The 230686-nt window shown below is 72.9% G+C and carries 202 protein-coding genes, 2 tRNA genes, 1 pseudogene and 2 riboswitches (2 of these 207 only partly in view); of the genes and pseudogenes, 98 read left to right on the top strand and 107 right to left on the bottom strand.

The genetic code is table 11. From position 1 onward, the window contains the following. The 3 genes in view from OUQ99_RS04155 to OUQ99_RS04145 are tightly spaced (at most 60 nt apart) and all read right to left on the bottom strand, a layout consistent with a single transcriptional unit that may run on beyond the window. Positions 1–478, bottom strand: partial view of a TRAP transporter permease gene (locus OUQ99_RS04155; protein ID WP_267948099.1) — the beginning only. 1799 nt of this gene lie to the left of the window's left edge; 478 of the gene's 2277 nt are visible here — the first part of the coding sequence; it begins with the start codon at positions 476–478; its stop codon lies off the left edge, out of view. Positions 479–538: 60 nt separating this feature from the next. Then, a complete protein-coding gene (locus OUQ99_RS04150) occupies positions 539–1093 on the bottom strand; it encodes a DUF1850 domain-containing protein (protein ID WP_267948098.1) in 555 nt (184 codons plus the stop codon). Positions 1094–1105: 12 nt separating this feature from the next. Further along, positions 1106–2131 carry a TAXI family TRAP transporter solute-binding subunit gene (locus OUQ99_RS04145; RefSeq protein WP_267948097.1) on the bottom strand — a complete coding sequence of 342 codons (1026 nt, stop codon included), beginning with the start codon at positions 2129–2131 and terminating at the stop codon, positions 1106–1108. 203 nt (positions 2132–2334) lie between these two features. Here OUQ99_RS04145 and OUQ99_RS04140 point away from each other — a divergent pair, with 203 nt between their 5' ends. Continuing rightward, positions 2335–3462 carry a TAXI family TRAP transporter solute-binding subunit gene (locus OUQ99_RS04140; RefSeq protein ID WP_267948096.1) on the top strand — a complete coding sequence of 376 codons (1128 nt, stop codon included), beginning with the start codon at positions 2335–2337 and terminating at the stop codon, positions 3460–3462. On the opposite strand, the gene OUQ99_RS04135 is transcribed toward OUQ99_RS04140, so the two are convergent. The 4 genes from OUQ99_RS04135 to OUQ99_RS04120 all read right to left on the bottom strand — a co-directional run bounded on the left by OUQ99_RS04135 (position 3374) and on the right by OUQ99_RS04120 (position 9053). After that, positions 3374–4783, bottom strand: a complete 1410-nt coding sequence (locus OUQ99_RS04135; protein ID WP_267948095.1) for a sensor histidine kinase — start codon at positions 4781–4783, stop codon at positions 3374–3376. The two genes, OUQ99_RS04140 and OUQ99_RS04135, sit on opposite strands and share 89 nt — an antisense overlap. A gap of 30 nt (positions 4784–4813) precedes the next feature. Then, positions 4814–5569 (bottom strand): response regulator transcription factor, encoded by a 756-nt coding sequence (locus OUQ99_RS04130; RefSeq protein ID WP_267948094.1) that lies wholly within the window; start codon positions 5567–5569, stop codon positions 4814–4816. 147 nt (positions 5570–5716) lie between these two features. After that, entirely contained in the window at positions 5717–7438 is a 1722-nt protein-coding gene (locus OUQ99_RS04125) for a glycerol-3-phosphate dehydrogenase/oxidase (RefSeq protein ID WP_267948093.1), read from the bottom strand. Between the two features lie 178 nt (positions 7439–7616). Beyond that, the gene (locus tag OUQ99_RS04120; protein ID WP_267948092.1) at positions 7617–9053 is read right to left on the bottom strand and encodes an MFS transporter; all 1437 of its coding nucleotides are present in this window, start codon (positions 9051–9053) and stop codon (positions 7617–7619) included. 106 nt (positions 9054–9159) lie between these two features. Between OUQ99_RS04120 and OUQ99_RS04115 the strand changes: the two genes are divergently transcribed. Next, complete coding sequence (locus tag OUQ99_RS04115) at positions 9160–9792, top strand: MarR family winged helix-turn-helix transcriptional regulator (RefSeq protein ID WP_267948091.1); 633 nt, start codon at positions 9160–9162, stop codon at positions 9790–9792. Positions 9793–9898: 106 nt separating this feature from the next. Here the strand turns inward: OUQ99_RS04115 and OUQ99_RS04110 are convergent, their stop codons facing one another. The 6 genes from OUQ99_RS04110 to groES form a co-directional block, all read right to left on the bottom strand. Next, positions 9899–10777: a lytic transglycosylase domain-containing protein gene (locus OUQ99_RS04110; RefSeq protein ID WP_267948090.1), complete on the bottom strand. Its 879-nt coding sequence runs from the start codon at positions 10775–10777 to the stop codon at positions 9899–9901. Positions 10778–11073: 296 nt separating this feature from the next. Then, entirely contained in the window at positions 11074–12180 is a 1107-nt protein-coding gene (locus OUQ99_RS04105) for a GuaB3 family IMP dehydrogenase-related protein (protein ID WP_267950243.1), read from the bottom strand. A gap of 364 nt (positions 12181–12544) precedes the next feature. After that, positions 12545–14035, bottom strand: a complete 1491-nt coding sequence (guaB, locus tag OUQ99_RS04100) for an IMP dehydrogenase (RefSeq protein WP_267948089.1) — start codon at positions 14033–14035, stop codon at positions 12545–12547. Between the two features lie 450 nt (positions 14036–14485). Continuing rightward, a complete protein-coding gene (locus OUQ99_RS04095; protein ID WP_378553997.1) occupies positions 14486–15127 on the bottom strand; it encodes a sigma-70 family RNA polymerase sigma factor in 642 nt (213 codons plus the stop codon). A 207-nt stretch (positions 15128–15334) separates the two neighbouring features. Then, positions 15335–16942: a chaperonin GroEL gene (gene groL, locus OUQ99_RS04090; protein WP_267948088.1), complete on the bottom strand. Its 1608-nt coding sequence runs from the start codon at positions 16940–16942 to the stop codon at positions 15335–15337. A 114-nt stretch (positions 16943–17056) separates the two neighbouring features. Beyond that, positions 17057–17368 (bottom strand): co-chaperone GroES, encoded by a 312-nt coding sequence (gene groES, locus OUQ99_RS04085; protein WP_267948087.1) that lies wholly within the window; start codon positions 17366–17368, stop codon positions 17057–17059. A 294-nt stretch (positions 17369–17662) separates the two neighbouring features. Between groES and OUQ99_RS04080 the strand changes: the two genes are divergently transcribed. Further along, the gene (locus OUQ99_RS04080; protein ID WP_267948086.1) at positions 17663–18937 is read left to right on the top strand and encodes a class I SAM-dependent methyltransferase; all 1275 of its coding nucleotides are present in this window, start codon (positions 17663–17665) and stop codon (positions 18935–18937) included. A gap of 382 nt (positions 18938–19319) precedes the next feature. Continuing rightward, positions 19320–21524: a hypothetical protein gene (locus OUQ99_RS04075; RefSeq protein ID WP_267948085.1), complete on the top strand. Its 2205-nt coding sequence runs from the start codon at positions 19320–19322 to the stop codon at positions 21522–21524. Positions 21525–21761: 237 nt separating this feature from the next. On the opposite strand, the gene OUQ99_RS04070 is transcribed toward OUQ99_RS04075, so the two are convergent. The 3 genes from OUQ99_RS04070 to OUQ99_RS04060 form a co-directional block, all read right to left on the bottom strand. Continuing rightward, the gene (locus OUQ99_RS04070; RefSeq protein WP_431061478.1) at positions 21762–22175 is read right to left on the bottom strand and encodes a VOC family protein; all 414 of its coding nucleotides are present in this window, start codon (positions 22173–22175) and stop codon (positions 21762–21764) included. A gap of 235 nt (positions 22176–22410) precedes the next feature. After that, on the bottom strand, positions 22411–23379 hold the full coding sequence (locus OUQ99_RS04065; RefSeq protein ID WP_267948083.1) for a zinc-binding dehydrogenase: 969 nt from the start codon (positions 23377–23379) through the stop codon (positions 22411–22413). A 149-nt stretch (positions 23380–23528) separates the two neighbouring features. Then, a complete protein-coding gene (locus OUQ99_RS04060) occupies positions 23529–24281 on the bottom strand; it encodes an NUDIX hydrolase (RefSeq protein ID WP_267948082.1) in 753 nt (250 codons plus the stop codon). A 116-nt stretch (positions 24282–24397) separates the two neighbouring features. On the opposite strand from OUQ99_RS04060, the gene OUQ99_RS04055 reads away from it, so the two are divergent. From OUQ99_RS04055 to OUQ99_RS04045, 3 genes are all read left to right on the top strand, one after another. Beyond that, entirely contained in the window at positions 24398–25180 is a 783-nt protein-coding gene (locus OUQ99_RS04055; RefSeq protein WP_267948081.1) for a hypothetical protein, read from the top strand. A 104-nt stretch (positions 25181–25284) separates the two neighbouring features. Next, positions 25285–27213 (top strand): hypothetical protein, encoded by a 1929-nt coding sequence (locus tag OUQ99_RS04050; RefSeq protein ID WP_267948080.1) that lies wholly within the window; start codon positions 25285–25287, stop codon positions 27211–27213. Positions 27214–27353: 140 nt separating this feature from the next. Then, on the top strand, positions 27354–28259 hold the full coding sequence (locus OUQ99_RS04045; protein ID WP_267948079.1) for a 5'-methylthioadenosine/S-adenosylhomocysteine nucleosidase: 906 nt from the start codon (positions 27354–27356) through the stop codon (positions 28257–28259). Between the two features lie 63 nt (positions 28260–28322). On the opposite strand, the gene OUQ99_RS04040 is transcribed toward OUQ99_RS04045, so the two are convergent. From OUQ99_RS04040 to OUQ99_RS04010, 7 genes are all read right to left on the bottom strand, one after another. Then, a complete protein-coding gene (locus OUQ99_RS04040) occupies positions 28323–29609 on the bottom strand; it encodes a PQQ-binding-like beta-propeller repeat protein (RefSeq protein WP_267948078.1) in 1287 nt (428 codons plus the stop codon). A gap of 88 nt (positions 29610–29697) precedes the next feature. Then, a complete protein-coding gene (locus tag OUQ99_RS04035; protein WP_267948077.1) occupies positions 29698–30948 on the bottom strand; it encodes a PQQ-binding-like beta-propeller repeat protein in 1251 nt (416 codons plus the stop codon). A gap of 123 nt (positions 30949–31071) precedes the next feature. Then, the gene (locus OUQ99_RS04030) at positions 31072–32151 is read right to left on the bottom strand and encodes a PQQ-binding-like beta-propeller repeat protein (RefSeq protein ID WP_267948076.1); all 1080 of its coding nucleotides are present in this window, start codon (positions 32149–32151) and stop codon (positions 31072–31074) included. A gap of 185 nt (positions 32152–32336) precedes the next feature. After that, entirely contained in the window at positions 32337–33503 is a 1167-nt protein-coding gene (locus OUQ99_RS04025) for a PQQ-binding-like beta-propeller repeat protein (RefSeq protein ID WP_267948075.1), read from the bottom strand. 150 nt (positions 33504–33653) lie between these two features. Then, a complete protein-coding gene (locus OUQ99_RS04020; protein ID WP_267948074.1) occupies positions 33654–36074 on the bottom strand; it encodes a hypothetical protein in 2421 nt (806 codons plus the stop codon). 100 nt (positions 36075–36174) lie between these two features. Next, positions 36175–36477, bottom strand: coding sequence for a hypothetical protein (locus OUQ99_RS04015; RefSeq protein ID WP_267948073.1), 303 nt, complete (start codon positions 36475–36477; stop codon positions 36175–36177). Between the two features lie 295 nt (positions 36478–36772). Beyond that, on the bottom strand, positions 36773–37324 hold the full coding sequence (locus OUQ99_RS04010; protein ID WP_267948072.1) for an ATP-binding protein: 552 nt from the start codon (positions 37322–37324) through the stop codon (positions 36773–36775). Positions 37325–37513: 189 nt separating this feature from the next. On the opposite strand from OUQ99_RS04010, the gene OUQ99_RS04005 reads away from it, so the two are divergent. The 4 genes from OUQ99_RS04005 (at position 37514) to OUQ99_RS03990 (ending at position 39826) form a co-directional block, all read left to right on the top strand. Next, positions 37514–38320, top strand: a complete 807-nt coding sequence (locus tag OUQ99_RS04005; RefSeq protein ID WP_267948071.1) for a helix-turn-helix domain-containing protein — start codon at positions 37514–37516, stop codon at positions 38318–38320. Further along, positions 38317–38499 carry a DUF397 domain-containing protein gene (locus tag OUQ99_RS04000; protein WP_267948070.1) on the top strand — a complete coding sequence of 61 codons (183 nt, stop codon included), beginning with the start codon at positions 38317–38319 and terminating at the stop codon, positions 38497–38499. Before OUQ99_RS04005 ends, OUQ99_RS04000 begins: the two co-directional genes overlap by 4 nt. A 302-nt stretch (positions 38500–38801) precedes the next feature. After that, positions 38802–39350 (top strand): hypothetical protein, encoded by a 549-nt coding sequence (locus OUQ99_RS03995; protein ID WP_267948069.1) that lies wholly within the window; start codon positions 38802–38804, stop codon positions 39348–39350. After that, positions 39347–39826, top strand: coding sequence for an ATP-binding protein (locus OUQ99_RS03990; protein ID WP_267948068.1), 480 nt, complete (start codon positions 39347–39349; stop codon positions 39824–39826). Before OUQ99_RS03995 ends, OUQ99_RS03990 begins: the two co-directional genes overlap by 4 nt. A gap of 248 nt (positions 39827–40074) precedes the next feature. On the opposite strand, the gene OUQ99_RS03985 is transcribed toward OUQ99_RS03990, so the two are convergent. The 6 genes and pseudogenes from OUQ99_RS03985 to alr form a co-directional block, all read right to left on the bottom strand. Continuing rightward, positions 40075–40905: an SDR family NAD(P)-dependent oxidoreductase gene (locus tag OUQ99_RS03985; RefSeq protein ID WP_267948067.1), complete on the bottom strand. Its 831-nt coding sequence runs from the start codon at positions 40903–40905 to the stop codon at positions 40075–40077. Positions 40906–41192: 287 nt separating this feature from the next. Next, positions 41193–42227: a tRNA (adenosine(37)-N6)-threonylcarbamoyltransferase complex transferase subunit TsaD gene (gene tsaD, locus OUQ99_RS03980; protein WP_267948066.1), complete on the bottom strand. Its 1035-nt coding sequence runs from the start codon at positions 42225–42227 to the stop codon at positions 41193–41195. Beyond that, positions 42220–42654 carry a ribosomal protein S18-alanine N-acetyltransferase gene (gene rimI, locus OUQ99_RS03975; RefSeq protein ID WP_267950241.1) on the bottom strand — a complete coding sequence of 145 codons (435 nt, stop codon included), beginning with the start codon at positions 42652–42654 and terminating at the stop codon, positions 42220–42222. Before rimI ends, tsaD begins: the two co-directional genes overlap by 8 nt. Before the next feature lie 59 nt (positions 42655–42713). Then, positions 42714–43391 (bottom strand): tRNA (adenosine(37)-N6)-threonylcarbamoyltransferase complex dimerization subunit type 1 TsaB, encoded by a 678-nt coding sequence (tsaB, locus tag OUQ99_RS03970; protein ID WP_267948065.1) that lies wholly within the window; start codon positions 43389–43391, stop codon positions 42714–42716. 135 nt (positions 43392–43526) lie between these two features. Further along, positions 43527–44024 (bottom strand): annotated as a pseudogene (gene tsaE, locus OUQ99_RS03965) (tRNA (adenosine(37)-N6)-threonylcarbamoyltransferase complex ATPase subunit type 1 TsaE); the annotation flags it as partial. Between the two features lie 208 nt (positions 44025–44232). Beyond that, positions 44233–45363, bottom strand: coding sequence for an alanine racemase (gene alr / locus OUQ99_RS03960; RefSeq protein ID WP_267948064.1), 1131 nt, complete (start codon positions 45361–45363; stop codon positions 44233–44235). A gap of 193 nt (positions 45364–45556) precedes the next feature. Here alr and OUQ99_RS03955 point away from each other — a divergent pair, with 193 nt between their 5' ends. The 5 genes from OUQ99_RS03955 to OUQ99_RS03935 all read left to right on the top strand — a co-directional run bounded on the left by OUQ99_RS03955 (position 45557) and on the right by OUQ99_RS03935 (position 51052). Then, positions 45557–46285, top strand: a complete 729-nt coding sequence (locus OUQ99_RS03955; protein ID WP_267948063.1) for a DUF6069 family protein — start codon at positions 45557–45559, stop codon at positions 46283–46285. Between the two features lie 468 nt (positions 46286–46753). Then, complete coding sequence (locus tag OUQ99_RS03950; protein WP_267948062.1) at positions 46754–47074, top strand: hypothetical protein; 321 nt, start codon at positions 46754–46756, stop codon at positions 47072–47074. Between the two features lie 19 nt (positions 47075–47093). Then, positions 47094–47468, top strand: coding sequence for a DUF6507 family protein (locus tag OUQ99_RS03945; protein WP_267948061.1), 375 nt, complete (start codon positions 47094–47096; stop codon positions 47466–47468). A 49-nt stretch (positions 47469–47517) separates the two neighbouring features. After that, on the top strand, positions 47518–50580 hold the full coding sequence (locus OUQ99_RS03940; protein WP_267948060.1) for a hypothetical protein: 3063 nt from the start codon (positions 47518–47520) through the stop codon (positions 50578–50580). Positions 50581–50614: 34 nt separating this feature from the next. After that, a complete protein-coding gene (locus tag OUQ99_RS03935) occupies positions 50615–51052 on the top strand; it encodes a hypothetical protein (RefSeq protein ID WP_267948059.1) in 438 nt (145 codons plus the stop codon). A gap of 149 nt (positions 51053–51201) precedes the next feature. Here OUQ99_RS03935 and OUQ99_RS03930 read toward each other — a convergent pair whose 3' ends face one another. Continuing rightward, the gene (locus OUQ99_RS03930) at positions 51202–52431 is read right to left on the bottom strand and encodes an ROK family transcriptional regulator (RefSeq protein ID WP_267948058.1); all 1230 of its coding nucleotides are present in this window, start codon (positions 52429–52431) and stop codon (positions 51202–51204) included. Positions 52432–52545: 114 nt separating this feature from the next. On the opposite strand from OUQ99_RS03930, the gene OUQ99_RS03925 reads away from it, so the two are divergent. The 8 genes from OUQ99_RS03925 to OUQ99_RS03890 all read left to right on the top strand — a co-directional run bounded on the left by OUQ99_RS03925 (position 52546) and on the right by OUQ99_RS03890 (position 61587). Continuing rightward, positions 52546–53688 (top strand): Gfo/Idh/MocA family protein, encoded by a 1143-nt coding sequence (locus tag OUQ99_RS03925; protein ID WP_267950240.1) that lies wholly within the window; start codon positions 52546–52548, stop codon positions 53686–53688. Between the two features lie 71 nt (positions 53689–53759). Beyond that, positions 53760–55472 carry a sugar ABC transporter ATP-binding protein gene (locus OUQ99_RS03920; protein WP_267950239.1) on the top strand — a complete coding sequence of 571 codons (1713 nt, stop codon included), beginning with the start codon at positions 53760–53762 and terminating at the stop codon, positions 55470–55472. Beyond that, a complete protein-coding gene (locus OUQ99_RS03915; protein ID WP_267948057.1) occupies positions 55469–56542 on the top strand; it encodes an ABC transporter permease in 1074 nt (357 codons plus the stop codon). The genes OUQ99_RS03920 and OUQ99_RS03915 overlap by 4 nt, the downstream gene beginning before the upstream one ends. Continuing rightward, entirely contained in the window at positions 56539–57606 is a 1068-nt protein-coding gene (locus tag OUQ99_RS03910) for an ABC transporter permease (RefSeq protein ID WP_267948056.1), read from the top strand. The genes OUQ99_RS03915 and OUQ99_RS03910 overlap by 4 nt, the downstream gene beginning before the upstream one ends. A gap of 2 nt (positions 57607–57608) precedes the next feature. Beyond that, complete coding sequence (locus OUQ99_RS03905; protein ID WP_267948055.1) at positions 57609–58814, top strand: substrate-binding domain-containing protein; 1206 nt, start codon at positions 57609–57611, stop codon at positions 58812–58814. Then, positions 58815–59666: a sugar phosphate isomerase/epimerase family protein gene (locus OUQ99_RS03900; RefSeq protein ID WP_267948054.1), complete on the top strand. Its 852-nt coding sequence runs from the start codon at positions 58815–58817 to the stop codon at positions 59664–59666. 163 nt (positions 59667–59829) lie between these two features. Beyond that, complete coding sequence (locus OUQ99_RS03895) at positions 59830–60540, top strand: hypothetical protein (protein WP_267948053.1); 711 nt, start codon at positions 59830–59832, stop codon at positions 60538–60540. Between the two features lie 42 nt (positions 60541–60582). Continuing rightward, a complete protein-coding gene (locus OUQ99_RS03890; RefSeq protein WP_267948052.1) occupies positions 60583–61587 on the top strand; it encodes a sugar phosphate isomerase/epimerase family protein in 1005 nt (334 codons plus the stop codon). A gap of 103 nt (positions 61588–61690) precedes the next feature. Here OUQ99_RS03890 and OUQ99_RS03885 read toward each other — a convergent pair whose 3' ends face one another. From OUQ99_RS03885 to OUQ99_RS03865, 5 genes are all read right to left on the bottom strand, one after another. Further along, a complete protein-coding gene (locus OUQ99_RS03885; RefSeq protein WP_267948051.1) occupies positions 61691–61936 on the bottom strand; it encodes a hypothetical protein in 246 nt (81 codons plus the stop codon). 70 nt (positions 61937–62006) lie between these two features. Continuing rightward, on the bottom strand, positions 62007–62378 hold the full coding sequence (locus OUQ99_RS03880) for a hypothetical protein (RefSeq protein ID WP_267948050.1): 372 nt from the start codon (positions 62376–62378) through the stop codon (positions 62007–62009). Between the two features lie 98 nt (positions 62379–62476). Then, on the bottom strand, positions 62477–62989 hold the full coding sequence (locus OUQ99_RS03875) for a hypothetical protein (protein WP_267948049.1): 513 nt from the start codon (positions 62987–62989) through the stop codon (positions 62477–62479). Between the two features lie 294 nt (positions 62990–63283). Continuing rightward, a complete protein-coding gene (locus tag OUQ99_RS03870; RefSeq protein ID WP_267948048.1) occupies positions 63284–63988 on the bottom strand; it encodes a carbonic anhydrase in 705 nt (234 codons plus the stop codon). Positions 63989–64209: 221 nt separating this feature from the next. Continuing rightward, on the bottom strand, positions 64210–64902 hold the full coding sequence (locus OUQ99_RS03865) for a carbonic anhydrase (protein ID WP_267948047.1): 693 nt from the start codon (positions 64900–64902) through the stop codon (positions 64210–64212). A 323-nt stretch (positions 64903–65225) separates the two neighbouring features. On the opposite strand from OUQ99_RS03865, the gene OUQ99_RS03860 reads away from it, so the two are divergent. The 4 genes from OUQ99_RS03860 to rsgA all read left to right on the top strand — a co-directional run bounded on the left by OUQ99_RS03860 (position 65226) and on the right by rsgA (position 69378). Next, positions 65226–65858 carry a TetR/AcrR family transcriptional regulator gene (locus OUQ99_RS03860; RefSeq protein WP_378554014.1) on the top strand — a complete coding sequence of 211 codons (633 nt, stop codon included), beginning with the start codon at positions 65226–65228 and terminating at the stop codon, positions 65856–65858. Positions 65859–66179: 321 nt separating this feature from the next. Continuing rightward, entirely contained in the window at positions 66180–67031 is an 852-nt protein-coding gene (locus tag OUQ99_RS03855) for an MHYT domain-containing protein (RefSeq protein WP_267948046.1), read from the top strand. 140 nt (positions 67032–67171) lie between these two features. Next, positions 67172–68059, top strand: coding sequence for an MHYT domain-containing protein (locus tag OUQ99_RS03850; protein WP_267948045.1), 888 nt, complete (start codon positions 67172–67174; stop codon positions 68057–68059). Positions 68060–68268: 209 nt separating this feature from the next. Continuing rightward, positions 68269–69378, top strand: a complete 1110-nt coding sequence (gene rsgA, locus OUQ99_RS03845) for a ribosome small subunit-dependent GTPase A (protein ID WP_267948044.1) — start codon at positions 68269–68271, stop codon at positions 69376–69378. Positions 69379–69531: 153 nt separating this feature from the next. Here the strand turns inward: rsgA and OUQ99_RS03840 are convergent, their stop codons facing one another. Together OUQ99_RS03840 and metG are read right to left on the bottom strand one after the other, a co-directional pair. Further along, entirely contained in the window at positions 69532–70455 is a 924-nt protein-coding gene (locus OUQ99_RS03840; protein WP_267948043.1) for a TatD family hydrolase, read from the bottom strand. A gap of 83 nt (positions 70456–70538) precedes the next feature. Then, on the bottom strand, positions 70539–72356 hold the full coding sequence (gene metG / locus OUQ99_RS03835) for a methionine--tRNA ligase (protein WP_267948042.1): 1818 nt from the start codon (positions 72354–72356) through the stop codon (positions 70539–70541). Between the two features lie 226 nt (positions 72357–72582). On the opposite strand from metG, the gene OUQ99_RS03830 reads away from it, so the two are divergent. Beyond that, complete coding sequence (locus OUQ99_RS03830; RefSeq protein WP_267948041.1) at positions 72583–73038, top strand: hypothetical protein; 456 nt, start codon at positions 72583–72585, stop codon at positions 73036–73038. 82 nt (positions 73039–73120) lie between these two features. Beyond that, positions 73121–75781 (top strand): protein translocase subunit SecD, encoded by a 2661-nt coding sequence (gene secD, locus OUQ99_RS03825; protein WP_267948040.1) that lies wholly within the window; start codon positions 73121–73123, stop codon positions 75779–75781. A gap of 118 nt (positions 75782–75899) precedes the next feature. Here secD and OUQ99_RS03820 read toward each other — a convergent pair whose 3' ends face one another. Together OUQ99_RS03820 and rsmI are read right to left on the bottom strand one after the other, a co-directional pair. Then, positions 75900–76562, bottom strand: a complete 663-nt coding sequence (locus OUQ99_RS03820) for an AIM24 family protein (RefSeq protein WP_267948039.1) — start codon at positions 76560–76562, stop codon at positions 75900–75902. A gap of 150 nt (positions 76563–76712) precedes the next feature. Next, positions 76713–77588: a 16S rRNA (cytidine(1402)-2'-O)-methyltransferase gene (gene rsmI / locus OUQ99_RS03815; protein ID WP_267948038.1), complete on the bottom strand. Its 876-nt coding sequence runs from the start codon at positions 77586–77588 to the stop codon at positions 76713–76715. 111 nt (positions 77589–77699) lie between these two features. Between rsmI and OUQ99_RS03810 the strand changes: the two genes are divergently transcribed. The 3 genes from OUQ99_RS03810 to OUQ99_RS03800 all read left to right on the top strand — a co-directional run bounded on the left by OUQ99_RS03810 (position 77700) and on the right by OUQ99_RS03800 (position 80323). Further along, positions 77700–79346: a dolichyl-phosphate-mannose--protein mannosyltransferase gene (locus OUQ99_RS03810; RefSeq protein ID WP_267948037.1), complete on the top strand. Its 1647-nt coding sequence runs from the start codon at positions 77700–77702 to the stop codon at positions 79344–79346. A 307-nt stretch (positions 79347–79653) separates the two neighbouring features. Beyond that, entirely contained in the window at positions 79654–79857 is a 204-nt protein-coding gene (locus OUQ99_RS03805; RefSeq protein ID WP_267948036.1) for a cold-shock protein, read from the top strand. Between the two features lie 157 nt (positions 79858–80014). Then, complete coding sequence (locus OUQ99_RS03800; protein WP_267948035.1) at positions 80015–80323, top strand: sec-independent translocase; 309 nt, start codon at positions 80015–80017, stop codon at positions 80321–80323. A gap of 35 nt (positions 80324–80358) precedes the next feature. Here the strand turns inward: OUQ99_RS03800 and OUQ99_RS03795 are convergent, their stop codons facing one another. The 9 genes from OUQ99_RS03795 to galU form a co-directional block, all read right to left on the bottom strand. After that, a complete protein-coding gene (locus OUQ99_RS03795; protein ID WP_267948034.1) occupies positions 80359–80901 on the bottom strand; it encodes a hypothetical protein in 543 nt (180 codons plus the stop codon). 1218 nt (positions 80902–82119) lie between these two features. After that, the gene (locus OUQ99_RS03790) at positions 82120–82749 is read right to left on the bottom strand and encodes a TetR/AcrR family transcriptional regulator (protein ID WP_267948033.1); all 630 of its coding nucleotides are present in this window, start codon (positions 82747–82749) and stop codon (positions 82120–82122) included. A 388-nt stretch (positions 82750–83137) separates the two neighbouring features. Next, a tRNA-Ala gene (locus OUQ99_RS03785) sits at positions 83138–83214 on the bottom strand. A gap of 68 nt (positions 83215–83282) precedes the next feature. Next, positions 83283–83936 (bottom strand): divisome protein SepX/GlpR, encoded by a 654-nt coding sequence (gene sepX / locus OUQ99_RS03780; RefSeq protein ID WP_267948032.1) that lies wholly within the window; start codon positions 83934–83936, stop codon positions 83283–83285. A 404-nt stretch (positions 83937–84340) separates the two neighbouring features. Next, positions 84341–85048, bottom strand: coding sequence for a GNAT family N-acetyltransferase (locus OUQ99_RS03775; RefSeq protein ID WP_267948031.1), 708 nt, complete (start codon positions 85046–85048; stop codon positions 84341–84343). Positions 85049–85298: 250 nt separating this feature from the next. After that, positions 85299–85817: a MogA/MoaB family molybdenum cofactor biosynthesis protein gene (locus tag OUQ99_RS03770; protein WP_267948030.1), complete on the bottom strand. Its 519-nt coding sequence runs from the start codon at positions 85815–85817 to the stop codon at positions 85299–85301. Continuing rightward, positions 85810–86328 (bottom strand): cyclic pyranopterin monophosphate synthase MoaC, encoded by a 519-nt coding sequence (gene moaC / locus OUQ99_RS03765; RefSeq protein ID WP_267948029.1) that lies wholly within the window; start codon positions 86326–86328, stop codon positions 85810–85812. The genes OUQ99_RS03770 and moaC overlap by 8 nt, the downstream gene beginning before the upstream one ends. A 170-nt stretch (positions 86329–86498) precedes the next feature. Then, the gene (gene glp / locus OUQ99_RS03760; protein WP_267948028.1) at positions 86499–87731 is read right to left on the bottom strand and encodes a molybdotransferase-like divisome protein Glp; all 1233 of its coding nucleotides are present in this window, start codon (positions 87729–87731) and stop codon (positions 86499–86501) included. A 156-nt stretch (positions 87732–87887) separates the two neighbouring features. After that, on the bottom strand, positions 87888–88826 hold the full coding sequence (gene galU, locus OUQ99_RS03755) for a UTP--glucose-1-phosphate uridylyltransferase GalU (RefSeq protein ID WP_267948027.1): 939 nt from the start codon (positions 88824–88826) through the stop codon (positions 87888–87890). A 204-nt stretch (positions 88827–89030) separates the two neighbouring features. Here galU and OUQ99_RS03750 point away from each other — a divergent pair, with 204 nt between their 5' ends. From OUQ99_RS03750 to OUQ99_RS03735, 4 genes are all read left to right on the top strand, one after another. Continuing rightward, positions 89031–89663 (top strand): 5-formyltetrahydrofolate cyclo-ligase, encoded by a 633-nt coding sequence (locus OUQ99_RS03750; protein WP_267948026.1) that lies wholly within the window; start codon positions 89031–89033, stop codon positions 89661–89663. A 373-nt stretch (positions 89664–90036) separates the two neighbouring features. Further along, entirely contained in the window at positions 90037–90417 is a 381-nt protein-coding gene (locus OUQ99_RS03745) for an FmdB family zinc ribbon protein (protein WP_267948025.1), read from the top strand. 107 nt (positions 90418–90524) lie between these two features. Then, entirely contained in the window at positions 90525–91175 is a 651-nt protein-coding gene (locus OUQ99_RS03740; RefSeq protein WP_267948024.1) for an SAF domain-containing protein, read from the top strand. 95 nt (positions 91176–91270) lie between these two features. After that, positions 91271–91675 (top strand): MscL family protein, encoded by a 405-nt coding sequence (locus tag OUQ99_RS03735; RefSeq protein ID WP_267948023.1) that lies wholly within the window; start codon positions 91271–91273, stop codon positions 91673–91675. Between the two features lie 102 nt (positions 91676–91777). Here OUQ99_RS03735 and OUQ99_RS03730 read toward each other — a convergent pair whose 3' ends face one another. Then, positions 91778–92884, bottom strand: a complete 1107-nt coding sequence (locus tag OUQ99_RS03730) for a D-alanyl-D-alanine carboxypeptidase family protein (RefSeq protein WP_267948022.1) — start codon at positions 92882–92884, stop codon at positions 91778–91780. Between the two features lie 417 nt (positions 92885–93301). Here OUQ99_RS03730 and OUQ99_RS03725 point away from each other — a divergent pair. Then, positions 93302–93374: transfer RNA gene (locus OUQ99_RS03725), tRNA-Arg, on the top strand. 208 nt (positions 93375–93582) lie between these two features. Then, positions 93583–94167, top strand: coding sequence for an SMI1/KNR4 family protein (locus OUQ99_RS03720; protein WP_267948021.1), 585 nt, complete (start codon positions 93583–93585; stop codon positions 94165–94167). A 279-nt stretch (positions 94168–94446) separates the two neighbouring features. Here OUQ99_RS03720 and OUQ99_RS03715 read toward each other — a convergent pair whose 3' ends face one another. Then, the gene (locus tag OUQ99_RS03715) at positions 94447–95625 is read right to left on the bottom strand and encodes a right-handed parallel beta-helix repeat-containing protein (protein ID WP_378554025.1); all 1179 of its coding nucleotides are present in this window, start codon (positions 95623–95625) and stop codon (positions 94447–94449) included. A 420-nt stretch (positions 95626–96045) separates the two neighbouring features. Between OUQ99_RS03715 and OUQ99_RS03710 the strand changes: the two genes are divergently transcribed. Further along, complete coding sequence (locus OUQ99_RS03710; RefSeq protein WP_267948020.1) at positions 96046–96270, top strand: calcium-binding protein; 225 nt, start codon at positions 96046–96048, stop codon at positions 96268–96270. Between the two features lie 103 nt (positions 96271–96373). Here OUQ99_RS03710 and OUQ99_RS03705 read toward each other — a convergent pair whose 3' ends face one another. The 3 genes from OUQ99_RS03705 to OUQ99_RS03695 all read right to left on the bottom strand — a co-directional run bounded on the left by OUQ99_RS03705 (position 96374) and on the right by OUQ99_RS03695 (position 99281). Beyond that, the gene (locus tag OUQ99_RS03705; protein WP_267948019.1) at positions 96374–97585 is read right to left on the bottom strand and encodes a phospholipase D-like domain-containing protein; all 1212 of its coding nucleotides are present in this window, start codon (positions 97583–97585) and stop codon (positions 96374–96376) included. Positions 97586–97762: 177 nt separating this feature from the next. Then, positions 97763–98554, bottom strand: coding sequence for a class I SAM-dependent methyltransferase (locus tag OUQ99_RS03700; protein WP_267948018.1), 792 nt, complete (start codon positions 98552–98554; stop codon positions 97763–97765). 136 nt (positions 98555–98690) lie between these two features. Next, the gene (locus OUQ99_RS03695) at positions 98691–99281 is read right to left on the bottom strand and encodes a class I SAM-dependent methyltransferase (protein WP_267948017.1); all 591 of its coding nucleotides are present in this window, start codon (positions 99279–99281) and stop codon (positions 98691–98693) included. Between the two features lie 57 nt (positions 99282–99338). On the opposite strand from OUQ99_RS03695, the gene OUQ99_RS03690 reads away from it, so the two are divergent. From OUQ99_RS03690 to OUQ99_RS03650, 9 genes are all read left to right on the top strand, one after another. Next, positions 99339–99863: a MerR family transcriptional regulator gene (locus OUQ99_RS03690; protein WP_267948016.1), complete on the top strand. Its 525-nt coding sequence runs from the start codon at positions 99339–99341 to the stop codon at positions 99861–99863. A gap of 40 nt (positions 99864–99903) precedes the next feature. After that, positions 99904–100896: an STM4015 family protein gene (locus tag OUQ99_RS03685; protein ID WP_267948015.1), complete on the top strand. Its 993-nt coding sequence runs from the start codon at positions 99904–99906 to the stop codon at positions 100894–100896. Positions 100897–100971: 75 nt separating this feature from the next. Beyond that, positions 100972–102048: an STM4015 family protein gene (locus OUQ99_RS03680; protein WP_267948014.1), complete on the top strand. Its 1077-nt coding sequence runs from the start codon at positions 100972–100974 to the stop codon at positions 102046–102048. After that, positions 102045–103172: an STM4014 family protein gene (locus OUQ99_RS03675; protein WP_267948013.1), complete on the top strand. Its 1128-nt coding sequence runs from the start codon at positions 102045–102047 to the stop codon at positions 103170–103172. Before OUQ99_RS03680 ends, OUQ99_RS03675 begins: the two co-directional genes overlap by 4 nt. Before the next feature lie 68 nt (positions 103173–103240). Further along, positions 103241–104098 (top strand): STM4013/SEN3800 family hydrolase, encoded by an 858-nt coding sequence (locus tag OUQ99_RS03670; RefSeq protein WP_267948012.1) that lies wholly within the window; start codon positions 103241–103243, stop codon positions 104096–104098. Beyond that, complete coding sequence (locus tag OUQ99_RS03665) at positions 104095–105447, top strand: STM4012 family radical SAM protein (RefSeq protein ID WP_267948011.1); 1353 nt, start codon at positions 104095–104097, stop codon at positions 105445–105447. Before OUQ99_RS03670 ends, OUQ99_RS03665 begins: the two co-directional genes overlap by 4 nt. 152 nt (positions 105448–105599) lie before the next feature. After that, entirely contained in the window at positions 105600–106586 is a 987-nt protein-coding gene (locus OUQ99_RS03660) for an STM4011 family radical SAM protein (RefSeq protein WP_267950237.1), read from the top strand. Continuing rightward, positions 106586–107404 (top strand): HAD family hydrolase, encoded by an 819-nt coding sequence (locus OUQ99_RS03655; RefSeq protein ID WP_267948010.1) that lies wholly within the window; start codon positions 106586–106588, stop codon positions 107402–107404. The genes OUQ99_RS03660 and OUQ99_RS03655 overlap by 1 nt, the downstream gene beginning before the upstream one ends. 69 nt (positions 107405–107473) lie before the next feature. Continuing rightward, entirely contained in the window at positions 107474–107971 is a 498-nt protein-coding gene (locus OUQ99_RS03650) for a DUF2087 domain-containing protein (protein ID WP_267948009.1), read from the top strand. A gap of 25 nt (positions 107972–107996) precedes the next feature. Here the strand turns inward: OUQ99_RS03650 and OUQ99_RS03645 are convergent, their stop codons facing one another. Both OUQ99_RS03645 and OUQ99_RS03640 read right to left on the bottom strand, forming a co-directional pair. Beyond that, positions 107997–108680, bottom strand: a complete 684-nt coding sequence (locus tag OUQ99_RS03645; protein ID WP_267948008.1) for a GntR family transcriptional regulator — start codon at positions 108678–108680, stop codon at positions 107997–107999. A 67-nt stretch (positions 108681–108747) separates the two neighbouring features. Further along, positions 108748–109851, bottom strand: coding sequence for a molybdopterin-binding protein (locus OUQ99_RS03640; RefSeq protein ID WP_267948007.1), 1104 nt, complete (start codon positions 109849–109851; stop codon positions 108748–108750). A gap of 205 nt (positions 109852–110056) precedes the next feature. Between OUQ99_RS03640 and OUQ99_RS03635 the strand changes: the two genes are divergently transcribed. From OUQ99_RS03635 to fdhD, 5 genes are all read left to right on the top strand, one after another. Then, entirely contained in the window at positions 110057–111076 is a 1020-nt protein-coding gene (locus OUQ99_RS03635) for a 2-dehydropantoate 2-reductase (protein WP_267948006.1), read from the top strand. A gap of 103 nt (positions 111077–111179) precedes the next feature. Further along, the gene (locus OUQ99_RS03630; protein ID WP_267948005.1) at positions 111180–113123 is read left to right on the top strand and encodes a molybdopterin oxidoreductase family protein; all 1944 of its coding nucleotides are present in this window, start codon (positions 111180–111182) and stop codon (positions 113121–113123) included. A 217-nt stretch (positions 113124–113340) separates the two neighbouring features. Continuing rightward, entirely contained in the window at positions 113341–115335 is a 1995-nt protein-coding gene (locus OUQ99_RS03625; protein ID WP_267948004.1) for an NAD(P)H-dependent oxidoreductase subunit E, read from the top strand. Further along, positions 115332–116306: a 2Fe-2S iron-sulfur cluster-binding protein gene (locus tag OUQ99_RS03620; RefSeq protein WP_267948003.1), complete on the top strand. Its 975-nt coding sequence runs from the start codon at positions 115332–115334 to the stop codon at positions 116304–116306. Before OUQ99_RS03625 ends, OUQ99_RS03620 begins: the two co-directional genes overlap by 4 nt. A gap of 95 nt (positions 116307–116401) precedes the next feature. After that, positions 116402–117283 carry a formate dehydrogenase accessory sulfurtransferase FdhD gene (fdhD, locus tag OUQ99_RS03615; RefSeq protein ID WP_267948002.1) on the top strand — a complete coding sequence of 294 codons (882 nt, stop codon included), beginning with the start codon at positions 116402–116404 and terminating at the stop codon, positions 117281–117283. Positions 117284–117505: 222 nt separating this feature from the next. Here fdhD and OUQ99_RS03610 read toward each other — a convergent pair whose 3' ends face one another. From OUQ99_RS03610 to sucC, 3 genes are read right to left on the bottom strand one after another with little or no spacing between them, the layout of a single operon-like run. Continuing rightward, entirely contained in the window at positions 117506–119053 is a 1548-nt protein-coding gene (locus OUQ99_RS03610; protein WP_267948001.1) for an aldehyde dehydrogenase family protein, read from the bottom strand. After that, the gene (gene sucD, locus OUQ99_RS03605; RefSeq protein WP_267948000.1) at positions 119050–119988 is read right to left on the bottom strand and encodes a succinate--CoA ligase subunit alpha; all 939 of its coding nucleotides are present in this window, start codon (positions 119986–119988) and stop codon (positions 119050–119052) included. Before sucD ends, OUQ99_RS03610 begins: the two co-directional genes overlap by 4 nt. 37 nt (positions 119989–120025) lie before the next feature. Continuing rightward, positions 120026–121213 (bottom strand): ADP-forming succinate--CoA ligase subunit beta, encoded by a 1188-nt coding sequence (gene sucC / locus OUQ99_RS03600; protein WP_267947999.1) that lies wholly within the window; start codon positions 121211–121213, stop codon positions 120026–120028. A gap of 152 nt (positions 121214–121365) precedes the next feature. Here sucC and OUQ99_RS03595 point away from each other — a divergent pair, with 152 nt between their 5' ends. The 6 genes from OUQ99_RS03595 (at position 121366) to OUQ99_RS03570 (ending at position 130385) form a co-directional block, all read left to right on the top strand. Further along, on the top strand, positions 121366–122772 hold the full coding sequence (locus OUQ99_RS03595; protein ID WP_267947998.1) for an MFS transporter: 1407 nt from the start codon (positions 121366–121368) through the stop codon (positions 122770–122772). An 82-nt stretch (positions 122773–122854) separates the two neighbouring features. Beyond that, the gene (locus OUQ99_RS03590) at positions 122855–124564 is read left to right on the top strand and encodes a thiamine pyrophosphate-binding protein (RefSeq protein WP_267947997.1); all 1710 of its coding nucleotides are present in this window, start codon (positions 122855–122857) and stop codon (positions 124562–124564) included. Positions 124565–124585: 21 nt separating this feature from the next. Beyond that, on the top strand, positions 124586–125815 hold the full coding sequence (gene frc, locus OUQ99_RS03585) for a formyl-CoA transferase (RefSeq protein ID WP_267947996.1): 1230 nt from the start codon (positions 124586–124588) through the stop codon (positions 125813–125815). Between the two features lie 4 nt (positions 125816–125819). Continuing rightward, the gene (locus OUQ99_RS03580) at positions 125820–127979 is read left to right on the top strand and encodes an acetate--CoA ligase family protein (protein ID WP_267947995.1); all 2160 of its coding nucleotides are present in this window, start codon (positions 125820–125822) and stop codon (positions 127977–127979) included. 247 nt (positions 127980–128226) lie between these two features. After that, positions 128227–129828 carry an Nramp family divalent metal transporter gene (locus tag OUQ99_RS03575; RefSeq protein WP_267947994.1) on the top strand — a complete coding sequence of 534 codons (1602 nt, stop codon included), beginning with the start codon at positions 128227–128229 and terminating at the stop codon, positions 129826–129828. Then, the gene (locus OUQ99_RS03570) at positions 129828–130385 is read left to right on the top strand and encodes a hypothetical protein (protein WP_267947993.1); all 558 of its coding nucleotides are present in this window, start codon (positions 129828–129830) and stop codon (positions 130383–130385) included. Before OUQ99_RS03575 ends, OUQ99_RS03570 begins: the two co-directional genes overlap by 1 nt. Positions 130386–130562: 177 nt before the next feature. Here OUQ99_RS03570 and OUQ99_RS03565 read toward each other — a convergent pair whose 3' ends face one another. Then, positions 130563–130877 carry a DMT family transporter gene (locus tag OUQ99_RS03565; RefSeq protein ID WP_267947992.1) on the bottom strand — a complete coding sequence of 105 codons (315 nt, stop codon included), beginning with the start codon at positions 130875–130877 and terminating at the stop codon, positions 130563–130565. A gap of 30 nt (positions 130878–130907) precedes the next feature. After that, positions 130908–130971: riboswitch (guanidine-III (ykkC-III) riboswitch) on the bottom strand. 486 nt (positions 130972–131457) lie between these two features. Here OUQ99_RS03565 and OUQ99_RS03560 point away from each other — a divergent pair. The 7 genes from OUQ99_RS03560 to OUQ99_RS03530 all read left to right on the top strand — a co-directional run bounded on the left by OUQ99_RS03560 (position 131458) and on the right by OUQ99_RS03530 (position 138537). Beyond that, positions 131458–131856 carry a DUF485 domain-containing protein gene (locus OUQ99_RS03560; protein WP_267947991.1) on the top strand — a complete coding sequence of 133 codons (399 nt, stop codon included), beginning with the start codon at positions 131458–131460 and terminating at the stop codon, positions 131854–131856. Beyond that, complete coding sequence (locus tag OUQ99_RS03555) at positions 131853–133553, top strand: solute symporter family protein (protein WP_267947990.1); 1701 nt, start codon at positions 131853–131855, stop codon at positions 133551–133553. The genes OUQ99_RS03560 and OUQ99_RS03555 overlap by 4 nt, the downstream gene beginning before the upstream one ends. A 323-nt stretch (positions 133554–133876) precedes the next feature. Continuing rightward, positions 133877–134893: a sensor histidine kinase gene (locus OUQ99_RS03550; RefSeq protein ID WP_267950236.1), complete on the top strand. Its 1017-nt coding sequence runs from the start codon at positions 133877–133879 to the stop codon at positions 134891–134893. Continuing rightward, positions 134890–135717 (top strand): LytR/AlgR family response regulator transcription factor, encoded by an 828-nt coding sequence (locus OUQ99_RS03545; protein ID WP_267947989.1) that lies wholly within the window; start codon positions 134890–134892, stop codon positions 135715–135717. Before OUQ99_RS03550 ends, OUQ99_RS03545 begins: the two co-directional genes overlap by 4 nt. Further along, positions 135714–136106 (top strand): hypothetical protein, encoded by a 393-nt coding sequence (locus OUQ99_RS03540; RefSeq protein ID WP_267947988.1) that lies wholly within the window; start codon positions 135714–135716, stop codon positions 136104–136106. Before OUQ99_RS03545 ends, OUQ99_RS03540 begins: the two co-directional genes overlap by 4 nt. Beyond that, a complete protein-coding gene (locus OUQ99_RS03535; RefSeq protein WP_267947987.1) occupies positions 136103–137755 on the top strand; it encodes a cation acetate symporter in 1653 nt (550 codons plus the stop codon). The genes OUQ99_RS03540 and OUQ99_RS03535 overlap by 4 nt, the downstream gene beginning before the upstream one ends. 77 nt (positions 137756–137832) lie before the next feature. Further along, complete coding sequence (locus tag OUQ99_RS03530) at positions 137833–138537, top strand: hypothetical protein (protein WP_267947986.1); 705 nt, start codon at positions 137833–137835, stop codon at positions 138535–138537. 163 nt (positions 138538–138700) lie between these two features. On the opposite strand, the gene OUQ99_RS03525 is transcribed toward OUQ99_RS03530, so the two are convergent. From OUQ99_RS03525 to OUQ99_RS03510, 4 genes are all read right to left on the bottom strand, one after another. Further along, on the bottom strand, positions 138701–139474 hold the full coding sequence (locus OUQ99_RS03525) for a DUF4239 domain-containing protein (protein ID WP_267947985.1): 774 nt from the start codon (positions 139472–139474) through the stop codon (positions 138701–138703). A gap of 310 nt (positions 139475–139784) precedes the next feature. After that, complete coding sequence (locus OUQ99_RS03520; protein ID WP_267950235.1) at positions 139785–141593, bottom strand: phosphoenolpyruvate carboxykinase (GTP); 1809 nt, start codon at positions 141591–141593, stop codon at positions 139785–139787. A 624-nt stretch (positions 141594–142217) separates the two neighbouring features. Beyond that, positions 142218–142778 (bottom strand): COG4315 family predicted lipoprotein, encoded by a 561-nt coding sequence (locus tag OUQ99_RS03515; protein WP_267947984.1) that lies wholly within the window; start codon positions 142776–142778, stop codon positions 142218–142220. 423 nt (positions 142779–143201) lie between these two features. Further along, a complete protein-coding gene (locus tag OUQ99_RS03510) occupies positions 143202–144113 on the bottom strand; it encodes a universal stress protein (protein ID WP_267947983.1) in 912 nt (303 codons plus the stop codon). A gap of 222 nt (positions 144114–144335) precedes the next feature. Between OUQ99_RS03510 and OUQ99_RS03505 the strand changes: the two genes are divergently transcribed. Then, positions 144336–145055 (top strand): DUF998 domain-containing protein, encoded by a 720-nt coding sequence (locus tag OUQ99_RS03505; RefSeq protein ID WP_267947982.1) that lies wholly within the window; start codon positions 144336–144338, stop codon positions 145053–145055. On the opposite strand, the gene OUQ99_RS03500 is transcribed toward OUQ99_RS03505, so the two are convergent. Next, positions 145045–147216, bottom strand: a complete 2172-nt coding sequence (locus OUQ99_RS03500; RefSeq protein WP_267947981.1) for a HelD family protein — start codon at positions 147214–147216, stop codon at positions 145045–145047. The genes OUQ99_RS03505 and OUQ99_RS03500 overlap by 11 nt on opposite strands. Before the next feature lie 355 nt (positions 147217–147571). After that, positions 147572–148477: a type I pantothenate kinase gene (gene coaA, locus OUQ99_RS03495; protein WP_267950234.1), complete on the bottom strand. Its 906-nt coding sequence runs from the start codon at positions 148475–148477 to the stop codon at positions 147572–147574. 331 nt (positions 148478–148808) lie between these two features. Between coaA and glmS the strand changes: the two genes are divergently transcribed. Next, positions 148809–150662 (top strand): glutamine--fructose-6-phosphate transaminase (isomerizing), encoded by a 1854-nt coding sequence (glmS, locus tag OUQ99_RS03490; RefSeq protein WP_267947980.1) that lies wholly within the window; start codon positions 148809–148811, stop codon positions 150660–150662. 99 nt (positions 150663–150761) lie between these two features. Here the strand turns inward: glmS and OUQ99_RS03485 are convergent, their stop codons facing one another. Then, on the bottom strand, positions 150762–151145 hold the full coding sequence (locus tag OUQ99_RS03485; protein ID WP_267947979.1) for an STAS domain-containing protein: 384 nt from the start codon (positions 151143–151145) through the stop codon (positions 150762–150764). A gap of 149 nt (positions 151146–151294) precedes the next feature. Continuing rightward, positions 151295–151843, bottom strand: coding sequence for an ATP-binding protein (locus OUQ99_RS03480; RefSeq protein ID WP_267947978.1), 549 nt, complete (start codon positions 151841–151843; stop codon positions 151295–151297). A 300-nt stretch (positions 151844–152143) separates the two neighbouring features. Here OUQ99_RS03480 and OUQ99_RS03475 point away from each other — a divergent pair, with 300 nt between their 5' ends. Further along, a complete protein-coding gene (locus tag OUQ99_RS03475) occupies positions 152144–153052 on the top strand; it encodes a helix-turn-helix domain-containing protein (RefSeq protein ID WP_267947977.1) in 909 nt (302 codons plus the stop codon). Between the two features lie 417 nt (positions 153053–153469). Continuing rightward, positions 153470–153706 (top strand): DUF397 domain-containing protein, encoded by a 237-nt coding sequence (locus OUQ99_RS03470; protein WP_267947976.1) that lies wholly within the window; start codon positions 153470–153472, stop codon positions 153704–153706. Between the two features lie 350 nt (positions 153707–154056). Here the strand turns inward: OUQ99_RS03470 and OUQ99_RS03465 are convergent, their stop codons facing one another. Beyond that, complete coding sequence (locus tag OUQ99_RS03465) at positions 154057–155403, bottom strand: KamA family radical SAM protein (protein ID WP_267950233.1); 1347 nt, start codon at positions 155401–155403, stop codon at positions 154057–154059. Between the two features lie 426 nt (positions 155404–155829). On the opposite strand from OUQ99_RS03465, the gene plsX reads away from it, so the two are divergent. The 3 genes from plsX to OUQ99_RS03450 all read left to right on the top strand — a co-directional run bounded on the left by plsX (position 155830) and on the right by OUQ99_RS03450 (position 159731). Further along, a complete protein-coding gene (gene plsX, locus OUQ99_RS03460) occupies positions 155830–156966 on the top strand; it encodes a phosphate acyltransferase PlsX (protein WP_267947975.1) in 1137 nt (378 codons plus the stop codon). A 112-nt stretch (positions 156967–157078) separates the two neighbouring features. Next, positions 157079–158824: an arginine--tRNA ligase gene (gene argS, locus OUQ99_RS03455; protein WP_267947974.1), complete on the top strand. Its 1746-nt coding sequence runs from the start codon at positions 157079–157081 to the stop codon at positions 158822–158824. 301 nt (positions 158825–159125) lie between these two features. Beyond that, positions 159126–159731, top strand: coding sequence for a YceI family protein (locus tag OUQ99_RS03450; RefSeq protein ID WP_267947973.1), 606 nt, complete (start codon positions 159126–159128; stop codon positions 159729–159731). A 91-nt stretch (positions 159732–159822) separates the two neighbouring features. Here OUQ99_RS03450 and OUQ99_RS03445 read toward each other — a convergent pair whose 3' ends face one another. Both OUQ99_RS03445 and OUQ99_RS03440 read right to left on the bottom strand, forming a co-directional pair. Next, a complete protein-coding gene (locus OUQ99_RS03445; RefSeq protein WP_267947972.1) occupies positions 159823–160779 on the bottom strand; it encodes a ribokinase in 957 nt (318 codons plus the stop codon). Then, the gene (locus tag OUQ99_RS03440; protein WP_267947971.1) at positions 160776–161609 is read right to left on the bottom strand and encodes an exodeoxyribonuclease III; all 834 of its coding nucleotides are present in this window, start codon (positions 161607–161609) and stop codon (positions 160776–160778) included. The genes OUQ99_RS03445 and OUQ99_RS03440 overlap by 4 nt, the downstream gene beginning before the upstream one ends. 437 nt (positions 161610–162046) lie before the next feature. Here OUQ99_RS03440 and OUQ99_RS03435 point away from each other — a divergent pair, with 437 nt between their 5' ends. Next, positions 162047–163273 carry a winged helix-turn-helix domain-containing protein gene (locus tag OUQ99_RS03435; protein ID WP_267947970.1) on the top strand — a complete coding sequence of 409 codons (1227 nt, stop codon included), beginning with the start codon at positions 162047–162049 and terminating at the stop codon, positions 163271–163273. A 75-nt stretch (positions 163274–163348) separates the two neighbouring features. Here the strand turns inward: OUQ99_RS03435 and OUQ99_RS03430 are convergent, their stop codons facing one another. Continuing rightward, entirely contained in the window at positions 163349–164491 is a 1143-nt protein-coding gene (locus OUQ99_RS03430) for an acetyl-CoA C-acetyltransferase (RefSeq protein WP_267947969.1), read from the bottom strand. A 79-nt stretch (positions 164492–164570) separates the two neighbouring features. Then, a complete protein-coding gene (locus OUQ99_RS03425) occupies positions 164571–166601 on the bottom strand; it encodes an MDR family MFS transporter (protein WP_267947968.1) in 2031 nt (676 codons plus the stop codon). Positions 166602–166798: 197 nt separating this feature from the next. Here OUQ99_RS03425 and OUQ99_RS03420 point away from each other — a divergent pair, with 197 nt between their 5' ends. Continuing rightward, positions 166799–167941 (top strand): acyl-CoA dehydrogenase family protein, encoded by a 1143-nt coding sequence (locus OUQ99_RS03420; protein ID WP_267947967.1) that lies wholly within the window; start codon positions 166799–166801, stop codon positions 167939–167941. A 32-nt stretch (positions 167942–167973) separates the two neighbouring features. Beyond that, positions 167974–168141 carry a hypothetical protein gene (locus tag OUQ99_RS03415; RefSeq protein ID WP_267947966.1) on the top strand — a complete coding sequence of 56 codons (168 nt, stop codon included), beginning with the start codon at positions 167974–167976 and terminating at the stop codon, positions 168139–168141. Positions 168142–168242: 101 nt separating this feature from the next. Here the strand turns inward: OUQ99_RS03415 and OUQ99_RS03410 are convergent, their stop codons facing one another. From OUQ99_RS03410 to OUQ99_RS03390, 5 genes are all read right to left on the bottom strand, one after another. Then, a complete protein-coding gene (locus OUQ99_RS03410) occupies positions 168243–169082 on the bottom strand; it encodes an NPP1 family protein (RefSeq protein ID WP_267947965.1) in 840 nt (279 codons plus the stop codon). Positions 169083–169483: 401 nt separating this feature from the next. Continuing rightward, positions 169484–171760, bottom strand: coding sequence for a SpoIIE family protein phosphatase (locus OUQ99_RS03405; protein WP_267947964.1), 2277 nt, complete (start codon positions 171758–171760; stop codon positions 169484–169486). Positions 171761–171912: 152 nt separating this feature from the next. Then, entirely contained in the window at positions 171913–172614 is a 702-nt protein-coding gene (locus tag OUQ99_RS03400; RefSeq protein WP_267947963.1) for a metal-dependent transcriptional regulator, read from the bottom strand. Between the two features lie 392 nt (positions 172615–173006). Continuing rightward, entirely contained in the window at positions 173007–173660 is a 654-nt protein-coding gene (gene pdxH, locus OUQ99_RS03395) for a pyridoxamine 5'-phosphate oxidase (protein WP_267947962.1), read from the bottom strand. Positions 173661–173720: 60 nt separating this feature from the next. Then, a complete protein-coding gene (locus OUQ99_RS03390) occupies positions 173721–177245 on the bottom strand; it encodes an ABC transporter substrate-binding protein (RefSeq protein WP_267947961.1) in 3525 nt (1174 codons plus the stop codon). Between the two features lie 232 nt (positions 177246–177477). Here OUQ99_RS03390 and serC point away from each other — a divergent pair, with 232 nt between their 5' ends. Both serC and OUQ99_RS03380 read left to right on the top strand, forming a co-directional pair. After that, positions 177478–178602 carry a phosphoserine transaminase gene (gene serC, locus OUQ99_RS03385; RefSeq protein ID WP_267947960.1) on the top strand — a complete coding sequence of 375 codons (1125 nt, stop codon included), beginning with the start codon at positions 177478–177480 and terminating at the stop codon, positions 178600–178602. A 97-nt stretch (positions 178603–178699) separates the two neighbouring features. After that, positions 178700–179713 (top strand): glycerophosphodiester phosphodiesterase family protein, encoded by a 1014-nt coding sequence (locus OUQ99_RS03380; RefSeq protein ID WP_267947959.1) that lies wholly within the window; start codon positions 178700–178702, stop codon positions 179711–179713. 77 nt (positions 179714–179790) lie between these two features. Here the strand turns inward: OUQ99_RS03380 and OUQ99_RS03375 are convergent, their stop codons facing one another. Continuing rightward, positions 179791–180240, bottom strand: a complete 450-nt coding sequence (locus tag OUQ99_RS03375; protein ID WP_267947958.1) for a VOC family protein — start codon at positions 180238–180240, stop codon at positions 179791–179793. Positions 180241–180314: 74 nt separating this feature from the next. On the opposite strand from OUQ99_RS03375, the gene OUQ99_RS03370 reads away from it, so the two are divergent. Then, positions 180315–180926, top strand: coding sequence for a CGNR zinc finger domain-containing protein (locus OUQ99_RS03370; RefSeq protein ID WP_267947957.1), 612 nt, complete (start codon positions 180315–180317; stop codon positions 180924–180926). A 152-nt stretch (positions 180927–181078) separates the two neighbouring features. On the opposite strand, the gene OUQ99_RS03365 is transcribed toward OUQ99_RS03370, so the two are convergent. Then, positions 181079–182146, bottom strand: a complete 1068-nt coding sequence (locus tag OUQ99_RS03365) for a hypothetical protein (RefSeq protein WP_267947956.1) — start codon at positions 182144–182146, stop codon at positions 181079–181081. Between the two features lie 90 nt (positions 182147–182236). Between OUQ99_RS03365 and OUQ99_RS03360 the strand changes: the two genes are divergently transcribed. Beyond that, on the top strand, positions 182237–182962 hold the full coding sequence (locus tag OUQ99_RS03360; protein WP_267947955.1) for a 3-keto-5-aminohexanoate cleavage protein: 726 nt from the start codon (positions 182237–182239) through the stop codon (positions 182960–182962). A 352-nt stretch (positions 182963–183314) separates the two neighbouring features. Here the strand turns inward: OUQ99_RS03360 and thpR are convergent, their stop codons facing one another. Further along, positions 183315–183905 carry an RNA 2',3'-cyclic phosphodiesterase gene (gene thpR, locus OUQ99_RS03355; protein WP_267947954.1) on the bottom strand — a complete coding sequence of 197 codons (591 nt, stop codon included), beginning with the start codon at positions 183903–183905 and terminating at the stop codon, positions 183315–183317. Between the two features lie 90 nt (positions 183906–183995). Here thpR and OUQ99_RS03350 point away from each other — a divergent pair, with 90 nt between their 5' ends. Beyond that, positions 183996–184718: a sulfite exporter TauE/SafE family protein gene (locus OUQ99_RS03350; RefSeq protein ID WP_267947953.1), complete on the top strand. Its 723-nt coding sequence runs from the start codon at positions 183996–183998 to the stop codon at positions 184716–184718. A gap of 70 nt (positions 184719–184788) precedes the next feature. Here the strand turns inward: OUQ99_RS03350 and OUQ99_RS03345 are convergent, their stop codons facing one another. Both OUQ99_RS03345 and OUQ99_RS03340 read right to left on the bottom strand, forming a co-directional pair. Beyond that, positions 184789–186177 carry an MFS transporter gene (locus tag OUQ99_RS03345; RefSeq protein ID WP_267947952.1) on the bottom strand — a complete coding sequence of 463 codons (1389 nt, stop codon included), beginning with the start codon at positions 186175–186177 and terminating at the stop codon, positions 184789–184791. A gap of 157 nt (positions 186178–186334) precedes the next feature. Further along, positions 186335–187804 (bottom strand): NCS2 family permease, encoded by a 1470-nt coding sequence (locus tag OUQ99_RS03340; RefSeq protein WP_267947951.1) that lies wholly within the window; start codon positions 187802–187804, stop codon positions 186335–186337. Positions 187805–188023: 219 nt separating this feature from the next. Here OUQ99_RS03340 and OUQ99_RS03335 point away from each other — a divergent pair, with 219 nt between their 5' ends. Together OUQ99_RS03335 and OUQ99_RS03330 are read left to right on the top strand one after the other, a co-directional pair. Continuing rightward, positions 188024–188290: a DUF2530 domain-containing protein gene (locus OUQ99_RS03335; protein ID WP_267947950.1), complete on the top strand. Its 267-nt coding sequence runs from the start codon at positions 188024–188026 to the stop codon at positions 188288–188290. A gap of 54 nt (positions 188291–188344) precedes the next feature. Continuing rightward, on the top strand, positions 188345–189841 hold the full coding sequence (locus tag OUQ99_RS03330; RefSeq protein ID WP_267947949.1) for a DUF7059 domain-containing protein: 1497 nt from the start codon (positions 188345–188347) through the stop codon (positions 189839–189841). 102 nt (positions 189842–189943) lie between these two features. Here OUQ99_RS03330 and OUQ99_RS03325 read toward each other — a convergent pair whose 3' ends face one another. After that, positions 189944–190582, bottom strand: coding sequence for an SRPBCC family protein (locus tag OUQ99_RS03325; RefSeq protein ID WP_267947948.1), 639 nt, complete (start codon positions 190580–190582; stop codon positions 189944–189946). A gap of 136 nt (positions 190583–190718) precedes the next feature. Next, complete coding sequence (locus OUQ99_RS03320) at positions 190719–191138, bottom strand: hypothetical protein (RefSeq protein WP_267947947.1); 420 nt, start codon at positions 191136–191138, stop codon at positions 190719–190721. Positions 191139–191242: 104 nt separating this feature from the next. On the opposite strand from OUQ99_RS03320, the gene OUQ99_RS03315 reads away from it, so the two are divergent. Then, positions 191243–192103 (top strand): MOSC domain-containing protein, encoded by an 861-nt coding sequence (locus OUQ99_RS03315; protein ID WP_267947946.1) that lies wholly within the window; start codon positions 191243–191245, stop codon positions 192101–192103. Positions 192104–192149: 46 nt separating this feature from the next. Here OUQ99_RS03315 and OUQ99_RS03310 read toward each other — a convergent pair whose 3' ends face one another. From OUQ99_RS03310 to OUQ99_RS03295, 4 genes are all read right to left on the bottom strand, one after another. Further along, a complete protein-coding gene (locus OUQ99_RS03310) occupies positions 192150–195410 on the bottom strand; it encodes a sacsin N-terminal ATP-binding-like domain-containing protein (protein ID WP_267950232.1) in 3261 nt (1086 codons plus the stop codon). 150 nt (positions 195411–195560) lie between these two features. Further along, positions 195561–196316 carry a DUF3027 domain-containing protein gene (locus OUQ99_RS03305; RefSeq protein WP_267950231.1) on the bottom strand — a complete coding sequence of 252 codons (756 nt, stop codon included), beginning with the start codon at positions 196314–196316 and terminating at the stop codon, positions 195561–195563. Between the two features lie 185 nt (positions 196317–196501). Then, positions 196502–196885 (bottom strand): cold-shock protein, encoded by a 384-nt coding sequence (locus OUQ99_RS03300; RefSeq protein WP_267947945.1) that lies wholly within the window; start codon positions 196883–196885, stop codon positions 196502–196504. A 573-nt stretch (positions 196886–197458) separates the two neighbouring features. Beyond that, positions 197459–198253 (bottom strand): HAAS signaling domain-containing protein, encoded by a 795-nt coding sequence (locus OUQ99_RS03295; RefSeq protein WP_267947944.1) that lies wholly within the window; start codon positions 198251–198253, stop codon positions 197459–197461. 165 nt (positions 198254–198418) lie between these two features. Here OUQ99_RS03295 and OUQ99_RS03290 point away from each other — a divergent pair, with 165 nt between their 5' ends. The 5 genes from OUQ99_RS03290 to OUQ99_RS03270 all read left to right on the top strand — a co-directional run bounded on the left by OUQ99_RS03290 (position 198419) and on the right by OUQ99_RS03270 (position 204735). Further along, positions 198419–200980: a helicase-associated domain-containing protein gene (locus tag OUQ99_RS03290; RefSeq protein ID WP_267947943.1), complete on the top strand. Its 2562-nt coding sequence runs from the start codon at positions 198419–198421 to the stop codon at positions 200978–200980. A gap of 208 nt (positions 200981–201188) precedes the next feature. Next, positions 201189–201662 (top strand): hypothetical protein, encoded by a 474-nt coding sequence (locus OUQ99_RS03285; RefSeq protein ID WP_267947942.1) that lies wholly within the window; start codon positions 201189–201191, stop codon positions 201660–201662. Positions 201663–201796: 134 nt separating this feature from the next. Next, complete coding sequence (locus OUQ99_RS31560) at positions 201797–202249, top strand: hypothetical protein (RefSeq protein ID WP_346660233.1); 453 nt, start codon at positions 201797–201799, stop codon at positions 202247–202249. A 142-nt stretch (positions 202250–202391) separates the two neighbouring features. Beyond that, on the top strand, positions 202392–202853 hold the full coding sequence (locus tag OUQ99_RS03275; protein WP_267947941.1) for a hypothetical protein: 462 nt from the start codon (positions 202392–202394) through the stop codon (positions 202851–202853). 235 nt (positions 202854–203088) lie between these two features. Beyond that, positions 203089–204735, top strand: coding sequence for a DNA repair helicase XPB (locus OUQ99_RS03270; RefSeq protein WP_267947940.1), 1647 nt, complete (start codon positions 203089–203091; stop codon positions 204733–204735). A 68-nt stretch (positions 204736–204803) separates the two neighbouring features. Here the strand turns inward: OUQ99_RS03270 and OUQ99_RS03265 are convergent, their stop codons facing one another. From OUQ99_RS03265 to OUQ99_RS03250, 4 genes are all read right to left on the bottom strand, one after another. Then, complete coding sequence (locus OUQ99_RS03265) at positions 204804–207182, bottom strand: ABC transporter permease (RefSeq protein WP_267947939.1); 2379 nt, start codon at positions 207180–207182, stop codon at positions 204804–204806. Next, the gene (locus OUQ99_RS03260; protein ID WP_267947938.1) at positions 207179–207907 is read right to left on the bottom strand and encodes an ABC transporter ATP-binding protein; all 729 of its coding nucleotides are present in this window, start codon (positions 207905–207907) and stop codon (positions 207179–207181) included. Before OUQ99_RS03260 ends, OUQ99_RS03265 begins: the two co-directional genes overlap by 4 nt. Next, positions 207904–208431, bottom strand: a complete 528-nt coding sequence (locus OUQ99_RS03255; protein WP_267947937.1) for a PadR family transcriptional regulator — start codon at positions 208429–208431, stop codon at positions 207904–207906. The genes OUQ99_RS03260 and OUQ99_RS03255 overlap by 4 nt, the downstream gene beginning before the upstream one ends. Before the next feature lie 354 nt (positions 208432–208785). Continuing rightward, positions 208786–209022 (bottom strand): hypothetical protein, encoded by a 237-nt coding sequence (locus OUQ99_RS03250; protein ID WP_267947936.1) that lies wholly within the window; start codon positions 209020–209022, stop codon positions 208786–208788. Positions 209023–209268: 246 nt separating this feature from the next. On the opposite strand from OUQ99_RS03250, the gene OUQ99_RS03245 reads away from it, so the two are divergent. Next, entirely contained in the window at positions 209269–210273 is a 1005-nt protein-coding gene (locus tag OUQ99_RS03245; RefSeq protein ID WP_267947935.1) for a R2-like ligand-binding oxidase, read from the top strand. A gap of 46 nt (positions 210274–210319) precedes the next feature. On the opposite strand, the gene OUQ99_RS03240 is transcribed toward OUQ99_RS03245, so the two are convergent. The 5 genes from OUQ99_RS03240 to OUQ99_RS03220 all read right to left on the bottom strand — a co-directional run bounded on the left by OUQ99_RS03240 (position 210320) and on the right by OUQ99_RS03220 (position 212521). Continuing rightward, positions 210320–210499, bottom strand: coding sequence for a BldC family transcriptional regulator (locus OUQ99_RS03240; RefSeq protein ID WP_267947934.1), 180 nt, complete (start codon positions 210497–210499; stop codon positions 210320–210322). Further along, the gene (locus OUQ99_RS03235; protein WP_267947933.1) at positions 210496–211653 is read right to left on the bottom strand and encodes a methyltransferase domain-containing protein; all 1158 of its coding nucleotides are present in this window, start codon (positions 211651–211653) and stop codon (positions 210496–210498) included. The genes OUQ99_RS03240 and OUQ99_RS03235 overlap by 4 nt, the downstream gene beginning before the upstream one ends. Positions 211654–211748: 95 nt before the next feature. Beyond that, a complete protein-coding gene (locus OUQ99_RS03230) occupies positions 211749–211889 on the bottom strand; it encodes a hypothetical protein (RefSeq protein ID WP_267947932.1) in 141 nt (46 codons plus the stop codon). 63 nt (positions 211890–211952) lie between these two features. Then, entirely contained in the window at positions 211953–212321 is a 369-nt protein-coding gene (locus OUQ99_RS03225; protein WP_267947931.1) for a hypothetical protein, read from the bottom strand. After that, complete coding sequence (locus OUQ99_RS03220; protein WP_267947930.1) at positions 212318–212521, bottom strand: hypothetical protein; 204 nt, start codon at positions 212519–212521, stop codon at positions 212318–212320. The genes OUQ99_RS03225 and OUQ99_RS03220 overlap by 4 nt, the downstream gene beginning before the upstream one ends. Positions 212522–212713: 192 nt before the next feature. Here OUQ99_RS03220 and OUQ99_RS03215 point away from each other — a divergent pair, with 192 nt between their 5' ends. The 3 genes from OUQ99_RS03215 (at position 212714) to OUQ99_RS03205 (ending at position 214294) form a co-directional block, all read left to right on the top strand. Continuing rightward, entirely contained in the window at positions 212714–213565 is an 852-nt protein-coding gene (locus tag OUQ99_RS03215) for a helix-turn-helix domain-containing protein (RefSeq protein WP_267947929.1), read from the top strand. A gap of 33 nt (positions 213566–213598) precedes the next feature. Beyond that, positions 213599–213766, top strand: coding sequence for a DUF397 domain-containing protein (locus OUQ99_RS03210; protein ID WP_267950229.1), 168 nt, complete (start codon positions 213599–213601; stop codon positions 213764–213766). 243 nt (positions 213767–214009) lie between these two features. Continuing rightward, positions 214010–214294 (top strand): DUF397 domain-containing protein, encoded by a 285-nt coding sequence (locus OUQ99_RS03205; RefSeq protein ID WP_267947928.1) that lies wholly within the window; start codon positions 214010–214012, stop codon positions 214292–214294. A 48-nt stretch (positions 214295–214342) separates the two neighbouring features. On the opposite strand, the gene OUQ99_RS03200 is transcribed toward OUQ99_RS03205, so the two are convergent. Further along, entirely contained in the window at positions 214343–215422 is a 1080-nt protein-coding gene (locus OUQ99_RS03200; protein WP_267947927.1) for a zeta toxin family protein, read from the bottom strand. Between the two features lie 120 nt (positions 215423–215542). On the opposite strand from OUQ99_RS03200, the gene OUQ99_RS03195 reads away from it, so the two are divergent. The 3 genes from OUQ99_RS03195 (at position 215543) to OUQ99_RS03185 (ending at position 219651) form a co-directional block, all read left to right on the top strand. After that, positions 215543–215974 (top strand): NUDIX hydrolase, encoded by a 432-nt coding sequence (locus OUQ99_RS03195; protein ID WP_267947926.1) that lies wholly within the window; start codon positions 215543–215545, stop codon positions 215972–215974. A 117-nt stretch (positions 215975–216091) separates the two neighbouring features. Beyond that, on the top strand, positions 216092–217840 hold the full coding sequence (locus OUQ99_RS03190) for an ABC transporter ATP-binding protein (protein WP_267947925.1): 1749 nt from the start codon (positions 216092–216094) through the stop codon (positions 217838–217840). Then, positions 217837–219651 (top strand): ABC transporter ATP-binding protein, encoded by a 1815-nt coding sequence (locus OUQ99_RS03185; RefSeq protein ID WP_431061477.1) that lies wholly within the window; start codon positions 217837–217839, stop codon positions 219649–219651. Before OUQ99_RS03190 ends, OUQ99_RS03185 begins: the two co-directional genes overlap by 4 nt. Positions 219652–219669: 18 nt before the next feature. Here the strand turns inward: OUQ99_RS03185 and OUQ99_RS03180 are convergent, their stop codons facing one another. From OUQ99_RS03180 to thrC, 7 genes are all read right to left on the bottom strand, one after another. After that, positions 219670–220284 carry a Uma2 family endonuclease gene (locus OUQ99_RS03180; RefSeq protein ID WP_267947924.1) on the bottom strand — a complete coding sequence of 205 codons (615 nt, stop codon included), beginning with the start codon at positions 220282–220284 and terminating at the stop codon, positions 219670–219672. 225 nt (positions 220285–220509) lie between these two features. Next, a complete protein-coding gene (gene groL, locus OUQ99_RS03175; protein ID WP_267947923.1) occupies positions 220510–222141 on the bottom strand; it encodes a chaperonin GroEL in 1632 nt (543 codons plus the stop codon). A gap of 410 nt (positions 222142–222551) precedes the next feature. After that, entirely contained in the window at positions 222552–223349 is a 798-nt protein-coding gene (locus OUQ99_RS03170) for an ABC transporter permease (RefSeq protein ID WP_267947922.1), read from the bottom strand. Next, on the bottom strand, positions 223346–224317 hold the full coding sequence (locus tag OUQ99_RS03165) for an ATP-binding cassette domain-containing protein (protein WP_267947921.1): 972 nt from the start codon (positions 224315–224317) through the stop codon (positions 223346–223348). The genes OUQ99_RS03170 and OUQ99_RS03165 overlap by 4 nt, the downstream gene beginning before the upstream one ends. 410 nt (positions 224318–224727) lie before the next feature. Continuing rightward, on the bottom strand, positions 224728–225327 hold the full coding sequence (locus OUQ99_RS03160) for a PadR family transcriptional regulator (RefSeq protein ID WP_267947920.1): 600 nt from the start codon (positions 225325–225327) through the stop codon (positions 224728–224730). A gap of 251 nt (positions 225328–225578) precedes the next feature. Then, positions 225579–225857, bottom strand: a complete 279-nt coding sequence (locus tag OUQ99_RS03155; protein ID WP_267947919.1) for a ubiquitin-like small modifier protein 1 — start codon at positions 225855–225857, stop codon at positions 225579–225581. Positions 225858–225937: 80 nt separating this feature from the next. Further along, positions 225938–227197, bottom strand: coding sequence for a threonine synthase (gene thrC, locus OUQ99_RS03150; protein ID WP_267947918.1), 1260 nt, complete (start codon positions 227195–227197; stop codon positions 225938–225940). 13 nt (positions 227198–227210) lie between these two features. Beyond that, positions 227211–227352, bottom strand: a riboswitch (SAM riboswitch). 304 nt (positions 227353–227656) lie between these two features. Here thrC and OUQ99_RS03145 point away from each other — a divergent pair. After that, positions 227657–229093, top strand: a complete 1437-nt coding sequence (locus OUQ99_RS03145; RefSeq protein ID WP_267947917.1) for an alpha,alpha-trehalose-phosphate synthase (UDP-forming) — start codon at positions 227657–227659, stop codon at positions 229091–229093. Positions 229094–229427: 334 nt separating this feature from the next. Here OUQ99_RS03145 and OUQ99_RS03140 read toward each other — a convergent pair whose 3' ends face one another. Further along, positions 229428–230027 carry a GrpB family protein gene (locus OUQ99_RS03140; RefSeq protein ID WP_267947916.1) on the bottom strand — a complete coding sequence of 200 codons (600 nt, stop codon included), beginning with the start codon at positions 230025–230027 and terminating at the stop codon, positions 229428–229430. A 209-nt stretch (positions 230028–230236) separates the two neighbouring features. Then, positions 230237–230686 carry the final stretch of a serine hydrolase domain-containing protein gene (locus OUQ99_RS03135; RefSeq protein WP_267947915.1) on the bottom strand. It continues 987 nt past the right edge of the window, so the window shows 450 of its 1437 coding nt (coding positions 988–1437); the start codon falls outside the window, past its right edge; its stop codon occupies positions 230237–230239.

Below are 230686 nucleotides of genomic sequence, written 5' to 3'. Positions count from 1 at the left end.
TGCCCGCGATCAGCGCGAGGTCGAGCACCAGGGCCGGGACGGAACGCCCGGCGCTCCCCTTCAGGGGCGGCTTGACCAGGAACACCAGCACCATGATGAACATCAGGTGGATGAGGCGCTGCTGGCGCGCGTCGAAGCCGGCGCGCAGGGCGATGTAGAGCTGGAAGAGGGTGAGCGCGGCGGCCAGGACCAGGACGACGGCGCCGACGGCGGCGGCGAGGGGGGTCTCTCCCCAGCGGGCCGCGGCGATCCGCCGCCAGGCGGGCCCGGCCTCCCCGTCCTCGCCCTCGACGTCGGGCAGCGCGTCGGCGGAGGTGCCGGTCCTGCGCCTGCCCCTCCCGGGCCGCGGCCCTGTCCCGTCCCCGGCCGGGAGGTCGGCGGGGGCCCCGGCCCGGCTCTCCGGGAACGGTCCGGCCTGCGCGTCGGCGGGGCCGGCGGTCGGGGTGTCGTCCCGTTCCGGCGGGGGTGTCTCGGCCATGCTTCTTCCTCGGTGCTCTCTGGGCTGGTGCGTGCGGGTCGCGGGCGGCGGAGCGCGGTGTCAGCACTCCGGCTCGGGGACGGTGGCGAGGGGCAGGAGCAGCGTGGGCAGCAGCACCGGTTCGACGCGCACGGGGTGCGCGGCGAGGCACGGCGACAGGCGCACCTCGGCCCCCGGGGCGCGGATCCGGTGGTCGACGGCGGGGGCGCCGACCCGGATGGTCAGCTCCGTGCCGATGTCGCGCTCCATGCCCTCCACGACCCACCACTCGCCGTCGGCGCGGCCGGTCCCCTCTCCGGGGATGTGGCCCATGCCCGCGCCGAACTGGCGGACGCGGGTGGAGTCCACGACCAGGCGTCCGTCCCGGACGAGGAGGTTCTCCTCGATCGGCAGGCCGTCGATGGAGTGGACGTAGGAGACCGTGAAGGGCTCGCCCCCGGCGAGGCGGAGGTGGCCCATGGTGTCGCCGCCGTCGCTGAGCCTGAGCGCGGGCCACACGGGCAGCAGGAGGGCGGTCAGGACCGCGCCCGCGCCCAGCAGGGCGGCGGTCCGCGGCCACCGGGGCCTCCCGGCGTCCGCGGGCCGCCCCGCGTGCGGCGGGGAAGCGGTCTCCATCGCGGCGCGCCCCTACGGGAGCAGGTCCCCGGGGATCTCGACGCCCTGCTCCTCGTAGAAGCGGACCGCGCCGGGGTGCACCGGGACCGGGCTGTTGACGATGGTCTCGGGGACCAGGTACTCCTCGCCGGGGGCGTACACGTTGAGGACCTGGTCGATGTTCTCGAACATGGCCGAGGTGATGTCGTAGGCCTGCTGCTCGTTGAACTCGCCGGACACGACCAGGGCGTTCCACACCGCGATGGTCTCGACGTCCTCGTCCACGCCCGGGTAGGTGCCGCCCGCGATGACGTGCTCGGTGTAGCCGCCGTAGCCGTTGACGACGGCGGAGCGCTCGTCGTCGCAGAGCGGGATGATGGAGATGTCGTCGGTGGTGCCGAGCTCGGTGATCCCGGCGTGGCCCTCGCCGACCACCCACGAGCCCGCGTCGAGCTGGTTGTTCTGGAGCGCGCTGGCGGTCTCGGCGTAGCCGAGCTGGTCGATCTCGATCTCGGTGAGGGCGATCTCCAGCGACTCGAAGACCTGGTTGGTGGTGGCCTCGTTGCCGCTGCCGACGTCGCCGACGGAGTAGCGGTTGCCGGCCACGTCCCCGAAGCACTCGAAGCCCCTGGCCTGCGCGATGGAGTCCAGGGTCACCGCGTGGAAGACGTTGGGGTAGAGGACTGCCAGCGAGTAGGTCTGGACGGGGTCGCCCTCGAAGTCCGCGCTGCCCTGGGCCGCCTGGTCGGCCGCGTCGCCCTGGACGATGCCGATGTGGCCCTCGCCGGAGCCGAGCAGGCGGATGTTCTCCACCGACGCGCCCGTGGCCTCGACCGAGCCGGTCTGGCCCTCGACGTGGTCGCCGATGATGGTGCTCAGGGCGCCGCCGATCGGGTAGTAGACGCCCGCGGTGCCGCCGGTGACGATGCTGAGGCGCTCCTGGACGGGGCCGGCCCCGAGCCCGACATCCTCCCCCTCGGACTCGGCGGGCTGGGCGCAACCGGCCAGCAGCAGGGCACCGGCGGGGATGGCGGCCAGGGACAGCATCGTGCGTCGCATGGTCGGGGGTGTCCTCTCGGGGGAAGGCGGGGGCGGTGGCGGAGCGGCTCCGGGCGGAGGCGGATCCGCTCCGAACAGGGCCGATGTGGCGCAGGCCACTCCGCTGTCCTGAAACGTAGCCGTCACGCGCACGCAACCCGTAGCGGGGCGGGAGGGATTTGAGCCTCTCCTGAGGTTTCACGGTCCTTGCTAGTGTTCGGCCCATGGCGCGATCCCCCTTCCAGCGGCTGTCGACGGCCGCGGGGCTCCTCCTCACGGCCGTGGTCGCGGCGCCCCTCCTCACCTGGTCGCAGACGTGGGTGTCCGACCCGCTGCGCCTGTCCGTCGGCACGGGCGGCGAGGGGGGCGTCTACCACGCCTACGGTTCCGGGCTCGCCCGGATCGCGACCGCCCGTCCGGACACCGAGATCACCGCGCTCACCACCGCCGCGAGCGTGGAGAACAACCGGCGGGTGGCCTCCGGCTCCCTGGACGCCGCCTTCACGCTGGCCGACGTCGCCGCGCTGGCGGTCGCGGGGGATCCGCCCTTCGGGGAACCCCTGCCCATCACGGCGATCGCCCGCCTCTACGACAACCACACGCACCTGGTGGTGCGCGCGGACTCCCCCTACGAAGAGGTCGCCGACCTGGCCGGGGCCACCGTGTCCGTGGGCGCCCGGGGCTCGGGCACCGAGATGATGGCCGACCGGCTCCTGGACCTGGCCGGGCTCCGCCCGGAGCCGGCCGGCTCCACAGGCCCCCACCGGGAGGGCGGGACGGTCCGGCTCCGGCTGGGCATCGGGGCCTCGGCGCGGGCCCTGGAGAACGGGGAGGTCGACGCGTTCTTCTGGTCCGGCGGCCTGCCCACCCAGGCGGTCGCCGACCTGGCGGAGCGCACCCCGGTCCGGCTGCTCGACCTGGCCGGGCACGTTCCCGCCCTGGTCGCCGGGTACGGCGAGTACTTCTCCGAGCGGCCGGTGCCCGCGGGCACCTACCCGGGCGTGCCCTCGGTGCGCACCGTCGGGGTCCCGAGCCTGCTGGTCGCCGACGCGTCCATGCCCGACGACTCGGCGGAGGACCTGACCCGCCTGCTGTTCGAGTGGCGGGACCAGCTGGCCCGGATCCACCCGGTCGCGCTGCACCTGGACACCCGGTCGGCGATCGCGACCCTGCCGATCCCCCTGCACCCCGGTGCGGCCGCGTACTACCGCGAGGTCAAATACGCCTACGACGGACCGGTGGGCGGCGGGACGGCGGACGCGCTCAGGCCGGCAGGCGTATCCTCGCGTCGATCCCGTGCGGCGAGGCCGGCCGCAGGGACAGGTGCGCCCCCTGGAGTTCCAGCAGCGTGACGACGATGGACAGGCCGAGCCCGGAGCCGCCCACCCCGTCGTGGCCGTCGCGCCAGAACGGCCGGGACGCCTGTTCCAGCCGCGCCTCGGGCAGGCCCGGGCCGTCGTCCACCACGTGCACGTCCACGTGGCCGGGCCCGTCGGGGCCCGCCTCCGCCCGCTCCACCCGCACCGTGACCCGCACACCGCTCCCGCCGAACTTCAGGGCGTTGTCGATGAGCGCGTCCAGCGCCTGGTCCAGGGTCCCCTCCGCGCTGCGGACCCGCACCCCCTCGACCCCCTCGCGGACCAGCACGGCGCCCGCGCGCTCCGCGATCGGCTCCCAGGACGCCAGCCGGTCGTCGACGACCTCCAGGACGTCCTCCCACACCAGGGACTGCTCCGTGTCCTCCGTCCGGGCGAGGGTGAGCAGGCTGTCGCAGATCCGGGAGAGGCGGTCCACCTCGTCCAGCGCCATCCGGTGGTCGCGCGCCCCCTCCGGGGTGAGGTGCCGCGACAGGGAGTCCACCCGCAGCCGCAGAGCCGCCAGGGGGTTGCGCACCTGGTGTCCCGCGTAGGACACGAAGGTGCGCTGGCTCTCCAGCATGGAGGTGATGGTGTCCGCCATCCGGTTGAACGACTCCCCCAGGCGGCGCAGCTCCTCGGGCCCCTCCTCCGCCCGCACCCTGGTGTCCAGGCTCCCCCCGCTCACGGCGCGGGTCGCCTCCTCCAGGTCGTCGATGGGGCGCAGCACCCAGCGCGTGAGGGGGCCCGCCGCGGCGAACCCGGCGGCCATCAGGACGGCGACCGCCGCCCAGGCCACGCACCACTGCACGAGGGTCGAGCGGCGCAGGGAGCCGGTGGGCGAGGCGGTGACCGCCGCGCCGACGACCTCGCCCGAGCGGCCGACGGGCTCGGCCACGACCAGCGGTCCCCGTTGCCAGGGGTAGACCACCCTGTCGGCGCCCATGCGGTTGCCGGCCAGCGCGGTCCGCACCGCCTCGGGCAGCTCGTCGCCGTGCTGCCCCCACCGCCCGGGTTCCAGGTCCGACAGGTCGGCGACCTCGCGGGAGGAGGCGACGACGGCGCCGTCCCGGTCGACGACGACGGCGGTGATGCCGTACAGCCGGTCGTAGGCCGCCAGTTCGCCCGTCAGGCCCGACGCCGCCCCCGTGAGCACACCCGGTTCGGCGAGGCCGGCGAAGCGGGCGGTGTCGTTGATCCGGTCCAGGAGCATGTCGGAGGTGCCCCGGGCGGCGATGCTCCCGCACAGGGGCAGGGCCAGCCCGAGGCAGGCGGCGACCAGGAGGGTCGCGTACACGGTCAGCACACGTCGGCGCATGGCGGCGCCCCGGTCGGGGCCGGGCCCCGGTCAGGCCCGCCGGGCCGGGGCGGCGGCCGCGGCGGCCCGCTCGGCCGGGTCGGGCCCGCGGGCGGGCTCGTGGCGGGAGGCGGGGACGCCGTGCCCGCCCTCCGCCAGCCGGTAGCCGACGCCGCGCACGGTCTCGATGAGCCCGGGTACGCCCAGCTTGGCGCGCAGGGTGCCGATGTGCACCTCCAGCGTGCGCAGCGTCCCCGGCCAGGTGGTCCGCCACACCCTCAGGATCAGGCGTTCGCGGGGCACGACCGCGCCCGCCTCCGCCGCCAGGGCGAGGAGGAGGTCGAACTCCTTCCGGGTGAGGTCCACCCGCTCGCCGTCGCGGACGACGGCGCGCGTCGCGCGGTCGACCCGCAGGGGGCCGATCGCCAGGGGACCCCCGTCCCGCCTGCGGGTGCGGCGCAGCACCGCCTCCATCCGCGCGCAGAGCTCGTCGACGGCGAGCGGCTTGACCACGTAGTCGTCGGCCCCCGAGCGCAGGCCGCGGACGCGTTCGCGCTGCCTCCCGCGCGCGGTGACCATGATGACCGCGGTGTCGCCGACGTCGTGGCGCTCGCGCAGGAGGCCGCACAGCTCGATGCCGTCCATGTCGGGCAGGCCGAGGTCGAGCAGGACCAGGTCGGCGGGGGCCGCCGCCAGCGCGCCCTCGGCCGTCCGGACCTGGTCGACCGTGTAGCCGTTGGCCTCCAGTGCGCCGGTGAGGGCGTCGGCGAGCCGGACGTCGTCCTCGACGAGGAGCACCTTGATCATGGGTTCGCGTCCTTCGGGGGGAGGGCAGGGGTCGCTACCGCACCCTAGCGGGACGGTGTGCCGCAGGCCACACGCGCGGGCCCGCCGTCCGGGGACGGCGGGCCCGCGGGGCCCCGGCGGGCGGGGGAGCCCCCGCCCGCCCACCGGTCAGTTCCGGGTGACGCGCGCCTCCGGGACGATCTCGGGCGCCCCGTGCTGGATGGCGTCGGCCTCCTGGTCGGTGTCCTGCTCCTGCGCGGCGCGCTCCGCCTCGATCCCCTTGCGGTAGTACTCCACCTCGCGCTGGATCTGCTCCTTGCTCCAGTCCAGCGGCCCGGCGAGGAGTTCGGCGGCCTCCTCGGCGGCGGCGATCCCCCGGTCCCAGGTCTCGAAGGAGATCCGGGTCCGCCGGGAGAGGACGTCCTCCAGGTGGCGCGCCCCCTCCGCCTCCGCGGCGTAGACGATCTCCGCGCGCAGGTAGTCGTCGGCCGCCGCGAGCGGGCGTCCCAGGTCGGGGCGCTCCCTGACGAGGTCGAGCAGGTCGTGCACGCCGGAGCCGTGGCGGCGGAGCAGGTGGGTGATCCGGGAGACGTGCAGGCCCGAGTCGCGGGCGAGCCGGTACCGCTGGTTGTAGAGCGCGGCGTAGCCGTCCGCGCCCACCAGCGGCAGCCGGTCGGTGACCGACTGCGGGACGCTGCTGCCCAGGCCGTGGGCGACCGCGTCCACCGCGTCCTTGGCCATCACCCGGTAGGTGGTGTACTTGCCCCCGGCGATGAGGACCAGGCCCGGCACCGGGTGGGCGACCGTGTGCTCCCGGGAGAGCTTGGACGTCTCCTCGGACTCGCCCGTCAGCAGGGGCCGCAGCCCCGCGTACACGCCCTCGACGTCGTCCCTGCCCAGGGGCGTGCGCAGGACCTGGTTGACGTGGTCCAGCACGTAGTCGATGTCGGCGCGGCTCGCCGCCGGGTTCTCCTTGTCCAGGTCCCAGGCGGTGTCGGTGGTGCCGATGATCCAGTGGCGGCCCCACGGGATGACGAACAGGACGCTCTTCTCCGTGCGCAGGATCATGCCGGAGGAGGCCTGGATGCGGTCGCGCGGGACGACCAGGTGGATGCCCTTGGAGGCGCTGACGTGGATCTGTCCGCGACCTCCGACCATCTCCTGGATGTCGTCGGTCCACACCCCCGCGGCGTTGACCACCTGGCGGGCGCGGATGCGCAGCTCGTCGCCGGTCTCCAGGTCGGCGACGTTGGCGCCGACGACGTGTTCGCCCTCGCGCAGGAACCCGACCGCCTGGACCCGGGACGCGATCCTGGCCCCCAGCCCGGCGGCGGTGCGCAGCACACTGGTGACGAGCCGGGCGTCGTCCACCTGGCAGTCCCAGTACTGGATCGCCCCCGCCAGGGCGCTGCGCTTGAGGGCCGGGAAGACCTTCAGCGCGCCGTTCCGGCTCAGGTGCCGGTGCGAGGGGAGCCCCCGGTTGTTGCGGGAGGACATCGCCAGGGCGTCGTACAGCGTGACTCCCGCGCCGATGTAGGCGCGCTCCCACTGCCGCGCGAACGGGAACAGGAAGGGCACCGGGCGGACCAGGTGCGGCGCGATGGTGGTGAGGAGCAGACCCCGTTCGTGCAGCGCCTCGCGCACGAGCTCGAAGTCGAACTGCTCCAGGTAGCGCAGTCCGCCGTGGATGAGTTTACTGGATCTGCTGGAGGTGCCCGAGGCGAAGTCGCGTGCCTCGACGAGTCCCGTGGACAGCCCGCGCGAGACCGCGTCCAGGGCGATACCGGCCCCGACGATGCCTCCCCCGACCACGAGGACGTCGAGTTCCTCGTCCTTCATCGACGCGAGCGCCTCGGCGCGCCCCTTCGGTCCCAGCCAGGTGGTAGCCATCCGTGGTCCTCCGTCTCGATGGTGTTCCTCCCAGGCGCATACCCACCCGGGGCCCGTGTCCATCGGGGCGATCAGAGGTGCCCAGGCTAGCCGCCCGACGGCGGACGCGCCGTGCGCCCGCCGTCGGACCGGCGTGTCTTCGACCGGCCCGCCCCACCGGCGACACGGTCCGCCCAGGTCAGGCAGCCGGAGTCCTGCGCAGCGCCAGGGCGAGAAAAGCCGCGGCCAGGGTCGCCAGCCCTCCGGCGACCGCGGCGGCGCCGAGCCCGGAGGAGGCGGGACCCGCGGCGGCGTCGGCGACGGCGACCAGCGACGCCAGCCCCACCGCCGCGCCGATCTGCTGGGTGGTGGACACCATCGCCGAGGCGACGCCCTGCTCGTCGTCGGAGACTCCCGCCCCGGCCGCCGCGAACAGCACGGGGTAGGTGGTCCCGGCCGTCACGCCGAGCATGACGACGGCGGGCAGCATGGCCCAGTAGGAGTCGGCGGCGACGGCCACGGCGAAGAGGACGGCGGTGAGGCCCGAACCCGCCACACCGGCGAACAGCGCGCTGCGCACGCCCCACCGGGCGAGCAGCGGGGGCAGGAGCAGGGCCGAGCCGAGCATGGCGGCCAGGCCCTGCGGCAGGAAGCCGAGACCGGCCGCGAGCGGGCTGAGGCCGAGGGTGACCTGGACGTGGGTGGTGTACACGTAGTGCAGCGTGTTCACCGAGCCCATGAGCACGAAGACCAGGGCCATGGTGACCAGCAGCGACCGGTTGGTGAGCAGCCGGACCGGCAGCAGCGGGTCCGCGGCACGGCGCTCGAACAGGAGCAGGCCGACCAGGGTCAGCGCGCCGAGGAGGAGGGCGCCGGCGCTCTGCCAGGAGGCCCATCCGACGCTCTGCCCCAGGGAGATCCCGAGGACCAGCAGGAGGGACCCGGCGGTGACCATCGCCGCGCCGGGGAGGTCGAAGCTCGCCCGTCCGGGGCGGCGCACGTCGGCAGGCAGCACGACGGGAGCCGCGAGCACGACGGCGAGGGTGGCGGGGACCAGGGCCCAGAACACCGCGGGCCAACCGAACGCGCTGGTGAGGATGCCGCCGACGGCGCCGCCCGCCAGCGCGCCGAAGGCTCCGGCGGTCCCCCACACCGCCATGGCGCGGATACGGGCGGGCCCCGCGGGGAAGGCCGCGGTGAGCACGGCGAGCGTGGCGGGGAACAGCGCGGCGGCGCCGAGTCCCTGGAGCGCGCGGGAGGCGACGAGGACGGCGGGGTCCTGGGCGAGGGCCCCGGCGACGGAGGCCGCACCCATGAGGGCGGCGCCGGACACGAGCATGCGGCGGGCTCCGAGCCGGTCGGCGGCACGGCCGCCGAGGAGCAGGAAGCCGCCGTAGCCGAGGGAGAAGGCGGTGACCACCCACTGGAGCGAGGCCGCGGAGAAGCCGAGGGCGTCGCCGATCTGCGGCAGCGCGATGTAGACGATGTTGAAGTCGACCGAGATGGTGAAGTGGGCCAGGGCGAGGACGGCAAGCGCGAGGACGGCCCTGCGGGACCGACCGGGGGCCTCCGGCCCGGACCGCGGTGAGGGTCCGGGGTCGGCACCGGTGGGGGCTGCGGATTCGGTGGGGTTCATGGGACCCGGCTCTCTGGGAGGGATTTACTTCAGCGCTAAATTGTTCAGCACGAGACTAAACCAGAATGCTTCAGTACGCAACATTCCAGACTGGTAGCATTTGCTCATGAGCGAACACTGCGGGATCAGCGCGTCCGAGGAGCGGACCTGGGACGCCGCCACACTGGCCTTCCGGCTGCTGGACCAGCGCGTGGAGCGCGACGTCCAGCAGGAGGTCGACCTCCCCCTGACCTACTACGAGCTGCTCGTCCTGCTCTCGAGGAACGAGCACGGGTCACTGCGGATGAGCGATCTGGCCGAGTTGACCCACACCAGGGCCAGCCGGATCTCGCACGCGGTGCGGAAGCTGGCCGAGGCGGGCCTCGTGGACCGCGTGCACTGCGAGGAGGACCGCCGCAGCTGGTTCGCCGTCCTCACCGACAAGGCCCGCGGGGTCCTGCGGGACGCCGGCGCGAGGCATGTGGTCAGCATGCGGGAGAACCTGTTCGACGTGCTCAGCGCCGAGCAGCGCGACCAGCTGCTCGACATCAGCCGGACGCTGCTCGCGCGGCTCGCCCCCGAGAGCGCGCTCGCCCGGGAGGGCGTCCCCACCCGGGAGGAGAGCGACGCGCTCGCGCGGGAGGGCGCGGGCAGGGCCGGGACCGGCGGCGGGGCGGGGCACGGCGGGGCGTCCGGGACCGGCACTGCAGGCGGGGCCGCGGGGCCCGGCACACCGGAGGGGGCCGGGGCGCGCGGGTGAGTGCGGGCACGGCTGCGCGGAGCGGGTCCGGGGACCCCCCGATTCCAGGGAACCACGCGGAACCGCGCCGCGGGAGGCCCCCGCCGGGGCCTGTGGACGGAACCGCTCAGGCGGACGCGTCGGCGTAGGCGTGCGCGTAGGCGAGGACGTCGTTGACGTACTCCCTGGACCGGTTGTACTCCAGGATCGCGGCCTCCCAGTCGGCCGCGTCGGTCAGGTCGCGGCCCTCCGCGCACAGGTACCGGGCGGCGGCCAGCGCCGCGTCGTCGATGTTGTGCGGGTCGGGGTCGCCGCCCTCCAGCGAGGCGCCCCAGCGCCCCCACGTCGTCGGGATGAACTGCATCGGGCCGATCGCCCGGTCCCACTCGGTGTCGCCGTCGTACCGGCCGCCGTCGGTGTCGGGGATCGCGCGGGTGTTGTTGGTGCCGTCGAGCGGGATGCCGATGATGTCCACGGTCGTGGTGCCGTCCGGTCCGAGCTCGCCCCCGGCGTAGGTGCCGTGGATCGACTCCACCATGCCGATCCCGGCCAGGGTGGGCCAGGACAGCTGGCAGGACGGCTGGTCCTCGGCCATCACCAGCTGCGCGCTCGCGTACCCCTCCAGGGCCCGGCTCGGGATGGTCGTCGCCTCGGCCACCCGCTCCACCCAGGCGCCCTCGGCGCGCGGGGCGGTCGGCTCCGGCGTGTGCCGCTCGTCGGCGCCCGGCTCCCCGGAGGCATCCGGATCCGCCGCGGCCGCCGTCAGCTCGGAGCGGTCCGGCGGCCCCGTGAGCTGGTCGTGCGGCGGCGTCTCGATGGTGCCGGCCTGGGGTTCGGCGGTCTGCCCGGCGGGCGGGGACCACTCGTTGAGGGCGTCGGAAACCCGTCCCACCAGGTAGAACACGCCCCCTGTCACCAACAGGCACAGTGAGAGCGTCACACAGACGACGATCACCGGACCACGACTTCGACGCCTCCCGGTACCGGTGGCCCGTCGCCTGCCCATCTGGCTCCCCGCTCGTCAAGAAAAGGTCAACTGCACATCACGCGTCACCAAAGTACGCGACCAGGGACAGTCGGTGCTCATCGATCCCACCCCCGCCCTTGTTCGCCCAGTTCAGGGACGTGGGACCGGCCCCCGGGCGGCGCCGGCCCGGCCACCGGGCCGCCCGCGGGGCCGTGCGGCGGGCCTGTCCGGCCCCGGGTCCCGGGCCTGTCCGGACGCGCGGCCGCGGGGGGCCGCGACGCGAGGGGGCCGTGCCGGACGGCACGGCCCCCTCGACCCGCTCGGGACGCGTACGCCTAGCGGTGCGGGTTGACGACGACCTCGACCCGCTGGAACTCCTTGAGGTCCGTGTAGCCGGAGGTGGCCATCGTGCGGCGCAGGGCGCCCATGAGGTTCATGGAACCGTCGCTGGTGTCGGCCGGGCCGTGCAGGATCGACTTGAGGTCGCCGATGGTGCCCACCCTGACCCGCTCGCCGCGCGGCAGCTCCTCGTGGTGGGCCTCGCTGCCCCAGTGGTAGCCGCCGCCGGGGGCCTCCGTGGCCCGCGCCAGCGGCGAACCCACCATGACGGCGTCGGCGCCGCAGGCCAGGGCCTTGGCGATGTCACCGCTGCCGGTCATGCCGCCGTCCGCGATGACGTGCACGTAGCGGCCCCCGGACTCGTCCAGGTAGTCGCGGCGCGCGGCGGCCACGTCGCCGATGGCGCTCGCCATCGGCACGGCCACGCCGAGCACGGACCGCGTGGTGTGCCCGGAACCGCCGCCGAAGCCCACCAGCACGCCGGCCGCGCCGGTCCGCATCAGGTGCAGGGCCGCGGTGTAGGTGGCACAGCCGCCCACCACGACCGGGACGTCCAGGTCGTAGATGAACTGCTTGAGGTTGAGCGGCTCGGCGCGTCCGGACACGTGCTCGGCGGACACCGTGGTGCCGCGGATCACGAAGATGTCCACGCCGGCGTCGACGACGGCCTTGTGGTACTGGGCGGTGCGCTGCGGCGACAGCCGTGCCGCGGTGACCAGGCCGGCGTCGCGGATCTCCTCGATCCGGCGGCCGATCAGCTCCTCCTGGATGGGAGCGGCGTAGATCTCCTGGAGCCGCCTGGTGGCCGCGACGTCGTCGAGCTCGCGGATCTCCTGGAGCAGCGGTTCCGGGTCCTCGTAGCGGGTCCAGAGGCCCTCCAGGTCGAGCACGCCCAGACCGCCCTGCTCCCCGACGGCCACGACCGTCTTGGGGGAGGCGACGCTGTCCATGGGGCTGACCACCAGCGGCGTCTCGAACCGGTAGGCGTCGATCTGCCAGGCGATCGACACCTCCTCCGGGTCCCTCGTGCGTCGGGCAGGCACGATCCCGATCTCGTCGAGCTCATAGGCCCGGCGCCCGTTCTTGCCCAGCCCGATCTCCACCTGCGCCAACGTTTCGATCCCCTCTGACGTGCGGCACCGGCTCGTCTACCGGCGTCTTTCCTGCCGCCGAGAGTCTATCCGCCCAAAAGTTGGACCGGGTTTGCCCCGCTCCGCCTGGACTCGCGCAGCGCGGCCGACCGGGTCGCCGCCCCACCGGCCGGGCAGGCCCCGGCGGTCGCACCCGTCCCCGTGGGCGACCGGGTCCCCGACGGTCACGGGTTCCTCGGACATCCGGGCGTCGGAGCCGCCGCGGGGCCGCCGGGGGCGGGGAGCGGAAGGGGGGAGAAGGGGAAGGGCCGCCCGGGAGGGGTCTCCCGGACGGCCCGCACCGCCGACGCGCCGGCGGACCGGCGCGCGGGACGGGTCAGCGCGCGTTGTAGTTGGGCGCCTCGACGGTCATCTTGATGTCGTGCGGGTGGCTCTCCCGCAGTCCGGCGCTGGTGATCCGCATCAGCTGGCCGCGCTCGCGGAGCTCGGGCACGGTACGGGTCCCCGCGTACCACATGGACTGGTGGAGGCCCCCGACCAGCTGGTGGGCGACCGCCTGGAGCGGGCCGCGGAAGGGCACCTGGCCCTCGATGCCCTCGGGGACCAGCTTGTCCTCGGAGGCGACGTCGGCCTGGGCGTAGCGGTCCTTGGAGAAGGAGCGGCCCCGCATGGCGCCGAGCGAGCCCATGCCCCGGTAGGCCTTGAACTGCTTGCCGTTGATGAAGATCAGCTCTCCCGGGCTCTCCTCGACACCCGCGAGCAGGCTGCCGAGCATGACCGTGCTGGCGCCCGCGGCGATGGCCTTGGCGATCTCGCCGGAGTACTGGAGCCCGCCGTCCGCGATGAGCGGGACGCCCGCCGGACCACAGGCCCTGGAGGCCTCCAGGATGGCGGTGAGCTGCGGCGCGCCGACGCCGGCGACGACGCGGGTGGTGCAGATGGAGCCCGGGCCCACGCCGACCTTGACGGCGTCGGCCCCGGCGTCGACGAGCAGCTGGGCGCCGGCCCGCGTGGCCACGTTGCCCGCGACGATGTCGGCGCGGGAGTTGGCCTTGAGCTTGGCGATCATGTCGGCGAGCCCGGCGGAGTGGCCGTGCGCGGTGTCCACGACGACGAAGTCGACCCCGGCCTCGACGAGCAGCTTGGCCCGCTCCTCGGCCTCGGGTCCGACGCCGACGGCGCCGCCGACGACCAGGCGCCCGTCGGCGTCCTTGGTGGCGTCGGGGAACTGCTCGCTCTTGATGAAGTCCTTGACGGTGATCAGGCCGCGCAGGCGGTTCTGCGCGTCGACCAGGGGCAGCTTCTCGACCTTGTGCCTGCGGAGCAGCTCGAAGGCCTGCTCGCGGCTCACGCCGACGGGGGCGGTGACCAGGTTCTCGGTGGTCATGACGTCGCGGACCAGCCGGGCGCGGTCGCTCTCGAAGCGCATGTCCCTGTTGGTGACGATGCCGACGAGGGAGCCGCCGGCGTCGGTGACGGGGACGCCGGAGATCCGGTAGTGGGCGCACAGGCGCTCGACCTCGGCGAGGTCGTCCTCCGGCTTGCAGGTGACGGGGTCGGTGACCATCCCGGCCTCGGAGCGCTTGACCAGGTCGATCTGGCTGGCCTGGTCCTCGGCGGAGAGGTTGCGGTGCAGGACGCCGGCGCCGCCCTGGCGCGCCATGGCCACGGCCATCCGGGCCTCGGTGACGGTGTCCATCGCCGCGGACAGCAGGGGGATGCTCAGGGTGATGTTGCGGGACAGGCGGGTGGTGGTGTCCACCTCGCCCGGCTGGAGGTCGGAGTAGGCCGGTACGAGGAGCACGTCGTCGTAGGTCAACCCCGGCGGCAGCAGTTTGTCCCCGTAGTCGCTGTACTCCTGGCCCATGACACAACCTCCGCTATCCCGGCACACCTGCGCGGTTCGCCCCCGCGTGTCGTCTCATCCTAGGTCGTCGCCCTGTGCGGCCCCGGTGGAATGAGGTGTTTGACCCGTCACCCCGACCCGAAAGTGAGCGGTATCACGGTTTGGGGGCCGTGCTCGGACGGACCTGCCCGCCCCTGCCTCCGGACAACACCGGTCGGCGCCCCGGGCTTCCCTCGGGAGGGTCGGAGGGGCCGTGCGCCACGGGACCGGAGCGTCCACGGGCGGCCGGTCGCCGGAGGGGCCGGGGGTCACGGGCGGCCACCCGGCGGAGGGCGGGGCCGGCGCGCGGTGCGACGCGCTCAGTGCCAGCCGGAACTGCGGCGTCCGGCCTGGCCGGGGTAGCGGCAGCGGCCGTGGACCCGCGGGCGGTCGGGGCACAAGCGGCGCCCGGGACGGGGGCGTCCGCCGTGTTCAGGGGAGGAGGCGGTTCGCCACGGCCACCTGCCGAAGCCGAGCGATAGCTCGGTGCTGGGCGACCCGTACCGCGCCCGCCGACATTCCCAGTACATGTCCCGTCTCATCCGCTGTCAGTCCTGCGATCACCCTCATGACCAGGAGCTTGCGCTGCTGTTCCGGCAGCTCGTCCAGGAGCTCCCTGGCGCGCTGGGCCTCGATCACCCGCACCGCCGACTCCTCCGGTCCCGGGTCGTCGTCCGGCTGCTCGGGCACCGCGTCGGTGGGCACCGTCTCCACCCTGCCCGCGACGCGCAGGGTGTCGGCGACCTTGTGGGCGGCGATGCCGAACACGAAGGCCGCGAAGGGGCGGCCCCGGTCCTGGTAGCGCGGTACGGCCGAGAGCAGCGCGATGCAGACTTCCTGCGCCACGTCGTCGGAGTAGTGGGCCAGGCCCGAGACCCGGGCGAGGCGTGCGTGGCAGTACCTGACCACCATGGGCCGGACCGCGCGCAACAGCGAGTCCATGGCCCCGTCGTCCCCCCGGACGGCGAGCGAGCCCAGATGGTTCAACCCTGTGTCGCGGGCGGCGGAGTCCGCCTGCCCGTGTGTCCCTGGCCGCTGCGCGGTAGCGCCCCCCCGGGCGCCTGCATCCGTCACGTTAGGAATGATGCCCCCACTGCGGGACCCAACCGCTCCAATCGCCAACTACGGAATGGTCACGTTTTGGGAAAAACGTCCGAAAACGCCACACACTCCAGAGGGAAAAGAGGGGCTCCCGTGGTAGTGCGCGGGGGCGGGACACCGACGTGTCCCGCCCCCGGGCCGGATTCACACCCGACCCGTCACCGGGTCCGGGGCGTGGGGTCAGTGACCGTGGCCGTGGCCGTGGTCGTCCGCCTCCTCCTCGGGCTTGTCCGCCACCAGGACCTCGGTGGTCAGGAGCATGCCCGCGATGGACGCGGCGTTCTGGACGGCGGAGCGGGAGACCTTGACCGGGTCGAGGATGCCCTGGGCGGTCAGGTCGCCGTAGGTGCCCTTGGCCGCGTTGTAACCGTGACCGACCTCCAGCTCGGAGATCCGGTGGGTCACGACGTAGCCCTCGGCGCCCGCGTTCTCCGCGATCCACCGGGCGGGCTCGACCAGGGCGCGGCGCACGATCGCCACACCGGTGGCCTCGTCGCCGGTCAGCCCGAGGTCGTCCAGGGCGGACGCCGCGTGCACCAGGGAGGCCCCGCCGCCGGCGACGATGCCCTCCTCGATGGCCGCGCGGGTCGCCGAGATGGCGTCCTCCAGGCGGTGCTTCTTCTCCTTGAGCTCCACCTCGGTGGCGGCGCCGACGCGCAGGACGGACACGCCGCCCGCGAGCTTGGCCAGGCGCTCCTGGAGCTTCTCGCGGTCCCAGTCGGAGTCGCTCGCCTCGATCTCCTTGCGGATCTGGCGCACGCGGTCGTCGATCTCGGACTGCTCGCCGGCACCGTCGACGATGGTCGTCGCGTCCTTCGTGATGACGGTGCGGCGGGCGCTGCCCAGCGCGTCGAGTTCGGCGTTCTCCAGGGTCAGGCCGACCTCCTCGGCGATGACCTGGCCGCCGGTGAGGACGGCGATGTCCTGGAGCATGGCCTTGCGGCGCTCGCCGAAGCCGGGCGCCTTGACGGCGGCGACGTTGAGCGTGCCCCGGATCTTGTTGAGCACCAGGGCGCCCAGCGCGTCGCCGTCGATGTCCTCGGCGATGATCAGGAGCGGCTTCTTGCTCTGGACGACCTTCTCCAGCAGGGGCAGCAGCTCGTTGAGGCTGCTGATCTTCCCCTGGTTGATGAGGATGAGGGCGTCCTCCAGCACCGCCTCCTGACGGTCGCCGTCGGTGACGAAGTAGGGCGAGACGTAGCCCTTGTCGAACTGGAGCCCCTCGGTGAAGTCGAGGTCCATCCCGAAGGTGGGGGCCTCCTCCACCGTGATGACGCCGTCCTTGCCGACCTTGTCGAACGCCTCGGCGATCAGGTCGCCGATCTGGGCGTCCTGGGCGGAGTTGGTCGCCACGTAGGCGATGTCCTCGCGCTCCTCGACGGGGCGGGCGCGCTCCAGGAGGATCTCGGAGACGCGGGCGGCCGCGGCGTCGATGCCCCTCTTGAGGGCGAGCGGGGAGGCGCCGGAGGTGACGCTGCGCAGACCCTCGCGGACCAGGGCCTGGGCCAGGACGGTCGCGGTGGTGGTGCCGTCACCGGCGGCGTCGTTGGTCTTGGTGGCGACCTCCTTGACCAGCTGGGCGCCCAGGTTCTCGTACGGGTCGTCCAGCTCGATCTCACGGGCGACGGTCACGCCGTCGTTCGTGATGGTGGGGGCGCCGAACTTCTTGTCGATGACGACGTTGCGGCCGCGCGGGCCGAGCGTCACCTTGACGGCGTTGGCGAGGCGGTCGACGCCCCGCTCGAGGGCGCGGCGGGCGTCGTCCTCGAACTCCAGGATCTTCGGCATGTGGGTGCTTCCTCTTGAGGCTCGTATAAAACGAGCATCCCGCCCCGCCCGGCGTTATGCCGACCGGTGCGGGATGCCTGGCTCCGAGCCCGGTGGACCGGGCCCCGTCGAGACCTACTTCTCGACGACCGCGAGCAGGTCGCGGGCGGAGAGGACCAGGTACTCCTGGCCGTCGTACTTGACCTCGGTGCCGCCGTACTTGCTGTAGAGGACGACGTCGCCGACCTTCACGTCCAGCGGGATGCGCTTGTCGCCCTCGTCGTCCCAACGGCCGGGGCCCACGGCGAGGATCTCGCCCTCCTGGGGCTTCTCCTTGGCGGTGTCCGGGATGACCAGACCGGAAGCGGTGGTCTGCTCGGCCTCCAGCGTCCTGACCACGACGCGGTCCTCGAGCGGCTTCAGCACGGTCTTGGTGGCGGTCGACACGGTGTGACCTCCCCCTTCAAAGTTTCGGTGTACTGGCTCCGGTCCGCGCTGGCACGCGGACCGACTGCGAAAAAGGGGCGACAGAGGCGGCCTGTCGTCGCGGGTGCCAGACCGGCGTCGTCGCGATTAGCACTCTACCCCTGAGAGTGCCAGAATGGAAATGCGACCGTGACCCCCGGTCGGGGACTTCCGTGAGGAGCCGGGCATCCTGCCCGCGCCGCGGCGGCCCCCACGACGCGCGGGGCGTCCGGGTCCGCCGACACAGACCGCCCTTCGACGTCCGAGGTGAACCCCATGCGCGTGCCCGCCTTCGAGGCGCTGCTCTCCGACGCGGGCCGGGAGGTGCTGGAGGGCGTCGATCCGGGGAGCGCGGTCCGGGACCAGCTCGGCACGGCGTCCCTGCTGCGGTCCGACCCGCGCGTGGCGGCCCTGGACCCTGATCTACCCGTCTCGGAGCTGGTCAACGCGCTCCTGACCCAGGTCTCCCTCCGCGAGCGCGGCCGGGCCAAGTTCGGCGACGCGGCGGGGCGGATGTTCTTCACCCCGAACGGCCTGGAGCAGTCCACCCGGCGCGTCGTGGCCGAGTACCGGGCGGGGCGGACCGCCGCGGTCGCGGGTGCGGTGCCGGCGGGCGGCTCCGCGGGCGACCTGTGCTGCGGGATCGGCGCGGACCTGCTGGCGCTGGCCGGGCGCGGCGTCCCCGTGGAGGGCGTGGACTCCGACCCGCTGACGGTGGCGGTCGCCCGCGCCAACATCGGGGCCCTCGGGCTGTCGGACCTGGCGCGGGTCCGCGAGGGCGAGGCCGGCGCGTCGGCGGTCGGCCGCTACCCGCTGCTGTTCTGCGACCCGGCCAGGCGCGGCGGGCGCGGCCGGGTGTTCGACCCGGCCGCCTACTCCCCCCCGTGGGACGTGGCGACGGGGCTGGCCGGGGCCGCGGAGGCCGCCTGCCTGAAGGCGGCTCCGGGCATCCCGCACGAGGCACTGCCCGAGGACGCCTCCGCCGAGTGGATCTCGGTGGACGGGGAGCTCAAGGAGACGGCCCTGTGGTTCGGCGCCCTGGCGGAGGGCGCGGGGGCCCGGCGGCGCGCCACGGTCCTGCACGAGCGCGAGGGCCTGCTGGCCCGGGAGGGGGCGGCCGCGCACCTGGACGCCGACCCCGGGGCGGGCCCGGCGCCCGTGGCCCCGGCCCGGCGCTACCTGTACGACCCGGACCCGGCCGTGGTGCGGTCGCACCTGGTGGCGGAGGCGGCGGCGCGGGTGGACGGCGCGCTGCTGGACGAGCGGATCGCCTACTTCACCGCGGACACGGCGGCCGTGTCGCCGCTGTGGCGGGTGCTGGAGGTGGTGGAGATGCTGCCGTTCTCCCTGAAGCGCCTGAGGTCTGCGGTGCGGGCGCTGGACGCCGGGACGGTAACGATCAAGAAACGCGGATCGGCCGTGGACACGGAGAAGCTGCGCCGTGATCTGCGGGCGTCGGGCCCCGAGTCGGTGACCGTGGTCCTCACCAGGATCGGCGACCGGCCCTTCTGCCTGCTGTGCCGCGAGGTCGGGACCCCCTCCCCGGGGTGACCCCCCGTCGGCGGCCCGTCGGCGCCCGGGCCCCCGGCACGCCCGGCGGCGGGGGCGCGGACCCCAGATCGTTACCTCTCTCACCCAGATCTTCCGCCGTCCCCTGGGGGCGAAGGGACCCAGGTCGTTAAACTGACGACCGCTGCAGTCCTTCCCTTCTCATGGATTCACCCGGAAGACTCGTGTGAGCGGCCCGCCCCGCGATGCGGTCGGATCTCGGGCCTTGCGCCGTATATATACGGACAGTCACACTCCAGTCACGATGGGGCGGTAACCATCGCGGGAGCGCCGCCCGCCCGGGGACCATCGAGAACCCGACCCGTCCGGAACCGTCCACTCCCCCGTACGGGTACGGGAGCGCCAGAACCAAAGGAGCACCTCGGTGGAACAGACCAATCACAACTTCCTCAACGGGGGAGGCCAGTCCGGTGTCTCCGACCGGATGCGTGACCTGCTCTCCCAGGCCGCCCAGGAGCACGTCTCCGAGCAGAAGTCGCAGGGCGCCGTCAGCGAGGAGATGCGCCAGCGCCTCGAGGGGATGGAGTGGCTGCTCCGCGAACTGCGCGAGCGCGAGCTCACCTCCCTCGCCGAGTCCGTCACCACGGTCAACGGGCGCATCGACGACTTCCTCGCCCGCCCGCCGGAATGGGCCGAGACCCTCGCCGAGCACATCGAGGTCGTCGGCCAGCAGGTCAAGCCGCTGTCGGACATGCCCTCCCTGCGGGCCGACACCCAGCGCATCGCCGGACACCTGGACACCGTGCTCACCCGCCTCCAGCGGATGGCCGAGACCGGCGACCGGACGGCCGACCAGGTCACCGAGCTCGGTGAGCGCCTGAACGGGCTGAGCGAGACCGTGGGCGCCCGCCTGGACTCCCTCGACACCGCCCTCGCCGCGCTCACCGCCAAGGCCGACGCCGTCGAGGCGTCGCTGTCCGCCCTCTCCGAGGTCTCCGGCGAGCGGCACGGGGCCGTCGTCACCGCTCTGGCCGAGAGCCGCACCGAGCTCTCCGACTCCCTCGCCGAGGGGCGCACCGAGCTGGCCGAGGCGCTGGCCGCCGGGCGGACCGAGATCACCGGCGCCGTCGAGGCCGGGCGCGAGAGCCTGGCGGGCGTCGTCGCCGAGAGCCGCGAGGCCCTCACCGCCGCGGGCGCCGCCCTGGGCGAGACCGTCACCGCCAAGGTCGAAGAGGCCTCCGGCGAGCTGCGGACCCTCGTGGAGGAGCGCGCCGGCGACCTCCGGGCCTCCGTCGAGGAGCGGGCCGCCGAGCTCCGCACCGAGGGCGGGGAGCGCACGGCCGAGCTGCGCACCGCCCTGGAGGAGCGCACCGCGCAGCAGCACGAGGCCCTGCTGGCCCGCCTCCAGGAGAACACCGGCGAGCTGGGCGAGCGCACCACCGCCCTGGCCGGGGAGCTCACCGCCCTGGCGGCCGCGTCCGGCGAGCGCCACGAGGCCCTCACCGGCAAGCACGAGGCCCTGGCCGCCAAGGTCGCGGAGAGCGTCGGCTACCTCAGCACGCAGGCCGAGGAGAACCACGCCGAGGCGACCGCCGCCGTCGCCGACGTCACGGGATCGCTCGCCAAGCTGCGGGAGAACCACGAGTCGTCGCTCACCGAGCTGCGCACCCACCTGCGCCAGCGCCTGGCCGAGCTCGGCGAGGAGATGGAGCTGGGCCGTACCGAGACCCGGGAGCACGCCGAGTCCACGTCGGAGCGGCTGCGCGAGGCCCTGGCCGAGCGCACCGACGCCCTGGGCGCCCGGATCTCCGAGGACTCCGAGCGGGTCACCGCGGGCTTCGCGGAGCTGCGCGAGTCCGTCCGGGAGTCCGGCGACAGGCTCTCCACGGAGTCCGAGGAGCGGCACCGGACGCTGGCCGAGGCACTCACCGAACAGGTCGAGGCCCACCGCGGCGCGCTGGACGAGCGCCTGGAGCGGCAGCGCGAGGCGCTGACCGGCAAGGTCGACAACCACCTCTCGCAGATCACCGGCAAGGTGGACCACGAGCTGGGCCGCCTCACCGACCGCTTCGACACCTTCGAGGGGCACTTCGAGGGAAGCTTCGAGTCCGTCGAGGGCAAGATCGACCGCATCGACGGCCGGATGGACGGTGTCAACGGCCGCCTGGACGGCGTGGACGGCCGGATCAACGGCGTCGAGGGCCAGTTCGAGGGCGTCAGCGGGCACTTCGAGGGCGTGGACGGCCGCATGGAGGCCATCGACGACCGGCTGGAGGCGCTCAACCAGCGGCTCAACCAGCTTCCGCAGACCATGGAGGTCAGCGAGCTGCACCGCCGCCTGACCGACCTGGTGGACCGTCCGCAGCTGGACCACTCCGGCAAGCTGGACGAGATCGACGAGCACGTCACCTCGGCGGTGGCCCCGGTGCTGCGCGAGCTCAAGCAGCGTCCGGACCGCCACGAGCTGGAGGAGACCGTCACCGAGGCGGTCGAGAACTCGCACGACGACATCACCAAGCGGTTCTCCTCCCTGGAGGAGACGGTGCTCGCCCTGGCCGAGGCGCTGCTGCGCCCGGGCAGGGACGGCAAGAAGAAGCGCCGCCGCGACGAGGACGAGGACGACGAGTAGCGGGCGGGACGGGGGCGGCGGACGCGCCGTCCGCCCCCTGACCGCCCCCGGGAGGGCCGGGACGCCGCGGGCGTCCCGGCCCTCCGGCGTTCCCGGGGCGCGCGGGCGCCGCGGGGCGTGCGGGCGCCGCGGGGCGTGCGGGCGCCGCGGGGCGTGCGGTGGATCGGCTCCCCCGCCTCCCGGGGCGCGGGCGCCGCGGGGCGTGCGGGTGCCGCGGGGCGCACCGTGCCCCGTCCGTCACGGGCCCGGGGTTCGGCGCGCGTCGAGCATCTCCAGGTAGTGGGAGTTGTACATGACCCCCAGCACGTTGCCGAACGGGTCGACCACCGACGCGGTGACGAAACCCGGGCCCCGTTCCGTGATCGGCTCGTACTCGGTCGCGCCCAGTCCGAGCAGGCGCCCGACGGCTCCCTCCACGTCGTCCACGTGCCAGAACACCACCGCTCCGCCCGGGCCCGGCCTCGCGGGGGCCGGGGCGTACCTGCGGTCGACGATGCCCAGTTCGTGCTGGTGGTCGCCGATCCGGAACTCGACGTAGGCGGGCGGCAGCCCCTGCCCCGGGCGCTCGAAGTACGGTTCGACGCCCAGGACCTCCGTGTACCAGTCGACGGCCTCGGTGACGTCGTCCGCCCACAGGCTGATGGTGCTCATTCCGCGCAGCATGGTGTGCCTCCGTGTCCTCGGCCGGACCCCGCCCGGCGTCTCCGGGACGAAGCTACGAGAAGAGGCGGTCATCCTCTGTCCTCGACTCCGCAACCCCTCGCCGGGACCCGGGACCGGTCGGGCGGTCCGTCCGGCGGAGGGTCCCGCCGGCCGGGACTCCGGGGGCGCGGCCCCCGGGACGGCCACGGCACGCGCCGCCCCGGGCGGAGCCGGCGGACGCGGGTCAGACCGTGAAGACGATCTTGCCGAAGTGGTCCCCGTCGAGCATCGCCCGGAACCCCTCCCGGGCCCGGTCCAGGGGCAGCACCCGGTCGATCTCGGGGCGCACGCCGGTGCGGGCGCACATCCGCGCCAGGGCGTCCAGTTCCTCCCGGGTCCCCATGGTGGAGCCGATGACCCGCAGCTGGAGGAAGAACACGCGGTTGAGTTCGGCGGAGGGGGCGTCGCCGCTGGTGGCGCCGCAGGTGATGACCGCGCCGCCCGGCTTGAGGGAGCGCAGGGAGTGGCCCCAGGTGGCCTTGCCGACCGAGTCGAAGACGGCGTCGACCCTCTCCGGCAGCCGCTCGCCCGTGGGCAGCGCCGCGTGGGCGCCCAGGGCGAGCGCCCGCTCCCTCTTGGCCCCGCTCCTGCTGGTGGCGTAGACGCGGTGCCCCACGTGGGACGCCAGCCGGATGAGGGCCGCCGACACCCCGCCGCCCGCGCCCTGCACGAGCACCGCGGAACCGGGCCGGAGGTCGGCCTTGCCGAAGAGCATGCTGTAGGCGGTGAGCCACGCGGTGGGCAGGCAGGCGGCCTCCTCGAAGCTCAGCTCCGGCGGCTTGGGCACCAGGTTGCGCCTCGGGACGGCGATCTTCTCCGCGAGACAGCCGTCGTAGACCTCCGAGAACAGCGACCGGCGCGGGTCGAGGGTCTCGTCGCCGCCGCCCGCCGCGGGGTCGCCGACGACGCCGTGCACGATGACCTCGTTGCCGTCCTCGTCGGTGCCGGCCGCGTCGGTGCCCAGGACCATCGGCAGGTGCTTCTCGCTGAGCGCCGTGCCCCGCAGGCTCCACAGGTCGTGGTGGTTGAGGGCGGCGGCCCTGACGTCGACCACGGTCCACCCCTCGCGGGGTTCGGGGTCGGGGCGTTCACCCGCCTCCAGGCCGGAGAGCGGGTCCTCGGGTGAGATGCGTGCTGCGGTGATAGCGAACATGTCCGTAGCCAACCACGGTGTCCGTTTCCCGTTCCACCCCGGGCCCGGGCGGACCCCGGCGCGTCGGGGCCCGGGCCCCGCCCCGCCCGCTCCGGGGGCGCCGGGCGCCGCTCCCCCGGCCGCGGGTGTCGCACGACGCGCCGTCCGCCTCACCCGCGGCCGGAACCGCCCCCGGCGCCCCGGCCGGCGATGTCACCGGAGCGCAGGAGCGGCGGGGACATCACGGCGGCCCCGCCGAACCGGTACAGGGCGGCCGGGCGGCCGGTCTCCGAGGTCCGGCGCTCCCCGGTGGGTTCGAGGAAGCCCGCCGTCCTCGTGACCTTGCGGCGGAAGTTGCTGGGGTCCAGCGCGATCCCCCAGATCACCTCGTAGACGTGCCGCAGGTCGCTGACCGTGAAGGGCTCCCGGCAGAAGCTCGTGGCCACCGTGGTGTACTCCAGCTTGGAGCGGGCCCGCTCGACCGCGTCGGCCAGGATCGCCCCGTGGTCGAAGGAGAGGCCGGAGTCCGCGCGCAGGGCCTCCCCCACCGGTGCCCAGAAGGCGCGGGCGGCGTCGGTCCCCGCCACGGGAGCGGGGAGGTCCGGTCCCAGCGCCAGGTAGGCGACGGTGATGACGCGCCCCCTCGGATCGCGGCCGGGGTCTCCGTAGGACCGCAGCTGCTCCAGGTGGAGCCGTCCGCCGTCCAGACCGGTCTCCTCCCGCAGTTCGCGCAGCGCGGCCTCGTCCAGCCCCTCGTCGGGGCGGACGTAGCCGCCGGGAAGGGCGCTGCCGCCGAGGAAGGGCTCCTTGCCCCGCTCGACGAGGAGCACGTGGAGGGCGTCGTCCCGGACCGTGAAGATGACGAGGTCGACCGTCACCGAGACGGGGAACCGGGGAACCGCTGGTGGAGCGCTGTGCGTCATCCGGCCAATCTACTAAAGGTCCCCTTGACCTGAAACAGATCACCCATTATGGTCAGGGTGACTAGAAAGTCTCCTGCCGAGTCGGGCCGGTCCGGAACCCCCACGAGGAGCCCACGTTGACGGAATTCATGCTCGGGGTCACCAGTTCGCTGGCCGCCACGGCCGTCACCGTCGGGCTCGGGGGCCTGCTGTCCCGACGTCTGCGCTGGTGGCTCCTGGCAGCGGTCGCCCGCCTGAGCGGGCTCGGAGTGCTGCGGGTCCACCGGCACCAGGACGACGCGAGGGCCGAGCTGTCCGGCGAGATCAGCCGGGCGCGCTGGCTCCGCGTCATGGTCGGGCGGGGGAACGAACTCACCCGGGACGGCTTCGCGCCGCTGTGGAACGGCGGAGGACGGCCGCCGGACTTCGTCCGGGTGCTCCTGCCCGACCCGGGCTCCGACCGGTCCTCCCCCACCGCCTCCCCGGAGGCGGAGGGGGAGGGTCCGGCGGGGCTCCCGGCCGGGAGCCGGGCCGGGTCCGCCCCGGGCCGCGCCCCCGGGGGCGGGGGTTCCTGGCTGGAGCGGAGGGAGGAGGAGCTCATCTCCCTCGACCCCGGTTTCGGCCGCGGCCTGCTCACCGAGCAGGTGCTGGCCAACTTCCACTACCTGTCCGAGGCCACCCGGGACCGGAAGAACACGGAAATCCGCTTCTACGACCTCCCGAACCTCTACCGTGTCATCGCCACCGACAACCTCGTCTTCCTCACGCTGTACCAGGGCGACGCGCACGGGCGGCACTCCCCCTGCGTGGTCGCCCACCGGTCCGGGGCCCTGTACGACTTCGCGCTGCGGATCTTCGACACCGCGTGGGAGTCCGCCAGGGTCCCCGGCGGCGCCCCCGCCACGACACCCGACCTGTAGGGAGCCCCCGGAGAGACCCGCAGCCCCCGCCCGGCCCTTCTCACGCCCCCATCCGTCCGAGACCGGACACCGGTGACCGGCGTCCGGGATCAGAAGGAGCCCCCGTGACCGAGCACATCCCCGAGCAGAGCAGGCGGCCCGCCGACCGCGTCCCCCCTCCTGCGACAGCGGCCCCGGCCGCCCCCTTCGCCGCGGCCCCCGCCGTGTGGAGCGTCGAGCACGCGGCGGGCGCCCCCGAGTACGACTCCACCGCCCGCCTGAGCTCCGCGGCCTGGCAGGACCCGGCCTTCCGTGCCGACGTCCTGCGCGAGCGGGTGGAGAACCCCTACCGCGCCGTGCCACGGGAGCCGGGCCTGGACGCGGTGCGCGTCGCCGAGGAGTGCCGGAGGGCCCGCCGTGTCCGGGCCACCGCGGGGGCGCTGTTCCTGGGCGCCGTCGCCGTCCTCTCCCTCTTCAACGTCCTGGCCTCGCTCACCGCCCTCGTCCTGGTCGGGGCCCTGGCCGCCGCGGCGCGCCGCCGCCGTGAGGGCGAGGACGCCTCGCGGCGACGCGGGGGGTGCCTGATCCTCCTGGCCGCCGCGGTGACCGCGGTCCTTCTGGTGGCCGTCGTCCTGCCGGTCCTCCTCCTGAGCGAGTCGGCGTTCCTCCTGGGGCTGGACTCGTACGGCTCAGGCCCGACGGAGATCTCCGAACCGGGCGGGCTCGGCGACGTCCTCCCCCTCTGGGCGGCGCTGCTGATCCTTCTCGGCGCCACCGTCGGCACCGGGTTCTGGGTCCGGCGGAGGACCAACGCCGCCCTCCACGCCATCCGCATGCGGGCGGAGCACCCGCGGAGGGACAGCGGTGTGGGCACCGTGCCGGTGGCCTTCTACAACGACCGCACCCCCTTCGTCGGCGTGGGCGAGCCCTACGCCTCCTGGCCCCTGACGCTCAAGCTCTTCCCCGACCGGGGCGGGGCGGAGGCGGCGGAGCACGGCGCCGGGGGCGCGGGGGGCGCGCACGCGTCCGCGGAGGACGTGTCCGCCGGCGCGGACGCGGAGGCCGAGCCGGGGAACGCTCCGGGAGCGGAGGACGCAGGCGCGGCCGTGGCGGGTTCGGCGCTGATCGAACGCCTCTACGACCGGCTGCGCACAGAGGTTCCCCGGCTCACAGGTACCGAGGGCATGGGAACGAGCACCCGCCGCGAGGTCGAGGTGGCCGACTGCGTGTTCCTGCCGGGTCGGCGCCAGGACGACATCACCCGGTTGGCCCCGGTACTGATCGACCAGCAGAGGTGGCGGCTGCGGGAGGAGTGGGTGGCCGGCTTCATCGACGCCTTCCACGAGCGCGCCCGCCACTTCGTGGAGATCGGCGTCAGCATGTGGGAGAGCCAGGTGGTGGTGACCTTCTTCGTCCGGCTGACCACCCAGGGCGGGCTGCTCAACATCGAGGGCGAGACGCTGGTCATGCCTCCGGTCTCCCCCGCCCACCAGGTCCCCGAGGGCCCCCTGCCGGTCGGCTCCGACCCCGCAGAGGTCGCGCAGCTGTTGTGGGCGGCGTTCACCGGGGTCCTGGAGGACCTCAGGGTGAACCCGGCGGAGGCCGTGGCCGCGGTCAGGTCCCGGAGCGCCGCCCTGGAGAACAGGAGGCTGTACTCCTGGGCCCGGGCGAACCGGGAGTTCTTCGACTACTCCCCCACGATGGGCGTCCGGCACCGGTCCGCCGCACCCGACCTGAGGCAGCTGTTCCAGGCCCACGACGTCGAGCGCGTCACCCGCGCCGTCCCGGAGAAGGTGCTCATCTGCGTCCGGGACGTGCTGCGGGAGGCGGGCTACGACACGGAACAGGTGCGCCGCATCATCAACAACGTCAACAACAACTACGGCAACCAGGTGTTCGGGACGCAGAACGCCGACGGGATGAACTTCGGTCCCGGCAGCACCACCGTCGACAAGGGAACCGGAACGGGGAGCGGGAGCGGCCGGAGCACGGTGCCCGCCACCGGCCAGGGGGCCGGCTCCGGGTCCGGCGGGGACGGCTCCGGCCGGAAGTAGGCGCTCGGGGCCGCGCACGGTCGCCCCCGGGCAGGGCCCGGTCGCGGTCCCGGCGGCACGGGCTCGCGGCCCGTCCGGCGGCCCGGCGGCCCGGACGCATGCACAGGGCATGGCAACGGACGAAGGTGTGGAGGCAGGACATGGACGGCACGAACCACGGCAACCAGGTGTTCGGGACGCAGAACGCCGACGGGATGAACTTCGGCCCCGGCAGCACCACCGTCAACAAGGGACCCGCCGCCCCCGAACCGTCGGTGGCGCCGTCCGCCGGTCGGCACGCCCGGCGCGGCACGCTCGCGGACGCGGTGGTGATCACCGCCATCGCGAGCGAGTACGCGGCGGTGGCGGCGCACCTGACCGGCCCGTTCGAGGAGCACGGCGAGAGCGGCACCCTCTACCGGATCGGCACGCTCGGCGGGGAGCGGCGGACGCGCCGGGTCGCCCTGGCCCAGGTCGGGCCGGGCAACGTCGACGCGGGTGTGTCGCTGGAGAGGGCGCGCACGGCCTTCGCGCCCGAGGTCGTCCTGTTCGTCGGTGTGGCCGGCGGCGTCAAGGACGTGCGGCTCGGCGACGTGGTGGTGGCCGACGCGATCTACGACTACGAGACGGGCAAGGAGGACGCGGAGGACTTCCGTTCGAGGGCGAAGACGGCGGCCCCGTCCCACGCCGCCGTGCAGCGGGCCATGGACGTGGTGTTCCGGCAGGAGTGGCCGGAGCGGGTGCTGACGGACCGCCTCCCGCAGCCGCCCCGGGCCTTCGTCAAGCCGGTGGCCTCGGGGAACAAGGTCGTCGCGGACCGGGACGCGCTCACCGCCGAACGGCTGCGCGAGCACTGCGGGGACGCGGTCGCGGTGGAGATGGAGGGCTACGGCTTCCTCCGCAGCGCCTACCTGTCCTCGGGCACCGACTCCCTGGTGATCCGGGGTGTCTCCGACCTGCTCAGCGGCAAGGACGAGGACTCCGACACCCGGTGGCAGCCCGTCGCCGCCGCCCACGCGGCGGCCTTCGCCGCCGCGTTCCTCGACCTCTTCCGATCCGAGGGGTAGGCCCCTCCCGCCGCCGGGTGCGGGGTGTACGCCCCGCGCCCGGCGGTTCCGGGCCGATCGGTCCTACTGCAGGCCCATGACCCCGCTGCTCCCGGAGTGGTCGATGTAGGAGACGGCGACGGCTCCCGGCACGACGACGGTCTGGTCCACCTCCATCGAGGCTTCCGCGTCCCACGAGAACATGACCGGAACGGTCTCCTCGAAGCCCTCGAAGGCGGCCAGTTCCGTCTCCCCCGCCCCGCCTTCGAAGAGGTCGCCCATGTGGAGTACACCGCCCTCCAGCCCGACCGTCTCGACGTCCCCCTGGAGCGCGTTGACGATCGCCGCGCCCGCGCCGGCCTGCTCGTCCCCCAGGCTCTCCCTCACGTCCGCGCCGATCTCCTGGATCCGGTAGCCGCGCGTACGCCCGTCCCACATCCCCAGGAGAGAGCCGTCCTCACTGGCCCAGAGGACTTCTCCCCCTTCCAGTGCCTCGACGTCACCCGTGGCGGCGTCGACGACCTGTCCGACCTGCTCATAGGGGTAGTAGGCGGTGACGATCCCGCTCTCGTGCACGGTGAGGTCGCGCTCGTGGGCGTCTCCGGGGAACATCCCCGCCGGCGCCTCCGTGCGCCACAGCTCGTCCCCCGTCGCCGGATCGAAACCCGCGAAACCCGACACGAACTCCTGCCCCTCGGTCATCTCGACCGGGTCCTCGCCCTCGGGCTGCTCGTAGCACGTGAAGGCAGCCACCAGGACGTCGTCCGTCGCGGCGGTCCGGTCGACGCTGCCGACGTCGTCGCACCCGGCGACGCCCGGGACGGACCATGCGGGCTCGTCGCTGCCCAGCTCATGGGCGACCAGGTCCTCGTCGCCCTCCACCGTGATCCAGTGCTCACCGGTGACGCCGGCCAGACCTCCCCTGACCGGACCGGACGCGCTGTCCCCGTCCCGAAGTTCGTAGTCGTGGACGGACTCACCCGTGGAGAGGTCGACGACGAGCATCCTCGGCGGCGCCTCCGTGTCGTCGGGGTCCAGGACCTGGAGCACGAAGTACCGCCCCTGGCCCGCCACCGCACCGAACACCTCGCTTCCAGGCACCCGGTGCTCCCACATGACTCCGCCGTTCTCCCCGGAAAGCCCGATCACCCCGTCGTCCACGAGGGCGGCGACTCCGCCGGGAACCGCGTGGACGCCGGCGAGGTCGGCGACGCCCTCGGGCGCCTCCCACGTCCACGCCACACCGCTGACGGAGCCCGGACGGTCGAGGTCCCGTATCTCCTCCGCGCCGCCCGACCCTGCTGAGCCGCCCGCACCGCAGGACGTGAGGAGAAAAGTGGTCACCACGGCGACGGCTGCCCCGTATCTCACGGAGGGGTGTCCTTTCGGAGTTCTCATGTCACAGGTGCAGGGCCGGTCCCCGGGCGCCTGGCCCCGGCACGGCCGGGAACGGGAGCCCTCACTGGTAGGCGACCAACTGCGTAGGGTCCGGGGACCTTCCGTCCACCAGCACCACCGCGCCGGGAACCTCGACCACCTGCCCCGTGAACCTGTCGAAGTAGTCGCCGGCCTCGATCGGGAAACCGGGGTCGAGCACCTCGGTCTCAGCACCGCCCCACGGCGTGAAACCCAGAGCCAGCCCGGAGGCGGCGCCGTCCTCCTCCAGACCCTCCACGCTCACCAGGCCGTCACCGAGAGGGAGGACGTCCTCCTCGCTCAGCAGCGACCCGCCCGAACGCTCGGAAAGCTCGACGGACTCCACCGTCTCCAGGTCCATCCCGAGCAGGTCATAGCGATCGCCGGCCGCGAAGTTTCCATCCCAGGCCAAGATTTCACCACCGAACATTCCCACCACGGTTCGCTGAGTGCTGGCAAGGATCTCCCCGTCCGGGACGTTGATCACGTGTGCCTCCGGTAGGTCTCTGCCCTCGAGAAGCAGTGCATTCCCCTCCACCTCGATCGAGGCACTGGGGAAGGTGCCGACCGATTCGTGGGTGAATTCCTTTCGCCACACTTCTTGTCCGTCAGCGAGGTCCAGGGCGACCACCGCCGTAGTCACTTCCAGCGGGTCCTCGAACCGCTCAGGGCTGCATACGACGAGGACGAGCAGCAGCGAGTCGTGGATGAGGGAGTCCGGCTGCTGGGACGCAAGCCCGGGATCGGCCTCACATGTGAGGGGGGCCTCCTGCTCCCATCGTTGATCTCCACTGGCGACATCGATGACCGAGAGAGGTCGGTACTCCTCCACCACACCCGGAGGCCGGTGTACTCGCTCGGCCTCACTCGCCGACCACAAGTCCCAAGGCGCGAACCCTTCACGGACCCGGAACTCACCTGTGGAGTCGCCGCTGTCCGCGTCGAGCATCAACGTCTCTTCAGGCGGTTCGTCGGAACTCGGCCCCCTGGCCACGAGAAGAGAAGCGCCGTCCACGGTGAGACCGGCGGCGAATGCCTCCTGCTCGGGCACAAGGTAGCTCCAGACCTCCTCGCCGGTACCACCGTGGAGAACCGCGACGCCCGTGTCCATGAACACCGCTGCCCCCATGGCAACGGGTTCGACGGCCAGGATCTCTCGCTCGGACGGGGTCTCCCACTCCCAGCCGATTCCGCTCACCGACGCGACGGCCGAGGGTTCTGAGACCTCCTCCGCGCCGCCCGCTTCACCGGGGAAGGAGCAGGAGCAGGTGAGCAGAGAAAAGGAGATCAGCACAGGACCAGCGGCTGAGGCGAAAAAGGGCCTCCTGCCTGAGGAAACCGTATTCACACCACGGGACACCGATCATCCTTTCTCCGCGAAGAGCACTTCTTGGCACAGCACGAGGGGACGGGCCCGCTACGAGAAAGCCTCCTCGACCTCGACCAGCAGAGCCGAGACATAGCCGGGTGCCCCCACCGTCCACTGACGGGGGTTCTGCACGAGCTCACCGTCGATCAACAGAGACTCGTCGATGTCCTCCACGGAGAAGGGAACGCCGTCCTCCTCGACCAGCCACCGGACCGCACCCAGGAGGACATAGTCATGCATGTTTCCCCGCGGGGCCGAGTGCAGGACGAGCTCTCGAGGGGCCGCCTCGAAGTCCTCCAGGGGTTGGGCAGCGTACTCGCCAACCCCCGGCGCGCTCCGCCAGGGCTCGGGAACGAACGGCTCGACGCCATTGGTCTCGCTCCCGTGCACGAAGAGGAACTCACCGCTCAGTTCTTCGTCGAACATCCGGAAGACCGGGTCCTCCGGGCCTCCCGGGACCGTGTGCTCATGCACCACGTTCACCCGGGGCGCCTCGGCTCCCGCCCAGGTCTGCTCCCAGAACGGTTCACCGGTACCGCCGTCGAGCATCGCGGCGTGCGCCGTGCCGTCCGCCTCGCAGGCATAGGCCACCAGCAGCTGGATCCCGGCAACAGCGACATCGATGTCCTCCGCGTCCCCGCCGGAGCACGTACCGGTGAGGCTGTGCTCCCACGCGACCTCGCCGTCAGCGGTCCGCCTGGCCGTCAGTGTCCCCCCGGGGCTGGCCGTCACCCATACATCACCCAGCAATCGGCCCTCACCCGGGACCGCCTCGCCCCGGGCGGTGTAGGACTCCAGGACCCGGCCGCGCTCTGCGTCCAGCACAGTGACCTGCTCGCCGGACACGGGCCCCACGTCGGCCCCGTACCTCACCAGTACGGTCTCTCCGGTGCTCTCCACGGAAACGTCGCTCACAGGCTCGGGGATCTCGTGCCGCCAGGCCTCCGCCACCGGGTCCACCCCGAAGGAGACGACCTGGTCGTCGAGCAGGGCGAGCACACCGGAGCCGGTGGCCAGCAACTCCGTGGCAGGGCCTCGCGGATCGTCCGCCAGGAACTCCTCCACCGCCTCGACCTCGGCCATGGTGAACGCGCCTCGCGCGTCGTCGGCCACCTCGGCATCCGCCACCGTCTCACCCTGAGCCGCACACCCCGCTCCGAGCAGAACCACAGCAAGCCCGGCAGCCGCATATCCCCACCGGTCCACCAGTCGCACCTGCGTCACGCCTTCACCTCAGGTCTCACTGACAACGCCCGCGAGCACGGCCGCTGAGGCAGATCTGGCTCCAAGGGCACAAGCGCCTCGACCGTCCTCTAACGCAGTCCGATGACACCGCTCCGTCCTTCGTCGTCGGTGTAGGAGACCGCGACGGCACCCGGTACGGACACGGCGTCGTGGACCTCCGTCATCTGCGCGTCCCGGTCGATCGTGATCTCGGAAGCACCCTGGAAGCCGGTGAAGTAGGCCAGCACCGGCGCATCCGCCCCTCCTGCGACCTCCTCCGCCAGGTACAGGACTCCGTCCTCCAGACCGAGGAACCCACCGCCGCTGACGGTGGGCTCGGGCACGGCCCCGGTCTCCTCCACGAGGCTCGTGAGAGCCTCACCGGAACGATCCTCGTGTCGGTAGTCCCTGGACTCGGCGTGCCAGACCCCCAGTGTGGAGCCGTCGGAACTCGACCACAGGACGTCGTTCCGCCCGAGATCCGTCACGTCACCGGTGGAGGGGTCGACCAGCTGGTGGACCTCTGCGTAGGGGTATTCGACGACGATCAAACCGCTGTCCTGAACCGTCAGGACCCTGCCGTGTGAGTCTGCCGGGAACAATCCGAGCTGGTCCTCGGACCGCCACAGCTCCTCACCGGTGGTGGGATCGAGCCCCACCAGACCTGAGACGAACTCCTGCCCCTCCGTCATGTCGACCGGGTCCTCACCTTCTGGCTGCTCGTAACAGGTGAAGGCGGCGACCACGACGTCGTCGAGGACCGCGAGGTCGTCGACGGAGCCGACGTCCGTGCACCGCGCCAGGTCTGCCGTGGCCGACGACCACAGGATTTCGCCGTCCTCCCACTGGTGGGCGGTCACACCGGTCTCGTCCTGGACGGCCCAGATGTCGCCCGTGACACCGCTGAGGGACTCTCCGATCTGCGGGGCGAAGCCGACGCGTTCGACAGCCTCGACGCCGCTGGAGTCGAACTCGTGCACGATCTCGCCGGTGCCCGAGTCGAGAACGGTCAGTTCCGTCCCTCCCGTGCCCGCCCCGGTGTCACCCTCCGACCGGAGCACGACGTGGCGGCCGTCGTCGGAGACGTTTCCCGAAACCTCCCTCTCGGAGACCCGGTACTGCCAGAGCTCCTCACCGGTCTCACCGGACAGGACGACGACTCCGGCTGCTTGCAGAACCGCCACACCACCGGGCACCGGGAACACCGCCGACCGTGAGCCGTCCGGCGCGGTCCAGTCCCACGCGACCTCGCTCACGGCCGGCCGGTGATCCAGCTCTACGACGGATTCCGTGACTTCATGCCCTTGAGAAGAACACCCGACAAGGAAAACCGGGAGAAAGAAAATAGAGAATCGAATTCGCACGGAACTTCCAGGTCGATAAAGCCAAGCCATGTCTTGATCCACTCAGTTTTCAGGTCTCCACACAGAAACCGACTCCCATTTGTCACCAGTCCTGTCAAACGCACTCAGATAGTTGTGGACCGCATTCGCCATACTCCCCTCACCGTCCAGCCAGGGTCGCTCGTCCAAGCTGTCGAACACAGTCTGGAATGTGCCGTCTGTATTCTTCCCCTCCCACTGCGCATGGTCTAGAGGAACGTACCGGCTCCCTCCATCGTCCTCCTGAACCGCTCCCGCCTCCACTAGCTCGTCCATGAGATCGGGATCAGCGTTTGCCGCAGCGGAGATGGCAAACCCCATCAGCTTCTCATCATGAGCCCAGTCTTCAATAACGGGAACCCTGGTCCCCTCCGGATTCTCAGGAATCGACAGGGACTCCTTGGCGGCAAACTTTGCCATCTCCACAACGAAACCGGAAACATTTCCATCCCCAGCCAGGCCGCCAATGACATCCACTGCCGCACCCGTCACCTTGTTATGGTAAGCAGCAGCATCATTGTGGACGTCCGAACGAATTGCGCTTTCGTTCATGAGCGCATTATCGACGAGCCCCTGCAGGCTCCCGGCGAGCACCGTGGGCGTATGATCCCTCTCGCCACTACTGTTGGCATAGTCTTCCATCCGCTCCGCCGTGTGCATGGAAACCTCTCCGTACACCCGCGCAGCCGCATCCGGATCGCCCATGATGAACTGAGTGAACGCCAATCGACTCTCCGCCGAGAGTTCAACGCGATCAAGCTCGTCATTCCAACCATGAGAGACATCCTTATTTCCCGGAAGCCCATCCGAATCCGAGAATTCATCCATATAGGAAATAAAGATATCCCCGAACCCGTCAGCCAGTTCTCCGTTCAGGTAACCAGCTGATACGTCCATCCAGAGAACTTCCTCCTCGGAGTCCCCCTCGCCGACGATTTCTTCGAGGTTATGTCCGGTCGCGAAGATGGCTTCCTGGAATGCGGGGTCCTCCATCGTCGCCATCAGGCTCGCGAGGGCGGTCCCCCGGATCTCGTCTGTGACCCCGCCGACGTCCACGCCCCTGCTCTGGCCGATCCAGTCGGTGATGCCGCTCACCGCGGCGCCGTCGTCCGGCCAGTTGTGGGTGTAGAAGGTCTCCAGGATCTTCTCCGGGGTGAGGTCCCCGTGGCTCTCGTGGTGCTGGAACTCGTTGCCCTCGAAGTCCTCGCCCGTCAGGATGATGTAGTTCGCCTCGTCGTTGCGGGAGGCGACGTCGATGACGTTCTGGAAGTGCTCGTCCCCCGGCTCGCCGGCGGCGAAGTAGGGGACGTCGAGCGTGGCGGCCACGGTCCCCATCAGCGTGGTGGAGAACTCCGTTCCGCCCTGTATCCCTGGCCCGGCGCTGTCGAGGAAGTTGCTCAGCGTCGTGAAGGGCTGCCCCCAGTCGCTGTAGGCGTCCATGAAGCCGGAGAGTTCCGAGTCGTGGTTGATGCTGTTGACATCGGGGAAGTCCGGCACGTCCATGACGTCGACGACGTCCTGGGGGAGCCTGTCCATGCCGCCGCCGATGTTCTCGTCGGAGAGCACGAGCATGGAGTTCGCCAGGTTGCGGCTGATGTCCCCGCGCAGCGAGTCGCTGATGTGCTCGCTGGAGTTCACCTGGTCCATGAAGGCGAGGAAACCGGGGTCGTCGCTGTCGACGGCGCCGAGGTCCCCGAAGAGCGTCTCCAGGAACTCGATCTCGCCGTCCAGGAGCTCATCGCCGTTCTGCTGGGCGGTCTGCGCCCGCGCGACCACGTTCCCGATGAGGGCGAGGAACTCGGGGTGGTCCTCCAGCGCCTCGATGCTTCCGTCGTAGCCGTGCAGGACCGCGTCCCGGATGTGGATCGCGATCGTCTCGGCCTGGCTCTCGTCGACGTAGAAGTAGTTCAGGTCGTTGGTGGTGTAGAAGCCGATGAGGCCGTACTCCCCCAGGTGCCCGCCCTCGGCCAGCGCACGGATGTTCTCGGGGGTCGGGCCGCCGCGCAGCAGCTCCTCGGACTCGTCGCAGCGGGTCTCCAGGTCCCGCCACGCACGCTCGGCGTCCAGGTTGTGGGAGTCGACGATCTGCTGAACGATGGTGAGGTTGTCGGGCTCGCTCGCATTGCCCAGTGCGGTCGAGAGGTTTCCCTTGATCTCCTCGATCCTGTCCTCGTACCACTGGACGTCCGTGCTGATCTTGTCGAGCACGCCGTAGGCGTGGGTGCACGCCATCATGGAGCTGCTCCAGGAGGAGTGGTTCTCCTCGGCGGCGCTCCTCAGACCCTCCCCGACCAGGTCCGTGAACTCGAACCCCACCGGCTGGGTGATGGTGTTGTACTCGCCGGATCGGCCGCTGATCGTGGCGTGCAACTCCTCGAAGGTGCTTCTGGCCGACGCGACGACGCCTCGGTCGATCTCGCATTCGGTGTAGCTGAGCGCGGACAAGGGGGACTCCAAAAACGCTGGGGGTACGGGAGGGATGTGGGGTGCGGGGGGCCGAGGAACCCCGGGGGCAGGGGGAGCGGAGGTCGGGGGCGCGGGGCCTCTAGAAGGGCTGTGGGCCGTTGATCGGGATGTGGTACTCCTCCGCCGCTTCGAGGTCCGTCACGGCGGCTTCGTAGGAACCGTCCTGGATGTTCTCCGCGAGGATCCTCGCGTGCTCCTTGACGTCGACCATGTGCTGCGCGTGGTCCTCCCCGAAGGAACCCCAACCGGTGATGCCCGGCGCGGGGCTCACCGCGCTCTTGGCCGCCTGGACCGCCTCGTCGAAGTCGGTCGGCAGGTCCCTGAGCCGGCCCGCCGCGTCCGCCGAGGCCGAGCCGCCCGCATAGGCGTCGTCCGCGTTCACACCAGTGCCACCGGACACAGGCTCACCCACTTCCCTGTTCTGAGTTGCGAAGACGTTCCGGCACAACCGGAACCATCAGCCGTATTCAGTCGATAATCGGAACCCAAGATATCCAGCCCCGAAGGCGGTTCGGGCGGACGGTCCCCTGTTCGGAGGCATGGTTGACGGTGTGGCCGGAAGTGGCCACGGGGATGGTGGGGGCCCGTGTCGCGTGCAAGCACGGAAGGGGAGGGCCGCCCTCACGGCCCTCCCCTCCGTCTCCTCTTCCCCTCCCATGGGTGTCCTCGGGCCGTGGTCAGCCGACTCCGCGCCGGGCCGGAACCCCGGCGGCTCGTCCGCCGACCCCCGGAGTGCCCTGCGGCCCCGCCCCCTCCACCTCGTCCACCGGAAGGGGAACCCGCGGGTCGACGAGCGCCCACACGGTGAGCGGGTGTCCGGGTTCGCCGGTCCACCCCCAGTCGGCGGCCAGCCGTTCCACCAGGAGCAGGCCGAAGCCGCCGCCCACCTCGGGGACGCTGTGCGGCGCGCCCGCGGGGGCGCCGTCGTCGGTCACGGCGACCCGGAACACGCCCCGGCTCTCCGACATCTCCATGCGCACCCGCCCGCACGGCCGCCCCGAGGCGCTGTGGCGCAGGGCGTTCGTGTGGAGTTCGGAGAGGACGGCCATCAGCGGGTAGGCGCGGTCGTGGCCGAGCCTGGTCCCGTTCCGGCACCAGGCGCGCGCGGAGGCCACCTGTTCCGGCAGCGGCCCCCAGCTGACCGTGCGGACGCCCGGAACGCGGGGCGCGATCCTCCGGGGGAGTTCCGCCCGCCACCGGTCCCCGCCGCGCCCGTGCCCGCTGTTCATCGCCGTCACTCCCTTGACCTGGGCTTCGCCGTCCTTGGTCAGCTTGGCGAGGGGCCGTGTCCTCCGCCTCCTCCCGTGGCGTTTCCGCGAAAGTCCATTCGCGCGGATGGAGTTCTTGCGAAACTCCATCGGGTGAACGGAAATCACGGTAGTACCGTTTTGTCCCTTTCTTGTGTGCAAATATCAGGCATGACGAAGGCGATCACGGATGTCCGCGAGCGGTGGGGCGCGATCCTCAAGGAGCGTCGCGACGCCGCCAGACTGACCCAGGAGACGCTGGGCCGGGCCCTGGGTGTGAAGGGTTCGGCGGTGTCCAACCTGGAGTGCGGCCGGACCTCTCCGACCGAGGACGTCCTCGCGACGCTGGACGAGGCCCTGGGCACGGGTGACGAGCTGGCGAGGCTGTGGGACGACCTGTCCAGGGCGGGCAAGATCCCGTGGCTGGGCCAGATGGAGGACCTGGAGAAGAAGGCCGCCTCCATCCTGGAGTTCCACCCGTTCCTGGTGCCCTCGCTGCTCCAGACCACGAGCTACGCGACGGCGGTCATGCGCGCCGTCACGCCGTGGGAGCCGCCGGCCAGGACCGAGGCGAGCGTGCGGGACCGCATCGCCCGGGGCGAGCGCTTCCAGAGTGCGGAGACCCCCGTGATGATGGTGGTGATCGGCCGGGCGGTTCTGATGGAGCCCGTCGATTCCGGGCCGATCATGCGCGAGCAGCTCCAGCACATCCACGCTCTCGCCGGAAGCGAGCGGATAACCTTGCAGATCACGGATGAACCCCTGCATCCCGGGCTGGTCGGCCCGTTCACCGTGCTCGACCCCTCCCCCGACCGGGAGATCGTGTACGCGGAGTCGGCCTACAAGGGCCAGTTCGTGCACGACGCCGACGCCGTGGGAGAGTTCAAACTGAGGTTCCACCGCCTGCAGGCAGCGGCGATGTCCCCGGCGCGGTCGCTGCGGCTGGTCGAAGAGACGATTGAGGGATTCCCGCCATGAGTGACGTCCAGTGGCACAAGAGCAGCTACAGCGGAGGCTCGCACCAGAACTGCGTCGAGGTCGCCGAGGGCCCGGCCGCCACCCTGGTCCGCGACACCCAGAACCGCGACCTCGGGCACCTCAGCTTCGGCAGCCCCGTCTGGTCCGGGTTCCTCGCGACCGTCAAGGGCGACCGCTAGCCGACCCCGTACGACGACGGCCTCCGCTCCCCCCGGGGAACGGGGGCCGTTCTGCGTTCAACACCCCAAGAGACCCATTCGCCACTTTCGCGAGAAATGCTCTTCCACCCACCCCACCTGGGATAACATTCCCCCCGCCAACTTCCCCCGCCTTTCTTCCCCGAAAAGCCCCCACCCCCACCCCGCCCCCTCTACTCTGGCCTCGAACACACAACTCAACAGCCAAATGGCCCCGCGACGGATACAACCGCCCGGGGCCGTGGCCAGCAACTTCAACACTTTTACAGACAAGGATTGCCAGCATGCGCCAGTTTAGCGCTGCCCTTCTGAGCCGTGCCCTCGGCCCGCTCACGGCCCTCCTCACACCCCCGCGCGGACGCCACTCCGCTGCCGCCGCGCGCCGTCGCCGCCGCTCCACCCGCGTCCGCCGCTACGCGCCCGTCCCCGCTCCCGCCCCCGCGACGGTCGGGGCCGTCTCGCCTCCGCAGGCCGTCCCGGTCGCCGGGTCCTCGAATCCGCTCCTCCCCGCGCCCCGCCTGACGCCTCCGCCCGAGCGGCTCCCCGCCGACGAGCTCGCCCCCGTCCGGCCCTACTTCGATGCCCACGAGCACGAACTCGACCGTGTCCGGGAGGAGGCCGCCGCGCGCCTGCGCCGCTGGACCGCCAGGGCCGCTCCTCCGCCCGGGGACCTGCTCGCCACGGCCCCCTTCGCCCCGGCCCCGGCCCCGGTCGCGGTCCCCGCGCCGCGCGCGCCCCTGGCCGCCTGCGAGGACCCCGACGACTGGCGCGCCTTCGCCCGCCTGACCCGCGTCTGGCTCGACCAGCAGGCCCGCAAGGACGTGGCGGCATGAGGCCCCTCGTCCACTGGGAGCACCGCATGTACTCCGGCGACTTCCGCGAACTCCCCCTGGTCCGGGCGCACCTCGCCCACGACCTCGCCGGGTTCGACCCGGACCTGGTCGGGACCCTCCAGCTGTGCCTGTCGGAGCTGTTCGCGAACACCCTCAAGTACACCGACTCCGGCACCGCGCACGGGGAGGTCCTGCGCGCCCTGTCCATGCCCGACCGCGCCACGCTGCGCCTCTCCGTCAGCGACTCGGGAGGCGGTGACGGCGTCCCGCGCATCCCGGCCGGGCGCAGCGACGACGAGTGGGGCCAGGCCGAGGGGCAGCGGGGCCTGCTGCTGGTGGAGAACCTGTCGCGGAGGTGGGGCCATCACCCGCTCGGGCCGTGGGGCGACCTGGGCACCGGCGTGTGGGCCGAGTTCGACGCGGACCCGGACGCCGTCCCGTCCGGCCTGCGCCCCTACGTCTTCACCCACGACTGACGTGCTCCGGGCCGGGCGGGAGCGCGCCCCCGCCCGGCCCGGTCGCGGGGCAGCTGCCCCGCGACCGAAAGGGTGCGAGGCCCCGCGACCGCCCGACCGAAAGGGTGCGCGGCCCCGCCCCTCCTCCCCGCCCCCTCCGCCGTGATCTTGTACCTATAGCGAGATTCGGCGCCGAGAACGTCTATAAGTACAAGATCATCCAGGTCAGGGGCTCACGCGCCCCACCCGCAACGGTTCCGGCCAGCCCCTCAGAAGGGGCTATCGGCCCCGGTCAGCTCCAGGCTCGCCTTCCACAGGTCCTGGACGGCCTGCTCGTCGTAGGCCTGGCCGTTGGCGCGCATCTCCTCGGTGCCGTTGAAGAAGAGTCCCGTGGTCCCGGACAGCTCCGGGTCGGTGACGAGCCGGCGGGTGGCGGCCACCCCCTGCTCCAGGGTGTCGACGCTGTGGTCGGTCATGTCCCGGACGATCTTGGTCGGCATGAAGGTCGCGGGGTGCAGGCTGTTGACCGTGACCTCGTCGGCGGGCAGCCGCGCGGCCAGCGCGAAGCCGGACATGATCTGGGCGAGCTTGCTCTGGCGGTACGCCCGGGTCCCGGTGTAGTCGCGCTCCAGCATCAGGTCGTCGAAGTCGAGCGGGGTCTGGCCGAGGGAGGCGACGTTGACGACACGGGCCGGGGCCGAGTCGCGCAGCAGCGGCAGGAGTTCGAGCGTGAGCAGGAAACCGGAGAGGTAGTTGACGGCGAGGCGCAGCTCGTGTCCGTCGGAGCTGGTGCGGCGGTCGCGCCCGTCCGGCTCCCCGGACCCGATACCGGCGTTGCTCACCAGGACGTCGAGGCGGCTCTCCGTGGCACGGATCTCGGCGGCCATGCGGCGGACCTGGCCGAGGTCGGCCATGTCCGCGACCACCGTGCGCGGCCTGGCCGCGCCGCCCGACCCGATCCGGTCCGCGATCCGGTCGAGTTTCTCCCGGCTGCGCCCGTGGAGGACGAGGTCGACGCCGTCGGCCGCCAGGTCTTCGGCCAGGCCGAGGCCGAGGCCGTCGGTGGCGCCGGTGATGAGGACGGTGCTGGAACGGGTCACTGCGGATCTCCTGATTCGCTGGCTGTACCGGCGGGGGCGGGGCGTCTGCGCGGGGACGGCGGGGCGTTCGTCGGCGGGGCCGTCTCCCGGGCCGCCGTGTGCCCACCACGCGACACCATAAGGCATCGAACCCGTTATCGAGAGCTGTCACCCCCGCGCCGGACGTCCGCGCCCTGATCGGCACGGCGACACGCCGCCCCGGCCCTGGCGCCATCCCCGAGAAACAAGTGGGGGCGGGACGCGTGTGCGTCCCGCCCCCACGTGCGATCGGATATGCGTCCGGCCGCCTACGTCGCCAGCGGGGACTCCACCGGCAGGGACGTGTCCGTGGCCAGGTCGAGCGCCGACGGCGGCAGCCCGGCGGCCACCACCTCCGCGCCCAGGGCGGCGATCATCGCGCCGTTGTCCGTGCACAGGCGGGGGCGCGGGACGCGCAGCTCGATCCCGGCGTCCCGGCAGCGCTGCTCCGCGAGCGCGCGCAGGGCCGAGTTGGCCGCCACGCCGCCGCTGATGACCAGGGTGCTCACCCCGTGCTCGACGCAGGCGTCCACGGCCTTGCGGGTCAGCACGTCCACCACCGACTCCTGGAAGGCCGCGGCGATGTCCGCGACCACCAGGGGCAGGCCCTGGCGGTCGGCGTCCTCGACGTGGCGGGCCACGGCGGTCTTGAGGCCGGAGAACGAGAAGTCGTAGGTGCCGTCGCCCCACTTGCCGCGCGGGAACCGCATGGCCTTGGCGTTGCCCTTCTGGGCGGCCTTGTCGATGGGCGGGCCGCCGGGGTAGGGCAGTTCGAGGAGCCGCGCGACCTTGTCGTAGGCCTCGCCCGCGGCGTCGTCCACGGTGTCCCCGAGGGACACCACGTCGGTGGCCAGGTCGTTGACCAGCAGCAGCGAGGTGTGGCCGCCGGAGACGAGCAGGGCGATGGCGGGCTTGGGCAGCGGCCCGTGCTCCAGCTGGTCCACGGCCACGTGGCCCACCAGGTGGTTGACGCCGTAGAGCGGCTTGCCGAGCGCCATCGAGTAGGCCTTGGCGGCGGACACGCCCACGAGCAGGGCTCCGGCCAGGCCGGGGCCCGCGGTGACCGCGATCGCGTCCACGTCGGACAGCTTGGCCCCGGCGCTGTCCAGCGCCCGCCGGACGGTCGGGGTCATCGCCTCCAGGTGCGCGCGGCTGGCCACCTCGGGCACGACCCCGCCGAAGCGGACGTGCTGGTCCACGCTGGAGGCGACCGAGTCGCCGAGCAGTTCGCAGCCGCGGACGAGGGCCACGCCCGTCTCGTCGCAGGACGACTCGATCCCCAGGATCAGCGGCAGGTCACTCATGGGTCCCCTTCTCCGCGACGCGTCGCATGACGAACGCGTCGGCCCCGTTGTAGTAGCCCCGGCGGACACCGATCTGCACGAAGCCGAACCTCTTGTACAGGTCCTGGGCGCGCGGGTTGTCCGAGCGGACCTCCAGGAACATGTGGGTGACGCCGCGGGCGGCGGCCCGGTCGAGGAGTTCGGTGAGCAGCGCGCTCCCGATCCCCCGGCCCCAGACCTGCTCGGACACGGCCATGGTCTGCACGTCGCCCTCGGGCGGGACGGACCTCAGCCCCGCGTAGCCCACCACGGTGTCGCCGCTCTCGGCGACCACGTAGTGGCGGGTGGGCTCGGCCAGCTCGTCGCGGAGCATGTCCTCGCTCCAGGCGTCGAGCGGGAACAGGGCGCGCTCCAGCGTGATGACCGCCGGGACGTCGTCGGCGGTCATGGCGCGCAGGCGCACGGCGGGCGGGCCCGCGGCGTCCGGGGCCCGGCCGGCGCCGTCGTTCACTTCACCCACTGGCGCACCTTCTTCGGGGCTCCGGGCACGACCGCGTCCGGACGGCGCAGGTAGAGGGGGTTGGGCGCGGGGAGCTCGACGCCCCGGGACAGGCGCAGCAGGGCCAGTTCGGCCATGGCGGCGGCGTCCGGGTGGAGCGGCGCGGGGTCGGCCGTGCCCGCGCCGAGGACCTCCGCGTACATCCGGGCCCCGTCGCCGACCAGAGGGAGTCCGCCGGTGTCCAGTTCGGCGGGCCTGGCGACCCCGACCTCTCCCACGCGGGTGAGGCGGTCGTCGTAGCGCGCCCAGAACACCTCCTTGCGGCGGGCGTCGGTCATCGCGAGGAACGGCTCGGTGCGCCCGGTCGCGAACGCGAGCGCGTCCAGCGTGGTGACGCCGTGGCAGGGGACGCCGAGGGCGTCGGCCAGGGCGTGCGCGGTGGCCAGCCCGACCCGCAGCCCCGTGTAGGGGCCGGGGCCGATGCCGACCGCGATGGCGTCGAGGTCGGCCAGGGTGACCCCGGCCTCCTCGGTCAGCCGCTGGACGGTGGGGCTGAGGAGTTCGCCGTGGCGGCGGGCGTCCACGGAGGAGGCGCCGGCGCGCAGGGTGAACGCCCCGTCGGGGGCGCTCTCCCCGATCGCGGCGGTGACCGCCGGGGTGGCGGTGTCGAAGGCCAGGAGCAGCACGGGTTTTTCCGCCTATCCGAGCCCGGCGTCGGAGCCGGGCAGGTCGATGGGAGCGTCGGCCGGGGTGTCCTCCTCGGAGCCGGCGCCGTCGGCAGCCGCGGCTCCGGGGGACCCGTCGTGGACGGGGGTCGGACCGGAGCCCTCCCCGCGGGGCAGTTCGACCCCGGCCCACCGGTGGCCGACGGCGCGCAGGTGCACGGTGCGGGAGTCGTCGCGGTGCCGCTCGATCCGGATCTCCAGCCGGTCCTCGGACAGCTCCTCGGCGACGCCCTCGCCCCACTCGACCACGGTGACGGAGTCGGGCAGGGTCATGTCGAGGTCGATGTCGTCGATCTCGTCCGGCCCGCCGAGCCGGTAGGCGTCCACGTGCACGAGGGCGGGGCCGCCCACCAGGGACGGGTGGACGCGGGAGATGACGAAGGTCGGGGAGGTGACCGACCCGCGCACGCCGAGGCCCGCGCCGAGGCCCTGGGTGAGGGTGGTCTTCCCCGCTCCGAGCGGCCCGGACAGGATCAGCAGGTCGCCGGGGCGTGTGAGGGCCGCGAGGTCGCGGCCCAGGGCGCGCATGGCGTCGTCCGTGGCGGCGGTGACCTCGCGGACGGTGGACACGGTGGTTGCTGTCACGTCTGTCATCGGGCTCGCTGCTCGTCGTGGGATGTGGTCGGTCGGTGGCCGGGCGCGCCGGGCCGGGGCGTCACGCCGGGGACGTGTCGGCCCGCGGGCGCCGCCCGCACGGGTTCGGGACCGCCGGGGCGCCCCTGCGTCGGGGCGTGCCGGAAGTGACCTCTTCACCCAGGTTAGGCGGGGTGGGGGGCGTCTGTGACCGGTTCTCGGCGACCGGTCAGGATCCCGCGCCGACGTACTCGCGCGGAACCCGGGCGCCCACCCTGGTGACGATCTCGTACGGGATCGTGTCCAGGACCGCGGCCCAGTCCTGGGCCGTCGGGACCCCCGGGGTCTCCCCCGGGTCGCCGAACAGTACCGCGTACTCGCCGGCCTCCACCCTGTCGTCCCCCACATCGAGAACGAACTGGTCCATGCAGACTGTTCCCGCGATGGTGCGGACGCGGTCCCCGAGGAGCACGGGGCCCTTGTTGGTGGCGGCCCGGGGGACCCCGTCGGCGTAGCCGAGCGGCACCAGGGCCAGGGTGGTCTCGCGGTCGGTGACGTAGCGGTGGCCGTAGGAGACCCCGCTCCCCGCCCCCACGCGCTTGGTGAGGGCGACGCGGGAGCGCAGGGTCATGGCGGGCCGCAATCCGGGCAAGGAGAAATCGGGGATTGGGGACAGGCCGTAACTCGCGATCCCGCCGCGCACGAGATCGAAGCGCGTCTCGGGCAGGGTGAGCAGCGCAGCCGAGTTCGCGATGTGCCGGACCTCGGGGGCCAGGCCGACCTTGTCGGCGATCTCCAGCGCCTCGTGGAAGTTGGAGAGCTGGAGGCCGATCGACGGGTGGCCGGGCTCGTCCGCGCAGGCGAAGTGCGACCAGATCCCGGAGACGCGCAGGTGTCCGTCGTCCTCGGCGCGGGCCGCGGCCTCGGTCAGCTCCGCCCAGTCCGCCGCGCTCACGCCGCCCCGGTTGAGGCCGGTGTCGATCTTGAGCTGGACGCGGGCGGTGCGGCCGAGGCGGCGGGCCTCGGAGACGACCTCGTCCAGGACCGCGCGGTCGCTCACCCCGAGGTCGATGTCGGCACCGACGGCCTCTCCGACGGGTTCGCCCGGGGGGATGATCCAGGCCAGGACCGGGACGGTGATCCCGGCCCGGCGGAGCTGGAGGGCCTCGCCGATGAGGGCCGTGCCCAGCCAGGACGCGCCGCCCGCGATCAGGGCCCGCGCGGCGGGGAGCATCCCGTGCCCGTAGCCGTCGGCCTTGACCACACCCATCAACGGGGTGCCGCCCGCGTGCTCGCGGAGCAGGCGGGCGTTGGAGGTGAGCGCGTCCAGGTCGACGCGAGCGTGCGCGAAGTGAGCCATGTCCCCAGTGTTCCACGTGTGGGAGACCCGTGTGGAGCTGCGGGTATGTGGTCCGCGCCCGGGGCCGGGCGCCTCGGCCGGAGGCTGATTCATGCCGGTTGACCAGGTAACTTGCCGTTTTTCATGGTCACTCGTAGTAAACGGGGGAATGCGGGGTATGACCGGCCTCGAAGCCGTATCAGGGGGTACCGGCATGACCGAGTTCGGAAGAGAACGACCCGTCAACACCACGCGTCTCTGGTCGGGTGGCCTCGCCACCGCGGTCGTCGCGGCTCTGGTGATCTTCGCGGGCGCCCTGGTTTTCCGCGGGGTGTTCGACGTACCGGTGCTCGCACCGGAGGAGGCGGGGAACCTGGGCGACGCGAGCACCGTCGCATACGCGCTCATGGCCGCTGTCGCGGCCCTGCTCGCCACCGCTCTGATGCACCTGCTGCTGCTCTCGGCCCCGAAGGCGGGGACCTTCTTCGCCTGGATCGTCGGTCTGGCGACCGCGATCGCGGCCGTGGCCCCGTTCAGCCAGGGCGACGAGACCGCCAGCCAGGGCGGGACGGCGGTGATCAACCTGGTCACCGGCGTCGTGATCATCACCCTGCTGCGGAGCGTGGGGCGCACCTCCACGCTCAACAGGCGGCGGCCCGGCGCGCCCACGACGGCCCAGAGCATGCAGGCCGCGCAGACGCCCGGGGCGACCGTCAGCCCCATCGGGGAGACCCCGCCGCGACCCCGCGAGGACCAGGAACACGTGGTTCCCGCCCACCCCGAGGAGCCTGCCCTGAAGCACGAGGGCATCCTGCCCTCCGTGAGCCAGGAGGAGTACCACCGCACCCAGGTGCGTGCTCAGGACCAGGACGCGGAGGAGGAGCAGGCCAGGGTGGAGCAGATCAGGGAGGAACGGGCCCGCCAGGACCCGAGGACCCTGTAGGCGCCTCCTCCCGAGAGGGACGTGTGGCACGCAGGTGACGAGCAGTGCGCGAGGGGCGGAGCCGACCGGCTCCGCCCCTTCCGCGTGGCCGCTCCCGGCCACACCGGCGTGGCCCGGGACACAGTCCCAGGAGGGTCTCGGGCCGGTTCTTGCCGGTCGGCCCCCGCCTGACCAGAGCCGATGCCGGCCGGGTTCCCTCAACCCCGTATCCGTGGGCGAATCGTCCCCTCCCGTCCGCTCCCCCGGGTGTCGGTGGAGCACGCTAAAAAGGAACTATGCCTACATTCCGTACGTCGCATCTGTCGAACGGTGAAGGCTCACCGCAGTGGCCGGACCGGTCCGCGAGAAGGCTGTCCCACACCTGGAGAGAGGCGACCGCCCCGTGAGACGCACGACGTTCCCGACGCCCCGGAGTCCGCGCACCCCGCCCGTGTCCGTCGTCGCGGCGCCTCCGGGAGGGGGACTCCGGTGAAGTTCGCCCATGTGTCCCCCGACCACGACGGCGGGACGCCGTCCCCGGGCGCACGGGAACGGGAAGGGGACGAGGATCCGGCCGCGGAACCCTCCGCACCGCTCCACGTCCTCGGGCTCCAACGGACCTCCGAGTACATGCGCCTGCGCGCCCGCACCGACCTCGCGCGGACCCGCCCGGCGCTGAACCGGCTGCTCCACGCCGTCGAGGCCGCCCAGGCCCAGGCCGCCCCTCCGCCCGGCCCCGGCGACGCCGCCGACGCGGAGGTGTTCCGTCCCGAGAGCTTCCGTCCCCGCCCGCAGACCCCGCCCCCGTGACCAGTGACCGGAGGACACCGTGACCGCTTGGAACATTCAGCCGGCAGAGGTCGGCGCCGTGCTCACCACCACCATGTCCTACCTCGGCGAGGAGGGAGGGGGCGAGGGCCTGTTCGGTGACATGGAGACGATCGAGCAGCGTGTCACCTCCCTCAGCACACACATCAACAGCGCCCCCATCGGGATCGCCCTGGGTGAGTTCGCCGGACACTACTTCGGCCTCATGGGCGACATGCTCGCCCTGACCTCCAACGCCGTCCGGCAGACCAGCGAGGCCACCACCGCCTACGTCGAGGGGAACCGGACGATGGCGCTGGAGGCCCAGCAGAACGCGGGCGTCGTGCCCGACCCGCCGCCGCCCCCGCCCGGTCCGGGGAACGCCCAGCTCGTCTGACCCCGACCCGTCCCGCCCTCCCCGGAACCCCCTCCCCCGGAGTACACCTGTGCCCCCAGCACCAGACGTGCCGACCTCGACCACGCCCCTGACCACCGATGAGCAGGTCAGCATGCTCACGGACGGGGACGACAAGATCAGCCCCGCGACCTTCCCCGTCCCCACCGCCTCCCCCGGCTACATCGAGACCCTCGCCGCCGCCCTCCGCACCGCCGGCCAGTCGGTGGCCGACACAGGGAACGACATCGACTCGTCCTGGGGCGCGCTCACGTCCAGCTACAAGGCCCCCGAGGCGGACGAGCTCTACACGGTCCTGGGCCCCGTGGCCCGTGACGGCGACGATGTCCTGACCGGTCTGAACAACGCCGCGAACGCGCTGGAGAACTTCGCCGAGGACCTGCGCGGCATCAAGAGGCGCTGGAACTCCCTGCGCACCGAGGCCTACGCGTTCCGGGCCCGCATCGACGCCAAGGGCGACGACTGGCGCGACGCCGAGGGCGTGGCCGGTTTCTTCGGCATCGGCGAGAGCCCCGACGTGGAGGAGAACAGCCGCCTCATCAGCGAGGGCACCGGCATCATCGAGGACTACGAGGCGGCCGAGCGCGACTGCGCCAACCAGATCAACCACTACGTCCCCGACCGCACCGGGTTCGAGGCGATGCCCTCCGGCGGCGGCGAGCTGGACCCCGACGTGTTCTACCACGGGTACGAGGACAGCCTGTCGGACCTGGCCACCGAGTGGGACATGGGCGGGGCCACCACCGACGAGCACTGGTGGGTCGACGCCGGGGCAGCGGTGTGGGACTTCGGGGTCGGAGCGGTCGAGGGCACCGGGGCGATGCTGGGCATGCACAGCTCCGAGGGGTGGTTCCAGGCGTCCTGGGGCGACGCCCTGTGGGAGTACCACGAGGGCAACGTCCAGTCCGTGGCCTCCCTGGTGGGCATGTACGACGGCGAGTCCGACAGCTGGGGTTGGGCCGGCGGGGACGCTCTCGGCTCGGCGTGGAAGGACCTGGCCCACTCGGTGGTGCCCTGGGAGGAGTGGGGCGAGCGCCCCGGGTACGTCATCGGCACCGCCGCGCTCAACATCGTCGCGATGGTCGGCGGCGCCGCCCTGACCGCGACGGGCGTGGGCTCGGTCGTGGGCGTGCCGCTGATGGCCTGGCGCGGTATGGCCATCGTCGACGGTATGGGCGGACGCGGTGGCGGCTCGGACTCCGGTTCGGGCACGGACGTGGAGGTGAACCTGCCCGCCGGGATCCCGAACTACGGGGGCGTGCACTCCCCGATCGCGAGCCTGGACGCGAGCTCCTTCGACCGGGGCGACTACAGCCCGGCGCAGTGGACGGAGCTCCAGACCCACCTGGACCGGTGGGCGTCCGCCTCCGACAGCGGCGGGGAGTCCTCGGAGACCGGCGGCCGTCCCGGTGCGCCGGGCGGGTCCGGACGCCCCGCGCAGCCGCGGAACGACCGCGACGGGCAGGACCCCGCCCGGCCGGTCGATCCCACCGCCCAGCAGCTGGCCGACAGCGAGGCGTTCTTCGACATCGTGGAGCAGCCGGAGCTGGCCGAGGTCGACCGCGCGGCCGATCGGGACAACCGGCAGCGGATCGTGGAGGTCGCGCGGGAGTCCCAGACCGACCCGAACGGCCCCAGGGGCTCCGAGGAGGGTCACTGGACCGCGGCCGAGCTCTTCGACGGCCCCGAGGGCGCCGGCGACCGGGTCCCCGCCGGTGTGGGAGGGCGGGGCGACGACACCCTGACCGCCGGGCGCGACGTCCCCGTGTCGCCCCCCGACCGGACGGTGAACCTGGCCGACAGCACCGGACGCGGATCCGACGGCGACCGGGTGGGGGAACGGGACACGCGTACCGACCCGGATGCGCGGAACCTGCACGGGGACGGCCCCGAGAACCGGCACGAAGTACCGAACGACCGGCACGGGGCCGACATGCGGGACCGGACCCCGGACGTCCGCAACAGCGCCGACGGCGGCGACTCCGCACCAACCCAGGATTCAGAAAACAGCTCTTCCGGCAGTCAGGAAACGCAAAACTCCTCAGAAGGTTCTTCTACAACACCTGCGGAACCGTTGACCGCCAGGTTCAGTCGAGCAAGATTCATCGAGGACTTGGGTGAATCCGGCCCCGGGGTGAACGAAGGGGCCAAACCTGTAAAACCCGAAGGAGACCTGTCGGACGAGCCCATCAATGCAAGCCATGAACTGTCCCCGGCGTCCAACGAGAGATTCGGCGACAACCAAATCCTGTCACCCGACACCAAATACGATGTCTACGACAAGGACGGCAAACATCGGGGCGTCTACACAACAGACACACATGGAGAAATCCGAAAAATTGAAATGCAAGCGCCATACGAAACCAAGGCGCACCCTGAACTAGGAAACCCAAGACCGAACACCGCATATCACATTACAACAAAGAACACCACCTTCGTTTTCGAGACAAATTCACGCGGTCGAAACCTGTTCTTCGACGGGCACTTCACGGAGGACAGAGCGGAGAGGATTTCCAAAGAAGATACAGCCGTCAGAACGGCCGCCGAGCGGTACTACAAGGCCTACAACGAGATCCTGAAGGAAGATTTTTCACAGAATCCGGAAAAATATCCCGGATCAACACAGGCCCCTCAGTTCGAGCTGACCAAGTGGAACGGTGGTCATATTGTAGGAGTTTCAGAGTACGGGGGAATCCCAGAACGCCTAAATCAGGTTGCCATGATGGAGGAGGTAAACAAGCACCAGATGAACGACTGGGCGCTCAATGCCTCCTACAGGAACTTCGAGACGTACATGCTATCCGTCCTGAAGGGCGACTTCGATTACCCGAGAAGCAAGCTCGAAGATCCAGCTTGGCAAGCCGAGGTAGACTACTGGGAGCAATGCGCAAAAAGCGGCCCCCAGCCTCCAAATATTCATGTTAGAGTGAGCCAGGTCTACGACCCAGACTTGCCTCACTTCGAGATAAAAACTAAAAACGGAAAGGTTATGGAAATCCTGGATCCACCACCCAGTGCAATTCTTGTCGAATACTCCATCAACGGCCACCGACAACGACGGCGCACCTACCCAAACGCCCCCGACCTCACATAGGGAGTAAATCGTGTATGGAACAAAAAGAGGCCACATGGGCCCACTCGAACAGCAGGAAGCGCTCGTGTCGATCGCATCCAGCCTTCCGAAATACTTCCCCCCCAACTGGAAGGCAGCCATCTATCACGTAGAAATAATGGGACTTTCTGCCGATGAATTTATTGAGGTCGAGCAGGAGGACGGGGAAATCGTACGAACAGACCTCCCCCCCGACTCGGGGATGAAGTGCATGAAACTTAGGGCCGGGATGTACAAGGAGAACGAAGGAACGTGGTTCTCCTTCAAACTGAAGCTTTGGAGTGAGGGGACTTATCGTTCTGAATTCAACTATGAAGATCCTCCTAAATTCCTCTTTGGCCCAGACCTGAACGAGTACGCCAGAGACATAAAACTCTTTCCCAGGAGCGAAGATTTCACGCCGGCCTGGTTGCAAGAAAAGATCGATGAGGCAAATTCTGCCCGTGGGAACTGAAGCCTTCGCCCTGTTTTAAGCTTTACTCCTCCCAGGAGGAGCGAGTTTCCGTCTCCCCAGTGCCGTCGCCCCCTGGCTCTGACCGGGTAGGTCGGCCAGGGCCGTGGGCGAGTGGAGCGGCCCGCGCTCCGCGTCGGCAGGGCCTCCCGTCAGCCGTTGACGAGGGTGTCGGCGTGGCGGGGGCTCAGGCAGTGCTCGATGACCATGACGGCCGCGCCGACCACGCCCGCGCCCTCCCCGGCCCGGGAGGAGACGATGCTCAGGTGCTCGGTGGCCAGGGGCAGTGAGCGCTGGTAGATGATCTCGCGGACCCCGGCGAGGAGGTGGTCGCCCGCGAGGGCGAGCGCGCCGCCGATCACGATGACCGACGGGTTGAACATGTTGACGGAGGCGGCGAGGACCTCCCCGATGTCGCGCCCGGCCTGGCGCAGGGCGCGCAGTGCGGGGACCGACCCGTTGCGGGAGAGCTCCACGACGTCGCGGGCCCCCGACGCCGGGACGCCCGCCCCGGTGAGCGCGGCGGCCAGGGCCGCGCCGCTGGCGACGGCTTCCAGGCAGCCGGTGTTGCCGCAGCGGCAGGGCTTGTCGCCGCCGCTGGGCACGTGGATGTGCCCCATGTCCCCGGCGGCCCCCTGTGCGCCCCGGTAGACGCTGCCCTCGCTGACGATGCCGCAGCCGATGCCGGTGGCGACCTTGACGAACATGAGGTGGCTGGCGTCCGGCCAGGCGGTGTGGTGCTCGCCGATCGCCATGATGTTGACGTCGTTGTCCACCAGGACCGGCACGTCGAGCCGGCCGCGCACGTGGCCGGGCACGTCGAAGTTGTCCCAACCGGGCATGATCGGCGGGTTGACGGCGCGCCCGGTGGAGTGCTGGACGGGGCCGGGCAGGCCGATCCCCAGGCCGAGGAGTTCGCCGACCCGGCGGCCCGCCCCCTCGAGCAGGTCCCTGCCGTTGCCGACGACCCAGTCCAGGACGGTCTCGGGCCCCAGCGCTATGTCCAGGTCGGCGCGCTCCTCGGCCAGCACGGTCCCCGACATGTCCGTGAGCGCGAGGCGGGCGTGGGTGGCGCCGAGGTCGGCGGCGAGGACGACGCGGGCCCCGGGTCGGAACGAGAAGGTCGTCGGGGGCCGGCCGCCGGTCGAGACGGCCTCGCCCGCGGGGCCGATGAGCCCGCTGGCGAGCAGGGCGTCCACGCGCTGGGTGACGGTCGAGCGGGCCAGGCCGGTCACCGAGGCCAGTTCCGAGCGGGTGCGCGGCCGGCCGTCCCGCAGGAGCCGGAGCAGGGTTCCCGCACCGGGTGCGGCGGTCGGGGCGGCAGCGGCGAGCAGATCCGTCACGCCTCGACTCCCCGGGTCAGTGAGCGCGTCTTCCGTCATGCGAACAGTGAAGCACAGGACTCCGGGCCACCCAGACCGACTCTAATGTTCCCACGTCAGTCAACTTCTGCTTGACGATCGACATAAGTCGGGCGTACTGTTCGCCGCATGTCAGTGAGAAAGGTCACAAGCCTGGGTGAGACAGTCGAACCCGGTACGACCACGCCCAACGCCTACCGCGCCGCGGTGATCGGCACCGGCTTCATGGGACGGGTCCACTCCCACGCCGTCCGTGCCGCCGGCGGCGAGGTCGTCGGGGTCGCGGGCTCCTCGCCGGCCAAGGCGGAGGGGTTCCGGCTCGCCAACGGCATCGCCCACGCGCACGCCGACGCCCTCGAACTCATCCACCGCGAGGACGTGGACGTCGTCCACGTCTGCACCCCCAACCACCTCCACGCCCCGCTGAGCCTGGCGGCCCTCGCCGCCGGGAAGCACGTCGTCTGCGAGAAGCCCCTCGCCACCGACGCCGACACCGCGAGGAGCCTCGTGGCCGCCGCGCGGGAGGCCGGCCGGGTCGCCGTGGTGCCCTTCACCTACCGCTTCCACCCCATGGCCCGCGAGGCCCGCGCCCTGGTCGCCTCCGGGTCGATCGGCCGCGTCAGCCTCGCCCACGGCGGCTACCTCCAGGACTGGCTCCTCTACCCGGAGGAGGACAACTGGCGGGTCGACCCGGAGATCGGCGGGCCCACCAGGGCCTTCGGCGACATCGGTTCGCACTGGTGCGACATGCTGGAGTTCGTCACCGGCGACCGCATCGCGACCGTGTGCGCCCAGACCTCCCGCGTCAACGACACCCGGGACGGCCGCCCCGTCGCCACCGAGGACCTGGTGTCCTTCCAGTTCTCCACGGCCGGCGGCACCATCGGCAGCGCGGTGATCAGCCAGGTCTCCCCCGGCCGCAAGAACCAGCTGGTCCTGGAGGTCTCCGGCACCGAGGGCTCCCTGGCCTTCGACCAGGAGCGGCCGGAGACCCTCTGGGCGGGCAGCCGCGGCCGCACGGGGACCATCACCCGCGACGACCCGGCGCTGAGCGCCGACGCCGCCCGCCTGGTCACCGTCCCGGTCGGCCACCCCCAGGGCTACCAGGACTGCTTCAACGCGCTCGTCCGCGACACGGGCGCGGCCATCGCGGGGCAGGCCCCGGAGGGCCTTCCCGTGTTCGCCGACGGCCTGCGCGCCGCCGTCATCGCCGAGGCCGTCATGGCCTCTGCGCGGGAGCGCCGCTGGGTCGACGTCCCGGAGGTGGACGCGGTATGACCGCCTCCCCGCCGCCCGGCCCCGCGTCCCCCGCTCCACCTCCCCCGGCCCCCGCGGAACCCCTCCTGCGGATGCGGGGGATCACCAAGTCCTTCCTCGGCGTGCGCGTGCTGCACGGCATCGACCTGGACCTGTACCCGGGGGAGGTGCACGCCCTCGTCGGGGAGAACGGCGCCGGCAAGTCCACCCTGATGAAGGTGCTGGCCGGGGTGCACCGGGCGGACTCGGGCACCGTCGAGCTGGCCGGGTCGCGCGTCTCCTTCGAGCACCCCGTGCAGGCCCAGCGCGCCGGGGTGGCCACGGTCTTCCAGGAGTTCAACCTCCTCCCCGAGCGCACCGTCGCCGAGAACGTGTTCCTCGGCCGCGAGCCGCGCCGCAGGGGCCTCGTGGACGGCCGCGCCATGGAGCGGGCCACCGCCGCGCTGCTCGCCGACCTCGACCTGGAGGGCATCGCCCCCTGGACCAGGGTCCGGTCCCTGTCGGTGGCCGAGCAGCAGATCGTGGAGATCGTCAAGGCGCTGTCGCACGACGCGCGCATCATCTCGATGGACGAGCCGACGGCGGCGCTGGCCGACCACGAGGTGGAGGTCCTGTACCGGATCATCGGCCGCCTGCGCGAGCGCGGCGTGGCGGTCCTCTACGTGTCGCACCGCATGAAGGAGATCTTCGACCTGGCCGCCACCATCACCGTCCTCAAGGACGGCGACCTGGTGGAGACGGTCCCGGCGGAGGGGATCGGGCCCGCGGAGCTGGTGCGCCGGATGGTCGGCCGACCGGTGTCGTCGGTCTTCCCCGAGCGCCTGGAGCCCCGCGGCGACCGCGTCGGCGAGGTCAGGCTCTCGGTCAGGGGCGGGGGCAACAGCCAGCTGGACGGGATCGGGTTCGAGGTGCGCGGCGGGGAGATCCTGGGGCTCGGGGGCCTCCAGGGCAGCGGCCGCACCGAGGTCGCCCACGCCCTGTTCGGCATCGCCCGCTTCACCCGCGGCGAGGTCGCCGTGGACGGCAGGCGGATCGATCCCCGCTCCCCGCGCCGGGCGGTGCGCGCCGGGCTGGTCCTGGTGACCGAGGACCGCAAGGCGCAGGGACTGGCGCTGAACCAGTCCGTCACCGCCAACGGCCGCCTCGTCCTGGACGCGGTCCTGCCGTTCGGGTCGGCCCGCCGGGTCCGGCGGCTGCCCGGCATCCTCTCCTCCCTGGAGCTGGTGACGCGCGGCGGCAACGACCAGGAGGTCCGGTACCTGTCGGGGGGCAACCAGCAGAAGGTGGTCCTGGCCAAGTGGCTGGCCACCGAACCCGGCGTGATCGTCCTCGACGAGCCCACCCGCGGCATCGACGTGGGCGCCAAGCAGGCCGTCTACCGGCTGATGCGCGAGCTCGCGGCGTCCGGGGCGGCGATCGTGCTGATCTCCTCCGAACTCCCCGAGCTGATCGGGATGGCCGACCGGCTGGTCGTCCTGGCGGACGGGCGGATCGCGGGCGAGCTCCCCGGGGGGTCGACCGAGGAGGCCGTGATGGCCATGGCCACCGGTTCCCACGGCGACCCGCGGGCGGACGCCCCGGCCGCCGGGGACCCCCGCGCCGCGGCCCCGCTCTCCGGCGGCGCCGCGGCCGGTCCCCGCTCCGGCGACGGTGCCGGCCGGGCCGCCGGCCCCGGCCGCCGCCCCGAGAACGACCTCGGCTCCGGCCCTCCCCCCGGCGCCGTGCGCCACACCGACAGCGGCAGCGGTCCCGGCCCCGACAGCGGCGGCGGCTCCCCCGCACGGCACGAGGAGGCCGCACCGTGACACGCGCCACCACCTCCGTCCGGGGCCTGTGGTCCCGGCTCGGCACCACGGGCCCGGTCTACCTGGCCCTGGTGCTGCTGCTCGCGGCGAGCGCCGTCTACGTCGCCACGCGCGGCGGCAACCTGTTCACCACCGCCAACACGGTCGACCTGTTCACCCGCAGCAGCCTGCTCGGGTTCCTGGCCATCGGCCAGACCCTCGTCATCCTGTGCCGGTCCCTCGACCTGTCGGTCGGCTACGTCGCCGCGCTCTCCACGGTGGTCGCGGCGACCACCATGGCGGGCGACCCCTCCCGGATCCTGCTCGGCGTCGGGGCGGCCCTGGGCCTGGCCGCGCTGATCGGCCTGGCCAACGGCCTCGTGGTGACCCGGCTGCGGGTCAACCCGTTCATCACCACGCTGGGGATGGGGTTGATCATCAAGGGCTACCTGGACACCAACTTCCAGGGCCCCGCCGGGGCGATCCCCGCCGCCTTCCAGACCTTCGGCTACACGCGGATCGGCGTCCTGCCGGTCTCCACCCTCGTCATGCTGGGCCTCGCCGCGGCCGCCGTGCTGTTCCTGCACCGCACCCGCACGGGCTACCACATGTACGCGGTCGGCGGCGACGCCGAGGTCGCGCGGCTCTCCGGCGTCCGCGCCGGGATCCCCACCGTCACCGCGCACGTGCTGTGCTCCGTCACCGCCGGGGTGGCGGGCCTGCTGCTGGCCGCCAGGTTCGGCACGGGCAGCGCCACCGTCTACGGCAACGGCTACGAGCTGGAGGCCATCGCCGCCGTCGTCCTGGGCGGCACCTACCTGCTCGGCGGGCGGGGAGGCGTGGCCGGGACGATCGCCGGGGTGTTCATCCTCGCCACGCTCGACACGGTGTTCAACGTCCTGGGCGTCGACCCGTTCGTCAAGGACGTGATGCGCGGCGTGATCGTCATCGCCGCCGTCGCCGTCTACGCCCGGGGCAGGCACTCGCGTGCCGCCGTCCGGGTCCGCTTCCCCTCCGGCGGCGCCCCGCCGCCGCCCGCCCCCGATCCCGGGCCCCGACCCGAGCCGGAACCCCTGGGAGGCCGCCGATGACCTCGCCCACGACCGCTCCCCCCGCACCCCGCGGACGCGTCCCGGGCGCGCTCGCGGCGCTGGGCCGGGGAGGCGCCCCGACCGTCGCCCTGCTGCTGGCGCTGATCTTCGCGGTCATCGCCACCCAGAACCCGTCGTTCTTCGAGGGCCCGCCGCTGATGGCGTTCGCCAAGAAGGCCGCACCGCTGGTGATCCTCGCGATCGGCCAGTACCTCGTGATCGTCTCCGGCGAGTTCGACCTCTCGGTCGGCTCGCTGGTCGGGGCCCAGGTGGTGATCGCGGCCCGCCTCATCGACGGGGAGGAGGCCATGACCCTGCCGGTGATCGGCGTGATGCTGGCCTTCGGCCTGCTGGTCGGCCTGGTCAACGGCCTCGTCACGACCCTGCTGAGGGTGCCCTCGATCATCACCACCCTGGGCACGATGCTCATCCTGTTCGGGGCCGTCCGGTACTGGACCGGGGGCGCGCCCACCGGCGCCCTGTCGGAGGCCTTCCGCGTCCCCGGCAGGGGCGGCGTCGAGGACCTGCCCTTCCTCGGCCAGCTCCCGTGGGCGCTGGTGATCGCGGCCGTCATCGCCGTCGCCGGGGTGCTCCTGATGCGCTCGCCCTACGGCCGCTCCCTCATCGCGACCGGCGACAACGACGTCGCCGCGGCGTTCTCCGGGGTGCGGGTGTGGCGGGTGCGCACGCTGGCCTTCGTCGGCTCCTCCCTCCTGGCCACCGTCGCCGCGGTCCTCATCGGCGGGTACGCCGGGGTCACGGCGCAGGTGGGGCAGGGCCTGGAGTTCACCGCCATCACCGCCGTCGTCCTGGGCGGGGTGGTCCTGGGCGGAGGCCGCGGCACGGTGGTCGCCGCCGTCCTGGGCGCCGTCACCGTGGAGGCGCTGTTCACCCTGTTCAACCAGCTCTACCTGCCCTCGACCATCCAGCCGACGGTGCAGGGAGTCATCATCATCGCCGCGGTGGCCTATGCGGCCCGCCGGGGCGACCTTCGACTGCCGGAGCGCCTGCGACGGCGACCGGACCATCCGACCGAGCGGCCGCTCGGCACTTCCAGGAGGTAACCATGCGCGTCCCCCGCGTGCTGCTCGCCGGCGCCGCCGGCCTGACACTGATGCTCACGGCGTGTACGACCGACGCGCCGGAGGACGGCGCCGCCGGCGAGGAGGGCGGCAGCGAGCTCGCCCCCAGCGAGGAGTGGTTCGACCAGGCCGAGTACGACGCCCAGCTCGCCCAGCGCGAGATCACCCCGGAGGGTCCCGAGGACGAGCCGTGGATGCAGGCGATCGAGCCGGAGTGGATCGACACCTCCGAGTTCGCCCACGACTCCCCCGAGGACGCCACCCTGTGCTTCTCCAACGCCTCGGTGTCCAACCCGTGGCGGGTCACCGGCTTCATCACCATGGAACAGCAGGTGGAGGCCCTCCAGGAGGAGGGCGCCATCGGTGACTTCCGGGTGTCCGACGCCGCGGACGACGACAACCAGCAGATCTCCGACATCCAGGCGTTCGTGGACTCCGGGGACTGCGACGCCATCATCATCTCGCCGTCCACCACCGCCACCCTGACCCCGGCGGTGGAGACCGCGTGCGAGAGCGGTGTCCCGGTCGTGGTCTTCGACCGCGGGGTGAACTCCGACTGCATGGTCACGTTCATCCACCCGATCGGCGGCTACGCCTACGGGGCGGACGCCGCGGAGTTCCTGGTCGACAACCTGGAGCCCGGCTCGAACGTGCTGGCGCTGCGCATCCTGCCCGGCGTCGACGTCCTCGAGCACCGCTGGGCCGCCGCCCAGGAGATCTTCGGCGCCAGCGAGCTCAACGTGGTCGCCGACGAGTTCACCGAGGGCGACGGGGCCAGGATCAAGGACCTGGTCTCCCAGCACCTCCAGCGCGGCGAGATCGACGGCATCTGGATGGACGCGGGCGACGGGGCCGTCGCCGGCCTGGAGGCCTTCGAGGACGCGGGTCAGCCCTACCCGGTGATCGCGGGCGAGGACGAGCTGAGCTTCATGCGCAAGTGGGACGAGGAGGGCCTCACCGCCATCGCGCCGGTCTACTCCAACTTCCAGTGGCGTACGCCGGTCCTCGCCGCGAGCATGATCCTCGCCGGCGAGGAGGTCCCCTCGGAGTGGATCCTCCCGCAGGCGCCCATCACCCAGGACGAGCTGCCCGAGTACCTGGAGCGCAACGCCGACATGCCGTCGCTGCACTACGCGAAGTTCGGCGGCGAGGACCTGCCGGGCTTCCCCGAGGCCTGGACGGACCGGTAGATGCGCGCGCTGGGGGTCAACACCTGGGTGTGGACGTCGCCCCTGACCGACGCCGGGCTGGAGCGGATCGCCCCCCGCGTGGCGGAGTGGGGGTTCGACGTGATCGAGCTCCCGGTCGAACAGGTCGGCGACTGGGACCCCCGGCGCGCACGGGCGCTGCTGGACGGGCTGGGGCTCGGCGCCACCGTCGTGCTGGTCATGGGACCGGGGCGGGAGCTCGTCGCGACCGACCCGGCCACCCGCTCGGCCACGCAGGACTACCTCAAGCGGGTCGTGGACGCGGCGGCGACGGTCGGCTCCCCCGTCGTCGCCGGCCCGGCCTACGCCTCGGTCGGCCGCACGTGGAGGCTGTCCCCGGACGAGCGCCGGCGGGCCGGTGCGGAACTGGTCGAGGGGCTCGCCCCCGTGGTCGGGCACGCCTCGGCCACGGGGGTCTGTGTGGCGGTCGAGCCGCTCAACCGGTACGAGACGAGCCTGGTCAACACGGTCGACCAGGGCATGGCGATGCTCGCGGACCTGCCGGCCGAGCACTGCGGCCTGGCCCTGGACGTCTACCACATGAACATCGAGGAGCAGGACGTGGCGGCGGCGATCGGCCGGGCCGCCGGGCGGATCAAGCACGTGCAGGTGTGCGCGAACGACCGGGGCGCGCCGGGGGCCGACCACCTGGACTGGCGCGGCATCCTGGCCTCGCTGGACGCGGCGGGTTACGACGGCCCCCTGGTCATCGAATCGTTCACGGCGGACAATGCCAGCATCGCCACGGCGGCCTCCGTCTGGCGACCCCTGGCGGCGTCGCAGGACGCGATCGCCGTCGACGGCCTGGCCCACCTGCGTTCACTGACCTCCTGAAGGGAGACGCCGTGCGTCGGAGCGAACCGCTCGCGGCCGTGACCGCACCACGGACCGCGGCGCCCGGGCCGGGCCGCAAGCCCTCACCCCCGCTCGGTGCCGCGCTCACCGGAAAGCGCCATCTGAAGTCGGGCGGCTCCACTCTTCCCGAGGAGACGTCACGATGTCCACACGCAAACCCCCCTCCGACACGGTGCCCGAGACGCAGGACGGGGCAGCCCCCGCCACGGCCGCCACATGGTGGCTGACGGCCTGCTCGCTCGTCCTGGTCGGCGCGCTCGTCGCCGCCTCCGTGGTCTTCCTCGGCCGTGACGGCGCCGGCTCCGCCGCCGCCCCCGCCGGGGAGGCCGCCGCCGCACCGGTCGACGACCTCGTCGAGCACACCCGCATGGCCGTGGAGGGCCTGACACCGATCGTGGAGGACATGGAGGAGTTCCTGCCCACCGACGGATCGCACCCGCCGCTGGACACGACCGACGCCGCGACCGTCAACTCCTGGCGGACCGGCGTCCAGGAGGCCGCCGGGCACTTCGGCGACCCGCCGTCCGACAGGCCCTCCCACAGCGTCGCCCACACCGGTCTGACCTCGTCCGTCCGCCTCCTGTCCATGGCGGTGGAGACCTACGCCAAGGCGGCGCAGGCCGAGGACGAGGAGCTGCGCATGGACGTGCTGCACATCGCCATGGACCTGCGCAACGAGGCGGTCGTCTCCTGGTCGGCCGCCGCCACCCAGCTCGACCTGCTGAGCCTGGAGGCCGGCGGGGAGCACGTCCACCTGTACCTGCCCGCCGTCCCCGGCGCGCTCCGGCCCGACGGAGCGGAGGAGGGCGGCGGGGACCCCGCGCCCGCGGACGGGCACGGCGACGACCACTGATCCGCAACCCACCGACGACCCCCGACCACGGAGACAGCGAACATGCCGCGACCAGTCACCCTTTTCACCGGCCAGTGGGCCGACCTGCCCTTCGAGGAGGTGTGCTCCCTGGCCTCCTCGTGGGGCTACGACGGCCTGGAGGTCGCCTGCTGGGGCGACCACCTCGACGTCACGCGGGCCGCCGTGGACGACGACTACGTGCGCGACAGGCTCGACGTCCTCGAGCGCCACGGCCTGGGCCTGTGGGCGATCTCCAACCACCTGCTCGGACAGGCGGTCTGCGACGACCCCATCGACCACCGGCACCGGGACATCCTGCCCTCCCGCGTGTGGGGCGACGGGGACCCGGAGGGCGTGCGGCGAAGGGCCGCCGAGGAGATGAAGACGACCGCCCGCGCCGCCGCGAGGCTCGGCGTGTCCACGGTCGTGGGCTTCACCGGTTCGGCGATCTGGAAGTACGTGGCGATGTTCCCGCCGGTGGGCGAGGACGTCATCGAGGCCGGCTACCGGGACTTCGCCGACCGGTGGAACCCCGTCCTGGACGTGTTCGACGAGGTGGGGGTGCGGTTCGCGCTCGAGGTGCACCCCTCCGAGATCGCCTACGACTACTGGTCCGCCCACAAGGCCCTGGAGGCCGTCGGCCACCGGCCCGCGTTCGGCCTGAACTGGGACCCCAGCCACATGGTGTGGCAGGACATCGACCCGGCCGGGTTCCTCTGGGACTTCCGCGACCGGATCTACCACGTGGACTGCAAGGACACCCGCAGGCGCACGGGCAACGGCCGCAACGGCCGGCTCGGCTCCCACCTGCCGTGGGGCGACCCCCGCCGGGGCTGGGACTTCGTGTCGACCGGGCACGGGGACGTCCCCTGGGAGGACTGCTTCCGCACGCTGAACGCGATCGGCTACGAGGGGCCGATCTCGGTGGAGTGGGAGGACGCGGGCATGGACCGCCTGATCGGGGCGGCGGAGGCGGTCGACTTCGTCCGCTCCCACGCCTACAGCCCGCCGGAGTCGTCCTTCGACTCGGCCTTCGGCTCGGACTGACGGCACCGCCCGGCCGCGCCCGCGCCGGGCCCGGAGCCGTCCCTCCCCGCATCCTCCCGGGGAGGGACGGCCCCGCCGCCGTCGGGGGCCGCGGCGGGCCCGGTCACATCATGGGGGCGATCACCACGCGGAAGCGGTCGCCGTCACCGGTGCGGACGTCGCGCCGGAAGTCGTTGACCCGGTTGACGGAGGTCTGCACCGCGTCGCCGCGCAGGGCCCCGGTGTCGGCGGTGGGCAGGTGCTGCCGTACGGCCAGGACCGCCTCGTCGACGGACATGGCCGTCCTGTGCTGCTCTGGGGTGACGTGCAGTCCGTCGTGGGTGAGGCGGCTGATCACGATCCGGAACATACCGGGCTCCCTGCGGCGTCGGGGGGTTGACACCGGCATTCTCCCCCATCGCCTCGGCCCCTGGGAATGCTCAGACCTCCAGATCCCCCTCGATGCCCTTGAGCCTGTGTCTGGCCAGGGCGAGGTTGCCACGGGCGCGGTCCAGCGCCAGGTACAGGAAGAGGCCCTGCCCCTTGCGGCTGGTGAGCGGCCGGATGACGTGGTACTGGCCGGACAGGGTGATGAGGATGTCCTCGATCGCGTCGTTGAGGCCCAACTGGTCCATGGTCCGCATCTTCGCGCGGACCACCTCGGTGTTGCCCGCCGCGGCGACGGTGAGGTCGAGGGTGTTCGTGGACGAGAGGGTGCCCAGCGCCATTCCGCTGCTGTAGTCGACGACGGCGGCGCCGATGGCCCCCTCGATCTGCATCATGTCCTTGAGACCGGATTCGATGTTCGGCATGTCCTTCTCTCTCCTGGGTGTAGGTCGGCGCCGGGCCTTCAGGTCGGCCATCCACCGGCGGGGCCCCTGTACGCCCCGCCGGGGCGAGGCTCCTGAGGTCATGCGACCCCCACGTCCGGCCGGGGACGGTCGGCGGACAGGGTGCGGAGCGCGGTGAGGACCCGTTCCAGGACCCGGCGGTCCACGGACGCGGCGGCCCGGGCGGGGGGACGGGCGGGGTCGCCGCCGCGGCGGGGAGGCAGGTCGCCGTCCTGCCCTGGGCGGGGCGGCGAAGGCACCGCGACCGTGCGGGCGAGCCGCCTCAGGCGCCGCAGGGCGTAGCCGAGGTTGCCCTCGTCCCGTGCCATCCACACCTGGAGGCACAGGTCGGGGTCGTCGAGCACGGCGAGCAGCAGGCAGCGGTCGGTCCCGGTGACGACCATGTCCTCCAGGTCCCCGACGGCCCACAGCGGACCGCCGTGGACGGCCCTCAGGATCGCCTCGGCGTCGTCCGAGCGGTCGTCCGCGCCGACGCGTGCCAGGGTGCGGCCGCCCCGCCAGTCGACGAGGCCGACACTGTGCACTCCCGGGGTCTGGAGCATCTCCCGCATCTGCTGGTCGAAGGCGCGCACGGCGGTCCTTTACGAGAAAGGGGCCGTTCGGCGACCGGCCCGCTGTGAATCAGGCAGTCCTTTGCGGACACCACGAGAATAAGGCTATTCTCGCGAATCTGCAGGTTTTTGCGTCATGTGTTTTGTTTTGCCTGATAGGAGGCCCTGCATGTCATTTACTGCCGAAAATCCCTTGAGGGGAACGTGCCTCCCAGACCCGAGAACGACAGTGATCGACCGGAAGAATCCGGTCGATCACCTTTTTTGTCCTGTGCGGCTTTCAGGCCCTACGCCCCGGAACGGACGCCCGCGGCGTCAGAGCCAGGACACCGCCGAGGTCTCCAGGTCGTACCGGGCGGGGACGATGTCCAGGCGGCCCGTGTCGACCAGGTCGCGCAGGTCGGCGTCCTGGCGGAGCAGGCCGGTGATGTGCTCGGCGTTGGCCCGCACGCAGGCGTCAACGAAGTCGCCCCCGTCGTCCGGCGTGGCGTCGACGACCGGCAGGATCTGCTCCACGAGGTAGCCGACGTGGCCGTGCGGGACCTGCCCGGTGCGGTGCGCCTCCACGGCCGCGCCGACCGCTCCGCAGGAGGCGTGGCCGAGGACGACGATGAGCGGGACCGCCAGGTGCTCGGCCGCGTAGCTGATGCTGCCGAGGACGGAGGAGTCCAGGACCTGGCCGGCGGACCGGATGGTGAAGAGGTCGCCGAGCCCCCGGTCGAAGACCAGTTCCGGGGCGACCCTGGAGTCCGCGCATCCGAGGACGACGGCGAACGGGTTCTGCCCGACGGCCATCTCCGCCCTGCGGGCCGCCCCCTCGTTGGGGTGGCGGGATGCGATGCGCTTCCAGCGGCGGTTGCCCTCCTTGAGGAGCCGGAGGGCCGAGGCCGCGTCCTGGGGGCCGGGGGAGGGCGAGGGCATGGGGACCGCCCAGGCGGAGGCGGGGGCTGCGGTGGCGACCGCTGCCCCGACTCCGCCGATGAGGGATGCGCGTAAGGCGCCGCGACGGGTGATGGCCATGGGGGTTTTCCCTTCTCGACTAGCGACATTAGAGACCAATGCCGCCAAACGAGGACCAAATTACCCTTAAGCCGCTAACCTCTCCAAGTTTTTTAATGGATCCCTAGCGCCACAGAACACCACTCAGGTAACGACAATCACAACCGCCCCCATTCGGACAGGCGAACGGCCGCCCGGAATTCTCCGTGCGGCCGTTCGCCCGTCCTGGTCCACCTGCGCCTTCACCCGGTCCGGGCTCTCGGCGCCGGGATCCCCCCTTCGCCCCCGGACGCGTCGTCCAGCCACTCCACGCGGGAGCGCCTGAGGTCGTAGCGCGCGGGTTCGACCTTCATGCGCCCGGCCGCGACCGCCTCCCGGAGGCCGGGCTCGTGCCGCAGCTGCTCGGCGACGGCGCGGGCGTTGGCCCGCACGCAGGCGTCGAGGAAGGCCTTCTCCGTCTCCTGCTCCGGCACCGTCTCCACGACCTCCAGGACCTGCCCCACGAGGTAGCCGAGGTTGCCCGGCGGCAGTTCACCCGTCCGGAGGGCCTCGACGGCCGCCTTCACGGCCCCGCACGAGTCGTGGCCCAACACGACCAGGAGCTCCGTGTCGAACGCGTCCACCCCGTAGACGAGCGTGCCGAGCACCGACGAGTCCAGCACCTGGCCCGCCGACCGGGTCGTGAACATGTCGCCGAGCCCCTGGTCGAAGACCATCTCGGGCGGCACGCGGGAATCGGCGCAGGACAGGACGGACACCCGGGGCGCCTGGTGTTCGAGCAGTTCGCGCCTGCGGCCGGAGCCCTGGCGCGGATGGACGGAGCCGAAGGTGCGCCACCGGGTGTTGCCCCGGTCGAGCCTCTGCCGCCTGCGGTCCGCGTCGTGGCCCTCGGTGATCGTCGCCCTCCGTGGGGCGGCTTTCTGGACGATCGCCATGCTGCCTCGCTCAGGGTCGGGTGGGCGCGGGCGCGGTACCGCCCGTACCTGTGACGATGAGGCCGAAGCTACGCCTGGTCGGAGCGGCGGACAATCCCGCCGGGGCAATCCTTGGACCAAGCGTGTCTCCCCCGGGCGGCGGGCGGAACCCGTCGGCGGAGGCTCAGGGCGGCGCGGGCCTCCGCGGGCGCGGGCGGCGTCCGCCCGCCATGACCGACCGACCGTCCGGCGGGTCACCGCGTCCTCGCGCGGACCGCCGGAGACGGGGGCGCTCCCGGCCGGACCCGCGCACCGGCGCCCTCCACCAGGTAGATTCGACAACCGTGTCCCGAACTTCCCCTCCCGAACCAGCGTCCTCCCGCCGCGGGGCGGGCCGGCGGCGCTCCGGTCGCCCCGGCCACGACGCCGACTCCGTCCTGCGCGTCGCCGCGCGCGTGTTCAACGAGCGCGGGTACGACGGCACGAGCATGGAGGACCTGGCGCGCGCCCTGGGCGTGACCAAGTCGGCGATCTACCACCACGTCACCGGCAAGACCGAACTGCTGCGCCGCTCCCTGGACCTGGCGATGGACGCCCTGTTCGCGGTCACCCGCGAGGAGGGCTCGACGACCGGCCCGGCCATCGACCGGCTCGACCACGTGCTGCGCGGCAGCGTCCGCGTCCTGGTGGAGGAGCTGCCCCACGTGACCCTCCTGCTGCGCGTGCGCGGGAACACGGAGGTGGAGAAGCGCGCGCTGGAGCGGCGCCGCGAGTTCGACCACCTGATCGCCGACCTGGTGCGCGAGGGGATCGTCGACGGCGACATCCGCAGCGACGTCGACCCGGCGGTCGCCGCCCGCCTGCTGTTCGGCATGGTCAACTCGCTGGTGGAGTGGTACAAGCCGGACCGGGGCCTGGCCTCGGAGGAGGTCGCCGACACCCTCGCCCGGATCGCCTTCGGCGGCCTGCGCGCCTAGCGCGCGCGACGCGGGACCGTCCCCGGCGGCCCCGCCCCCGTGAACGGTCCCCGCACCCGCGCCCGGCACGGGCGCGGGACGGCGGGGCGGGGCGGGACGGCGGGGAGGCGGCCGGCGCTCCCGGAACGGCCTCCCCGGTGTGTTTGGCGTCACACAGCCTGCGGCTACCGTCCGCCACATGCCCTCAGGACCAAGGACCCTTGCGCCGCGACCGCCCACCGTGATCGCACGATGCGGCCCGAACCCGTCCCCGACCGGCACCGGCCTCCCTAGGATTGGCCTGAACAGGACTCCCTCCCCACACCCCCGGAGCCGCAGGCCATGGTCGAGCACTTCACCCACGGGGCCCTGACCCCCGCGGTCGCCTACGCGGTGTCGGTCATCGGCTCCTTCGTCGGCCTCATGTTCGCCGCCCGCGCCCGGAACGCCCGCGGGGCCGGCCGCGCCACCTGGCTGGTGTTCAGCGCCCTCTGCCTCGGCGGCACCGCCGTGTGGTCGATGCACTTCATCGCCATGCTCGGGTTCCACGTCCCGGGCCTGGCTATTCGCTACGACGCGACCCTCACCGTCGCCAGCGGCCTCCTCGCGGTGCTGGCCATGGGGCTGGCCCAGTACCTGACGGTCATCCGCCGCGGGACGGGGTGGCTCCTGGCGGGCGGCGCCATCGCCGGGAGCGGGATCGTCGCCATGCACTACCTGGGCATGGCGTCCATCAACATGCACGGCCACCTCGGGCACGACCCGCTGTTCGTGGGACTGGCCGGCGCCGTCGCCCTGCTCGCCGCGACCGCGGCCCTGTGGTTCACCCAGCGGCTCAGGGGCGTCGTGTCGATCCTGCTCGCCTCCCTGGTGATGGGCATCGCGGTGACCTCCATGCACTACACCGGCATGTTCGGCGTGCACGTCACCGTGGACGACGCCCGGAACCCGGGCGCGGTGCCGGGCTCGACCGCCCCGGAACTGCTCCTGCCCCTGGTCGTGGGCCTGTTCGTCTTCCTCCTGGTGTGCAGCCTCCTGCTGATGCTCGGCGTCGACGACTCCGAGCCGCGCCGCGGGGCGCGGACCGCCCGGCACGACGGCGAACCCGCGCCCGTCCCGGCGCTCCCGGGCGGGGAGAGGGGCCGCTACACCGCGCGCCACAGCACCGGCAGCGCCTGGGACCGCCCCGCCTGAGGCCTTCGGCCGCCGCCGGGTGATGAATGGCCACATCAGGCCACCCGGGTTTTCTCAAACCCCTGGTGTCCCATCCTGAGCATCCCTACTATCCATAACCTGGGTCGATTTGTGACTCAGGTCATAGAAAGTAGCGAGTTGTGGTCGATCTCCCCACCCAGGACTGGCTCACCCCCATCATCGCCTTCACGGTCTCGGCCATCGGTTCGTTCCTCGGTCTGGCTTTCGCCGCCCGTGCCCGCCGGTCGAAGACCTTCACGCGGTGGCAGTGGCTGGCCCTGGCATCCCTCTCCCTCGGCGGCATGGCCCTCTGGTCCATGCACTTCATCGCCATGATGGGGTTCTCCCCCGTCGGCACCTCGATCCGCTACGACGCCCTGCTCACCGTCGTCAGCGGCGTCACCGCCGTCCTGGTCATGGGCGTCGCCCTCACCATCACGATCTCGTGGCAGAGGACGTCCACCCTGCTGCTCGGCGGGCTCGTCGCCGGGGCCGGCATCGTCGCCATGCACTACACCGGCATGGCGTCGATGAGCGTCCACGGCGAACTCCACCACGACCCCGTCTACGTCGCGCTGGCGAGTGCGATCGCCCTGGTCGCGGCCACCAGCGCCCTGTGGTGCGCGTCCCGGCTGCGCGGCATGACCGCCATCCTCCTGGCCTCGCCGGTGATGGCCGTCGCGGTGACCTCCATGCACTACACCGGCATGCTGGGGGTCCACATCGAGCCCTCGCGCCTGAACCGCTACGGCCCCCCGCCCGGGGCGAGCACCACGGACCTGCTGCTGCCCATGATGACGGGCCTGTTCGTCTTCCTGCTGGTCTGCAGCCTCTTCCTCCTCCTCGGGGTGGACGAGGAGCGCCCCGACTACGCGCGGCGCCCGGTCCACGCGACCCCCGCCCCGCCCGACAGCGAGCGCGTGCCCGACGCCGGGTACCGGCCGCGCCACGGCGCGGCCCCCGCGCCCGCGCCCCCGGCCCCGCCGGCGCGGGCCCCGGAGGACGACGTGTGGACCAGGCGGCGCTGAGCCGCCGCACACCCCGGAAAACCACTGGAGCCCGCGGGCCCGCCGGTCCTAGACTCGGCGGGCCCGCGGGCGTCGTGCACCGAACGGCGACCGACGACGGAAGGAAGAGCGATGACCGACTCTGCGAGTACCACCCTCCCCGCCTTCCCGTTCGTCCGCGAGCCCTGAGGGAACCCCCTCCGGACGGCTCGCCTCCCAGAGAGACCGCCGTGAGCACATCCCGTACCGACACGCCCACCGCCCACCCGCTGACCGGGCTGGGCTGGAACCCGCGTGTCGAACACGCCTTCGACTCCCTTTCCCACGCGAGCGGGCACGCCCTGTACCCGGCACGCGTGTCCTCCTCCCGCCGGGGCGGCGCGCTGGTCCGCCTGCCGGGCGAGGCCCACGCCGACTACGCCCCCGCCCTGACCAGGGCCGCGCGGGAGGACCCCTCCACGGCCCCGTGCGCCGGCGACTGGGTCGCCGTACGCCGGTCCGGTGACACCTGGCTCGTGGAGGCCGTCCTCGAACGCTCCACCAGCCTCGTCCGCCAGGGCGTGGCCAAGGACTCCCACGACCAGGTGCTGGCCGCCAACGTCGACGCGGTCCTGGTCTGCGAGGCCGCCGACCAGGGGCCCAACGTGGGCCGCCTGGAGCGCTTCCTCAGCCTCGCCTGGGCCTGCGGCGCGACCCCGGTCGTCGCCGTCACCAAGTCGGAGCTGGCCGGGGACCGGCTCCCCGAGGTCCTCGAACTCGTCCGGACGGTGGCCGCCGGCGCCGACGTGTACGGCGTCAGCGCCCACACCGGCGACGGGCTGGCGGAGCTGGCCCCCCGGTTCCTGCCCGGCACCTCGTGGGTGCTGCTGGGAACCTCCGGGGCGGGCAAGTCCAGCCTGGTCAACTCCCTCGCCGGACAGTCCCTGATGGACACCGGGGAGATCCGCCAGGACAAGCGGGGGCGCCACACCACCACCCACCGCCAGCTCCTGGAGCTGCCCGGCGGAGCACTGGTCCTGGACATCCCCGGCGTGCGGCGCATCGACGTGCCGGGTGATCCCGAAGGCGTCGACCGGACCTTCGCCGACGTCGGCGAACTCGCCGGGCGGTGCCGTTTCCGGGACTGCTCCCACGGGTCCGAGCCCGGTTGCGCGATCACCGCCGCCGTCGACGAGGGCGAACTGGACTCCGAACGGCTGGCCCGCTGGAACCGGCTCCGCCGCGAGGCCGAGTGGAACAGCGCCCGGGGCGACCAGCGCGTGCGCGCCGAGCGCAAGCAGCGGTGGAAGGCCGCCGAGCGGGAGGCCCGCGCGAACGCCCGGCTCAAGCGCGGCCGCTGACCCGCCCCGCGGGCGCGCCGGGCCCTGCGCCCGGCCCCCGAGGCCCCATCGGACGCGACGGGTCCCTTCCCGCCCGGGAAGGGACCCGTCGCCGCCCGGCGGGGGCCGCCCGCCGGGGTCGCACGGGGCGCGCGCCGGACCCCGGCCGCCCCCTCAGAACCCGAAGGCGCGGCGGGCGTTGCCCGCGACGATCCCGGCGAGCTCGTCCTCGTCCATCCCCTTGACCTCGGCCAGCAGGCGCAGGGTGTGCGGGATCAGGTACGGGGCGTTGGGGCGCCCCCGGTAGGGCTTGGGCGTGAGGAACGGGGCGTCGGTCTCGACCAGCACCAGCTCCGGCGGCGCCGCCGCGGCGGCCTCGCGCAGCGACTCGGCGCTGGCGAAGGTGACGTTGCCGGCGAAGCTCATGAAGTACCCGTGCTCGGCGCACACCCGGGCCATGCCGGCGTCGCCGGAGAAGCAGTGGAAGACGACGCGCTCCGGCGCGCCCTCGTCGGCCAGGATCCGGAACACGTCGTCGTGCGCGTCGCGGTCGTGGATCATCACGGCCTTGCCGTGGGCCTTGGCGATGGCGATGTGGCGGCGGAACGACTCCTCCTGCGCCCGCGCCCCCTCGGGCCCCGTGCGGAAGGTGTCCATGCCGGTCTCGCCGACCGCCACCACCTGCGGCAGTGCGGCCAGCTCGTCGATCCCGGCGAGCGCCTCCTCCAGCCCCGCGCGGCCCGCCGGCTCCCTGGCCTTGCCGGCCCAGTCGGTGTCGTCGGGCTCCACGCCGGAGGCTCCGTCGCCGTGCACGATGCGCGGCGCCTCGTTGGGGTGCAGGGCCACCGCGGCCCACACCTTCCCCGGGTGCGCCGCGGCGACCTCGGCCGCCCACCGCGACGACGGCAGGTCGACGCCCACCTGGACGAGCGGGGTCACCCCGACGCCCTCGGCGGCCGCGATGATGTCCTCGACGGCCGGGGTCTGCATGTCCATGTGGGTGTGGCTGTCGGCCACCGGGACGCGCAGGGGCTCCGGTACCGGCGGAGGGGTCTGGTCGTTGCGCTCCCTGACCGCTCTGCCGCTGCGCTTGCCCATGGTGTTCACGTTCCTTCGCGAAGGCGCGCCGACGGGCGTGGCCCGTCGGCGCGGTCGTCCTGCTTCCCGGCCGTCGCCCGGGCCTACTCTGCGGGGTTCTCCAGGCGTGCCAGCTCCTCGTCCACGACGGACGGGTCGAGCTTGGCGAACAGCGGCTCGGGGCGGCCCAGCGGCGTGCCCGGCACGATCGGCGTGGACTCCCAGCGCGCGGCGTCCCCGGCGTAGTCGCCGGTGATGACCAGGTAGTCCACCGCCTCCTCCGAGCCGCCGACGGTGTCGAGCCCGGTGTCGAGCCGGGGCATGCCCGTCCAGGTCCCGGTGCCGCCGAGCATCGCGTGCACCTTGTTGGCCGACTCCGGCAGGTACGGCGTCAGCAGGGTGTTGGCGTCGTGGACCAGCTGGAGGGCCACGTGCAGGACGGTGGCCATCCGCTCGGGGTCGGTCTTCTTGAGCGCCCACGGGGCCTGGTCGGAGATGTACTTGTTGGCCTCGGCGACGGTCCGCATGGCCTCCTGGAGGCCCGCCTTGAACTGGGAGCGCTCCAGGCGCTCGCCGACGCGCGCGAACGCGCCCCTCGACGCCTCCAGCACGGCCCGGTCCTCGTCGGTGAGCTCACCGGCCGCGGGGATCTCCCCGAGGTTCTTGGCGGCCATGGAGATGGAGCGGTTGACCAGGTTGCCCCAGGCCGCGACCAGCTCGTCGTTGTTGCGGCGCACGAACTCGGCCCAGGTGAAGTCGGTGTCCTGGGTCTCGGGCCCGGCGGCCATGATGTAGTAGCGCAGCGCGTCGGCCGAGTAGCGCTCCAGGAAGTCGCGCACATAGATGACGACGCGGCGTGAGGAGGAGAACTTGCGCCCCTCCATGGTGAGGAACTCGCTGGAGACCACCTCGGTGGGGACGTCCAGCCCGCCGAGCGGTCCGGGCTCGCCGCCCCGGTCGCCCCGGCCCGACGCCCCCAGCAGGATCGCCGGCCAGATCACCGAGTGGAAGACGATGTTGTCCTTGCCCATGAAGTAGTAGGACCGGGCCTCGTCGCTCTGCCACCAGCGCTTCCACGCGTCGGGCTCACCGATCCGCTTCGCCCACTCGATGGACGCCGACAGGTAGCCGATCACCGCGTCGAACCACACGTACAGGCGCTTGTTGGCGTTGTCGCTCCAGCCGTCCAGCGGGATCGGCACGCCCCAGTCGAGGTCGCGGGTGACCGCGCGCGGCTGGAGGTCGTCCACCAGGTTCAGGGAGAACTTGAGGACGTTGGGCCGCCACTCGCCCTCCTTGCCCGTGAGCCAGGCGGTGAGCACCTCCGCGAACGCGGGCAGGTCGAGCATGAAGTGCTCGCTGTCCACGAACTCGGGGGTCTCGCCGTTGATCCGCGAGCGGGGGGAGATGAGGTCGATCGGGTCGAGCTGGTTGCCGCAGTTGTCGCACTGGTCGCCGCGCGCGCCGTCGAAGCCGCAGATCGGGCAGACGCCCTCGATGTAGCGGTCGGGCAGCGTACGGCCGTTGGATGGGGACACCGCGCCCTTGGTGGTGCGGGTGAACACGTACCCGTTGTCGTACAGCGTGGTGAACAGCTGCTGGGCGACCGCGTAGTGGTTGCCCGTGGTGGTGCGGGTGAAGAGGTCGTAGGACAGGCCGAGGGCGACGAGGTCCTCGGAGATGATCCGGTTGTAGCGGTCGGCCAGCTCGCGCGGGGTAACGCCCTCCTGGTCGGCCTGCACCTGGACCGGGGTGCCGTGCTCGTCCGTGCCGCTGACCATCAGCACGTGGTTGCCCGACATTCGCTGGAAGCGGGAGAAGACGTCGGAGGGGACCCCGAAGCCGGACACGTGGCCGATGTGGCGCGGTCCGTTGGCGTAGGGCCAGGCGACCGCGGTCAGGATGTGGCGATTCGACGACATGCCCCAAGCCTAAAGCCGCCGGGGGCCTGCCCCGCACCTCATTTCTCCCGCTCGCGCGCCCCCGGCCCCCCGTGTCGCCGCCGATCCGCGCGGCGGCCCGCACCTCTCCCCGCCGGGGACGATTCCCCGGGGAGGACCCGTACCCGTATGCTCTGCTGGACGATCCGCGTGCCGCCGGGGCGCGCGGTGACGGAGACGCCCTCTCCCCGGTCCTTCACCTGAGGCGGTGGTCACCACGGATACCCGTGCCCTACCCCGCCCTGCCCGGCACACCACCGCGCTCCTCACGAGCATGGTGCTGCTGGTCATCCTGTCGTTCCCCGTCGCCTCCGGCACGGGCGGCGGGACGGCCTCCGCCCACCTGCCGCCGCACGGCCTGGCCAGCGCCCCCGACGGCGCCCCGGGCCGCGCCGCCCAGGAGTCGGTGACCCCGCGCGAGCGCGCGAACCTCGCCGAGAACCCCGTGCTCACGGTCGGCCCTCCCGCCACCACCTGCGACCAGCGCTCCGTCCTGCGCGACCTGCCCGACACGGTGCCCGGTCGCGCCCTGCGCCTGGCCGTGTGGGACCAGCCCTGGTGGCCGCTGCCGCCCCCGGCCTCCGACCCCGTTCCCGAACAGGTCGCCTCCGGGGAGCTGCCGCCGACGCGGGCCCCGCCTCTCGCAGCGAACACCGTCATCTGACCGTCCCCGGCCACACCCCCCGCCCGGTTCCTTCCGGGCGTGCGTTCGGCTACCCGTCTTCGCAGTGAGAGGTACCTACCCCTTGTCCAGTCAAACGGGAGCGGGAGCGCGCTGGACACGCGCGCTCATCTCCCTCCTCGTCATCCTCGTCGCGTTCGGCGCGGCGTGGTTCATCCCACCCCGCCTGGGACTCGACCTCAGCGGCGGCACGCAGATCGTGCTGGAGACCCAGGACGGAGCCGACGGCACCCCCGCCGACTCCGACAACACCGACCAGGTCGTCGAGGTGCTGCGCCAGCGCATCGACCGCCTCGGCGTGGCCGAGGCGACCATGTCCCGGTCCGGTGAGAACCGGATCATCGTCGAGCTCCCCGGCGTGCAGGACCCCGCGGAGGCGGCCCAGATCGTGGGCCGGACCGCGCAGCTGTCCTTCCACCCCGTGCTGGGCGTCGGCGAGCAGGGCGGCCAGGGCGTGCAGGCCCCCCCTGCCGGCGACTTCGCGAACGCGCCGGACACCGCGGCCGACGAGGCCCGCGCACCCTCCGACGCCGAGGGCGCCGAGGGCGGCGAGGACGCCGGCGGCGGCGGGGAGGAGATGACCCCCGAGCAGCTGGAAGAGCTCATGGGCAGCATGGGCGGCGACCCCACCGGGGGTCAGCAGGCCCCGGCGGGTCCCAGCGCGGAGAACCCGGAGGACGTCGCCATGACGCTCCCGGACGCCGACGGCACCTACCTCCAGCTCGGTGAGACCGCCATCCGCGGCGACCGGGTGTCCAGCGCCGACGCGGCGCTCGACAGCGTCAACCGCACCCAGTGGACGGTCAACGTCAACTTCCGCGGCGAGGGCCGCGACCAGTGGGCGGAGCTGACCGGCGCCGCGGCCTGCTACGAGCAGGGCGACCCGCGGCGCCGTGTGGCGATCGTGCTGGACGACCAGATCATCTCCGCCCCGGAGGTGAACCCGGAGATCGGCTGCGAGGTCGGTATGCCGGGCGGTTCCACCAGCATCACCAGTCCCACTTTCACCAGTGAGACCGCGGACGAGCTGGCCGTGCTGATCGAGGGCGGCTCCCTGCCGCTGCCGGTCACCGAGGTCCAGCGCCAGACGGTCGGCCCGACCCTGGGCGCCGCCGCCATCGAGGCCAGCGCGATCGCCGCCCTCCTGGGCATCGCGTTCACCGCGCTGTACATCACGCTGGTGTACCGCCTGGTCGGCTTCCTCGCCTCGGTCGCCCTGGCGTTCTACACGCTCATCGCGTACGGAGCGCTGGTCGCGCTGGGGGCCACGCTGACCCTGCCGGGCCTGGCCGGCTTCGTGCTGGCCATCGGCATGGCCATCGACGCCAACGTGCTCATCTTCGAGCGGGCGCGCGAGGAGTACCAGCGCCAGCAGAAGGTGTACGAGTCCAACAAGTCCGCGGGCATGCGTGACGCCACCGAGGACGAGGCCGCCAAGGCCGAGACGGGCGCGCTCGCCCGCCGTCGCCGCAGGGCGGTCCCGCCGAACCTGGAGAAGGCGTTCGTCGAGGGCTCCCGGAAGGCGTGGAGCGCCGTCCTGGACACCAACGTCACGACGCTCATCGCGGCGGCCCTGCTGTTCTTCTTCGCCTCCGGCACCGTCCAGGGCTTCGGCGTGACCCTGAGCATCGGCACCGTCGTCTCGATGTTCTCGGCGCTGGTCATCGCGCGCGTGTTCGTCGAGTGGGCGGTCCGCAGGGCGGTCATCCGCAAGCACCCGGCCGTCACCGGACTGAACCAGATCGGCCCGATCCGCACCTGGCTGGTCGAGAAGAACCCCGACCTCATGAAGCACCGGGGCAAGGCCCTCGTCGTCGCCGCGCTGATCGTGGCGGCCGCGATCGCCGCACCGCTGATCCGCGACACCAACCTCGGTGTCGAGTTCACCGGCGGCCGCGTGATGGAGTACGAGGTCACCGGCGACCCGATCTCGGTGGACGAGGCGCGCGACATCATCTCGGGCCTGAACTTCCCCGGCTCGGACACCGCCGTCGTGCAGGAGTCCGGCGACAGCGACATCGCCGTGCGCACCGGCGACATCTCCGACCCGGAGGCGGAGAGCATCACCGACGCCCTGTCGGAGGCGACCGGCGGCGTGGAGAGGGTCAGCGACGAGCTGATCGGCCCGAGCATGGGCGACGAGCTGCGCAACCGGGCCCTGATCGCCCTGGGCGCCGCGCTGACGCTCCAGATGATCTACCTGGCCTGGCGCTTCCGCTGGTCGTTCGGCGTCTCCACGATGCTGTCCCTGGCGTTCAACATGCTGCTGGTGGTCGGCCTGTTCATCTGGCTCGGCAAGCCGATCGACGGCGTCTTCCTGGCGTCGATCCTGAGTGTCATCGGCTTCACCGTCAACGACACGGTGGTGGTGTTCGACCGGGTGCGCGACGAGTGGGCGAGGGACGAGAAGTCCTCGTTCAAGGAGATCGCCAACCGGGCGGTCCTCAACACCCTGCCGCGTACGGTCAACACCACCGTCGGCGCGTGGATCATCCTGGGCTTCCTCGTCTTCCTCGGCGGGTCCTCGCTCCAGGACTTCTCGATCGCGATGCTGGTCGGTCTGACCACGGGCGTGGTGTCCACGGTGTTCGTCGCCGTGCCGCTCGCCATCTGGCTGCAGAAGTGGGACCGCACGGCCCCGCCCCACGTGATCAAGGACCGCAAGGCCAAGCAGAAGGTGGCGGCCAAGGCCGCCCGCGAGGCCGACGACGGCGCCGTGGTCTAGCCGTGTTCGGCGCCGGGGCCTCCTCGCGGAGGTCCCGGCCGAACGGACGAGGGCCCCGGGAACGTGTGGTGACACGTTCCCGGGGCCCTCGCCGTTCCCCGCCCGGACGGGCGGCGGATCAGCCGGCGGCGACGGGCGCCGGCGGCCCCTCGGAGGCCTGCACGAGGACGAAGCCCTGCCCCTCGAAGGACAGCTGGACCGCCTCGCCGCTGCCGCGGCCGATCAGCGCCCCGGCCTTCATCGTGCGGCGCACGCCGGTGCGCAGAGTGCTGGACCAGGCCACGGCGGAGTCGGTGTCGACGAAGGTGGGCTGGTCGACGTTGATCAGCACGGGAGCGCCGTGGCAGGCGACGGCCACGCGGCCACGCCCGCCGAAGACCGTGTTGAACAGGCCGCCGGCCGCTATCCCGGCCCCCTCGACCCGGCGGATGTCCCAGCTCAGACCCCCCTCGAAGGCCAGCACGTTCTGACCGTTCACGGTGAGCTGCTCGTCCTCCAGGTCGATCAGGTGGACGTCCCAGGCGTCGCGGGCGAGGAACACGTCCCCGCGGCCGGAGACCTTCATCAGCGGCAGGCCCTCGCCCGTGAAGGCCTTCTTGAAGAACTTGCCGACGCCCCCCGCCCCCTCGTAGGAGAAGTCGACCTGCCCCTGGTAGGCGACCATGGCGCCCTGGCGGGCGTAGAACTCGCCGTTGAGGCCCACACGGAGCATCTTGTGGTTCTGGAGGTGCATGCCAGGCTGGGTGTTCTCCTGGGCCTGCTGGAAGAGCTGACTTCTCATGAACGATCCTCGATCGACGGTCACGTGTGCTCCTGGTGAGACGCTCCGGACGCGGAAAGGTTCCGCGTGCCGCCCCTGTTCTCCCGGGCTCCGTCCGCCTGTGCCCCCGCTTCCCCCGGGGCCGGGGGAAGCGCGGGGCGGGGCGCGGGGTCAGTCGGCAGCGACGATCCCGTGCACGAGGTCGTAGACCCGGCGCTTGGGCACGCCCGTCTCCTTGGCCACGCGGGTGATCGCCTCCTTGCGGCGCACGCCCTCCTCCTCCAGAGCGGCGACGGCGCCGGCCAGCTCCTCGTCCGTCGCCTCCCCCGCGCGCCCGCGGGCCCCCTCCACCACGACGGAGACCTCGCCCCGCACCCCGTCGGCCGCCCAGGCCGCCAGCTCCCCGAGCCCGCCCCGGCGCACCTCCTCGTAGGTCTTGGTCAGCTCCCGGCAGACGGCGGCCCTGCGGTCGGCGCCGAACGCGTCCGCCATCGCCCCCAGGGTCGCGGCGACGCGGTGCGGGCTCTCGAAGAACACCATGGTGCGGCGCTCCGCCGCCAGGTCGGCCAGGTACCCGCGGAGCCCCTTGCGGGGCGGGAAGCCCTCGAAGCAGAAGCGGTCGGTCGGCAGCCCGGACACGACGAGCGCGGTGGTGACGGCGGAGGGCCCGGGGATGGCCGTGACGGGGATGTCCTCCTCGGCGCAGGCGGCGGCGAGCCGGTAGCCGGGATCGGAGACCCCCGGCATCCCCGCGTCGGTCACGACGATGACGTCGCGGCCCTCCCTCAGGTCGGTCATCAGCTCGTCGGTGCGCCTCGCCTCGTTGGCGTCGTAGTACGACACCACGCGGGCCCCCTCGGCCCCGCCCAGGCGCACATCCGCACGCGAGGCGAACTGGCGTAGCCTGCGGGTGTCCTCGGCCGCGATGACACGTGCCTCCCCCAGGGCCCGGAGCAGCCGGGGCGGCGCGTCCTCCACGTTCCCGATGGGCAACCCGGCGAGAGTCAGGGTCCCGACCCTCCGCGTCGCAGCTCCGCCCTCAACCACTGTGATCCCCGTCCTGTCACGCTACGGTTGGCTCTATCACGCCACCCGAAACCTGGTTTCGTGGTACGTCCGCAATGGACAACCATCTCCGACCCCAACCTACGAGCCGAGATGACCTCCACCGCACTTTCCTCCGAGGCAGAGCCCTCGACGCCGCCCTCTCCGCCCCGCAGGGTCCCGCTGCGCGCACGGTTCCTGCCCGCCGATCCCTCCCCCTGGTGGCTGGCCTGGCTGGGGGCCTCCCTCGTCGCGCTGTTCGCCGGGGCGCTCAGGCTCTTCAACCTGGGGCAGCCCGAGCGGATCTACTTCGACGAGACCTACTACGCCAAGGACGCCTACGGGCTCTGGCGGTACGGCTACGAGCACGAGACCCGCGAGGAGCCGATCGAGGCCGACGACCTCCTCAACAGCGGCAGCCAGGACATCTTCGCGGGAGGCGGCGACTTCATCGTCCACCCCCCGGTCGGCAAGTGGATGATCGCCCTGGGCGACTGGGTCTGGTCGCTGTTCCCGTTCGGCGCCACGATGACCCCGGAGGGGTGGCGGTTCGCCGCGGCCCTGGCCGGCACGGTCTCGGTCCTCATCCTGGTGCGCCTGGCCACCCGCATGACCCGGTCGCTGCTGCTGGGCTGCACGGCGGGCCTGATCATGGCGCTGGACGGCCTGCACTTCACGCTGAGCCGCATCGCCATGGTGGACATCTTCCTCACCCTGTGGATCCTCGCCGGGTTCACCTGCCTGGTCATCGACCGGGACAGGACGCGGGAGCGGCTCGTCCGGCTGTCGGAGGCGGGGGCGGACCTGGCGGCGGTGGGCTGGCTGGGGATGCGCTGGTGGCGGCTCGCGGCGGGGCTGTGCTTCGGGCTGGCGATCGGCACCAAGTGGTCGGCGCTGTTCTTCGTGGCGGCGTTCGGACTGCTCACGGTGGCGTGGGACTACGGGGCGCGGTCCAGCGTCGGCCAGGTGCGCCCGTTCTGGCGCTGGCTCGGGACCGACGCCGTGCCGGCGTTCCTCCAGACCGTGGTGGTGGCGGGGGTCGTCTACCTGGTCTCGTGGTCGGGCTGGCTGTTCACGCGGGGCGGCTACAACCGCGACTACGCGGACGGGATGCTGCCGGACGTGGTCCCCGGGTTCCTGCACGCCCCGGTGGAGGCGCTGTGGAGCCTGTGGGACTACCACCGGCGGATGATGGGGTTCCACACCGAGCTCACCAGCGACCACTCCTACATCTCCGCTCCGTGGGAGTGGCTCGTCATGCGCACACCGGTGATGTTCCACTACAACGGCGAGGCCGTCGGCTGCGGGACCGGCAACTGCGTGACCTCGGTCGTGTCGATCGGCACGCCGATCATCTGGTGGGTCAGCCTGCTCGCCCTGGTCGTCATGTTCGCCTGGTGGGTGACCTTCCGCGACTGGCGCGCGGGCGCGGTGCTGCTGGCCGTCGCCGCGGGGTGGCTGCCGTGGTTCGCCTACCCGGACCGCCCCATGTTCCTCTTCTACGCGCTCCCGCTCCTGCCCTTCCTCGTCCTGGCGATCGTGCTTGCGCTCGGCCTGGTGATGGGGGCAGGGGACGACAGCCCGCGTTTCGCCCCCTATCTGAGGGCGGGCGGAGGCATCGTCTACGGCGTCGTCCTGTTGTTGATCGTCGCCTACTTCGCGTACTTCTATCCGGTGTTGGCCGCCTATCCGATCGAGGAGTCGGTCTGGCGGGAACGCCTCTGGTTCGACGTGTGGATCTACGGCAACGACGCTTCCTGAACCACCGGTGGAGAACACGCATTCCGCCGATCTCCATTAGTGGCAGAGAGAGCGGAAAGCAACAGTTTCCAGTAGCCGAAACAGGACACCGGGGAAGGGCGGATTCCTGCCGCGAAAGGCTCGGCACGGCACCACCCTCCCTGGTACTGTCTGCAACTGGTTGCTGTTGTAGTTTCCATGGATGCCCGAGGCGCCTCGCGGAACTTCACGTGGGCGCTCGTCGATACGGGGATTACTCGTCGGTTCGGCGCCCGGCGACCCGGGGCCAGCAGGGTGCGGCCCCGCCGTAGTCCCCAAGGGAGAGCACATGGCTCAGGGCACCGTGAAGTGGTTCAACTCTGAGAAGGGTTTCGGGTTCATCGCCGTCGAGGGTGGTCAGCCCGACGTGTTCGTGCACTATTCGGCGATCACGGGCACCGGCTTCCGGAACCTGGAAGAGGACCAGAAGGTCGAGTTCGACATCATCCAGGGCCCGAAGGGCCCGCAGGCGGCGGACGTTCGAGCGATCTAGACCGCCGCACGTGCGTTTCCCCAGCCCTCCGCTCTCCGAGTGGGGGGCTGGTCCGCGTTCCGTCTCCCAGGTGTGACCGGGGCAGGGTTACCGCACCCGGCTGATACCGGTTAACCTGCATGGGGCCGGTAGGTACACCGAGGGACGAGGGTCGCGCATGTTCAACATCAGCGGGGTGGAGTTCGTCATCCTCCTCCTTCTCGCGCTGCTGATCTTCGGGCCCGACCAGCTGCCGAAGGCCGCCCAGCAGGTCGGGCGGGTCCTGAGACAACTGCGGACCATGGCCAACTCGGCGTCCAACGACATCAAGGAGGGGCTGGGCCCGGAGTTCAAGGACTTCGACGTCCAGGACCTCAACCCCAAGCGCTTCGTGCAGAAGCACTTCTGGGAGGAAGAGGAGCAGGAGAGGAAGCCCGCGGCGCGCCTCAACGGCAAGCGCCCGCCCTTCGACGACGAGGCCACCTGACCCCGTCCGCTCCGCAGCCGGCCCTCCCCGCGCCCTCACCCCACGAGCATGAGCACGAACAGGCCCAGGCCGAGCAGGATCACCGAGCCGGTGATGATCGCCGGTGAGCCGAACGCCAGGATGAGCACCTCCACCGCGAGCGCGCCCCCGACGGCGCCCGCCGCCCACGGCCAGCGCGGCGCGGGGTCCCACCCGTGGCGGCGCTCACGCACGACGGTGACCGCGAACGCGACCGCGATGAGCAGCCAGAACACCAGGTGGGCGAAGGCGCGGGTCTCCGGCTCGACGTAGTCGGCCATCCCCCCGACCACCATCACGTAGGTGAGCGTCCCGGCGAGCAGCCGCCAGTGGCCCCCGCTCCTGTGCGCCGGGATCGTCCTGAGGCGGGCCGGCGTGGTGCGCCGGAAGCGCTCCGCCGCGGCCAACGGCCCGCCCTCCTCGTCCCCGGCCGGTCGGACCGTGGTCTCCGGAGGCGGCTGCGGGGGTTCGGGCCGGGGGCCGGGCGGCTCGTACCCTCCGGCCGGAGCCGGTTCCTCCGGGTACTCGTAGCCGCCGGGGGGCTGGGGGGAATCGGGCACGGTCCGCCCCTTCACGGTTGGCGGGACCCGGCCCTGGCCGGACCGGGGGTCGTGTCCGTGTCCCTACCCGGTGCGGTCCGCCGTCAAATCAGCGCGCCGCGAACCGTCGGCCGGCGGAGCGGGGCCGACCGGGCGCCGGAAGGACGAAGGGCCCACCCGATCATGGATCGGACAGGCCCGGGCTTCGGGGTTCAGTGAAACCCGTTCGGCGGACTGGTTACAGCCAGGACCACCCGTTGTTACGGACGGTCATCGCGTGCGTGGTCATGGCATCTACCTTTCGTTTGGCTTCCAGCCCATCCCACGACCACGATGTCGTGGGGTGCTCTGTTCACGCAAGACCCGGAGTGAAACATTCATCGTTTTACGACACGGGGACCGGAAAAATCACCGTGCTCACCTTCCACATAAACGACCTCGACGCGTCTTCGCAGTTCAGAGGGGCTGCTATTCATGTACATGACACTCACCCTGCCCCACGACCTGCCAAAACAAGCCCACCCATCCGCAAAATACATTCCACACGGATAACAGAGAGCGACAGTGGCGAACGTGAACTCCGAGTGAAGACCGGAGCTATTCTTCGACCGACTCCCCCCGAAATCCGCAGGGTGACGGGCGGACACCATCCAGGATCTCACGGACAGAGTGCCAGAAAACGGAGGTATCCACATCTTTTCACCGCGAACTCGTCACCCCTGACGGTGACAGCGCGTCATGGACTCCCTGGCACGCCGGGCGACGACCGTCCGACGATCGGATCTCGGCGCCGAGTTTCGGTCACCCGCTAAGGCTCATAACCATCAGCCCCTTCTGGTCCGCCGCCCCGGGGGGGCCTCCCCCGGGGAGCGCCGGGGCCCCCGCCCCAAGGGGTCGGGAGCGGAGGGGTCGGGAGGACCGCGGGTCCCCCGCCGGGGGCTCCCGCACGCGGGCCCGGCGCCCGCGGCCCGCGCGGTCCCGCCGGACGCCGGGCGCCCCGGAGGAGCCGCCTCCGGAGCCCGCGGTCGGCGTCCTCGACCCGGGGGTCCCGGCGCCCCCCGATGCCCCTCAGTGCCCCTCCGGCGCCCCCGCAGGGGCGCCGGGGCGTCCGCCTCCCGTCACCCGGGCCGCGGAGCCCGCCCGCGGCCGCCGGGCGCCGTTCCGCCGATGCCGGGACCGGGCCCGGCGCGGTCGCCGCAGCAGGGGCCGGCAACGGCCGCGGAACCGCGTCCGGCGGGATCAGCCGGACCCGGTTCCCGGCACTCCCCCCGAGGGGCCGGACACCGGGCCGAACAGGAGCCCCGCGCTCCGGCGTGTGATGGTGAGCAGGTCGGTGTCCTCGAACAGCCGCCGGACGCCGGACCTGTCGAGGTTGCCGGTGAGGGCGAGGGTCGCGATGCCGTGCACGATCGCCCAGCCGGCGACCACGGCCGCGGCGCCGTCCTCGACGGGGCGCCCCTCCTCGGCCAGTGACCTCACACCGCCCTGGAGCTCGGCGAACGCCGCCTCGCGCGCGGCCTCCAGCTCCTCGTCGCCCTCGCCCAGCAGGGTGGGCGCGAACATCACCTGGAAGTGGGCCGGGCGGTCCGTGGCGAACCGCACGTACTCGACCCCCGCCTCCAGGAACCCTCCACCGGCCTCCCGGTCGGCCCTCAGCCGCGCGGCGAGGTCCCGGAACCCCTCGACGGCCAGGGCGTTGAGCACGCCCTCGCGGCTCCCGAAGTGGTGTCGCGGGGCCGTGTGGCTCACCCCGAGGTCGGCCGCGAGCGAGCGCAGGCTGAAGGAGTAGGGCCCCTCCCTCTCGATGACCTCCGCGGCCCGTTCCAGGACGGCGGCCCGCAGGTTTCCGTGGTGGTATCCGTCTGCCATGACTCGAACTGTACGCCGGTAAGTTTCCGGCGTGAAGATGACGGGCGGCTCCTGCCGGGAAACCCCCCGGGAGCCCGGGGGTAGTCTGTGGGGCACCGGCCCGCCCCGTCTCAGGGGATGGACACTTCGCCGGTGAAACTCGGGGCTCCGGTCCGGAAACGACCGCCCGCCGCAGGGAAGAGCAGTGCCCCTCGGTCCGGGGCCGCACGGCAAGGGGTCCGCGTCCGACCGGGCGCGGGCCCCTTCCGCCTCTCCCGTCCAGCGGCGGCCGCGGGCGCCCCGGACACACCGGAGGGGCCGCGGCGGCGGCCCCTCGACGCGCCCTCGGTCGGGCCGCGAAAAAAATCCAGGCGGGCCCGTCCCGAAGGACGTGACCCGCCTGGTCTTCTGGTGGAGCTATGGGGATTTGAACCCCAGACCCCCTCGATGCGAACGAGGTGCGCTACCGGACTGCGCCATAGCCCCGAAGACGAGTTAAACGATAGCAGGAATCCCGGGGTGGTCCGAACCGACCGTTCCACCCCGGGCCGGGATCAGTCCCCGGCGGCTCGCAGACGCGCGTCCGCGTACTGGTCGTACACCTGGCTGCGCCGCTCCTGGAGGGCGATGACCTTGGCCTCGCGCTCGGCGTCGACGCGCTGCTCCTCCTCGGCCCTGCGGGCGCGGAGCACGGCCCTGCGGCGGGCCCGCGCGGCCGCCTCCCGCTGCTCGGCGTCGGCCTTGGCCGCCTCCCGGAGGAGGATCAGGTGCCCGGAGAGCAGGAGCACCGGCGGGGCGATCACCCACCACGGCCCCAGCCCCAGCGAGACGGCGGCGGCCGTGGCGACGGTCACCAGCGTGAGCACGCTGGTGCGGCGCCGGCGGCGGGCGATCACCCGCGCACGCGGCTCGCGGCCGGCCCGGTACTGCTCCCGGGCCCGGTCGATCTCCTGCGCGCCGCGCACCCCGGGATCGGGCTCCAGGTCGTCCCGGTGGATGACCTGGGTCTCGGTCAGGTCGGGGTCTTCGTCGTCGGCCCGGCCGTCGACGTCCTCCCCGGGCCCGTCGGCGCCGGGCTCGCCGGGACCCTCGTCGTCCCCGCGCTGCTCGTCGTAGACGACCTCCGCGGAGTCCTTGCGCAACAACATCGGCACAAGGACTATGAGCCACACCACCACGATGGCCAGGTACAGAGGAGAGCTGCTCATCACCCCTCCTCACGATGACGGCCACTGGACGTTGATCGACACGTCGTCGACACCGCGTCGCGTGGTACCCCCGGTCCTCCCGGATGTAGAGACGTCTCCCGCTGGGACATCGTTCCGGACCCGCCTCGGGTCCGGGGTGATTCCCGGGAGCCATATCCACGCGTTGGCCGCATCGTCAATGCGTCTATGTTCCGCACGGTACGACCCCGTGTCCATAAATGCGCCACATTCCGACCGGAGTGTCGCAAGATTGTGGACCCCCAGTTTCGGCCGCCCGACGCCCGGGGGTAAAAACGCAGGTCAGTAGTTGACTGCGGAGCGCAGTCCCAATTCAACGCAAAGTAATGAGTCAATGTCGCTAAAGCGAGGTTTAGACGCCGAGCGCAACCGTGATCGTGCCACGTTCAGTTCGCCCCGGACTGCGGACTCGCCGGGTCCCGCGGATCTCCGCCGCCGTTCGGGCCCTGTGGCCCCAAAGCGGAACCGGGGCCGGAACCGGACCCCGAGGACGACCCGTCGCGCCAGCGGCGCAGCATTCCCTGGGGGACCTCCTCCGACGTGATCGCGTAGCAGATGTGGTCGCGCCATGCCCCGTCGATGTGCAGCTGGCGCCTGCGCACCCCCTCGTCCCGGAACCCCAGCTTGGCGACCACCCGCCTGCTCGCCCGGTTCTCCGGGCGGATGTTGGCCTCGATCCGGTGGAGGCCGACCCCGAAGAACGCGTGGTCGACCGCGAGCGCGACCGCCGTCGGGGTGACGCCCCGGCCTGCGTAGGCGCTGTCGATCCAGTAGCCGACCTGGGCCGAACGCGCCGAGCCCCACACGATGGCGCCCACCGTGAGCTGGCCGACGAACCGGCCGTCGTAGGTCACCGACCACGGCATGGACAGGCCCTGTCTGGCCTCTCTCCGGATGGACTGGAGCATCGCGACGTAGGGCGCCAGCCCCGTGGTGCGCAGCGGCATCTCGGGATACGTGGGCTCCCACGGACGCAGCCACTCCTCGTTGCGCGAGCGGGTGTCACGCAGTGCGACGGCGTCGCGGAGCCGCAGGGGTCTGAGCGCGACCGGCCCCTCCTCCAGAGTGACGGGCCACCCTTGTCTGCGATTCACGACCGTCCCTTCGATCCCCCCGGCGCCACCGCCCGGGGGCGCGCCACCGGGGACGGAGGCGCCGGACCCCCCGCGTCGGTGACGGGTTCCAGTATTCCACTCCGCACGGGTGACGTGGCGGGCGTCACTCTCACAACGCGGGAATCGGCTGATTCCTAACTCCAATACTCACGCACCGAAAAGCGATCCAAGGTCAAAGAATGATCGAGGGACGGAATGCCCGGCCTGTGATTCCGGTCATTGTTCGGCGTCATTCGGGGCGGGCGTGATCTCCGCCACGCAGTTGGTCCAAGGCATGGCCGAGCACCGGCTCCAGCACGTCCATCCCGTCGTTCGCGCCTCCCCGGGAACCGGGCAGGTTGACCACGAGCATCCGGTGGCCTCCCCTCTCCGCCACCCCGGCCAGCCCCCGCGACAGGATCGCGGTGGGCACGCCCTTGTCACGGCCCGCCGCGCGCAGCGCCTCGGCGATCCCCGGGATCTCGTACGACAGCAGGGGCCGGGTCGCCTGGGGCGTGAGGTCCTGCGGCGTGAGCCCCGTGCCTCCGGTCGTGACGACCGCGTCGGCCCCCTCGTCCAGGGCCCGGGAGATCGCCTCCGCCACCGGGGCCCCGTCCGGAACCACCCACGGACCGACGACCGCGAAGCCCGCGGCGCGCAGCCGGTCGGCGACCACGGGCCCCGACCGGTCCGGGTAGACCCCGGCCGCCGCCCGGTTGGACGCCGTCACCACCGCGACGCGGCGCGTACGGCCCCCCGGCTCACTCACCGCCGCCACCGCGCCTCCAGTGGCCCTTGCGCCCGCCGGTCTTCTCCTCGACCCGCACCCGGGTGACCTCGGCCCCGGGATCGATGGCCTTGACCATGTCGACCAGGCCGAGGGCCGCGGTCATGACGCAGGTGAGCGCCTCCATCTCCACGCCGGTGCGGTCGGCCGTGCGCACCGTGGCGCTGATGTCGACCCCCTCGTCCACGACGGCGAGGTCCACCTCCACGCCGTGCACGGCGATGGGGTGGCACAGCGGCACCAGGTCGGGGGTGCGCTTGGCCCCCTGGATGCCCGCGATCCGCGCGACGGCCAGCGCGTCGCCCTTGGGCACCGTCCCCCCGCGCAGGGCGGCGACCGCCTCCGCGCCGAGCAGGACGCGGCCGGTGGCCGTGGCCGTGCGCGTGCTCACGCGCTTCTCCGAGACGTCGACCATGCGCGCCGCGCCGGAGGCGTCCAGGTGGGTGAAGCCGGAGGGGTGGTCTGCCCCCTCCGTCCGTGGGGTGTCGCTCATCGGTCCGCCAGCTTCTGCGCTCGTACGCGGAACACGGCCGGGACGGCGGTGTCCGGGCGCGCCGCGGCGCGCCATCCACGACCGTACGGCACCCCGGCGACGGTCCGCCCACCGATCCGCGAACTCCCGGACCGCCGCACCCGGGGGAGGCCGGACGCGCGGGCCGCCCCTCAGGCGGGATCGGGGAGGCGCACCACGTCGACGGCTCCGCCCGCGGCCAGCTCCGTGGTCTCCTCCGGCACGACGATCAGCGCGTTGGCCCCGGCGAGCGCGGAGAGCTGGTGGGAGTCCTGGCGCAGGGCCGGGGACACCGTGGGGGCGGCCTCGCGCCCGTGCGGCGACTCCTCCAGGACGCCGCGCAGGTAGGAGCGGCGGCCCTTCGGCGAGGTCACAGGGGCGGTGAGGACCGCGCGCGCGGTCGGCAGCCCCCGGGGGTCGAGCCCGCGCAGGCGGCGCAGCGCGGGGAGGACGAAGATCTGGAACGACACGAAGGCGCTCACGGGGTTGCCCGGGAGGGTGACGATCGGGGTCCGGTCCGGGCCGATCGCCCCGAAGCCCTGGGGCTTGCCCGGCTGCATCGCCACCTGTGTGAACTCCACGGTGCCCTCCCGCGTGAGCACCTCCTTGACGACGTCGTACGCGCCCATGCTCACACCGCCGGTCGTGATCACGATGTCGGCCCGCACCAGCAGGCCCTCCAGCGTGTCCAGCACCGTCCGGGGGTCGTCCCCGACGAAACCGTGGCGGTGGACCTCGCACCCGGCGTCGCGGGCGGCCGCCGCGATCATGAAGCTGTTGGACTCCCAGATCTGGCCGGGCCCGAGCGGGCGCCCCGGCTCGACCAGCTCCTCACCGGTGGAGAGCACGACGACGCGCGGCCGGGGGTACACGGACACCGAGCGGCGGCCGACGGCCGCCAGCACGCCCATCTCCCCCGCGCCGATGCGCCCGCCCGGCCGGAGCACGACCGCGCCCTCGACCACGTCGCCCCCGGCCGGGCGCACCGCGTTGCCGACGCGGACCGGGCGGTCGACGGCCACCGTGGCCACGCCGCCGTCGGTCCACTCGACCGGCACGACCGCGTCCGCCCCGGAGGGCATCGGAGCACCGGTCATGATGCGCGCGCACAGGCCCGGGCGGACCGCCGCGGGGGAGGGGTCGCCGGCGGGGATGTCGCCGACCACCGGCAGGCGGACCGGGGAGTCGGCCGTGGCCGGCTCCAGGTCGGCGGCGCACACGGCGTACCCGTCCATGGCCGAGTTGTCGAAGCCCGGCAGCGACACCGGCGAGGTGACGGTCTCGGCGAGCACCGAGCCGTGTGCCCGGAGCAGGTCCAGCTCGGTGGGCTGCGGGTCGGCGATCAGTGCCAGGACGTCGGCGACGTGCTGTTCGACGCTCTTCACGGGGGTTCCTCCGTTGTCGCGGTTCCTGGGGCGGAGCGTCTCCCCTCCCTCAGGAGTTGATGCGCATCCCATTGTCACCACGTCCGGCCCCGTGTGCGCGGCCTCCCGGCGCCGCCGGGCCGTGCCGGGCCCGCGGGCGGGCGCCCCCGGTGCGGGTCAGGGGCGTCCGGCGTCCTGGCGCTCGACGAAGTCGCGCAGCCACGGCAGGAGCTCGTCCGCGAGGTCGGGCCGGCGGCAGGCGAAGTCCACCACCGTGCGGATGTAGTCGGCCTTGTTCCCCGTGTCGTAGCGGCGGCCGCGGAACAGGACGCCGTGCACGGTCCCGCCGTCCTCGGGCTTGCGCCGGGCGAGCTCGCGCAGGGCGTCGGTGAGCTGGATCTCCCCTCCGCGGCCGGGCGGGGTCTCGTGCAGGACGGGGAAGACCGCCGGATCACAGACGTAGCGGCCGATGATCGCCCAGCGGCTCGGGGCGTGCTCCGGCGCGGGCTTCTCGACCAGGTCGGTGACGGCGACGACGTCCTCCTCGTCGGTGGGCTCGATGCCCGCGCACCCGTACAGGGAGACCTGCTCGGGCTCCACCTCCATGAGGGCGACGACGCTGCCCCCGCGCCTCTCCCGCACCTCGATCATGCGGCGCAGCAGGTCGGCCGACTCGATGAGGTCGTCACCGAGCAGCACGGCGAACGGGTTGTCGCCCACGTGCGCCTCCGCGCACAGGACCGCGTGGCCGAGCCCCCTGGGCTCCCCCTGGCGGACGTAGTGGACCTGGGCGAGGTCGCTGGACTCGCGCACCGAGCGCAGCCGGGCGTCGTCGCCCTTGGCCTCCAGTGCCTCCTCCAGCTCGTAGGCCCTGTCGAAGTGGTCCTCGATGGAGCGCTTGCTGCGTCCCGTGATCATCAGGACGTCCTTGAGGTCGGCGGCGACCGCCTCCTCCACGACGTACTGGATCGCGGGCTTGTCCACGATCGGCAGCATCTCCTTGGGCGTGGCCTTGGTCGCGGGGAGGAACCGCGTGCCCAGGCCGGCCGCGGGCACGACCGCCTTGGTGACGGGCGCGGACGCGGAGGGTCGCTTCTGCTCGGTGGCGTCGTTCATGTCGGCACTTTAGGACAGTCCCCGGCCGTCTCGGCGCCCCGACGCCCGGCCGGGCGCCAAGAAGTCCCCGCTCTTTCGGGCGGCGGAGCGCAAACCGCCACCGGGCGTTCACCGCCCGGGGCAGGCTCCGCCGGACGCGCCCGGACCGCCCCGGCGGGAGCGGCCCCCTCGCCGCCCGGTCCGTCCCGCTGCCACACTGGCCCCATGAGCGGGAGCAGCGGTGACGGCGGTCCGTCGGAGAAGGCCCGGCTGCGCGGGGACGTCCTCGCCCGGCGGCGGGCCCGGGGCGCGGAGGAGCGCGCGCGGGTCGGGTCGGCGGTCCGGGACGCCCTGATGGGCGTCCCGTGGCTCGCCATGGGCGGGACGGTCGCGTGCTACTACTCCGTCGGCGGGGAACCCGGCACCCGCAAGCTGGTGACGGCCCTGTGGAAGCGCGGCACGTACGTGCTGCTGCCCGTGTTCCTGCCCGGCGGCGACCTGGACTGGGCGGCCTTCGACGGGCCCGAGGGCCTGGCCCCGGCCGGGCACGGCCTGGTGGAGCCCACCGGGCACCGCTACGGCCCCGGGGCGCTCGCCCGGGCGGACGCCGTGGTCTGCCCCGCCCTCGCCGTGGACCGGAACGGGAACCGGCTCGGCCGGGGCGCCGGCTGCTACGACCGCGCACTCGCGCACAAGGGCCCGCACACCCCGGCGATCGCCCTGGTGCACGACGACGAACTCGTGGACTCCCTGCCCGCCGAGCCGCACGACCGGCCGGTGGACGCCGTCCTCACACCCGGCGGCGGCCTGCGCGTGTTCGCGGGCGGGGTGTGGCCCGGGGGAGACGACACCGTGTGACGCGGGTCCCCGGCGCGGACGGCGGCCCGCGGACGCGCGGGCCGGGTGGCGGTCCCGCCGAAGGACGGCCCGAGCACGGACGGCGGCCCGCGGACGGGGTGCGGACCGCCCGCCGGGGGCGCCCTCGCGGGGAGGAGCGGTCCGGGAGGGCCCCGGGCAGCCGGCCGGGGCGTCCTTCCCGGCCCGTGGCGGCGGGGATTATCCCGCCCGGGCCGGGCGTTGTCCCTGGCGGTCGCGCCCCGGCGACGCCACCGTTCCGGCACCTGGGCCGCTGCCGCGCGCTCGGCGCGAGGTGCTGTCGCGGCTCCGGTCGGCGAGCGCGTACTATTTAGCAGTCAACGGGCGAGAGTGCCAGCAAGGAGGACCCGGAACAGTGCCTACGTACCAGTACGCGTGCACCGAGTGCGACGCCCAGATGGAGGTCGTGCAGAGCTTCAGCGACGACGCGCTGACCGTCTGCCCCGAGTGCGAGGGACGCCTGCGCAAGGTGTACTCCGCCGTGGGAATCGTCTTCAAGGGCTCCGGCTTCTACCGCACCGACAGCGGCAAGACCTCCAACAGCTCCGTCCTGACCGGGTCCAACGCCGGTTCCGGCGACGGCAAGGACTCCGGCTCCTCCGAGTCCGGCGGCACCGCCTCCTCCGGCACGGACGCCAAGAGCTCCTCCGGCGACTCGGGCTCCAAGGCGGGCACCGGCGCCGGCACGAGCACCAGCACCAGCACGACCAGCAGCACCGCCGCCGCGGCAGGTTAGCCGCAGGGCCGTTGACCGACGCAGCGCCGCCGAACACTCGGCGGCGCTCGGCACGTCCGGCCTGTGGACAACGGCCGCACGGCCCCGCCGCGGCCTAGCGTTGGAACATGACCAGCGCACCACCCCCCTACCGGCACCGCCGGGCGCTCACCCGCCTGCTGGACCGGCACCGGCGCGTCGTCGCCGCCCTCCTCGCGGCCGCCGCGCTCCTCAGCGCCGTTCTGGCGGTGCGCCCGCCCCCGGAGCCGGCCGGCCTCGTCCTCGTCGCCGCCAGGGACCTCGACGCCACGTCACCGCTCGCCGCGGGCGACCTCGCCCCGCGCCCCCTGCCCTCCGACGCGGTGCCGGACGGCGCGCTCCCGGCCGACACGGAGGCGGCGGGCCTCTCCCTCACGTCCCCGGTGCGCCGGGGCGAGGTGATCACCGACGCCCGCCTCTCCGACCCTCCCGCGGGCCCGTACGGGCCCGGCCTGGTGGCCGTCCCCGTACGGGTCTCCGACCCCGGTGCGGTCGGGCTCCTCTCCCCCGGCAGCCGGGTGGACGTCCTCGCCGCGGGGAGCCCCGACGAGTTCGCCCCGGTGCGCGCGGGGCCCGCCGTGGAGGTGGTCAGCGACCGTCCCGTCCTCGCCCTTCCGGCCGAGTCCGACCGGGGCGGCGGGGGAGGTGCGCTGATCCTCATCGCCGCGACGCCCGCGGAGGCCCGAAGCCTGGCGGGGCACGCCACGGCGTCACGCCTGTCCATCACCATTCGCGGTTGACCGATGACGTGTGGTGGTGAAAGCTGGCGGGCGCCGGTGAGCGCCCCTCGGACGCCCCGGCTCTCCCACACACATCGAGTACGTAGGGCTGTTCCATGGAAGGCTTCAAGAAGTTCCTGCTCCAGGGAAACCTGGTGCAGCTGGCGGTCGCGGTCGTGATCGGCACGGTCTTCGCCAACCTCATCACCGCGTTCACCGAGGGGTTCATCACCCCGCTGATCGGGATCTTCGGCGGCATCCCCACCTTCGGGGACCTCTACTTCGAGATCAACGGCAGCCGGTTCATGTACGGCTCGTTCATCGACGCCCTGATCTCGTTCCTGATCACCGCCGCGGTCCTGTACTTCCTGATCGTCCTGCCGCTCGGCAAGCTCATGGAGAGGTTCGTCAAGGCCGAGGAGGCCACCACCCGGGCCTGCCCCTACTGCTGCGTCGACATCGACAAGAAGGCGTCCCGGTGCTCCCACTGCACGAGCGAGGTCGTGCCGGAGACCGTCTGACCGTTCCGGGGCCGGGCCACGGTCCCTCCTCCCTGCCGCGCGGGAGGCCGTGAACGGCCCGGACACAGGTCGGGGGCGGCCCGTGCGGGCCGCCCCCGGGGGTCACCTGCTGTACTCCCAGTGCCAGGGCTCGAAGGGACTGGACTTCGCCCAGGCGGGATGGTGCCAGCCGAAGTCGGCCCCGTTGGCCTCCATCCAGTTCCAGCGCTCGGACCTGAAGTTCTGGATCCCGCAGCCCAGGTCGATCGCCTGCCCCAGGCCGTGGTTGCTCGTGCCGGGGACTGCGGCGAAGCCGGGCGGCTCCTGCGCGTAGACGCGGTGCTGGTTGGGCAGGTCGCGGTAGGCGCTGGTGATGCAGATGTTTTCGCCGAACTCCGTCACGTACCTCATGTTGAGTTCGAGGAAGTCGACCGCGGCGTCGGCGCGCAGCTGCTTGTCGTCGTACAGGTCGCACAGGGCGTCGGACGGCAGCAGGCCGTTGGGCGAGCCGTTCGCCCTCGACGCCGCCGAGGGGTCGCAGTCCGCGGCGGCCATGTAGGCGTCCGGGTCGATGCCCCGGTCCTCCAGCTCCTGGACGAGCTCGTTCATGCTCGTCTCGGACTGCTCGCGCAGCTCCTCGACCTCCGCCGCGAGCTCCACCTGTTCCAGCTGGGTGGTGGTCTGGAGCTCCTGCGCCTGGCTCGCCAGCTCGACCTGCTCCTCGCGGAGGTCGGTGGCGTCCTGGATGAGCGCCTGGTTGTTCTCGGAGATCTTCGCCGCGTAGGACTGCGTCTGGAGGTCGTCGTCGAGCGTGCCCGACGTCAGCATGGTGAGCAGGCCGCCGTCGGGCTGCTGGTACAGGGTGCTGGCGAGGGTGGCCAGGGGCTCGCGCATCTCACCGAGTTCGAGCTCGGTCTGCTGGAGCTCGTGGAGCGTGGAGACCAGCTCCTCCTGGGCGGACTCCAACTCCTCCTGGCGCTCGACGTGGCGCTCGGTGGCCTCCTCCAGCTCCTGCGAGGACGCCTCCGCCCGCTCGCGGAACTCGTCCAGGTCGGCCGCGGCCGGCGCCAGCGCGGCAGGGTGGACGGGGACGACGAGCAGAGCGGTGACCAGCACGAGCGTCAGCGCCTGGACGCAACGGACACGCTGGAACGCCGCGAACGCGGTGAGCGCCCCGCCGCCATCCGGCACGCGGGACCTGCGCCGCGCCGGATCAGAAGTGAACGGCACGAATGATCCTCCGGCTGCTTTTCCTCGAACACCTACCCGTGACCGCAAGGAACGTACTACATGTCCACATGCGGACACACGGAACCGTTGCGCCGGAGGAAGCGGACGCGGTGCGGGCTCGCGCCCGTCCCGCCGCCGTCTTCCCCGGCCGTCGGTGAAGTACCTGGTCATCACTGTGCGGGCCTCACTCCGACCCGCCCTTCAGGGCGATCGGCGCACATATCCGGCCATGACGCACCACGCGTCATGAACAACGTCACAACGCGCCAGGACAACCAATCGTAGGTCAGCGTACTCCGCCATGCACGCAGAGTCCCCCAGTCACACCCCGGGAACACGGTCCGACACCCCATTCACCTCTATCCTGGGTTAGGCTTGGCCCTGCGGCGGGGCAACGCATACCTCCGCCGAACCCATGGCTCCATAGCTCAGGGGATAGAGCACCGCTCTCCTAAAGCGGGTGTCGCAGGTTCGAATCCTGCTGGGGCCGCACGTGTGGATCGGGGTCCCTCCTTCGGGAGGGACCCCGATCCGCTTCCAGGGCCTGCTCCGGATCCCGGTCCACCCGGTCCGCGGAACCCTGTCGGCCGTCGCGCAACGGCGGCTTCCTCCCGCCCCGTCCGGCAGGTACGGCGGCGACGCGGGGGTGCGAGAATCGTCGACACTCCCGAGCCCCCGACCCCCGAAGGACGACCGACATGGACCCCTCCCCGCCGAGGACCGCGGTCCGGTGGCGCGCGTTCCTGAACGAACACAGTTCCGAGTTCCTGGACTCCGCCTACCTGCGCACGGCGGAGGCCGAGGACAGGGCCGAGTGGATGGTGAGCCCCGCCCAGCGCGAGAACCGCTGGCTCGGGTACGAGCCGGCCGCCGAGGAGGCCGTCCTCGCCGCGGAGGAGCGCCTGGGCGTGTCGCTGCCGCCGTCCTACCGGAACTTCCTCCTGGTCAGCAACGGCTGGAGCACCCTGGCCTACACCTTCGACCTGCTCCCGGTGGAGAGGATCGGCTGGTTCCCCGAGGAGGACCCCCAGCTCTACTCCTGGTGGTCGGAACCGCACATGGGCCACTTCGCCGACCGGCTCCGCGTACTGGAGCGCTGCCTGCTGATCTCCGACGACGACGGGGGCAGCGGCGGCATGTGGCTGCTGCACGCCGACAGCGCCGACGGTGACGGCGAGTGGACGGCCTACACGTGGTGGCCCGGCGACGGCGGGGACCCCGAACCGTACGGGGACTTCGCGGCGCTCGTGGCGGAGGCGCCGCGGATCGCCGTCGGCTCCTGACCGGGGCCCGGCCTCGGGCCGCGATGCCCGCCCGTGTGTGGGCCGACGGCCGGAGGATCGACGGAAAGCGCTCTCCCCGCCGCCGGGGGCGTCTTCCCCGCGTGGACGCCTCCGCGCGGCGGCGGTGCGGCGAAAGGCCCGTCCGGCCGCCCCGGAGGGCGCCGGACGGGCGGTGGGGGCCGGACCGGCGTGCGTGCACGGGTCCGCGGCCTCAGGGGCCGGTGCGCGCGTCCGTCGGAGAGCCGGGATCCGGCGGTGCGGCGCGCCCGGGGCCCCCTCCTATCGCGTCACCGGGGTGCCGCCGAAGGTGACGACGAGGGTGCCGTCGTCGTCGAAGGACCAGTCCAGGTCCCCGTCGTAGGACGAGCACCGGGGGCCGTCGGAGCCGGACCAGAACTGGTTCGAGCCGTCGGAGTCGCCGATGATCCGGTCGTTGGAGCCGCTGTCGCACGAGGTGTTGCCGCGGAACACCGAGGAGCCGCCGTCGAAGTTGAAGTTGCGCTCCTCGCTGCCGATGGAGATGTTGTCCGACACCGTCATCGAGCCGACGTTGCGGTTGTACGTGAACCCGTGCTTGCCGTTGTCGTAGGCGATGTTGCCCCGGATGACGTGGTCCACCCCGATGTCCTCGCCCCCGAGCTTGAAGCCGTTGCGGTCGCCGTCGCCCGCCTGGGAGCCGTCGCTGAGGGTGCCGTTCCCGTAGGCGAGGGAGTCCTCGACGGTCACGGCACCGATGGGGCCGGTGTCGGACTTGGTGTAGAGGTCCCAGCCGTCGTCGATGTTGTTGTGGGCCACGGTGTCCCGGAAGACGTTCCCGGGACCCGAGGTGAGCTTGGCCGCGAAGCCGTCGGCGTCCTCGCCGTCGGAGTCGACGTTGTCGTGGGACACCGTGCTCACGACCAGGTTGTTCGCGGGCCACTCGCTCTCGGGGGTGTCGGAGGTCCGGCGGGAGATCTGGAGCCCCGTGTCGCGGTTGGAGCGCGTCACCGTGCGCTCGACGACGTTGTCGCTCCCGCTGATGAAGATGCCGTTGTCGCCGGCGTTCTGGACGACGATCCCGCGGATGTGCCAGTGGGAGCCCTCCAGGGCGAGCCCCCGGTTGGCCGGGTCCTCGCTCTGGGCGGAGAAGTCCAGGACGGGGCTCTCACCGGGGGCGGCGAAGAGCTCGGTGGGGGCGCCGGAGGAGCCGCCGGAGCCCTCCGGGAGGGTGACCGTGTCGGGGAGGTCGTAGACGCCGCCCTGCAGGTAGACCGTCCCGCCCGCGCTGATGCGGTCGATCGCGGAGGTCAGGGTGGTCGGGTCCGACTCCGTGCCGCCCGCGCCGTCGTCGCCGTCCGGCGACGCGTACAGCACGGTGTCCGCCAGGGGGGTCGGCTCGGCCTGCGCCGCGCCGGCGGAGGTGACGCCGAGCGCCGCCGCCAGCAGGCCGGCGCACGCGATGAGGGGTCTGGTTCGCATTCTTCTTCTCCGACTTCGTCCGAGGGTCCGAGGGGGGTGGAACCGTCCCGCCGCGGCGTCCGGACCGTCCCCGGGGTGCCGGGGCCCGCGTCCGCCGCGCGGGTCGCGCCTGCCCCGGCCGCCGCCGTGGCGCCGGTCGAGGTCTTCCCTTCTGTTGGAAAGCGCTTTCAGCACAGAAGGTAGAACGCCGCCCACGGGGTGTCAACGGTCTGGCCGTCATGCGGATTTCATGTTATGGAAACATGCCCGCCATGCCGCGGCCCCCGGCTCGGCCCCTCCGCCGGCGCCCGTCCCGGCGGAGGGCGGCCTCCCCCGGCAGAAGGTCGCGCGCCGGCCCCCGTGTCGGCATGACAATTCGCCCCCGCCGATCGATGATGGACCGGTCGGAGCAGACGTCACAGCAGGTCGGGGGGTATTCGGATGACAGACGGGGACCACGCCCCCGACGAGGGGCCGGACGGGGACGAGGAGACCGGCCCGCCCTCCCGGCAGCGGGGCGGATCCGCCTCGGCCATCGCCAACGCGCTCCACCGCACACCGCACCCCGGTCCGCAGCACTGGGGCGGCCCCAGGCCCCGGAAGGCGGATCCGGACCCCTTCTTCACGACCAGGCTGGGGCCGCCGCCCAAGCGCCGCCGCAGCTGACCCGCCCACCCGGCGCCGCGCACGGACTCGGGACGGGACGGGACGGGAACGGCGGCGGCGCCGCGGCCGATCCGCCGGACCTCCACCGCCGGAAGCGGCGCCCTCAGAGGAACGGGCGCCAGGGTGCGAGCACGACCTCGCTGAACTTGGCCGCGAACGGCCGGCTCCGCCACTCCTCGGCGGTCAGCTCCCGGCAGTTGGTGAGGTCCTTGGCGAAGACGTCCTCCAGGTGAGCCGCCACGTGCTCGTCGAAGATCTCCACGTTGATCTCGTAGTTCCCGGTCAGGCTCAGCCGGTCGACGTTGGCCGTGCCGACCGTCGACCAGCGGCCGTCCACCGTCGCCGTCTTGGCGTGCACCATGGCGTCCTGGTACAGCCACAGCCGCACCCCGCCGCCCAGGAGCGCCGAGTACAGCCCGCGGGCCAGCCAGTCGGCGATGATGTGGTTGGAGTTCTCCGGGACGAGGATGTTGACGTCGACCCCGCGCTCGGCGGCGTCGATCAGCGCCCGCTGGAGCTCGCGGTCGGGGATGAAGTAGGCCTGGGTGAACAGCACCCGGTCCTTGGCCCGGTCGATGGCCTCCAGGAACATGGCCCGGATGGGGTAGATGAGCTGCTCGGGCACGTTGCGGTGCACACGGAACCGCGGGTTCCACTCCGCTTCCCCCAGCCCCACCAGTTCCGGGTGTCCGCCCCGGCGGTTCATGTTCCAGAAGTCCGCGAACGCGTTCTCCAGCTCCCACACCGCCGGGCCGGACACCCGGAGGTGGGTGTCGCGCCACTCGGTGGCGTACAGCGACCCGACGTTGTAGCCGCCGACGAACCCCACCTCCCCGTCGACGGTGAGGATCTTGCGGTGGTCGCGGCCGGACTTGCGGACGTTCAGGAGGAGCACGCCCGGCCGGAACGCCGGGTAGCGCAGGACCTTCACGCTGTCGGGGAAGCGGTAGAACGACCGGGGGACCACGAGGTTGGCGAAGCCGTCGTAGACGACGTACACCTCGACGCCCCGGTGGGCCGCCTCGATGAGCGCCTGCTTGAACCGGTGGCCGACCCGGTCGTCCTTGATGATGTAGGACTCGAACAGGACCCGGCGGCGGGCGCCCCGGATCGCCGCGAGCATGTCCTCGAACACGTCCTCGCCGTAGGTGTACACGGTGGCGGCGGTGTCGCCGACCGGCAGTTCGGCGGGGGCGGTCCGGGGGAAGTTCGCGCGGTGCGGCCGCACCTTCCTGCGCCAGTGGTTGATCCCCATGAGGGTCGCGGCGACCGCGACCTGGGTGGTCACCAGACCCACGAGCCCCCACTTGACCACGGATCTGAGCGTGGAACGTCTGGAGCGTGGCAAAGTCGCCTCCCGAACAGGCCGGCCGCCGCGCCGGGGGCCCGACCCCGGAGGCCGTCGCATCCGGCACAAGGTGGACCCCAACCGTAACCCGGCGCGCCGCCCACCCCCTCACACGGTCGGCACGTGTCCCCCGTCACATCGGCATCACGCCCGCTCGCGGAGGCGGAGCGCGACGAGTTCGGTGGTGGGGCTCTCCTTCCGCCCCCGGACCAGTCGCCGCTCCAGCGGGTAGAGGGCGGCGCCCGCGAGCCAGCCGGTCGGCGCGGTCACCGTGGCGGCGCGCAGGACCCCGCCCCATGCCTTGCGCCACGGCAGGGCGGCGTCGACCTGGGCGTTCATCAGCACGAGCATCGGGACGCGGCGCACGATGTCGAACCCCGCCTTGTCCGCGGTCCCGGCGATCCACGCGAGGGTCCGGTTGACCTGGTGCTCACCGCGCTGCTCCGGCCGCCGGAGGCAGTTCTCGGAGATGACGAGCAGGCCGCCGGGGCGCAGGACCCGCGCGAACTCGCGGACCGCGGCCGTGTAGCGCTCGTCGTCGGTGATGTGGAAGAGCATGTCCATGCAGGAGACCGCGTCGAAGGAGCCGTCCTCGAAGGCGTCCAGCTCCGAGGCGTCCTGGCGGACGAACCGGTGCTCGGGGAACCTCTCGCGCAGGCGTTCGACGGCCGCTTCGGTCATGTCGGAGCCGGTGACCGCGGACGCGCCCAGCCGGTCCCACAGCCGCACGTAGAAACCGGTGCCGCTGCCGACGTCGAGGACGTCGGCCCCGCGCGGCCGCAGGCCCGCGACCTCGCGCAGGAACACCTCCTCGCGCACCCGGTACATCCACGTGTTGAAGGGCCTTCCGAGGGCCCGGTACCCGACGCCGCTCTCGGTCCAGTCGCCTTCGAGCCGGCGTTCCCAGAAATCGCGGAGTTCGCTGTGCGTAGCCATGCCACCACTGTCACACCGGCCACCCGGGCTTGTCCCGTCGCAGCGCCGGTGAGGCCCCGGAACCGCCGCGGCGCCGTCCGCGCGGGGCGGGCCGAGGGGGACCGCCCGTCCCACGGGGCGGGCCCGCTCCGCCCCGTCAGGGCCCCCGGTGGGCGGCGACGAGCTCGACGAACCCCAGGGCGACCCGGTCGTGGGAGTCCACCGTGAAGCCCGCCTCCGCGGCGACCGTCCTCGGGAGCCGCCGCGGGTGCTCCTTGCGCGCCTCCCGGAGGCGGAAGGGCCAGCGCGTGTAGTCGACGTGGTCGACCAGCAGCAGGCGCCCGCCGGGCCGGAGCACCCGGTGCATCTCGTCCAGGGCCCGGCGCTGGTCGGGGATCGTGCACAGGGCGAGCGCGCACACGACGGTGTCGAACTCCCCGTCCGCGAAGGAGAGCGCCTGGGCGTCGCCCTCCCGGAGCAAGGCGTCCACGCCCAGGGCCGAGGCCCGGGCCCGCGCGTGCTCCAGCATGGCGGGGCTCAGGTCCACGCCGGTGACCTCCGCTCCGGCGGGGTAGTGGGCCAGGTTCCGGCCCGTGCCCACCGCGACCTCCAGGACCCTGCCCTGGGCCGGGGCGCACAGCCTCGCGCGGACGCCCCCGAGCACGGCCTCCTGGAGGCGCGCCCCCTGTTCGTACCGCCCCGACAACCGGTTCCAGTCACCGCGCACGCGCTCGGTCCGCTCGTCCATGACACCCTCCCCGTTCCCGCCCTTGACCGGACCTCCAGTCTGGAAGTTAATGTCCACATGAAGTCAAGTGCGTCGGAGCTGTCCATCGGGGAACTGGCCGGGGAGTTCGGCCTGGCCGCCCACGTCCTGCGGCACTGGGAGGCGGAGGGGGTGCTGGAGCCGGCCCGCCGCTCCGGCGACCGGCGCCGGTACGCGCCGGAACAGCGCGTCCAGGTCGCGCTGGTCCTGCAGGCCCAGGAGGCGGGGCTGAGCCTCGCCCAGATCCGCGGGGTGGTCTCCGCCCCGGACGGCGGGTCGCGCCGGGCGCGGCTGGCCGAGCACCTGGCCCTGCTGGACGAGCGCCTGGAGCGGCTGCGGGCCGCCCGCGAGATGGTGGCGCACGTCGTGTCCTGCGGCGCCGAGGACTTTCTGGAGTGCCCGCGGATGCGGGAGATGCTGGAGGCGTCGTCGACGTGTCCCGCCCTCCACGGCCCCGGCCGCACCCCCCGGGAGAGGCTCCCGGACGCCCTCCGCCCCCCGGCGGGCACACCGTGCCCCGGGACCGGGACGCGGTCCGGGCGGCATGTCGTCCCGGACTGCTAGAACGGGTGCCGAAACCCCGGACCGGCCCCTGGAGCAGACGATGCCGAACAGCACCCACCTCACCGAGTACGCCGACCTCCCCGTGGTCGAGTTCCCCGCGACGGAGGCGAAGGAGCCGGCCCCCGGCGAACTGGCCGCGGCGCTCGCCGACCCGGGTTCGGTGGCGTGGCGGCTGCGGGCCGACCCGTACGAGGCGGCGGAGACCTTCCCCGCGTACTTCGCCCGCTTCCTGGCGGACGTGGACACGGCCCGGGTGGGGGCGCTCGTCATCGGGACCTGGGGGGACGGCCCCGAATCGCCGTCGACGGTCCCGCGCGACCTGCTCATCGCCCACGCGGAGGCCTTCCCGTCGCTCCGGGCGCTGTTCTTCGGGGACATCGTCTACGAGGAGAACGAGATCTCCTGGATCGAGCAGAGCGACCTCTCCCCCCTGGCCGCGGCCTTCCCCGCGCTGGAGGAGCTGGCCGTGCGCGGGACCGGCGAGACCTCCGTGGGCGGCGGCAGGCTCGACCTCCACCTCCCCGAGCACACCGGCCTGCGGACCCTCACGGTCCAGAGCGGCGGCCTGCCCGGGCGGGTGTGCCGGGGGATCGCCTCCTCCGGCCTGCCCGCCCTGGAGAACCTGGAGCTGTGGCTGGGGGTGGACACGTACGGGTGCGACACCACGCCGCAGGACCTGGCGCCCGTCCTCTCCGGCGGGGCCTTCCCCGCCCTGCGCTACCTGGGCCTGCGCAACGCCGAGGGGATCGACGACTGGATCGCCGTCCTGGCGGGGGCGCCCGTGACCGCCTCCCTGGACGTCCTCGACCTGTCCCTGGGCACCCTCACCGACACCGGCGCCGAGGCCCTGATCGGCGCCGCCGACGCCTTCCGGCACCTGCGGAGGCTCGACCTGCACCACCACTACGTGTCCGAGGGGACGGCCGAACGCCTCCGCGCCGCGCTCCCCGGCGTGGAGGTCGACCTGTCCGATGTCCAGAGCCCGCGTGCCCACGACGGGGAGTTCCACTACTACACGGCGGTCTCCGAGTGAGCGGAGGCGCCGTCGGCGGTGTCGCACCAGGCTGTTAGACATAGGGGCGTCCGCAATCCCAGGCAGGAGAAACCATTGCCGAACCGCAGCCACCTGACGGAGTTCGCCGGCCTCCCCGTGGTCGAGTTCACGGGGTGGGACGCCCTCAGGGACGACTTCGGGCTCGCCATGTACTGGGCCCGCAACCGCCGCGAGCCGCACACCGAGCACCCGAAGAACTACGAACGGCTCTTCGAGGCCATCGCCGACCCGGGTTCGGCGGCCTGGCGGCTGCGGATGGAGACCCCCTCCTACGGCACGGGCTCCAACGGCCCGATCGACACCCTGGGCCAGTACCTCGGCCGGTTCGCGGAGATCGTCGCGCCCGCGGAGGTGACCGCCCTGATCGTCGGGTACATGGGGGGCGACTACGAGGCGATGCCCCCGGACGAGGTCCGCGACCGGCTGCTCGACATCGCGCCGAAGCTGACCGCCCTGCGGTCCCTGTTCTTCGGTGAGATCCGCCAGCAGGAGAACGAGATCTCCTGGATCGAGCACGGCGACCTCTCCCCGCTCCTCGCCGCGTTCCCGGACCTGGCCGAGTTCACCGTCCGCGGCGGCAGCGCCGGCCTGGGGCTGGCGCTCGGGGAGCACCGCGCGCTGCGCAGCCTCACCGTGCAGAGCGGGGCGCTCCGGCCCGAGGTCGTGCGGGACGTGTGCGCGTCCCCGCTGCCCGGCCTGGAGCGCCTGGAGCTGTGGCCGGGCTCCAAGGAGTACGGCGGTGAGAGCACCCCGGAGGACCTGGCCCCCGTCCTCTCCGGCGAGGCCTTCCCGCGCCTGCGCCACCTGGGACTGCGCAACGCCGAGGAACTGGACGACTGGATCCCCGCGCTGGCCGGGGCGCCCGTACTCTCCTCGCTGGACACGCTCGACCTCTCCCTGGGCACCCTCACCGACGAGGGCGCCCGGGCGCTCCTCGGGGCGCCGGCCTTCCGCGGCCTGAAGCGGTTGGACCTGCACCACCACTACATGTCCGAGGAGACGGCCGCACGCGTCCGCGCGGAGTTCGCCGGGGCCGGGGTGGAGGTCGACGTGTCCGACCCCCGGGAGCCCGACGTCGGCGAGTACGGCGGAGAGACGCACGTCCACCGCTACTCGGCGGTCTCCGAGTGACCCGGGAGCGGCCCCTGGTCGTGGTGGGGGTCCCCGGCAACCGCCGCCTGGACCTGTTCCTCGCGGCGGCCCGGTCCGCGGGCCTGGCGCCGCCCTCGGTCGTGCCGTGGCGGGAGCTGGCCGCCGGGCCGGTCCGCCTGCCCGACGGCGGACTGGTCCGGGTGGACTCCCCCGGCGGCGACGTGGAGACCGAGCGCCTGCTGCGCGGCTGGGACCGCGCCCCGGACCCGTACCGCGCCGAGGGCACCGCCGACCACCACGCCGGGTTCCGGGCCGCCCTGGACCGGCTCTCGGAGGCGGTGGCCGCCGCCCCGGGCGCACGCCTGCTCCAGGATCCGCAGGACCTGGTGGACATGTGCGACAAGCGGCGCTGCCACACCCGCCTGGCCCGCGCGGGGGTCCCGGTCGCCCCCGCGCTGCCCGGCCCGGTCACGGGCTACGCGTCGCTGCGCGCCGCGATGGCCGACCACGGCTGGACACGGGTGTTCGTCAAGCCCGCGCACGGCTCCTCCGCCTCCGGGGTGGTCGCGCTGGCCGTCGCGTCCGACAGCCGGGTCCGGGCGGTGACCACCGCCGACCTCGTGCGCGGCGGGGACGGGTCCGTGCGCCTCTTCAACAGCCTGCGCCCGCGCACCTACACGTCGGAACCCAACATCGCGGCGGTCGTGGACGCCCTGGCCCCCGAGGGGCTGCACGTCGAGCGGTGGGTGCCCAAGGCCGGTTTCGACGGCCGCGTCCTCGACCTCCGGGTGGTGGTGGTCGCGGGGCGAGCCACCCACGTCGTGGCGCGCACGTCGTCCTCGCCCATGACCAACCTGCACCTGGGCAACGCCCGGGGCGACATCGACGCCCTGCGGGAGTCGGTCGGCCCCCGTGCCTGGGCCGAGGCGACGGCCACCGCCGAGGCCGCCGCCGCGTGCTTCCCCCGCACCCTGCACGCGGGGGTGGACCTGATGCCCTCGCCCGGCTGGCGGCGGTTCACGGTCTGCGAGGTCAACGCCTTCGGCGACCTCCTCCCCGGGGTGCTGCACGAGGGCCGCGACACCTACGCGGAGCAGCTGCACGCCCTGGCCGCCGGCCGCTTCCCGACCGGCGCGCCCGCCCCTCCCGTCCCCGCCCCCTGAGGGACCGCCCCCGAAGAGCCGGACCCGCACACCGGGCCTGCGCGCACACCTCCTCCCGAAGAAGAACGATGAGCACCGAACCCGACATGAACGCCGTGGTGGGCACGCACGACATCCTGCTGCTCACCCTGGACACGCTGCGCTTCGACGTGGCCGACGAACTCGCGCGGGCGGGCCGCACCCCCCACCTCGCCCGCCTGCTGCCGGACGGGGGGTGGGAGCGCAGGCACGCCCCGGGGAGCTTCACGTACGCCTCCCACCTGGCGATGCTCGCCGGGTTCCTGCCCACCCCGGCCGCGCCCGGCCCCCATCCGCGCCTGTTCGCCGCCGCCTTCCCGGGAAGCGTGTCCACCGCGCCGCACACCTGGACCTTCGACACCCCCGACCTGGCCTCCGGCCTCGCCGAAGCGGGGTACCACACGGCCTGTGTCGGGGGGACGGGGTTCTTCAACCGGCGGTCGGCGGTGGGGTCGGTGATCCCGGACATGTTCGCCGAGAGCCACTGGGAGGAGTCGTTCGGCGTGGCCGACCCCCGCTCCTTCGAGAACCAGGTGGCGCGGGCCGTGCGGATCGCCGGGGAGCGCCCGGCCGACCGGCCCCTCTTCCTGCTGCTCAACGCGTCCGCACTGCACCAGCCCAACTGGTTCCACCTGCCGGGGGCCTCCCCCGGGGACGGCGACACCCCGGAGAGCCACGCGGCCGCCCTGGAGTACGTCGACCGGCACCTGCCGCCCCTCCTCGCCGCGATGTCCGCCCGCCGCCCGTGCTTCGCGATCGTGTGCTCCGACCACGGCACCGCCTACGGCGAGGACGGGTACACCGGCCACCGGATCGGCCACGAGACCGTATGGACGGTCCCCTACACCCACGCGTTCCTGCCCCGGGGACGCACCGCACCCGTCCACGCCGAGGAGGCGACCCCGTGACCGTCACCCCCGTGCCGCGCCCGGAACCCGTGCGCGAGGACTCCCCGTACCGGTCGTACGTGTACGCCTATCCGCACAAGAGCGCCTACCGGCCCTTCGCGGACCGCCCGCCGCTGGCCGACCTGTGGCGGGACGAGGACGTGAGCGCGCTGTCCCTGTACGCGCACATCCCGTTCTGCGAGATGCGCTGCGGGTTCTGCAACCTGTTCACGCGGTCCACGCCCCCGGCCGAGCAGGTCACCGCGTACCTGGACGCGATGGAGCGCCAGGCCGGGGAGGTGGCCGCGGTGCTGCCCGACGGGTTCCGGTTCGCGCGCGCCGCCCTGGGCGGGGGGACGCCCACCTACCTGACCGCGGACGAACTCGTCCGGGTCTACGACCTGACCGAACGCGCGTTCGGGGTGGACCTCTCCCGGACACCGGTCTCGGTGGAGACCTCCCCCGCCACGGCCACGCCCGACCGGCTGGACGTGCTCCAGGCGCGCGGCCTGACCCGGATCAGCATGGGCGTGCAGAGCTTCCTCGACTCCGAGGCCCACGCCGCGGGGCGTCCGCAAAAACGCGCCGAGGTGGACCGGGCCCTGGCGGCCGTGCGCGGGCACACCTCCGCCGACCTCAACCTCGACCTCATCTACGGGATCGACCGGCAGGACGCCCGCACGTGGGCGTACTCCCTGGACACGGCGCTGGAATGGGCCCCGGAGGAGGTCTACCTCTACCCCCTGTACGTGCGGCCTCTCACCGGCCTGGGCCGCCGCGCCCGGGACTGGGACGACCACCGGCTGGGCCTGTACCGGCAGGGGCGCGACCACCTGCTGGAACGCGGCTACGAGCAGGTGTCCATGCGCATGTTCCGGCGCGCGGACGCGCCCGCCACCGGCGCGGACGTGCCGGACCACTGCTGCCAGACCGACGGCATGGTCGGGCTCGGGTGCGGGGCGCGGTCGTACACGGCGTCCGCCCACTACTCGTTCGACTACGCGGTGGGGGTGGGCCACGTGCGGTCGATCATCGCGGACTACGTGGGACGCGGCGCGGGGGACTTCGCGCACGCGGAGGTGGGGTTCCTGCTGGACGACGGGGAGCGCCGGCGCCGCCACCTCGTCCAGTCTCTGCTGCGGGCCGAGGCCATGGACGCCGCCGCCTACGCGGAGCGGTTCGGCGGCCACCCCGCGGAGGACTTCCCGGAGCTGTTCGCCGCGCTCGGCGCGCGCGGCTGGCTGGAACCGGACGGCGGTCCGGGCACGGTGCGGCTGAGCCCGGAGGGCCTCGCGCACTCCGACGCCGTCGGGCCGATGGCCTTCTCCGCCCGGGTGTCGGCGCTGATGGCCGAGTACGAGGCCCGGTGAGCGCCGTGGAACCCGCCGCGGACCACGGGGCTCCCCCCGCCCGCGCCTCCGACCCGGCCGCGTGCCCCGCCGCGGCCGGGTCGGAGCGTCCCCCCGCCCCGGCCGCGCCCCCGCGGGTGACACCGCTCCCCTGGCCGGGGATCCACGGGGCCCTGTCCCCCGCGCCCCGCGCCCCGGGCGCCCCCGACCGGGCGCGCCCCGCGCCGGAGCTCCCCCCGCACCTCACCCTCCTCTACCGGGGGCCGCTGGCCAGCTGCGACTACGACTGCCCGTACTGCCCCTTCGCCAAGCGGCGCGACGACCCCGGGACCCTGCGCGCGGACCGGGCCGCCCTGGAGCGGTTCGCCGACTGGGTGGCCGACCGCCCCGCCGAGAACCCGGGAACCCGGGTCTCGGTGCTGTTCACCCCCTGGGGCGAGGGGCTGGTGCGCTCCTGGTACCGGACCGCGATCGTCCGGCTCAGCCGCCTGCCCCACGTGGAGAGGGTGGCGATCCAGACCAACCTGAGCGGCCGACTGGGCTGGCTGGCCGACTGCGACCTGTCGTCCACCGCGCTGTGGACCACCTACCACCCCGGCCAGGTGTCCCACGAGCGCTTCCTCGCCAAGGCCCGGGAGCTGGCCGCCGCGGGGGTGCGGTTCAGCGTCGGCGTGGTCGGCGAGCCCGACCACCTGGAGGCGGCCCGGAGGATGCGGGCCGACCTGCCCGGTGACGTGTACCTGTGGGTCAACGCCGCCGAGGGCCGGACCTACACCGACGGGGAGGCCGCGGAGTGGCAGGCCCTGGACCCGCACTTCCACTACAGCCGGCACCCCCACCCGAGCCTCGGACGGCCCTGCCGCACGGGTGACAGTGTGCTGTCCGTGGACGCCGACGGCGGGGTGCGCCGATGCCACTTCGTGGACACCCCGATGGGCAACCTCTACGACGGGTCGTTCGCCCTGGACCCCGGACCGTCCCCCTGCCCTCTGACCAGCTGCGACTGCCACATCGGCTACGTGCACCTGGAGACCCTCGACCTCTACGACGTCTTCCGGGGCGGCGTCGTGGAACGCGTCCCGGCGGTCCTCCCGGCCGCGGCGCCGCCCGCACCGGGCCCGGACGGCGCCACTTCAAACCGTCACCGGAGACAGACATAATGCGACACATGGTCTTTCCCCGGGTCATCGCGACCGACCTCGACGGCACTCTCCTGGGCTCCGGAGGCCTCGTCTCCGCCCGCAACCGACAAGCGCTGGCGGCGGCCGCCGACGCGGGGGTGAGGGTGGTCGTCTCCACGGCCCGCCCGCCCCGGGAGACGTGGCACATCTCCTCCCAGTTCACCTCCGCCGCCGTCCTCTGCGGCAACGGCGCGCTCGCCCACCTCCCCGACGAGGAGCCCCTCGTACGCGCCCTGTCCCCGGAGACGGCGGGCACCGTGGTCGAGAAGCTGCGCGGCGCGCTGCCCGACCTCGGCTTCGGCGTGGAGACGGGTACCGGCTTCTTCCACGAGCCCGGCTACCTGCTCGAACCGTGGGCGCACCGCGACTGGGTGAGCGGGGTCCTGGACTCCGCCGAGGAGCTCCTGGAGCGCACCTCCCCGATCGCCAAGCTGCTGGTGCGCTCCGGCGGCACCCCGGTCCACCTCCTGCACGAGGCGGCCGTGGAGACGGTCGGATCGCTGGTGGAGGTCACCTACTCGGGCGGGCACGGACTGCTGGAGCTGAGCGCGTCCGGGGTCAACAAGGGCACCACCCTGGCACTGGTCTGCGAGCGGTGGGGGGTGGCCGCGGAGGAGGTCGCGGCCTTCGGCGACATGCCCAACGACCTGGCCGCGCTGTCCTGGGCCGGTATGGGCTACGCCATGGCCGACGGGCACCCGGACCTGCTCGATCCCGCCCTGGGCCTGGGCGTCGCCCCGGCGAGCACCGAGGACGGGGTGGCCAGGGTGGTGGAGCGGCTGCTCGCCGGGCGCTGAAAACCGCTGGCGGGGCGCCCGTCCCCTCCGGTCTCATGGGTGCGGACAACCCATGCCAGGAGGAGCACCGTGCCGCACCCCGCCCAGATCGTCTCGTCCCTCGCCGACCCCGACCGGCTCGCGCTCTACGCCCGCGTGGTCGCGGCGGGCGCCGGCGGCGCCGCCCCGGAGGACCTCCGCGCGGGCGGCTCCGCGGCCGTACGGCACCTGCGCCGGTTGGCGGACGCCGGCCTCGTGAGGGAGGAGGGCGGGCGCGTGGTGTGCGTGCCCGGGGTGTTCGCGGCCGCCCTGGAGGAGAACGCCCCCGCCGGGCGCGACCCCGTGGACGCGCTGTTCCACCAGGGACGGCTGACCGCCCTGCCCGTCCGGCGCGAGCTGCGCCGAGGGGTCTTCGCGCGGATCGCGGGGCGGCTCTTCGCGCCCGGGGTGGTCTACACCGAGAAGCAGGTGAACACGGCGATCCGCACCTGCTTCGACGACCCGTCCTCGATGCGCAGGTACCTGGTGGAGGAGGGGTACCTGACGCGCGAGGCCGACGGGAGCGCGTACCGGGTCGCGGCGGACTGAGCCGCCGCGACCCCGCCGCGGGGACTCAGGAGCCGTCGCCGTCCACGCGCTCGTGGTAGGTGCGCCGGGTGCGCTCGGTGTGCTCGCTCATCAGTCTGAGGGCCTGGTCGGCGTCCCCCGCCTCGATGACGTCGACGAGGCTGGCGTGCTCGTCCCAGGAGGCGGCGCCGCGGATGCGGGCGACCGGGGCGTAGTACCAGCGGACCCGCCGGTCCACCTGGGCGGCCAGTTCGGCGAGCACCCGGTTGCCCGAGGCCTCGGTGACGGTGCGGTGGAAGTCGGCGTTGGCCTGGACCACCGCGTCGGTGTCGGCGAGCTCGGTCGCCGCGCGCCCGGCGGCGACCAGGTCGCGCAGGTGGCCGACCTGTTCGGGCGAGGCGTTGGCGGCGGCCAGGCGGGCCGACTCGGTCTCCAGCAGCGCGCGGACCGCCAGGAGCTGGTCGGCCTCGCTCTCGGTGGGCGTGTGCACGAACGCCCCGTAGCCGGGGCGCAGGTCCACCCACCCCTCGTTGCTGAGCCGCTGCATCGCCTCGCGGACGGGCTGGCGCGAGACGCCCAGGGTCTGGGCCAGCTCCGTCTCGACCAGGTGGTGGCCGGGTGAGAGCGCCCGGGTGGTGATCAGGTCCAGGATGGCCTCGTACACGGCTTCGCGCAGCGGTACGGGACGCTGGATCCGTCCTGCGACGGTGTTCAACCCCTGCGAGGCCATAGGGAATCTCCGGAATCCTGGTGCGCGGTCTTTGTAGACAGTGTACAAAACGCAGGACGTGCGTGGGTCACGTCGGAACCTCCACGAGCTCGACCCTTCCGGGGACGCGCCCCGGGACGCGCGAGGGCGGGACCACGGCGAGGGCGTCCGCCGTGGCGGCGCCCCTCAGGTCGGCGGAGCCCGAGACGGGCAGCTCCACCGCCAGGTCCTGGCTCACGCGCACCGGCACCAGACGGGTGTCGGACGGGTGCGGGCCGGTCGGGCCGATGAGCCCGATCCGCCGGCCGGCGTGCGCGGGGTCCCGCCGGTCCGCACGGCCGCTGAGCACCGGAACCAGCAGGGTGAGGGCGGCGGCCAGGGCCGCGCCGGGGTTCCCCGGCAGCCCCACGACCACGGTCCCGGAGGGCAGGACGGCCAGCAGCTGCGGATGGCCGGGGCGGCAGGCGACGCCGTCGACGACGACCCTGGCGCCCAGCCGGGCCAGGACCGGGCGCAGGTGGTCGGCCGGGCCGGCCGAGGAGGAGCCGCAGACCGCGACGACCTCGGCCGGCCCTGCGACGCCGAGCGCCCGCGCCAGGTCCCGGCCCCGGTCGGGGACCCGCACCGCGGGGGCGCAGGCGCCCCCGGCCCAGGCGACGAGCCCGGGCAGCACGGGACCGATCGCGTCCCGCACCGCCCCGGGGCGCGGCGCCCCCTCGACCACGACCTCGTCCCCCGTGACCAGGACCCGCACGAGGGGCCGGACCACGGGCAGGGTGTCGCGGCCCAGGCTCGCGGCGAGCCCCAGGAGGGCGGGGGTGACGGGGCTACCCCGGCGGGCGACCGGCGTTCCCGCCGCCGTGGTCTCGCCCCGGCGGCGGATGTGCCGCCCCTCGCCGATCCCGCCGCGCACGGCGCCGGAGGACTCCGTCGCCAGCTCGCGCGGCAGGACCGCCGTGGTGCCGTCCGGCAGGACGGCGCCGGTGGCGACCTCCACTGCCTCACCGCCCCCCAGCCGGACGACCGGGCACCGCCGCCCCGCGAGCGAGCGCCCGAGGACCGACCAGGGGCCCTCCCCGGACACCGCGTACCCGTCCATGGCGGCGCTGTCGAGCGCGGGGACGTCGACCGCCGCGACGAGGTCGGCGCCGAGGGTGGCGCCGAGGGCGCCGGCGAGCGGCTCCTCGGCCATGGGCGTGCCACCCTCGGCACCGGTCACCCGCGCCAGCTCCCGCGCAGCGGTCCAGGGCAGCGGGGGTCGCGGGTGGTCTCCGACGTGAAGAAGCGGAGAAGTTTCCGGGGAACCCTGGTCGGGCATTCCTTCTCTCCCTACCGACATGTGGAGAACGATATCTCGGAGCATACTGTATACAGTATGTGAAAGGAAGGGAGTCCTCATGCGAATCGCCGTACTCGGCGCCGGAGCGATCGGCGCCTACGCGGGCGCCGCACTCCACAGGGGCGGGGCCGACGTCCACCTCATCGCCCGCGGCGCCCACCTGGAGGCCCTGCGGGAGCGGGGCGTCCGCGTGCTCAGCGCGCGCGGCGACTTCACCGCGCACCCGCACGCCACCGACGACCCGTCCGAGGTCGGCCCCGTCGACGCCGTCCTCCTCGGCCTGAAGGCCCAGCACTACGCGGGCTGCGGCCCGATGCTGCGCCCCCTGATGGGCCCCTCCACCATGGTCGTCGCCGCCCAGAACGGCATCCCGTGGTGGTACTTCCACGGGGTCGAGGGCCCCCTCGCGGGACACCGCATCGAGAGCGTGGACCCGGGGGGAGCGGTCAGCCGGACGATCCCGGTCGAGCGCGCGGTCGGGTGCGTGGTCTACGCGGCCACCGAGCTCGCGGGCCCGGGGGTGATCCGGCACATGGAGGGGACCCGGTTCTCCATCGGCGAGCCGGACCGGTCCTCCTCCGCGCGCTGCCGCGACTTCCAGGCCGCGATGGAGGCGGGCGGCCTCAAGTGCCCGATCGAGCAGGACCTGCGCGAGGACATCTGGGTGAAGCTGATGGGCAACATCGTCTTCAACCCGCTGAGCGCGCTGACCCGCTCCACCATGGCGCAGATCTGCCGGAACCGCTCGACCCGGGAGATGGCGCGCACCATGATGGCCGAGACCCTGGAGGTCGCGGCGCGGCTCGGCGTGCACCCCGCCGTCTCCATCGACCGCCGCCTGGCCGGGGCCGAGCGCGCCGGGGACCACCGCACCTCGACCCTGCACGACCTGGAGCGCGGGCGGCCCATGGAACTGGACGTCATCCTGTCCGCCGTGGTGGAGCTGGCCGACCTGACCGGCACCCCCGCCCCGGCCCTCCGGGCGGTGGACGCCGTGGCCGGGCTGCTCAACGACCGGATGCTCGACGCCCCCGGACCCCCGGCTCCCCCCGCACCCGCGCCGGCCGCCCGGTCTTGACCCATGACTCATGATCGCTAAATACTGTATGCAGTATCCCCGTCAGGCGCCACGGGCGCCGTCGGACCAGGCGAATCCGGCCACGACCACCAAGCGAGGCCACATGCGATCCGACGATTTCTCCGCTCCCTACGACCGACTCACCCGCCCCCTCGTCCGCGACGGCGGCGAACTGCGCCCGGCCTCCTGGGAGGAGGCCCTCGACCGCGCGGCCGCCGGGTTCCGGCGCGGCGTGGACGAGCACGGGCCCGACTCCTTCGGCATGCTCTCCTGCGCGCGGGCGACCAACGAGATGAACTTCATGGCGCAGAAGTTCACCCGCGTCGTCGTCGGCACCAACAACGTCGACTCCTGCAACCGCACCTGCCACGCGCCCAGCGTCGCCGGCCTGGCCGCGGCCTTCGGCTCGGGCGGGGGGACCTCCTCCTACGCCGAGGTCGAGGACACCGACCTCATCGTGATCTGGGGGGGCAACCCGCGCTTCGCCCACCCCATCTTCTTCCAGCACGTGCTCAAGGGCGTGCGCAACGGCGCGCGCCTGTTCGTCGTCGACCCCCGGCGCACCTCGACCGCCGAGTGGGCCGACCGCTGGCTCGGACTGAACGTGGGCACCGACATCCCGCTCGCGCACGCGATCGGACGCGAGATCCTGCACGCGGGCCTGGCCAACGACACCTTCGTCCGGCGCGCCACGAGCGGGTTCGACGAGTACCGCGCGCTGGTCGAGCCCTGGACGCTCGCCGCCGCCGAGGCCGAGACCGGCGTGCCCGCCGAGGCCATCCGCGAGCTGGCGCACGCCTACGCCCGGGCCGAGCGCGCCCAGATGTGCTGGACGCTCGGCATCACCGAGCACCACAACGCCACCGACAACGTCCGCTCGCTCATCAACCTGGCCCTGCTTACCGGGCACGTGGGACGGCACGGCTCGGGGCTCAACCCGCTGCGCGGCCAGAACAACGTGCAGGGCGGCGGCGACATGGGCGCCATCCCCGACCGGCTGGCCGGGTTCCAGGACATCCTGGACCCGGAGGCGCGCGCGCCCTTCGAGGCCGCGTGGGGCCGCGAGATCCAGGGCACCAAGGGCAAGACCCTGACCCAGATGTTCGAGGCGATGGACGAGCGGGAGCTCAGGACGCTCTACGTGATCGGCGAGAACCCGGTCCAGTCCGAGCCCGAGACCGAGAAGACCACCCGCCGCCTGCGCAGCCTGGACCACCTGGTGGTGCAGGACATCTTCCTGACCCGCACCGCCGAGCTCGCCGACGTGGTGCTCCCCGCGAGCGCCTCCTGGTGCGAGTCCGACGGCACCTTCACCAACAGCGAGCGCCGCGTGCAGCTGGTCCGCAAGGCCCTGGACCCGCCGGAGGGCGCCCGCGACGACATCGAGATCATGTGCGACCTCGCGACCCGCCTCGGCGTCGACTGGTCCCGGCCCTCGGCCGAGGAGATCTGGAACGAGGTCCGCTCCCTCTCCCCCATGCACCGGGGCATGAGCTACGCGCGCCTGGCCGAGCTGCACGGCATCCAGTGGCCCTCCTACTCCGAGGACGCCCTGGAGCCGAGCTACCTGCACTCGCGCCTGTGGTCGGAGGACCCCGCCGAGCGCGGCGAACCCGCCCCGTTCGGGATCGTGGGCCACTCCCCGCCGGTCGACCTGCTCGACGAGGACTTCCCGTTCCGGCTGACGACGGGGCGGCGCCTGGACGACTACAACACCGGGGTGCAGACCGGCGGCTTCTCGTCGCCGCTGCGCCGGGGCGAGCTGCTGGACCTCTCGCCCGAGGACGCGGCCAAGCTCGGCGTCGCCGACGGCGAGACGGTGCGGGTGACCTCGCGCCGGGGCTCCGTCCTCGTCCCCGTCTCCGTCACGGAGGCGATGCGGCAGGGGTTGGTGTTCATGACGTTCCACTTCCCCCACCAGGTGGACACCCAGCTGCTGACCATCGACGCCACCGACCCGATCGCGGGGACGGCCGAGTACAAGGCCGCGGCGGTGCGGATCGAGAGGGTGGAGGAACACGCCGGCAGTGCGGCGCCGGCGCCCTGACGTGCGCGGACGGCGGACCGCGCCGTCGCCCCAGCCCCCTGCGGCGACGGCGCGGTCCCCTCCCTGGGCGACGCGTTCGGGCGCGCGCCCCGGGGGCCGGGTCTCCTTACGCGATCTTGGCGCGTACGGGGGTTGTCAACCCGATAACCAGCATCATACTGTCCTCTGTATACAAAATCCTGTGATCTGGATTACACGAGATTGAGGTGACACAGACGTGGACCTGCGATTCCTGGACGAGGCGCCCACCGCCGTCGAGCGCGAAGCCGTCGACAGCGTGCTCGGTCCCCCCGAATCCGGTTGGGACGGCGGCGCCCGCCAGGACGTCGACCTGCGCTACGCGCGGGGAGGCCACACCGCCCGGGACAGACGCGACCTGCTCATGCCCGCCCTCCACGCGGTCAACGACCGGGTGGGCTGGATCAGCAGGCCCGCCCTGGACCACATCTGCCGACGGCTCACCGTCCCGCCGGCGGAGGCCTACGCCGTCGCCTCCTTCTACGCGATGTTCTCCCTGCGCAAGCGCCCCCGCCGGGTCGTGCACCTGTGCACCGACATCGCCTGCGCGGCGGCCGGGTCGTCCGGCCTGCGCGACCGGCTCGCCGAACGCCTCGGCCCGCCCGGCGGACACGACGGCGACACCACCTGGCACGAGAGCCCCTGCCTCGGCATGTGCGAACGCGCGCCCGCCGCCCTGGCCCTCGAGGCCGGCGCCCCGGCACGGTACGCCGTCGCCGCGCCCGCCGCCCCCGGGGACCTGGACGCGCTGGCGGGGGACGCCTCCCCCGGCTCCGCCGCACCGGTCTCCGCGAACGGACACGGCGCCCCCTCCCCCACCACCTTCGGCGCCGATCCCCTGCCCGGCGCCGCCCCGGAGCCCGCCCCCTCGGCGGCGGTCCCCGACGCCGGGTCGCCCGGCCACGTGCTCCTCCGGCGCGTCGGTACCGTCGACCCCCTCAGCCTGGACGACTACCGCGCCGCCGGCGGCTACGCGGCACTGCGCCGGGCGCTGCGGCTCGGCCCGGCCGGCGTGATCCGGGAGGTCTCCGACTCCGGCCTGGTCGGCCGGGGCGGAGCCGCCTTCCCCACCGGCCGCAAGTGGCAGGCCACCGCCCAGCAGCCGGACGGCCCGCACTACCTGGTGTGCAACGCCGACGAGAGCGAGCCGGGCACCTTCAAGGACCGCGTCCTGATGGAGGGCGACCCCTTCTCCGTCATCGAGGCGATGACGATCGCCGGCTACGCCGTCGGGGCGCGGCTCGGGTTCCTGTACATCCGGGGGGAGTACCCCCGCGCGCTGCGGCACCTGGAGAACGCCGTCGCGCTCGCACGGGAGCGCGGACTCCTCGGGCCGGACGTCCTGGGCTCGGGGTTCGCCTTCGACATCGAGATCCGGCGGGGCGCCGGGGCCTACATCTGCGGCGAGGAGACCGCGATCTTCGGCTCCATCGAGGGCTACCGGGGCGAGCCCCGCACCAAGCCGCCCTTCCCCGTGGAGAAGGGCCTGTTCGGCAAGCCCACCGCCGTGAACAACGTCGAGACGCTGGTCAACGTCCTGCCGATCATGCTGATGGGCGGCCCCGCCTACGCGGCCGTCGGCACGGGCGGGTCCACGGGACCCAAGCTGTTCTGCCTGTCCGGCGGCGTGCGCCGCCCCGGGCTGTACGAGCTGCCGTTCGGGGCCACCCTGCGCGACCTCATCGAGGCGGCCGGGGGCATGCCGGAGGGCCGCACCGTCCAGGCGGTCCTGCTCGGCGGGGCGGCCGGGGCGTTCGTCCGCGGCGACGAACTCGACATCCCCCTGACCTTCGAGGGCGCCCGCGCGGCCGGGACGACCCTGGGCTCGGGCGTGGTCCTGGTCCTGGACGACACCGCCGACCTGGTCGCGACCCTGGTCCGGGTGGCGGCCTTCTTCCGCGACGAGTCCTGCGGCCAGTGCGTCCCCTGCCGTGTCGGTACGGTGCGCCAGGAGGAGTCGCTGCTGCGGATCAGCGCGGGGGCAGACGCGGCCGCCGAGGTCCCCCTGCTCCGCGAGGTCGGCCGTGCGATGAAGGACGCCTCGATCTGCGGACTGGGGCAGACGGCCTGGAACGCCGTGGAGTCGGCGATCGACCGGCTCGACCTGTTCGGCGGCCCCGACCGGGCCGCCTCCGACGACATCCAGCAGAGCACCGCCGCGGGCGACCGGGCGGCAACCGAGGAGGCCCGATGACCGTCCCCGTACTCCTGGCCCCGCCCAGGCGGCTGATCGACGCGACCATCGACGGAGAGCAGGTCCGTGTGCCCGAGGGCACCACCGTCCTGGAGGCGTGCGCCGAGCGCGGCACCGAGATCCCCACCCTCTGCCACGGCGACACCCTCACGCCCAGGAACGCCTGCCGCGTGTGCGTGGTGGAGGTGGAGGGCGCGCGCACGCTCGCCCCCGCCTGCTCGCGCAAGCTGGAGCCCGGCATGTCCGTGGCGACCGACTCCGAGCGGGTGCGCCACAGCCGCAAGCTGGTCCTGGAGCTGCTCGGCTCCTCCGTGGACCTGTCCACCACCCCGAAGGTCGCCGAGTGGATGGAGCGCTACGAGGCGGAGCCCGACAGGTTCGGCCCGCGCGCCGAGGCCGCCGCGCTCGGCGTGCGCGACGCCCGGCGCTCCGGCGAGCACGAGCCCGGCGACGGCTCGGTCGCGGCGACGGTCGAGCAGCCCGCGAAGATCGACAACGACCTGTACGTGCGCGACTACTCCAAGTGCATCATGTGCTACAAGTGCGTCGACGCCTGCGGGGACCAGTGGCAGAACACCTTCGCGATCGGGGTGGCCGGGCGCGGGTTCGACGCCCGCATCTCCACCGAGCACGACGTCACCCTGCCCGACTCGGCCTGCGTGTACTGCGGGAACTGCATCGAGGTCTGCCCCACCGGGGCCCTCTCCTTCGGCACCGAGTTCGACATGCGCCAAGCGGGGACCTGGGACGAGGACAAACAGACCGAGACCACCACGATCTGCACGTACTGCGGGGTCGGCTGCAACGTTACGCTGCACGTGCAGGACAACGAGATCGTGAAGGTCACGTCCCCGCACGACAACCCCGTGACCCACGGGAACCTGTGCATCAAGGGACGGTTCGGCTTCCAGCACGTGCAGCGCCGCGGCGGCGACGGCAAAGGCAGTGGCGCCGGCGGCGGCGGTTCCTGAACCGTTCCGCCCCGCGCGGAACCACGAGGATGAGAATCCCGGACATATCGTGTAGAACCGGGGACGGCAGGACACCGGAAGGCGGTGGGGCGGAGATGGGACGGGTCACTGTCCGGGGGAAGGTGCTCCGGATCAAGGACGGGTCCGCGACCGAGCGCGTGGACACGTTCGTCGTGGAGGAGCCGCTGGAGATCAGGCTGGACGGTGAGCCGCTGAGCGTCACCATGCGCACGCCCGGCGACGACTTCGACCTGGCCGCCGGGTTCCTCGTGAGCGAGGGCGTGGTCTCGCGGGCCGAGGAGATCACCGCGATCCGCTACTGCGCGGGCGCGACCGAGGACGGCTCCAACACCTACAACGTGCTCGACGTGTCCCTGGCCCCGGGCGTCCCCCGCCCGGACACGTCGCTGGAGCGCAACTTCTACACCACGTCCTCCTGCGGCCTGTGCGGCAAGGCCAGCCTGGACGCCGTCCGCACCCAGGCCAGGTGGCAGGTCGCGGAGGACGGGGCCCGGATCGGCGCGGACACCCTGACGGCCCTGCCCGACCGCCTGCGCGAGGCGCAGCGGGTGTTCGACCGCACGGGCGGGCTGCACGCCGCCGGGCTGTTCACCGCGGAGGGCGAACTCCTCGCCCTGCGCGAGGACGTGGGCCGCCACAACGCGGTCGACAAGCTGGTCGGCTGGGCGCTGCGCTCCGGCCGGCTGCCGCTGGAGGGCACGGTGCTGATGCTCTCGGGCCGCGCCTCCTTCGAGCTGGTGCAGAAGGCCTGGATGGCCGGCGTCCCGATGATGGCGGCCGTCTCCGCGCCCTCGTCCCTGGCCGTCGACCTGGCCGAGGAGGCGGGCATCACGCTCGCCGGGTTCCTCAGGGGCACCTCCATGAACGTCTACGCCGGAAGGCATCGGATCCTCCTGAAGAAGGCGCTCAGCGCGCCCTCGGCGGCCACGGGAGGCGTCCGCAGTTCGGGTCAGTAGACGCGGGGGCGGTCGGCGCGCTCCAGCCCCCTGCACCGACCGCCCCCGACACCCGGCCCCGTGTCCGCACCGCCGCTCGGAGCGGCGCCCGGACACCCCGGACGTGCCCCCGCGACCGGTCCGGATCCTCCGGCCGGCCGCGGGAGCGGCCGTGCCGGGCCCGGTGCGCCGGGAGCCGTGTCCCGGCCCCGCGCACCGGACCCGTCCCGGGTCCCCCGCCGGTCAGACGCGCCCCTCGGGGCGCAGCGTGTAGTGCGGGAAGTTGCCGGGCAGGCGCTCGGCGGCGGGCCCCCGGGTGACCGCGTGGACGAGGAGCTCCCCGCCGACGAAGGCGCCCCGCCAGGAGTCGCCCCAGCCGCCGAACAGCTCGTCGCGGTCGCCGCGCGAGCGCGGCCGGTTGACGCCGACCTTGAAGGCGCGCACGCCCCCGGCCAGGCGCGAGGCGGTGTCGGGGTCGTCGCAGGAGACCGTGGCGACCAGGGCCCCGTTGCTGGCGTTCATCCCGGCCAGGAGTTCGGCCTCGGTGTCCACCAGCACGATCGAGTCGACCGGGCCGAAGGGCTCGGCGTGGAACAGCGGTGAGGAGCGCGGCGGCTCCAGGAGGGCCACCGGCGCCACGTAGGCGTCCGTGTTCTGGCCCGGGAGCAGGAGGGCGTCGTCCAGTCCGCCGCGGTAGAGGGGCACGGCCCCGCCCGCGACGGCCTCGGCGACGCGGTCGGTGAGCTCCTTGGCCTTGGCCGCGTTGACGAGGGGGCCGAAGTCCAGCTCCGGCAGGTCGTCGTCGGGGGACTCCACGGCGAGCGGGTGGCCGAAACGGACGCCGCGGACCGCGGTGAGGTAGGCGTCGAGGAACGCGTCGAAGCGGGACCGCTGCACGACGAACCGCGGGTAGGCGGTGCAGCGCTGCTTGGCGTAGTCGAAGGTCTTGCGGATCTGGCCGGAGAGGGTCTCCCAGTCGCTGAACTCCCACACTCCCCAGCAGTTCAGCCCCTCCTGTTCCAGGACGTGCGGCCGCCCCAGGTCGGCGACGTCGGCCGCCACCCGGCCGCCGGCGTCCCGGCCTCCGACGAAGGACACGCAGCCGATCTCGGGCCCCTTCACCAGCGCCGGGGACAGCTCGCGCCCGCCCCCGCTGACGAGGGTGAACGGCAGCCCCTCCCGGACCGCGAGGGCCACGGCGAGGGTCAGGCAGACCAGCCCGCCGTCGGTGGGCGTCTTGGCGATCACCCCGTTGCCCGCGAGCGCCTGGACGCACATCGCGTGCGCGAGCACGCTCATCGGGTAGTTCCAGCTCGCGATGTTGCTGACGGGGCCGTCCAGGGGGAGGCGGCCGTCGAGCATGGGCCCGATGCCGTCCAGGTACCACTCCACCCCGGAGATCGCCCGGTCCACGTCCTGGCGGGCCAGCCGCCAGGGCTTGCCGATCTCCCACACGAGGGCGAGGGCGAGGGTGTCGCGGTGCCGTTCCCAGGCGCGGACCGCGGCGCGCACCCGTGCCTGCCTCTCCGCGAGGGGGAGTGCGGCCCACGCGCGGTGCCCGGCGGCGGCCCCGGCCACGGCGAGGGCCGCGGTGGCGCCGTCCAGCATGGGCAGGTCCGCGGTCCGCGAACCGTCCACGGGCGAGTAGGAGGCCCGGGGCTCGCCGTCGGGGCGCCACCGCCCGCCCCAGTGGTTGTGGACGCGGTCCGGGCCGAAGGCCTCCGGGGCGGCCTCCCGGCAGCGGGCGTACAGTGCGGCCCAGGAGGTGCCGGGCTTGGGCATCGTCGTCATGGGGCCGTGGGCGCCGCCGTGGAGAGGGCGCCCGCCTCCTCTCCGCCGTGGGTTCCGCCGAGGACGGCGCGCACGAGGCGGGCCGCTTCGCTGGGGGTCTTACCGACCTTGACGCCGGCGGCCTCCAGGGCCTCCTGCTTGGCCGCGGCCGTGCCCGCCGAACCCGACACGATCGCGCCCGCGTGCCCCATCGTCTTGCCCTCCGGAGCCGTGAACCCCGCCACGTACCCCACCACGGGCTTGGACACGTTGGCCTTGATGAACTCCGCCGCACGCTCCTCGGCGTCGCCGCCGATCTCACCGATCATCACGATCACATCGGTGTCGGGGTCGGCCTCGAACGCCGCCAGCGCGTCGATGTGCGTGGTCCCGATGATCGGGTCCCCGCCGATGCCCACCGCCGAGGAGAAGCCGATGTCGCGCAGCTCGTACATCATCTGGTACGTCAGCGTGCCCGACTTCGACACCAGGCCGATCCGGCCCGGCTTGGCGATGTCGGCCGGGATGATGCCCGCGTTGGACTGGCCCGGCGTGATCAGACCCGGGCAGTTCGGACCGATGATCCGCGTCTTGTTGCCCTTGGAGCCGGCGTAGGACCAGAACGCGGCGGTGTCGTGCACCGGGATGCCCTCGGTGATCACCACCGCCAGGCCGATCTGGGCGTCGATCGCCTCCACGACCGCGTCCTTGGAGAACTTGGGCGGCACGAAGATGACCGTGACGTCGGCGCCGGTGGCGGCCATGCCCTCGGCCACCGATCCGAAGACCGGGACCTCGGTGCCGTCGAAGTCGACCTTCTGGCCGGCCTTGCGCGGGTTGACCCCGCCCACGATGTTGGTGCCCGAGGCGAGCATGCGCCGGGTGTGCTTGGTGCCCTCAGAGCCCGTCATGCCCTGGACCAGCACCTTGCTGTCCTTGGTCAGGAAAATAGCCATGGTGTGTTCCGTCCCCTGTCGAAGTTCGTCCCGCCGGTCAGCCCAGTGCCGCCAGCTCGGCGGCCCGGGCGGCGGCGCCGTCCATCGTGTCGACCCGCCGAACGGCCGGGTGGGCGCGCTCGTCGAGGATCTGGCGGCCCAGCTCGGCGTTGTTGCCGTCCAGTCGCACCACCAGCGGCTTGCCGGTCCCGCTGGAACCCGAATCGTCACCGCGGCCCTCCAGCAGCTCCAGCGCCTGCACGATGCCGTTGGCGACCGCGTCGCAGGCGGTGATGCCGCCGAAGACGTTGACGAACACGCTCTTGACCGCCGGGTCGCCCAGGATGATCTCCAGGCCGTCGGCCATGACCTCGGCGGAGGCGCCGCCGCCGATGTCGAGGAAGTTCGCGGGCTTGACCCCGCCGTGCTCCTCGCCGGCGTAGGCCACCACGTCCAGCGTGGACATGACCAGGCCCGCGCCGTTGCCGATGATCCCGACCTCGCCGTCGAGCTTGACGTAGTTCAGGCCCTTCTCCTTCGCCCTGCGCTCCCGGTCGTCGACGTCGGAGCCGTTCGTGAAGGGGACGCGCTCGGGGTGGCGGAAGCCCGCGCTCTCGTCCAGGGTGACCTTGCCGTCGAGGGCGACGATCCGGCCGTCGGCCGTGCGGACCAGGGGGTTGACCTCGACGAGGGTGGCGTCCTCCCCCGCGGCGACCGCCCAGAGGCGGGTGATCACCTGGGCGGCGCAGTCGCGCACCTCCTCGGGGAGTCCGGCGGCACGGCAGATCTCCAGCGCGGCGGCCTGGTCCACCCCCTCCGGCCCGACCGGCGTGCGCACGACCGCGTCGGGGTTGGTGACGGCGACCTCCTCGATCTCCATGCCGCCCTCCTTGGAGCAGATCGACAGGAAATTGCGGTTCGCGCGGTCCAGCAGGAAGGAGAAGTAGTACTCCTCCGCGATCTCGGAGGCCTCCTCGACCAGGACACGGTGGACCGTGTGGCCCTTGATGTCCATGCCGAGGATCTGCTCGGCCCTGGCCCGGGCGTCCTCGGGGCCCTCGGCGACCTTCACGCCGCCGGCCTTGCCGCGACCACCGGTCTTGACCTGCGCCTTCACCACCACCCGGTGACCGATGCGCCCGGCCGCCAGCCGCGCCTGCTCGGGGGTGTCCGCGATCTCGCCCTCGACGAGGGGGACGCCGTACTCCCCGAAGAGCTGTTTGGCCTCGTACTCGTGGAGATCCACCTGGCCTCCTCATGACGTGGTTGTCGTGTCCCCTTCAGTGATACTCCATACTGTATGCAGTATTCAATACTCCTTCGGCCGAAAATGTGTCCTGTGCCACCCCTTCCCAGGGCGCCGAGAACTTTGCATACTGCATACAAGGAGGTGTCGCCATGCGCAGCCCCCACTCCCCCGGACACCCTCCGCCCTCCGTCCCCGACCGGGAGGAGGTGCGCGACTGGCGCGGCAGGCGCTACTCCGTCGGCCCGTCCGCACGCACGCTGACCGGCGCACCCCGCTCCGTCGTCCTCGCCCGCGCGCTGGTCGCGGCCGCGGCGGTCGGGGTGCTCCAGTTCGGCTACGGCGCGGCGGTCCCGACCCTGGTCGCCGCGCACGGCTGGTCCCCCGCCTCCGCCCTGCTCCCGTTCCTCGTGTGGACCCTGGTCCAGGGCGCCTGCGCCCCGGCGCTGCACCGGCTGGGGAGACGGCGGGAACTGCGGGCCGGGGCGCTGATCCAGACCGGCGCGCTGCTGTGCGCGGCGGCGCTGGTCGTGCTCGGCGCCTCCTCCGGACTCGCCGCGGCCGTCCTGGGCTACGGGGTCCTCGGCGGCGCGGGCGCCGGACTCGTCTACCACTCCTGCACGGACCTGGTCGGCGGCTGGTTCCCCGACCGGCGGACCGTGCGCTCGGGGGCCGTGGGCGGCGCCTTCGCCCTGGGCTCGGTCCCCCTCCTCCCCGCGATCGCGGCCGGGACGTCCCCCGCCTCGCTGCCCTGGGCCTGCGCGTCGCTGGCGGCGCTGGTCCTGGTCCTGGGGGTCGCCGGCGGCGCGGGCCAGCGCTCCGCCCCGCCGCGGTGGTGGCCGCCGGGGGCGCCCGACCCGCGCGCCGTCGCCCTGCGCCGGGGCGCCGACCCGCCCCCGGCCACCGACTTCACCCACGCCCAGGCGTGGACGGCCGGCGGGTCGCTGCCGCTCCTGCACGCGGTCGTCGCCCTCTCCGGGGCCGGCGGGCTGTTCGTCCTCGCCGCGCTGCCGGTGCTCCTCGTGGAGGGCGGCCACCCCCCGACCGCCGTCGCCCCGGCGATCGCGGCCTTCGCCGCCGGCAGCGGACTGGGGCGCCTGGCCGCGGGCGCGGTGGCCGAGCGGACCGGCCGGCGCCGGATCCTCGCCCTGCTGCTGGGGGCCGCGGCGCTCGCGCTGACCGGCCTCGCCGCGCCCACCTCCGCCGGACCCCCCGCCGCCGCGGTGCTCCTGGCGCTGGCGGCGGGCGCGGGCACCGGCTCCTGCTACCCGCTGACCCGCGCGATCACCGAGGGGCACTTCGGCTCGCGGTGGACCGCCGGCATCCACGGCCTGGTCTACAGCTCGAAGGCGGTCGGCGGACTGGTCGGCGTCGGCGGGGCGGCGCTGCTCCTGGCGACGGCGCCGCCCGCCGCCTGGCCGACGGGCCTGGTCGGAGCGGGTGCCCTGTGCGGGGTCGCGGCGCTGCTCGCGGCCCTGCTCCGGCGCCCGCTCCCGGTACGGACCACACCGGCCCCACACGGGGTCTGGACACCGCCGCGACGCCGTGCTCCAATGTGACGTACACGGTATACAGTATCCCGGCAACAGCGTCCCCGAGGACGCAGCCCGCCCGCACCGCACGAAAGGGGTCGTCGTACCGATGGCCGACGGCAAGGGAACCACCGAATCCACCACCAGCGAGAAGACCGCGATCTCCGGAGGCCACCTGGTGGCCAAGGCCCTCAAGGCCGAGGGCGTCGACGTCATCTTCACGCTCTGCGGCGGACACATCATCGACATCTACGACGGATGCGCCGACGAGGGCATCGACGTGGTCGACGTCCGCCACGAGCAGGTCGCGGCGCACGCCGCCGACGGCTACGCGCGGATCACCGGCAAGCCGGGATGCGCGGTCGTGACCGCCGGCCCCGGGACCACGGACGCGGTCACCGGCATCGCCAACGCCTACCGCGCCGAGAGCCCGATGCTGGTCATCGGCGGCCAGGGCGCCCTGAGCCAGCACAAGATGGGCTCGCTCCAGGACCTGCCGCACGTGGACATGATCAACCCGATCTCCAAGTTCGCCGCCACCGTGCCGCACACCGAGCGGGTCGCCGACATGGTCTCGATGGCGTTCCGCGAGGCGAACAGCGGAGCCCCCGGCCCGTCCTTCCTGGAGATCCCCCGCGACGTCCTCGACGCCTCGGTCCCCCTGGACAAGGCGCGGATCCCCGCCAAGGGCCGGTACCGCGCCTCCACGCGGCAGGCGGGCGACCCCGACGCGATCGAGCGCCTGGCCGACCTGCTCGTGCGCTCCGAGCGCCCGAGCATCCTGCTCGGCAACCAGGTGTGGACCACCCGGGCCACGCAGTCGGCCACCGACCTGGTCCGCGCGCTCAACGTCCCCGCCTACATGAACGGCGCCGGCCGGGGCACGCTGGCGCCGGGCGACCCCCACCACTTCCAGCTCTCCCGGCGCTACGCCTTCACCAACTCCGACCTGATCATCATCGTCGGCACCCCCTTCGACTTCCGCATGGGCTACGGCAAGCGCCTCTCCCCCGACGCCACGGTCGTCCAGATCGACCTCAACTACGCCACCGTCGGCAAGAACCGGGACATCGACCTGGGGATCGTCGGCGACGCCGACGTCATCCTGTCCTCGGTGCTCCAGGCCACCTCCGCCTACGGGGACAACGGCTCCCAGAGCCGCAAGACCTGGCTGGAGGAGCTGCGGACCCAGGAGCAGACCGCCCTGGACAAGCGGGCGCACCTGCTCACCTCCGACTCCACGCCCATCCACCCCTACCGGCTGGTCAGCGAGATCAACCAGTTCCTGACCGAGGACTCCATCTACGTCGGCGACGGCGGCGACATCGTCACCTTCTCCGGGCAGGTGGTCCAGCCCAAGTCGCCGGGCCACTGGATGGACCCGGGGCCGCTCGGCACGCTGGGCGTCGGCGTCCCGTTCGTGATGGCCGCCAAGTACGCCCGCCCGGACAAGGAGGTGGTCGCGCTCTTCGGCGACGGCGCGTTCAGCCTCACCGGCTGGGACTTCGAGACCCTCGTCCGGTTCGACCTGCCCTTCGTCGGCATCGTCGGCAACAACTCGTCGATGAACCAGATCCGCTACGGCCAGATCGCCAAGTACGGCGCGGACCGCGGCGAGATCGGCAACACGCTGGGGGACGTGAACTACGCGGAGTTCGCCAGGATGCTCGGCGGCCACGGCGAGGAGGTCCGCGACCCGGCCGACATCGCCCCGGCGCTGCGCCGCGCCCGCGAGTCCGGCAAGCCCTCGCTCGTCAACGTCTGGATCGACCCCGAGGTCTACGCCCCGGGGACGATGAACCAGACCATGTACAAGTAGCCGAGCCAGAGAGGAAGAGCCATGGGCAAGGCACTCGACGGGGTACGCGTCCTGGACATGACCCACGTCCAGTCGGGGCCGTCGGCGACGCAGATCCTCGCCTGGATGGGCGCGGACGTGGTCAAGGTGGAGGCGACCTCGGGCGACATCACCCGGCGCCAGCTCCGGGACCGGCCCGACGTGGACAGCCTGTACTTCACGATGCTCAACTCCAACAAGCGGAGCATCACCCTGAACACCAAGAAGCCCCGGGGCAAGGAGATCTTCCTGGACCTCGTGCGCAGCAGCGACGTCCTGGTGGAGAACTTCGCCCCCGGCGCGCTGGACCGGATGGGGTTCACCTGGGAGGCGCTCTCCGAGGCCAACCCCCGGCTGGTCTACGCCTCGATCAAGGGGTTCGGGCCGGGCGCGTACGCCGACTTCAAGGCCTACGAGGTGATCGCCCAGGCGATGGGCGGCTCGATGAGCACCACCGGGTTCGAGGAGGGCCCGCCGCTGGCGACGGGCGCGCAGATCGGTGACTCGGGCACGGGTATGCATACAGTAGCCGGTATCCTCGCGGCCCTGTACCAGCGCACCCACACCGGGCGCGGCCAGCGCGTGCAGGTGGCCATGCAGGACGCGGTGCTCAACCTGTGCCGCGTCAAGCTCCGCGACCAGCAGAGGCTCGCGCACGGGCCGCTGGCGGAGTACCCCAACGACGACTTCGGCGACGAGGTCCCCCGCTCCGGCAACGCCTCCGGCGGCGGCCAGCCCGGCTGGGCCGTCCGCACCGCCCCGGGCGGGCCCAACGACTACGTGTACGTCATCGTCCAGCCCGCCGGGTGGGAGCCGATCACCCGGCTCATCGACCGGCCCGAACTGGCCGACGACCCCGAGTGGTCCACCCCCGAGGCCCGGCTGGACAAGCTCGACAAGATGTTCTCCCTGATCGAGGAGTGGACCGCCCAGATCCCCAAGTGGGACGTGCTGGCGGCGCTGAACGCGCACAACATCCCCTGCGGTCCGATCATGTCCACCCGGGAGATCATCGACGACCCGACCCTGCGGGCCAACGGTGTCATCACCACCGTCGACCACCCCGAGCGCGGGCCCTACAGCACCGTGTCCTCGCCGATCCGCCTCTCGGACTCGCCGGTGGACGTCGTCCGCTCCCCGCTGCTCGGCGAGCACAACGCCGAGGTCTACCGCGGCGAACTGGGGCTGTCCGACGAGGACCTGGCCGAACTCGAATCGAACGGAGTGATCTGAAGACATGGCCGCCTACAACCCCGAGCGTTCCGACCGGGACCGCTCAGCGGTCCGCGAGGTGCTCGACCGGGCCCGTGCCGAGGGCCGCGCCGCCCTCACCGCCCCCGAGGGCCGCGTCCTCGCCGACGCCTACGGCATCCCGATCCCCGGAGAGGCCCTGGCCCGTTCCGCGGAGGAGGCCGCCTCCCTCGCCCAGGACCTCGGCCTCCCCGTCGTGGCCAAGATCGTCTCCCCCGACATCCTGCACAAGACCGACGCGGGCGGCGTCGAGGTCGGCCTGGACAGCGCCGAGAAGGTCTCCGAGGCCTACCACCGCATCGTCGCCAACGCCCTCGCCCACACCCCGGGCGCGAGGATCGACGGCGTCCAGATCCAGCAGCAGATCGGCGGCGGACCCGAGGTCGAGGTCCTCGTCGGCGCGACCACCGACCCCACCTTCGGCAAGATCGTGGTGTTCGGCCTGGGCGGCGTCCTGGTCGAGGTCCTGAAGGACGTCACCTTCCGCATGGCGCCGATCTCCAAGGAGGAGGCGCTGTCCCAGGTCGGCGACATCCGCGCCGCCGAGGTGCTGCGCGGTGTGCGCGGCCGGCCGGGCGTGGACCAGGAGCGGCTCGCCGAGGTCGTCAGCGCGCTGTCGGACCTGGTGACCGACTTCCCCGAGATCGCCGAGGCCGACCTCAACCCCGTGTTCGCCGGGCCCTCGTCCGCCGTGGCCGCCGACCTGCGCTTCGTCCTGGACTTCACCCCGGCCGAGCGGCCGGCCTCGTTCGGCCGGGACGAGATCCTCGGCGCGATGAACCGGGTCTTCAAGCCCCGGTCGATCGCGATCATCGGCGCGTCCAACGAGGCCGGGAAGATCGGCCACTCCGTCATCAAGAACATCGTCGACGGCGGGTACGCCGGCGAGGTGTACCCGGTCAACCCCAAGGCCCCCGAGGTGTACGGCCGCAAGGCGTACGCGAGCGTCCTCGACGTCCCCGGCGACGTCGACGTGGCCGTCTTCGCGATCCCCGCGAAGTTCGTCGCCGGCGCGCTGGAGGAGGTCGGGGCGAAGGGGGTCGCCGCGGCGATCCTCATCCCGTCCGGCTTCGCCGAGACCGGTGAGCAGGAGCTGCAGGACGAGGTGCTGGCCATCGCCCGCAGGCACGGCGTCCGGCTCCTCGGCCCCAACATCTACGGCTACTACTACACGCCCGAGAAGCTGTCGGCCACGTTCTGCACCCCCTACGACGTCGCCGGCGGCACCGCCCTCACCTCGCAGTCCGGCGGCATCGGCATGGCCATCCTCGGCTACAGCCGCAGCACCAACACCGGGGTCTCCGCCATCGTCGGCGTCGGCAACAAGGCCGACATCGACGAGGACGACCTGCTCACGTTCTTCGGGCAGGACGAGAACACCAACGCCATCGCCATGCACCTGGAGGACCTCAAGGACGGCCGCGCCTTCGTCGAGGCCGCACGCGAGGTCGTGCCGCACAAGCCCGTCATCGTGCTCAAGGCGGGGCGCACCGCCGCCGGAGCCCGCGCGGCCGGATCGCACACCGGGGCGCTCGCCGGGGACGACAAGGTGTACGACGACATCCTGCGCCAGGCCGGGGTGGTCAGGGCGCCGGGGCTCAACGAACTGCTGGAGTTCGGCCGCGCCCTGCCCGTCCTGCCCACGCCCAAGGGCGAGAACGTCGTCATCATCACCGGGGCGGGCGGATCGGGCGTACTGCTCTCCGACGCCGTGGTCGACAACGGGATGTCGCTGTACGAGATCCCGCCGGACCTGGACGCGTCGTTCCGGGCGTTCATCCCGCCCTTCGGGGCGGCAGGGAACCCGGTCGACATCACCGGGGGCGAGCCCCCCTCGACCTACGAGGCCACGGTCAGGCTGGGCCTGGAGGACGAGCGGGTGCACTCGCTGATCCTGGGCTACTGGCACACCATCATCACCCCGCCGATGGTCTTCGCCAAGGTGATCAGCGAGGTCGTGGCCGAGGCCAGGGCCAAGGGCATCGACAAGCCCGTGGTGGCCTCCCTCTCCGGGGACACCGAGGTGGAGGAGGCCTCGCAGTACCTGTTCGACCACGGGATCGTGGCCTTCCCCTACACGACCGAGAAACCCGTGCAGATTCTCGGCGCGAAGTATCGCTGGGCGCGCGCCGCAGGACTACTCTGACCCAGTGCCCGGCCGGCGCCCACCGCGCCGGCCGGGCCCAGGCACCACCGCACCGCCGCACCACCCCCTGATCCCGACGGCCTCGGAGCCGCCGCCACAAGGCCGTCGGGACCCTCCGTCGCGGACGCAGCCACTCACCGGCCGCGACGGTCCGCCCGCACACCGACAGAGAGGTGACCGCACCACCCGGGGGCGCCATGCAAGCAAGCAGCTCGCATCCGCACATCCCACACAGGGAGTTCCACCCATGGATTCCTCACGCCCCGAGACCGGCGGTACCCCGGGTTCCGCCGACAAGTCCCCCACCGACTCGCAGATCCCCTTCGTCCCCGCCCAGCGGCAGCCGAGCACCGTCGAGTCCGACACGTCCTCCACGGCCACCACCGCCGGTGGCGCTCCCCCGCAGGAGGAGCGCGTGTGGAAGGCGGGCCGGCTGGAGCCGATGCCCATCCGCCCCCTCCCGAAGGCTCCCCCCTCGATCCACATCCTCGGGCCCACCGTGTTCCTCGTCGCCCTCGGCGTCGGCATGGGCGAGTCCTACATGTGGCCGAGGCTGGTCCTCGTGTTCGGCCCCGAGATCCGCTGGCTGTTCCTGGTCGGCGTCTCCCTGCAGGCCGTGGTCATGCTGGAGATGTCGCGCTACGCGATGGCGACCGGCGAGAGCATCTTCTACGGCGCGGCACGCGTGTTCAAACCGCTGATGTGGTTCTTCTTCCTCACAGCGATCCTGGTCTACATCTGGCCGGGACACCTCTCCGCGGGCGCCTCCGCGTTCGAGCGGGTGACCGGCATCCCCTGGCAGATGACCGCGGTCGCGGGGATGCTCCTCGTCGGCGTGGTGTTCACGCTGGCGAAGGTCATCTACAACCTGTTGGAGAGCGTGCTCTCCATCTGCATCGGCCTCCTGGTCGTCGGGACGTCCGTGGTCGCGGCGATGGTCGGCAACCTCTCCGACCTCACCTCCACCATCAGCGGCATGTTCGCGTTCGGCTACTTCCCGCCCGAGGCGATGACGGCCGCCTGGTTCCCGATCATCGTCGGCTCCGTCGCCTTCGCCGGACCCTCCGGCATGCAGCAGATGTGGTACACCCTGCACCTGCGCGACAAGGGCGCCGGCATGGGCGCGCACATCCCGCAGATCCGGGGGCTCCGGCACTCCGGCGAACAGGAGACCATGCCCTCGCGCGGCTTCATGTTCGACACCTCCGACCCCGCGGAGATGGCGAAGTGGAAGGGCTGGCGGCGCTGGGTCACCTTCGACGCCATGGTGCTGTTCTGGGGCATCACCATGCTGGTGACGATCTCCTTCACCGTCCTGGCCCAGGCCTCCGCCCGTTTCGACCCGAACGTGGCCGACCTCATCCGGGCCGGTGACCGCGACGCCTCCCTGGACGCCATGGCCAGCTCCTTCTCCGCCGCGGGGAGCCCGGTCCTGGGGACCGTCTTCTTCTGCTTCATCGCCCTCATCGGGCTCAACGCCACGCTGGGCCTGTTCGACTCCTTCTCGCGCGGCCAGGCCGACATGACCTACAACTTCGTGCCGGGCGCCAAGAAGATCGGCGTCTCGAAGCTGTACGCCATGTTCCTGTGGGGCCTGATCGTCTTCGGCATCCTCGTCCTGCTCTTCGGCCCCGCCGACGGGCCCGCGGCGATCCTGGACGTGCTCGCGTTCCTGTCGGCGTTCGCGATGGGCGCGTACTGCGTGGTGCTGCTGCTGGTCAACAACCTCACCCTGCCCAAGCCGATCCGGCCGGGCATCGTCTCCAACGCCGTCATCGCCTTCGCCGCGCTGTTCTACCTCGGCGCGCTCTTCTACTCGCTGTTCGCCTTCGGGGTCGTGGTGGACTGATGGGCGTCCAGGTCTCCCCCAGAACGTCCGGCGCCCTCCTCCACCACGCCGAGGTCGCGGTGCCCGGGGCGGCGATCGGCCTCGTCGCCGGGCTGTTCGCCGCGGGCGTCGGCGCGTTGGCCGGCCTGCCCGCGCTGCTCAACACCACGGTGGGGGCGGCGCTCGGCCTCCCCCTCGCGCTGCTCGGGGCCGGGTACTGCGTGCTGCTCGCCCGAGGCGTGTTCTCGGTCGGCGCGGTGGCCCCCCTCGCGCTGTACTGGCTGGTGGGCTTCCCCCTCGCCCGCCTGTTCGACTCCTACGCCGTGGCACTGGTGTTCGGGAACGACACCGTGCTCCGGGAGCCCCTGCTGTCGTTCCTGACCCTCCAGGCGATGCTCAGCTTCGGCTTCACCATCGGGTTCCTGTGGCTGCACGAGAGGATCGCGCCGCACTGGCTGCTGCGCGTCCGCGGGCACAACCCGGTGGCGGCCGAGCTGGTCGAGCGGTACATGGAGCACGCGGAGCACCTCAACAGGCGTCGGGCCTCCCGGCGCCGTCCCCCGACCGCCCCGTCCTGACGGACACGGCCTGCCCGGTGCGGCGTCCCGCGCCGCATCGGACAGGCCGTCCCATGAGCACCAGGAGTACCGCCCGGCCGGACCCCGTGCCCGGGCGGGCGTACGGCGCGGGCCGGGCACCGGAGCAACGGACCCGTGTCCGCGCCGTCCCGGTCCCCCGCCGACCGGCGGCCCGGCTCAGTGCAGGACCTTGAGCCCGACCACGCCGGCGACGATGAGGACCAGGCAGAGCCCCTTGAGCGGGCTGAAGCCCTCGCCCAGGAAGAACATGCCGACCAGCGCGGTGCCGACCACGCCGATCGACACCCAGACGGCGTAGCCCGTCCCCAGGGGGATGGTCCGCAGCGCGTACGCCAGCCCGGCCATGCTCAGCGTCAGGGCGGCGCCGAAGGCCACCGTCGGCCACAGGCGCGTGAACCCCTGCGAGGCGTGGAGCGCCGCCGCCCACGCGGTTTCCAGAAGACCGGAGATCACCAGTACAACCCAGGCCATCGACCCGTACCTCCATGACGTGCGTGCAGGAACGCGCCGTCTTGTCGTACCGGGTACGGCGCACCTCGTCCGGGGTCTCACGGATCGCGCCGGCGCGGCGGGGCCGCGCGGGCGGTGATGCCTCGCAACCTACAACCCGGGGGCGCGGGCCGGGCTTCCGGGGCCGCTGGAGAGGTACGCCACCGCACGTGGGTGCGGCCCCGCCCGCTCACGCCGCACCGGCGGCGTCTCCGGCCGGTCCGCCCGGCAGCGCGCCGGCCCCGGCCCCCGCCGCGCCCCCTCCGGGCGGACCGCCCGCCGCGCGGGGCCGGACCACGCGGGGTGGGGGACCGGACCGGCGCACCGACCCGGGTGGACCGGTGTCCGGCCGTCCGGCGACCGTTCGTCCCGTGCCGCGACCGTTCGTCGCACGGTGGGCGACCGTTCGACGCTCCGCCCCCGCGTTCGGCGCGCACGCGGGCGCGCCCCCTCCTTGGTCGGAGTGCCACTCCTTACAGTGCCGAGTAATACAGATCACACGAAGGAAGCGCGCTCCCGGCAGCGCGGCCGTTCCCGCCATCCCCCGGAGGTACGACCCAGCATGGCCACACAACGCCCACCAGAACCGCCCACCCCGCCCCCGGGGCCCGGGGAGGGATCCCCGGAAGAGCAGCTGTCGGAGGCGGCCGTCATCGCCATGCACAGCGACCCCCGGTTCCAGACTCTGAAGAAGAGCCTGTACAGCTTCATCTTCCCGATGAGCCTGGCGTTCATGGCCTGGTACCTGCTGTACGTGTTCATGACGGCGTTCGCACGCGACCTCATGAGCACGCAGCTCTTCGGGAACGTCAACCTCGCACTGGTCTTCGGCGTGCTCCAGTTCGTGACGACCTTCGGCATCGCCATCCTCTACTCGTCCTACTCGCGCAAGCGGCTCGACACCGCCGCGGCCGTCGTGCGCGAGGCCCTGGAGAACGGTGACGGGGGGACCGGCAAGTGAACCTCGACAGCGTCCAGTACCTCGCCGACACCGCCGCGGTCAGCGACAGCAGCCGCGCGATCACCATCGGCCTGTTCAGCGTCATCATCGCGGCGACGCTCTACATCACCGTGTGGGCCAGCCGCCGCACCCACAGCGCCACCGACTTCCACTCCGGGGGCCGCGGCTTCAGCGCCGTCCAGAACGGCTTCGCGATCGCGGGCGACTACATGTCCGCCGCGTCCTTCCTGGGCATCGCGGGCATGATCGCCCTGTTCGGGTACGACGGCTTCCTGTACTCCATCGGCTTCCTCGTCGCCTGGCTGGTGGCACTGCTCCTGGTCGCCGAACTGCTGCGCAACTCCGGCCGCTACACCATGGGCGACGTGCTCTCCTACCGGATGCAGCAGCGCCCGGTGCGGACCGCCGCGGCCGTCTCCACGGTCACCGTGTCGATCTTCTACCTCCTCGCGCAGATGGTCGGCGCGGGCGCGCTGATCTCCCTGCTCATGGGCATCCAGCCCGGGGAGACCTACCTCGGCATGTCGGGTGAGACCGCCAAGATCGTCGGCATCGTCGTGGTCGGCATGCTGATGACGATCTACGTGTCCTTCGGCGGCATGAAGGGCACCACCTGGGTCCAGATCATCAAGGCCATCATGCTGATGACCGGCGCCGCCCTGCTGGTCCTGCTGACCCTGTCGATCTACGGGTTCAACTTCGGCTCCCTGATGAACGACGCGGCCGAGGCCAGCGGCCGGGGCGCGGCGTTCCTGGAACCCGGCCTGCGCTACGGCGTGGAGGTCCCGGGCGACGCGCTCCAGACCATGTGGAACAAGCTCGACCTGGTCAGCCTGGGCATGGCCCTGGTCCTGGGCACGGCCGGCCTGCCGCACATCCTCATCCGCTTCTACACGGTGCCCGACTCCATGACGGCCCGTAAGTCCGTGAACTGGGCGATCGGCCTCATCGGCACCTTCTACCTGTTCACCCTGGTCCTGGGCTTCGGTGCGGCGGCGATCGTCGGCCACGAGGCCATCACCACGCAGGACGCGGCGGGCAACGCGGCGGCGCCCCAGCTCGCCCAGGCCGTCGGAGAGCGGTTCGGCGGCGAGATGGTGGGGGCGATCCTGCTCGCGCTCATCGCCTCGGTCGCGTTCGCGACGATCCTGTCCACGGTCGCCGGCCTGGTCATCGCCTCGTCCTCCTCCCTCGCGCACGACTTCTACAACTCGGTCCTGCGCAAGGGGAAGGCGACCGACAACGAGGAGGTCCGGGTCGCGCGGCTGTCCGCCGCGGGCATCGGCCTCGTCGCGGTCGTCCTGGCGGTGTTCGCCCAGGGCCTCAACGTGGCCTTCCTGGTGGCCCTGGCCTTCGCCATCGCCGCCTCGGCCAACCTGCCGACGATCCTGCTCAGCCTGTTCTGGAAGCGGTTCAACACCCGCGGTGCGATCGCCGGCATCTACGGCGGCCTGATCAGCGCGGTGGGCCTGGTGTTCTTCTCGCCGGTCGTGTCCGGCTCCGAGACCGCCCTGATCCCCACCATGGACTTCGCCTGGTTCCCGATGCCCAACCCGGCACTGTTCTCCGTGCCTCTGGGCCTCCTGTGCGCCGTCGTCGGCACACTGACCTCCAAGGAGCAGGACTTCGCGAAGTTCGCCCAGCTCCAGGTCCGTGCCCTGTCCGGCGCGGGCGCGGAGAAGGCCTCCGACCACTAGACCGAGCGGCACACCGCCCGCCACCGGACTCGGGCGGCCGTCGACTCACTCCCGCCGGGGCCCCTCCCGTCCCCGGTCCGGCCGCCGCCCCGAGTCCTCCCGTCCCGGGCCCGTCACCCCTCACCGGGTGGCGGGCCCGAGGCGCGCCCGCGGGGCGAGCACCCGGTCGGCCCTGGCAGAATCAGGAAAGGTGACCCCCGACACGTGAGCGTTGACACATTTTGCTGGGATATGGTCAGTCCGTGTCGTACCGGTGGCTGTCGCGGATATCCCCCTCCCGACGGCGCCCCGCGCCGTCGGAGCAGAGGGCGGGCGTCGATCTGATGCGCCAGGTCCACGCCCTCAGCGTCGACCTCCAGGACGGGCTGCACGGGAGGGGCGTCTTCTCCGCCGCCCGGAGGCTGTCCCGCCTCCTCGCCGCCGACGGCGTCGTCCTCGCCGACCTCGACGGGCCGGTCGCCTCCCACGGCGCCCGGTTCGACGCCGATGACGTGGCGGGGCTGCTCGCCCAGGTCTTCGAGTACGGCGGCAACGCCCGCAGGCGCCTCCCGGAGGGGGCCTCCGTGTGCGCGGTTCCCCTGACCGTGGCCGACGAGCTGGCGGGGGCCCTGGTCGTGTCCGGCCGCCCCGCGGAGGCCGACGTCGAGGCCGCCGCGGCGCTGGTGTCCGACGCCCTCGACCACGCGGCGCTGCGCCGCACCCGCGACCGGATCGCCGCCGCCGACCTGCGCACGCTCCGCGCCCAGATCTCCCCCCACTTCGTGCACAACGCCCTCGCGGTGATCGCCGCGCTGGTGCGCACCGACCCCGACCGGGCGCGCCACCTGCTGTCGGACTTCGCCGACTACCTGCGCTACGGCTTCTCCGAGAAGGGCGACTACGCGACCGTCTCCGACGAGCTGGAGGCCACCCAGACCTACCTCGAACTCCAGCGGGCCCGCTTCCACGACCGCCTGGACATCACCGTGCGCATGGCGCCCGAGGTGCTGCCCGTGGCGATCCCCTTCCTGGTGGTGCAGCCGATCGTGGAGAACGCGATCCGGCACGGGCTGGAGCGCAAGGAGGGCACGGGGCACATCAGCGTCTCCGGGTTCGGCGAGGGACCGCTGTGCGTGATCGAGATCGAGGACGACGGGGTGGGCATGCACCCGGACCTGGCCCGCTCCCTGCTGGCGGGGACCGGGCCCGAGTCGCGCAGCGTCGGGCTGGCCAACGTCGACCAGCGGCTGCGGGCCGTCTACGGACCCGAGTACGGTCTGGTGATCGAGACCGCGCCTGGGGAGGGGACGAAGGTGACCGTGCGCGTACCGAGGTTCACCCGGGGGGTGGTCGCCCAGTGAAGCCCGAGCTGCGGGTGCTGGTCGTCGAGGACGAGGCGTCCACCCGCCAGGAGATGGCGTCGCTGCTGGCCGACATGCCCGAGGTCGCCGAGGTCCACGCGGCCGACAACGGGGCCGCCGCCGTGCGGCTGCTGGGGACGACCACGATCGACGCCGCGTTCCTGGACATCCTCATGCCCGGACTGAACGGCATGGACGTGGCGCGCGTGCTGAGCGTGCTGTCCGAACCGCCCTCCATCGTGTTCGTGACCGCCTCCGAGACCCACGCCGTGGAGGCGTTCGGCATCGGGGCCGTGGACTACCTGCTCAAACCGATCCGCCCCGAGCGCCTGGCCGAGGCCGTGGGCCGCATAGCCCAGCTGCGCCGGCCCGCCGGGGCCGCGCCCCCCGCGGAGGACCTCCACGTGGTGCAGATCGACACGGGGCGGCGCACGGTGTTCGTCAAACGCGACGACGTGCAGTTCGTGGAGGCCCAGGGCGACTACGTCCGGCTCCACACCTCCGACGGCACCCACCTCATCCGCCTCTCCCTGTCCTACCTGGAGGAGGTGTGGGAGTCGGCGGGGTTCGTCCGCGTCCACCGGGGGTTCCTCGTCGCCATCCCGTGGGTGCGGGACCTGCGGGTGACCTCCTCGTCCGGCCTGGTCGCCGGGACCCCCGCCGGTGACGTCCCCGTGAGCCGCCGCCACGGCCGCCACCTCCGGGCCCAGCTGCTGGAGGCGGCCCGGCGCGACCAGCTCGGCCGCTCGGCGAACGCGCAGGGCGCGGCGGTGTCGCGGTCCAGGGACGGTGAGCACGACCAGCCCCACCGGCAGGAGCCATGAGCCCGCGCCGTGAGAAGCTGACCAGCCCGCAGACCCGGATCGCGCTCGCCCGGGGCAACCGGCCCGCCCAGCACCTCCTGCCGATCCCCGGCCCGGTGGACACCGAGGCGGCCCGGAAGCTGTTCCACGCCCAGCGGCGGACCGCCGTGCGCACCGTGGCCCTGCTGACGGTCCTGCTGTTCGGGGTGAGCGGCGCCTTCGCCGCCTTCCCCGTGCTCGGCCACGTCCGGCTGGGGGGCGTGCCGCTGTCGTGGCTGCTCCTGGCCGCGGGGATCTACCCGCTGCTGTTCGGCCTGGCGCTGTGGCACGTCCGCTCCGCCGAGCGCGTCGAGCGGCGTGCGGCACGGGAGGCGCCGAGGCGGGACGAGGACCCGGGACGGAAGCGGTGACCTCCGTCCTGGCGATAGGCCTCGTCCTGGTGACGAGCCTGGTCATCGGTGTCTACGGGGTGCGCGCCGCCCGCTCGACCTCCGACTTCCTGGTGGCCTCCCGCCGCGTCTCCCCCAACTGGAACGCGCTCGCGATCGCCGGCGAGTACCTGTCCGCCGCGTCCGTGCTGGGGCTCTCCGGCCTGCTGCTCAAGAACGGCCTGGGCACCATGTGGTACGCGGTCGGGTTCGCGGCGGGGTACGTCGCGGTCGTGGCGCTCGTGGCCGGTCCGATGCGCAGGTCGGGGGCGTTCACCGTGCCGGACTTCGCCGAGTACAGGCTGGGCGCGCCGCGCCTGCGCAAGCTGTGCGGGCTGGTCGTCCTGGTGATCATGCTGTTGTACCTGGTCCCCCAGTTCAAGGGGGCGGGGGTGGTGCTGAGCCTGGTCAGCGGAACGCCCTACTGGGTGGGCGTGCTGCTCGCGGGGGTGGTGGTGAGCGGCTCGATCGCCGCGGGCGGCATGCGCTCGGCCACCTACGTGCAGGCCTTCCACTACGTCGTCAAACTCGCGTTCATCGCCGTCCCCGCGATCTACCTGGTGGTGCACGCCGGCCCGGAGACCCGGGCGGAGGCGCTCAACCCCGAGTGGGGCACCCACTTCCCGGAGGCGACCCCGGTGGAGTTCACCGTGGACACCGACTTCAGCCTGGACGAGCCCGTGACGGTGACGACCCCCTCGGGCGACGGGGTGGAGCTCTCCGCGGGGGAGCACACGGTCGGGCAGGGCACCGAGTACGTCTTCCCCGAGGGCGCGACGATCCCGCACCCCGACGGACTCCCCGAGCTGGGCAGCGAGCGGTGGAGCACCCCGCTCCTGGACGTGGGGGGCTACCCGCTCTTCGAGACGTGGTCGACGCTGCTGGCGATCACGTTCGGCTGCATGGGCCTGCCGCACGTCATCATGCGCTTCCACACCAGCCCCACGGCGCGCACGGCGCGGCGCGTGGCGGTGGGCGTGATCGCCCTGCTCGGACTGTTCTACCTGTTCCCGATGGTGTACGGCCTGCTCGGCCGGGTGCTCACCCCGCAGCTGGTCCTGCTCCAGGGGACCGACACGGTCGCGGTGGTGCTGCCCGCCCAGGCGGTGCCGGGATCGGTGGGGACGGTGCTGACGGCCCTGGTCGCGGCGGGGGCCTTCGGCGCGTTCCTGTCCACCTCCTCGGGGCTCCTGCTGGCCCTCGCGGGCGGGCTGTCGCACGACCTGTTCCAGGGGAGCGTGCCCAGGCTGCGGCTGGCCGTGGTGGTCGGCGCCGGTGTGGCGGTGCTGCTCGCGCTGCCCGCGCAGATGATCGACATCAACGTGCTCGTGGTGTGGGCGTTCACGGTGGCGGCGTCGACGTTCTGCCCGCTGCTGGTGCTGGGGATCTGGTGGCGGCGGCTCACACTGGCCGGGGCGGCGTCCGGGCTGGCCGTGGGGGCGGTGACCGCGACGGGCGCGGTCGGCTGGTCGATCCTGTTCACGACCCCCGCCGGGTGGGTGACGGTGCTGCTGGCCCAGCCCGCGGCGTGGACCATACCGCTGGCGTTCGGGACGATGATGGCCGTGTCCGGGCTGACGCGTCCCCCCGACTGGGCCGAGCACGCGGTGCTGCGGCTGCACTCCCCCTGAACCCGCGGTTTCGTGGGCGGGGTCGGCGCCGACCCCGTACGATCACTCCATGACCTGATCGCGCCACGAGGAGTAACGTGTTTGCCTCCCGTCACGCCCTTCCCTCCCTGCTCGCGGCGAGCGCGCTGCTGTTCGCCTGCGGCGCGACCCCCTCCCTCGCCGGCGAGGAGAACCCCTCCGTGGACGCGGGCCCCTCGGGGGTGGGCGTGCACGGCGGAGGCGCCTCCGTCGACGTCGGCCCGTCGGGGGTGAGCGTCAACGCCCCCGGCGCCCTGGTGGAGGTCCGGGCGGGATCGTACGTCCTGGTGTGCGCCAACGGCGTGCGGGTGTTGGTCCACCACGGCGAGGCCCCCGCGTGCCCGCCCTACGACCCGCCCCCTCCCCCGCCCGAACCCGAGGTCCCCCCGGTCCCGGAGGAGCCCGAGCGGCCGGAGGAGCCGCCGCCCCCGGAGGAACCGGAGGAGGAGCCGCCCGGCGGGGCCGCGCCCCCCGGGGAGCCCGCCCCGGGGCCGCGGGAGCAGGAGCCCGCGGCGGCGGAGCCCTCCGGGGCGCCCGCGGCGGACCCGGCGGATCCGGCCGACCCCGCGGATCCGGCGGATCCGCAGGACGGGCCCGAGGCGGTCGAGGCCGCCCGCGAGGAGGTCCTCGCGGACACCTCCGCGGTCTCGGCCCAGGACTCCGGCGGCGCCTTCACACCCCTGCGGACCATGGTGATCGTGGCCGTCGTGGCGGTCGCCGCCGCCGCGGGCGGGGGCCGCGCCGCCGCGCGCGCGTCCGCCTGAGCGGGCCGCCCCGGCGGGCGGGGCCCGCCCCGGGTCTGCGGCCTGGTGGCGTGCGGGAGACAGGCCCCGCCCCCGATGATCTTGTACTTATAGACGTTCTCGGCGTCCAACCTCGCTATAAGTACAAGATCACGGTGAAGGGAGCGGGGCCACGGGCGGACGGCTAGCGCGCGCCGATCGCGTCGTCGGCCAGGTCGAAGGCGGCCAGCGCCGCCTCGATCCCCTCGGGATCGTTGGCCAGGACCTCGGTGAACGGGGTGCCCAGGTAGAAGAGCAGCAGGGTCGTGGCGAACACGAACACGAGGTTCACCGACGCCCAGAAGTAGGCCACCTTCGCCCCCCGCTCGATCATGACGAACGGCAGGACCGCGAGGGCCACGGCGGAGACCGCCGCGATGACGAGCAGGATGGACGGGACCCCGTCCCCCGCCGCGTTGCCGCGCTCGATGCGCGCGTCGCTGAGGTTGGTGATCTCCTGCCGGGCGGTCAGCCGGTCCAGGCCGTCCCCCGTGTCGGAGACCGACAGCACCCGGACCGACGCGGCCAGGACGGCGAGGGCGTCGTCGCCCTCGGCGCTCAGCTCCCCGTCCCGCTCCATCCGGGGCCAGTCCTCCTCCACGACGGTGGTCAGGTAGTGGCGCAGCTGGTCGCGCACCACCTCCGCCTCGTCCTCGGGGAAGGCGGTGGTGCTCCAGTACAGCGCCTGGGCCGCACCGGCCTCCGCGGCCACGCCGTCCTCCGCCGCCGTGTAGTCCTCCCAGGCGATCACCACCCCCATGGCGGCCGCCACGAGGTACAGCGCGAGTGCGCAGGGGGCGATGACGACGCCGACGGCGCCGCCCGAGGACTCGTCGCTGACGCGGAACCTCCGGGCGGCGAGCACGGCGCCGCCCACCATGGCGAAGAGGAGGAGAAGGACGAGTGCGAGGGTCATCATGGGTTTCCCAAGGGGGAGAGGGCGGGTCGGTACCCCATCGTTAGCACCGGCCCCCTCCCCGTTGCAGGGAAAAGAGAGAACGTCCCGGTATGTCCACCGACGCCGTGACCAGCGCGGATCACGGCCCGCCGGGACCGTGCACGGGCTCCGCCCGGCTCCTGGGCCGGGACGCCTCCGGGCGGTCGCGTACCGGAGCACGCCGCAGAACAGCGCGGGCGGACGGCCGGACACGCCGAGGGGGCGCGGGCGCCGCGGCGCCCGCGCCCCCTCGACCGCCGGCCCCGTGCGCGGAAGGGGGCGGCTCGGACGCCTACCGGTTCAGTCGGGCCAGCAGGGCGTGGTACTCGTCCCAGAGCTCGTCGGGCAGGTGGTCGCCGAAGGTCTTGAAGAACTCGGGCACCAGGGCGGCCTCCTGCTTCCACACGTCGCGGTCGACGGAGAGCAGGAACTCCAGGTCCCGGTCGGACAGGTCCAGGCCCTCGGTGTCGATCCCGTCGGCGGTCGGCAGGTAGCCGATCGGGGTCTCCACGGCCTCGGCCGTGCCCTCCAGCCGCTCGAAGATCCACTTGACGACGCGGCTGTTCTCGCCGAAGCCGGGCCACACGAAGCGGCCGTCGGCGTCCTTGCGGAACCAGTTCACGTAGAAGATCCTCGGCAGCCCGGCCGGGTCGGCCGTGGCGCCGACCTTCAGCCAGTGGGCGAAGTAGTCGCCCATGTTGTAGCCGCAGAAGGGCAGCATGGCGAACGGGTCGCGGCGGAGCTCGCCGACCTTGCCCTCGGCCGCCGCGGTCTTCTCGGAGGAGACGTTGGCGCCCAGGTACACGCCGTGCTGCCAGTCGAAGGACTCGCTGACCAGCGGCACGGCGGTGGCGCGGCGGCCTCCGAAGAGGATGGCCGAGATCGGCACGCCGGCCGGGTCCTCCCACTCGTCGGCGATGGTCGGGGCCTGGCCCGCCGGGGTGGTGAAGCGGGAGTTCGGGTGGGCCGCGGGCTCGGCGGAGTCCGGGGTCCAGGGGCGGCCCTTCCAGTCGGTCAGGTTGGCGGGCGCCTCCTCGGTGAGGCCCTCCCACCACACGTCGCCGTCGTCGGTCAGGGCGACGTTCGTGAAGATGCTGTTGCCCCACAGCGTGTCGATGGCGTTGGCGTTGGTCTTCGCGCCGGTGCCGGGCGCGACGCCGAAGAAGCCGGCCTCGGGGTTGATGGCGCGCAGCCGTCCCCGGGCGTCGAAGCGCATCCAGGCGATGTCGTCGCCGACGGTCTCGACCTTCCAGCCGGGGATGGTCGGCTGGAGCATGGCGAGGTTGGTCTTGCCGCAGGCGCTCGGGAAGGCGGCGGCGACGTAGTGCGAGGCGCCCTCGGGGGAGGTGACCTTGAGGATCAGCATGTGCTCGGCGAGCCAGCCCTCGTCGCGGGCCATCACCGAGGCGATGCGCAGCGCGTAGCACTTCTTGCCGAGCAGGGCGTTGCCGCCGTAGCCGGAGCCGTAGGACCAGATCTCGCGGGTCTCGGGGAAGTGCGAGATGTACTTGGTGGAGTTGCAGGGCCAGGCGACGTCCTCCTGGCCGGGCTCCAGCGGGGCGCCGACGGAGTGGACGGCCTTGACGAACTCGCCGCGCTCCTCGATGAGGCGCAGGGCGGCCGAGCCCATGCGGGCCATGATGCGCATGGAGACGACGACGTACGGGGAGTCGGTGATCTCGACGCCGAGCTGGGAGATGTCGCCGCCCAGCGGGCCCATGCAGAAGGGGACGACGTACATGGTGCGGCCGCGCATGGCGCCCGCGAAGACCTCGCCGAAGGTGGCGCGCATCTCGTCGGGGGCGATCCAGTTGTTGGTCGGGCCCGCGTCCTGCTCGCGCTCGGAGCAGATGTAGGTACGGTCCTCGACCCGTGCGACGTCGCTGGGGTCGGAGGTGCAGTAGAAGCTGTTGGGGCGTTTCTCGGGGTTCAGGCGCGTGAAGGTGCCCTGCTCGACCAGCTGGTCGGTCAGGCGGGTCCACTCCTCGTCGGAGCCGTCGCACCACACGACCTCGTCCGGCCGGGTGAGTTCCGCGATCTCACGGACCCAGGTGACGAGTTCCTCGTGCTTGGTCGGGGCGGCGCCCACGTCGATACCCACGGCAGTCACAGCGGCTCCTCTACGAAAGTCGAGATCTCTCGCATCATGAACGACGACCCCCCGCAGTGACCAATTGGTATAGGCCAATGGTCTATAGCGGTGATGCCGAAGAGTCGGTTTCCACTGCACAGCAAGGGATTCGGGTGGTCCACCAAGGCGCAGGAAACGTCGCGTTCGCTCTCCGTTCCGACACAGCTGGGAGCCGGTTTCCCCTGTCGGGACGGAGACCGCCCCCTCGCTCCCGACACACCGTGCTCTTCGTCACATACCGGTCTCCGGGTACCGGGGCCGCCACTAGACCTGTGGCGCGGGCGCCTCGGGACCCATCGCGGATCCGCCCATGTGGGCGCGCACGGACCGCCGCGCGGGGCCGGTCCGCCCAGGACGCGGACGGGAGGGGTGGGCGGCGGAGAAGGCCGTCCGGACCGGCCGGACCCGGTCGCGCAGGCGTCGGGGGCGGGGGGAGGCGGGATCGGTCGGAGAGCGCCGCGAGGCGCGCGGAGGCAGCCGGGGCGGCGCACGGAGGCCGGGTCGGGCCCGGGAGCGGGAAGCGGGAAGCGGGGACGCCGCGAGGCGCGCGGGCGTCGGGTCCGGGAGCGCCGGGGCGGTCCGGCGCGGGGGCGGTCAGCCCTGGGGGGCCGCGGCGGGGATGGTGATCGTCCCGCCGTAGACGTCCAGCGCGAACCAGGCCCCGTCGGCGCCCTGGCCGTTGGCCTCACCCGGCGCCGCGTCGCCCGTGTAGGTGTAGAGCGGCCACTCGGCGTAGGTGACCTGGGGCGCCCCGTCCAGCCGGGGAACCGCCGCGACCAGCTCGGGGCGCACGCCCTCGGCGGTCATCGGGACGGCCTCGGTCCCGGCCGCGGTGCGCAGGGGCTCCCACAGTGCGGCGCACTCCTCGACGCAGGTGGGGCCGGCCCCCTCGTCCTCGGTGAACAGGTAGAGCGTGTTGCCCCCGCCGTCGGTGAGCAGGAGGCCGAGCACGGGGTGGTCGGCGGCGGACAGGGTGGCCTGGCCGTCGACCAGTGCCGCCCTCTGCTCCTCCGACTCGGTCGCCTCGGGGGTGCCGGTCGCCGCGACGGGCCCGGCGGGCTCCTCCTCACCGGTTGCGGCGCCGGCGCCGCAACCGGTGAGCAGCCATGACACGGCCATTCCGGCGGCGAGGACGCCCTTCGCGGAACCGTTCACGACTTCCCCCGTCGATTCTCGACTGCTCTGCTGTTCGGCGCGGCCACTGCAAGTGAAAAGAGTATGGACGACGCGGACCTTGTCCCGCGAGTAAAATAGGAAGCCTTTTCCCGGGCTCTCCGCTGAACTGCGGCTTCGCGCGAAAAAACCTGCGCCCCGGGCGCGGGCACCGGCAGTGCGGGCGCCTCCCGCACCACGGGCCCTGCCGCGGATCCGGCCCCTTCGGACCCCGCTCCCGCGTCCCGTGCCGGCCGCCCGGCCTCCCCATTCGATCCGGCCGCCGGATATCCGCAGAATAGGGGCCGCGATTGTTCGGCCACCGGAAATCGTTTCACCGGAGCGAGCCGACGGAAACGCCTTTACGCGGCCGGGACCGCGCCCTTCACGAAGGGCCGCGCCCCGGCGCGCGTCCGCCCCCGGGGGTCACCGCAGGATCGCGACCGGGCCGCGCGCGCCGTGCAGGACGGAGTGGCTCACCGACCCGAGCAGCAGCCCCCGGAACCCCCCGCGTCCGCGCGACCCCACCACGATGAGGTCGGCGGGCGTGGCCTCCTCCAGGAGGGCCACCACCGGGTGCGCGCGCACGACCCGGGTGCTCACCGCCACGCCCGGGTGGTTCAGGCGGGCGTCCGCCAACTCGTCCTCCAGTGCCTGGCGGGCCGCCTCCGCCGCGGTCGCGTCGTCGAACAGCTCCGGCGGGATCGGCCCGGTCGCGGCGGCGAACGCCACCAGGGGCTGCCAGGCGCTCACCGCGACCAGTTCGGCCCCGGCGAACTCCGCCTGCCCGAAGGCGAAGTGCGCCGCCCTCCTGCTGGGTTCGGACCCGTCGACGCCGACGATCACCCGGCCGCGCACCCCGTGCGCCGCGGCGTGGTCGCGGGGCAGCACCACCACGGGGACGGGCGAGCGGGCGGCCAGTTCGATGCCCACGGAACCGACGAACGCCGCGACGATCCCGCTCAGGCCGCGCGACCCCACGACCACGGCGACGGCGCCCTCCGCGGCCGCCTCCGCCAGCAGCGCCTCCACCGGGCGCGCGTACGACAGGCGGGTCTCCACACGGAGTTCGGGGAAGAGCCGCCCGACCCAGTCGCCGGCGTACCCCAGCAGCTTCTCGGTGTTCTGCGTGTCGGTCTCGTCGGGGGGCTCCGCCCGATCGGTCCACCCGTGCCCGCCGAAGACGCCCGCCGAGGCCACCGGCCCGGCGGCGGCGACGATCCGCAGACCGAGACCCCGCAGCGCCGCCTGGTGCGCCGACCATTCCAGCGCGTGGCGGCTGGACTCCGTGCCGTCGACCCCCACGATCACCCATCGCGTCGTGGATGCGCCGTCCATGCGTGCGCCCTTCTCGTCGGTCGTCCCGTATCCCGCGTGTCCGCCGGTGTCCCCCGATGATGCCGGGTGAACACTCAACCGCGGATAACAGTGCCGCCGCGAGTTGGGTGACGTCGGGTCCCGAAAAGCGTAGGGTCCCAGGACAGCGGTGTTTCGACGGCGACCTCGCCGGTGTGTCCCGCCCGGGGGACGGGTGGGACAACCGTGAGAGCAGGGGGCACGATGCCAAACTCCGGGCAGCTGCACTGGGACTCCAGGGACGGCAGGGTCGCCGCGGTCGCGGCCGCCGTCGCCTACAGCCTGTGGACGCTGGAAGTCGTCCTCCCCGGCGGCGGGACGGCCGCCCAGGGCGCGCTGGCGGACCCGGACGCGGCCTTCGGCCGCTTCCTGGACAGCGCGCACCGCGTGGCCGCCATCCTGGTGGTGGTCGCCGCCGCGCTGGGGCTGGCCATGGGAGCCCGGGAGACCGTCCCGTGGCTCACGGTCTCGTGGTGGTCCATGGCCGTGTTCGGCGCCGCCTCGCTGGTGGCGGCGGTGCTGCCCGGGCGGTGCGTGGTGGCCACCGACGCGGCGTGCGCGGCGGAGTCGCTGGCGGAGGGGGCGGGCGGCACGACCGCGGCCCAGGGCGTGTTCGCCCTGGTCGCCATCCTCGCCGCGCTGGTCGGGGTCGCGATGCTGGCGGTGGACCGGTACCGGGCCGGGGACCGGGCGTGGCCGCTCGTCGCGGTCGTGGCGGTGCTCCAGGCGGTGGCCGCCGTCGCCGTCCTGGTCCTGGCCTTCCGGGTGTACGCGGCGGCGGCCGGGGACGGCCCCGGCGCCGCCCCCGGCCTGCTGGAGCGCGCCCACCTGGTGACGGTCGCGCTGTGGCTGCTCGCCGCGGGGCTCCTGCGCGGCCCGTGGAGGCGCACCGGGCCCGCCCGGCCCGCGGACCTCAGCCCGTGACGGCGTCGCGCAGCGCCTCCGGGAGGGGGCGCTCGTGCACCACGTGCAGTGTGCTGACCGCCCGGGTGAGCACCACGTAGAGCCGGTTCACGCCCCGTTCCTCCGCGTCGACCACCGCGGCGGGCTCGGCGACCACGACGGCGTCGAACTCCAGGCCCTTGGCGAGGGACGCGGGCACGGCCACCAGGCGGCTCGCGTCCAGCCCGGCGCCGTCCTCCCCGAGCAGCGGTACGGGCAGGCCCTCGGCGGCGAGGTCCGCCCTCAGCGCGGCGAGGCCGGCGTCGGCGGCGATGAGGCCGACGGAGCCCTCTCCCTCCAGTGCGGTGCGGCACGCGTCCGCCACGGCCGCCGCCAGCCCTCCGGCCGCCGGGGTGACACGGAGCGACCCGGGTGAGCGGCGCACCGCCACCGGGGCGCCGAGCCCGGGGGCGATGGCGGGCAGGAGCCGGGCCGCGAAGTCGATGATCTGGGCCGGGACGCGGTACCCCCGGTCCAGGACCCTGAGGTGGCCGGTGGGCTTGCCGAGGTGTTCCAGGAGCGTGGACCAGTTCGCGGCGGCCGAGGGGCTGGTGCCCTGGGCGATGTCGCCGAGGACCGTGAGCGAGCCCGAGGCGCACCGGCGGCCCACGGCGCGGCACTGCATCGGGCTCAGGTCCTGCGCCTCGTCCACCACGATGTGGCCGAGACCGGCGGGGCGCCCGATCAGGGCCGAGGCCTCGTCGATGAGTGCCAGGTCCTCCTCCGACCAGCGGGCGCTCCGGGGGCCGCGGGGCCGCCCCGGGAGGAGGACGGCGGCCTGCTCCTCCGGGCTCAGGAGGCCGTCGGCGGCACGGGCGAGCCGTTCGGGGTCGGTGAGCAGGCCGAGCACGAGCTTGATCGGGTCGGCCTTGGGCCACATGGCGGTGACCGCGGACCGCACGGCCGGATCGCGGCGCACCTGCGCGTGGGTGCGGTCGTCGCACGCCTCCCCCTCGCCCTCCATGAGGCTCAGGACGGCGTGGGCGATGCGGTGGGAGAGGAGTTCCCGACCGGAGCCGTAGGCGACGCCCCGCTCGGCGAGCTCGTCCAGGAGCGGGCGCAGGTCCTCCGGGTACAGGCGCCAGCGGCGCGAACCGCGGCGGACCATGACGGCCTCCTCCGGGGTGCGCAGGTGGGACCACAGGTCGCGGCGCAGGACCTCGGCCATGCGCGCCCGGCCCTTGACCCGGGCGGCGGCGGGCTCCTCGACCCGTCCGATCCACCCGGCCGCGGGGCGGGAGCGCTCGGGCAGGTCGCGGGTGAGCAGCTCGGTGACGGTGGTCTGGTGGACGTCGACCTCGCCGAGCGCGGGCAGGACGTCGTGGATGTAGGAGAGGAAGGAGCGGTTGGGCCCGATGATGGCCACACCGCTGCGGGACAGCCGTTCGCGCTCCGTGTAGAGGAGGAAGGCGATGCGGTGCAGGCCCACCGCGGTCTTGCCGGTGCCGGGCGCCCCCTGGACGCACAGGGTGGTGCCGAGCGGTGCGCGGACGAGGTCGTCCTGCTCGGGCTGGATGGTGGCGACGATGTCGCGCATGGGGCCGGTGCGGGGGCGCTCGATCTCCGCGTTCAGGAGTTCGCCCCCGCCCTGGCCGGCCTCGGGCGGGGCGTCGGTCAGCGCCTCGTCCTCGAAGGCGGTGAGCAGCGCCTCGGGTTCGGCGTCCGGTCCCGGGGTGACGGTGGTGAAGCCGTAGCGGCGCCGGACCCGGACGGACATCCGGTCCTGGGGCGAGGCCCGGTAGTAGGCGACGCAGATCGGGGCGCGCCAGTCCAGGACCATGGGGCGCCCGGACCTGTCGTGGATGTGGCGGCGGCCGATCTGGACGCGGTCGGCGTCGGCGGAGCCGTCCGGGGCGGGGGCGCCGCCGGGGTCGTCGTCGAAGAAGACGGTGCCGGGGTCGAAGTCGAGGCGGCCGAAGAAGAGGGGCGCGCCCGGCACCTCGGCCAGGGCGGCGAGGCGCCGCTCGCGGCCGCGGCGGAGGGCCGCGTTGGTGACCTTGTCGTTGACGACGTCGCCCAGCACGAGTTCGCTGCCGGCGACCTCCTCGCGCATCCGCCGCAGGGCCTCGCGGGCGGCGGTGAGCCGGTCGCGTTCGGCCTGGAGCGCGTCGTTCGAGGGCACGGAGGGATCGGTGGTGGTCATGACGAAGACCTCGGGAGGTTCGGCGGGACAGTGGCGCGGCGACGCGCGTGCGCTGGTCCCGCCCCGGAGCCCGCGAGGGGCCCGGTTCGTTCCGATCCTTGAGAGCGCACGACACCCGGTGCAGGGGCGCGGCCGAAAAGAGAGACCACACTAACCCGCCGTCCGGCCCCGGCCAAACCGGCCTCCCGCGCAGCGAGCCCGCGAGCTCGCCGAGAACACCGAGGGGCGTGCCAGGGTCCTGCAGGAGGAGACAAGCCGCGAGCGAGGAACGAGCGACAGGCGCAGACGACGAAGGCCCCTGGCTTCCAGCGCCCCGAGCCCGCGCAGCGAGCCCGCGAGCTCGCCGAGAACACCGTCAGGTCTTGCGCAGCCGCACCCGCCGGACGCGGTGGTCGTCCCCCTTGTAGAGGATGAGGGTGGCGCGCCCCCGCGTCGGGCGGATGTTCTCGACGAGGTTGACCTCGTTGATGGTGCGCCAGGTGTTGGCGGCGAACTCCAGGGCCTCTTCCTCGCGGATGGTGGTGGCCATGTGGTGGAAGTAGGAGCGGGGGTCGGAGAACGCGGTCCGGCGCAGTTCGCGGAAGCGGTCGAGGTACCAGTTGCGGATGTTCTCGACCTTGGCGTCGACGTAGATGGAGTAGTCGAAGAAGTCGGCCACGGCCAGGCGTCCCGCGGTGGCGGGCTGGAGGACGTTGATGCCCTCGACGATGAGGATGTCGGGGCGGTGCACGGACTGCCGTTCGCCCGGGACGATGTCGTAGTTCAGGTGGGAGTAGACGGGGATGTCGATGCGGTCGGCCCCGGCCTTCATCTCCGACACGAAGCGCACGAGCGCGCGGCGGTCGTAGCTCTCCGGGAAGCCCTTGCGCCGCATGAGCCCCCGCGACTCCAGGACGGAGTTGGGGTACAGGAAGTTGTCGGTGCTGACCAGTTCCACGTTCGGGTGGTTGGGCCACTGCGCGAGGAGGGAGCGCAGGAGCCGCGCCGTGGTGGACTTGCCCACGGCGACGCTGCCCGCGACGCCGATGATGAACGGCGCCGGGCGGTCCGCCTCGCCGAGGAAGGCGCGGACGGCGGCGTGCCGCTGCTGGGTCGCGCCCACGTAGAGGTTCAGCAGGCGCGACATCGGCAGGTAGACGTCCCGCACGTCCTCCAGGGAGGTGGGGTCGGTGGTACCGCGGAGCTCTGCCAGGTCGGCCTCTGTCAGGGAGAGGGGTGTGGAGGCCCGCAGGGCCGCCCAGGCCGCCCGGTCCAGCTCCACGTACGGTGAGGAGAGGCCGTTCTTCGTCGTGTGAGACACGAATGACCACCCTAGACGAGGGGGTCGTCCGGATTCGGCAGCCGGTCCCCGCTAGCCCCGAACCGGGGCGGAACGTGCCCGAAACCACACGTTCACGGTGGTGTCTCCAAAGGTTTTTCGGCGGGTCGCGAGCCGGGGGAAATCGGTTCCACTCGGCGCCCCCGCATGCCCCCCACCTGCGTGGTATGGCCCCCATGCACCAAATGGTCTATACCGCCACCTGCGAAAACAACCAGTGGTATGGGTAGGTGGTTGGTCGATCCGGCGTCCTTTTTCGCCTACGCTGGCGGCCATGTGCGGAATCGTTGGCTACGTCGGGCCGCAACCGGCGCTTCAGGTCGTCGTGGACGGCCTCGCAAGGTTGGAGTACCGCGGATATGACTCCGCGGGTGTGGCGGTGCTGGGCGACGGCGCCCTGCGCACGGAGAAGCGCGCGGGCAAGCTCGCCAACCTGCGCCGGGCCCTGGAGGAACGGCCGATCTCCGGCGAGGGGGCCGGTATCGGGCACACGCGTTGGGCCACCCACGGTGCCCCGAACGACGTCAACGCCCACCCCCACGTGGACAACGGCGGACGTGTCGCGATCGTCCACAACGGCATCATCGAGAACTTCGCGGCGCTCCGCCTGGAGCTGGAGGAGCAGGGCTGCAAGTTCCTCTCCGAGACCGACACCGAGGTGACCGCGCACCTGCTCAGCACCGAGCTGGCCGAGCGCGGCGACGGGGACCTGCCCGCGGCCATGCGCGCGGTGTGCAAGCGGCTGGAGGGCGCTTTCACCCTGGTCGCGACGTCCGTGGACGACCCCGACCTGGTGGTGGCCGCCCGTCGCAACTCGCCGCTGGTCGTCGGCCGCGGCGTGGGCGAGAACTTCCTGGCGAGCGACGTGGCCGCGTTCATCGCGCACACCCGCGAGGCGGTCGAGCTGGGCCAGGACCAGGTGGTCGAGCTGCGGCCGGACTCCGTGGTCGTCACCGACTACGAGGGCAACCCCGTCGAGGTCCGCGAGTACCACGTCGACTGGGACGCGTCCGCCGCCGAGAAGGGCGGCTACGACTACTTCATGCTCAAGGAGATCGTCGAGCAGCCGCGCGCGGTGGCCGACACGCTCCTGGGCCGCCTGTCGGTCGACGGGCTGCTGACCCTGGACGAGATGCGGCTGACCCCGGAGGACCTGCGCTCCGTCGAGAAGATCGTCATCATCGCCTGCGGGACCTCGTACCACGCGGGCCTGATCGCCAAGTACGCCATCGAGCACTGGTGCCGCATCCCGTGCGAGGTCGAGGTGGCCAGCGAGTTCCGCTACCGGGACCCGATCCTGGACCAGCAGACCCTGGTCATCGCGATCTCCCAGTCCGGCGAGAGCATGGACACCCTGATGGCGGTCCGCTACGCCCGGGAGCAGCGCGCCCGCGTGCTGGCGATCTGCAACGTGAACGGGTCGACCATCCCCCGCGAGTCCGACGGCGTCCTGTACACGCACGCGGGCCCCGAGGTCGGGGTGGCCGCCACCAAGACCTTCATGACCCAGCTGATCGCCTGCTACCTCGTCGGCCTGTACCTGGCCCAGGTGCGCGGGCTGAAGTTCGGCGACGAGATCACGGCGGTCATCGCCCAGCTCGCCACGATGCCGGAGCAGGTCGACAAGGTCCTGAAGACGGTGGAGCCGGTCCGCGAGCTGGCCCGCTCGCTCTCCGACGCCGACACGGTGCTGTTCCTGGGCCGCCACGTGGGCTACCCGGTGGCGATGGAGGGCGCGCTCAAGCTCAAGGAGCTGGCGTACATGCACGCCGAGGCGTTCGCGGCCGGCGAGCTGAAGCACGGCCCGATCGCGCTGATCGAGGACGGCCTGCCGGTCGTCGTCGTGGTGCCCTCCCCGAAGGGCCGCAGCGTGCTGCACGACAAGATCGTGTCGAACATCCAGGAGGTGCGCGCCCGCGGCGCCCGCACCATCGTGATCGCCGAGGAGGGCGACGAGGCGGTGCGCCCGTACTCGGACGTGCTCATCGAGATCCCGGCGGTGCCGACCCTGCTCCAGCCGGTCGTCGCGACGATCCCGATGCAGGTGTTCGCGTGCGAGCTGGCCCTGGCCAAGGGCAACGACGTGGACCAGCCGCGCAACCTGGCCAAGAGCGTCACGGTCGAGTAGGGGGGACATCCCTCCTGGGGGCGCTTCCGGCACGGCCGCCGGGGGCGCCCCCTTCGCGTGCGGCGTCCGGCCGCCGGGGCGCCCGCCGAGGGGGCCGGGTCAGCGCAGGGCGCCGGGCGGGTGTCCGTGGCGGGGCGCCGCGTGGGCGGCGACCGCCGCGGCGACACCGTCGTGGGTCGCCAGGACGTCGCGCAGGCCCAGGACGTCGAGGATCCGCGAGAGCTGGCGGGTGGGCCCGGCCAGGAGGAGGTGGTGCTGGACCCTCGTGGCTCCGCGCAGTGCGCGGACGAGCATGTTGACGCCGGAGGCGTCGATGAACTCCACGGCGGACAGGTCGACGACGACGCAGCCGTCCGCCGTGGCCGCGGCGATCCGGGCGAGCGCCCTCTCCGCGGTGGCGATGTCGATCTCACCGGTCAGTCCGACGACGGTGGTGGTCCCGTCGCAGAGGAACTGGTCCTGTTCCGTGTCCAGCACGGCCACGCCTCGCTCCCGGGATGGGGTGTGGGAAAGTCCTGTCACGACGCGGTCGGTCAAATACCGACATGCGTTGACAGCCTACTCTTCCCGGGCGGCTCCGCCGCGTCGTCCACAGCTCCCGAGGCACCGCGGCCGCGCGGTTGCGGGGTGGGTCAGTCCTCGCCGCCGCACACGGCCCAGACGACCTTGCCGCCGCGGCCGAGCGGGTTCCAGCCCCATTCGCGGCTGAACGCCGCGACCAGTCCGAGGCCGCGGCCGGACTCGGCGAAGTGGTGCGCGTCCATCTTGACCGGCGCCTTCGCGCTCTCGTCGGCGACCATGCACAGGATCCCGCCGCGCTCGCCCAGGCGGCGCAGTTCGACCACCACCGGAACGCCGGCGGGGTCCCCCTCCCCCGCCACGGCGTGGCGGCAGGAGTTGCCGACGAGCTCGGAGACGATCAGCCGGACGTCCTCCTGCACGCCCTCGGCGCCCCACTCCTCCAGGACGGACGCGGCGAAGTCGCGTGCCCGGCGGACCGAGCCGGGGACGGAGCCGAACGCCCTGGCGGCGCCCTCCTGGGACCGGGAGGCCTGGCCGACGGCGAGGCGGCACGGCGGGTGGTTCCACCAGGACGGGAGGTCGTCCGACGCCTCCGCGAGGGAGGGACGACTCCAGGACGGCCCGGAGTCCAGCTCCGAGGACACCAGCTCTGCGTTCATCACGGTCCTCACGAGTGTGATGGCGGGTTCGCGCGGACTTGCCTGACGCGACCCCCTGTGGCTTACATCTGTAAGACACGGATGCACGTGCAGTTCAACGTCCGGGCAAGACTATAGGACGAACGACCCTTATCGGTAGATCCTCGTCAAAGAATTCCCACACGGGGACGCGCGTTTACTCCAAGCCCAGAAGAGGCGCTTAGGCCACGAACCAATCCCCCCTCGCCCCTGTCCGCAACCTCGGACGCGTGGGTATACTGAGCGGTCGCTACGGGCCAAAGCCGCTACACAGGAGGCGATGTGGTCGCCGATCACGCAACGAATCTCCAGGTCACTCAAGATTTTCTGGCCAATTCCAGTGGTGGCCCCACCGTCCTCCGCATTCTCCTCGGAACCCAGCTCCGGCGGCTCCGCCAGGAGAAGGGCATTTCGCGGCACGACGCCGGATACGCCATCCGGGCCTCCCACGCCAAGATCAGCCGCATGGAGCTCGGCCAGGTCAGCTTCAAGCGCCGGGACGTGGACGACCTCCTCCAGCTCTACGGGGTGGACGACCCCCAGCAGCGCGAGGCCCTCCTCGGCCTGATCTCCAGCGCCAACGCCCAGGGCTGGTGGCACAAGTACGGCGACGTGCTGCCCCAGTGGTTCGGCGTCTACGTCGGCCTGGAGGAGTCCGCCTCGATCATCCGCACCTACGAGGTCCAGTTCGTCCCGGGGCTGCTCCAGAGCGAGGACTACGCCCGCTCGGTCATCCGGCTGTCCCGGACGGCCACCTCCGAGGAGGACGTCGACAGCCGGGTGATGATGCGCATGCACCGCCAGCGCAGATTCGTGGAACCCCAGGCCCCGCGTCTGTGGGCCGTGATCGACGAGGCCGTCCTGCACCGCCCCTACGGCGACGCCGAGGTGATGCGCGGCCAGGTCGAGCACCTGATCGAGATGGCCCGGCGCCCCAACATCACCATCCAGATCGCGACCTTCGCGATGGGCGGGCACCCCGCCGCGGGCGGCCCGTTCAGCATCCTGCGGTTCCCCACCCCGCAGCTGCCCGACGTGGTCTACCTGGAGCAGCTGAGCAGCGCCCTGTACTTCGACAAGTACGAGGACACCAACCGCTACTCCCAGACGATGGACCACCTCGCCACCCAGGCGCCGCCGCCCACCGCGACCGAGGAGATCCTCCGCGGCTTCCTGGAGCGCTACCCCTGACCCTCCCCGCCTCCCCGCACCCTCCGCCGCACGCCCGGTCGCTCTCAGCGCCCGGGCGTTCGCTTTGCGCTCCCGGAACGGGTTCCCGGCTGACCGGCTTCGGCCACGAGTGGAGAACGATCCGGCCCCGGAGAACCGCGCGCCTCTCCCCCACGTTAGGTGTGACGTGCGGTTTCGAACCCGAATCACCCGCCGTCCTTGCATAGGTACTTACGGACGTAATCACCAATGCACGTGCATGAGCTACGCTCTGACTCGCACCGGGACGAAACAACCCACCACGGGACGGTTCGCCCCCCACAGGGCGTCCGCCCGCAAGGCGGGCCCGGTGGCGAGACACGACGGGCGCGGTGAAGGATCTACCGCGTGTGGACAGATCCCCGCTCACGAGTCCCCCCGAAGTTCCAGGAGGTTGAGATGCATCCGATCTACAACGGCGTTCCCGCGAGCCGGCTGCCCAAGGTCGTCTGGACCAAGAGCAGCTGGAGCAATCCGGACGGGAACTGCGTCGAGGTCGCCGCGCTCCCGGACGGGGACATCGCCGTGCGCAACTCCCGCGACCCCCAGGGGCCGGCGCTCGTGTACACCCCCGCCGAGATCGAGGCCTTCGTCCGCGGCGCCAAGACCGGTGACTTCGACGCCCTCCTGAGGTGACACCGCCCCGAAGGGCCGCGACCCCCTCGCCGCACCTCCGGCCTCCCCCGTCCCCGCCCCCGGTCCCCCGCGACCGCCCCACCGAGACCAGCCCCGGAAGACGTCCGCGCCGATGGCCCCCGTGACCACCCCGGTTCACGGGGAGGCCTCTCCGTCCACGGCGCGGACGCACGCGGAGCCCGGCACCACGATGTGGTGCCGGGCTCCGTCGCGTCCGGCCGGGGCCGCCGGCGCGGCCCCGCCCCAGGGACGCTCCAATTCCCCTGGGACGGGGCGCCGACGGCCCCGCCGGGCCTCCGCGGTCCTTCCGATGCCCTGTGCCCGGGCCCCGCTCCGCGGACGGGCGGTTCCTACAGGCGGGTGGGGTCCACCGGTCCTCCGCTCCCGCCGACCGGCGGAGCCTCCCACGGGAAGTGGGTGGCGCCCAGGGCGGGCTTGAGGTCGAACAGCCACGCCGCCTTCTCGTCGTACTTGGCGAAGAAGGGGCGGCCGACCAGCTCCGGGTCCCGGGCCTGGATGAAGCGCAGGACGAAGACCTTCTCGCCCGCCACCTCCGCCACGCCGTCCACGCAGACCTTGCCCGGCGTCGCCGACATCGAGGGCCCCCGCACCGTGCGGGCCAGCCCGGACACCTTGGTGTAGGCGCCCCGGAAGATCTCGTAGGCCTCGGCGAGCGGGACCGCGAAGTAGTCCTGGGGACCGGTGTCGCGCTCCACGAACATGTAGTACGGGACCATCCCGTGCCGCAGGTGGGTGCGCCACATGCTCTCCCACACGGCGGGGTCGTCGTTGATCGTGCGGATCAGCGGCGCCTGCGTGCGGATGACCGCCCCGGTCGAGCGGACGCGGCGGACCGCCTCCTGGACCAGCTCGGGACGCATCTCGTTCGGATGCGAGAAGTGGGCCATGAACGCGAGGTTCTTGCCCGACGCGACGACCTTCTCGAAGAGGCGCAGGGTGTCGTCGGCGTCCGGGTCGGTGACGAAGCGCTGCGGCCAGTAGGCCAGCGCCTTCGTACCGATGCGGATGGCCTCCAGGTGCTCGATCTCCAGCAGCGGCTCGATGTAGCGGGAGATCACCCCCTCGCCCATGATCATCGGGTCGCCGCCGGTGAACAGCACGCTGGTGACCTCGGGGTGCGTGCGGACGTAGTCGACCAGCTGGTCGATCTCGCTCGACGCGAACTTGAGGTCGGCGTCGCCGACGAACTGGGCCCAGCGGAAGCAGTACGTGCAGTACGCGTGACAGGTCTGCCCCTGCTTGGGGAAGAAGAGCACGGTCTCCTTGTACTTGTGCTGGACGCCGGGGATGGGCTCCTCGTCGGCCGTCTTCGGCACGTTGAGGTCCATCTGTCCCGCCGGGTGCGGGTTCAGACTCGCCCTGATCCGGTTGGCCGCGTCGTTGAGCTCCTTGCGCGGAGCGCCGGAACGCAGCAGGTCGGACATCCTGGACACGTCGCCCGGGGGCAGCATGTCGGCTTGTGGGAAGACCAGCCGGTAGATCGGATCGTCCGGAGCGGCATCCCAGTCGATCAGCTCGTCGACGACGTAGCTGTTGACGCGGAACGGCAGCACCGTGGCCACCGCCTGCACCGCGAGTCGCTCATCGGCGGCGAGACCGGCTCGCGCGGTGAGCTCGTCGAGGTGTTTCGTCGTGTAGGCACGAAACCGACGTCCGGCGGACGGGGACTGTGCCACGTCTGGCGTAACGCTCACGCTTCTCCTCTCCTGTGTGTGTGCAGGGCCGCCCCCGGGCAATCGGGCAGCCCTGATCCGGCGGCTCCGGTGCGGGTGCACCGGTCGACCTCCGGAACGGTGATCCAGTGTGGTTGTCCTACGCTCTCGGAGCGTGATGAGGCCCTGAGCCAGCGAGCGGATATACCCGGATTAGGGCTTTTGTACCCATCTCACGCCAAGTCCAGCCCTGACCAGGACATACGGGAAGTATCCTCGCATGAGTGGACGAACAGGCCTTACGGCGTCGCCCCGGGAGCGAACCGGTAGCGTGGCACCACACCCTCGCGCGCCCCTGGCCCCCACGTGCCCTCCGGCGCCGCCGGAACAACGGGACCTGCGCGCACACAGTGCGGAACGCCCACCACGACCCGTGAGGGAAGCACCGAGTTGACTGGTACATCCGACGCGGAAGCGCCCGCCCCATCCCGCACCTCTCCGCCGATCATCGCCGTGGACGCCATGGGTGGTGACAACGCGCCCTCCGAGATCGTGAAGGGCGCCGTCATGGCCGTCCGCGAACTCGGGCTCCGTGTGCTCCTCGTGGGCAGGCGCACCGAGATCGCCTCCCTCCTCGCCGAGGAGGGCGCCCTGCGGGACATCCCCGTCGTCCACGCCGAGGACAACCTGGCCATGCACGAGGGCGCCCTCGCCAGCTGGCGCCGCCCCCGCTCCAGCGCGGCCGTCTCCTGCCGCCTCATCCGGCGCGGCGACGCCGACGCCCTCGTCTCCGCGGGCTCCACCGGCGGCATCGTCGCGACGTCCACCGTCCGCCTGCGCACCCAGCCCGGGGTCCTGCGCCCCGCCCTCGCCGTGACGCTCCCCACCGGCGAGACGCCGACGATCATGGTGGACGCCGGGGCCAACGCCGACGCCAAGCCCGAGATGCTCGTCCAGTTCGCCCACCTGGGCTGCGCCTACGCCCAGACCGCCTTCGGCGTGCGCCGTCCGCGCGTGGGCCTGCTGACCATCGGGTCCGAGCCGGGCAAGGGCAACAAGCTCGTCCGCAGGGCCACCGAACTGCTGTCCGCGACGGCGGAGGGCTCCCCGTCCATGGACTTCCGCGGCAACATCGAGGGCCACGACCTCCTCGCCCGCAAGGTCGACGTGGTGGTCACCGACGGCCACACCGGCAACGTCGCCCTCAAGTCCGTGGAGGGCACCGCCGCCTTCGCCATGGACCTCGTCCGCGACGCGCTGACCTCCACCGCCGCGGCCAAGGCCGGGGCCCTGCTCCAGCGCAAGGCGCTCCGCCGCCTGCGCGAACGGCTCGACAGCGAGACCTACGGCGGCGCCGCCCTCCTCGGCCTCAACGGAACCGTGGTCATCGCCCACGGCGACAGCCGGGCCAAGGGCGTCGCCCGGGCCTGCCAGCTGGCGCACGACCTGGCAGGCGGCCGCATCGGCGAGCAGATCCGCCGCCGGGTGCACCACCGCTCCTCCAACTGGCTCCACCGCCTGGCCCAGTCCGAGGCCCCGCCCCCGTCCCCTCCCGGCGCCCTGCCGCCGGCCCCGGAGGGCCGCTGAGCGGGATCCGGGCCGGGCCGCGCGCCCCGCTCCCGGGCGCAGGAGAGGGCCCCGTGCCGTGTCACCTCGCGAGGGGCGGGGACAGGGGGCTCAGGTCGGTACGCTTAGGGGCATGGCCGACCCGCAGGAAGTACTCTCGCGACGGGTCCAGTCCGCCCTCGGCGCCGCCTTCGGCCCCGAGTTCGCCGACACCGACCCCGTCATCCGCCCGTCCCAGTTCGCCGACTACCAGGCGAACGCCGCCCTCGCGCTCGCCAAGCGCCTGGGCCGAAAGCCGCGCGAGGTCTCCGCGGCGATCATGGAGCACCTCGACGTGGCCGACGTCTGCCGCGCCGTCGAGGTCAGCGGGCCGGGCTTCATCAACCTGACGCTGCGCGAGGACTGGATCGCGGACCAGACCCGCCTGCTCCTGGAGGACCCGCGCGTGGGCGTCCCCGTCCAGGAGCGCCTCGACATCCCCCTCGACTACTCCGCGCCCAACGTGGCCAAGGAGATGCACGTCGGGCACCTGCGCACCACCGTGGTCGGCGACTCCCTCGCCCGCACCCTGGAGTTCCTGGGCCACAACGTCATCCGGCAGAACCACATCGGCGACTGGGGCACCCCCTTCGGCATGCTCATCGAGCACCTGCTGGAGGTCGGCGAGGAGTCCGCCGAGGCGGACCTGCTCACCAGCGACCCCAACGCCTTCTACCAGTCGGCGCGCACCAAGTTCGACTCCTCCGGGCCCGGCGCGGACGACTTCGCCGCGCGTGCGCGCCGCCGGGTGGTGGCCCTCCAGGGCGGGGACGAGGAGACCCTGCGCCTGTGGCGCGAGCTCGTCGGGCTGTCCAGGGTCTACTTCAACAAGGTGTACGCCAAGCTCGGGGTGACCCTCACCGACGACGACCTCGCCGGGGAGAGCACCTACAACGCCGTGCTCGCCGACGTCTGCGACGAGCTGGAGGCCAAGGGCATCGCGGAGGTCAGCGAGGGCGCGCTCTGCGTGTTCCTGGAGGGCTTCATCGGCCGCGAGGACAAGCCGGTCCCCCTGATCATCCGCAAGAGCGACGGCGGCTACGGCTACGCCACCACCGACCTGGCGACCGTCCGCCACCGCGTGGAGGACCTCAAGGCCGACCGCATCCTGTACGTGGTCGGCGCCCCGCAGGCCATGCACTTCAAGATGGTGTGGGCGACCGCCCGCAAGGCCGGGTGGCTGCCGGACGGCGTCGAGGTCACCCACGTGCAGATCGGCAACGTGCTCGGCGGCGACGGCAAGATCCTGCGGACCCGCAGCGGCGCGCCCGTCCGCCTGATGGCGCTGCTGGACGAGGCCGTCGAGCGGGCCGCCGCCGTCGTGGCGGAGAACCGCCCCGACCTCGGCGCCGAGGAGCAGGCCGAGATCGCCCGCCAGGTGGGCATCGGCGCGGTCAAGTACGCGGACCTGTCGGTCTCCCACGACACCGAGTACACGTTCGACTTCGACCGCATGCTGGCCCTGACCGGCAACACCGGCCCCTACCTCCAGTACGCGCAGGCGCGGATCCGGTCCATCTTCCGCAAGGGCGGGCTGGACCTGTCCTCGCCCCGGGGCGGGATCACCGTCTCCGAGGGCGCGGAGCGCGACCTCGCGCTCAAGCTGCTGGAGTTCGGCGCCGTGGTGGAGCAGGTCGGCGCCCTGCTCCAGCCGCACCGCCTCTCCGCGTACCTGTTCGAGCTGGCGCAGACGCTCACGGCGTTCTACGAGCACTGCCCGGTGCTGACCGCCCCGACCGAGGCCGAGCGCGAGTCGCGCCTGGCGCTGGTGTCGGTGGCCTTCCGGGTCCTGGTGCAGGGCCTGGACCTGCTGGGCGTGGAGGCTCCCGAGCACATGTAGCGGCGGCGGACCGCACCGGTCCGGCACGCAGCACGACCACCGGACCCGAGGGGGCCGGGGCGGACGACCGCCCCGGCCCCCTCCGCCGTCCGCGGGCACGCCTGGCCGGTTCCGGCCCCGCTCCCGGCCCGGGGCCGCGAAGGGGTGACGTGCCTCGTCAGCGGGGGTTTCGCCGCCGTCGGGGACGACAGAGTCCAATGTCTCGTGCCCGGTCGCGCCAGAACTTCGCGTTCCGGGTGGACGTCAGACCTAAGGTATGTGGACAAAAGCCACAGACCGGACAAATAGGGAGCAAATGGCTATGACATCCACCCCCGAGATCGGACCGGGGCCGGGCACCTGGTACCTGGACCCGCTCCACTCCAGCTTGATCTTCGTCGCCCACTACCTGCGCTTCGGCCGGGTCCAGGGCACGTTCGGACGGGCGCGCGGGCATGTGCTCGTCACCGGGGACCCCGCGCGGTCCGAGGTCGAGGTCGTCCTCGACGCGGCCAGCGTCAACACCGGCGTGGGCGCGCGCGACGCCCACCTGCGCTCGGCCGACTTCCTGGACGTGGACCACCACCCCGAGATCCGCTTCGCCTCCACCGGGCTGGAGCCGAGCCGGCGCGGACAGCACTCCTTCCGGCTGTTCGGCGACCTGACCATCCACGGGACGACCCTCCCGGTCACCCTCGACTCCCAGTGGGTCGGCGAGTCCCCGGACTACGTGTCGCCCGCCGACACCTACGGGCACTTCTTCTCCGCGAACACCCGGATCCGCCTCTCCGACTTCGGCGTGGGCGACGGCGGCGAGGTCCCGTGGGGCGGCCGGCTCGTCGGCGACACCGTCGACATCGTGCTGGAGGTCCGCCTCCAGAACCAGGACCCGCGCCCGTTCCTCCAGCAGATCGGGCACACGGCCTGAGGGGCGCCCGTCCCGGGAACCGCACGGGGCGAGCGCCGACACGTCCCGGGACCGTCCCCCGGAACCCGTCCGCCCCCGCCCCGGACCGGCCTCAGGCGACGCCGCCGAGCAGCGCCTCGACCTCCTCGCGGGTGGGCATGGACGAACTGGCGCCGGGCCGCTGGACCGAGAGCGACGCCGCCGCCGCGGCGAACGCCATCGCCTCCTCCGGCGACCGGCCCTCCGCCCTCGCCACCGCGAACGAACCGCAGAAGGTGTCCCCCGCGGCCGTGGTGTCCACCGCCCTCACCTGCCGTGCGGGCGAGGCCACCGCCGCCCCGCCCCTGCGGCCGTGGAGCGAGCCGTCCTCGCCCAGGGTCAGCAGCACCTCCGGGACCAGCTCCAGCAGGGCGGCCAGCGCCTCGCGCGGGTCCGTGCGGCCGGTGATCGCGGCCGCCTCGTGCTGGTTGGGGACCAGGACGTCCACCGACTCCAGCAGCTCCGCGGGCAGGTCGCGCGCGGGGGCCGGGGTCAGGTAGACCGGCACACCGAGCGCGCGGCCGGTCCGCGCCGCGGAGACCACGGCCTCCATCGGCAGTTCGAGCTGGAGCAGCAGGGCCGCGCTCCCCTCGATGAGAGCCGCGTCGCCGTCGGCCACGCCGGCGACCCCGCCGTTGGCGCCGGGGACGACGATGATCGAGTTGCCCCCCTTGCCGTCCACGACGATGTGGGCGACGCCCGACACCCCGGGGACCGTGCGCAGACCGGACACGCCGACCCCGGCGGCCGCCAGGTTGGCGCGCAGCTCCTCGCCGAAGGCGTCGTCGCCCACCGCTCCGAGGAAGGCCACGTCGGCCCCCGCCCGTGCCGCGGCCACCGCCTGGTTGGCGCCCTTGCCGCCGGGCACCTGGCGGAAGTCGGTGCCCGTCACGGTCTCGCCGCTCGCGGGCACCTCGTCCACGTAGGCGACCAGGTCCATGTTGACGCTGCCGAAGACGGCCACGCGCGGCGCGCCGCCGGCGGCGCCCCCGCCGTCCGTGGTCCCGACCGCTCTGCTCCCGGCGCTCATGCCCCGGCCTCCTTCACCTTGGCGACGGACGCTCCGTCGTTCCCGTCGAGCCCCACGATGACCGGTGCGTGGTCGGAGGCCCCCTTGCCCTTGCGCTCCTCGCGGTCGATGCTCGCGCCGCTCACGCGGGAGGCGAGCGCCGGGGAGGCGAGGACGAAGTCGATGCGCATGCCCCTGCGCTTGGGGAAGGCCAGCCCCTTGTAGTCCCAGTAGGTGTACACGCCGGGTCCCGGGGTGTGCTCCCGGACGACCTCGCGGAACCCCGCGCCGACGAGCTCCTCGAAGGCCGCGCGCTCGGGCGCGGTGACGTGGGTGCTGCCCTCGAACGCGGCCATGTCCCACACGTCGTCGTCCTGCGGGGCGATGTTGAAGTCGCCGACGTAGGCGATCTGCGCGTCGGGGGCCTGCGCGAGGCGCGCGGCGCCCGCCTCGCGCAGCGCCTTCAGCCAGCGCAGCTTGTAGGCGTAGTGGGGGTGGTCGACCTCGCGGCCGTTGGGCACGTACAGGCTCCACACCTGGACACCGCCGCACGTCGCCCCGACGGCGCGCGCCTCGGACTCCTCGGGGTCGCCGTATCCGGGCTGGCCGGGGAAGCCGACCCGCACGTCCTCCAGCCCGACGCGGGAGGCGATCGCGACCCCGTTCCACTGGGAGAGGCCGTGGTGGGCGACCTCGTAGCCGCGGTCGGTGAAGACGGAGGCCGGGAACTGGTCGTCCCTGGCCTTGGTCTCCTGGATGGCGAGGACGTCGACGTCGCTCCGGTCCAGCCAGGCCCCGATCCGGTCGACCCTGGCCCTGGCACTGTTCACATTCCAAGTCGCGATACGCACAGCAGAAGGCTAGGCCATGGAGGGGGCCCGGGTGTTCGACGCGGGCTGTGCACGAGGGGGGAACGCCCAGCTGGGCGGGCAGGAACAGAAGGTGCCCCGGTGCGGCCGTCCTCCGCACCGGGGCGTGTGCGACTCCCGGCACGTGTCCGGTCGTTCGTGTCGCCTCTGTTGTGACGGCCGGGACCCCCTCGGGGTTCGCATTGGGCCAAAGGTTTTTTCCACGGAACCGCCGTGCGCGGCCACGGCGAGTCGTCGATCCGCGCGTCACCGGGCACGACGACAGCGGCCACGTGACGCAGGACACACCGACCGGGGGGCGGGCGCCGGCGCCCGCCGACCTCCCGGCTCCGGCGCCGACCGGTCCGCGGAAGGCCCGTCCCCGCCCCGGCGCCGACCGCGGCGGGCCGACTGTCGCCACCGGGGGCTACCGTGGCGGCATGGCTGAACCGCACCCCCGCCGAGACGCGGACCTCTCCCTCTCCCAGGCGCGCAGGATCGCCCTCGCCGCCCAGGGCTTCGCCGACCCGCGGCCCAGGGGGAGGGCGACCCTGTCCCACCTGGCCCGGGTGGTGCGCCGGGTGGGGATCCTCCAGATCGACAGCGTGAACGTGCTCGCCCGCAGCCAGTACCTGCCCGTGTTCGCCCGCCTGGGGAGCTACGACACCGCGCTGCTGGACCGGGCCGCCACCACGGCCGCGGGGGCGGGCGGCGCGCGCCTGGTGGAGTGCTGGGCCCACGAGGCCAGCCTGGTGCCGCCGGCCACGCGGCAGCTCATGCGCCACCGGATGGACCGCAACCGCGCCCAGACCCGGGTCGGCTGGATGAACGGCATCCGGGAGGAGCGGCCCGAACTCCTGAAGGCGGTCCTGGAGGAGGTCGTCCGGATCGGCCCGGCCACCGCCCGCGGCGTGGAGGCCGCCCTCGCGCACGACGCGCCGCGAGCCAAGGACCACTGGGGCTGGAACTGGTCCGACGTCAAGAAGTGCCTGGAGTACCTGTTCTGGATCGGCGACCTGACCTCCAACGGGCGCAACTCGCAGTTCGAGCGGCTCTACGACCTGCCCGAGCGGGTCCTCCCGCCGGAGGTGCGCGACGCCCCGCCCACCACGCCCGAGGAGGCGCACCGGGAGCTGGTGTCCATCGCCGCGCGCACGCACGGCGTCGCCACCGAGCCCTGCCTCCGCGACTACTTCCGGCTCAAGTCCGCCGAGTCCAGGCCCGCCGTGGCCGGCCTCGTGGACTCCGGTGAGCTGGTCCCGGTGCGGGTGGAGGGCTGGAACCGCCCCGCCTACCTGCACCGGGACGCCCGGGTGCCCCGCTCGATGGCGGCCCGGGCGCTGCTCAGCCCGTTCGACTCCCTGGTGTGGACGCGCGACCGCGCCGAGGAGCTGTTCGGGTTCCGCTACCGGCTGGAGATCTACGTGCCCGCCGCCAAGCGGGTGCACGGCTACTACGTGCTGCCGTTCCTGCTGGGCGAGGACCTGGTCGCGCGGGTGGACCTCAAGGCGGACCGCGCGTCGGGGACGCTCCTGGCCCAGAAGATCACCCTGGAGGACGGCGCCCCCGCCGACACCGTGCCGGAGCTGGTGGAGCAGCTGGCCGGGATGGCCGCCTGGCTGGGGCTGGAGAACGGCGTCGGGGGCCCCGCCCTGGCCCGCCGGTGAGCGGCGGGCGCGGACGGCGGGTCCGGGGCGGGGGCCGCGCGCCCGCGGGCGGGCACGCGGCCCCGGTACTCCGGGTCAGACGCGTTCGATGACGGTGACGTTGGCCTGGCCGCCGCCCTCGCACATGGTCTGGAGGCCGTAGCGTCCGCCGGTCCTGTGCAGCTCGGCGATCAGCTTGGTCATCAGGATCGAGCCGGTGGCGCCCAGCGGGTGGCCCAGGGCGATCGCGCCGCCGTTCGGGTTGACCTTGGCGGGGTCGGCGCCCAGCTCCTCGATCCACGACAGCGGCACGGGGGCGAACGCCTCGTTGATCTCGGTGACGTCGATGTCGTCGATGCCCAGCCCGGCCTTGGCCAGGGCGACCCTGGTCGCGGGGATGGGCGCGGTGAGCATGTACACGGGGTCGTCGCCGACCAGGGCCAGCTGGACGACGCGGGCCAGCGGGGTCAGCCCGTGCTGCTCGATCGCGCGCTCGGACGCGATGAGCAGCGCTCCCGCGCCCACGGAGATCTGGCTCGCGACGGCCGCGGTGAGCTCCCACCCCTCGCGCAGCGGCTTGAGGGCGGCCATCTTCTCCAGGGTGGTGTCGGCGCGGACGCCCTCGTCCCGGCTCACCCCGGCGAGGGGGGCGATCTGGTCGTCGAAGCGCCCCTCCTCCTGCGCGGCGGCGGCGCGCCGGTGGCTCTCCAGGGCGAACTCCTCCAGCCGCTCGCGCTTGTAGCCCCACTTCTCGCACATGAGCTGGGCGCCGCGGAACTGGGAGATCTCCTGGAGGCCGTAGCGCCCGGTCCAGCCCTCGCCGTAGAGGGGGAGGTCGTTGTCGAGGGCGAACTGGACGTTGGCGCCCATGGGGACCATGCCCATGTTCTCGACGCCGGCGGCCACGACCAGGTCCTGGGTGCCGGACATGACGCCCTGGGCGGCGAAGTGGACGGCCTGCTGCGAGGAGCCGCACTGGCGGTCGACCGTGACGCCGGGGACGCTCTCGGGGAGGCCGGCGGAGAGCCACGCGGTGCGGGCCAGGTCGAGGGCCTGGGGACCCGCCTGGCTGACCACGCCCATGACCACGTCCTCGACGGCGGCGGGGTCGACCCCGGTGCGCCGGACGAGCTCCTTGAGCACGTGCGCGCCCAGGTCCGCCGGGTGCACGGCGGCGAGGGCGCCCTTCCTGGTACCGACGGGGGTGCGTACTGCGCCGACGATGTATGCCTCGGCCACGGTGTCCTCCAAGAGCGTGGGTGACGATAACCGAACTGTATTCGGTTCCCTGGATCCGGCAAGCCCCGCCCCCGTGCTGCTACAGCCGGTGGGCCCCCTCGCCGAGGCGCGAGGCGTCCCCCTCGTCGCCGAGGGTGTCCGCGGTCATCCGCTCCAGGGCGGCGACCACCTCCGGGTGCTCCCCGGGCCCGTAGTCGGCCAGCAGCGAGCGCAGCGCGGTGCGCTGGGCGTCGAACACCTGCCGGGCCGCGTCCGCCCCGCGCCGGTTCAGCTCCCAGGCCCCGCCCCCGCCCGTCAGGTATCCGGCCTCCTCCAGCTCCCGGCGCACACCCTCCCAGGCGTCCTCGCCCAGCCCCGACATCCGCGCGAGCTCCGCCCCGGTGAGCGGCCCGGTGACGCCGAGGTGGCTGAGCGCCCAGCACGCGCGCGGCGAGATCTCCAGCCCCGCCGCCTCGCGCAGGCGCCCGTACATCTCGTCCGCGCCCTCCCTGCCGCAGGCCCGGTACACCTCGCGCTCGACGTGCTCCATCGCGCTGCGGCTCCCCGCGGCGACGGGCGGGATCGACTCGTCCAGCCCGGGGGAGCCGACGGTGGTGCGCAGGGGCACCTGCCGCAGGAACAGCGCGAGCACGAACCCGGCCGCCGCCACCGGCACCGCCCACAGGAACACGGTGTCCACGGAGTCGGCGTAGGCCTGGAGGAACGACGCCTGCGCCTCCGGGGGCAGCCGGTCCAGACTGCGGGGGTCGCTCTCCAGGGACGCCGGGTCCACCCCCGGCGGCAGCCGGATCTCCCCGGCGCGGGCCGCCAGGTTCGCCGCCAGCTGCCCGGAGAAGACCGCCCCGAACACGGCCGTGCCGAACGAGCCGCCGATCGACCGGAAGAACGTCGCCGAGGAGGTGGCCACCCCGAGGTCCGCGTAGTCGGCCGCGTTCTGCACGACCACGACCACCACCTGCATCACCAGCCCCAGGCCGAACCCCAGGACGAAGAAGTAGAACCCCATCTCCCAGAGCGAGCTCTCGGGGCCGAGGCGGGAGAGGAGCAGCAGTCCGAGCGAGGTGACGGCCATGCCCACCACGGGATAGGCCTTGTAGTGGCCGGTGCGGGTGACCAGGCGACCGCTGGTGATCGAGGTGAGGAACATGCCCAGCACCATCGGGATCAGGTGGAGGCCGGAGGCCGTCGGGGACAGGCCGTGCACGATCTGGAGGAACAGCGGCAGGAACGCCATCGACCCCATCATCGCGAAGCCCACGCAGAACCCGATGGCCATGGCGACCACGATGGTCGGGTTGCGGAACAGGCTGAGCGGCATGACCGGGTCGGCGGCCCTCCTCGCGGTCAGCCACCATCCGACACCGAGGACGGCGCCCGCGACGGCGAGCCCCACGACCTGGGGCGAGGCCCACGGGTAGACGCTGCCGCCCCAGGCCGCCACCAGGGTGAGGCACACGGCGGTGGCGGCCAGCAGGAGGATCCCGGCGTAGTCGACCCGGCGCCGACCGGTCGGCGTGCTGGCGGGCAGCACCGCCAGCACCGTGGCGAACGCGAGAACCCCCAGGGGAAGGTTCACGTAGAACACCCACCGCCAGGTCAGGTGGTCGACGAACAGGCCGCCGAGCAGGGGCCCCGCCACGCTGGAGATGCCGAAGACGGCGCCGAACAGCCCCTGGTACTTGCCCCGCTCCCGGGGCGAGACGACGTCGCCGATGATCGCGGAGGCGAGCACCATCAGCCCTCCCCCTCCGAGCCCCTGCACCGCCCGGAAGACGATGAGCTGGAGCATGTCCTGCGCGATGCCGCACAGGGCGGAGCCGACCAGGAAGATCCCGATGCACAGGAGGAAGAGCCGCTTGCGGCCGAACTGGTCTCCGAGCTTGCCCCACAGCGGGGTGACGGCGGTGACGGCGAGCAGGTAGGCGGTGATCACCCACGACAGGTGGTTGAGCCCGCCGAGCTCGGACACGATCGTCGGCAGCGCGGTGGAGACGATCGTCTGGTCCAGGGCGGCCAGGAGCACGGTGAGCATCAGCGCGGTCATGATCACCGCGATCCTGCCGCCCCGGTGCTCCCTGCGTTCCCGGCGGTCGGCCTCGTGCTGCGCCATCGGCTCTCCCCCGTGTCGGGCCGCGCACGGCTCACGGCCCCGCTGCGGCCACAGTAGGAACCCGGGGGCTCCCGTGAGCGGGGAACCGCCCACCGGAACAGGAACTTTGCCGTGGCTTGGAGCCGCCCCTTCAAAACCGAATATGGTTCGGTTACTGTGGCGTCAGCCAGTGATCCCCGACACGTCCGGAGCAGAGCATGAAGCGGGAACTCTTCGACGCCGACCACGACCTCTTCCGCGCATCGGTGGCCGAGTTCCTCGAGCGCGAGGTCGTCCCCTTCCACGCGCAGTGGGAGAAGGACGGGATCGTCCCGCGCGAGGTGTGGACCCGGGCGGGCGAGGTGGGGCTCCTCGGCCACGGCGTGCCGGAGGAGTACGGGGGCACCGGCCTGGACGACTACCGGTACAACGCCGTCGTCAACGAGGAGATCTGCCGGGCCCGCGCCAGCGGCCTCGGGATGACCCTCCAGAACGACGTCATGGCGCCGTACATGGTCAAGCTGACCGACGACGAGCAGAAGCGCCGCTGGCTGCCCGGATTCGCCTCGGGCCAGCTGATCGCCGCCATCGCCATGACCGAGCCCGGCACCGGCAGCGACCTCCAGGGCATCCGGACGTCGGCGGTCCGCGACGGCGACGCGTACGTGGTCAACGGCTCCAAGACCTTCATCACCAACGGCGTCAACGCCGACCTGGTGATCGTGGTCTGCCGGACCGACCCCGACGCGGGAGCGCAGGGCTTCTCCCTCCTCATGGTCCAGCGCGGCATGCCCGGCTTCAGCCGTGGCCGCAACCTGGACAAGATCGGCATGAAGGCGCAGGACACCGCCGAGCTGTTCTTCGACGACGTGCGCGTCCCCGCGGCCAACCTGATCGGCACGGAGGGCCAGGGCTTCATCCACCTCATGGAGAACCTGCCGCAGGAGCGCCTGTCCATCGCCACCTGCGCGGTCGCCTCCGCCGGCGCCGTGCTGGAGCACACCGTCGAGTACTGCCGGGAGCGCACCGCCTTCGGGCGTCCGATTGGGCGGTTCCAGAACAGTCGTTTTGTTCTGGCCGAGATTGCCACCGAGGTCGACATGGCCCGCACCTACGTGGATCGGGGCATCCAGCTGCTCAACCGGGGTGAGCTGACCGTCGAGGACGCCGCCATGGCCAAGTGGTGGACCACCGAGATGTGCAACAGGGCCGTGGACCGGTGCCTCCAGCTTCACGGCGGGTACGGGTACATGATGGAATACCCCGTGGCACAGGCTTGGCAGGACACCCGCGTCCAGACGATCTACGGTGGCACCACCGAGATCATGAAGGAGATCGTGGGACGCGGCCTCGGCCTGTGACCTGACAACCCCCTGGAAGGGTCGGAGCAGTCATGAGCGGTGCGTGGGACGGCCTCATCGTCATGGGCCTGCTGGTCGTGCTGCTCGTGATCGGCGTGCGCAGACTCCGGCCCAGGATCCACATCCCCTGGGCGACCAGCGGGATCGTGGTCTTCTTCGTCTTCGTGTGCCTGCTGCTCTGGGCGTGGTCCTGGCGGTAGGGACGGCGCGCCGCCTGCCCCGCCACGGCGGGGCGGAGCACGGACGCGGCCGGCGGGTGCCGCCCCGTCGCGCGACGGGGCGGGCACCCGGCGACCGCGGTCTAGGCGTAGGGATCGAACTCGATGCCGTCGGGCTGCGCCCTGGCCAGCGCCCCCGGGAACGAGCCGTCCCTGAGGTCGAGCTGCGCGCTCCCGTAGTCCGCCGACGTGAACGCCTCCCGGATGCCCGGCGGGTAGTGGTCCCAGCTCACCAGGTCCGGGTACTGCCACACGCCGTAGTGGTTCTCCGGCGGGTCGTCGTGCCCGGCCGCGAACCGGAAGGCGTGGGTGGAGGCGCCGTCCTTGTGGTAGACGATCTTGGGGTGGGTGCCCTCCCACAGCACCTCGGACGCCGGCCTCGTGTCGTAGTCGCCGTGCGCCGACGCCGAGACGTGGCGCGCCTCGTCGTCGAACACCCACACCACGACGTGTTCGAGGTCGTGCCGGTGTCCGCAGCAGCCGTGGACGGTCTGGTCCTTCTCGAAGTAGAGCGCGTACATGTACGCGCACCATCCGCTCGCGTCGCACTTGGAGCGCGAATACGAGTTCGTGTTGTCGAGGTCGGAACGGTCACGGCAGTTGCCGTTCAGGGCCCCGGAGGTCTTCAGCCCCTCGGCGACGGTCCCGTCCGATCCGATGGCGGGGGACGAATAGCAGCCGTCGGTGTCGTAGTCGAAGGCGGGCTGCCATTTCCCGTCCGCCTCCGCGTGGCTCGCCGGAAGCGCGGGGGGCGGCGCCGCGAAGGCGTGGGCCGGGAGCGCGACGACCAGCGCCAGGGCCCCGACGAGGGAGCGGAGGGCCAGGCGCGGGACACGGCGGCCTGCCCTCCTCGCGGCTCCGGCCCCCGTGGCGGGGGAGGGAGCCCTGCGGACCGCCGGGACGCGTGGGGAACGGGGACCCACGCCCCTCCGGGCGGACTCGGCGATTCTCGGACCTGCAGAATTGGTACGGGGAACCACTTCTGCTTCTTCCATCGATGTCCTCCACTCCCTGTCCGGGAATCGGTTCATCTTTTTCTGTTGTCGTCGGACAAATTAACCGCGACGGTCGTCCACGACAAGAAGGGCAGGGCGGAAAACGCCTTGTTCGCCGGGAATTCGACGCCCGGCCGACCGCACGGCGGGGGACGCCCGGGGGGGCGGGCGGGGGGAGCGGGCGGGGGCGGCGCCGCGTCCGCCGGGTCCGGGAGACGGCGGGAGGGGCGGGGCCGCAGGGGCCCGCGGAACCGCTGGGACGCACGGGGCCCCCGCGTCACGGAACCGGGCGGGCCGACGGGGTCGGCCGCCGCGGCCCGCGGGAGGGCTCAGCCCTGCGAGCCCTCCTCGTCCTCACCGTGCATCGGCATCTCGAACCAGACCGCCTTGCCGTCCGGCGTGGGACGGGAGCCCCACCGGCTCGCCAGCTGCTCCACCAGGTAGAGGCCGCGACCGCCCTCGTCGTCGGCGGCCGCGCTGCGGATGCGGGGCAGGCGCAGGTCGTGGTCGAAGACCTCCACCCACACGGCGGAGGCGCCGCGCCGCAACCGGAGCAGGAACTCCTTGTCGGCGGTGTCCTCGGCGGGTTCGTCGTCCTCCTCGGCCGCCGCCTCCAGCAGGTCCGTCCAGTCCTCGTCGAACTCGTCCGCCGCCGACCCCGCGCCGAGGGGCGTCTCCGAGTCCAGGACGCCGTTGCCGGTGAACTCGCGGTGCACGGGGTGGGGGGTCGCGTGGATGACGACGTTGGTGACGATCTCCGAGACCAGCAGGCAGGCCAGCTCGGACTGGTCGCGGTCCATCCCCCACTCGTCGAAGGTCTTGGCCGCCAGGTGGCGCGCCTCGCCCACGGTGGAGGCCTCCGAGGGGAACCAGCCCTCGCGCAGGGCCAGTGCGTCGGAGTGGGTGCGCACGACCAGCAGCGCGGTGTCGTCGTCCAGCTCGCCGGGGACGCCGTGCAGGGCCGCCTCGGCGATCTCGTCGACGTCCTTGTCCGCGACCTCGGAGACCCGCTCGGCCAGCCTGGCCAGGGCGCGCTCGGGGTCGGGCGCACCGCCGACCGGGTGCCGGTTCACGAGCCCGTCGGTGTACATGACCAGGGTCGCGCCGAGCGGGAGCCGCAGTTCGGCCTGGTGGTAGACGACGTCCTCGGCCGCCCCGCCCTTGGCCCGCACGCCCAGCATGCGGTCGGCCGCCGCCAGGTCGAGCTTGTCGACCGAGTCGGAGGTGACCAGCAGCGGTGTGGCGTGCCCGGCGTTGGCGTAGGACAGCTCGCGCGACCACGCGTCGTAGACCATGTACAGGCAGCTGACGCTGGGGATCCAGGTGCCGCCGCCGTCCTCGTCCGGCTGGCCGAGCTGGCGGACCCACTCGTCGAGTTCGCGGAGGATGTCCGCGGGCTCGCGGTCGGCCTGGGCGAAGGCCCGCAGGGCGGCGCGCAGCTGCCCCATGACCGCGGCGGCGTGCGGACCGCGGCCCTCCACGTCGCCGATGACCAGCCCGACGCGTCCCGCGGAGAGCGGGATGGCGTCGTAGAAGTCGCCGCCGACCTGGGTCTGCACACCGTAGCCGTGCGCCTGGAGGGGCCCGGCGGGCTGGTAGCGGTGGGCGATGGTCAGCCCGTCCAGGTGCGGGAAGTGGTGCGGGAGCAGGCTCCGCTGGAAGGCGAGGGCGGTGCTGCGCTCCTCCTCGAACAGGCGCGCGTTGTCGATGGTCAGGGCCACCCGGGAGGCGATGGCGCCGACGAGGTCGCGGTCGAACCCGCCGTAGGTGCTCTTCTGGCGGGGGGAGAGCCCCGAGAGCGCCAGGGTGAGCACGCCGAGGACCTCGCCGCGTGCCCGCAGGGGGGCGGCGATGGCGGAGGTGACGCCGACCTGCCGGGAGACGGTGTCGGAGCGGGTGCTGGGAGAGTTCTCGAACAGGTAGTCGCTGCTGACGACGGTCTCCATCCGACGCAGCGCCTGGGTGACGAAGTGGCGTTCGGGGTAGCGGACCTCGTCGCCGACCCCGAACCACGTGCGGGGCGGCGGCGTCCACCCCTCGGCGTGCACCGACACCTGTCTGACCAGGCGGTCGTGGTCGTAGAGGTCGATGAAGCAGTGGTCGGCGAACTGCGGCACCAGGATGCCCGCGACGCCCTTGACCGTGGAGTCGAACTCCAGGGAGCTGGCCAGGCGGCTGCCGATGCGTTCGAGCAGTCCGTACTGCTCCTCCACACGGCCGCTGCGCAGGGCCTCGCGGGCGATGAGGGTGATGCCGTCGATCTCGCCGGACTCGTCGCGCATCGGCACGGCCTGGGCGCGCACGTGGATCCACGTGGAGTCGCCCTTGAGGACGGCGAACGTGCCCTCCCAGTGCTCGCCGCGCAGGACGCGGCGGGCCAGCTGGGAGGCGTGTTCGCGGTCCGATTCGTGGATGCCGATGTCGAGGAGGGAGAGGCCGACGTAGTCCCGGCCGCCGACGAACCCGAAGAGCTCGCGGGCGAAGGGGTTCCAGTAGCGCAGCAGGCTGGACCTGTCGATGACGACGATGGCGATCTGCGCCTGGTCCACCACAGCGGCCGTGGTCAGCGCGCCGCTCTCCCGGAAGGGCTCACCCCACCGTGTCATCTAGCCGCCACCTCGCCGTCATGAGCTGCATACATGCCCGCTCCGGGTACCCCGAACGACCGCACCTTGGGGCGAGCGTAGCAACACCGTCAACGTTCCCGCAGCGCAATGTGACAATCCCGATGAGCAACCAATCAACGTGTTCGCGTGGTTCACGGCTTGGCGACGAAGATGTGTCCGGCGACGACCTCGGAGAGGTCGGTCCCCTCGGACTCGCCGCCGATCACGTGGACGCCCCCGTCGGAGGCCCTGAGCACCACTTCCTGCCCGGGTTGTACCCCGGATTCGCGCAAGGTGAGCATGATGTCGGCGTCCGACTGGATCTGCTCGCTGATGCGCCGTACCATCACGGTCGTCTCGCTGTTGCCCGCGACGTCGATCATCGGAACGATCGAGTCGTCGGTGAAGGGCTCGGGCGAGTAGTTCTCCAGGCCGAGCTCGTCCAGGCCCGGGATCGGGTTGCCGTGGGGGCACACCGAGGGGGCGTTGAGCAGCGTCACGAGGCGCTCCTCCACCGCCTCGGAGATCACGTGCTCCCAGCGGCAGGCCTCGATGTGCACGTCCTCCCAGGGCAGCCCGATGACGTCGACGAGCAGGCGCTCGGCGAGCCGGTGCTTGCGCATGACGTGCGTGGCCAGTCGACGGCCCTCGGCCGTCATGACGAGGTGCCTGTCGTTCTCGACCCGCAGCAGGCCGTCGCGCTCCATGCGGGCCACCGTCTGGCTGACCGTGGGTCCGCTCTGGTGCAGGCGTTCGGCGATACGCGCCCGAAGCGGGACGATGCCCTCCTCCTCGAGCTCGAAAACCGTCCGGAGGTACATCTCCGTGGTGTCGATCAGCCCGTGTGCGGTCAAGTCTCCCCTCCCAAGGCTCTGCGCCCGACGCGCGGTCGCGAGCGGGCACGGCAGGTCTCTCACAACACAGGCCGGGACCACGTGATTCCCAGGGGCCGAGTGGGGACCGGGGCGTCCGCAGGACCGCGGGAGCGACCACCGATACGGCAAGCATATCGCGCATCGGCGAGCCCGAATTTCTCCACCGTCCCACAATGTGGACAGCGGAGGGGCGTCGTCCGCCCCTCGGCGCAGGAGTCGCTGGTCCCGGCCCCTCCGGGCCGTTCGCCCCTGGAGGAATGCCCGACGGACCCTTGTGAAGGGCCCTCCGGCGCCACACGGGCCCGGTGCGCGCACCGGACGCGACGGGGATCACTCCGGGGGCGCCCGCACCGGCCCCTCCGCGGCGGGGTTCAGGGGGACAGGCGGTCGATCTCCCACGCGTCCCCGTCGCCGCGCAGGTAGCGGAAGCGGTCGTGCATGCGGTCCGGGCCGCCCTGCCAGAACTCGACCTCCTCCGGGACGAGGCGGTAGCCGCCCCAGTAGGAGGGCCTGGGGACCTCCTCGTCCTCGGCCCACACCGTCTCGAAGCCCCGGTACAGGCGGTCGAGCTCGGCGCGGTCCTCCACGGTCCGGGACTGGCGCTCGCTGGCCCAGGCCCCGAGCTGCGAGCCGCGCGGCCGTGTGGCGAAGTAGCGGTCGTTCTCCGCGTCGGAGAGCCGTTCGACCCGACCGGCCACCAGGACCTGCCTGCGGATGGCGTGCCAGGGGAAGAGGAGGCCGGCGCGGGGGTCCGCGTCCAGCGCCTCCCCCTTCCTGGAGGTGTAGTTGGTGAAGAAGCGCAGCCCGGTCCTGTCGTAGCCCTTCAGCAGCACCGTCCTGGCCCTGGGCATCCCCGAGGGCTCGACGGAGGCCAGGACCATGGCGTTCGGCTCGGCCAGCCCCGACTCGTAGGCCTCCTCGAACCACAGGTGGAACTGCGTCATCGGATGGGCGGCGAGGGAGGAGCGCACCAGGGGTTCACCCGTGTACGGTTTCCGCAGTTCGGCGGGGTTTCGGTGGTCCACAACGGGCATCTTCTCGCGTCGGGCGGTCCCGCGCCACCCCGCCCCGCCCCCCGCTCCCCCTCATACGCAGCCGGGGTCGGCCGGGGGCAGGTCCGCGCTGCTCATGCCGCACCTGTGGATGACGTGCTGGCGGTCCCCGCCCGAGTCGGGTCCCACCAGGACCAGCTGCACCAGGCGCTCCGGGAACCAGTGGCCGTCGACCGAGCTGTCGAACTCGAGGTAGCCCGACATGCCGGTCAGGCCGCGCGTGTCCCGGATCCCGCCCAGGAGCTGGTCGCGCTTGGCCTCGTAGTCCTCCTGGGCCCGGAGGAACGGCCGCCGTTCCAGTCCGACGAACCCCAGCGGCCCCCGCGCGGCGAGCTCCTCGGGGGTCAGGCCGGTGTGCGGCATCGCCCGCGAGACGACGAGGAGGGCGTCGCTGGCCACCGCGGCGTGCGCGATCGACGGGAGCTCGGTCCGCGGGACCGGTTCCCCCTCCTCGTCCCCGTCCTCCCGGTACAGCTCCTCCACGAGGTCGTCCACCGCCGTGTAGAACCCCTGGGAGTCCTCCTCCGCCAGCGCCTCCGACTCGCCCCAGGACCCGCTGGCCGCGAGCGGCGTGTAGAACACGGGGTGCTGGAGGGACTGGCTGATGCGGTCCTCCTCGTCGGCGACGAACTTGGCGATGTCGTCCCCGCCGAGGATGGTCATGTCCCCTCCCACGCACGCCGCGCCGCCCGCGGTCCTGAAGTAGTCGTGGAAGGCCGTGAAGTCCGCGGAGCGCCCGGCGAAGTAGAGCAGGTCGGGCGGGTCCTCCGTGCACAGCCGGTCGAGGTGGTCCCGGAAGGTGGTGTCCTCCTCCAGGTCGCCGCTCCCGTACAGGAGGGTCCCGTCGGCGTACTCCTCCGGCCCGAGCCCCCGCGCGCCCTCCCAGACGGATCCGCCCTCCTCCTGGAAGGCCGCCATGAACAGCTCGGCCAGGTGCGGGCCGTACTGCTCGTGCGCTCCCCCGTCCTCCGCGGCCCCCGCGCTCGCGATGGCCACGGCCGTGCGGGCGGGCTCCAGCCCGTACTCCACCCCCCGGTCGCCGGTCCACGGCACGCCGTTGTAGGCCCAGTGCGCCGCCTGCTCGGCGATGCGGCTGTTGGCGGGGGCGACGGGGAAGAAGAACTCGTTGTGCTGCCGCTCGCCGGACCGGGCGACGTCGTCGTAGGTGGCGGTGGTGCCGACCATCGGTATCCCGGCGTCGCCGACGATCCGGATGGCCTCGCTGTTGGGCGCGACGCTGTGCCCGAAGCCGACGGCGCCGATCGGGCGGTCCATGCCGAGGTACGTGTTCCCGGACCGCGCGGCGATCTCCCGCGCGGTCTCCTCGGCGTGGGCCCACGCCTCCCCCGCGTTGCCGATCAGGATCTTGATCTTGGGCGTGCCGTCCCTGCCGACCAGCTCGTTGTGCTGGTCCTGCTGGAAGGCCAGGCCCAGCAGCTCACCCTGGACCCCGGAGAGCGAGGGGTCGCCGGGGTCGGCGATCTCCAGCTCGGCGATGTAGGCGATGGTGACGTAGGGGTCCCCGCTGTCGTCGACCGCCCGGTTCTGGTCCCGGATGCGCTCGGTCACCTCCTCCAGCCGCTCGTGGAACACGAAGTCCCCGAAGGAGACGCCGACGCACTGGCCGTTCCTCGTGTCGATCCCGGCGGGGACCACCAGGCCCCGCTGCACGCAGGGGTGCAGGGCGGGGACGACCACCGTCCCGAGGAGGACCGCCAGGACGACGCAGGCGGCGGCGCCCGCCGTCCAGAGCCCCGCGAGGGCGGGGGCGGTGAACACCCGGACGGGTTCGGGCCGCAAGGAGCCCCGGGGGCGGTCCCCGCGCAGCGGAACGACGTCCAGGGCGACGAGCCGGTGGGCGCCGAGCCGCCCGGCGGCGTGGCGCGCCCTGGTCCAGCGGCCGACCTCCGGGGCCCGCTGCGCGGCGCCCTCCCCCTCGGGGAGGGAGGGGTACCGGGCGGTGTCCACCCCTCCCCGCACGAGCGGAGGGGTGGAGCCGCACCGGACCTGCACGATCAGGAGGGGGTCGGGGAAGCCGCGGCGCAGCCGCTCGTCCTCGACGAGGAGGACGAGGTAGCGGGCCACCGGGTCGAGGCGCTCCTGTTCCAGGAGGAGCACGGGGCGCTGCCTGCGCTTGCGCCTGCGGCGCCCGGCCGCGCCGTAGGCGCGGTGGAGGTCGTCGAGGAAGGCGTTGACGGCGAGCCGGTGGACGCCGGGAGGCCTGGTGTCGGCGCTGATCCGCCCGCCCCCCGCGTCGCGGTCGTTGAGCTGGTTGAGGACGTGGATCCCGCGTTCGCGGTGGTTGGGGAGGGCCTTGTCGCCGCCCGCCTCGTGGGTGACGTAGCGGTGCCGGTTGAGCCAGCGGTAGGGCCACCAGGGCAGGAGCACGAAGAACGCGACGACCGCGTAGGCGGCCGTCAGCGCGACGCCGGCGAGGAGGCCGATCAGCTCGTTGACCTGCTGGGCGACCAGGCCCAGGACGGCGAAGGGCGTGGCGGTGACGACGAGGGAGACGACGAAGGCCAGCGGGGTGAGCAGTCTCTCGTCGAGCTTGCCGAAGGTGACCCGGTCGGAGACGCGGGTCGCCCAGCGGGAGGTGCGGGAGGCGGCGGAGGCGAGCCAGCGCCGGCGCACGACGAAGGAGAGCCGGGACCGCTCCCACCGTGACGGTGCTCCGGCCGGGGCGCCGTCGTCCCCGGTGTCCGGGTTCCGCCCTCCGGCCGCGTCGAGGAGGCGCTCGCGCCGTTCCCTGGCGCTGTCCAGCCGGACCCGGCGCAGCTCGTTGATGACCTCCACCTGGGTCTTGCTGTCGCTGGTGAGCGCGACGCCGTCCTGGGGGACCTCGGAGCCGGACACGTTGGCCTGCACTGTGGCCGGCTCGCACCTGCGCAGCCACAGCAGGGAGCTCAGGCGGGCGAAGCGGGGAGGGGAGGGGGGCTTGTGGTACCACTTCTGCCCGGGCTGGTCGCCGAGGCGGGCGAGGCGGCCGTCGACCAGGCGTTCCATCAGGTCGTAGAGCTGGTCGGTGGTGACGGGGGCGTCCTCGCCCGGGGGGCCGGCGCCCGGAGGGGCGGCCAGCGGTGCGCCGGTGCTCTCGACGCCCGGGTGCGGCGCGGTCCGGCGCCGCCCGAACCGCCTCCCGGCCCCGTTCCCGGAGGGAGGGCCGCCGTCGCCGGGCCGAGGAGCGGCGGCCGCCCCTCCGGCCTCCGCGCTCCCCCCGGCCCCGCCGGACGGAAGCGGCTCCGCGGGCTCCTCCGCCTCGGGCAGGCGCCACACGAGGTTCGCCCCGCCCCGCTCGACCAGCATGCGCAGGACCTCCGAGCGGTCCGCCGTACCGCGCACGGCCAGGTCCAGGACGGGGGGCGGCTCGGCGACGTCGCCGCGCTGGAGGCCGTCGTGCTTGTCCGCGGGGAGCCGGCGGGCCACGCGGCGCTCCATGCGGGCCAGGAGGGTGTACCTGCGGCGTGGGGGGCGGGCCCGCAGCGCGTCGAAGACGGCCAGGAAACGGGGCGGCGCCCCGGGGGCGGCGGTCCGGTCGCCGGACTCGTCGTCAACCACTCGCGAAAACCCCTTCACGGCTCGTGTCGGTCCCGTCACTCCCCCCGAAGCTGTTTCTCATTAGACAACAAGGGCTTCGGAAGATTCATCCGTTTTGGCGGAATTGACACTGACCCATACCGGCCAGAACTTCTGAGAATGTGACAATTCGATCCTCCGGTCACGCGCATGCACGCCGTGAACGGAGGCCCTGACCGGCTGCGTCACCACTCCCACCACTACCCTGGGGACCGTGACCGACGAGATTCAGATCCCCGCGAACCTGCTGCCCGCCGACGGCCGTTTCGGCAGCGGCCCGTCCAAAGTGCGCCCCGCGCAGCTGGAGGCCCTGGCCTCCTCCGGCTCCCGCTACATGGGGACCTCCCACCGGCAGAAGCCGGTCAAGTCCCTGGTCTCCCGGGTGCGCGCCGGCGTGAGCGACCTCTTCTCCCTGCCCGACGGGTACGAGGTCGTCCTCGGCAACGGCGGGACCACCGCCTTCTGGGACATCGCCGCGCACGGCCTGCTGCGCTCCAGGTCCCAGCACCTGTCCTTCGGCGAGTTCTCCGGCAAGTTCGCGAAGGTCGCCAAGGGCGCCCCGTGGCTGGAGGAGCCCACCGTCATCAGCACCGACCCCGGCAGCCACGGCGAGCCCGTCGCCGAGGCCGGTGTGGACGTGTACGCCCTCACCCACAACGAGACGTCCACCGGCGTGGCCGCCCCCATCAAGCGGGTCGCGGGCGCCGACGACGACGCGCTCGTCCTGGTGGACGCCACCAGCGGGGCGGGCGGCCTGCCCGTCGACATCACCGAGACGGACGTCTACTACTTCGCCCCGCAGAAGAGCTTCGCCGCCGACGGCGGGCTGTGGCTGGCGGTCATGTCGCCCCGCGCCCTGGCCCGGGTGGACGAGATCGCCGCGAGCGGCCGGTACATCCCCGAGTTCTTCTCGCTGACCACCGCGGTGGACAACTCCTGCAAGGACCAGACGTACAACACCCCGGCCGTGGCCACGCTGCTGCTGCTCGCCGAGCAGCTGGAGTGGATGAACACGCGGGGCGGGCTGGAGTGGACGGTGGCGCGCACCGCCGAGTCCTCCTCCATCCTCTACGACTGGGCCGAGAAGTCCCCGGTCGCGACCCCGTTCGTGACCGACCCGGCCAAGCGCTCCCAGGTGGTCGGCACCATCGACTTCAGCGACGACGTCGACGCCGCCGCCGTCGCGAGGGTCCTGCGCGCCAACGGCGTCGTCGACACCGAGCCGTACCGCAAGCTCGGCCGCAACCAGCTGCGCGTGGCCATGTTCCCGGCCGTCGAGCCGAGCGACGTCCAGGCGCTCACCGCGTGCGTGGACCACGTGCTCACCGAGCTGTCCTGACCCGTTCGCCCCACGTTGCACAATGGTGGCCGACCCGTGTTCCCACGGGTCGGCCACCCTCTTTCCCGGCATCTCGGCTTCTCAGGACGGTTCGGCTGTGCGCAGGAACAAGAACAAGCAGGAAATCCCCATCAAGATCATCTCCCACCGGGGTGCGTCGGGGCACCGTCCCGAGCACACGCTGGCCTCCTACGAGCTGGGCGCCCGGTACGGCGGCGACTTCATCGAGATCGACCTGGTCGCGACCCGGGACGGGAAGCTGATCTGCCGCCACGAGCAGGAGATCGGCGGCACCACGGACGTGGGCGAGCGCCCGGAGTTCGCCGACCGGCGCACCACCCGGACCGTGGACGGGCGCGAGACCACCGGGTTCTTCGCCCAGGACTTCACCCTGGAGGAGATCCGGACCCTGCGCGCCGTGGAGCGCATGCGGGACGTGCGCGCCATGAACGCCCTGATGGACGGGGACTACGGGATCCCGACCCTGGACGAGGTGATCGGGCTGGCCTTCTCGCTCACCGAGGAGCTGGGGCGGCCGATCGGGATCTACCCCGAGACCAAGCACCCCGCGTACCACGCCGCCCAGGGCCTGGAGCTGGAGCCGGCCCTGATCGGGGCCCTGCGCGAGGCGGGGCTGACCGGCCCCGAGCCGGCCCTGCCGGTGTTCCTCCAGTCCTTCGAGGCCGAGAGCCTGCGCAAGCTCGCCGGGACGGAGCTCCCGCTGGTGTTCCTGCTCGGCACCGAGGACCGCTGGCTGCACTACACGACCCCGGAGGGCCTGGCCGAGGTCGCGGCCTTCGCCCGGGCCATCGGCCCCGCGAAGGGCCTGGTCATCCCCACCGACGAGGACGGCAACCTCGGGGAGCCCACCGACCTCGTCGAGAACGCGCACGCGGCCGGCCTGCTCGTGCACCCGTACACGTTCCGCAGCGAGAACCACTTCCTGCCCCCCGACCTGCGCTCGGACCGCGGGCCGAGCGACTACGGAGGCTTCGCCGCCGAGTACGAGGCGTTCTTCGAGCTCGGCGTGGACGGCGTGTTCACCGACTTCTCCCGGCACGCGTTCCTGGCGCGCGAGCACTTCCTCGACCCCCAGCCCGTCGAGGACTGACGGCCGCGACCGCCAGGCCGCTCCGGCGCCGGCCCCGTGTCGCGGGAGGCGCGCCGCCGCCCGGCCCCGGGCGGGCGTCACTGCACGTCGAACTCGTTCCCCTCGGGGTCCCGCATGGTGACGTGCGAGGCCCCGGGCTCGTCCACGGCCCGCACGAAGGTCGCCCCCAGGCCCTCCAGCCGCCTGACGGTGTCGGCCCGGCGCGCGGCCCCCACCTTCAGGTCGACGTGCAGGCGGTTCTTCACGGTCTTGGACTCCGGCACGACCTGGAAGAGCACGCGCCGCCCCAGCCCGATGCCGGTGCTGCCGTCCACCGGGTCGTCGGGGTGGCGGATGGCGACGACCGTGGCGAAGACCTTGCGCCCGTCCACCTCCCGGAGGTCCCCCTCCTTCACGAGCCCCTCCGCCAGCAGGCGGTCGATGAGCACGGTGTTGTCCTCGGGCTCGTACTCCATCGCCTGCGCCCAGAACAGCGAGAGGGCGACGGGGTCCGCGCAGTCCACCACGAGCTGCCATTCGACTGCCATCGGGGTTCTCCTCGGCTCTGTGGCGGGACCTTCCGGACATGGCCCCGACCGTTGATTCCAGTTATAGTGGTTACATGACCCGGGACACAACAGGCCTGCCGATGCGCCCCCTGCACGGCTCCCCCTTCGTCTTCGACCCCGGCGCCCTGTGCCTGGAACTGCTCGTCACCGGCGCCCCCGGCGCGTACGCGCACTACGAGATCCTCCACGGGCCCCGGGACCTCGCCGACTGGCTCGCCCTGTCCCGGCTCCGCCTGGACCCGGAGCTGGTCGGGGTCACCGAGGCGGAACTCCGTGCCGCACGGCGCCTGCGCGACTCGCTCTGGCGCCTGGCCGACGCGCGCACGGGCGGCCGCCCCCTCCCGCCGGAGGACGTCGCCGAGGTCAACCTGGCCGCGTCCCACCCTCCCCTGGTCCCGGCCATGGACGCCGGCGCGGGCCGGTCCTGGGTCCAGCCGGCCGGTGCGACCGCCGTCCTGTCCACCATCGCCCGCGACGCGGTCGACCTGTTCACCGGCGACCACGCCGACCGGATCCGCGAGTGCGGCTCCCACGACTGCCGGCTGGTCTTCGTGGACACCTCGCGCCCGGGCCGGCGGCGCTGGTGCTCGATGGAGCGCTGCGGCAACCGCCAGAAGGTCCGGGCGCTGCGCGCCCGCAGGGAGGGGGCGGAGGACCCGCGGTGACCGCGCGGCCACCGCGGTCCCGCGTCCGCGACGGGAACCGGCGGTGGGGAGCGCCACGGGCGGGATCCTCGGGACCGGTGTCCGCGCGGTGCGACGTCCCCGCCGCGTGTCCCGGGACCGGGCGTCGGCCCGCTGCGTCCCGGGGCCCGGTGTCAGCCCCGCCGGGCGAGCAGGACGATCCCGGCGATGAGCACGGCCGCGACGCCGGCCCCTCCCAGGATGAACGGCAGCGCGCTCCCGTCCCCGCCGCCGCCCTCCGCCGCGGTACCGCCGTCCTCCCCGTCGGAGGGCGCGGCCTCCGCCTCGACCTCCACCGGTTCGTCGGTCAGGTACCGGTCCTCCAGGGGGATCCGCCACACGGGGGCGTGCGGCCCCTCGGTGCCCGCCATGAGCGCGGTCCCGTCGGGGGTGAACGCCACCGACTCGCCCTGGTCGGACTCGGGAAGGTCGAAGGAGCCGATCGGCCGCCCGGGCACCCCGTCGGTGGAGTCGTAGACCGTGGCGCCCCAGTAGGTGCGGATCACGTAACGGGTGCCGTCCGGGCCGAACGCGGCGTCGGTGGCGAACAGCGGCGCGGAGTCGATCCGCTCCAGGACGTTCGCGCCCTCGGGGTCCAGGACCTCGGGGGCCGCGTAGAGGCCGCCGGAGAACTCCTTGGACACCACGTACACGCGCCCGTCGCGGGGGTCGATCATCATCGACTCCGCGTCCCGGCCGCCGTCCGCGTACGTGAAGGTGAGCGTCACCGGCTCGACCGCCCCGTCGGCGAGGACCGCCGGCTCCGGGAACCGGTACACCCTGTACTCGGCCCAGCTGCCGCCGAAGTTGTCGCCGATGTCGGCCACGAAGACCGCCGGCTCGCCGTCGGGCCCCTCCGCGACGGCGACCGCCTCCCAGTCGCGCCGCTCCAGGCCCAGGGAGAACGTGGCGAGCGTCTGCCCGTCCCCGTCGACCGCGTACACCTCGCTCGGGTGCTCGCCGCTGTCGTTGTGCGTCCACCACACGCCCTCGTGCAGCGCGGAGGGCGCGATGCCGCTGGACTCGGAGATCCTCGCGTCCTGGAACTCGAACGCCACCTCCGAGCCCTCCGGTCCCTCCCCGCCCCTCGGGTAGTCGACCCCGCCGCTCGGCGCGCCCGGGTCCTCGGGGGACGCCGAAGCCGGGGCGGCGGGAAGGGCCGCGAGCAGTGCGGTCGCGACCAGCGCGAGCGGTCTTCTCATGGACGACATCCTGCCAGGGGACGGCGGGGGTGGCTTGCGCCCGGGTGCGAACGGGCACATTCGGCTTACGGAGCGCCGTGAGGAGAGCCCATGAGGATCGTCGCCTGCCTGAACGGGGACCGCCGCCCCGGAGCGCACCCCGCCCTGCCCGTGTCCGTCGACCAGCTGGTCGCGGACGCCCACGCCGTGGTGGCCGCCGGCGCGGACGCCGTCCACGTCCACCCGCGCGACCCCGGGGGCGCCGAGTCGCTGGAACCGCAGGTCGTCGCGTCGCTGATGGAGGCGCTGCGGTCCGAGGGGCCGGACGTCCCGGTGTCCCTGACCACGTCGCTGTCGGCGGAGTCGGACCCGTGGCGCCGCTACGACCTGGTCCAGAGATGGGCGTCCCCGCTGTTACCCGACTCGGTCACGCTGAACCTGCACGAAGCCGGCTCGGTGGACCTGGCCCACCTCCTGGAGGACCGCAGGGTGGACGTGGAGGCGGGCGTGTGGACCGTGGAGGCGGCCCGGATCCTGGTCGCCACGAAGATGCGGGTGTCCGCCGTCCTGGTCGAGCCCACCCAGGTCGCGGTGGAGGACGCCGAGCGCAACGCGAACGCGATCCTCTCCCTCCTGGACCGGGCGCGGGTGGGCGCCCCCCGGATGCTGCACGGGACGGACGCGACCGCGTGGCCGATGCTGGAGGCCGCCGTGGCCTCGGGCCACGACCTCCGGATCGGCCTGGAGGACACCATGCGCCTCCCGGACGGCACGGAGGCGTACGACAACGCGGCGCTGGTGGCGCACGCCGCGAGCCTGGCCGCCGCGGCCGCCTGACCCCGGCCGGACCGGTCCGCCGGACGCCGCTCCGGGCGTGCGCGGGCGGCGCCCGCGCCGATCCCCGGGTCCCGGGCGATCTCGGGGAGGAGTCCGGCGACGACGGGGTCGTCGGCGCCGATCGCGAAGGCGGTGGGCGTGAGGCACACCGGCCGGCCGGAGCCGCCGGGAACGCGTGTCCCGGTCGTGTGTGGAGTCATGGCGGCACGTTAGAACCCTGACGCAGGCGTCAAGGTCAAGCGCCGGCCGGGCGGGGCTCAGCCGAGGAGGGCGCCCAGGACCACGATCAGCATGATGGAGCCGAGGACCACGGGCAGCAGCCACCGCTGCTTGCGGTTGTTGGTGAGCATGCTCATGACGTGCTGCGCTCCGGTGGTCGGGTGGGATCCGGCTCCCAGCCTAACGCCCAGGTCCGGACGGTCCGGTAGCGGTCCGCCGACTCGGGCCGGCTCTCCACCAGGTGCATCTCCTGCGCCTCCCACCTGCGGCTGCGCAGGGTCCCGAGGGAGTGGACGGTGCCGGAGAGGTCCCGCGCGGGGCGGCTGCGGGCGACCGTGATGTGCGGCACGTACGGGCGGTGGTCGACCTCGATCCCGATCCGGTCGGCGGCGGCCCTCAGGCGGCCGACGAGGATGCCGAGCGCCTGGGTGTCGCCGTTGACGCCGGCCCACAGCACGGAGGTCCGGGCGTTGCTGCGCGGGAAGGTCCCCCAGCCGCGCGCCGCGAGCTCCAGGGGCCGCCGGTTGCGGGCCACCCTCCCGAGCGCCCCGGTGAGGCCGGGCAGCAGGTCGTCGTCGACCCGGCCGAGGAAGAGCAGGGTCAGGTGCCATTCACCGGGAGGCGTCCACCGCAGGTCGGGGGTGTGCCTGCGCCCCCGGTCGACGGCCTCGCGCACCGTCTCCACCACGTCCGGGGGAGGCGCCAGGGCAACGAACAGTCTCATCCCCCCATCCTTCCCTCCCGTGTCCGCGTCCGCATCCCGGGGAGTAGGGTCTGCGGGTCCCCGCCGCAGCGCCCCCGGAGCCGCCCGCCCATGCTCGTCATCTCCTGTGTCTTCGTGGTCCTCGCCCTGGGGTCCCTGGTGCGCACCACGACCGGCTTCGGCTTCTCGCTGGTGGCGGTGCCGCCGCTGGCCCTGCTCGCGGACCCGGTGACGGCGGTGGTGGTGGCCGGGCTGATGTCGGCGCCGGTCAGCGTGTGGATCACCGCCCGGGACCGCCACCACGTGGACCGTCGCCTGGCTGCCCTGTTCCTGGGGTTCGGGCTGGCCGGGGTGCCGTTCGGCGTGTGGCTGCTCGCCGTGCTGCCCGAGCGGGCCCTGATGGTGGCGATCGCCGTGATGGTCCTGGTGGGGACGTTCCTGGTGTGGCGGAGGACCCCCATCCCCGGCGGGACCCCGACGCTGGCGGGGGTGAGCGCCCTGTCGGGTGCGTCGTTCGCCTCGACGGGCATCGACGGCCCGCTGATGGTGGCGGCGCTCCAGGGGAGCGGGCTGGAGCCCCGCGTGCAGCGGGCGACCCTGTCGGTGATGTTCTCGGCGACGAGCGCCGCCTCTCTGGCGGGGTTCTGGATCAGCGGCAGGCTGACGCCGGAGGTCGGCTCGCTGCTGCTGGTCGGGGTCCCCGCGATGCTGGTCGGCATGGCGGTGGGCGAGCGGGTCTTCCGCCGGCTGGACGCCGAGCTGTTCCGCCGCGCGGTCCTGTGGCTGCTGCTGATCAGCTCGGTGTCGGTGGTGACGCGGGTGGTCACCTCCTGACCGGTCCGGCGCGGTCGGCGGGACGCGGTCTCCGGCCGTGCCCCGAGGACGGCGGGGCACGGCCGGGGTCTCAGGTGCGGGTGACCGCGTCCTCCGGGGGCCGTCCGAGGCCGCCGGTCCCCCGGGCGGGCCCGGCCGCGGTCGCGCCGTCCGCCTCGTGCCCGTCCGGGGCCCGTCCGGCTCCGGCCTCCTCCGCCGGGGCCGGTGCGGCCGCGGCGGTCCGCCGGCGACCCGGCAGGAGGTCGCGCACCCTGACTCCGTGGACCCTGAACAGCGGTCCCGTCAGGGCGGCGACCACCAGCACGGTGACCGTGCCCCCGATGACGAGGCTGGCCTGCGGGCCGAACGCGTCGGCCAGCAGCCCCACCACGGGGGCGCCGATGGGCGTCACGCCCATGAACACCAGCAGGAACATGCTCATGACGCGACCGCGCATCTGGGGGTCGACGCTGAGCTGGAAGGTGGCGTTGAGCGTCGTCACGTAGGTCAGGAAGGCCATGCCCATGGGCACCAGCACCACGACGAACGACACGTAGCCGGGCATCAGCCCCGCCGCCACCTGGAGCAGGCCGAAGGCCATCGACCCGATCAGCACCAGGCGTATCCGGGGCCGGTCGCGCCGGGCCGCGAGGAGGGCCCCGATGAGGGCGCCCACGGCCAGGAAGGCGGCTGCCACCCCGAACGCGGCGGCGCCGGCCTCGAAGACGTTGTTGACCACCAGCGCGATCTGGTTCTGCCCGTTCGCCCCGAAGAACTGGGTGGCGGCGGCGAGGACCAGCAGCAGCACGAGGTCGCGCCGCCCCCCGATGTAGCGCAGGCCCTCGCGGATCTGGCCCTTGCCCCGGGGCACCGGCTCGGTGGTGGTGAGCTCGGCGGTGCGGATCATCGCCAGGGCGATGATCGTGAACCCGAACGAGGCTCCGTTGATCAGGAACACGGGACCGCTGCCGATCAGGGCTATGAGCAGCCCCGCGATGGCGGGGCCGGTGACCCTGCCGAGCTGGAAGCTGGCGCTGTTGAGGGCGATCGCGTTGGACAGGTGCTCGCGGTCGACCATCTCGGGGACGAAGGCCTGGCGGCCGGGGTTGTCGAGCACGGTGACCAGGCCGAGGGCGAAGGCGAACACGTACACGTGCCAGACCTCGGCCGCGCCGGCGGTCGCGAGGACGCCCAGGGCGACGGCGAGCGCTCCCATGACGCTCTGGGTGCAGATCAGGAGCCTGCGCTTGTCCAGGCGGTCCACCAGCGCGCCGCCCCACAGCCCGAAGAGGAGCAGGGGCAGGAACTGGAGCGCGGTGGTCATGCCGAGCGCGATGCCGCTGCCGCCGCTGAGCTGGAGGACCAGCCAGTCCTGGGCGATGCGCTGCATCCAGGTGCCGGGGTTGGAGAGTAGCTGGCCGAGGGCGTAGAGCCGGTAGTTGCGGACGGCCAGTGAGCGGAACATGGCGATACGCCGCATCAGTTCCTCCCCTCCCGGACGGGTCGCCGGGGAGGGACTGATGCGGCCACCGACCCATGGTGCGGACACATAAGTAAACGGCGTTGACTCATCACTCGGGTCAACGCCGTCCACTGTCGCAGGAATTCCCGCCCCCGCGCGAGGGCGGCGCGCGGGATCAGCCGATGAGCGCGTAGATCGGGGCCTCGGCGAAGTGGAGGAGGAAGACCGCGGAGACCACCCACATGAGGGGGTGGACGTGGCGCGGCCTGCCCTCGACCAGGCGCACGAACGTGTAGACGATGAACGCCATCCCGATGCCGTTGGCGATCGAGTACGTGAACGGCATGATCACGATCGCGAAGAACGACGCCAGGCCGACGGCCGGGTCCGTGAAGTCGATCTTGCCGACCGGCAGCAGCATCATGAAGCCGACGATGACGAGCACCGGCGTGGCGGCCTCGAACGGCACGATGGTGACCAGCGGCGCGAAGAAGGTCGCGACGACCATCATCAGACCGGTGACGATGGGCGCGATGCCGGTGCGCGCGCCCTCCGCGACGCCCGCCGCGGACTCGGCGTACACCGTCGCGATGGACGCGGAGGCCGCGCCGCCGAAGATCGTGCCGAAGGCGTCCATGGCCAGGACCTCGCGGGTCCGGGGCAGGTTGCCGTCCTCGTCGGTCAGCTCCGCCTGGTGGGCGACGCCCACCATGGTGCCCATGGTGTCGAAGAAGTCGGCCAGCATCAGGGTGAACAGCAGCATCACGACGGTGGCGACGCCCACGTCGGACCAGCGGGCCGCGATGTTGAAGCCGCCCTCGGCGAACAGGCCGATGAGGGAGAAGTCGGGGAGGGCGACGACGTCGCCGACCGAGGTCGGCAGGCTCGGGGTGGAGCCCGGAAGCTGCCAGGCCAGGCCCTCGCCCCGGTCGCCGAACAGCGCCTGGACGACGATCGCGGCGACCGTGGAGACGATGATGCCCAGCAGCATCGCGCCGGGGACCTTGCGGACGTAGAGCGCGATGGTGACCAGGAGGCCGATGACGAAGACCAGCAGGGGCAGGGTGTTCAGGCCGCCGCTGCCGAGGCTGACGATCGTGCCGCCGCCGCCCTGGATGAAGCCGGAGTTGACGAAGCCGATGATCGTCAGGAACAGGCCCACGCCGACGCCGATGGCGATCTTCAGCCCGCCGGGGATCGCGGCGAAGACGGCGGTGCGGAAGCCGGTCATGACCAGGACCGTGAGGATGAGGCCCTCGACGATCAGCAGGAGGAAGACGTCCGACCAGGCCATCAGCGGGGCGACCCCGTACGCGACGACGGCGTTCAGGCCCATGCCCGCGGCGAGCGCGAACGGGTAGCGGCTGACGATGCCCATCAGGATGCTGCTGATCGCGGCGACCAGGGCGGTGACGGCGACGAGCTGGGGGACCTCCAGGACATCGCCGTTGACGTCCGCGGTGCCGTTCAGGATCAGGGGGTTCAGCACGATGATGTAGGCCATGGCGAAGAAGGTCGCCAGACCGCCGCGGATCTCGGTGCCGAACGTGGAACCGCGCTCGGAGATGTGGAAGAAGCGGTCCACGCGGCCCCGGGGTGCGGAGGCCGCTCTGTCGTCGGTGGGGGATGGAGTTGGTGCGTTCACGTCGTCAGCCTGACCTGGTCGTGTTACCGGACAACAAGGATTCTGCGCCAGATTAGTTGCATCTTCATACAACAGCTGACACTCGTTTCACGGGAGTTTCATAGAAATCGCCATATGACCGGATGATCGGAGCAGGGAGTGTGACGAACGCTTCCCTGGTCGGAGCGGTCGGCGCCGACACGCCGACGCCGGCCGCGTGCGAGCGGATAGCCTGGAACCGTGCGCACACCTCGCCGGCCCGATCCCGAAGTCCACGAGAGCGACTACCGCGTGCCCGCCGCCATCGGCACCCTCGCGTGGGCCGTCGCCCTCGTCGTCCTCGTCGCCATGGGCGACTCCCTCCCCCAGGCCGAGCGCTGGTGGATCGGCGTCTGCGCGACCGGCGCCGCCCTCGGGGTGTTCGGCTACCTCTACATCCCGCGCCTGCTCCGCAAGAGGGACGAGTCGGCCGAGCGCGGGGCCGCCCGCTTCTCCGAGCCCTCCTGACCAGGCCGGACCGCCTGTCAGCGGGGCACCGCCGTTCTGCCTGATAATGGGCGGGTGTCTGAGACTGAATTCCCGCGCGGCCTCGCCGACCGACTCCGCGGCATCCTCATCGACGCCGACTACACGGTGTCAGGCGTCCGCGACCGGCTCGGCGACGCCGCCGCCCGAGCCCTGGCCCGTGAAGAGCTGGTGCCCGCCCTGCGCGCCACCGGCGGGGAGGAACGGCTCGGACTGCTGCTGCGCCTGTGGTGGCTCCGATCGCCCATCCCCGCGCGGGCCGCGCGGGCCGTCCTCCCCGTGGACGAACTGGCCGAGGCGGGGCTCGTCACCGTCGAGGAGGGACCCCACGGGACCGTCGTCCGCGCCCTGGTCCACCTCGGACCGTGGGACCTGGAGGACGGCCGGCCCGGCTTCGTGGTCTCCGACCCCAAGGTGCGCCCGGGCACCGGGGCCGTCCCCCGCCACGACCACGTGGTCGGCGCGGGCAACGCGTCCGCCACCCTGTCCCAGCTGATCGTCGACGGCCCGGTCGACCGCGCCCTGGACGTCGGCACCGGCTGCGGGGTGCAGGCGCTGCACCTGGCGTCGCGGGCCCGCGAGGTGGTCGCCACCGACCTCAACCCGCGCGCGGTGCGCCTGGCCGGGATCAGCCTGGCCCTGTCCGGGGTCGCGGGCGCCCGCCTGGCCCAGGGCTCCCTCTACGAACCGGTCGAAGGCGAGCGGTTCGACCTCATCGTGTCCAACCCCCCGTTCGTGATCACCCCCGACTCCTCCCGGTACACCTACCGGGAGTCCGACCTGCCCGGCGACACGGTCTGCGCCGAGCTGGTGCGGCAGGCCCCCGCGCACCTCACCGAGGGCGGCTGGTGCCAGATCCTCGCGAACTGGGTGCACTCCGACGGCGACGACTGGGAGGACCGCGTCGGCGGCTGGGTGACCGGGACCGGCTGCTCGGGCTGGGTGGTCCAGCGCGACGTGCAGGACCCCGCCCAGTACGTCGAGCTGTGGCTGCGCGACTCGTGCGAGCACGGCACGCCCGAGTACACGCGCCGCTACGACGCCTGGCTGGACTACTTCGAGCGCGAGGGCATCAAGGGCATCGGGTTCGGGTGGATCAGCCTGCGCAACGACGTCGCCCAGGACGCGACGGTGCGCGTGGAGGAGCTGCGGCACGACATCGAGCAGCCGGTCGGCCCGTACCTGCCCGACGTCGTGGACGGGGCGATGACGGCGCTGCGGCTCACCGACGCCGCACTGCTGTCGGCGCACGTCGCGCTCGCCCCCGGGGTCGTGGAGGAGCGGGTGGGCAGGCCGGGCGCCCCGGACCCGGAGAAGATCGTGCTGCGCCAGCAGAACGGGCTGCGCAGGGGCGCCCGCGTGGGGACCGTCGAGGCCGCCCTGGCCGGGGTGTGCGACGGCACCATGCCCGTGGGGCCGCTCCTGGACGCCATCGCCCAGCTCATCGGCGAGGACCAGGCGGTCGTGCGGGAGCGGACGCCGGACGCGCTGCGCACCCTCATCTCCGAGGGGTTCTTCCGGGTCGCCCGCTGACCCGCCGTCCGCTCGCGCGGGGGCGCCCGCCGGTCCCGGGCGGCGGGGCCGGAGACGACCACCGCCGTCCGCCCGGGCGCGGGCGGCCCCGGCCCGGCGGCCTCAGGCCGGGCCCTCCTCCGGCGGCGCCGTGTAGAAGTCGATGGTCCGGTCCGCCGCGGCCTCGGCCCGGTCCGGGTCCTCCCCGGACTCGGCGTGCGCCGTCGCCCAGCGGCGTCCGCTCAGCTCCGTGAACCGCCGCGCGTCCTCCGAGCCCGCCCACTCCCCGGCCTCCGGCGGGACGCTCGCCCCGTGGAGCAGGTGCAGGGTCAGGCCGAACAGCCCCAGGTCCCACCCGATCCCCCCGGCCCCGGGGCCGTACCGCTCCCAGAACTCGTCGAGCGGCGCGGTGTGGGACAGCTCGAACCGCGAGCGGGTGGCGGTCTCCGCGGTCAGGCGGACCTCCACCTCGCTGCTCTCGCCGCCGTACTCCCAGGTGACCCGGAAGGAGTGCGGCGGGTCGCAGGACAGGACGCGCCCTCCGGCGTTGCCCTCCAGCTGGTAGGCGCCGCCCTCCCGGAGGTCGCCGGCGACCGGCAGGAACCAGCGCGGGATGCGCTCCGGGCTGGTGCAGGCGTCCCACAGGTCCTCGACCGGGACGTCGTAGGCGCGGCTGACCGTGACGGTGCTCTCGGCGCCCGAGCCGGTCCGCCGGACGCCGACCGACCGGCCGACCGCGTCGATCTCGTGCTCGATGTCCATCGTGCTCCTCCTGGGTGTGGAAGTCATGGCTCCCGTCCGGGGCCCGCGCGGTCGCCGGAGCGGCGTTCGCGCCTCCCCCCGGCAGGCCCGGTGTCGGGCGCCGCCGGGTGCGGCTCCCAGCTCCGCGGACGCCCCGTCACTCCTCTCCCGTGGGGACCACCTCACCCGTACCCCGCTCGACGCCGTCCTCCACCAGGGCGAACCCGGGGTCGTCCACCGGGACCGCGACCTCGGAGCCGCACTCCAGCACGATCGTGTGGGTCTCCCCCGGCGGGAACTCCCGCAGATCGACCGGCAGGTGGGCGCCGCACTCGACGGCCGGTCCCCCGTGTCCGAACTCGATCGAGGGCCGGTACCCGGAGAAGAACGGCGTCCGGCGTCCGTCCTCGCCGTCGTACATGGTGAGCTCCACGGTGATCCGGTCCCCCGGGGCGAAGACGTACTCCGTCGGCTCGGCCTCCGCGGTGGCGGCGGGCGGGTCCTGCGCCTCCCCGCCGCCGCAGCCGGCGGCGAGCAGGAGGGCGCCCAGGGCGAGGAGCGAGGGGGTGGCGCGCATGGGGGGATCCCGTCGGTGTCGGAGGGCGGTGCGGGGGAAGAGGAGGCTACCCGGTCCGGGCCTCCCCCGGGAGCCGAGGGCGGGCCGGACGGTAGCGTCTGCCCATGGCCCAGATCTCCGAACTCGTCCACTACCCCGTCAAGGGGTGCGCCGGGACCTCCCTGCGCTCCGCCCTCGTGACCCCCGCCGGGATCGCCCACGACCGCACGTTCATGGTGGTCGACGGCGGCGGCGGTTTCCGCAGCCAGCGCAACGACCCGCGGCTGGCGCGCGTGCGCGCCGGGATCACCGGCGACGGGGCCCGCCTGCGGCTGGACACGGACGGGTTCGGCCACGTCGACGTCGGGGTCGACCCCGGGGGGCCCCGGCTGGACGTCGTCCTGCACGGGAAGCCGTTCGTGGGCGTGGACCAGGGGGACGAGGTCTCCGGGTGGCTGACCGAGGTGCTGGGCGCGCCGAGCCGCCTGGTGCGGGTGCCCGACGACCACGCACGCCTGACCGGGGGGAGGACCCCCGGCACCAGCGGGTTCGCGGACAGCACGGCGGTCCTGATGGCGTCCGCGTCCTCCCTGGACCTGCTCGGCGCGCGCATCCTGGAGCGCGGCGCCGAACCCGTGCCGATCGACCGGTTCCGGCCCAACGTCGTCGTGTCGGGGTGGGAGGAGCCGCACACCGAGGACCGGGTGCGCTCCGTCCGCCTGGGGGACGCCGAGCTGGGCTACGCCAAGGTGTGCATCCGCTGTGTGGGGACGACGGTGGACCAGGCGCGGGGCGAGAGGAGCGGCCCGGAGCCGCTGCGGACCCTGGCGGGCTACCGGCGCGCGGACCGCGGCGGGGTGTCCTTCGGCTCCCTGTTCGCCGTCACCCGGCCGGGGAGCGCGGCGGTGGGCGACGCGGTCGAGGTCCTGGAGTGGGACGAGCCGGAAGAGGGGCTGGGAGAGCGCCTCGCCGAGGTCCTGGCCTGACGCGGCCCCCGGGGTCGCCGGGGGCCGCGTCCCGCCCGGAGCCGCGCTACTCCAGGTCGGCCTCGGCGAGGAGCCGGGCGGCGGCGGACGGGTCGCGCAGGGCGGCCGCGACCAGGTGCCGGCGGGACCACTGCCCGGCGCGCCAGCACAGGGCCCGCGCCAGGCCGTCGGTGGTGGACGCGTGCGCCGTGCCGTCGCCGACGTACCACTCCAGCTCGACGCCGTCCACGGTGAGCGTCCGGTGGTGCATGTAGGTGCGGTCCGGCTCCCCGACGGGGTCCAGGAACAGGTCGGCCTCGCCGGGGACCGGGCGGACCTCGCCGGCCGACCCGACCTTGCCGGTGACCGTCTCGCTCGCCAGGTCCAGGTCGAGGACGTCGGCCAGGGCCTCGGCGGAGTCGTCCGGGGCCAGGACCAGCGGGCGGTCCTCCAGCAGCGGCAGCAGGTCCGGGGAGTCCACCACCACGGCCTCCTCCGCGTCGGCCACCACGATCGCGCCGCCGCGCACCGCCCGCACGCGGGAGGGCGGGGTCACCAGCTCCGCGTCCACGAGGGCGAGCGCGGTCCACACCAGGCGGAGCGAGGCGCGGTCCACGTGGCGGTCGGGGTCCGCCAGGCGGGCGAGCAGGTCGTCCGGCCCCTCCGGGTCGTTGATCAGGTCGGCGAGGGTGGCGCGCACCCCCAGCGCGCGGGCGAACTCGGGGTCGACGTCGGCCGGGACCTCGTCGTACAGGCCGGTCAGGGACGGGTCGGCGTCGGCGGTGCGCAGCTCGACCGGCGCGCTGCCGCCCAGCAGCGCCCGGGACCGGAGCCACCACGCCGTGTACGAGGGCACGTCCACCACGCGGCCGTCGGGCATCAGCAGCCGCGCGGGCTCGGTCACGGCCTCGCGCAGCGGGCCCCGGGACAGCATCGCCAGGGCCTGCGGCCAGCTGTCGTCCGCGACGCAGTCGAGGTCGGCGACGACCACCAGCTCGGGCACCACCGGGGGCAGCTCGGGGTCGCCGACGCGTTCGAGGACCTCGTCGGCCCAGTCCTCCAGGCCGTCCGGGCCGTCCTCGCCGGCGGCGCCGTCGAACTCCGCGACCAGGTCCTCCCCCAGCGCGGCCTCCTCGACCCGGACCACGCCGAGTTCCCAGAGGGCGCCGACCGCGCGCAGGGCGTCGGTCCCGTGGCGTTCGACGAGGTCCTCGTGGACGGTGCCGAAGGGGGCGTCGTCGACGAGCAGGTCCGCGAGCGGAGCGCCGGGGACGAGGAGTTCGGCGGCGACCGAGTAGCCGTCCTCGTCGTCGCGCAGGGCGAGTTCGGCCAGCCAGGGCGCGTCGGCGACGGTCGTGCCGGAGGCCGCGACGAGGTCGAGGACGGCCTCGGCGATCGGCTCGGGGTCGTCGGCGTCGAGGGAGTCGCGGACGGCCGCCTCGGTCCGGGGGTCGGACAGGACGGTGGCCGCACCGGCCTCCACCGCGCCCAGGCGGCGCAGGAGCGGGTCGACGGCCTCGGGGTGGACCACGCGCACGCCGAGCGCGGCGACGGTCTCCGCGGTGATCCCGCGGCCTCCGGCGCCGTCGGCCCCGGCCCAGTCCTCCCCGGGGAGGAGCAGGGAGCGGGGACCGCGCACGAGGCGGCCGTCCGCCAGGGGCACCGGGAGGGAGCCGAGCTCGTCGAGGTCGGCTCCGCCGCTCCCGGCGGTGTCCAGGGCGGCGTAGAGCGAGGCCCACCAGCGCGGCGGCCGGTCGGTGTCCGCGAGCAGGTCGGCCACGTCGGCCAGGCCCAGGCGGTGGACGCGCAGGGCGGCGAGCGCCGGGTGGCGCGGACTCCACGAGCCGGGGAGCAGCTGGGGGACGAGTTCGGCGAGGACGGCCGCCAGGTCCGCGGCGCCGCCCGACCCGCCGGTGTCGAGCAGGGCCGCGTCGCGCGGGGCGACGGGCGCCCCGGAGGCGGTGCTCAGGAACGCGGTGTCCCGGAGGGGTTCGGCGACGCGCGCGCGGAAGAGGGCGTCGACGGCGCCGCCCCCCACGCGGGTGCCGGGTACGAGGTCGAGGGCGGCCCGGCCGTCGAACCGGCGCAGGAGCGCGCAGTAGGCGTGGGCCGCCTCAGTGAGCAGCAGGTCGGTGGCCGCTCCGGGTTGGACGCCGCGCCGGTCGCTGCCGAGCGGGAAGCTCCCGATGAGGACGGCGGGGAGGGCGAGCTCCGTGTCGGTGGGGGTGGGCGCGTGGACGACGTTCTCGACGTCGGCGGGCAGTGCGGCGACGGTGCCGTCGGGGGCCACGGGGACGGCCCAGGTCAGCGACCAGGAGGTGCGGTCGCGCTCCTCCGTGGGACGGTCGGCCAGCAGGGAGGCGTCGAACTCGCCCGAACGGCCGAGGACCCGCCACAGGGTGGTGCGCGTGCCCTCGGCGTCCCGGCGGCCGGTGACGAGGTCGGCGACACCGGTCCCCGCCACCGGTGTGGCAGATGTGGTTGCGGGGACGGAAGCGGCTCGTGATGCGAGCGAGGTCGCGTCGGCGGGGCCCCCGGGGAGGGGCGGCGCGGTCGTGCCGGGGACGTCCGGGGCCGACGGGTCCGCCGGGACCTCCTGCCGGGTGAGGACGTGCTCCTCGCCGTCCACGTCCACGCGGACCTCCGCGAGACCGGGCAGGGCGAGCAGCAGGGCCTCGCCGGTGCGGCCGAGGAGTTCGCGCACGCGCAGGCGGACCTGGTCGTCGCGGAGCAGGAGGGTGACGACGGTGTCGTAGTCCCCCGGGGCCGCCGCCCGCGCGGGGAAGGGCAGCCGCAGCATGGGCACGTGCCCGGAGCGGCGCCCCACCTCGTCCGCCAGGTCGGCGTGGGCCCCGCCCCCGGCCAGCAGCTCCGCGACGGCCTCGCTCGCGGCGTCGGCGCTGAAGCGGACCGCCGCGCCGCCGGAGTCGACGGTGACGTCGTCGCTGAGCGCCGCCACCGCGGAGAAGCCGACGCCGAAGCGCCCGGTCGCGCCCTGTTCGCCGCGCTTGGTGGAGGCGCGCAGGGTCGCCAGCGACTCGACCCCCTCGGGGGTCAGCGGCGAGCCCGTGTTCTCGGCGGTCAGCCGGAGGCCGTCCAGCGCCAGGCGCAGCCTTCCCGGGACCCCCGCCCTGCGCGCCGCGTCGGCGGCGTTCTGGGCGAGTTCGACCACGACGCGGTCACGGTAGCCGCCGAGGGCGAAGTCCTCCTCCGCGTTGGCGTCCTCCCGGAACCTGGCCGGGGCGTCGGCCCACGCCGCGAGGACGCGTCGGCGCAGTTCGGCGGTGTTGTAGGGGTCGACCGCCGAAGCGGTCACCGGCTCGGCCATGGTGGGTTCCTCCTGCGCTGCGGGCACGACCCGGCACGGTGCACCCGGGGCGAGGGTGGGTGCGGTAGGAAGACCCTAGCCCACCGGGACGGGGGGCCAGGGTCCGACAGCGCGGCGGGGCGTGCTTTCTCCGGAGGAGGACACGGCCCGTCAGGACTCGGAGGAGACGAGCTCCAGTTCGGCGGTGTCGTCGAAGACGATGTGGTCGTAGCCCATCTCGTCGACGACCGGGCCGCTGGGGCCGGCCTGCGGCTCGGGACGGCGCACCTCGGAGTGGGCCCCGCAGCCGTGGTCCATGGAGACCACCCGGCCGTCGTCGGGGGCGTACTCGTTGGTGCACACGCCGAACATCTGGCGCAGCTCACCGGCGAGGGGGGTCATGAAGCCGCAGGTGATGCAGCGGTCCGGAGCGGCCGCGGCGATCGGGCTGCGCGGCCCGGCCTCGCCGTTGTACCAGCGCTCGGCGGCCTGCTCGCGTCCGACCTCGGAGAGGACCTGGCGACGGCCCAGTCCCAGCTCCCAGACCATCTGCTGGTCCACGCCCTCGGCGTCCAGCTCGCTGTCGGGCACCTGGGCGTAGCCGGGGATGAGGCGCTCGTCGTCCTCCTCCGTGGGCAGGAGGTCGCCGACGCCGAGGTCGCCGGGGAGCAGCCGCTCCTTCCAGGGCAGCCATTCGGGCGCCACGAGGGCGCCCTCGCCGGGGAGCAGAACGACCTCGTTGACCGTGACGTCCTTGGCGCGCGAGGCGCGGACGACGGTGACCGCGTAGTTCCACCCCGGGTAGGCGGGGTCGAGGCAGGTGAAGTAGTGGGTGACCAGGCGCGTGTCCTCGACCTGGGGGGTGAGCGCGTCACCCACCCATTCGGGTCGCCCGGCCTCGGCGGCCACCGAGCGGGCCAACTCCACCGCGTCGACACAGGCCTTGTCCGGTACAGGAGAACGTCGAGAAGGGCTCACGTTCCCCATTCTCACTGATCGCGAGCACCGATTTGACCATAACGCGGGTCAAGGTTCGCCCGATACATCCTCTTGATCAAGTCTTGTGGTGTCGGAGGGGCCCTCCCGGGGGCGGACGGAAGGGCCCGCGGCGGTCAGGCCTCCAGGTCGTCGGCCACCGCGCGCAGCACGGAGGAGATCCGCGCGGCATCCCTGCGCTCCGGATGGCGGCCCCTGCGGTAGCCGGTGGAGAGGCCCTCCATGAGCTTGATGAGGTCCTCGGTGAGGGCCACCATCTCGTCGGGCGACTTGCGGCGGGCCCTGGCGACGGAGGGCTGGGTGTCCAGGAGCACGACCTGGAGCGCCTGGGCGCCCTTGCGGCCGTCCGCGACGCCGAACTCGACCCGCTGCCCGGGCCGCAGCGACACGGTGTCCGGGGGCAGGGACGAGGAGTGCACGAAGACCTCGCCGCCGTCGTCGCGCGTGAGGAATCCGAAACCCTTGTCGCCGTCGTACCACTTGACCTTGCCGGTGGGCACGTAGAGACCTCGTGCTTTCGCTGGCGGGCCCCGGGGCAGGGGGCGGCAAAGGCGCACAGGCGGCCCCCGGCCCACCCGTCCGTCCCGGGCTCCCGTGGTTTCCATGGGCTTACCAGGTTAGTGCGGAAGGGCATCCGGACGCGAGGGCATAATTCTCCGCCTCCGGGAGGCGGGAGGAACTCCCCACCGAACACGGAATGGCTCCCCGGGAACGGGAACGAGGCCCGGATACGGCTCACCCGGGCCTCGTGCGGTGCTGGCGGCCCCCACCGCTGGGTGCGGAGTGTGGGACGGGACTCGGCGGTGAAGCGGGCCGCCTCGACCGAAGTGGCGCCCGAACTGGCCGTCGGGCCACCGTTACCGATACGACCGCCGCGAAGCGAAAACGGCGGTGTAGTGACATGCCTACCCGAATCCGTGGTCCAGGACTCGTAGTAACGGGCGGACCGTAAAAGGTTATTCCCCAGCGTTTGCCAAGCAATGACCAGCCGGAACGGCGCGACCGCGTTCCCGTCCCGCTCCGGAGAACGCGGGAAGGGGCGACGGGGGCGAAAGCCCTCGGCGGCCGGGGCGTCATTCCCGGGCCCGGCGCTCCTCCGCGCCGGCGGAGCGGCGCGCCCTCGGGTACAGGTACACGACGCCCACCAGGGAGCCCACGGCGAGGCCGACGACGCCCGTGGCGGCCAGGGACTCCTGGACGTACTGGTCGACGAACTCGGCCTCCCCCGACCACAGGGCCATCCCGACGAGGCAGGCCGCCAGGGGCAGGCCGACGCCGACCCACTTGTCCACCGCGCTCCACACCTGGCTGAGCACGACGAGCACGGCGCCGAGCACCCACAGGTAGGCGAGGTTCAGGGACCACGGCACCGTGAGCAGCATCAGGCCCAGGGCGGCCGCCTCCGCGGGGTGCCGGCGCACCAGCGCCACGACGCCGGGCGGACCGCTCCGGCTCCCGGCGTTGCGGGCGGCGCGTTCCGCGCGGTCCGCGCGGCGGCCGGTGACGTGGATGTCCGTCTGGCGCGGGCCCTCCACGAGGGACATCAGCCCGCGGCTGGGGCCGCCCCGCCACGGCGGCGGCGGCCGGTCGGCGTGACGCGGCCTGGGCGGGATCAGCTCCGTGTCCTCGATGTCGAGGTCGCGTCCGGCGATCTCGCGTTCCACCAGGTCCTCCGGGCTGCCGAGGCCCCGGAGGATTCCCCGCACGGCCTCGGGGCCGTCGCCCTCCGCCGCCGCGCGGCGCGCGTCGATCCGCGAGCGGAGCTCCGCGAGGAAGGCGGTGCGCTCCCTCGCCGACATGCGACCGTGCAGGACCAGGCCGACCTCGGACAGATAGTCCAGTACCAGTTGTTCCGAGCGCTGGGTCATGACTCCAATATTGGCCGACAACGACCTGGCATTTAACCCCCCTTCCCAATTTCGGTCACCGAATCGTCTTCGGATACGGACTCACCCTCGGTGACGGGTGGTGACAAGGGGGAACCGCCGGGACTCACGCGAACACGGGACCCGGCATCGCTTAGCGTGGACCCGATGACCGAGAACGCAGCACCCGACGAGCACGTGCCCGGCGGGGGGAGCCCCGCGGCCCCCGCCCCGGGACGTCCCCCCACCTTCACCTCCTGGTTGCGCAGCCGGTCGGACGGGGAGCTCGCCGCCCTGCTGTCCGCCCGGCCCGACCTGGCACAGCCGGTCCCGTCCGACATCGGCGCGCTCGCGGCCCGCGCGACCAGCCGCAACGCGGTCCTGAGGGTCCTCGAACGCCTGGACCGGTTCACCCTCCAGGTGCTGGAGGCCGTCATCGCGCTCGGCGACGACCGGCTGTCCGAACCGGTGGGCGTCCAGACCGTGGACCTGGCCGGGGCGCTGGGCACGCTCCCCCTCCCCGGCGCGGCGGACGGCGGAGGGGCCTCCGGGTCCCAGGGGGGCGCGGCGGAGGACGGCCCCGCCGGGGACCCCCTCGCCGACGCCCTGGACACCCTGCTCGAACTGGCCCTGGTCTGGCCCGACAGGGGCAGGCTCCGCCCCGTCCAGGTGCTGCGCGACCTGATCCCCCACCCGGCACAGCTCGGACCTCCGGCGCGCGTGCTCCTCGCCGGCCTTCCGCACGGCGCCGCCGCGCGGCTCGCCCGCGACCTGGTCCCCGACAGCACCGCGCACACGCCCGTCGAGACGGTCGCGACGCTCCTGGCCGACCCCGGGCGCGTCCTGGGGCTCATCGGGCAGGTCGGCCCGCAGGCGCGCAGGCTGCTCGACGGCATGGCGTGGGGTCCCCCCAACGGGACCGTCTCCGACGCCCGCCGCGAGGTCACCCTCGCGGTCGCCTCCTCCCCGGTCGAGACGCTGATCGCCCGGGCGCTGCTCCTCCCCAGCGGGGACGACACCCTCACCCTGCCGCGCGAGGCCGCCCTCGCCCTCCGCTCGGGGCTGCTGTTCCGCGAGGTCACCACCGCGCCGCCGCCGTTCGAGGGCACCCCGAACCCCGGCGAGGCCGTCACCCGGGCCGCCGCCGGGCAGGCGTTCACGGTGCTGCGGGCGATCGAGGAACTGCTCGAACGCTGGTCGCAGGAGCCGGCCGCGGTGCTCCGCAACGGCGGCCTGGGGGTACGCGACCTCCGCCGCGCGGCCCAGGCGATGGACACCGACGAGACCACCGCCGCCCTGTTCGTGGAGGTCGCCCACGCCGCCGGGCTGCTCGGCGCCGACGACCGCGTCGAGGGCGAGTGGCTGCCCACCCGCGCCTACGACCTGTGGCGGGAGACCCCGCCCGAGCGCCGCTGGCTGCGGCTCGCCTCCGCCTGGCTGGACTCCGACCGGGTCGCCTCCCTCAACGGGTCGCGCGACTCCGGCGGCCGGGTGCGCAACGTGCTCGGGTCCGGGCTGGTCCGGCCCGCGGCCCCCCAGGCCCGCCGCGACCTGCTGGGCGAGATGGCCACCGCCCCGCCCGGGTTCGCCCCGCTGCCCGGGTCGCTGGCCTCGCGCCTGTCGTGGCGCCGCCCGCGCCGCCAGTCGCCGGTCTACGCCGAACTGGTGGAGATCGCCGCCGCGGAGGCCGCCGCGCTCGGGCTGACCGGGCGCGGCGCGCTGGCCGGGCACACCCGCCCCCTGCTGGAGGGGGAGGACGACGACGCAGCGAGGGTCCTCGCGGCGGAGATGCCGAAGCCGCTGGACTACGTGCTGGTGCAGGGCGACCTGACGGCGGTGGCCCCCGGCCCCCTCGTCACCGGTCTCGCCCGCGACCTCGCGCTGGTCGCGGACGTGGAGTCCACCGGCGGCGCCACCGTGTACCGCTTCACGGAGGAGTCCGTGCGCCGCGCCCTGGACGCGGGGCAGGGCGTCGCCGACATCACCGCCCTGCTCGAACGCCACTCGCGCACCCCCCTTCCGCAGGCGCTGCGCTACCTGGTGTCGGACGTGGGGCGCCGGCACGGGCGGCTGCGGGCCGGTTCGGCCTCCGGTTACCTGCGCTGCGACGAGCCCGCCCTGCTGGAGGAGCTGCTCGGGGACCGCCGGGCCCAGGACCTGGGACTGTTCCGGCTGGCCCCCACCGTGGTGGCGAGCCGCTCCAACCGGGCCGCGCTCCTGGAGCGGCTGCGCCAGCTCGGCTACCACCCGGTGCCCGAGAGCGGCGACGGGACCATGCGGCTGAGCCGTCCCGAGGCGCGGCGGTCCGACCCGGCGGACGTCCCGCCGCCGCCCGGGGGGTCGTTCCGGGACATGGCGCGCGCCGCCGTGCGGGCCGTGCGGGCCGGGGACGAGGCGTCCAACGCGGCGCGCACGCCGATCCCCCTTCCGGAGGACGGGCCTCCCGGGTCGAGGAACGCGGCGGTGCTGGAGGCGCTCACCCGGGCGGCGAAGGACGGCCGCCGGGTGTGGATCGGCTACACGGACACGGACGGACGGCAGGTGAGCCGGATCGTGGAGCCCTCAAGCGTGGACGGGGGCTTCCTCACCGCCTACGACGCCACGCGCGCGTCCGTGCACCGGTTCGCCGTGCACCGGGTGAACGCCGTCGCCGAGCTGGACGGGCCGGAGCCCGGCGGCGGGAACGGCGTCCCCGGCGGCGACCGGCGAGGGGCGGCGGGGCCGCACTAGGGTGTCCGGTGGGTGCCGCCCGTCGCGAGCGGCGTATCCGGTGCTTTCCCCGCGAGGCCGAAGAGGGAGTCAGGGTGGATTCCTGTCGACCGATGAGAACACCGCGAGGGGCGTGCCGGGGCGTCGCGCAGCGGGGTGGGTGCCCGCCGGGCACGCCCTCTAGTGTGGGTGCGAGCCGGTCCGCCCACCGACAGCGAGAGACACCCCCATGAGCGACACATCGCTGCCCCCCGGGGCATCGTCCCCCCGCGACCACGGACGCGACGACGACCGCGACGGCGGCCGTGGGCGGAGCCGCGGGGCGGGGCGCCGGGACCGCCCCCGCGCCGACGAACCGGACGGGCGGGAGGAGTGGGACGGGCGCGACGACGACCGCGAGGGGTCCCGGACGCCGCTCCCCGGCGGGGCCAACAGTTCGACGATGGCCCTGATCCTGCACGCGCTCACGTTCCTGTGCTGCGCGAACTGGCTGTTCGGGGTCGCCGGGATCGTGTTCGCGGTGCGCGCCGCCCACGCGCGCGACCGGGGCCGCCCCGTCCAGGCGGAGACGCTCACCCGCTACTCCTGGTACTGCCTGGGCGCCGCCGGGGTGATGTTCTTCGTGATGCTGGTGCTGACGTTCGTGATGTTCACCCAGGCGGGCTCGTGGATCCAGGGGATCGTCCCGGTGACCAACTACTGACCGGTGTTTGACGAACCGTGCCGCCGGGCGCCGGGTCCGCGCGCGGCGGGCTGGGTATGCGGCAGTATGGGACGGCCGCGAGGGCGGCTCGGCGACGACGGCCCCCGCGGCCGACGGGAGGCGGACGAGCGGTGATGAGCGGCCAGGGCGGACCCAAGGCCTTCTGGGAGCGCGAGCAGGGCTCCACGCTCGGCTCGGTGCGGCCCCCGGGGCCGGCGGGCCCTTCGCGTCCGGCGTCCGGCGGGCCGTTCGGCCACCGCCCCGGCCCCCGTCCCGGAGCCGGCCCCGGAGCCGGCCCCACGGGCCCCCCGGCCCGGCTGGGGGGAGCGGTCGCGGCCCTGGTGACGGCGCTGCTCAGCCTGGTGGTGCCCGTCCTGGGCCTGTACCTGGGCATGTGGTTCTTCCTCCTCGTGGCGAACCTGCCCGGCATCGGCTTCGGGGTCATGGCGGTCAGGCGCTACCCGGACGCGGCCGAGGTCGAGCGCCACCTCCGGTACGCGTGGGCGTGCAATTTCGCCTACGCCGCGCTGTCGGTGGTGTTCTTCATCCCGCTCATGCTCCTGGCGGTGGTGATCCTCAGCGTCTGACCGGGCCCGCAGGTACCGGCGGACCGGCCGCGCGAACCGGTTCCCGGCCCCCGGCGGCGGACCGGCCCCGAGCGCCGCCCTCCCCCTCCCCGCCGTCCCCGACGGCTCCCCCGTACACCGACACCTCCCGGAGGTCACGACCTTGAGCGAGAACTGGCAGTCCGGTCCCAACGACCCCTACGGCGACCCCTACGCCGGGCAGCCCCACCCGCAGGGCGACCCCTACGGCAGCCCCTATCCGCAGCCGCCCGGCGGCTACGGCGACCCAGCGGGGTACCCGCCGCCCCCGGACGGCTACGGCGGCCCCGCCGCCGGACACGCCCACGGCATGGAGCCGTACGCCGCCCCGTACCAGGAGGCCCCGCCCAGCCAGACGAGCGCCATCGCCGCCCTGGTGGTGTCGATCCTCCTCGTGGTGACCTGCTGCGGGTTCCTGGGCGTCATCGGCCTCGTGTTCTCGGCGCTCTCCCTCACGGAGAAGATCGACCGGGAGAAGGCGCGGCGGCACCTCCGCTACGCCTGGATCTCCAACGGGGTGATCCTGGCGATCATGGCCGTCCTCGCGTGCCTGATCGGCTTCGCCATCGCCACCTCCGAGACCTGACCGACCGCGCCGCGCGGGCCGCGCCGGTGCGGCGGACACGGCCACGCGGACCCGGGGCCCGGCCCGGGACTCCACGCCACCCGAACAGCGGCGGACGCGGGCGCGCGGACCCTGGAGGACGCCGTTCCGGCGGCCGGGAACGGGGCCGGGCGGGCATTTCGGCGGCAGGGCATGATCAGGGGCCCGGACGCGTTGCACCTGAGGCCGCCCCCGCCCCGCGAGATTGAAGGTCCGTGTGTCCTGCCTGATCGTCCAGTCCGACAAGACGCTCCTGCTCGAGGTCGACCACGAGCTCGCCGGCGAGTGCCGCCGAGCCATCGCGCCCTTCGCCGAACTGGAGCGCGCACCCGAGCACGTGCACACCTACCGGATCACTCCGCTGGCGCTGTGGAACTCGCGCGCCGCCGGACACGACGCCGAGCAGGTCGTGGACGCGCTGATCCGCTTCTCCAGGTTCCCGGTGCCGCACTCCCTGCTGGTGGACATCGCCGAGACCATGCAGCGCTACGGGCGCCTGCGCATCGTCGGTGACCCCGTGCGCGGGCTGGTCCTGGAGTCCTCGGACAGGGCCGTCCTGGAGGAGGTCGTCCGGGCCAAGAAGCTCAAGGGCATGCTCGGCGAGCGGCTGGGCGAGGACTCGGTGGCCGTGCACCCCAGCGAGCGCGGCAACCTCAAGCAGGCGCTGCTGAAGATCGGCTGGCCCGCCGAGGACCTGGCCGGGTACGTGGACGGCGAGGCCCACGCCATCGACCTGGACCAGGACGGCTGGGAGCTGCGCGGCTACCAGAAGGAGGCCGCGGAGAGCTTCCACGCGGGCGGCTCCGGCGTCGTCGTGCTGCCGTGCGGCGCGGGCAAGACCATCGTGGGCGCGGCGGCGATGGCGCTCACCGGGGCGACCACCCTCATCCTCGTGACGAACACCGTGTCGGTCCACCAGTGGAAGACGGAGCTGCTGCGGCGCACCTCCCTCACCGAGGACGAGATCGGCGAGTACTCGGGGACGCGCAAGGAGATCCGGCCGGTCACGATCGCGACCTACCAGGTGATGGCCGCCAGGCGCAAGGGCGTGTACACGCACCTGGAGCTGTTCGACGCCCGCGACTGGGGGCTCGTGGTCTACGACGAGGTCCACCTGCTGCCGGCGCCGATCTTCCGGATGACGGCGAGCCTCCAGGCCCGGCGCCGCCTGGGGCTCACCGCGACGCTGGTGCGGGAGGACGGCCGGGAGGGCGACGTGTTCTCGCTCATCGGCCCCAAGCGCTACGACGCCCCGTGGAAGGACATGGAGAACCAGGGGTGGATCGCCCCCGCGGACTGCGTGGAGGTCCGGGTGGACCTGTCGGAGTCCGAGCGCCTGGCCTACGCGACCGCCGAGCCCGAGGACCGCTACCGGTTCTGCGCCTCCTCCGAGACGAAGACCTCGGTGGTGCGGCAGATCGTGGAGCGCCACCCCGAGGAGCAGGTGCTGGTCATCGGCTCCTACATCGACCAGCTGGACGAGCTGGGCGCCTCCCTGGACGCCCCCGTGATCAAGGGCGAGACCAGGAACAAGGAGCGCGAGAGGCTGTTCGACGCCTTCCGCTCCGGCGAGCTGCGCACGCTGGTGGTCTCCAAGGTCGCGAACTTCTCCATCGACCTGCCCGAGGCGGGCGTGGCGGTGCAGGTGTCCGGCTCCTTCGGGTCCCGCCAGGAGGAGGCCCAGCGCCTGGGCCGGGTCCTGCGGCCCAAGACCGACGGCCGCGCCGCGCGCTTCTACGCGGTGGTCGCCAGGGACACCCTCGACCAGGACTACGCCGCGCACCGGCAGCGCTTCCTCGCCGAGCAGGGGTACGCGTACCGGATCACCGACGCGTCGGACCTGCTGTCCGGCGAGGAGATCTAGGGGCGGGCCCGGGCGGCGGGTCCCCGGTCCCCGTCACCGGGGACCCGCTGTGCCCGACCGGGACCCGCTCACTCCGAGCGCAGGCCCTCCGGGCGCATGGTCCGCAGCAGCGCGGGCACCGCGAGCAGGGTGGTCAGGGCCGCCACGCCCACGCCGGCGCCTGCGATGACGAGGGTCTCCACCGGGATGAAGCGCACGGGGAGCCCGGCCACCCTCTGGACCATGACCCCGAGGGCTGTCCCGACCGCCGTGGCCAGCACGATGCCCAGGAGCACGGGCAGCGTGGTCTGCCACACCACCGAGGCCACCAGAGTGCTCCGCCGGGTGCCGAACGCGGTGAGCACCGCGTGGACCCGCCGGCGCTCCCGGACCTGCTCGACCGTGCCCACCACCAGCCCGGCGGCGATCACCGTCAGGCAGGCCAGGGCTCCGGCCACGAGCGCGTCACGGATGTCGGCCATGGCCGGGTTGACCACGGTGGTGATCGGGACGGTCAGGCGCGAGGTCGGGTCCAGGGACCCGACGGTGTGCCTGAGCCCCTCCTCCATTCCGGAAACGGCCGGGTCGGCCCTGATCCAGACCGTGCTCCGGGCGGCGATCTCCGCGGGCGCCGCGGCGGCCTCCGGGGTCGCGAGGACGACGTCCCGCGCTGTGTGCCCCGTGGCGCTCCAGGGGTGTTCGACCAGCGCCCCCTCGAAACCGGAGACCGGGGGCAGCACCCAGGGGCTCTCCGTCGCGTCCTCCCTCGGGCGGACCATGAGGGTGTCGCCGGCTCCCAACCCGGGCAGCGCGCTGAAGACGTCCCCGGGGGAACAGGCGGGCAGGTCGGCCATCTGCCGCAGGACGTCGCAGTCGGCGATGTGGACCGGGACGTCGGTGCCGTCGCCGGTGGTGCCCCACACCGTACGGAAGGCCGCCGCCGCCTCCACACCGGGCACCCGCGCCACGGTCCCGGCGGGGTCGTCGTCGGCGGGGGGCATCCACAGCTCCGCCTGGACCTGGAACCGGGACGGACCGAACTCGTTCTCCGCGTACGCCTCCTGGGCGGTGTCCGCGAGCGTCACCGACGCATCGGCCCAGGCGTTCGCGAACAGGCTCTGCAGCGCGATGGCCCCCGCGACGGTCACCACGATGCCGCTGACCGCCCGGGTGGGCCCGCCGCCCGCCGCCGCCAGCCGACGCTGGGCGAGCTGGAGCGCGAGGGGGCCGCCCGAGGCGCGTCGGAACAGCCGGTCCACCAGCCAGGGCAGCACGGCGGTCGTGCCGAACAGCGCGGCCAGGAGCCCGATCGCCGTCATCGGCAGCCCCCCGCCCCCGGGCAGGCCCAGGCGCCCGGCCGTCCGGAGGTCCATGCTCAGCCAGATCAGGACCACGCCGAGCACCAGGAGCAGCAGACGCCACCACACCCTGGGGCGCGGCCGTTCTGCGCGGCGCACGGTGCCGAGCGGTTCGACCACGACCCCGCGCAGGGAGGCGAGCACCACCCACAGGGCGAGCAGCGGGACCCCGGCGAACACCAGCGCGCCGAGCACGGGGTGCGGTGCCACGTCCCCGGCGTAGAGGCCGGGCCCCACCCCCACCGTCTCCACGATCGGACGCCCGGCGTAGAAGAGCACCGCCCCGAGCACCAGGCCGAGCCCGACACCGGGAAGGGTCTCGCCGGCCGCGACGCGCCGGACGGCCCGGCGGTCGGCCCCCATGAGCCGCAGTGCCGCCAGGCGGCGCTCACGCTGTTCGCCGCCGAAGCGCACCGCCGCGCCGAGGAAGACCACGACGGGGGTGAGCATGACGACCACGCCCACCAGGCCGAGGAGCACGACGACCGGCCCCCGCACGACGGGGCCGGGCTCCCCTCCGAACGCGGTGATCCGGATGCCGGCGTTCTCCACGGCCAGGTCCTCGCTGCCGAGGTAGTAGGCCAGTTCGTGCGGTCCCAGGAGCCCTTCGGGGCCGATCTCCCCGACGACGGGGTGGTCGAACCGGCTCCGGAGGGCCTCTGTGCCCGGGGCGTCGAGCAGGTCGGCCAGCGCGGGGGAGAGGAGGAGCTCGCCCGGCCCGGGGATCTCGGTCACGCCGGGGGGGAGCGGGGGGTCGGAGCCCTCGGCCCGGAGGAGCCGCCCGTGGACCTCCTGCCCCGCGTGGAGGGTGGTGGCGATGCCGATCAGCAGGGTGTCGTCGCCCGACGGGGGCACCGGGTGGGGGGCCACCTGGTGGTCCATGCGGGCCGCGTTCCGCTCGGCCAGGTGGTCCAGGGCGGTCGGCAGGCCGGCGGCCAGGAGCAGCCCGGCGGTGGCCACGCCGACCCCGATCGCCGTGAGGACGCTCCGGAGGACGACCTCACGGCCTCCGCGCAGGGCGAGCTGCGCGCCCAGCAGGAGTTCGCCTAGGGGGGACGGGCGGTCGCGTTCCGGGCCGGTTCCGGCGGGGGCTCGGTCTCGCGGGCTCATCCCGGACCTCCGGTGTCGAGGGTGCGGCCGTCCCGGCAGACGACCTCGCGGTCGGCGTAGGCGGCCACCCGGGCCTCGTGCGTCACCACGACCACGGCGGCCCCGGACTCCCGGGCCGCCTCGGTGAGCATGCGAATCACCCGTTCCCCGTTCAGGGAGTCGAGTGCGCCCGTGGGCTCGTCGGCGAACACCACCCGGGGGCGGGTGATGAGGGCGCGGGCGACCGCGACCCTCTGGCCCTGGCCGCCCGAGCACTCGCCGGGGGTCTTGTGCGCGAGTTCGCCCACGTCCAGCCGGTCCAGCCACTCGGCGGCGGCGTGCTCCGCCCGGCGGCGGGGCCGCCCGCCGAGCCGCAGGGGGAGCGCGACGTTCTCCAGGCAGGACAGTTCGGGGACGAGCTGGCCGAACTGGAACAGGAAGCCGAACTCCGAGCGGCGCAGCGCGCTGAGCCGGGTGTCCGAGGCGGCGACCAGGTCCTGTCCGTCGTACTCGATGGTCCCGGCGTCCGGCCGCACCACGCCGGCGAGGCAGTGCAGGAGGGTGGACTTCCCCGAGCCGGAGGGGCCCATGACGGCGACGACCTCGCCGGGGTACAGGTCGAGGGAGGCGTCCTCCAGTGCCTGGGTGAGGCCGAAGGACTTGCGCAGGCCGGAGCCGGTGAGCAGGGGGGTGCCGGGGGCCTCGGGGAGGCGGTCGGAGAGGGCGCGGGGGGCGGGTCGTCTCATCGGCCGCGCACCTCGTCGGCGAGGTCGTTCAGCCGGGCGGCGGTCAGTTCCAGCCACCGCAGGTCGGCTTCCAGGTGGAACAGGGCGTGGTCGCAGATGAGCTGGTCGGACAGGTCCCCGGCGGTCTTGCGGCGGGTGAGCTCGCGCATCAGGCGCAGGTGCTCGGCGCGCTGGACGTCGAGGATCCCGTCGGCCGGACGGCCGGTGAGCAGGGCGAGTACGACCTTGGTGTACAGGGTGCTCTGGAGGTAGGGCTCGGGGCTCTCCGGTGTGGCGAGCCACCGTTCGACGTCGGTGACCCCGGAGTCGGTCACGGTGTAGCGCTTGCGCTCGGGGCCCGCGCCGGCTTCGACCGCCTCCACCTCCACCAGCCCGTGCTTGAGCAGGCGGGAGAGGGTGGCGTACACCTGCCCGTAGGCGAGCGGCCGTTGGCCGGCGAAGCGCTCGTCGTAGGCCCGTTTGAGGTCGTATCCGTGCTGGGAGCGGGTTTCGAGCAGCCCCAGGAATGTCTGGCCGAGAGTCATGTCGGTGACTATACACGCCGCGTATACACGACGAGTATAGAGTGGTGGCCGCACAGGCCGACGGGAGCGGGCCGCACACCTACCCACCCCCCGACCTACCCCCCGACCTACCCCCCGACCTACCCCCCGACCTACCCCCCGATGATCTTGTACTTATAGACGTTCTCGACGCCGAACCTCGCTATAAGTACAAGATCACGGCAGAGGGGGGCGGGGGCGAGTGGGGCGGGGTGGGGACGCCGGGCCCGGTGCGTCCCCTCCGGGGACGGGAGCAGGGCGCGCCCTCTCCGGGCGCAACGGCGGAGGCGGAGCAGGGCGCGCCCTCTCCGGGCGCAGGGCCGGGGCCCGGGGCCGTCAGACGGAGGGCAGCCCGCCCATGACGTAGGTGCCCGCCGCGATGCCCCACGCCACCAGGGAGTAGCTGAGGGTGCGGGTGCGCAGGATCCGGTCCCCGCGGACGGACGGGGCGGTGAAGGCCGTGATGAGGAGTGCCATCCCGAGGAGTGCGGGGATGGCGGAGGCCAACGCGAAGAGCTGGGTCTGGGCGGCGCAGGCGGCGTAACCGGCGGTGCCGGGATCACCACAGAACACGTCGTCCCCCGATCGGATCGTTCAGTGCGGGCGGTACTCCCCGACCGTACCGTTTCGGCGGGGGGCGGCTCGCCGTGATGCCGACCGGGTCGCCGCTCGGAGAGGCGGCGTGCCGTACGGGAAGGCGAGGTGCCCTTCCGACCGAACCGAATTCGGTTATCGCCGCACGGATGCCGCTCAGCCCCTTTACACGGGAGCCTTCCGTGTCCAATCATGAGGGCAGTCCACCCCCCAGGAGGTCCTCCCGTGCCCGACGAGCCCGCCCCCGCCACCGGAACGCCGACCCCCGCCCCCTCCGGACACCGGACGGGGTTCCACACCCTCCGGAACGGCGGCCTGAACTGGGACTCCCTGCCCCTTCGGCTGTTCGCCAAGGGCAACGCCCGCTTCTGGAACCCGGCGGACATCGACCTCTCCCGGGACGCGGAGGACTGGCAGGGGCTCGGCGGTGAGGCCCGCGAGCGCATCCTCAGGCTGTGCGCGTTCTTCGTGGCGGGCGAGGAGGCCGTGACCGAGGACCTCCAGCCGTTCCTGCGCGCGATGGCGGCGGAGGGCCGGCTCGGCGACGAGATGTACCTGACCCAGTTCGCCTTCGAGGAGGCCAAGCACGTGCAGGCGTTCCGGCTGTGGCTGGACGCCCTCGGGGTGCACGAGGACCTGCACGGGTACGTGGACGACAACCCCGGCTACCGGGCGCTGTTCTACGAGGAACTGCCCGGTTCGCTGGAGGCGCTCCTGGAGGACCCCGGCCCGCGCAACCAGGTGCGGGCGTCGGTGACCTACAACCACGTCATCGAGGGCTCGCTCGCGCTCACGGGCTACTACGCCTGGAACCACGTGTGCACCGTCCGGAACCTGTTCCCGGGGATGCGGGAGATCGTGCGGCGGATCGGGGACGACGAGCGCCGCCACATGGCGTGGGGCACCTTCACGTGCCGCAGGCACGTCGCGGCCGACGACACCAACTGGGACGCGGTGCGGGAGCGGCTGGACGAGCTGCTGCCGCACGTGATGTCCACGGTGGAGCGGGGCGAGGAGTTCCCGGGGACTCCGGGGTCCCGGCGCTACGAGCTGCCGCCGGGCGAGCTGCTGAGGTACGCCGGCGACCGGGCGCTGCGGCGGCTCGGCGCGATCGAGTCCGCGCGCGGGGTGCCGCTGTCGCGGATCGACGTGGACGCCGCCCCGGAGGAGCTGGAGGAGAGGTTCGGCGAGGAGGACCGGCAGGCCATGGCCGGGCTGACCGGCGGGTAGGGACGCGGCGGCGTGCCCGGCCCCGGTAGGGGCCGGGCACGGGGGTTCACCGGTATCCGAGCAGTCGCCTGACCTCGCTCTCGCGGTAGCGCCGGTGGCCGCCCAGGGTCTTGACCGAGGTAAGGCGTCCGGTCCTGGCCCACTTGGCGACGGTCTTGGGGTCCACCCGGAACAGCCGCGCCACCTCGGCGGGGGTGAGCAGTTCCTCGAACTCGGTCGCGGTCACCGGGGCTCCCCGGGGCGGTGTGCGGTCCACAGGACGGCCTCCGGCTCGCGCAGCCACACGGACCGGCTCCCCCTCGCGTCGTCCACCGTCAGTCCGAACTCCGCGACGCCCGGCTCCCCCTGCTCGCGCCACCGGGTGAGCGCCTCCTCGAACTCGTCCACCAGGCGCCGGGGCCCTCCGCCCTGTTCCACCCGCCCGTCCGGGTGCAGCCGCGCCCACGCCCCGCAGCGGGTGGACACCACCCACATGAACAGGTCGGACGCGCCCGGCTCCCGGCCCATGCCGTGCGCCCAGTCGGGCACGAGCAGCGCCAGGAGGAGGCCGCCCTCGCCGTCGAGGAGGTAGCGGGGGTCCCCCTCCGCCCGGGTGGTGCGGTCGGGGACCGCGTCCGGGATCCGTCCACCGGGCCTGGTCTGGCCGCGCGCCCACATGAACGCGAGGCTCCCCTCGAAGCGGCCCTCGGCCGGAAGCCCCCCGCCGCGCTTCTCCAGGACCGCGAGCGCGCCGGACGGCGCGCCCGGGGTGGGCGCCCACGGGGTGACGAGCAGACCGCGCGGGTGGAGCTGGGCGAGCCAGCCGGACGGGACGTCCGCCACCTGGCACGTGGCGACGACCCGGTGGAACGCCGGAGCGCCGGACAGGCGGGCGTGCTCCGCGTCGGCGTGCACGGCCTCCGGCGCGTACCCGGCGGCGTGCAGCGCCGACCGGGCCGAGGCGGAGACGGCCGGGTCGATCTCCATCGTGGCCACGCGCTCGTCCCCGACCAGTTCGCACAGCAGCGCGGCGTTGAACCCTGTCCCCGTACCGATCTCCAGGACCGAGTGGGCGGGTTCGATCCGGGCGGCGGCGAGCATGCGCGCCATGATCGTCGGCGCGGAACTGGAGGAGGTGGGCAGGCCCATGCCGCCCTCCCGGCCCCCGTCGCGCTGGGTGGTGAGCGCCTGGTCGGTGTAGGCCGCGCGGAGCCAGGCGTCGGGGTCCTCTGCGCGGTCGTAGCGGGTGCGGTCCTCGCCCCACACCACGTCGGGCAGGAACTCGTGCCGGGGCACCCGGAGGAACAGCGACGCGATGTGCTCCGGGGCGCCGCCCGCGCGGAGCCGGTCGGCCAGGGACCGGGCGAGGGGGAGGTGGTCCCTATCAGGAGTGTTCCTCATCAGCGCACCTTCCCCGTGCCGCTGCAAATCGTCGCTGTGGTCGTACCTGTGATGGTCATTGTGGCTGTGGTCATGCTGACCTGCTCTCTGGTCGGTCACCCTCGGGTGACGGTGACGCTGTCGCCGCAGTGGCGGCACCGCATGGTCCGGATGTCGGGGTACCGCGGATCGGCCGGGTCCGCGATGTAGTCGTGCTGGCCGCTGGTGGTCTTCTCGCACCTGGTCCTGCCGTCCACGCCGTGCTCCTCGGGGGAGGTGTGGAGGGCGCGCCCCGGCCCCCGGTCGGGGCGCGCCCGGTCTCAGAGGAGGGGGACGGCGCGGATCGCCGCCGCCCACACCGCGCGAAGGCCCCTGGCCGGGACGCAAAGGTCACCGGACGGGTCGGGGTCGCCGGATCGGGCTGCGGGAACGCGGACGGCTGCCCCTGCGGCCCCCGGAGACGCGTCGGCGGGAAGGGTCTCCAGTGGAGACTGCCAGGTCAGCGGGTGCGGATGGGGGTCCGGTCCGGGGACGGTCACCACCCGGGTCACGGGTCCCCGGCGGGCCGCGTAGACCGCATGGCCCTGGAGGTCGGGGCCCAGGTAGGTGACGGCCGCCCCGTGGGCGGTGGCCCACGCGGTGAGCGCCGCCATGGTCGGAAGCTCGCGAAGGTCGCACACCCGGGTCATGCCAGGACCTCCAGTCGGCGGAGGCCGTCGAGCACCGCACCGAGGACGTCCAACGCCGGAACGGCGACGGGAACGCGGAAGGCGGACGGCTCGGGGACGTAGTGCCTGACGCGGGCCGCGCGCCGGGGCCGACGGGCCCTCATCGCCTCGGACGCGAGGTGGCGGACGGCGACGAGCGCCGAGGGGTTCAGGTAGCGCACAGGGCAGCCTCCTGGGTCTGCGGCTGGTCAGGCCGCGTGAGTTCTGGTGCACCCATAGTGACGCCCCGCATCCAAATTTTCAATACAAAGCTTTGGATTGATGAGATGCTGCCTTCAAAAGTTTCGCGAAAGGGGTGATCTACCATCGGGACAGACCGACGAACCCGCAGGAAGAGCCGAGGAGCGCGCGCTGTGACGGATCGCTACAGCCCCACGATCAGGCGCCGCCGTCTCTCAGCCGAATTGAGACGTTTGCGCGAGGCCTCCCGCCTCACTGCCGAGCAGGTGGGAGACAAGCTCGGCTGGTCGCGCGGGAGGCTCACTAACATGGAGCTGAACAAGTGGAAGCGGCCAGACCCGGTGATCATCCGGGCTCTTGCCACCCTCTACCAGGCACCACCAGACGTCACCGAGGGGCTGGTCCTGCTCGCCCGGCAGTCCCGCGAAAAGGGCTGGTGGACCCGCTACGGCGATGTATTCACCGATGCCTACGTGGGGTTCGAGGCAGAGGCGTCCGCTGTGAGCACGTATCAGACCATGGTGATACCGGGTCTACTTCAGACCCAGGAGTATGCTGCGGCATCGACACGGAGCGGCCGCTCTCGGTCGCCGGAGATCATCGATCGCGTCGTCCAGGCTCGACTCGTTCGCCAAGAGATTCTCGACCAGGATGAGCCGCCGAAGGTGTGGTGTGTGCTGGATGAGAGTGTTCTGCTGCGCCCGGCTGGCGACAGACAGGTTATGCGCGACCAGATCGCCAAGCTCATGCACCTCATCGAGACAGCGGACCACATCAAAATCCAGCTGCTCCCGCTTGAAGTGGGACTGCACCCTGGAATCGCGGGAAGCTTCACCATCCTGGACTTCACGAATCCGCTGGACCCCTCCATCGCCTATATCGAGACACGTACCGACGGCCTCTACCTCGAGGATGATGACGAGGTCCAGGTGTATCGGGGTGCCTGGGACGAAATCCGGGTGATGGCCCTTCACCCAGATGCGAGCGCTGACCGTATGGGTCAGATCATCAAGAAGTACGAGTAGGAAGCCAACGTGTACCAGAACCAGAACGACCAGATGACCTTCCGCAAGTCGTCCTACAGCGCAACCGCGAACGAGTGCGTGGAGATCGCTGACCTACCCGACGGCGCCGCTGTCCGGGACACCCAGAATCGTGGACTCGGGCACATCGCTTTCGGCGGCCAGGAGTGGCAGGCCTTCCTGAGCACTTTGCTCCAGAAGTAGCTGTAGACGACGAGAGGCCCCGGTGACCAAACCGGGGCCTCTTCGTGTACCAGAACGCTGCAACTCTACCCCCCATGCTCCGAAGCTCGGTAGGACTCGAAGTGGGTCACCACTGAGCCTCACACCAACGAAGCCAACCCAGCTATCCAGCCAGAGCCCACTCCCCCGCGACGGGCCCCAGCTCGCCGGTCCCTGACCGCATCTGGCCACCGACACCACCACGTCAGCGGGTACATCCCGGAGATGAGCGAACTCCCGCCCCTCAGGTCCGGTTCCAACGAAGCCACCCCGCAGAAGCTCGTGGACGTTGCCTTCCACAAGTCCAGCTACAGCGACCGCAACAACTGCGTAGAGGTCGCCTTCCGTAAGAGCAGCTACTCCGGTGCCCGCGACCAGAACTGCGTCGAGGTCGCAGACGTGCACGGCGCGAGCCTGGTCCGCGACACCCAGAACAGGGAACTCGGCCATCTCTCCTTCCCGTCCTCCGAATGGCGGGCGCTGCTCGGCACCGCCCGGCGCGAGGAGTAGCCGCACGCGCGCAAGCCCTCCCTCGGCCGGGCGAGGGCTTGCGCGCGTTCACCCCTCTGCGTCGCGCCAGAGGTCGCGCCGGCCGCGCTCGGCCTCCAGGGCGATGCGTCCGAAGGGCTCGGTGCGCCAGTCGCCGTCCCTCAGATGGTTCGCGTAGAGCACGTCGCCGTCCCGGGAGAGCACGTAGAGGGAGTCCGCGAGCCGGTGGGTCTCCAGGAACTCCACCGTGTTGGGCACGCCCAGGTAGAAGCGGTCGTGGTGCGCCTCCGACATGACCCGGCCGAAACCCTGGTGGGCGCGGGCCCGCGCGAGACGGTCGGCGAGCGCGAAGCGGCTGTTGGAGGAGTGGGTGGCCACGAACGCCACCTCGACCCGGTACCCGGCCTCGCGGAACCCCTCCACCCAGGAGGCCGCCCAGTCGGCGCGGCCGAGGGGGTGGCTGCACACGACGTCCGACCGCCCCGACCGCACGTGCTCCAGGGCGAGCCCGTGCAGACCGGCGACCTGGCGTGCGAGGGAGTCCGAGGCAACCGCGTCGTCGGCGGCCATCGCCCACTCGTAGTCGGGCGCGAGCCTCAGCAGGTCGTCGCCGTCGTAGCTGACGGTGCCCTCCGGCAGAGCGGGCAGGAGCAGGCGTTGCAGGGTGGACTTGCCCGCCCCCGGCTGGCCGCCGAGGAGCAGCAGCCGAGGGTGCTCCCGCGCGCCACCCGTGAGGCGGTCGCGCAGGGCCAGGTCGAACAGCGCGCCCAGGTCCGCGTCGTCCATGACGCGTCCGGGGTCCCGGGGCGTGGCCCCGTCGGGGACCGGCACGGGCTCGGCGCGCAGCGCGGCGAGCACGGCGGGCAGTTCCGCGTTGACGGCGTCGATTTCGTCCGGGGAGAGGAACGGCAGGCGCGCCTCCTCCGCCAGGAGCGCGGCCGCCCGCTCCCTGAGTTCGGGCCGGGTGTCCGCGCGGCTCAGGCAGGCCCCGACGGCCGCGCTGTACAGGTTGTACGCCTGTTCGCGGGCCTCCCTGTGGGCGTCGGACTGCGGAGGGATCCCGCCGCCTGCGGCGATCTCCGCGAGGAGGGGCCCGGCGATCGCTCCTGCGGTCCCCGCCGGGGCCGTTCCCCGGGTCCGCGTCTCCATGCCGTCCGTCCTTCCCGGGCCCCGGGGCCCGCTGCCGTCCGCCGCTGACTGGATGCTAGTGCGTCAGGTCACCCCCGGGGCACGGGTTCGGCGGTTCCCTCCCCGTCCTACAGTGGGCCCATGACCTCGACTCCGCCGGCGCAGCCCGGCACCCCCGCCGTGATCGACGCCCTGGCCTGGGTGCATGTGAAGGACGGACGCCTGCTGTGCGTCCGTACCGAGGGCGTCGACCGGTTCTACCTCCCGGGCGGCAAGCGCGAGCCCGGCGAGAGCGACGAGGAGGCCGTGGCGCGCGAGACCGACGAGGAGGTCGGCGTGGTGCTCCGCCCCGGAACCTTCCGCCTCGTCACCGTCATCGACGAACTGGCCTACGACAAGGCGCCGGGGACGCGGGTGCGGCTTTCCTGCTACTCCGCCGAGCACGACGGCGAGCCGACCGCCGACAACGAGATCGCGGAACTGGCGTGGATCGGCTTCGCCGAGCGCGAGCGGTGCGCCCCGGCGGTGCGCCGCCTGGTGGAGCTGCTGCACGCGGAGGGCTCCGTCAGGTGACCCCGGCGGGCGCGGGCGCCCGGCGATGACACCCCTCCCGAACAGGCACGATACCCCTGGCCCGTCCCGGAAAAATGAGTGGACCCGCCCCGGTTCTCTGGTTACAGTCCGAGAACTGTGCGCGTACTTCCTCAGCCTCCGGGCATTCCCGACCACCGTTCGGCCAACCGCTTCCTGCTGTGGCTCGCCCGATCGGAGTGGCGCCCGCTCGCGTGGGCGGGGGGCGTGGACAGCGCCTACAGGCTCTGCGGCGTCCTCATGTCCGCGGCGGTCGGCGCCACCCTGGACTCCGGCGTGGTGGAGGGCGACCCGCGGTCGCTGCTCCTCTGGTTCGGCGTCCTCACCGGCCTGACCCTGCTGAGCACGGCACTGGTGCCGGTCGGCGTCCGGGCGATGGCGTTCAACTGGTACTCGTCCGCGTACCGCACCGTGCAGGTCGTCATCGCGCGGTCGGTCGCCCTGGGCCCCACCCTCACCCGGCGGCTCCCGTCCGGCGAGGTGGTCGCGGTCGGCACGGACGACATCGACCGGGTGGGCGACTTCTACGAGGACTCCGCGCTCGTCCCCGCGTCGGTGGTGACGATCGGCGCGGTGAGCGTCCTCATGCTGTCGTCGCACGTCACGTTCGGCCTGATCGTGCTCGTCGCGGTGCCGGTCATGGTAGTCGGCATGGTGCCGCTGCTGCGCCCGTTCTCCCGGCGCCAGGAGCACCACCGCACCAGGCAGGCCGAGCTGACCACGCGGGCCACCGACCTGGTCTCCGGGCTGCGGGTCCTGCGGGGCGTGGGCGGGGAGCGCACCGTCGGCGACCGCTACCGCGAGGAGTCCCAGCGCGTGCGCGCCGCCGGCGTGCGGGTGGGGTGGATGGACGCCGCCCTCCAGGCCGTCCGCGAGCTGTATCCGGGACTGCTGCTGGTGGGCATCGTCTGGTACGGCGCCCGCCTGGCCCTGGCCGGGGACATCACCGTGGGCCAGCTCGTCGCGTTCTACGGATACACGGGCAACCTGGCCGTGGCGATCCGGTACCTGATGCACGCCTCCTCCCTGTTCATCTCCGCCCGGGTGGCGGCGGACCACGTGGTCCGCGTGCTCTCCCTGGAGCACGACCACCCCGACCCCGAGCACCCCGCCGATCCCCCGGCCGCCCCGTGCGACCTGCGCGACCCCGCCAGCGGGGTCGTGGTGGCCGCCGGGCGCACCACCGGCGTGGTGTGCTCCGACGCGGCCGGGGCGACCGCCCTGGCCGAGCGCCTGGGCCGGTACCGCGAGGACGAGGGGGACGGTGCGGACACCCTGCTCGTCGAAACGGCGACCGGCCGCGAGGTGCGCCTGCGCGACCTGCCGCTGCGCGACGTGCGCCGCCGCGTGCTGGTCGCGTCCAACAGCGCCCACCTGTTCTCCGGAAGGCTCCGCGAGGAGCTGTCCCCGGACGAGGGGCTGTCCGACGACCGCCTCGCGGCGGTGGTCCGGGCCGCGTACGCCGACGACGTCGTACGGCAGTCCCCGGCGGGGTTCGACGCGCTCCTCACCGAGCGCGGGCGCGAGTACTCCGGCGGCCAGCAGCAGCGGCTCCGGCTGGCGAGGGCGTTCGGCCTGGACCCCGAGATCCTGGTCCTGGTCGAACCCGCCTCCGCCGTGGACGCCCACTCCGAGGCGGCCATCGGCGCACGGCTGGCCGCCGAGCGGAAGGGGCGCACCACCGCCCTGATCACCACCAGCCCCCTCCTGCTCGACCACACCGACCACGTGCTGTTCGTGGACGGCGGGCGCGTCGTAGCCGAGGGCTCCCACCGGGACCTGCTCGCGAGCGCCCCCGGCTACGCCGACACCGTCCTGCGCACCGTCTCCACGAGTGGGAAGCCATGACCCGGACCACCGAACACGTCCTCCCCCGTACCGACGACCCCGAGCTCCCGATGCCGGCGGAGACCGCCGCCCTGCCCGTGGCGCCCGTGTCCATGGTCTGGACACGCCTGCGCCGGGCCGGTCGCGACCACGGCGGGCGGCTGCTCGCCGTCGTGGCCCTGTACGGGATGGCGGCGCTGGCCGCGCTCGTCGCCCCGTGGGTGCTCGGCATGGTCATCGACGCGGTCCGCGGCGGGGCCGACCCCGGCCGGATCGACCTGCTGGCCGTGGTGATCGTCGTCGGCCTGCTGTTCCACGCCGGGTTCACGCTCGTGTCGGTGGCGCAGTCGATCCGCTTCGGGGAGGGGGTGCTGGCCGAGCTGCGCGAGGAGTTCGTGCGCGCGGTCCTGCGCCTGCCGCTCGGAACGGTGGAGAGGGCCGGGACCGGCGACCTGGTGGCCAGGTCGGGCCGCGACATCGGGCACCTGAGCCACACCGTGCGCCACTCGGTGCCGGTGATGGCGGTGAGCACGGTGACGGTGGCCGTCATCGTCACCGCGATCGGCCTGCTGCACCCCGCGCTGCTCCTGGCCTGGGCGCCGACCCTGCTGATCATCTGGGTGTCCACCCGCTGGTACGCCCGCCGCGCCCCCGACGGCTACATCCGGGAGCTGGCGACCTACTCCGACCTGACGCAGAGCGTCACGGACACCGTCGAGGGGGCACACACCCTGGAGGCGCTGGGACGCCAGCTCCGCCAGACCGCGCGGGCCGACGCCAAGATCCGCCGCGCCTACCGGGCAGAGCGGTACACGCTGTGGCTGCGGTGCGTGTGGTACCCGCCGCTGGAGTTCGCCTACCTGTTCGCGACCGCGTGCACGTTCCTGGTCGCGGGGTACCTGCACGCGAACGGCATGCTGACCGTCGGCCAGATCGCCACGGCCGTGTTCCTGTCCGTGCAGATGACCCGGCCAGTGGAACAGCTGGTGGACCAGGTGGACAGCCTGATGATGGGCTTCACGAGCCTGCGCCGCCTGCTGGGCGTGCGGCTCGCCGAGGAGCGGCCGGGGGTCTCCGAGGCGGACGCGGACCACGTGCCCGGAACGGTGGAGGTGCGCGGCGCGCGGTTCGGCTACACCGACACCGAGGTCCTGCACGGGGTGGACCTGGTCCTGCGCCCCGGCGAGCGCCTGGCGGTGGTCGGGCCGAGCGGCGCGGGCAAGTCGACCCTCGGCAAGCTGATCGCGGGCGTGCACGCGCCGACCTCCGGGAGCGTGCGCGTCGGCGGGGTGGACATGGCGGGGCTGTCACCGGAGCTGCGGCGCGAGCGGGCGATCCTGCTGAGCCAGGAGAGCCACGTGTTCCGCGGCACCGTGGCCGAGAACCTGGCGCTGGCCCTGGACGCCGCCGAGGTGGACCGGGACCGGCTGTGGGAGGCCCTGGCCGCCGTGGACGCCGACGCCTGGGTCCGGTCGCTGCCGGACGGGCTGGACACGCGGGTGGGGTCGGGCGACCTCACGTTGGACCCGGCCCACGTGCAGCAGCTCGCGCTGGCCCGGGTGGTGCTGGCCGACCCGGAGGTGCTGGTGCTGGACGAGGCGACGTCGCTGATGGACCCGGGTTCGGCCCGCCACCTGGAGAGGTCCCTGGCCGGTGTGCTGTCCGGGCGGACGGTGGTGGCGATCGCGCACCGGCTCCACACGGCGCACGACGCCGACCGGATCGCCGTGGTGGAGGACGGCCGCGTCAGCGAGCTGGGCAGCCACGACGAGCTGCTGGCCCGCGGGGGCTCGTACGCCGACCTGTGGCGCGCCTGGCACGGGGCCGTCTGAGCGCTTCAGGCGTCGCCCTCAGGACGGCCACTGGTCGGGACGGGGGAACCTGGAGGTGTCGATCTCCAGGCCGAAGGGCTCCGGCAGGCCGATCTTCTCGCCGAACTCCACGGTCGTGGCGTGGTTGTACCGGCCGTTGCCGGGCTGCTCGTAGAGGGTGACCGACGGGCCCATGTCGTCCCAGGCGTCGATCAGCAGGTAGAGCGGGACCGGGGCGTGGGCGTAGCCCCACAGCTTCTTCCTGCGGTCGACGTCCATGCTGCTCCTGGACACGATCTCGACCACCAGTTCGGCCTCCTCCGCCGGGCAGGGGCTCACGGACGGATCGAGGACGACGGACTCGGGCATGACCACCAGGTCCGGCACGTACAACCGCTCGACGACCGGAAGCTGGATGCCGAGGGTCTGGTACACATCCCAGTCGTCCGGGATGACATTGCCGAGAGCACGGTTCACCCGGACCGCGATGTAGTTGTGTGGGTCGGAAGGGGGGGCCACGAGCACGACTCCGTTGTCATCGATGATCTCGGCCCGCCAGCCGTCGGGCACATCCAGCTCTCGCCAGGTGCGCAGCACGTAGTCCCATCGCGACAACCCCACCGCCGGGGCGGCTTCCGTCATGGCCAGACTCATCTCGCTCGCACCTCCGGACAGGAAGCGTAACGCTCCGTACCCCCGTCCGCCCGATACTTCGCAGAATAGCCACGGCCCCCTCCGAAGGACAGTCCCCGTGCCCGGCACCCCTCGAGCCGGAGGCACCGGCACCGGCCCCGGGAACGGCGAAACCGGGCGGCCCCGAAGGGCCGCCCGGTCGTCGCGGGCGAGGTCGCGTACCGGACCCCAGAACTCCAGGAGGTCCTAGAAGTCCATGCCTCCCATGCCACCGGTCGGGTCGCCGGCGGGAGCCGACGCCTTCTCCGGCTTCTCGGCGATGACGGCCTCGGTGGTCAGGAACAGACCGGCGATGGAGGCCGCGTTCTGCAGGGCGGAGCGGGTGACCTTGGTCGGGTCGATGACGCCGTCCTTGAACAGGTCGGTGTACTCACCGGTGGCGGCGTTGAGGCCGAAACCGGGCTCCAGGTTGCGGACCTTCTCCGCCACGACGCCGCCCTCGAGGCCGGCGTTGATGGCGATCTGCTTCAGCGGCTCCGCGATGGCGCGACGCACGATGTCGGCGCCGATCGCCTCGTCGCCCTCGAGGTCGAGCTTGGCGAACGCCGGGACGCTGGCCTGCAGCAGCGCGACGCCACCGCCGGGCAGGATGCCCTCCTCGACCGCGGCCTTGGCGTTGCGGACGGCGTCCTCGATGCGGTGCTTGCGCTCCTTGAGCTCCACCTCGGTCGCGGCGCCGGCCTTGATGACGGCCACGCCGCCGGCCAGGCGGGCGAGACGCTCCTGGAGCTTCTCGCGGTCGTAGTCGGAGTCGGTGCGCTCGATCTCGTTGCGGATCTCGTTCACGCGACCGGCGATCGCGGTGGCGTCACCGGCGCCGTCCACGATGGTGGTCTCGTCCTTGGTGACGACGACCTTGCGGGCACGGCCGAGCATGTCGAGCTCGGTGTTCTCCAGCTTGAGGCCGACCTCCTCGGTGATGACCTGGCCGCCGGTCAGCACGGCGATGTCGCCGAGCTGGGCCTTGCGGCGGTCACCGAAGCCCGGAGCCTTGACGGCGACGGACTTGAAGGTGCCGCGGATCTTGTTGACGATCAGCGTCTGGAGGGCGCCGCCCTCCAGGTCCTCGGCGATGACGACGAGCGGACGACCGGCCTGGAGGACCTTCTCGACGACCGGCAGGAACTCGTTGTTGTTCGAGATCTTGGAGTTGACGATGAGGATGTAGGGGTCCTCGAGGACCGTCTCCATGCGCTCGAGGTCGGTGGCGAAGTAGGGCGAGATGTAGCCCTTGTCGAAGCGCATGCCCTCGGCGAGCTCCAGCTCGAGCCCGAAGGTCTGCCCCTCCTCGACGGTGATGACGCCTTCCTTGCCGACCTTGTCCATCGCCTCGGCGATGGTCTCGCCGATCTGGGTGTCGCCGGCGGAGATCGAGGCGGTGGAGGCGATCTGCTCCTTGGTCTCGATGTCCTTGGAGAGGTTGCCGAGCTCCTCGTTGATGCGAGAGACGGCGGCCTCGATGCCGCGCTTGAGGCTGATCGGGTTGGCGCCGGCGGCGACGTTGCGCAGCCCCTCGCGGACGAGGGCCTGGGCGAGCACGGTGGCGGTGGTGGTGCCGTCACCCGCGACGTCGTCGGTCTTCTTGGCGACCTCCTTGACCAGCTCGGCCCCGATCTTCTCCCAGGGGTCCTCGAGCTCGATCTCCTTGGCGATGGAGACACCGTCGTTGGTGATCGTGGGGGCGCCCCACTTCTTCTCCAGAACGACGTTGCGGCCCTTCGGGCCGAGCGTGACCTTGACGGCGTCCGCGAGCTGGTTCATGCCGCGCTCGAGGCCGCGACGGGCCTCCTCGTCGAACGCGATCAGTTTGGCTGCCATTGGATTCTTGTCCTCCCGTGACCGGGCTGATACGCGATGGGACGAGGCATGCGCCCGCGACGGACGACCGGAGCGCTCCGACAACCCTGCTGTCGGGAGCCACGGTCTCGCAGCCTCGATCCGGTTAGCACTCAAGGAAGGCGAGTGCTAACCAGGTCCCTTTTTAGCACTCGACCATGGAGAGTGCAAACGATGTGGTCACGATTTCCCCTCCCCTCCTACCAGCATCTACCTGCACATACACCCCGTGATGAGCGGTTTTCCGCGCTCAGCGGACAGGCTCCGGCACCCTCCGTGCCTGCGCGAACGGCCCGCTCCGGCCCGGGGCCCGGTGCAGGCCCCGGGCCGGAGCGGAGGTCCGGAACGGGCACGGGCCGAAGCGGAGCGGAGGCCCGGAACAAGCACGGCCCTCAGGAGCTGAGCCTGCGCATCGCCCGCGAGCCGAACGCCAGCGCGACGACCGCCAGCGCGACCGCGACGGCCCAGCCGATCCCGACCGACAGGCCCCAGTCGCCCGCGAACAGGGCCCGTTCGGCGTCCACCACGTACGCCACCGGGTTGAGCCGGGACAGGCCGTAGAGCCACGACGGGGCCAGCTCCATCGGCAGCAGCACGCCGGACAGCAGCATCAGCGGCATGAGCACCGTCTGGAGCACCGGAGCGAACACGTAGGTCTGCTTCACCGCCATGGCCGTCAGGTACGACAGGGTGGACAGGCCGATCCCCAGGACGGCGAGCAGGAGCAGGCCGACCACCGCGCCCGCCACGGAGATCCGCAGTCCGAAGGGGATCACCAGCACGATGATGAGCACCATCTGCGCCATCATCTGCGTCACGTCCCGCAGCACCCGGCCGAGCAGCAGCGACACCCGGCTCGCCGGGGTGGCCAGCATCCGCTCGTGCGCGCCGGAGGCCATCTCCGGAAGCAGCCCGAACCCGGCGAACCCCGTGGTGAACAGGGCGACCATGACCAGCAGGCCGGGCACGAACCACTGCCAGGGGTTCTCGCCCTCGGCCCCCGCGAGCCCGGTGAGCAGGGGCGCGAACAGCACCAGGTACAGGATCGGCTGGAGCATCCCGAAGCCCAGGAGCAGGGGCCGGTGCAGCAGCGGGCGCATCTGGCGGACGAACACGGTCCAGGTGTCGCGCGCGACGCCCGACCCGCGCGCCGGGGCCGCCCCGGTCCTCGGCTGTTCACTCACGGTCATGCCTCCTCCTCGCGCAGGCTGCGCCCGGTCAGGGTCAGGAACACGTCGTCCAGGGTCGGCCGCTGCACCCGCACGGAGAGCAGCGCGACCCCGGCCGCGTCGAGGGTGCGCAGCAGTTCGGGCAGGACGCCGTCCCCGCGCTCCACGCGGAAGCGCACCTCCGGGTCCCGGCCCACGGCGGCGACCACCTCGGCGGGCCCGGCGGAGGGCACCCGCTCGGCGATCCCGGCGCCCGTGCGCGCGTCCTCCTCGCTTCCCACGGAGAAGGTGACCAGGTCCCCGGACACCTTGCCCTTGAGCTCGTCGGCGGTGCCGTCGGCGATGACGCGTCCGTGGTCGATGACCAGGACCCGTTCGGCCATGTCGTCGGCCTCGTCGAGGTAGTGCGTGGTGAGCACGACCGTGGTGCCGAGCCGTTCGCGCAGCCGGGCCACGTGCTCCCACAGGTTGGCGCGGCTGTGCGGGTCGAGGCCGGTGGAGGGCTCGTCCAGGAACAGCAGGCCGGGCTCGTGGACGAGCCCCATGGCGATGTCGAGCCTGCGGCGCTGGCCGCCGGAGAGCTTGCCCGCCTCCCGGTCGGAGGCGCCTCCCAGGTCCAGCAGGTCGAGCAGCTCGTCGGCGCGGCGGCGCGCGGTGCGGCGGTCGAGCCCGTACAGGAGTCCCTGCGTGCGCAGCTCCTCCCCGACCCGCTGGTCGCCGCCGGCGCCGTTCCCCTGGCCGACGAACCCGATCCGGCGGCGGACCTCGGCGGGCTCGGTGCGGATGTCGCGCCCGGCGACCGTGGCGGTCCCCGAGGTGGGCTCCAGCAGTGTGGTGAGCATGCGCAGCGTGGTGGACTTCCCGGCCCCGTTGGGCCCGAGGAGCGCGACGAGTTCGCCCTCCTCGACGTCGATGTCGACGCCGCGCACGGCCTCGACGACGTCCTTGCCGACCCGGAACGTCCGGGCCAGCTCGTGCGTGTGGATCATCCCGCCTCCTTATTCAAACTTGAATGCGGCGACGAGTCTGCCCCATCCCCGACAGATGTTCAAACTTGAATATTAAAATCGGCGACCGTCCCTGCTCAGGCGCGCGGGGCGGTGACGGGACCGGGGATACGGGGCTCGGAGGCGGGTTCCGCCGGGCCGGACACGGAGAGCACGAGGAGGGGCGCCCGGGAAGCGAGGGCCGGAACCAGTCCCCCGGCCACGCCCGGGAAGGGTGAGGGGCGTCCGTGTCGCCGGAAGCGCGGCGTGCGGGGGAAGCGCGGGGCGGAGTCGTGTCACGGGGCGGCCGTGCGCGAAGGGGCCGAGGATCCGGGACCGGGCACGGTCGCCACAGGAACGGCGTGCGAGCGGGTCGGCGGCCGGACGGGCGCCGTGGGCCTTGCGGCCGGAGGTCAGGCGTCGTCGCGTACCGGCGGCAATCCGAAGGCGCGGGGGCTGTCGTCGGCCATCGTGTACTTCCCGGCCTCCAGCGAGGCGATCAGCCGACGGGTCCACTCGGCGCCGGCGTCCGTGGTGAGCCGCCACAGCGTGAACAGCTCGCGCACGTGCGGGGGCTTCCCCCACTCGGCGTCCGTGGCCCGGACCGCGTCGCCCAGCCCCGGGGACGCCTCCTCCAGTGCGGCGAGCCGCTCCTTGAGCAGCCCGACCGCCTCCGCGCGCGGCAGCGAGGTCATCAGGGTGATCCCGGCGCACAGCAGGCCGTGGTCGTCGCCGGTGTGGCGCAGGGCCTCGCCCATCAGCCGGCGGAGTTCGGCCTCCCCCTCGTCGGTGAGCGCGTAGGAGGTGCGGCCCACCTCCTCGTCGCCGGGGGCGGTGAACTCCCGCAGCCTGCCCTCGGAGGTGAGCTTGTTCAGCGCGTGGTAGATGGACCCCCACTTGACGTTGGCCCACTCCTTGGCGCCCCAGGACATGAGTTCGCGGCCCACCCGGTACCCGTGGGTCCCCCCGTGGATCCGCACCGCGCCCAGCACCAGCAGCCTCGTCGCCGACATCGCCGTCCTCACTCGTCTCCGCCGTCCCCAGGATACGAGCAGTGACGGGACCGCCCCTCCCGCACGGACGACCGGGCCGACCGGAGCGCGGGCGCGGGGCGCGAACGGACGCCCGCCGACCGCGACCGGCGGGCTCGGGGAGGGCCCGGAGACGCCGCGAGGGGGCGGCCCCGCCCCCGCGTTTCGCGGCGGGCCGGGCCGCCCCCTCGCGGGCGGTGGCGGGCGGCGCCGGGACGGCGCGCGGCGAGCGGTCAGCAGCCCCCGGCGACGGCCGGGATGATGGAGACCTTGGCGCCGTCGGCGATCTCGGTCTGGAGGCCCTTCTCGAAGCGCACGTCCTCGTCTCCGACGTACACGTTGACGAAGCGGCGCACCTTGCCGTTGTCGTCGAGGATGCGGGCGCGGATGCCCGGGTAGTTGGCCTCCAGGTCGTCCAGGAGCTCGGCGAGGGTGCTGCCCTTCGCCTCGACCTCGGAGGCGTCGTCGGTGTAGGTGCGCAGGATGGTGGGGACGCGGACGCTGGCGCTCATGGCGGTGTTCTTCCTTCTGCTGTGGGTCGGCGGGCCGTCGCACGGCCCCGCCGGGACGGACTGTGCTTGCGGAGCGGCGGTCAGACGAGGCCCGCGTCGGTGAACGCGCTCAGGGACGGCTTGATCGTGGCCGTCACGCCGGCGTCCACCGCGTTGAGGGTCTTGAGCCCGTCCCCGGTGTTGAGCACCACGGTCCGCGCCTTCGGGTCGAGCCTGCCCTCGCGCACCAGCTTGCGGAGCACGCCCGTGGTGACGCCGCCCGCCGTCTCGGCGAACACGCCCTCGGTGCGGGCGAGGAGCTTGATGGCGTCGACGATCTCGTCGTCGCCCACGTGCTCCACGGAGCCGCCGGTGCGCTGGGCGATGTCGAGCACGTACGGCCCGTCCGCCGGGTTGCCGATCGCCAGCGACTTGGCGATGGTGTCGGGCTTGACCGGCTGGATGACGTCGATGCCCTTCTCCCATGCCTGCGCGACCGGGGAGCAGCCCGTGGCCTGGGCGCCGAAGATCCGGTACGGGCGGTCCTCGACCAGGCCGAGCTCGACCAGTTCCCGGAAGCCCTTGTCGATCTTGGTGAGCTGGGAGCCGGAGGCGATCGGGACGACGATCTGCTCCGGCAGCTGCCAGCCGAGCTGCTCGGCGATCTCGTAGGCCAGCGTCTTGGAGCCCTCGCCGTAGTAGGGGCGCAGGTTGACGTTGACGAACCCCCAGCCCTCGCCGGCCGGGTCGCCGATCAGCTCGGAGCAGAAGCGGTTGACGTCGTCGTAGTTGCCGTCGATGGCGACGACCTTGCCCCCGTAGACGGCGGCCATGACGACCTTGGCCTCCTCCAGCCCCGCGGGGATGAACACGCAGGAGTCGAACCCGGCGCGCGCGGCGGCGGCGCCGACCGCGCCGGCCAGGTTGCCCGTGGAGGAGCAGGACAGGGTGGTGAAGCCGAAGGTGCGCGCCGCCTCGACCGCGATGGCGACCACGCGGTCCTTGAAGGAGTGCGTCGGGTTGCCGGAGTCGTCCTTGACGTACAGGGAGTCGATGCCCAGCTCGGCGGCGAGGCGGTCGGCCTTCACCAGCGGGGTCAGGCCGGGGGCCATGTTGGGCAGCTCGGCCACGTTGTCCGGGACCGGGAGGAGGGAGCGGTAGCGCCAGATGCTGTTGGGGCCGCTCTCGATGTCGGCGCGGGTGACGTCACCGAACTCGTAGGCCACCTCGAGGGGGCCGAAGCAGAACTCGCAGGCGAACTTGGGGGTGAGTTCGTAGCGCCGGCCGCATTCGCGACAGGAGAGCGCGGTTCCGGGGCCGAAGGCGCGGACGGAGGTGGGTTCGGCGGCAGTGATCGCCATGGCGAGGCGTCTCCCCTCATCTTCCCTGGCGGACACCTTGTCCCCAGGCCGGAGTTGGCACCTGCCCCAGCCGCCTCACGGGTTCGTGAGTAGTGCGTGCTGGGATGGTTGCCGGGGCTTCGCAGGGCCGGTCCCTCCACCCCTCTGGATGAGCAATATGAAGTTGTGGGCGGTCCTGTCGGATCCGCACGGTCACTGTAACGGACTCGTCGGCCGGTTTTCCACGGCTGGTGATCCGGGTAACACTAACCCGCTCACATGCTGAGACGTCGCCGGTCGGCGCGCCGGGGGCGCGCGTGGCCTGTTTCGGGAGCGTGACGCCCGGCACCGTCGGCCCCGGAGGGGTTTGGGGCGGCTGTCGACCGGCGAGACATAAGGTGCGATCCGCTTCCGCGCAGGCCGCGCCCGACCGCCCCGGCGGCGGCGACGGCCCATCCGCACCTTCGAGAGGACGACCACGTGGACAAGGCCCAGATCCTCATCGCCTCCAACCGGGGACCGGTGTCCTTCTCCACCGCCGACGACGGTTCCCTGGAACAGCGTCGGGGCGGGGGCGGACTCGTGTCCGGCATGATCTCCGTCGCCACGGAGATCGACAGCCTCTGGGTGTGCGCCGCCCTGTCCGACGCCGACAGGCGGGCGGCGGAGGAGGCGCCCGGGGCCAGGCTGGACCGCGCGCACGACCTCGGCGGCATGCGGGTCCACATGCTGGACATCCCCGAGCGGACCTTCCAGGGCGCCTACACCGGGGTCGCCAACTCGACCCTGTGGTTCGTGCAGCACATGCTGTACGACATCCCGAACAAGCCGTCGTTCGGCTCGGAGTTCCGACGGCAGTGGGACGACTACACCGCCTACAACAACGCGTTCGCCGAGGCCCTGGTCACCGGCGCCGCGGACGGCGCCCGCGTGGCCGTGCAGGACTACCACCTGGCGCTGGTGCCGCGCATCCTGCGCACCCGCCGTCCCGACCTGCGCATCGCGCACTTCTCGCACACGCCGTGGGCGCCGCCGGAGTACTTCCGGATGCTGCCCGGGCACGTCGCCCGCGAGCTGCTGGAGGGCATGCTCGGCGCGGACCGGATCGGTTTCCTGAGCCCCCGCTGGGCGGACGCGTTCCTGCGCTGCTGCGCGGAGATCCTGCGCGCGGAGGTGGACTTCGCCCGGCGCACCGTGGAGTACGGCGGCCGGCTGGTCGGGGTGGGCGTGCACGCGCTCGGCGCGGACGAGGAGGGGCTGCGCGCGAGCGCCGCCGAGCCGGCCGTGGCCGCGCGCCGCGAGACCCTGCGGGAGGCCGTCGGCGACACCCGGCTCATCGTGCGGGTGGACCGCACCGAGCTGTCCAAGAACATCGTGCGCGGGCTGGAGGCGTACCGGGAGCTGCTGACCTCCCACCCGGAGTGGCGGGGCCGGGTGACGCACCTGGCGTTCGCCTACCCGAGCCGCGGGGACGTGCCCGAGTACCGCGAGTACACCGACGCGGTGATGCGGACCGCCAAGGAGATCAACGAGGAGTTCGCGACCCCCGAGTGGACGCCGCTGGTGCTGGAGGTCAACGACGACTACCCGCGGTCGCTGGCGTCGTTCCAGATGGCCGACGTCCTGCTGGTCAACCCGACCCGGGACGGCATGAACCTGGTGGCCAAGGAGGGGCCGGTGCTGTCGGAGCGCGACGCGGTGCTGGTGCTCTCGCGCGAGGCCGGCGCCGCCGACGAGCTGGGGCGGCACGCCCTGCTGGTCAACCCCTACGACACGCTGGAGACCGCGGAGGCGCTGCACCGCGCCCTGTCGATGCCCGGGGACGAGCGTCGCAAGCGCCGTGAGGGGCTGGCGGAGGCCGCCGTGGCCCTGCCGCCGCGCCGGTGGTTCCAGGACCAGCTGCGGTCCCTGGACTGACGCGGCCAGGCCGTGCCACGGCCACCGCCCGCAGTCCCGTCGACAACGGCCTCGCTCAAGCTGCTCGACGTCCGTAGGGGCATCCGGGGGCGGTGGACGCGTCCAGCGGCCCCGGGCCGGACCGCGAGAGGCCCCCGGGTGCGGATTCCGGGGCGGACGGCGCGGGTCCTGGGGCGCGGGCCCCCGGGGCCCGGACGCCCGACGGGGCCGCAGAGCGCCTCCGTCCCGGCCGGGGCCCGTCGTCGGGGCCCGGGGCGGCCTGCTGAGGACCGGCGGCCTGCCGGAGGGGGCCGGCGGGGCGCTCCGCACGGGTTCGCGCCCCGCGCCGCGCGGATCAGTCGCCCGGGGACGCCGTCCGCCGCGCCCGCGCCTCGTCGAGGAGCTGCTCCACGACGGCGGTCTTGGCGTCGGAGTAGTCCTGGATGCGGTCCCAGGTGCGCTCGGCCAGCTCGCGTTTGACCGCGGTGTAGCGTTCGCGCGCCCCGGCGTCGGCGATGAGGTGGTCCCGGAAGAGGCGCATCCGCTCCACCTCCTCGCAGCCCTCACCGAACACGTGCAGGTTGAGGTTGATGTCCGGCCCCTTGAGGACCCGGTGCTCGTACCAGTCGGGCTCCCTGATCACCACGGAGTAGCCGGCGGCCAGCAGGTCGGGCAGGTAGGAGGGCTCGTCGGCGGGGTCGGCGACGACCAGCAGCAGGTCGACGCACGGCTTCGCGGCCATGCCGGGGACCGCGGTCGATCCGACGTGCTCGAAGAGGAGCACGCGGTCGCCGAGGGCTGCGCGGACCTTCTCCGACTCGCGTTTGAACAGGTAGGGCCACTTGGCGTCGTACTGGGAGATGTGGACGCGGCCGTTGACGAGGTTGCGGGAGTCGGGGGAGGCGACCGGCGGAGCACCTCGTGAGGGCAACGGCGATGCTTCGAGGGGAGACATTCTCCAAAGCCTTGTCCCCCTGGGAGCCCGCGTCAAGAGCGTCCGAGCGTGCTTACATATGCACGCGCAGACGTCACATCACGGGCTGTGGGCCGGGTGTGACGAGCGGCGACGCTTCTCGCCCCGAAGGGCCGGAAGGGCCTTCCGGGAGGGCTCCGCGGGGGCCCGCGCGCCCTCGGGCCCCGGCTCCGGCGCGGCCCTCCACGCGCCTACCGGCGCACTGTCGCCCCGGTGCGGATCCGTGCCGCCGCCCGCGCGGTGGTGAGCCCTGCTCCCACAACTCCGAGGGCGCCCACCAGGACCGCGAGTGCGGGGAATAGCCAGAAGACGTCCACCGGGACGTAGCTGTTGTCCTGAAGTGCGGGAGCGACGAAAAACAGGAACACCGCCAACGCCGGGGCGACGCACTGGGGAAGCAAGCGCAGGGCGAACCTCCAAGCGGGCCAGGCGGCGCGGCGCGCGGCCCACCGCCGAGATCGCCACAGGCCAAGGGCGCCCAATGCCACGACGGTGACGGTGACCCCGCCGAGGACCAGGTCGATCACGGTCGCCGTTGCCCTTCCGGGATCGGTGGTGCGGTCCTCGGTCAGGTCGATGATGCCGGAACTGATCTCGTAGGCGTTCTCACGGGAGGGGGTGAAGCTGTTCAGCAGGACCAC

Source organism: Streptomonospora nanhaiensis, from assembly GCF_026642255.1.
In the GTDB taxonomy this organism is placed as follows: domain Bacteria; phylum Actinomycetota; class Actinomycetes; order Streptosporangiales; family Streptosporangiaceae; genus Nocardiopsis; species Nocardiopsis tropica.
This window is presented reverse-complemented; position numbering and strand designations above follow the sequence as displayed.

Coding starts and splice junctions, on each gene's coding strand:
- OUQ99_RS04150 (WP_267948098.1), bottom strand. CDS start 1,093: ATGGAGACCGCTTCCCCGCCGCACGCGGGGCGGCCCGCGGACGCCGGG.
- OUQ99_RS04145 (WP_267948097.1), bottom strand. CDS start 2,131: ATGCGACGCACGATGCTGTCCCTGGCCGCCATCCCCGCCGGTGCCCTG.
- OUQ99_RS04140 (WP_267948096.1), top strand. CDS start 2,335: ATGGCGCGATCCCCCTTCCAGCGGCTGTCGACGGCCGCGGGGCTCCTC.
- OUQ99_RS04135 (WP_267948095.1), bottom strand. CDS start 4,783: ATGCGCCGACGTGTGCTGACCGTGTACGCGACCCTCCTGGTCGCCGCC.
- OUQ99_RS04130 (WP_267948094.1), bottom strand. CDS start 5,569: ATGATCAAGGTGCTCCTCGTCGAGGACGACGTCCGGCTCGCCGACGCC.
- OUQ99_RS04125 (WP_267948093.1), bottom strand. CDS start 7,438: ATGGCTACCACCTGGCTGGGACCGAAGGGGCGCGCCGAGGCGCTCGCG.
- OUQ99_RS04120 (WP_267948092.1), bottom strand. CDS start 9,053: ATGAACCCCACCGAATCCGCAGCCCCCACCGGTGCCGACCCCGGACCC.
- OUQ99_RS04115 (WP_267948091.1), top strand. CDS start 9,160: ATGAGCGAACACTGCGGGATCAGCGCGTCCGAGGAGCGGACCTGGGAC.
- OUQ99_RS04110 (WP_267948090.1), bottom strand. CDS start 10,777: ATGGGCAGGCGACGGGCCACCGGTACCGGGAGGCGTCGAAGTCGTGGT.
- guaB (WP_267948089.1), bottom strand. CDS start 14,035: ATGGGCCAGGAGTACAGCGACTACGGGGACAAACTGCTGCCGCCGGGG.
- groL (WP_267948088.1), bottom strand. CDS start 16,942: ATGCCGAAGATCCTGGAGTTCGAGGACGACGCCCGCCGCGCCCTCGAG.
- OUQ99_RS04080 (WP_267948086.1), top strand. CDS start 17,663: ATGCGCGTGCCCGCCTTCGAGGCGCTGCTCTCCGACGCGGGCCGGGAG.
- OUQ99_RS04070 (WP_431061478.1), bottom strand. CDS start 22,175: ATGAGCACCATCAGCCTGTGGGCGGACGACGTCACCGAGGCCGTCGAC.
- OUQ99_RS04065 (WP_267948083.1), bottom strand. CDS start 23,379: ATGTTCGCTATCACCGCAGCACGCATCTCACCCGAGGACCCGCTCTCC.
- OUQ99_RS04060 (WP_267948082.1), bottom strand. CDS start 24,281: ATGACGCACAGCGCTCCACCAGCGGTTCCCCGGTTCCCCGTCTCGGTG.
- OUQ99_RS04045 (WP_267948079.1), top strand. CDS start 27,354: ATGGACGGCACGAACCACGGCAACCAGGTGTTCGGGACGCAGAACGCC.
- OUQ99_RS04010 (WP_267948072.1), bottom strand. CDS start 37,324: ATGAACAGCGGGCACGGGCGCGGCGGGGACCGGTGGCGGGCGGAACTC.
- OUQ99_RS04005 (WP_267948071.1), top strand. CDS start 37,514: ATGACGAAGGCGATCACGGATGTCCGCGAGCGGTGGGGCGCGATCCTC.
- OUQ99_RS04000 (WP_267948070.1), top strand. CDS start 38,317: ATGAGTGACGTCCAGTGGCACAAGAGCAGCTACAGCGGAGGCTCGCAC.
- OUQ99_RS03995 (WP_267948069.1), top strand. CDS start 38,802: ATGCGCCAGTTTAGCGCTGCCCTTCTGAGCCGTGCCCTCGGCCCGCTC.
- OUQ99_RS03990 (WP_267948068.1), top strand. CDS start 39,347: ATGAGGCCCCTCGTCCACTGGGAGCACCGCATGTACTCCGGCGACTTC.
- tsaD (WP_267948066.1), bottom strand. CDS start 42,227: ATGAGTGACCTGCCGCTGATCCTGGGGATCGAGTCGTCCTGCGACGAG.
- rimI (WP_267950241.1), bottom strand. CDS start 42,654: ATGACCGCCGACGACGTCCCGGCGGTCATCACGCTGGAGCGCGCCCTG.
- alr (WP_267948064.1), bottom strand. CDS start 45,363: ATGGCTCACTTCGCGCACGCTCGCGTCGACCTGGACGCGCTCACCTCC.
- OUQ99_RS03955 (WP_267948063.1), top strand. CDS start 45,557: ATGACCGAGTTCGGAAGAGAACGACCCGTCAACACCACGCGTCTCTGG.
- OUQ99_RS03935 (WP_267948059.1), top strand. CDS start 50,615: ATGGGCCCACTCGAACAGCAGGAAGCGCTCGTGTCGATCGCATCCAGC.
- OUQ99_RS03930 (WP_267948058.1), bottom strand. CDS start 52,431: ATGACGGAAGACGCGCTCACTGACCCGGGGAGTCGAGGCGTGACGGAT.
- OUQ99_RS03920 (WP_267950239.1), top strand. CDS start 53,760: ATGCGGGGGATCACCAAGTCCTTCCTCGGCGTGCGCGTGCTGCACGGC.
- OUQ99_RS03910 (WP_267948056.1), top strand. CDS start 56,539: ATGACCTCGCCCACGACCGCTCCCCCCGCACCCCGCGGACGCGTCCCG.
- OUQ99_RS03905 (WP_267948055.1), top strand. CDS start 57,609: ATGCGCGTCCCCCGCGTGCTGCTCGCCGGCGCCGCCGGCCTGACACTG.
- OUQ99_RS03900 (WP_267948054.1), top strand. CDS start 58,815: ATGCGCGCGCTGGGGGTCAACACCTGGGTGTGGACGTCGCCCCTGACC.
- OUQ99_RS03895 (WP_267948053.1), top strand. CDS start 59,830: ATGTCCACACGCAAACCCCCCTCCGACACGGTGCCCGAGACGCAGGAC.
- OUQ99_RS03890 (WP_267948052.1), top strand. CDS start 60,583: ATGCCGCGACCAGTCACCCTTTTCACCGGCCAGTGGGCCGACCTGCCC.
- OUQ99_RS03885 (WP_267948051.1), bottom strand. CDS start 61,936: ATGTTCCGGATCGTGATCAGCCGCCTCACCCACGACGGACTGCACGTC.
- OUQ99_RS03880 (WP_267948050.1), bottom strand. CDS start 62,378: ATGCCGAACATCGAATCCGGTCTCAAGGACATGATGCAGATCGAGGGG.
- OUQ99_RS03870 (WP_267948048.1), bottom strand. CDS start 63,988: ATGGCCATCACCCGTCGCGGCGCCTTACGCGCATCCCTCATCGGCGGA.
- OUQ99_RS03865 (WP_267948047.1), bottom strand. CDS start 64,902: ATGGCGATCGTCCAGAAAGCCGCCCCACGGAGGGCGACGATCACCGAG.
- OUQ99_RS03855 (WP_267948046.1), top strand. CDS start 66,180: ATGGTCGAGCACTTCACCCACGGGGCCCTGACCCCCGCGGTCGCCTAC.
- OUQ99_RS03840 (WP_267948043.1), bottom strand. CDS start 70,455: ATGGGCAAGCGCAGCGGCAGAGCGGTCAGGGAGCGCAACGACCAGACC.
- metG (WP_267948042.1), bottom strand. CDS start 72,356: ATGTCGTCGAATCGCCACATCCTGACCGCGGTCGCCTGGCCCTACGCC.
- OUQ99_RS03820 (WP_267948039.1), bottom strand. CDS start 76,562: ATGAGAAGTCAGCTCTTCCAGCAGGCCCAGGAGAACACCCAGCCTGGC.
- OUQ99_RS03810 (WP_267948037.1), top strand. CDS start 77,700: ATGACCTCCACCGCACTTTCCTCCGAGGCAGAGCCCTCGACGCCGCCC.
- OUQ99_RS03805 (WP_267948036.1), top strand. CDS start 79,654: ATGGCTCAGGGCACCGTGAAGTGGTTCAACTCTGAGAAGGGTTTCGGG.
- OUQ99_RS03800 (WP_267948035.1), top strand. CDS start 80,015: ATGTTCAACATCAGCGGGGTGGAGTTCGTCATCCTCCTCCTTCTCGCG.
- OUQ99_RS03790 (WP_267948033.1), bottom strand. CDS start 82,749: ATGGCAGACGGATACCACCACGGAAACCTGCGGGCCGCCGTCCTGGAA.
- sepX (WP_267948032.1), bottom strand. CDS start 83,936: ATGAGCAGCTCTCCTCTGTACCTGGCCATCGTGGTGGTGTGGCTCATA.
- moaC (WP_267948029.1), bottom strand. CDS start 86,328: ATGAGCGACACCCCACGGACGGAGGGGGCAGACCACCCCTCCGGCTTC.
- galU (WP_267948027.1), bottom strand. CDS start 88,826: ATGAACGACGCCACCGAGCAGAAGCGACCCTCCGCGTCCGCGCCCGTC.
- OUQ99_RS03750 (WP_267948026.1), top strand. CDS start 89,031: ATGAGCGGGAGCAGCGGTGACGGCGGTCCGTCGGAGAAGGCCCGGCTG.
- OUQ99_RS03740 (WP_267948024.1), top strand. CDS start 90,525: ATGACCAGCGCACCACCCCCCTACCGGCACCGCCGGGCGCTCACCCGC.
- OUQ99_RS03735 (WP_267948023.1), top strand. CDS start 91,271: ATGGAAGGCTTCAAGAAGTTCCTGCTCCAGGGAAACCTGGTGCAGCTG.
- OUQ99_RS03720 (WP_267948021.1), top strand. CDS start 93,583: ATGGACCCCTCCCCGCCGAGGACCGCGGTCCGGTGGCGCGCGTTCCTG.
- OUQ99_RS03715 (WP_378554025.1), bottom strand. CDS start 95,625: ATGCGAACCAGACCCCTCATCGCGTGCGCCGGCCTGCTGGCGGCGGCG.
- OUQ99_RS03710 (WP_267948020.1), top strand. CDS start 96,046: ATGACAGACGGGGACCACGCCCCCGACGAGGGGCCGGACGGGGACGAG.
- OUQ99_RS03700 (WP_267948018.1), bottom strand. CDS start 98,554: ATGGCTACGCACAGCGAACTCCGCGATTTCTGGGAACGCCGGCTCGAA.
- OUQ99_RS03695 (WP_267948017.1), bottom strand. CDS start 99,281: ATGGACGAGCGGACCGAGCGCGTGCGCGGTGACTGGAACCGGTTGTCG.
- OUQ99_RS03690 (WP_267948016.1), top strand. CDS start 99,339: ATGAAGTCAAGTGCGTCGGAGCTGTCCATCGGGGAACTGGCCGGGGAG.
- OUQ99_RS03685 (WP_267948015.1), top strand. CDS start 99,904: ATGCCGAACAGCACCCACCTCACCGAGTACGCCGACCTCCCCGTGGTC.
- OUQ99_RS03670 (WP_267948012.1), top strand. CDS start 103,241: ATGAGCACCGAACCCGACATGAACGCCGTGGTGGGCACGCACGACATC.
- OUQ99_RS03655 (WP_267948010.1), top strand. CDS start 106,586: ATGCGACACATGGTCTTTCCCCGGGTCATCGCGACCGACCTCGACGGC.
- OUQ99_RS03645 (WP_267948008.1), bottom strand. CDS start 108,680: ATGGCCTCGCAGGGGTTGAACACCGTCGCAGGACGGATCCAGCGTCCC.
- OUQ99_RS03640 (WP_267948007.1), bottom strand. CDS start 109,851: ATGGCCGAGGAGCCGCTCGCCGGCGCCCTCGGCGCCACCCTCGGCGCC.
- OUQ99_RS03635 (WP_267948006.1), top strand. CDS start 110,057: ATGCGAATCGCCGTACTCGGCGCCGGAGCGATCGGCGCCTACGCGGGC.
- OUQ99_RS03630 (WP_267948005.1), top strand. CDS start 111,180: ATGCGATCCGACGATTTCTCCGCTCCCTACGACCGACTCACCCGCCCC.
- OUQ99_RS03620 (WP_267948003.1), top strand. CDS start 115,332: ATGACCGTCCCCGTACTCCTGGCCCCGCCCAGGCGGCTGATCGACGCG.
- fdhD (WP_267948002.1), top strand. CDS start 116,402: ATGGGACGGGTCACTGTCCGGGGGAAGGTGCTCCGGATCAAGGACGGG.
- OUQ99_RS03610 (WP_267948001.1), bottom strand. CDS start 119,053: ATGACGACGATGCCCAAGCCCGGCACCTCCTGGGCCGCACTGTACGCC.
- sucD (WP_267948000.1), bottom strand. CDS start 119,988: ATGGCTATTTTCCTGACCAAGGACAGCAAGGTGCTGGTCCAGGGCATG.
- OUQ99_RS03595 (WP_267947998.1), top strand. CDS start 121,366: ATGCGCAGCCCCCACTCCCCCGGACACCCTCCGCCCTCCGTCCCCGAC.
- OUQ99_RS03590 (WP_267947997.1), top strand. CDS start 122,855: ATGGCCGACGGCAAGGGAACCACCGAATCCACCACCAGCGAGAAGACC.
- frc (WP_267947996.1), top strand. CDS start 124,586: ATGGGCAAGGCACTCGACGGGGTACGCGTCCTGGACATGACCCACGTC.
- OUQ99_RS03580 (WP_267947995.1), top strand. CDS start 125,820: ATGGCCGCCTACAACCCCGAGCGTTCCGACCGGGACCGCTCAGCGGTC.
- OUQ99_RS03575 (WP_267947994.1), top strand. CDS start 128,227: ATGGATTCCTCACGCCCCGAGACCGGCGGTACCCCGGGTTCCGCCGAC.
- OUQ99_RS03570 (WP_267947993.1), top strand. CDS start 129,828: ATGGGCGTCCAGGTCTCCCCCAGAACGTCCGGCGCCCTCCTCCACCAC.
- OUQ99_RS03565 (WP_267947992.1), bottom strand. CDS start 130,877: ATGGCCTGGGTTGTACTGGTGATCTCCGGTCTTCTGGAAACCGCGTGG.
- OUQ99_RS03560 (WP_267947991.1), top strand. CDS start 131,458: ATGGCCACACAACGCCCACCAGAACCGCCCACCCCGCCCCCGGGGCCC.
- OUQ99_RS03550 (WP_267950236.1), top strand. CDS start 133,877: ATGCGCCAGGTCCACGCCCTCAGCGTCGACCTCCAGGACGGGCTGCAC.
- OUQ99_RS03540 (WP_267947988.1), top strand. CDS start 135,714: ATGAGCCCGCGCCGTGAGAAGCTGACCAGCCCGCAGACCCGGATCGCG.
- OUQ99_RS03525 (WP_267947985.1), bottom strand. CDS start 139,474: ATGATGACCCTCGCACTCGTCCTTCTCCTCCTCTTCGCCATGGTGGGC.
- OUQ99_RS03510 (WP_267947983.1), bottom strand. CDS start 144,113: ATGGACGGCGCATCCACGACGCGATGGGTGATCGTGGGGGTCGACGGC.
- OUQ99_RS03505 (WP_267947982.1), top strand. CDS start 144,336: ATGCCAAACTCCGGGCAGCTGCACTGGGACTCCAGGGACGGCAGGGTC.
- OUQ99_RS03500 (WP_267947981.1), bottom strand. CDS start 147,216: ATGACCACCACCGATCCCTCCGTGCCCTCGAACGACGCGCTCCAGGCC.
- glmS (WP_267947980.1), top strand. CDS start 148,809: ATGTGCGGAATCGTTGGCTACGTCGGGCCGCAACCGGCGCTTCAGGTC.
- OUQ99_RS03480 (WP_267947978.1), bottom strand. CDS start 151,843: ATGAACGCAGAGCTGGTGTCCTCGGAGCTGGACTCCGGGCCGTCCTGG.
- OUQ99_RS03470 (WP_267947976.1), top strand. CDS start 153,470: ATGCATCCGATCTACAACGGCGTTCCCGCGAGCCGGCTGCCCAAGGTC.
- argS (WP_267947974.1), top strand. CDS start 157,079: ATGGCCGACCCGCAGGAAGTACTCTCGCGACGGGTCCAGTCCGCCCTC.
- OUQ99_RS03450 (WP_267947973.1), top strand. CDS start 159,126: ATGACATCCACCCCCGAGATCGGACCGGGGCCGGGCACCTGGTACCTG.
- OUQ99_RS03445 (WP_267947972.1), bottom strand. CDS start 160,779: ATGAGCGCCGGGAGCAGAGCGGTCGGGACCACGGACGGCGGGGGCGCC.
- OUQ99_RS03435 (WP_267947970.1), top strand. CDS start 162,047: ATGGCTGAACCGCACCCCCGCCGAGACGCGGACCTCTCCCTCTCCCAG.
- OUQ99_RS03425 (WP_267947968.1), bottom strand. CDS start 166,601: ATGGCGCAGCACGAGGCCGACCGCCGGGAACGCAGGGAGCACCGGGGC.
- OUQ99_RS03420 (WP_267947967.1), top strand. CDS start 166,799: ATGAAGCGGGAACTCTTCGACGCCGACCACGACCTCTTCCGCGCATCG.
- OUQ99_RS03415 (WP_267947966.1), top strand. CDS start 167,974: ATGAGCGGTGCGTGGGACGGCCTCATCGTCATGGGCCTGCTGGTCGTG.
- OUQ99_RS03405 (WP_267947964.1), bottom strand. CDS start 171,760: ATGACACGGTGGGGTGAGCCCTTCCGGGAGAGCGGCGCGCTGACCACG.
- OUQ99_RS03375 (WP_267947958.1), bottom strand. CDS start 180,240: ATGGCAGTCGAATGGCAGCTCGTGGTGGACTGCGCGGACCCCGTCGCC.
- OUQ99_RS03370 (WP_267947957.1), top strand. CDS start 180,315: ATGACCCGGGACACAACAGGCCTGCCGATGCGCCCCCTGCACGGCTCC.
- OUQ99_RS03365 (WP_267947956.1), bottom strand. CDS start 182,146: ATGAGAAGACCGCTCGCGCTGGTCGCGACCGCACTGCTCGCGGCCCTT.
- OUQ99_RS03360 (WP_267947955.1), top strand. CDS start 182,237: ATGAGGATCGTCGCCTGCCTGAACGGGGACCGCCGCCCCGGAGCGCAC.
- thpR (WP_267947954.1), bottom strand. CDS start 183,905: ATGAGACTGTTCGTTGCCCTGGCGCCTCCCCCGGACGTGGTGGAGACG.
- OUQ99_RS03350 (WP_267947953.1), top strand. CDS start 183,996: ATGCTCGTCATCTCCTGTGTCTTCGTGGTCCTCGCCCTGGGGTCCCTG.
- OUQ99_RS03345 (WP_267947952.1), bottom strand. CDS start 186,177: ATGCGGCGTATCGCCATGTTCCGCTCACTGGCCGTCCGCAACTACCGG.
- OUQ99_RS03325 (WP_267947948.1), bottom strand. CDS start 190,582: ATGGACATCGAGCACGAGATCGACGCGGTCGGCCGGTCGGTCGGCGTC.
- OUQ99_RS03320 (WP_267947947.1), bottom strand. CDS start 191,138: ATGCGCGCCACCCCCTCGCTCCTCGCCCTGGGCGCCCTCCTGCTCGCC.
- OUQ99_RS03315 (WP_267947946.1), top strand. CDS start 191,243: ATGGCCCAGATCTCCGAACTCGTCCACTACCCCGTCAAGGGGTGCGCC.
- OUQ99_RS03310 (WP_267950232.1), bottom strand. CDS start 195,410: ATGGCCGAGCCGGTGACCGCTTCGGCGGTCGACCCCTACAACACCGCC.
- OUQ99_RS03295 (WP_267947944.1), bottom strand. CDS start 198,253: ATGACCCAGCGCTCGGAACAACTGGTACTGGACTATCTGTCCGAGGTC.
- OUQ99_RS03290 (WP_267947943.1), top strand. CDS start 198,419: ATGACCGAGAACGCAGCACCCGACGAGCACGTGCCCGGCGGGGGGAGC.
- OUQ99_RS03285 (WP_267947942.1), top strand. CDS start 201,189: ATGAGCGACACATCGCTGCCCCCCGGGGCATCGTCCCCCCGCGACCAC.
- OUQ99_RS31560 (WP_346660233.1), top strand. CDS start 201,797: ATGAGCGGCCAGGGCGGACCCAAGGCCTTCTGGGAGCGCGAGCAGGGC.
- OUQ99_RS03265 (WP_267947939.1), bottom strand. CDS start 207,182: ATGAGCCCGCGAGACCGAGCCCCCGCCGGAACCGGCCCGGAACGCGAC.
- OUQ99_RS03260 (WP_267947938.1), bottom strand. CDS start 207,907: ATGAGACGACCCGCCCCCCGCGCCCTCTCCGACCGCCTCCCCGAGGCC.
- OUQ99_RS03255 (WP_267947937.1), bottom strand. CDS start 208,431: ATGACTCTCGGCCAGACATTCCTGGGGCTGCTCGAAACCCGCTCCCAG.
- OUQ99_RS03235 (WP_267947933.1), bottom strand. CDS start 211,653: ATGAGGAACACTCCTGATAGGGACCACCTCCCCCTCGCCCGGTCCCTG.
- OUQ99_RS03225 (WP_267947931.1), bottom strand. CDS start 212,321: ATGACCCGGGTGTGCGACCTTCGCGAGCTTCCGACCATGGCGGCGCTC.
- OUQ99_RS03210 (WP_267950229.1), top strand. CDS start 213,599: ATGACCTTCCGCAAGTCGTCCTACAGCGCAACCGCGAACGAGTGCGTG.
- OUQ99_RS03205 (WP_267947928.1), top strand. CDS start 214,010: ATGAGCGAACTCCCGCCCCTCAGGTCCGGTTCCAACGAAGCCACCCCG.
- OUQ99_RS03200 (WP_267947927.1), bottom strand. CDS start 215,422: ATGGAGACGCGGACCCGGGGAACGGCCCCGGCGGGGACCGCAGGAGCG.
- OUQ99_RS03195 (WP_267947926.1), top strand. CDS start 215,543: ATGACCTCGACTCCGCCGGCGCAGCCCGGCACCCCCGCCGTGATCGAC.
- OUQ99_RS03185 (WP_431061477.1), top strand. CDS start 217,837: ATGACCCGGACCACCGAACACGTCCTCCCCCGTACCGACGACCCCGAG.
- OUQ99_RS03180 (WP_267947924.1), bottom strand. CDS start 220,284: ATGAGTCTGGCCATGACGGAAGCCGCCCCGGCGGTGGGGTTGTCGCGA.
- groL (WP_267947923.1), bottom strand. CDS start 222,141: ATGGCAGCCAAACTGATCGCGTTCGACGAGGAGGCCCGTCGCGGCCTC.
- OUQ99_RS03170 (WP_267947922.1), bottom strand. CDS start 223,349: ATGACCGTGAGTGAACAGCCGAGGACCGGGGCGGCCCCGGCGCGCGGG.
- OUQ99_RS03165 (WP_267947921.1), bottom strand. CDS start 224,317: ATGATCCACACGCACGAGCTGGCCCGGACGTTCCGGGTCGGCAAGGAC.
- OUQ99_RS03160 (WP_267947920.1), bottom strand. CDS start 225,327: ATGTCGGCGACGAGGCTGCTGGTGCTGGGCGCGGTGCGGATCCACGGG.
- OUQ99_RS03155 (WP_267947919.1), bottom strand. CDS start 225,857: ATGAGCGCCAGCGTCCGCGTCCCCACCATCCTGCGCACCTACACCGAC.
- thrC (WP_267947918.1), bottom strand. CDS start 227,197: ATGGCGATCACTGCCGCCGAACCCACCTCCGTCCGCGCCTTCGGCCCC.
- OUQ99_RS03140 (WP_267947916.1), bottom strand. CDS start 230,027: ATGTCTCCCCTCGAAGCATCGCCGTTGCCCTCACGAGGTGCTCCGCCG.